The sequence below is a fragment of the Staphylococcus sp. GW821-FHT11H10 genome (genome assembly GCF_058807855.1).
In genome coordinates this window covers 1-208,598 of the sequence record NZ_JBXARC010000002.1, presented here as the reverse complement: position 1 = coordinate 208,598, position 208,598 = coordinate 1, and the positions used below count along the sequence as shown (strand labels likewise).

Annotated in this window: 187 protein-coding genes, 8 pseudogenes and 1 riboswitch; of the genes and pseudogenes, 72 read left to right on the top strand and 123 right to left on the bottom strand. The window is 32.8% G+C overall.

Annotation, left to right across the window (positions count from 1 at the left end; all coding sequences use genetic code 11):
• A partial coding sequence (locus tag AC1RRU_RS02530) for a transposase (RefSeq protein WP_136714899.1) occupies window positions 1-149 on the top strand: 149 nt, incomplete at its 5' end.
• A gap of 122 nt (window positions 150-271) precedes the next feature.
• On the opposite strand, the gene AC1RRU_RS02525 is transcribed toward AC1RRU_RS02530, so the two are convergent.
• On the bottom strand, window positions 272-964 hold the full coding sequence (locus AC1RRU_RS02525; protein ID WP_011275045.1) for a ribose 5-phosphate isomerase A: 693 nt from the start codon (window positions 962-964) through the stop codon (window positions 272-274).
• 161 nt (window positions 965-1,125) lie between these two features.
• On the opposite strand from AC1RRU_RS02525, the gene AC1RRU_RS02520 reads away from it, so the two are divergent.
• Complete coding sequence (locus tag AC1RRU_RS02520; RefSeq protein WP_011275044.1) at window positions 1,126-1,779, top strand: MOSC domain-containing protein; 654 nt, start codon at window positions 1,126-1,128, stop codon at window positions 1,777-1,779.
• Between the two features lie 68 nt (window positions 1,780-1,847).
• Here the strand turns inward: AC1RRU_RS02520 and AC1RRU_RS02515 are convergent, their stop codons facing one another.
• From AC1RRU_RS02515 to AC1RRU_RS02500, 4 genes are all read right to left on the bottom strand, one after another.
• On the bottom strand, window positions 1,848-2,858 hold the full coding sequence (locus AC1RRU_RS02515) for an aldose epimerase family protein (protein ID WP_011275043.1): 1,011 nt from the start codon (window positions 2,856-2,858) through the stop codon (window positions 1,848-1,850).
• 30 nt (window positions 2,859-2,888) lie between these two features.
• Window positions 2,889-3,215, bottom strand: coding sequence for a YnfA family protein (locus AC1RRU_RS02510; RefSeq protein ID WP_011275042.1), 327 nt, complete (start codon window positions 3,213-3,215; stop codon window positions 2,889-2,891).
• 202 nt (window positions 3,216-3,417) lie between these two features.
• Window positions 3,418-4,167: a hypothetical protein gene (locus tag AC1RRU_RS02505; protein ID WP_011275041.1), complete on the bottom strand. Its 750-nt coding sequence runs from the start codon at window positions 4,165-4,167 to the stop codon at window positions 3,418-3,420.
• Entirely contained in the window at window positions 4,160-4,357 is a 198-nt protein-coding gene (locus AC1RRU_RS02500) for a helix-turn-helix transcriptional regulator (protein ID WP_011275040.1), read from the bottom strand. The genes AC1RRU_RS02505 and AC1RRU_RS02500 overlap by 8 nt, the downstream gene beginning before the upstream one ends.
• A 213-nt stretch (window positions 4,358-4,570) precedes the next feature.
• On the opposite strand from AC1RRU_RS02500, the gene AC1RRU_RS02495 reads away from it, so the two are divergent.
• A complete protein-coding gene (locus AC1RRU_RS02495) occupies window positions 4,571-5,179 on the top strand; it encodes a DNA-3-methyladenine glycosylase (protein ID WP_011275039.1) in 609 nt (202 codons plus the stop codon).
• Window positions 5,180-5,465: 286 nt separating this feature from the next.
• A complete protein-coding gene (gene gltS, locus AC1RRU_RS02490; protein WP_011275038.1) occupies window positions 5,466-6,677 on the top strand; it encodes a sodium/glutamate symporter in 1,212 nt (403 codons plus the stop codon).
• A 108-nt stretch (window positions 6,678-6,785) separates the two neighbouring features.
• Here the strand turns inward: gltS and fni are convergent, their stop codons facing one another.
• Together fni and corA are read right to left on the bottom strand one after the other, a co-directional pair.
• Window positions 6,786-7,835 carry a type 2 isopentenyl-diphosphate Delta-isomerase gene (gene fni, locus AC1RRU_RS02485; protein ID WP_016931136.1) on the bottom strand — a complete coding sequence of 350 codons (1,050 nt, stop codon included), beginning with the start codon at window positions 7,833-7,835 and terminating at the stop codon, window positions 6,786-6,788.
• 44 nt (window positions 7,836-7,879) lie between these two features.
• On the bottom strand, window positions 7,880-8,827 hold the full coding sequence (corA, locus tag AC1RRU_RS02480) for a magnesium/cobalt transporter CorA (RefSeq protein WP_011275036.1): 948 nt from the start codon (window positions 8,825-8,827) through the stop codon (window positions 7,880-7,882).
• 120 nt (window positions 8,828-8,947) lie between these two features.
• Here corA and AC1RRU_RS02475 point away from each other — a divergent pair, with 120 nt between their 5' ends.
• Both AC1RRU_RS02475 and AC1RRU_RS02470 read left to right on the top strand, forming a co-directional pair.
• Window positions 8,948-9,424 (top strand): thioesterase family protein, encoded by a 477-nt coding sequence (locus tag AC1RRU_RS02475; RefSeq protein ID WP_011275035.1) that lies wholly within the window; start codon window positions 8,948-8,950, stop codon window positions 9,422-9,424.
• Between the two features lie 2 nt (window positions 9,425-9,426).
• Window positions 9,427-9,822, top strand: coding sequence for a hypothetical protein (locus tag AC1RRU_RS02470; RefSeq protein ID WP_011275034.1), 396 nt, complete (start codon window positions 9,427-9,429; stop codon window positions 9,820-9,822).
• A 185-nt stretch (window positions 9,823-10,007) separates the two neighbouring features.
• Here the strand turns inward: AC1RRU_RS02470 and AC1RRU_RS02465 are convergent, their stop codons facing one another.
• Window positions 10,008-10,907, bottom strand: coding sequence for an alpha/beta hydrolase fold domain-containing protein (locus AC1RRU_RS02465; RefSeq protein WP_011275033.1), 900 nt, complete (start codon window positions 10,905-10,907; stop codon window positions 10,008-10,010).
• Window positions 10,908-11,102: 195 nt separating this feature from the next.
• Between AC1RRU_RS02465 and AC1RRU_RS02460 the strand changes: the two genes are divergently transcribed.
• Window positions 11,103-11,750, top strand: a complete 648-nt coding sequence (locus AC1RRU_RS02460; protein ID WP_011275032.1) for a hypothetical protein — start codon at window positions 11,103-11,105, stop codon at window positions 11,748-11,750.
• Window positions 11,751-11,873: 123 nt separating this feature from the next.
• On the opposite strand, the gene AC1RRU_RS02455 is transcribed toward AC1RRU_RS02460, so the two are convergent.
• Together AC1RRU_RS02455 and AC1RRU_RS02450 are read right to left on the bottom strand one after the other, a co-directional pair.
• On the bottom strand, window positions 11,874-13,928 hold the full coding sequence (locus AC1RRU_RS02455; protein ID WP_011275031.1) for a DHA2 family efflux MFS transporter permease subunit: 2,055 nt from the start codon (window positions 13,926-13,928) through the stop codon (window positions 11,874-11,876).
• Window positions 13,929-13,940: 12 nt separating this feature from the next.
• Window positions 13,941-14,588 carry an HlyD family secretion protein gene (locus tag AC1RRU_RS02450; protein ID WP_011275030.1) on the bottom strand — a complete coding sequence of 216 codons (648 nt, stop codon included), beginning with the start codon at window positions 14,586-14,588 and terminating at the stop codon, window positions 13,941-13,943.
• A gap of 128 nt (window positions 14,589-14,716) precedes the next feature.
• On the opposite strand from AC1RRU_RS02450, the pseudogene AC1RRU_RS02445 reads away from it, so the two are divergent.
• Window positions 14,717-15,267, top strand: a pseudogene (locus AC1RRU_RS02445) (TetR/AcrR family transcriptional regulator).
• A gap of 113 nt (window positions 15,268-15,380) precedes the next feature.
• On the opposite strand, the gene tcaB (AC1RRU_RS02440) reads toward AC1RRU_RS02445, so the two are convergent.
• From tcaB (AC1RRU_RS02440) to tcaR, 3 genes are all read right to left on the bottom strand, one after another.
• Window positions 15,381-16,589: a putative multidrug effflux MFS transporter TcaB gene (tcaB, locus tag AC1RRU_RS02440; RefSeq protein ID WP_016931137.1), complete on the bottom strand. Its 1,209-nt coding sequence runs from the start codon at window positions 16,587-16,589 to the stop codon at window positions 15,381-15,383.
• 259 nt (window positions 16,590-16,848) lie between these two features.
• A complete protein-coding gene (gene tcaA / locus AC1RRU_RS02435) occupies window positions 16,849-18,213 on the bottom strand; it encodes a membrane-associated protein TcaA (protein WP_011275027.1) in 1,365 nt (454 codons plus the stop codon).
• A 111-nt stretch (window positions 18,214-18,324) separates the two neighbouring features.
• Window positions 18,325-18,783: a MarR family transcriptional regulator TcaR gene (gene tcaR, locus AC1RRU_RS02430; protein WP_011275026.1), complete on the bottom strand. Its 459-nt coding sequence runs from the start codon at window positions 18,781-18,783 to the stop codon at window positions 18,325-18,327.
• Between the two features lie 162 nt (window positions 18,784-18,945).
• Between tcaR and AC1RRU_RS02425 the strand changes: the two genes are divergently transcribed.
• Window positions 18,946-19,902, top strand: a complete 957-nt coding sequence (locus AC1RRU_RS02425) for a YdcF family protein (RefSeq protein ID WP_033080113.1) — start codon at window positions 18,946-18,948, stop codon at window positions 19,900-19,902.
• A 121-nt stretch (window positions 19,903-20,023) separates the two neighbouring features.
• On the opposite strand, the gene AC1RRU_RS02420 is transcribed toward AC1RRU_RS02425, so the two are convergent.
• Window positions 20,024-20,689 carry an ABC transporter ATP-binding protein gene (locus tag AC1RRU_RS02420; protein WP_011275024.1) on the bottom strand — a complete coding sequence of 222 codons (666 nt, stop codon included), beginning with the start codon at window positions 20,687-20,689 and terminating at the stop codon, window positions 20,024-20,026.
• Entirely contained in the window at window positions 20,689-21,744 is a 1,056-nt protein-coding gene (locus AC1RRU_RS02415; RefSeq protein WP_011275023.1) for an ABC transporter permease, read from the bottom strand. Before AC1RRU_RS02415 ends, AC1RRU_RS02420 begins: the two co-directional genes overlap by 1 nt.
• 135 nt (window positions 21,745-21,879) lie before the next feature.
• Here AC1RRU_RS02415 and AC1RRU_RS02410 point away from each other — a divergent pair, with 135 nt between their 5' ends.
• The 4 genes from AC1RRU_RS02410 to AC1RRU_RS02395 all read left to right on the top strand — a co-directional run bounded on the left by AC1RRU_RS02410 (window position 21,880) and on the right by AC1RRU_RS02395 (window position 24,930).
• Window positions 21,880-22,554, top strand: coding sequence for a response regulator transcription factor (locus AC1RRU_RS02410; protein ID WP_011275022.1), 675 nt, complete (start codon window positions 21,880-21,882; stop codon window positions 22,552-22,554).
• Window positions 22,547-23,917: an ATP-binding protein gene (locus tag AC1RRU_RS02405; RefSeq protein WP_493196432.1), complete on the top strand. Its 1,371-nt coding sequence runs from the start codon at window positions 22,547-22,549 to the stop codon at window positions 23,915-23,917. The genes AC1RRU_RS02410 and AC1RRU_RS02405 overlap by 8 nt, the downstream gene beginning before the upstream one ends.
• 123 nt (window positions 23,918-24,040) lie before the next feature.
• Window positions 24,041-24,481 (top strand): LytTR family DNA-binding domain-containing protein, encoded by a 441-nt coding sequence (locus AC1RRU_RS02400; RefSeq protein WP_011275020.1) that lies wholly within the window; start codon window positions 24,041-24,043, stop codon window positions 24,479-24,481.
• Window positions 24,478-24,930, top strand: coding sequence for a DUF3021 domain-containing protein (locus AC1RRU_RS02395; protein WP_016931140.1), 453 nt, complete (start codon window positions 24,478-24,480; stop codon window positions 24,928-24,930). The genes AC1RRU_RS02400 and AC1RRU_RS02395 overlap by 4 nt, the downstream gene beginning before the upstream one ends.
• An 87-nt stretch (window positions 24,931-25,017) precedes the next feature.
• Here AC1RRU_RS02395 and mqo read toward each other — a convergent pair whose 3' ends face one another.
• A complete protein-coding gene (gene mqo / locus AC1RRU_RS02390; protein ID WP_011275018.1) occupies window positions 25,018-26,496 on the bottom strand; it encodes a malate dehydrogenase (quinone) in 1,479 nt (492 codons plus the stop codon).
• A gap of 309 nt (window positions 26,497-26,805) precedes the next feature.
• Between mqo and AC1RRU_RS02385 the strand changes: the two genes are divergently transcribed.
• Entirely contained in the window at window positions 26,806-27,957 is a 1,152-nt protein-coding gene (locus tag AC1RRU_RS02385) for a glycosyltransferase family 4 protein (RefSeq protein ID WP_011275017.1), read from the top strand.
• Window positions 27,958-28,086: 129 nt separating this feature from the next.
• Here the strand turns inward: AC1RRU_RS02385 and AC1RRU_RS02380 are convergent, their stop codons facing one another.
• On the bottom strand, window positions 28,087-29,688 hold the full coding sequence (locus AC1RRU_RS02380) for an L-lactate permease (RefSeq protein ID WP_011275016.1): 1,602 nt from the start codon (window positions 29,686-29,688) through the stop codon (window positions 28,087-28,089).
• A 376-nt stretch (window positions 29,689-30,064) separates the two neighbouring features.
• On the opposite strand from AC1RRU_RS02380, the gene AC1RRU_RS02375 reads away from it, so the two are divergent.
• Entirely contained in the window at window positions 30,065-31,753 is a 1,689-nt protein-coding gene (locus AC1RRU_RS02375) for a CDP-glycerol glycerophosphotransferase family protein (protein WP_011275015.1), read from the top strand.
• 187 nt (window positions 31,754-31,940) lie between these two features.
• Here AC1RRU_RS02375 and AC1RRU_RS02370 read toward each other — a convergent pair whose 3' ends face one another.
• Window positions 31,941-32,456 carry a GNAT family N-acetyltransferase gene (locus AC1RRU_RS02370; protein ID WP_011275014.1) on the bottom strand — a complete coding sequence of 172 codons (516 nt, stop codon included), beginning with the start codon at window positions 32,454-32,456 and terminating at the stop codon, window positions 31,941-31,943.
• A 166-nt stretch (window positions 32,457-32,622) separates the two neighbouring features.
• On the opposite strand from AC1RRU_RS02370, the gene AC1RRU_RS02365 reads away from it, so the two are divergent.
• On the top strand, window positions 32,623-32,853 hold the full coding sequence (locus tag AC1RRU_RS02365) for a twin-arginine translocase TatA/TatE family subunit (protein ID WP_370444502.1): 231 nt from the start codon (window positions 32,623-32,625) through the stop codon (window positions 32,851-32,853).
• Window positions 32,804-33,550 (top strand): twin-arginine translocase subunit TatC, encoded by a 747-nt coding sequence (gene tatC, locus AC1RRU_RS02360; RefSeq protein ID WP_041615095.1) that lies wholly within the window; start codon window positions 32,804-32,806, stop codon window positions 33,548-33,550. The genes AC1RRU_RS02365 and tatC overlap by 50 nt, the downstream gene beginning before the upstream one ends.
• 68 nt (window positions 33,551-33,618) lie before the next feature.
• Here tatC and AC1RRU_RS02355 read toward each other — a convergent pair whose 3' ends face one another.
• The 3 genes from AC1RRU_RS02355 to efeO are packed head-to-tail and all read right to left on the bottom strand — an operon-like array spanning window position 33,619 to window position 37,431.
• Complete coding sequence (locus tag AC1RRU_RS02355; RefSeq protein WP_011275011.1) at window positions 33,619-35,364, bottom strand: FTR1 family protein; 1,746 nt, start codon at window positions 35,362-35,364, stop codon at window positions 33,619-33,621.
• Complete coding sequence (gene efeB / locus AC1RRU_RS02350; protein ID WP_016930743.1) at window positions 35,345-36,571, bottom strand: iron uptake transporter deferrochelatase/peroxidase subunit; 1,227 nt, start codon at window positions 36,569-36,571, stop codon at window positions 35,345-35,347. The genes AC1RRU_RS02355 and efeB overlap by 20 nt, the downstream gene beginning before the upstream one ends.
• Window positions 36,568-37,431, bottom strand: coding sequence for an iron uptake system protein EfeO (gene efeO, locus AC1RRU_RS02345; protein ID WP_011275009.1), 864 nt, complete (start codon window positions 37,429-37,431; stop codon window positions 36,568-36,570). The genes efeB and efeO overlap by 4 nt, the downstream gene beginning before the upstream one ends.
• 346 nt (window positions 37,432-37,777) lie before the next feature.
• On the opposite strand from efeO, the gene AC1RRU_RS02340 reads away from it, so the two are divergent.
• A complete protein-coding gene (locus tag AC1RRU_RS02340; protein ID WP_011275008.1) occupies window positions 37,778-38,773 on the top strand; it encodes an acrylyl-CoA reductase family protein in 996 nt (331 codons plus the stop codon).
• A 106-nt stretch (window positions 38,774-38,879) separates the two neighbouring features.
• On the opposite strand, the gene AC1RRU_RS02335 is transcribed toward AC1RRU_RS02340, so the two are convergent.
• The 8 genes and pseudogenes from AC1RRU_RS02335 to AC1RRU_RS02300 all read right to left on the bottom strand — a co-directional run bounded on the left by AC1RRU_RS02335 (window position 38,880) and on the right by AC1RRU_RS02300 (window position 46,609).
• A complete protein-coding gene (locus tag AC1RRU_RS02335; protein ID WP_011275007.1) occupies window positions 38,880-39,281 on the bottom strand; it encodes a GNAT family N-acetyltransferase in 402 nt (133 codons plus the stop codon).
• 25 nt (window positions 39,282-39,306) lie between these two features.
• Window positions 39,307-40,338 (bottom strand): NAD(P)/FAD-dependent oxidoreductase, encoded by a 1,032-nt coding sequence (locus tag AC1RRU_RS02330; protein WP_493196431.1) that lies wholly within the window; start codon window positions 40,336-40,338, stop codon window positions 39,307-39,309.
• A gap of 196 nt (window positions 40,339-40,534) precedes the next feature.
• Entirely contained in the window at window positions 40,535-40,951 is a 417-nt protein-coding gene (locus tag AC1RRU_RS02325; RefSeq protein WP_011275005.1) for a DUF2871 domain-containing protein, read from the bottom strand.
• 204 nt (window positions 40,952-41,155) lie between these two features.
• Window positions 41,156-41,767, bottom strand: coding sequence for a YcnI family protein (locus AC1RRU_RS02320; protein WP_486564413.1), 612 nt, complete (start codon window positions 41,765-41,767; stop codon window positions 41,156-41,158).
• A gap of 13 nt (window positions 41,768-41,780) precedes the next feature.
• The gene (locus AC1RRU_RS02315; RefSeq protein ID WP_493196430.1) at window positions 41,781-43,028 is read right to left on the bottom strand and encodes a copper resistance CopC/CopD family protein; all 1,248 of its coding nucleotides are present in this window, start codon (window positions 43,026-43,028) and stop codon (window positions 41,781-41,783) included.
• A 245-nt stretch (window positions 43,029-43,273) separates the two neighbouring features.
• A pseudogene (locus AC1RRU_RS02310) lies at window positions 43,274-44,632 on the bottom strand (MATE family efflux transporter).
• 113 nt (window positions 44,633-44,745) lie between these two features.
• Window positions 44,746-45,174, bottom strand: coding sequence for a MarR family winged helix-turn-helix transcriptional regulator (locus AC1RRU_RS02305; protein ID WP_011275000.1), 429 nt, complete (start codon window positions 45,172-45,174; stop codon window positions 44,746-44,748).
• Between the two features lie 158 nt (window positions 45,175-45,332).
• A pseudogene (locus AC1RRU_RS02300) lies at window positions 45,333-46,609 on the bottom strand (YhgE/Pip domain-containing protein).
• A 165-nt stretch (window positions 46,610-46,774) separates the two neighbouring features.
• Here AC1RRU_RS02300 and AC1RRU_RS02295 point away from each other — a divergent pair.
• Together AC1RRU_RS02295 and AC1RRU_RS02290 are read left to right on the top strand one after the other, a co-directional pair.
• Window positions 46,775-47,389, top strand: coding sequence for a TetR/AcrR family transcriptional regulator (locus AC1RRU_RS02295; protein ID WP_011274998.1), 615 nt, complete (start codon window positions 46,775-46,777; stop codon window positions 47,387-47,389).
• A 31-nt stretch (window positions 47,390-47,420) separates the two neighbouring features.
• Complete coding sequence (locus AC1RRU_RS02290; protein WP_011274997.1) at window positions 47,421-48,362, top strand: magnesium transporter CorA family protein; 942 nt, start codon at window positions 47,421-47,423, stop codon at window positions 48,360-48,362.
• A 59-nt stretch (window positions 48,363-48,421) separates the two neighbouring features.
• On the opposite strand, the gene AC1RRU_RS02285 is transcribed toward AC1RRU_RS02290, so the two are convergent.
• Window positions 48,422-49,864 (bottom strand): sucrose-specific PTS transporter subunit IIBC, encoded by a 1,443-nt coding sequence (locus AC1RRU_RS02285; protein ID WP_016930745.1) that lies wholly within the window; start codon window positions 49,862-49,864, stop codon window positions 48,422-48,424.
• 178 nt (window positions 49,865-50,042) lie between these two features.
• Between AC1RRU_RS02285 and AC1RRU_RS02280 the strand changes: the two are divergent.
• From AC1RRU_RS02280 to AC1RRU_RS02265, 4 genes and pseudogenes are all read left to right on the top strand, one after another.
• Window positions 50,043-50,418 (top strand): annotated as a pseudogene (locus AC1RRU_RS02280) (YbgA family protein).
• 1,009 nt (window positions 50,419-51,427) lie between these two features.
• On the top strand, window positions 51,428-53,533 hold the full coding sequence (gene rsp / locus AC1RRU_RS02275; RefSeq protein ID WP_011274994.1) for an AraC family transcriptional regulator Rsp: 2,106 nt from the start codon (window positions 51,428-51,430) through the stop codon (window positions 53,531-53,533).
• Window positions 53,534-53,599: 66 nt separating this feature from the next.
• A complete protein-coding gene (locus AC1RRU_RS02270) occupies window positions 53,600-54,022 on the top strand; it encodes a pyridoxamine 5'-phosphate oxidase family protein (RefSeq protein WP_011274993.1) in 423 nt (140 codons plus the stop codon).
• Between the two features lie 202 nt (window positions 54,023-54,224).
• Window positions 54,225-54,578, top strand: a complete 354-nt coding sequence (locus AC1RRU_RS02265; protein WP_070855524.1) for a DUF4889 domain-containing protein — start codon at window positions 54,225-54,227, stop codon at window positions 54,576-54,578.
• A 147-nt stretch (window positions 54,579-54,725) separates the two neighbouring features.
• Here the strand turns inward: AC1RRU_RS02265 and AC1RRU_RS02260 are convergent, their stop codons facing one another.
• Window positions 54,726-56,003 carry a cation:dicarboxylate symporter family transporter gene (locus AC1RRU_RS02260; RefSeq protein ID WP_011274991.1) on the bottom strand — a complete coding sequence of 426 codons (1,278 nt, stop codon included), beginning with the start codon at window positions 56,001-56,003 and terminating at the stop codon, window positions 54,726-54,728.
• Window positions 56,004-56,210: 207 nt separating this feature from the next.
• Complete coding sequence (locus AC1RRU_RS02255) at window positions 56,211-56,570, bottom strand: DUF3139 domain-containing protein (RefSeq protein ID WP_011274989.1); 360 nt, start codon at window positions 56,568-56,570, stop codon at window positions 56,211-56,213.
• Between the two features lie 281 nt (window positions 56,571-56,851).
• Here AC1RRU_RS02255 and AC1RRU_RS02250 point away from each other — a divergent pair, with 281 nt between their 5' ends.
• The gene (locus tag AC1RRU_RS02250) at window positions 56,852-57,295 is read left to right on the top strand and encodes a MarR family winged helix-turn-helix transcriptional regulator (protein WP_493196429.1); all 444 of its coding nucleotides are present in this window, start codon (window positions 56,852-56,854) and stop codon (window positions 57,293-57,295) included.
• Window positions 57,296-57,515: 220 nt separating this feature from the next.
• Window positions 57,516-57,932: an Hsp20/alpha crystallin family protein gene (locus AC1RRU_RS02245; RefSeq protein WP_011274987.1), complete on the top strand. Its 417-nt coding sequence runs from the start codon at window positions 57,516-57,518 to the stop codon at window positions 57,930-57,932.
• Between the two features lie 78 nt (window positions 57,933-58,010).
• On the opposite strand, the gene AC1RRU_RS02240 is transcribed toward AC1RRU_RS02245, so the two are convergent.
• The 19 genes from AC1RRU_RS02240 to AC1RRU_RS02150 form a co-directional block, all read right to left on the bottom strand.
• A complete protein-coding gene (locus AC1RRU_RS02240; RefSeq protein ID WP_011274986.1) occupies window positions 58,011-59,168 on the bottom strand; it encodes a nitrate/nitrite transporter in 1,158 nt (385 codons plus the stop codon).
• Between the two features lie 229 nt (window positions 59,169-59,397).
• On the bottom strand, window positions 59,398-60,051 hold the full coding sequence (gene nreC / locus AC1RRU_RS02235) for a nitrate respiration regulation response regulator NreC (protein WP_011274985.1): 654 nt from the start codon (window positions 60,049-60,051) through the stop codon (window positions 59,398-59,400).
• 21 nt (window positions 60,052-60,072) lie between these two features.
• On the bottom strand, window positions 60,073-61,107 hold the full coding sequence (gene nreB / locus AC1RRU_RS02230) for a nitrate respiration regulation sensor histidine kinase NreB (RefSeq protein ID WP_011274984.1): 1,035 nt from the start codon (window positions 61,105-61,107) through the stop codon (window positions 60,073-60,075).
• A 9-nt stretch (window positions 61,108-61,116) separates the two neighbouring features.
• Window positions 61,117-61,566, bottom strand: a complete 450-nt coding sequence (gene nreA / locus AC1RRU_RS02225) for a nitrate respiration regulation accessory nitrate sensor NreA (protein WP_011274983.1) — start codon at window positions 61,564-61,566, stop codon at window positions 61,117-61,119.
• Window positions 61,567-61,586: 20 nt separating this feature from the next.
• Entirely contained in the window at window positions 61,587-62,270 is a 684-nt protein-coding gene (gene narI / locus AC1RRU_RS02220) for a respiratory nitrate reductase subunit gamma (protein ID WP_011274982.1), read from the bottom strand.
• Window positions 62,263-62,838, bottom strand: coding sequence for a nitrate reductase molybdenum cofactor assembly chaperone (gene narJ / locus AC1RRU_RS02215; protein ID WP_011274981.1), 576 nt, complete (start codon window positions 62,836-62,838; stop codon window positions 62,263-62,265). The genes narI and narJ overlap by 8 nt, the downstream gene beginning before the upstream one ends.
• Window positions 62,831-64,384 carry a nitrate reductase subunit beta gene (gene narH, locus AC1RRU_RS02210; protein WP_011274980.1) on the bottom strand — a complete coding sequence of 518 codons (1,554 nt, stop codon included), beginning with the start codon at window positions 64,382-64,384 and terminating at the stop codon, window positions 62,831-62,833. The genes narJ and narH overlap by 8 nt, the downstream gene beginning before the upstream one ends.
• Window positions 64,374-68,057 (bottom strand): nitrate reductase subunit alpha, encoded by a 3,684-nt coding sequence (locus AC1RRU_RS02205; RefSeq protein ID WP_011274979.1) that lies wholly within the window; start codon window positions 68,055-68,057, stop codon window positions 64,374-64,376. The genes narH and AC1RRU_RS02205 overlap by 11 nt, the downstream gene beginning before the upstream one ends.
• A gap of 206 nt (window positions 68,058-68,263) precedes the next feature.
• Window positions 68,264-69,208 carry a uroporphyrinogen-III C-methyltransferase gene (gene cobA, locus AC1RRU_RS02200; protein WP_493196428.1) on the bottom strand — a complete coding sequence of 315 codons (945 nt, stop codon included), beginning with the start codon at window positions 69,206-69,208 and terminating at the stop codon, window positions 68,264-68,266.
• A complete protein-coding gene (gene nirD, locus AC1RRU_RS02195; protein WP_011274977.1) occupies window positions 69,199-69,513 on the bottom strand; it encodes a nitrite reductase small subunit NirD in 315 nt (104 codons plus the stop codon). Before nirD ends, cobA begins: the two co-directional genes overlap by 10 nt.
• A gap of 3 nt (window positions 69,514-69,516) precedes the next feature.
• On the bottom strand, window positions 69,517-71,928 hold the full coding sequence (nirB, locus tag AC1RRU_RS02190) for a nitrite reductase large subunit NirB (protein ID WP_011274976.1): 2,412 nt from the start codon (window positions 71,926-71,928) through the stop codon (window positions 69,517-69,519).
• Between the two features lie 234 nt (window positions 71,929-72,162).
• On the bottom strand, window positions 72,163-72,879 hold the full coding sequence (locus tag AC1RRU_RS02185; protein ID WP_493196427.1) for a sirohydrochlorin chelatase: 717 nt from the start codon (window positions 72,877-72,879) through the stop codon (window positions 72,163-72,165).
• A gap of 191 nt (window positions 72,880-73,070) precedes the next feature.
• The gene (locus AC1RRU_RS02180) at window positions 73,071-73,892 is read right to left on the bottom strand and encodes a formate/nitrite transporter family protein (protein ID WP_011274974.1); all 822 of its coding nucleotides are present in this window, start codon (window positions 73,890-73,892) and stop codon (window positions 73,071-73,073) included.
• Between the two features lie 141 nt (window positions 73,893-74,033).
• Window positions 74,034-74,216 (bottom strand): hypothetical protein, encoded by a 183-nt coding sequence (locus tag AC1RRU_RS02175; RefSeq protein WP_011274973.1) that lies wholly within the window; start codon window positions 74,214-74,216, stop codon window positions 74,034-74,036.
• A 60-nt stretch (window positions 74,217-74,276) separates the two neighbouring features.
• Window positions 74,277-74,756 carry an SRPBCC family protein gene (locus AC1RRU_RS02170; RefSeq protein WP_011274972.1) on the bottom strand — a complete coding sequence of 160 codons (480 nt, stop codon included), beginning with the start codon at window positions 74,754-74,756 and terminating at the stop codon, window positions 74,277-74,279.
• 149 nt (window positions 74,757-74,905) lie between these two features.
• Window positions 74,906-75,421, bottom strand: a complete 516-nt coding sequence (locus tag AC1RRU_RS02165; protein ID WP_011274971.1) for a YceI family protein — start codon at window positions 75,419-75,421, stop codon at window positions 74,906-74,908.
• 137 nt (window positions 75,422-75,558) lie between these two features.
• Window positions 75,559-77,109, bottom strand: a complete 1,551-nt coding sequence (gene adcA / locus AC1RRU_RS02160) for a zinc ABC transporter substrate-binding lipoprotein AdcA (protein WP_011274970.1) — start codon at window positions 77,107-77,109, stop codon at window positions 75,559-75,561.
• Window positions 77,110-77,411: 302 nt separating this feature from the next.
• The gene (locus tag AC1RRU_RS02155; RefSeq protein WP_011274969.1) at window positions 77,412-78,008 is read right to left on the bottom strand and encodes a thioredoxin domain-containing protein; all 597 of its coding nucleotides are present in this window, start codon (window positions 78,006-78,008) and stop codon (window positions 77,412-77,414) included.
• 23 nt (window positions 78,009-78,031) lie between these two features.
• A complete protein-coding gene (locus AC1RRU_RS02150) occupies window positions 78,032-78,391 on the bottom strand; it encodes a DUF4467 domain-containing protein (RefSeq protein ID WP_011274968.1) in 360 nt (119 codons plus the stop codon).
• A 254-nt stretch (window positions 78,392-78,645) separates the two neighbouring features.
• Between AC1RRU_RS02150 and AC1RRU_RS02145 the strand changes: the two genes are divergently transcribed.
• Complete coding sequence (locus AC1RRU_RS02145; RefSeq protein ID WP_011274967.1) at window positions 78,646-79,890, top strand: aminoacyltransferase; 1,245 nt, start codon at window positions 78,646-78,648, stop codon at window positions 79,888-79,890.
• 65 nt (window positions 79,891-79,955) lie between these two features.
• Here AC1RRU_RS02145 and AC1RRU_RS02140 read toward each other — a convergent pair whose 3' ends face one another.
• The 4 genes from AC1RRU_RS02140 to AC1RRU_RS02125 form a co-directional block, all read right to left on the bottom strand.
• The gene (locus AC1RRU_RS02140) at window positions 79,956-80,687 is read right to left on the bottom strand and encodes an amino acid ABC transporter ATP-binding protein (protein WP_011274966.1); all 732 of its coding nucleotides are present in this window, start codon (window positions 80,685-80,687) and stop codon (window positions 79,956-79,958) included.
• Window positions 80,684-81,403, bottom strand: a complete 720-nt coding sequence (locus AC1RRU_RS02135) for an amino acid ABC transporter permease (protein WP_029376620.1) — start codon at window positions 81,401-81,403, stop codon at window positions 80,684-80,686. Before AC1RRU_RS02135 ends, AC1RRU_RS02140 begins: the two co-directional genes overlap by 4 nt.
• Window positions 81,384-82,184: a transporter substrate-binding domain-containing protein gene (locus tag AC1RRU_RS02130; protein ID WP_011274964.1), complete on the bottom strand. Its 801-nt coding sequence runs from the start codon at window positions 82,182-82,184 to the stop codon at window positions 81,384-81,386. Before AC1RRU_RS02130 ends, AC1RRU_RS02135 begins: the two co-directional genes overlap by 20 nt.
• Before the next feature lie 252 nt (window positions 82,185-82,436).
• Window positions 82,437-83,888, bottom strand: a complete 1,452-nt coding sequence (locus AC1RRU_RS02125; protein ID WP_033079722.1) for an MDR family MFS transporter — start codon at window positions 83,886-83,888, stop codon at window positions 82,437-82,439.
• 167 nt (window positions 83,889-84,055) lie between these two features.
• Here AC1RRU_RS02125 and AC1RRU_RS02120 point away from each other — a divergent pair, with 167 nt between their 5' ends.
• On the top strand, window positions 84,056-84,169 hold the full coding sequence (locus AC1RRU_RS02120; RefSeq protein ID WP_011274962.1) for a putative metal homeostasis protein: 114 nt from the start codon (window positions 84,056-84,058) through the stop codon (window positions 84,167-84,169).
• Window positions 84,170-84,379: 210 nt separating this feature from the next.
• Here AC1RRU_RS02120 and AC1RRU_RS02115 read toward each other — a convergent pair whose 3' ends face one another.
• Window positions 84,380-85,066: a 2,3-diphosphoglycerate-dependent phosphoglycerate mutase gene (locus tag AC1RRU_RS02115; RefSeq protein WP_011274961.1), complete on the bottom strand. Its 687-nt coding sequence runs from the start codon at window positions 85,064-85,066 to the stop codon at window positions 84,380-84,382.
• A gap of 430 nt (window positions 85,067-85,496) precedes the next feature.
• Here AC1RRU_RS02115 and AC1RRU_RS02110 point away from each other — a divergent pair, with 430 nt between their 5' ends.
• Window positions 85,497-86,075 carry an aggregation-promoting factor C-terminal-like domain-containing protein gene (locus AC1RRU_RS02110; RefSeq protein ID WP_011274960.1) on the top strand — a complete coding sequence of 193 codons (579 nt, stop codon included), beginning with the start codon at window positions 85,497-85,499 and terminating at the stop codon, window positions 86,073-86,075.
• A gap of 623 nt (window positions 86,076-86,698) precedes the next feature.
• Here the strand turns inward: AC1RRU_RS02110 and AC1RRU_RS02105 are convergent.
• The 3 genes from AC1RRU_RS02105 to AC1RRU_RS02095 all read right to left on the bottom strand — a co-directional run bounded on the left by AC1RRU_RS02105 (window position 86,699) and on the right by AC1RRU_RS02095 (window position 89,665).
• Window positions 86,699-87,565 carry a cation diffusion facilitator family transporter gene (locus AC1RRU_RS02105; RefSeq protein ID WP_011274959.1) on the bottom strand — a complete coding sequence of 289 codons (867 nt, stop codon included), beginning with the start codon at window positions 87,563-87,565 and terminating at the stop codon, window positions 86,699-86,701.
• A 216-nt stretch (window positions 87,566-87,781) separates the two neighbouring features.
• Complete coding sequence (locus AC1RRU_RS02100) at window positions 87,782-88,162, bottom strand: GtrA family protein (protein WP_011274958.1); 381 nt, start codon at window positions 88,160-88,162, stop codon at window positions 87,782-87,784.
• A 30-nt stretch (window positions 88,163-88,192) separates the two neighbouring features.
• Window positions 88,193-89,665, bottom strand: a complete 1,473-nt coding sequence (locus AC1RRU_RS02095) for a hypothetical protein (protein WP_011274957.1) — start codon at window positions 89,663-89,665, stop codon at window positions 88,193-88,195.
• Between the two features lie 146 nt (window positions 89,666-89,811).
• Here AC1RRU_RS02095 and AC1RRU_RS02090 point away from each other — a divergent pair, with 146 nt between their 5' ends.
• The 5 genes from AC1RRU_RS02090 to AC1RRU_RS02070 all read left to right on the top strand — a co-directional run bounded on the left by AC1RRU_RS02090 (window position 89,812) and on the right by AC1RRU_RS02070 (window position 94,854).
• A complete protein-coding gene (locus AC1RRU_RS02090) occupies window positions 89,812-90,957 on the top strand; it encodes a glycerate kinase (RefSeq protein ID WP_033079723.1) in 1,146 nt (381 codons plus the stop codon).
• A 17-nt stretch (window positions 90,958-90,974) separates the two neighbouring features.
• The gene (locus AC1RRU_RS02085; protein ID WP_016930751.1) at window positions 90,975-91,775 is read left to right on the top strand and encodes a hypothetical protein; all 801 of its coding nucleotides are present in this window, start codon (window positions 90,975-90,977) and stop codon (window positions 91,773-91,775) included.
• A 160-nt stretch (window positions 91,776-91,935) separates the two neighbouring features.
• Window positions 91,936-93,135, top strand: a complete 1,200-nt coding sequence (gene tcaB / locus AC1RRU_RS02080; protein ID WP_011274954.1) for a putative multidrug effflux MFS transporter TcaB — start codon at window positions 91,936-91,938, stop codon at window positions 93,133-93,135.
• A gap of 274 nt (window positions 93,136-93,409) precedes the next feature.
• Window positions 93,410-94,078, top strand: coding sequence for an iron-sulfur cluster repair di-iron protein ScdA (gene scdA, locus AC1RRU_RS02075; RefSeq protein WP_011274953.1), 669 nt, complete (start codon window positions 93,410-93,412; stop codon window positions 94,076-94,078).
• Window positions 94,079-94,098: 20 nt separating this feature from the next.
• On the top strand, window positions 94,099-94,854 hold the full coding sequence (locus tag AC1RRU_RS02070; protein WP_029376621.1) for a class I SAM-dependent methyltransferase: 756 nt from the start codon (window positions 94,099-94,101) through the stop codon (window positions 94,852-94,854).
• 111 nt (window positions 94,855-94,965) lie between these two features.
• Here the strand turns inward: AC1RRU_RS02070 and AC1RRU_RS02065 are convergent, their stop codons facing one another.
• Window positions 94,966-95,448 carry a GyrI-like domain-containing protein gene (locus AC1RRU_RS02065; protein ID WP_011274951.1) on the bottom strand — a complete coding sequence of 161 codons (483 nt, stop codon included), beginning with the start codon at window positions 95,446-95,448 and terminating at the stop codon, window positions 94,966-94,968.
• 140 nt (window positions 95,449-95,588) lie between these two features.
• On the opposite strand from AC1RRU_RS02065, the gene AC1RRU_RS02060 reads away from it, so the two are divergent.
• Window positions 95,589-96,212 (top strand): C39 family peptidase, encoded by a 624-nt coding sequence (locus AC1RRU_RS02060; RefSeq protein WP_011274950.1) that lies wholly within the window; start codon window positions 95,589-95,591, stop codon window positions 96,210-96,212.
• A gap of 57 nt (window positions 96,213-96,269) precedes the next feature.
• Here the strand turns inward: AC1RRU_RS02060 and AC1RRU_RS02055 are convergent, their stop codons facing one another.
• Window positions 96,270-97,088: a metallophosphoesterase gene (locus AC1RRU_RS02055; RefSeq protein ID WP_037570669.1), complete on the bottom strand. Its 819-nt coding sequence runs from the start codon at window positions 97,086-97,088 to the stop codon at window positions 96,270-96,272.
• 311 nt (window positions 97,089-97,399) lie between these two features.
• On the opposite strand from AC1RRU_RS02055, the gene AC1RRU_RS02050 reads away from it, so the two are divergent.
• Window positions 97,400-98,800, top strand: a complete 1,401-nt coding sequence (locus AC1RRU_RS02050; RefSeq protein WP_011274948.1) for an amino acid permease — start codon at window positions 97,400-97,402, stop codon at window positions 98,798-98,800.
• A gap of 341 nt (window positions 98,801-99,141) precedes the next feature.
• Entirely contained in the window at window positions 99,142-101,349 is a 2,208-nt protein-coding gene (locus tag AC1RRU_RS02045) for a cation:proton antiporter domain-containing protein (protein ID WP_011274947.1), read from the top strand.
• Between the two features lie 60 nt (window positions 101,350-101,409).
• On the opposite strand, the gene AC1RRU_RS02040 is transcribed toward AC1RRU_RS02045, so the two are convergent.
• Window positions 101,410-103,236 carry an APC family permease gene (locus tag AC1RRU_RS02040; protein ID WP_011274946.1) on the bottom strand — a complete coding sequence of 609 codons (1,827 nt, stop codon included), beginning with the start codon at window positions 103,234-103,236 and terminating at the stop codon, window positions 101,410-101,412.
• Window positions 103,237-103,514: 278 nt separating this feature from the next.
• Between AC1RRU_RS02040 and AC1RRU_RS02035 the strand changes: the two genes are divergently transcribed.
• Together AC1RRU_RS02035 and yidC are read left to right on the top strand one after the other, a co-directional pair.
• Window positions 103,515-104,999, top strand: coding sequence for a serine hydrolase FLP (locus tag AC1RRU_RS02035; protein WP_016930755.1), 1,485 nt, complete (start codon window positions 103,515-103,517; stop codon window positions 104,997-104,999).
• A gap of 107 nt (window positions 105,000-105,106) precedes the next feature.
• Window positions 105,107-105,940, top strand: coding sequence for a membrane protein insertase YidC (gene yidC / locus AC1RRU_RS02030; RefSeq protein ID WP_011274944.1), 834 nt, complete (start codon window positions 105,107-105,109; stop codon window positions 105,938-105,940).
• An 86-nt stretch (window positions 105,941-106,026) separates the two neighbouring features.
• Here yidC and AC1RRU_RS02025 read toward each other — a convergent pair whose 3' ends face one another.
• The 4 genes from AC1RRU_RS02025 to AC1RRU_RS02010 all read right to left on the bottom strand — a co-directional run bounded on the left by AC1RRU_RS02025 (window position 106,027) and on the right by AC1RRU_RS02010 (window position 110,202).
• A complete protein-coding gene (locus tag AC1RRU_RS02025) occupies window positions 106,027-106,878 on the bottom strand; it encodes an NAD-dependent epimerase/dehydratase family protein (protein WP_033079725.1) in 852 nt (283 codons plus the stop codon).
• 55 nt (window positions 106,879-106,933) lie between these two features.
• Window positions 106,934-107,407: a DUF1440 domain-containing protein gene (locus tag AC1RRU_RS02020; protein WP_049426566.1), complete on the bottom strand. Its 474-nt coding sequence runs from the start codon at window positions 107,405-107,407 to the stop codon at window positions 106,934-106,936.
• A 284-nt stretch (window positions 107,408-107,691) separates the two neighbouring features.
• The gene (locus AC1RRU_RS02015; RefSeq protein WP_016930758.1) at window positions 107,692-108,624 is read right to left on the bottom strand and encodes a 2-dehydropantoate 2-reductase; all 933 of its coding nucleotides are present in this window, start codon (window positions 108,622-108,624) and stop codon (window positions 107,692-107,694) included.
• Between the two features lie 183 nt (window positions 108,625-108,807).
• The gene (locus AC1RRU_RS02010; RefSeq protein WP_493196426.1) at window positions 108,808-110,202 is read right to left on the bottom strand and encodes an MFS transporter; all 1,395 of its coding nucleotides are present in this window, start codon (window positions 110,200-110,202) and stop codon (window positions 108,808-108,810) included.
• Window positions 110,203-110,636: 434 nt separating this feature from the next.
• On the opposite strand from AC1RRU_RS02010, the gene AC1RRU_RS02005 reads away from it, so the two are divergent.
• The 4 genes from AC1RRU_RS02005 (at window position 110,637) to lrgB (ending at window position 114,591) form a co-directional block, all read left to right on the top strand.
• Window positions 110,637-112,391 (top strand): sensor histidine kinase, encoded by a 1,755-nt coding sequence (locus AC1RRU_RS02005; RefSeq protein ID WP_070855522.1) that lies wholly within the window; start codon window positions 110,637-110,639, stop codon window positions 112,389-112,391.
• Entirely contained in the window at window positions 112,392-113,162 is a 771-nt protein-coding gene (locus tag AC1RRU_RS02000) for a response regulator transcription factor LytR (protein WP_011274937.1), read from the top strand.
• A gap of 272 nt (window positions 113,163-113,434) precedes the next feature.
• A complete protein-coding gene (lrgA, locus tag AC1RRU_RS01995) occupies window positions 113,435-113,890 on the top strand; it encodes an antiholin-like murein hydrolase modulator LrgA (RefSeq protein ID WP_011274936.1) in 456 nt (151 codons plus the stop codon).
• Complete coding sequence (gene lrgB, locus AC1RRU_RS01990; protein WP_011274935.1) at window positions 113,890-114,591, top strand: antiholin-like protein LrgB; 702 nt, start codon at window positions 113,890-113,892, stop codon at window positions 114,589-114,591. Before lrgA ends, lrgB begins: the two co-directional genes overlap by 1 nt.
• 59 nt (window positions 114,592-114,650) lie before the next feature.
• Here lrgB and AC1RRU_RS01985 read toward each other — a convergent pair whose 3' ends face one another.
• The 4 genes from AC1RRU_RS01985 to AC1RRU_RS01970 are packed head-to-tail and all read right to left on the bottom strand — an operon-like array spanning window position 114,651 to window position 118,251.
• Entirely contained in the window at window positions 114,651-115,337 is a 687-nt protein-coding gene (locus AC1RRU_RS01985) for an ABC transporter permease (protein ID WP_070663189.1), read from the bottom strand.
• Window positions 115,337-116,284, bottom strand: coding sequence for an osmoprotectant ABC transporter substrate-binding protein (locus AC1RRU_RS01980; RefSeq protein WP_011274933.1), 948 nt, complete (start codon window positions 116,282-116,284; stop codon window positions 115,337-115,339). Before AC1RRU_RS01980 ends, AC1RRU_RS01985 begins: the two co-directional genes overlap by 1 nt.
• 24 nt (window positions 116,285-116,308) lie before the next feature.
• Window positions 116,309-116,944 carry an ABC transporter permease gene (locus AC1RRU_RS01975; protein WP_011274932.1) on the bottom strand — a complete coding sequence of 212 codons (636 nt, stop codon included), beginning with the start codon at window positions 116,942-116,944 and terminating at the stop codon, window positions 116,309-116,311.
• Complete coding sequence (locus tag AC1RRU_RS01970) at window positions 116,944-118,251, bottom strand: betaine/proline/choline family ABC transporter ATP-binding protein (RefSeq protein ID WP_016930761.1); 1,308 nt, start codon at window positions 118,249-118,251, stop codon at window positions 116,944-116,946. Before AC1RRU_RS01970 ends, AC1RRU_RS01975 begins: the two co-directional genes overlap by 1 nt.
• A gap of 431 nt (window positions 118,252-118,682) precedes the next feature.
• Between AC1RRU_RS01970 and AC1RRU_RS01965 the strand changes: the two genes are divergently transcribed.
• Entirely contained in the window at window positions 118,683-119,726 is a 1,044-nt protein-coding gene (locus tag AC1RRU_RS01965) for a 2,3-butanediol dehydrogenase (protein WP_011274930.1), read from the top strand.
• 95 nt (window positions 119,727-119,821) lie between these two features.
• On the opposite strand, the gene AC1RRU_RS01960 is transcribed toward AC1RRU_RS01965, so the two are convergent.
• A complete protein-coding gene (locus AC1RRU_RS01960; protein WP_011274929.1) occupies window positions 119,822-120,421 on the bottom strand; it encodes a YdeI/OmpD-associated family protein in 600 nt (199 codons plus the stop codon).
• 185 nt (window positions 120,422-120,606) lie between these two features.
• On the opposite strand from AC1RRU_RS01960, the gene AC1RRU_RS01955 reads away from it, so the two are divergent.
• Both AC1RRU_RS01955 and AC1RRU_RS01950 read left to right on the top strand, forming a co-directional pair.
• Window positions 120,607-122,271, top strand: a complete 1,665-nt coding sequence (locus tag AC1RRU_RS01955; RefSeq protein WP_011274928.1) for an APC family permease — start codon at window positions 120,607-120,609, stop codon at window positions 122,269-122,271.
• A gap of 128 nt (window positions 122,272-122,399) precedes the next feature.
• On the top strand, window positions 122,400-123,749 hold the full coding sequence (locus AC1RRU_RS01950; protein WP_033079727.1) for a carboxylesterase family protein: 1,350 nt from the start codon (window positions 122,400-122,402) through the stop codon (window positions 123,747-123,749).
• A 175-nt stretch (window positions 123,750-123,924) separates the two neighbouring features.
• On the opposite strand, the gene AC1RRU_RS01945 is transcribed toward AC1RRU_RS01950, so the two are convergent.
• On the bottom strand, window positions 123,925-125,100 hold the full coding sequence (locus tag AC1RRU_RS01945; protein ID WP_016930764.1) for an MFS transporter: 1,176 nt from the start codon (window positions 125,098-125,100) through the stop codon (window positions 123,925-123,927).
• 116 nt (window positions 125,101-125,216) lie between these two features.
• Complete coding sequence (locus AC1RRU_RS01940) at window positions 125,217-125,447, bottom strand: hypothetical protein (RefSeq protein WP_049781270.1); 231 nt, start codon at window positions 125,445-125,447, stop codon at window positions 125,217-125,219.
• A 151-nt stretch (window positions 125,448-125,598) separates the two neighbouring features.
• Here AC1RRU_RS01940 and AC1RRU_RS01935 point away from each other — a divergent pair, with 151 nt between their 5' ends.
• Both AC1RRU_RS01935 and AC1RRU_RS01930 read left to right on the top strand, forming a co-directional pair.
• Window positions 125,599-126,279, top strand: coding sequence for a response regulator transcription factor (locus tag AC1RRU_RS01935; protein WP_011274925.1), 681 nt, complete (start codon window positions 125,599-125,601; stop codon window positions 126,277-126,279).
• Window positions 126,269-127,735 (top strand): sensor histidine kinase, encoded by a 1,467-nt coding sequence (locus AC1RRU_RS01930; protein WP_011274924.1) that lies wholly within the window; start codon window positions 126,269-126,271, stop codon window positions 127,733-127,735. Before AC1RRU_RS01935 ends, AC1RRU_RS01930 begins: the two co-directional genes overlap by 11 nt.
• A 54-nt stretch (window positions 127,736-127,789) precedes the next feature.
• Here AC1RRU_RS01930 and AC1RRU_RS01925 read toward each other — a convergent pair whose 3' ends face one another.
• From AC1RRU_RS01925 to lnsB, 4 genes are all read right to left on the bottom strand, one after another.
• The gene (locus AC1RRU_RS01925) at window positions 127,790-128,584 is read right to left on the bottom strand and encodes an ABC transporter permease (protein WP_011274923.1); all 795 of its coding nucleotides are present in this window, start codon (window positions 128,582-128,584) and stop codon (window positions 127,790-127,792) included.
• Window positions 128,577-129,239, bottom strand: a complete 663-nt coding sequence (locus tag AC1RRU_RS01920; protein ID WP_011274922.1) for an ABC transporter ATP-binding protein — start codon at window positions 129,237-129,239, stop codon at window positions 128,577-128,579. The genes AC1RRU_RS01925 and AC1RRU_RS01920 overlap by 8 nt, the downstream gene beginning before the upstream one ends.
• A gap of 176 nt (window positions 129,240-129,415) precedes the next feature.
• Window positions 129,416-130,216, bottom strand: coding sequence for a CPBP family intramembrane glutamic endopeptidase (locus AC1RRU_RS01915; RefSeq protein ID WP_016930767.1), 801 nt, complete (start codon window positions 130,214-130,216; stop codon window positions 129,416-129,418).
• 55 nt (window positions 130,217-130,271) lie between these two features.
• Entirely contained in the window at window positions 130,272-131,054 is a 783-nt protein-coding gene (lnsB, locus tag AC1RRU_RS01910) for a CPBP family lipoprotein N-acylation protein LnsB (protein WP_070663187.1), read from the bottom strand.
• Between the two features lie 188 nt (window positions 131,055-131,242).
• On the opposite strand from lnsB, the gene AC1RRU_RS01905 reads away from it, so the two are divergent.
• Complete coding sequence (locus tag AC1RRU_RS01905; RefSeq protein WP_029376624.1) at window positions 131,243-132,820, top strand: FMN-binding glutamate synthase family protein; 1,578 nt, start codon at window positions 131,243-131,245, stop codon at window positions 132,818-132,820.
• Between the two features lie 273 nt (window positions 132,821-133,093).
• Window positions 133,094-134,380, top strand: coding sequence for an O-acetylhomoserine aminocarboxypropyltransferase/cysteine synthase family protein (locus tag AC1RRU_RS01900; protein ID WP_053019513.1), 1,287 nt, complete (start codon window positions 133,094-133,096; stop codon window positions 134,378-134,380).
• Window positions 134,381-134,440: 60 nt separating this feature from the next.
• Here AC1RRU_RS01900 and AC1RRU_RS01895 read toward each other — a convergent pair whose 3' ends face one another.
• Window positions 134,441-134,902, bottom strand: a complete 462-nt coding sequence (locus AC1RRU_RS01895; RefSeq protein WP_033079732.1) for a YehR family lipoprotein — start codon at window positions 134,900-134,902, stop codon at window positions 134,441-134,443.
• A 167-nt stretch (window positions 134,903-135,069) separates the two neighbouring features.
• Between AC1RRU_RS01895 and AC1RRU_RS01890 the strand changes: the two genes are divergently transcribed.
• Window positions 135,070-136,146, top strand: coding sequence for a M42 family metallopeptidase (locus tag AC1RRU_RS01890; RefSeq protein WP_049426135.1), 1,077 nt, complete (start codon window positions 135,070-135,072; stop codon window positions 136,144-136,146).
• Window positions 136,147-136,338: 192 nt separating this feature from the next.
• Here the strand turns inward: AC1RRU_RS01890 and AC1RRU_RS01885 are convergent, their stop codons facing one another.
• A complete protein-coding gene (locus AC1RRU_RS01885) occupies window positions 136,339-137,157 on the bottom strand; it encodes an SDR family oxidoreductase (protein WP_016930773.1) in 819 nt (272 codons plus the stop codon).
• 268 nt (window positions 137,158-137,425) lie between these two features.
• On the opposite strand from AC1RRU_RS01885, the gene AC1RRU_RS01880 reads away from it, so the two are divergent.
• The 3 genes from AC1RRU_RS01880 (at window position 137,426) to AC1RRU_RS01870 (ending at window position 142,988) form a co-directional block, all read left to right on the top strand.
• Window positions 137,426-138,970 (top strand): AbgT family transporter, encoded by a 1,545-nt coding sequence (locus AC1RRU_RS01880; RefSeq protein ID WP_016930774.1) that lies wholly within the window; start codon window positions 137,426-137,428, stop codon window positions 138,968-138,970.
• A gap of 214 nt (window positions 138,971-139,184) precedes the next feature.
• Window positions 139,185-140,726, top strand: a complete 1,542-nt coding sequence (ppx, locus tag AC1RRU_RS01875) for an exopolyphosphatase (RefSeq protein WP_016930775.1) — start codon at window positions 139,185-139,187, stop codon at window positions 140,724-140,726.
• Between the two features lie 96 nt (window positions 140,727-140,822).
• The gene (locus AC1RRU_RS01870) at window positions 140,823-142,988 is read left to right on the top strand and encodes an RNA degradosome polyphosphate kinase (protein ID WP_049394717.1); all 2,166 of its coding nucleotides are present in this window, start codon (window positions 140,823-140,825) and stop codon (window positions 142,986-142,988) included.
• 56 nt (window positions 142,989-143,044) lie between these two features.
• Here the strand turns inward: AC1RRU_RS01870 and AC1RRU_RS01865 are convergent, their stop codons facing one another.
• Complete coding sequence (locus tag AC1RRU_RS01865) at window positions 143,045-144,277, bottom strand: acetylornithine deacetylase (protein WP_016930777.1); 1,233 nt, start codon at window positions 144,275-144,277, stop codon at window positions 143,045-143,047.
• 114 nt (window positions 144,278-144,391) lie between these two features.
• Entirely contained in the window at window positions 144,392-145,087 is a 696-nt protein-coding gene (locus AC1RRU_RS01860; RefSeq protein WP_016930778.1) for an SDR family oxidoreductase, read from the bottom strand.
• Between the two features lie 189 nt (window positions 145,088-145,276).
• Here AC1RRU_RS01860 and AC1RRU_RS01855 point away from each other — a divergent pair, with 189 nt between their 5' ends.
• Entirely contained in the window at window positions 145,277-145,543 is a 267-nt protein-coding gene (locus AC1RRU_RS01855; protein WP_016930779.1) for a DUF1413 domain-containing protein, read from the top strand.
• Window positions 145,544-145,694: 151 nt separating this feature from the next.
• Here the strand turns inward: AC1RRU_RS01855 and AC1RRU_RS01850 are convergent, their stop codons facing one another.
• From AC1RRU_RS01850 to AC1RRU_RS01775, 16 genes are all read right to left on the bottom strand, one after another.
• Window positions 145,695-145,886 (bottom strand): hypothetical protein, encoded by a 192-nt coding sequence (locus AC1RRU_RS01850; RefSeq protein ID WP_011274908.1) that lies wholly within the window; start codon window positions 145,884-145,886, stop codon window positions 145,695-145,697.
• A 405-nt stretch (window positions 145,887-146,291) separates the two neighbouring features.
• Window positions 146,292-147,560: an MrcB family domain-containing protein gene (locus AC1RRU_RS01845; RefSeq protein WP_016930780.1), complete on the bottom strand. Its 1,269-nt coding sequence runs from the start codon at window positions 147,558-147,560 to the stop codon at window positions 146,292-146,294.
• A gap of 115 nt (window positions 147,561-147,675) precedes the next feature.
• Window positions 147,676-150,540, bottom strand: a complete 2,865-nt coding sequence (locus AC1RRU_RS01840; protein ID WP_053019511.1) for a DEAD/DEAH box helicase — start codon at window positions 150,538-150,540, stop codon at window positions 147,676-147,678.
• Window positions 150,540-150,935: a (deoxy)nucleoside triphosphate pyrophosphohydrolase gene (locus AC1RRU_RS01835; RefSeq protein WP_016930782.1), complete on the bottom strand. Its 396-nt coding sequence runs from the start codon at window positions 150,933-150,935 to the stop codon at window positions 150,540-150,542. Before AC1RRU_RS01835 ends, AC1RRU_RS01840 begins: the two co-directional genes overlap by 1 nt.
• An 865-nt stretch (window positions 150,936-151,800) precedes the next feature.
• A complete protein-coding gene (galU, locus tag AC1RRU_RS01830; protein ID WP_011274904.1) occupies window positions 151,801-152,667 on the bottom strand; it encodes a UTP--glucose-1-phosphate uridylyltransferase GalU in 867 nt (288 codons plus the stop codon).
• Window positions 152,668-152,954: 287 nt separating this feature from the next.
• Window positions 152,955-153,227 carry a hypothetical protein gene (locus AC1RRU_RS01825; RefSeq protein WP_011274903.1) on the bottom strand — a complete coding sequence of 91 codons (273 nt, stop codon included), beginning with the start codon at window positions 153,225-153,227 and terminating at the stop codon, window positions 152,955-152,957.
• A gap of 165 nt (window positions 153,228-153,392) precedes the next feature.
• Complete coding sequence (locus AC1RRU_RS01820; protein ID WP_070855512.1) at window positions 153,393-154,751, bottom strand: gluconate:H+ symporter; 1,359 nt, start codon at window positions 154,749-154,751, stop codon at window positions 153,393-153,395.
• Between the two features lie 40 nt (window positions 154,752-154,791).
• Entirely contained in the window at window positions 154,792-156,330 is a 1,539-nt protein-coding gene (gntK, locus tag AC1RRU_RS01815; RefSeq protein ID WP_011274900.1) for a gluconokinase, read from the bottom strand.
• A gap of 21 nt (window positions 156,331-156,351) precedes the next feature.
• Window positions 156,352-157,032 (bottom strand): GntR family transcriptional regulator, encoded by a 681-nt coding sequence (locus AC1RRU_RS01810; protein ID WP_011274899.1) that lies wholly within the window; start codon window positions 157,030-157,032, stop codon window positions 156,352-156,354.
• Between the two features lie 137 nt (window positions 157,033-157,169).
• Window positions 157,170-157,892 (bottom strand): MerR family transcriptional regulator, encoded by a 723-nt coding sequence (locus AC1RRU_RS01805; protein ID WP_011274897.1) that lies wholly within the window; start codon window positions 157,890-157,892, stop codon window positions 157,170-157,172.
• A gap of 92 nt (window positions 157,893-157,984) precedes the next feature.
• Window positions 157,985-158,860, bottom strand: a complete 876-nt coding sequence (locus AC1RRU_RS01800; RefSeq protein WP_011274896.1) for an alpha/beta fold hydrolase — start codon at window positions 158,858-158,860, stop codon at window positions 157,985-157,987.
• Window positions 158,861-159,002: 142 nt separating this feature from the next.
• A complete protein-coding gene (locus AC1RRU_RS01795; RefSeq protein WP_011274895.1) occupies window positions 159,003-159,701 on the bottom strand; it encodes a GTP pyrophosphokinase in 699 nt (232 codons plus the stop codon).
• 164 nt (window positions 159,702-159,865) lie between these two features.
• On the bottom strand, window positions 159,866-160,285 hold the full coding sequence (locus AC1RRU_RS01790) for a DUF2188 domain-containing protein (RefSeq protein WP_070855510.1): 420 nt from the start codon (window positions 160,283-160,285) through the stop codon (window positions 159,866-159,868).
• A 71-nt stretch (window positions 160,286-160,356) separates the two neighbouring features.
• A complete protein-coding gene (locus AC1RRU_RS01785; RefSeq protein ID WP_046464654.1) occupies window positions 160,357-162,294 on the bottom strand; it encodes an FUSC family protein in 1,938 nt (645 codons plus the stop codon).
• Window positions 162,295-162,462: 168 nt separating this feature from the next.
• Window positions 162,463-162,747, bottom strand: a complete 285-nt coding sequence (locus tag AC1RRU_RS01780; protein WP_037570722.1) for a putative quinol monooxygenase — start codon at window positions 162,745-162,747, stop codon at window positions 162,463-162,465.
• A gap of 241 nt (window positions 162,748-162,988) precedes the next feature.
• A complete protein-coding gene (locus AC1RRU_RS01775; RefSeq protein ID WP_016930787.1) occupies window positions 162,989-164,269 on the bottom strand; it encodes a pyruvate MFS transporter in 1,281 nt (426 codons plus the stop codon).
• A 339-nt stretch (window positions 164,270-164,608) separates the two neighbouring features.
• A riboswitch (TPP riboswitch) is annotated at window positions 164,609-164,718 on the top strand.
• 63 nt (window positions 164,719-164,781) lie between these two features.
• Here AC1RRU_RS01775 and AC1RRU_RS01770 point away from each other — a divergent pair.
• The 7 genes from AC1RRU_RS01770 (at window position 164,782) to AC1RRU_RS01740 (ending at window position 171,310) form a co-directional block, all read left to right on the top strand.
• Entirely contained in the window at window positions 164,782-165,372 is a 591-nt protein-coding gene (locus AC1RRU_RS01770; RefSeq protein WP_029376626.1) for a thiamine phosphate synthase, read from the top strand.
• Entirely contained in the window at window positions 165,365-166,480 is a 1,116-nt protein-coding gene (gene thiO, locus AC1RRU_RS01765; protein WP_011274889.1) for a glycine oxidase ThiO, read from the top strand. Before AC1RRU_RS01770 ends, thiO begins: the two co-directional genes overlap by 8 nt.
• Window positions 166,464-166,664 carry a sulfur carrier protein ThiS gene (gene thiS, locus AC1RRU_RS01760; protein ID WP_011274888.1) on the top strand — a complete coding sequence of 67 codons (201 nt, stop codon included), beginning with the start codon at window positions 166,464-166,466 and terminating at the stop codon, window positions 166,662-166,664. The genes thiO and thiS overlap by 17 nt, the downstream gene beginning before the upstream one ends.
• 1 nt (window position 166,665) lies before the next feature.
• The gene (locus AC1RRU_RS01755) at window positions 166,666-167,433 is read left to right on the top strand and encodes a thiazole synthase (protein ID WP_016930788.1); all 768 of its coding nucleotides are present in this window, start codon (window positions 166,666-166,668) and stop codon (window positions 167,431-167,433) included.
• Entirely contained in the window at window positions 167,433-168,431 is a 999-nt protein-coding gene (locus AC1RRU_RS01750; RefSeq protein ID WP_037570727.1) for a ThiF family adenylyltransferase, read from the top strand. The genes AC1RRU_RS01755 and AC1RRU_RS01750 overlap by 1 nt, the downstream gene beginning before the upstream one ends.
• Before the next feature lie 113 nt (window positions 168,432-168,544).
• Window positions 168,545-169,159, top strand: a complete 615-nt coding sequence (gene uptA / locus AC1RRU_RS01745; protein WP_016930790.1) for an undecaprenyl phosphate transporter UptA — start codon at window positions 168,545-168,547, stop codon at window positions 169,157-169,159.
• A 186-nt stretch (window positions 169,160-169,345) separates the two neighbouring features.
• The gene (locus AC1RRU_RS01740; protein WP_016930791.1) at window positions 169,346-171,310 is read left to right on the top strand and encodes a fructose-bisphosphatase class III; all 1,965 of its coding nucleotides are present in this window, start codon (window positions 169,346-169,348) and stop codon (window positions 171,308-171,310) included.
• A gap of 85 nt (window positions 171,311-171,395) precedes the next feature.
• On the opposite strand, the gene AC1RRU_RS01735 is transcribed toward AC1RRU_RS01740, so the two are convergent.
• Window positions 171,396-173,177, bottom strand: a complete 1,782-nt coding sequence (locus AC1RRU_RS01735) for a cation:proton antiporter (protein WP_493196425.1) — start codon at window positions 173,175-173,177, stop codon at window positions 171,396-171,398.
• A gap of 253 nt (window positions 173,178-173,430) precedes the next feature.
• Between AC1RRU_RS01735 and AC1RRU_RS01730 the strand changes: the two genes are divergently transcribed.
• Window positions 173,431-174,468 carry a YkvI family membrane protein gene (locus AC1RRU_RS01730; RefSeq protein ID WP_210423092.1) on the top strand — a complete coding sequence of 346 codons (1,038 nt, stop codon included), beginning with the start codon at window positions 173,431-173,433 and terminating at the stop codon, window positions 174,466-174,468.
• A gap of 60 nt (window positions 174,469-174,528) precedes the next feature.
• On the opposite strand, the gene mhqD is transcribed toward AC1RRU_RS01730, so the two are convergent.
• The 4 genes and pseudogenes from mhqD to mhqR form a co-directional block, all read right to left on the bottom strand.
• Window positions 174,529-175,122 carry a methylhydroquinone degradation carboxylesterase MhqD gene (gene mhqD, locus AC1RRU_RS01725; protein ID WP_493196424.1) on the bottom strand — a complete coding sequence of 198 codons (594 nt, stop codon included), beginning with the start codon at window positions 175,120-175,122 and terminating at the stop codon, window positions 174,529-174,531.
• A gap of 15 nt (window positions 175,123-175,137) precedes the next feature.
• Window positions 175,138-176,043 (bottom strand): annotated as a pseudogene (locus AC1RRU_RS01720) (VOC family protein).
• A gap of 15 nt (window positions 176,044-176,058) precedes the next feature.
• Window positions 176,059-177,027: a ring-cleaving dioxygenase MhqE gene (gene mhqE / locus AC1RRU_RS01715; RefSeq protein ID WP_016930792.1), complete on the bottom strand. Its 969-nt coding sequence runs from the start codon at window positions 177,025-177,027 to the stop codon at window positions 176,059-176,061.
• A gap of 63 nt (window positions 177,028-177,090) precedes the next feature.
• A complete protein-coding gene (gene mhqR / locus AC1RRU_RS01710; RefSeq protein WP_011274878.1) occupies window positions 177,091-177,525 on the bottom strand; it encodes a MarR family transcriptional regulator MhqR in 435 nt (144 codons plus the stop codon).
• Window positions 177,526-177,702: 177 nt separating this feature from the next.
• Here mhqR and aldA point away from each other — a divergent pair, with 177 nt between their 5' ends.
• On the top strand, window positions 177,703-179,130 hold the full coding sequence (gene aldA / locus AC1RRU_RS01705) for an aldehyde dehydrogenase (RefSeq protein ID WP_011274877.1): 1,428 nt from the start codon (window positions 177,703-177,705) through the stop codon (window positions 179,128-179,130).
• A gap of 50 nt (window positions 179,131-179,180) precedes the next feature.
• On the opposite strand, the gene AC1RRU_RS01700 is transcribed toward aldA, so the two are convergent.
• Window positions 179,181-180,134 (bottom strand): metal ABC transporter solute-binding protein, Zn/Mn family, encoded by a 954-nt coding sequence (locus AC1RRU_RS01700; protein WP_370739593.1) that lies wholly within the window; start codon window positions 180,132-180,134, stop codon window positions 179,181-179,183.
• Between the two features lie 182 nt (window positions 180,135-180,316).
• On the opposite strand from AC1RRU_RS01700, the gene AC1RRU_RS01695 reads away from it, so the two are divergent.
• Window positions 180,317-180,598, top strand: coding sequence for a GNAT family N-acetyltransferase (locus AC1RRU_RS01695; protein WP_011274875.1), 282 nt, complete (start codon window positions 180,317-180,319; stop codon window positions 180,596-180,598).
• A gap of 239 nt (window positions 180,599-180,837) precedes the next feature.
• Entirely contained in the window at window positions 180,838-181,644 is an 807-nt protein-coding gene (locus AC1RRU_RS01690) for a VOC family protein (protein WP_011274874.1), read from the top strand.
• A gap of 352 nt (window positions 181,645-181,996) precedes the next feature.
• Here the strand turns inward: AC1RRU_RS01690 and AC1RRU_RS01685 are convergent, their stop codons facing one another.
• The 3 genes from AC1RRU_RS01685 to AC1RRU_RS01675 all read right to left on the bottom strand — a co-directional run bounded on the left by AC1RRU_RS01685 (window position 181,997) and on the right by AC1RRU_RS01675 (window position 185,538).
• Entirely contained in the window at window positions 181,997-182,905 is a 909-nt protein-coding gene (locus AC1RRU_RS01685) for a phosphate/phosphite/phosphonate ABC transporter substrate-binding protein (protein ID WP_011274873.1), read from the bottom strand.
• A 241-nt stretch (window positions 182,906-183,146) separates the two neighbouring features.
• A complete protein-coding gene (locus tag AC1RRU_RS01680) occupies window positions 183,147-184,640 on the bottom strand; it encodes an aldehyde dehydrogenase family protein (RefSeq protein WP_011274872.1) in 1,494 nt (497 codons plus the stop codon).
• A 241-nt stretch (window positions 184,641-184,881) separates the two neighbouring features.
• Window positions 184,882-185,538, bottom strand: a complete 657-nt coding sequence (locus tag AC1RRU_RS01675; protein ID WP_493196423.1) for an NAD(P)H-dependent oxidoreductase — start codon at window positions 185,536-185,538, stop codon at window positions 184,882-184,884.
• 316 nt (window positions 185,539-185,854) lie between these two features.
• On the opposite strand from AC1RRU_RS01675, the gene AC1RRU_RS01670 reads away from it, so the two are divergent.
• Complete coding sequence (locus AC1RRU_RS01670) at window positions 185,855-186,847, top strand: D-lactate dehydrogenase (RefSeq protein WP_053021966.1); 993 nt, start codon at window positions 185,855-185,857, stop codon at window positions 186,845-186,847.
• A 60-nt stretch (window positions 186,848-186,907) separates the two neighbouring features.
• Here the strand turns inward: AC1RRU_RS01670 and AC1RRU_RS01665 are convergent, their stop codons facing one another.
• Together AC1RRU_RS01665 and srtA are read right to left on the bottom strand one after the other, a co-directional pair.
• Complete coding sequence (locus AC1RRU_RS01665; protein ID WP_016930794.1) at window positions 186,908-187,705, bottom strand: Cof-type HAD-IIB family hydrolase; 798 nt, start codon at window positions 187,703-187,705, stop codon at window positions 186,908-186,910.
• Window positions 187,706-187,945: 240 nt separating this feature from the next.
• The gene (gene srtA, locus AC1RRU_RS01660) at window positions 187,946-188,548 is read right to left on the bottom strand and encodes a class A sortase SrtA (RefSeq protein WP_016930795.1); all 603 of its coding nucleotides are present in this window, start codon (window positions 188,546-188,548) and stop codon (window positions 187,946-187,948) included.
• Between the two features lie 158 nt (window positions 188,549-188,706).
• Between srtA and AC1RRU_RS01655 the strand changes: the two genes are divergently transcribed.
• Entirely contained in the window at window positions 188,707-189,201 is a 495-nt protein-coding gene (locus tag AC1RRU_RS01655; protein ID WP_037550336.1) for a GNAT family N-acetyltransferase, read from the top strand.
• A 113-nt stretch (window positions 189,202-189,314) separates the two neighbouring features.
• Here the strand turns inward: AC1RRU_RS01655 and AC1RRU_RS01650 are convergent.
• From AC1RRU_RS01650 to pgsB, 10 genes and pseudogenes are all read right to left on the bottom strand, one after another.
• Window positions 189,315-189,482, bottom strand: a pseudogene (locus tag AC1RRU_RS01650) (hypothetical protein); the annotation flags it as partial.
• Between the two features lie 383 nt (window positions 189,483-189,865).
• Entirely contained in the window at window positions 189,866-190,762 is an 897-nt protein-coding gene (sdaAA, locus tag AC1RRU_RS01645) for an L-serine ammonia-lyase, iron-sulfur-dependent, subunit alpha (RefSeq protein ID WP_011274864.1), read from the bottom strand.
• A 13-nt stretch (window positions 190,763-190,775) separates the two neighbouring features.
• Window positions 190,776-191,462: a serine dehydratase beta chain gene (locus AC1RRU_RS01640; protein ID WP_011274863.1), complete on the bottom strand. Its 687-nt coding sequence runs from the start codon at window positions 191,460-191,462 to the stop codon at window positions 190,776-190,778.
• Between the two features lie 2 nt (window positions 191,463-191,464).
• Window positions 191,465-192,511 carry a PTS sugar transporter subunit IIC gene (locus tag AC1RRU_RS01635; RefSeq protein WP_016930797.1) on the bottom strand — a complete coding sequence of 349 codons (1,047 nt, stop codon included), beginning with the start codon at window positions 192,509-192,511 and terminating at the stop codon, window positions 191,465-191,467.
• Window positions 192,512-192,923: 412 nt separating this feature from the next.
• The gene (xylB, locus tag AC1RRU_RS01630; protein ID WP_016930798.1) at window positions 192,924-194,411 is read right to left on the bottom strand and encodes a xylulokinase; all 1,488 of its coding nucleotides are present in this window, start codon (window positions 194,409-194,411) and stop codon (window positions 192,924-192,926) included.
• A 386-nt stretch (window positions 194,412-194,797) separates the two neighbouring features.
• On the bottom strand, window positions 194,798-196,393 hold the full coding sequence (locus tag AC1RRU_RS01625; RefSeq protein ID WP_037550371.1) for a gamma-glutamyltransferase: 1,596 nt from the start codon (window positions 196,391-196,393) through the stop codon (window positions 194,798-194,800).
• Between the two features lies 1 nt (window position 196,394).
• Complete coding sequence (locus tag AC1RRU_RS01620) at window positions 196,395-196,571, bottom strand: hypothetical protein (protein WP_011274859.1); 177 nt, start codon at window positions 196,569-196,571, stop codon at window positions 196,395-196,397.
• Window positions 196,546-197,619 carry a CapA family protein gene (locus AC1RRU_RS01615; protein WP_493196422.1) on the bottom strand — a complete coding sequence of 358 codons (1,074 nt, stop codon included), beginning with the start codon at window positions 197,617-197,619 and terminating at the stop codon, window positions 196,546-196,548. The genes AC1RRU_RS01620 and AC1RRU_RS01615 overlap by 26 nt, the downstream gene beginning before the upstream one ends.
• A 23-nt stretch (window positions 197,620-197,642) precedes the next feature.
• The gene (gene pgsC, locus AC1RRU_RS01610) at window positions 197,643-198,095 is read right to left on the bottom strand and encodes a poly-gamma-glutamate biosynthesis protein PgsC (RefSeq protein WP_016930802.1); all 453 of its coding nucleotides are present in this window, start codon (window positions 198,093-198,095) and stop codon (window positions 197,643-197,645) included.
• Window position 198,096: 1 nt separating this feature from the next.
• Window positions 198,097-199,254 (bottom strand): poly-gamma-glutamate synthase PgsB, encoded by a 1,158-nt coding sequence (gene pgsB / locus AC1RRU_RS01605; RefSeq protein ID WP_011274856.1) that lies wholly within the window; start codon window positions 199,252-199,254, stop codon window positions 198,097-198,099.
• Between the two features lie 427 nt (window positions 199,255-199,681).
• On the opposite strand from pgsB, the gene AC1RRU_RS01600 reads away from it, so the two are divergent.
• A complete protein-coding gene (locus tag AC1RRU_RS01600) occupies window positions 199,682-200,002 on the top strand; it encodes a hypothetical protein (protein ID WP_048667804.1) in 321 nt (106 codons plus the stop codon).
• A gap of 18 nt (window positions 200,003-200,020) precedes the next feature.
• On the opposite strand, the gene AC1RRU_RS01595 is transcribed toward AC1RRU_RS01600, so the two are convergent.
• Window positions 200,021-200,905, bottom strand: coding sequence for an AraC family transcriptional regulator (locus AC1RRU_RS01595; RefSeq protein ID WP_070601090.1), 885 nt, complete (start codon window positions 200,903-200,905; stop codon window positions 200,021-200,023).
• Between the two features lie 114 nt (window positions 200,906-201,019).
• Here AC1RRU_RS01595 and AC1RRU_RS01590 point away from each other — a divergent pair, with 114 nt between their 5' ends.
• Window positions 201,020-201,934 (top strand): EamA family transporter, encoded by a 915-nt coding sequence (locus tag AC1RRU_RS01590; RefSeq protein WP_371091500.1) that lies wholly within the window; start codon window positions 201,020-201,022, stop codon window positions 201,932-201,934.
• A gap of 110 nt (window positions 201,935-202,044) precedes the next feature.
• Here the strand turns inward: AC1RRU_RS01590 and AC1RRU_RS01585 are convergent, their stop codons facing one another.
• The gene (locus tag AC1RRU_RS01585; protein ID WP_011274851.1) at window positions 202,045-203,016 is read right to left on the bottom strand and encodes an alpha/beta hydrolase fold domain-containing protein; all 972 of its coding nucleotides are present in this window, start codon (window positions 203,014-203,016) and stop codon (window positions 202,045-202,047) included.
• A 163-nt stretch (window positions 203,017-203,179) separates the two neighbouring features.
• Here AC1RRU_RS01585 and AC1RRU_RS01580 point away from each other — a divergent pair, with 163 nt between their 5' ends.
• Window positions 203,180-204,136, top strand: a complete 957-nt coding sequence (locus AC1RRU_RS01580; protein ID WP_016930807.1) for an L-lactate dehydrogenase — start codon at window positions 203,180-203,182, stop codon at window positions 204,134-204,136.
• A 170-nt stretch (window positions 204,137-204,306) separates the two neighbouring features.
• On the opposite strand, the gene AC1RRU_RS01575 is transcribed toward AC1RRU_RS01580, so the two are convergent.
• Window positions 204,307-204,639 carry a thioredoxin family protein gene (locus tag AC1RRU_RS01575; RefSeq protein WP_016930808.1) on the bottom strand — a complete coding sequence of 111 codons (333 nt, stop codon included), beginning with the start codon at window positions 204,637-204,639 and terminating at the stop codon, window positions 204,307-204,309.
• Between the two features lie 20 nt (window positions 204,640-204,659).
• Window positions 204,660-204,764, bottom strand: a pseudogene (locus tag AC1RRU_RS01570) (acyl-CoA thioesterase); the annotation flags it as partial.
• 256 nt (window positions 204,765-205,020) lie between these two features.
• On the opposite strand from AC1RRU_RS01570, the pseudogene AC1RRU_RS01565 reads away from it, so the two are divergent.
• A pseudogene (locus AC1RRU_RS01565) lies at window positions 205,021-206,072 on the top strand (zinc-dependent alcohol dehydrogenase family protein).
• 174 nt (window positions 206,073-206,246) lie between these two features.
• Here the strand turns inward: AC1RRU_RS01565 and ptsG are convergent.
• Window positions 206,247-208,274 carry a glucose-specific PTS transporter subunit IIBC gene (gene ptsG, locus AC1RRU_RS01560; RefSeq protein WP_011274846.1) on the bottom strand — a complete coding sequence of 676 codons (2,028 nt, stop codon included), beginning with the start codon at window positions 208,272-208,274 and terminating at the stop codon, window positions 206,247-206,249.
• Window positions 208,275-208,598: the final 324 nt, after the last annotated feature.

Below are 208,598 nucleotides of genomic sequence, written 5' to 3'. Positions count from 1 at the left end.
TAGAAGGAATTAATAATAAAATCAAACTCATTAAAAGGGTATCTTTTGGTTATAGAAATTATGATAATTTACGTAATCGAATTATTATAACTTCGCGACTATTTGTCTCAACAACAAAAAAAGAGATTAAACAACTTAAAGTTGCTTAATCTCAATATTTGGACTCATCAGTCCGATTTGACGTAGAGCCTCTTTTAAAGGCTAAGTGCACATACAAATAGCCAGAAAATGAATCTTTCTTAGTTCATTTTCTGGCTTATTTTTATTTATTTTAGTTAGATTTGTTTATGATTTTAACGCCATCTTGTGTACCTACTATAACTTGATCTGTTATATTTAAAAAATATCCAGTTTCTAAGACACCTGTTAGATGAATTAAATACTCATGAAATTGATATGGATCAATCTGTTTATTTAACTGACAATCTAAAATGTAATTGCCATTATCCGTTATAAATGGAACATCATCACTCATTCGACGCTCTGTAATAATATCATCAAAAGCTTCAATTTTTTTAGCGATATGGAACCAATTGAACTTATCCACCTCTACTGGCAGTTTAAAACTTTCACCTAAGTAATTTACGAGCTTGCTTTCATCTGCTAAAACTACAAAACGATGAGCCATTTCATCTATTACTTTTTCGCGAAATAGTGCTCCACCACCGCCTTTAATTAAATTGATATTAACATCCACTTCATCAGCGCCATCGATTGCTAAATCAACATGACCAACATCATTGATATCAACAACATTAATATCTAGTTTTTTTGCAATAAATGCACTTTTATTAGAAGTACACACGCCAGTGATATTTAATTGTTCTTTGTGAATTCTTTCAGCGAGCTTTGGAATAAGCAATTCAATGGTACTACCCGTTCCAATTCCTAGCACCATATTATCTTCAATTTGAGCTACAGCATCATCTACTGTCATGATTTTAAGTTCTTTAGAATCTTTCATTTAACTGTGACCCCTTTTCAAATATACTCACTCATTATTTTACATGACGTTCAAACAAATACCTAGTTCAATATCGGAAATTATTTTATCATTTTTCTTATATTTTAATTATTAATATAGTAAAATTTTTCTTAACACCTTAATTAAGGGGGGCAATTAATATGATTTCAGTATGTGCAATTTCAGTAGGACAAATTAAACAATTAGATTACGGTCAAAAGAGAGAAATGTTGTCCGCTTTGAATAAATCTCCTATTTCTGAAACAATGTGGTTATCAAGAACTGGATTTGTTGAGGATGAACAGGCATATAAAGACCATGGTGGTCCACATAAAGCAGTATGCTGTTTTAGCAAATCTCATTATCAAATGTATAAAAATGATTTAAATACGATTCCTGATTACGCAATGTTTGGTGAAAATTTAACTTTGAAAAATTTAGATGAATCAGACGTGTTCTTTGGAAATCAATATCGTTTAGGTGAAGCAATTTTAGAGGTATCTGAAATAAGAGAACCTTGTTGGAAAATTCAAACAAAGTACGGTATAAAAGACTTAGTTAAAAGAATGTCTACTAGTGGAAAAACAGGCTTCTATTTTCGAGTGTTACAAGAAGGATATGTAGATCAAGATGATGATTTAGAATTAATTCAGTTGGCAGATGAAGCAACTCGACTTTCTGTACAAGAGCTTAATGATATTTACTATAATGATCGCAAAAATGTATCTCGACTGAAGTATGCGCTACAAAATCCATATTTATCTGAAATGCGTTTAGCTAAATTACAAAAGTTATATGATAATGCAATGAACTAAATTCTATTAAGCATAATATAAAGCGGATAAATCGTACTGACGATCTACCCGCTTTAATGTTTTTTACTTTATTTTTCTGATATATGATAAGTTGTTTTAGAATAAAAATGCTCGTTAGCTTTTAAAATAGAGTTTACTTTATTACCATACAAATTAATATCATTAGGTAAAAATTGTGTTTCTAGGGATATACCTGAATGTGGTTTATAAATATTAAAATCACTATCCCAATCTTTCGTATCATTAAATGTATAGATGACAACGTTTGGCATAGATGACGTAACATCTAATTGAAACTCATCATTTTCAATGAAAAATTGTTGATTTCCAACATCAAAAGGGTGATCTAATCCATTTCTTGAACCAATTTGCTCTTTAAGTAGTTCATTATCAGAGTTAAAAATATCACTAAAAGATATACTGTTTGTTTTAAAAATAGCTAACAAATCAATTGAACTAGTATTTTCAATAAGATTGTTTCGATCAATTGGATACATATTTAATTGCTCACTCTTAATTTTATGATTATCTATAACATTATTGTCTCTATTCAAATTAAAATAAACATGATTAGTTGGATTAAATAATGTATCTTGATTTGTCTTTGCTTCATATTCTACTGTCCAACGGTGTTCGACGTCATAAGTATGTATCACTTTAATAGTCATATCCCCTGGATACCCATCTTCCATTGACTTTAGTTGAACTGTAAAAGTAACCTTAATATTCGTGATATTATCTTGAATGTCGTAATTAAAAAGTCTTTTATCTAAACCATTACTACCACCATGAAGGTGATGTACGTTATTATTAGCTTCTAATTGATATTCCTCATCGTTCAAATGAAATTTGGCATTTCCAATACGTCCAGCATAGCGACCGATAGTAGCACCGAAATGATACGGATTTGATGGATAAAACTCATCCGCTTCAACTCTATTGCCTAATACAATGTTGTTATCATGGTACTTCCATGATACGATGCGCGCACCGAAATTTGTGAATACAATATTGGTTTCATCGTTGTCAATTTTAATTAAGTCAATACCATGTCTTTGCTTTTCTACTTCAACTATCATTACTTACGTCTCCCTCTTAAACACGCTTAATCAGGTTCTGCTCGGTAATATCATAACGCATACACCAATAATACATATGCATGCTCCAATTAAATCGTACTTATCAGGTGCTTGTTTATCGACAATATATGCCCAAATTAAGCTCATTACAATAAACACGCCACCATAAGCAGCATAAACACGACCGAAAGTTGGAAACGACTGAAATGTTGCAATGACACCATACATCATTAATATGACGCCACCTATAAATCCCAACCAACTTGATTGTCCTTCCCTTAACCACAACCAAATTAGATAGCCACCACCAATTTCACAGAGACCTGCTAATAAAAAGATAAAGATTGAATAAAGCATTGAAATGACCTCCAACTTGTAATAAAGTTATCCTCATTGTATCAATGCAATGATACCTTTATCTATTTTAAATTTAAGCACAGACTTTTTCACATACATATTGTTACACTTTTTTTATTAATATTCCATAGATTTTATATAAATTAAAAAATGAAAACGCTCTCTATTAAAATTTTTAATAGACAGCGTTTGCGTAAAACATTTATTCATGAAGTGTGCTGCGAATTTGTTTGTTTTTAAGTTTGAGAATCAATAATTCAACAACAATGAATATGATTGTAATATAAGCAGCCAATGGCATTTGATGCAAGATTAATTCGATGATTACATCAACGATACACACAATAATTAATCCTATTGTTATCCAAATGAAATTAGTCGCATGTACTTTTAATATGACTAATTTCTGTTGTTCATCTGCATATCTATAATTTGGGATTAAATTTAATACGCCTTTAGGTAACGCACCACGATTCTCTATGGTAGGTGTATCCATTTCTGTATATTTAATTCGCTTATCATCAAACATACATAATGCGACAACTACACCTACTCCTAAAATAAGCCAACTCGGTTCAAACACCCATTCATAGTTACTTGTATGATTAATGTTCGGTGTTACTATGTTAGCGATGAGAACCAAATAAACTATCCACAGAATAAGATAAACAATTCTTTTTAATTTAGAATGACGATTTAGTTTTGATTTATCGCTAAAGTCATGTACATAAATATGAATATCATCAACTGTTTCTGAATGAATTGTTAATTTACAAACAATAACAATTAAAAGTAATAAACTACCGATAAAAAATGGTGAAAGAAATTGCCGTTGCAAGTCGTTGAACATTGCAAAAGCAATGATGGCACATAGGAAATTTAAACTTAAAATGCCAAGTTTAGCTTGCAATGTAATTTTTTCTACTTGCAAAGCTTCATCATTTTTAGTCATTCTCTACCTCCCAGAATAAATCATTCAAAGTAACACCTAACGTCTTAGCTATATTAATACATAATTTTAATGACGGATTATATTTATCATTCTCTATCATGTTAATGGTTTGACGTGATACTCCAACTGATCGTGCAAGTTCTAATTGCGAAATCTTCTTTACACCACGATAAACTTTAACTTTATTCATATTTCCACACTTCTTTCAACATCCCATATTATTTATCATAACGATATAATGCCAACATCGTCAAATATATATGACACTTATATTTAAGTCTTTAAATTCTTGGTTAATTTCAATTATAATTGCAATCATAATATATTTTAATCGTGTTATACCAGTCTAAGCATCAGCTTTAATTATCAGTTATTAAATTTTCAAGAGGAAGAAGGTGTTCATGTGGATTTTGTATCAAGACCAACGACTGAAACCGCTAAAGCGTTATTAGGTGTCAAAGTCATATATGAAGACGAATTTCAAACGTATAGTGGCTATATTGTTGAAACAGAAGCTTATTTAGGTTTTACAGATCGAGCAGCTCATGGATTTGGAGGTAAGCAAACGCCAAAAGTGACTTCACTTTATAAAAGAGGCGGCACCATTTACGGACATGTGATGCACACACATCTATTAGTGAATTTCGTAACTCAAAACGAAGGTGTCCCTGAAGGAGTACTGATTCGAGCTATTGAACCTTTAGATGGCATTGAAATGATGAAACATAATCGTAATAAGTCAGGATATGAATTAACAAACGGACCCGGAAAATGGACAAAAGCATTTAATATACCTAGAGCAATTGATGGCGCCACATTGAATGATTGTCGCTTATCCATTGATACTAAACATCGTAAATACCCTAGGGATATTGTTGAAAGTGCTAGAATTGGCATACCGAATAAAGGCGACTGGACTAATAAACCGCTACGATACACGGTTAAAGGTAATCCATTTGTGTCACATATACGTAAATCAGACTGCCTCAATCCAGATGAAACTTGGAAATAAAGAAATTAAACATTCTAGAAATTTTATTACTTAGAATTGGCCTTTATAACTATTTCTAAATTGTTTAATATCAACAAATCTATTTTCATAGATATTACAAATTAATATTCCAATTAGTTTTTTATCTTTTTATAAACTTATTAAAATTTCGTATTATATAAAAACCATAATACCTATCCTAGAAATCTATAATTTTTATATGTATAATGTTATATATGGGGATTTATAGCGCTTACAAGAAGTGCTATTTAAAATTTTTAACTCGTTTATAAAGGGGGCTATAAAAATGGAAATAGATGCGGTCACAACACTATGTCTTGCCTGTCTTTTATTTTTACTGGGTGAATTCGTCGTCAAGCACGTTTCATTTTTACAAAGAATTTGTATACCACCTCCCGTTATAGGAGGATTATTATTTGCAATTCTAGTTGCAGTCTTAGATACTTTAAATATTATTCAAATTAAATTAGATGCTAGCTTTATTCAAGATTTCTTCATGATGGTATTCTTCACTACCATTGGATTAGGTGCATCATTTAAATTATTTAAAATTGGTGGAAAGATATTAATACTTTACTTTGTATGTTGTGCATTTCTGGCAATATGTCAAAATTTCATTGGTATCTCATTAGCTAAAGTATTACATATTAAACCATTGTTAGGTTTAACAGCTGGTTCAATGTCAATGGAAGGTGGACATGGGAATGCAGCGGCTTATGGTAAAACGCTCGAAGAAAGTTTTAATATTGATTCAGCTATCACAGCTGCACTTGCAGCAGCAACTTTAGGCTTAGTATTTGGTGGATTAGTTGGTGGACCTTTAGTAAAGGCACTTATTAAACGCTATAACTTAAAACCTGAAAATAGCGATGACTCGTTTAAAGATTATAGTAAAGTAGAATCTAACGAAGTGCTACATCGTAAATATCAACCTACACAAGTATTTTTTATCCAATTAACAATCATTGCACTGTGCATGTCAGTAGGTACATGGATAGGCGATCAATTTTCTAATTTAACTGGTCAAAGTTTACCTATGTATGTAGGCTCAATGTTTGTAGCAGTTGCAATTCGAAATGTATCAGAATATGCGAACATACAACTCATCGATTTGAAACTGAATGATCAAATTGGTGATGTGGCTCTAGGCTTATTCTTATCACTAGCACTGATGAGTATTCAACTTACTCAAGTGTATTCACTTGCATTACCTCTTATCGCTATCGTTTTAGTTCAAGTCGTATTCATTTCATTATTTGCATTCTTTATACTATTTAGAGTGCTTGGTAAAGACTATGATGCCGCTGTTATGGCTGGTGGATTTATAGGTCATGGTTTAGGGGCTACACCAAACGCGATGGCAAATTTAGATGTAATTACTAAAAAATATGGTAGTTCACCAAAATCATATCTTGTCGTTCCTATAGTTGGAGCCTTCTTAATTGACTTAGCAGGTGTACCTATCGTTATGGGCTTTATGAATATTTTTGGAAACTAAAGTTTTATATTAGGCATTATAAAAAAGCAAGTTGGGAGTCCAAACTCTCAACTTGCTTTATTTGTGTAATTTATTAATGCGAATTATGGTTGAATAACCTATTCAATATTACCCTCTATGAATGTCTAAACCACGTTGTTCAATCCATGACATTAACTTATGGTCGAAAACGAACTTACTTTGTTTTAATTCACTAATATCTCGTGCATTTAACATTGTCATAATTGATTTCGTATGTTCAATAAATGACTCAACATACTCAATCGTTGTCGTAATGCCCCCATTTTCAACTTGATTTAAAAATGGTCGAGACATACCTACAGCTTTAGCACCTAATGCTAGGCTCTTAACAACATCTAGAGGAGTACGTACACCACCACTAGCAAAGACATTAAGTGAATCTTGATAAGCAGAACTTTCAAGCAATGACTCTACAGTTGACTGTCCCCAATTTGCAAGATAATCCATATCTTTATTTGAACGACGCTCATTTTCAATTGTGACAAAGTTTGTTCCACCTTTACCACTTACATCAACGTATGTAACACCAACATCAATTAAATCTTTATATAGTTCTTTGCTCATGCCGAAGCCAACTTCTTTAATAATAACTGGAACATCAACACGTTGAACAATAGCTGCTACATTATCTAACCAAGTCGAGAATTCACGATTTCCTTCAGGCATCACAAGTTCTTGTGGTGCATTCACATGAATTTGTAAAGCCTGTGCATCTAATAAACTAACCGCTTCTACGGCTTTATCTACAGGAACATCGGCACCAACATTACTAAAAATTATACCTTCTGGGTTGGTTTGACGTGCAATACTGAATGATTCCGCCATTTTAGGATTTCTCAAAGCGGCATGTGTAGAGCCTACAGCCATTGCTAATCCAGTTTCTCTAGCGACAACTGCAAGTTTCGCATTAATTTGTTTTGTCCATTCACTGCCGCCTGTCATCGCATTGATATAAATTGGATATGTCATATCAAAATCTGTTGTTCGACTTGTTAAGTCTACTTCATCTACATTTATGTTAGGGATTGAATGATGCACGAATCTTACTCGATCAAAGTCTGATTGAGGTGCATCACTTTGAGCCATTGCTATTTCAACATGTTCATTTTTCCTCTGTTCTCTTTGAAAGTCACTCATCTTTGTACCTACCTTTGCTTAAATTAATAAAGTTTCAAAATATATTAGAACCATTTTTTTCTTTTGAAAAAGATAATCAATGCAATAGCTATAATTAACATGACGATCATACAAATTGGATAACTATATTGCCATTTAAGTTCTGGCATATATTCGAAATTCATGCCATAGACACCTGCAATAAATGTTAAAGGTGAGAATATGACTGAAACCAATGTTAATACTTGCATGATACTATTCATTCGAAATGATGAATAAGATTCGAAATTTTCTCTTATTTCATTAGCCATCTCCTGTGATGTTCTTATGATATTATTTTGCTTTATTAGATGGTCATCGATATGTTGAATATACATCGAATGCTTACTATCTACAATCAAATTACCTTCAGTTTTAATTGTATTAACTAATTCTTGCATAGGGAATAATACCCTTTTAATTTTGATTAAATCAGATTTAATTTGAAAAACATTATCCATTATTTTTTTACTTTGAGTATCATCTACATGTGCATCTTCAAAGTTATATGTTTTATCCTCAATTGTATAAACGAATTCAAAATATTTATCAACCATCATATCTAAAATATGTATCACTATATCTGCACAATCCAAGTCTGGTTCATGATGTTGTGCATTCATTTTAGCCACTTCATTTAACGATTCAAAATGTTTGTGGTGATATGTAACAAGTACTTTCTCACTTAAAAATACATTTAAAGAAATTGGAGAAAAATCATCTTTGTACATACTGTGAAATACTAAATATTGATATGATTCATAGGATTTATATTTTACACGTGGCACACCTGTAATGGCGTCTTCTAACTCTAAATAGTTAAATTCAAATTGACTTATTAAATAATCATTCTCTGCTTGTGTTGCATTTTCAAAATCAAACCATACAATTGTTGCTGTTTCAGGAATCTCCTTCACACTATCAACTTGAGTGAGCGATTGATTTTTAGTTTGATATCGAATTGTCATAGTCATTGTTACGTTTACCTCCTACACAACCATACGTCTTTCATTCTACCATGAATTAAATCATGTGTATGTGTTATTTTTATTTAGTAAAATAGAACTATCAATATATGAGCGAGGTCTTTAGTAATGAGTAATCCTGTAATTATTAATAAAGTGGTAGAAGCAAATCAAATTGATCATAACAATCACATGCATGACTCAGAATATAATAAAGTGTTTAGTGAAGCTGTAAATGAATTTAACTACACGCATGGACTTTCTTTAAAGGAACGTGAGGTACTTCAATACACAATGTTCACTTTAGAAGAACATACGACGTACCTAGCAGAGTTATCACTCAATTCAACTTACCGAATCGAAGTTTATATCTATGATTATGATTATAAGCGTGTACATTTCTTTTTAATGCTTTATACAGATGAAGATGAACTTGCTGCAACTAACGAAGTTATCATGATGGGAATTGATAGTAACAAACGTAAGTCTGCTCCTTTTCCAAGTGATTATCATCAAAACATTGCTAATTATTATAATCAACAAGGTACTAATGATTGGCCTAAACAATTAGGTCATCAAATAGGAATACCTAAAAAGGAGAACTAAAAATGGTATCACAATTTCGCAATCAACTTTTAGAATTATTATATGATTTAAATGATGAGCTTAAAGTAAACTTAATAGAACTCAATAGTGCTAAACAATTATTTATGAATGGTCCCAGTCAGGAATTGCTTAAAAGAGCATTTAATATTAGTTATTATCAAGGACAGAAACAAGCTATTGAAGCATTACAAAATATCGTTGCATCAGAGGAAAATGAAGAAGTTTTGAAACGTTTATTAAATGACTATGCAGGTCAATTTGCGAACTTATCTTCGAATTTAGTGAATTTGTTAAATCAACAAGATGTATCTCAAATAGATTTGTCACAAGCCATCGACAATTATTATCATAACTTAGGTCAACAAACGGTTATAACTAAAGTTCAAAATTTAATTTAAAAATTTCGAACAAAGAAGTTATTCATATTTCATGATATGAAGTGACAGAAGACGAAGACTCATCTTCAACAAAAAGAACTGAGAATGACCAATTAAATGCCCTTCTCAGTTCAATTACCTACGTGATATCTGCTAAGTAGACTTAGAGTACTTTTTTTATCAAACTATGTTTTGTTGTATGTTAATTATGCATCAATCGTCTTAGTAATTTGTTTAATTACTTTGTGTGACTCATGTATAGGGAATAAAGGGAAATCATGGAACATTTTCGGATACTCAAAGAATTGAACTGGTTGTCCCTTTTCCTCCAAATTATATACAAAACGCTTCATATCTGGATGATAAATTTCTCTGCCACCACCGAATATAACGATAGGTGGTAAATCGTGTATTTGTCCATAAATTGGTGATATTAATGGATTAGCTAGTGCTTCTCCTTGCGTCCATACATTGAATATACGTTGTAAGCCATCCTTGTTGACGAAACGGTCTTTATTGCTTAAATCCTCAGTAATTTCAGGATTAGTCAATGTTGCATCCAACATTGGTGAAAGTAAATAAACTTTATTAGGTAATGGTTGATTATTAGCCACAAGTTGTTGAACGTAACTTAGTGCTAATGCCCCCCCAGTACCATCTCCCATAATAACGATATGTTTGGCATCCACTTCTTCTAATAAAGATTGATATATCCCATCGATTGCTTTAAATGTGTCTTGAATATGGTGTTCTGGTGCTTTAGGATAAATTGGCAACACAACTTCATAAAGCGTACTAAGTGCAAGTTTGTCCATAAATCTCCAATGAAATGGTGAGGGTTGTAACGTATTATAACCGCCATGAATATAGAGAATTTTCTTTTTTGTTTCATGACGAAAATTAAATCTAAATACTTGCATATCATCGTGTGACAACTTATCTAAATTAGATTTAACATTTAAACTTGAAGGTTGCTTATGCTTCGCTTGATTAATATCTTTTCTTTTATCCATGAACTTATCGAAATCTGAATCATTATCAAACATTATTGAACGATTGTGCAGTAAGTATCGATTGATGATTCGATTAACCATATGTGATCTCATAAAATTCTACCTACCTTAATTAATAATAAATTACTTAAACGTCATTACATTAAGCACAAAAAGCGATATAATGAAAACTATGTTCTAAAAAATCATGATTAAATATTTAATATAATATTGTTATTTGCATATTAAATTCAGTATAAATTAGTCAATCTTAGAAAACAAATGAATTATAGAAAAGGAGTTAGAAAAGTGTCAGAAAGAAGAACAACACAATATGATAATAGACCTCCTATTGATAATCACAACTATCTTCGTTCTAATCGTAACAACCGAAAAAGAAGATCTTGGGTGAGTTTAATTATCCAAATCATAATTTTCATATTAGTAGCTATTACGGGTTATAGTATGTACAAACAACCTATCTTTAATTTAGCATTTGCTAATCAACCCATTAGTTACGGTCAGATTAAAGATTTTCAGAATACGGTTACACAAATAGGTACACTTAATATTAATTTAAGCCAATTAGCTAATCTTGAAGATGTGGCCAATCGTCTCGTATTTGTTTTTAACACATTTTTCATTTTAACAATTGTAAGTTTAGTTATCACTATTTTGACTATTATCTTCAATCGAACTTTATTAAAGATTTTAAATTTTATTGTGATTTCAATATTATTAATCATGTCGCTGTATTTTGGATATGCAATACAAGTAATTGGTCAACGAATTGCTGATAAACTACAAAGTTTCTCATTAAATGTTTCTGCTAATCAAATTATTAGTGAAGCGGATGCTATTCATAATGCACTTATTTTATTAGTATGTAGTCTAGCTTTATTAATTGTTAGTTTCTTTTTCAGAAATCGAAAAACGAACCATCCTAAAATCAAATAATATATTTTTTGCCATTGTAGACGCGATAATTTAGTCACAATGGCTTTTTTTCTAATAAAAAAGTATCGATTACACTTAAAGAAGTGTACCGATACTTTAAAAATAATGTCCCCCAACATCATTTTATTTAAATTTATTACTTTCTGCATGCATCATTCTTTCATGTTCTGCATCAGCACCTTTTTTACCTTTTAAGAATAAACTTAAAATAAATGCTAAGACTGCTAATCCAGTGGCAATCCAGAATGCATCGTTAATGCCTTCGATATATGCAAGCTGATTTACGTATTTTAAGATAGCTTGTACTGCTTCAGATTGACCACCATATTGTGCCGCCATTTGACGGACGTGGTCTTGGATCACAGGGTTTGTTTTATCTAATTCATCAGTAAACGCACCAACATGATTTGTTGTCTGCGTCGTCATAACAGTAACAAGAATCGCAGTACCAATTGAACCAGCTAATTGTCTCATCGTGTTTAGGAATGCATTACCATGAGAAATGAGTCTTGGTGGCAGTGCGTTAATGGCAGCTGTCATAAGTGGCATCATTACAAACGCCATACCGAATGATCGAATCACATAAATACTCATTATATGAAGATATGGTGTATCCATATTTAATTTAGTAAGTTCCCATGTTCCGTAGGCCATTACAGCTATACCAAACAATGCTAAAGGTTTTAAACCAATAGTATCAAGTAGCTTACCAGTGATTGGTCCTAATATACCCATCACTAATGAACCAGGAAGTAATAACAGTCCTGAATCAAGTGCTGAGAAACCACGTAAATTTTGTAAGTAGATAGGTAATAAAATCATACCACCGAATAAACTCATCATAACAACCATGTTAATAATAGTTGTTAGTGTAAATGTTGATGATTTCAACACTTCAAGATTTAACATTGGCGCTCTCATTGTTAATTCACGAATGACGAATGCAGCAATGAATATCGCACCAATTATGAACATCGTTACGATTTCAGCTGAACCCCAACCTTTATTACCGGCTTCACTGAATCCGTATAATAGTGCACCAAATCCAATCGTACTGTAGACGATACCTTGATAGTCGGCTCTTGGATTTGTTGTTCTTTGATACAATCTGAACCAGAAATAGCCAAATATCATTGCAGCAATTCCTAGGAAGAACATACCATAGAACATAACGTTCCAATGATAATTTTGAACGATGTAACCTGATAAAGTTGGTCCAATAGCTGGCGCCAATATCATTGCTATACCCATCGTTCCCATTGCAACGCCACGTTTTTCTGGTGGGAAAATTGTAACGATTACGTTAGAACCTAATGGCATTAATACACCAGCACCAATGGCTTGTAGTACACGTCCACCCATCATCATAGGGAAGTTATTAGAAAGTGCACAGACTAGTGAACCAATAGTAAATAATAAAAGTGCAATAATAAATAACTTACGATAAGAGTATTTATTAAATAAGAATGCACTTATTGGAATTAAAATACCATTTACTAACATGAATCCTGTCATCAACCATTGTCCAGTTGACGCAGAAATATTGAATTCTGTATTAATCTTAGGCAATGCAACGTTTAATAACGTTTGGTTTAAGATGGCTATAAACATACCAAATAGCATTGCTGCTAAAATTTTATTTCTTGTAATCCCTTCTCCAAAAACAAAATCTTCTTTTTGTTTCTTAATACGTTCGTTTACACGTCCTTCTTGAGAATCAGGATTAATAGGTTCATAAATTGAATCCTTAGGTAGATGTTGATTGTTTACATCATCATCTTGTTTGTCATCCTCAGTAGCATCATCAGAATAATGTAAGGAATGTGATGCTTGCTTTTGCTCAGGATGTATTTGCTCTGATGCATGATCTTGCTGATCTTGTTCATTCTCGAAATGATTTTTTCGTTTATCATTTTCAATGTGTCTATCTTCAGAGTTCATGTGACGCTGTTTATCATCGTCTCTTTGAGAATCTTGCGTGCGATTCGACACTTTATCTCGGTCTAAGTCACTGATTTTAAATTTAGATGGATTACTTTGACTTTTAGATTCTTCATTTACGTGTTGTCCCTTAGCTTGGTTCTTACGCTTTTTACGTGATTTCAACACAAGAACGTTAACTAAACCAACTAAAATGACCGCTAAAACAATATATCCAACAATGAAGGTCGTTGTCATTCTATGACCTCCTTAGTCTTTATGAATTTTTACTTCAGCGTTCATTCCAGGAACAACATTTTTAGATGGTGCAGAATCTAAAGAAATTTTAACTGGTACTACTTGAGATACTTTAGTGTAGTTACCGTCAGTGTTAGATGATGGCATTAATGAGAAGCTAGCTGCAGTTGCTTGGCCTACTTCTTCAACTTTACCGTCAACGTCAGAATCTTCACCGTCGATTGTTACGTCAACTTTGTCCCCTTTTTCTACACTGCTAACATCTTTTTCGTCAATATTTGCTGTAATATATAAATCATCTAAATTGTAAGCATAAGCAATTGGTGAACCTGCTTGTGCAACTGAACCTTCCATACCACTTGTTTTAACGATAGTTCCGTTTTGTGGCATTTTGATATCCATTGTTTGTGACTCACCGCTTTGGCTTTGACCACTAACTTCTGCTACTTTGTCACCTTTTTTAACTTTGTCCCCTTGTTTTACATCAAGAGATTTAATTTGACCTGAAGTTGGGCTAGAGATTTGAATTTGTTCTCCATCAACTTTGGCATTATCAGTTGTTACAAAGCTTGTAGCATTATGATATAAGTAGAAACCTACAATACCAACTACAACTAGAACAACGATTGTGATGATATTAATTAACACCATTTTCTTCATTGAACATTTCCTCCTATTTGCTTTTCAAAATCACTTTTAATATTATAAAGACATATAAATAAAATTAACACCAACAATTATTAGTAAATTGTCGGCTAAATGAAGTACGAGATAAATCAGGTGACAAGATGAAGCAAAATGCTAAATATAAAATTATAAAAAGTTTAATTGATTTATTAGAAATTTATCCCTTCGAAAATATATCTATAAAGATGATTTGCGCAAATAGTAATGTCAATCGGTCAACTTTCTATGATCACTTTCAAGATAAATTTGACTTGCTATCAAAAATCCAAAATTATCATTTGAATAAATACGAACACTTACTTAAAGCATTCTCTTTTAATTTTGATAATATTAAAAAAATCCTGAAAAAGTATATAAATTCTTCCATATTATTCTGAAATATATATATAGAAAAAAAGCATTTTACCATGCTATTTTTATTTCTCATCCAAATAAAGAATTAGTTATGGAATATATTGATATTACGAAACAGTATTACACGAGAATTTTAGGAGAAAATAATACGACCATTCAAAACGTGCCTTTTTTTATAACTTATACAATGAGTGGTCAAATAGGTGTCATTTTAAATTGGTTAAGATTAGGGTGTCAAGAAAGCCCGGATGAAGTAGCAAGTGCATTACTAGCTAACACACTAAAAGTTCAAAGATAGTTGCATTTAATCAATGAAGAAGCCATTAATTGAGTTAACTCGATTAATGGCTTCTTCAATTTGATACTGTATTTAATTATTTCATCATAGCATAGTAATTAATTTAATTTCTTTTATACTTTGTCATGCTTAAATACTTTAATATTTAATAATTGTAAAATGATAAGTAAAATTGCTGTGAGACTAATAATAATGATATAAGGCATAATGTTATATTCACCTTTTAGATTAACAAGTGGTGTCACAAGGCCACCTAATAAAGATTGTAATAATCCCAATAAACTTGATGCGCTCCCGCTTCCGGTTGTACGTTCTTCCATTGCAATTGAAAATCCTAATGTCGCGACGCCTGTAACAGGTGCCACTAAAACGATAAAACCTATAACTAATAACGCAAAATGCCAATGATTTATTAATGTTAATGACACAATCACAACGCCAATGATTTGGATAATTGTAAATGCACGTAGTAGCACTTGTGGGTGAAAATAGTCTACTAATTTTCCAGCAATCTGACTCGCAATAATAAGTGTGATTCCCACTCCTGCAAACATCCAACTAAAGTGTAATGGCGAAACACCATATATTTTTTGAACTAAAAATGGTGATGCAGAAATGTAACTAAATAACATGATGAATGTAACGCCTTGAATGAGCATAGGTAAAACAAATCGTGGTGTTGTGAGTAAACTTTTAAAGTTACTAAAAATCACATTCACTCCACTGCTATCACGATTTTTTACCGATAAAGATTCAGGAACTTTAAACAATGAACCTAACACCATTAACACACCAAATAGCGTTAAAATGACAAAAACCATTCGCCAAACAGCAAAACTTAAAATTAAGCCCCCTAAAGCTGGCGCAATCACAGGTGCTACACCATTAACTAGCATGAGCAGTGCTAAAAATTTAGTTAGTTCATTTCCACGATACATATCACTAGCAATCGCTCTTGATATAACTGCTCCAGCACCTCCAGTGAAGCCTTGCACGAATCTAAGAAATACCATAATCCAAATATTTTCAACGAAGACAATTCCTAAACTTGCTAAAGCAAATATAATCATAGATATAACTAGTGGTTTCTTTCGCCCAATACTATCGGATATTGGACCTACAAACAGATTACCTAACCCTAAACCTATCATAAATAAAGATAAAGTTAGTTGTGCATTTGCAGTAGTCGTATTAAAATCATTTTTTAATTCTGGTAGCCCTGGCAAAAACATATCTATAGATAAAGCACCTATAGCAGTTAAAGCACCCAATATAATAATAAATAACGGTGAATTTTTCTTTTGTTTTTGCTCTATATCCATTATATTATCCCACCTTTTTAGGTTTCATATTTTTATGTATAGATTAAAATTTAATAAGTTGGAATAAAACATGCTTCAATATTACTCTAGCTTTCGAATTTTTAAACCACTTACTGAAATTTTAAGTTTGTGTTTCGTTCATTCTCTTATATATGACTAGAACTGAGAAAAGCTTCATTTAATCACCTTCTCAGTTCAGTCTACAAATACTTATTTAGAATGAATATTAAAGATACAATTTTGATCGCTACTCATTCATTTATTTTGAATCAACTAATTGAATATTACCCGTATCACTATCTTCTCTTAATTCATAATTAGTGGTTTCATACTGCCCATTGCTATTTAAATGTTGCACTTTAGTATTAATCGTGTTGCCTTTTTGACTAGCACTTATAACTTGTGGATTAATAAAGGCAACTGATTGGTTTAAATTGTTTTTTATAGACTTATAGATACTCGATTTATCTTTTAAAAATGTACTCACTAAATTGAAATCACTTCGTGAAATAGCTGAATTCAAAGTGAAAGAATAATTACTAAAGAAATTACTTAGCTTTGTTTTCAAACTATTTTCTTCCGCTTCTTTTTCCTCGATATAATCACTAATCTCTTCATCATCAAACTCTAATGTAGCACTATTAATATTACCTAAATCTCTTGCTTTGATTGTTTTTGTCTCTGCATGGAATGTTTTCCCTTTTGCCTTACCTAGCGCAGAAACTGTAACATCTTTCGTTTGAGGATAAGGTCCATATTCTCTAGAACTGCTATATTTCATTTGTTTATCATTTATTTCAACTTTTAATGAGTCTTTGTCTAAATCACTTTTTCCTTTTAATTTGACTGTTAATAACGCTTCATTGAAGTTTTCGTTTACTTCAACTGTGTTACTCTTTCCATATCTAAAGTCAAATTTAAGTTGACCACTAAACTCTCCATATTCTGTTTCTTTTTTAGCATCAACAGAATATATACCTGGGATATAAGTACCTAGTGAAGTCGTCTTATTCGCATCAGCAATAACTGTTTTCTTTTTTCCACCATCTTTAAATTCATACTTCGTATCCAATTTAGGTTTCACAATTGCCTTCTTTGTCGGAGCAGTGTAACTCATATTATCGAATATTAATAATCGTGTACCATTTTTACTTACACGTAAGTAGTTATTACCTGCACGCGTTTTTAAATTTATTGCCTCTTTAGAATCACTTTTATTAAGTGTTTCTACTGTAGATTTAATATCGCGCGCAAATTTCTTCATACCAACTTCACTTCTAATATAGTCTATATATACACTTGCCTCATCAGAATCTATATGAGAATTTTTAGAGCTTAATAGCGTCGCTACTTTTTGTGAATCATTATTATCAATTGCATTAACTAAAATCTTTGTTTGTGCATCAGGTGAATTGTAATTTCTAACCAATACAAACACAATAATTAGTAAAACAATGATAAACGCAACGATAGCCCAAGGAATAAACTTTCTTATCCTAATATTAGATGTGTTGATTTGAGGGGAGTTTATTTGATTGTCTTTATTGTCTAATTTATTCCCACAATTAGGACATTTGTTTAAGTTGCTATCAATTTTCTGTCCACATTTCGGACATATACTCATTTAGTCACCAACTTCCCCTCTACTAGATTATATTTATCGATTGATATTTTAATTTCAAATTAAGAATATGATTTATATTATATAATAATCATTCTAGACCTTCATACTAATTTAAACTTTTGAATTAAATTTTTTTACTCTCTCATCTATTATATATAATACACTTAAAGCTTTCTCAATATCTTTACTTGATAAATCAGCTACCATATCACTAACCATATCGCTAACAATTTTGTTGTTTTCTTCAGTATATTTTCTACCTTTTTCCGTTAGAGCAACATATTTTAGCCGTTGATCAATATTGTTATTTGACTTTTGTAATGCTACGAAGCCACTATCGATTAGTTTCTTGATACGTCGACTTACTGCTGCTTTATTAACACCTTGCTTTTCAGTTATTTCAGTAATTGATAATCCTTGATGATGGCTTAGCAATCTTAGAACATTGGATTGTTCCATTGAAATACCATACTTGCTTTGCTGATCTTTTAATAACTTTGCAGTTAAAGTATTAGTATCATCAATGAATTGCTTCATAAATTCGATGTGGTTTCTTGAAATTATGCTCATTACTTTACTCCTTGTTAAATAGTAATCAATAGCGTTTTACATACTCTGTTAAATAATATCAATAAACAATTCTCTTGAAAACCTCATTATGTTATTAATAGTTGCTAATTGGTAAGTTGTTCGATTACATTTATATATATAAAGAAATTAGAGGTATTCCTTATGGTCGCAATTATCTTAGCTCTCATAGTGTTATTGATTGTACTGGGTGTATTATTCAACGTGAAATGGCTTCTGAATTTAAGAATGTTTATTACAACTATTATATTATGTATGTTGATTACTATTTTGAATCTATTAACAATGACACTCCCTACTACACTTATAATAATCATGATTATTACTATGATTGGTTTACTAGTAAAACACAACCATCTTTTCTCCTTACAAAAAGGTCTAAATTTTTTAAGTAAAATGACGAAATATCTCATATTAGGAGTACTCTTTACATCGATTCTTGCATATCTTAGCACTATGCCTATTCCTATAATTAATGGTGTTTTCTTGTGGCTAACTATGATCGCTATAAGTACTTGTTATGCATTATTGCTTTACATGTCTTGGTCATCAGCTTTAGGTCGCATCACAACTCATAAGCAGTACGACTTAATTATGGTATTAGGAGCTGGAATTTTCACAGAAAAAGTTACACCAATGTTAGCCGAAAGATTAAATCGTGCACTTAGTGTATATCAACATCAAACTGATAAATGTAAAATACTTGTTAGTGGTGGTCAAGGGCCTGATGAACCCATATCTGAAGCATTAGCGATGCAGCGTTATTTAATACAACATGGGGTTCCCCAATCTAGTATTATTATGGAATCTCAATCTACAAATACGTTTGAAAACTTCTATTATTCAAAAAAAGTCATACACAACCTATACTCAAATAGCCCCAATATACTTTGTGTTACGAGCCAATTTCATATCTTACGTGGAATGAAATTTACGCATACGAATCGAATGAAAGTTGATGGTATAGGAAGTCACACTCCTTATCATTTCTTTGATGTCGCATTAGTGAGAGATTTCTTAGCACTAATGTATCAATATAAATTACTATTGACCATTTACTTTGCATTTTTATTTTTTGCTTCTCTTTTCATTCTATTTTAAAAAAGGCGGGAGTGGAACAGTATGTTTTGTTCCACTCCCGCAAAATGATTATAGCTGAGAGAAGTTTAATTATTGTGTGATTTAAATGACACAACTATTTAAACTTTCTAAGTTTATTTTTTTATAACTCGATTTTACCATCTTGTATTTCAATCACTCTATCTGCATATTCAAATAATCTTTTATCATGCGTAATCATAATACCAATCATATTTTTAGTTTGAACATGTGCTTTAATCATTTGCACAACAGATGTCGCTCTATCTGCATCTAAACTGGCAGTTGGCTCATCTGCTAATATGATTTTAGGTTCATTCATAAAAGCTCTCATTATAGCGACGCGTTGTTTCTCTCCTCCAGATAACAAATGAGGATAAACATCTAAACGATGACTCAGACCTATCTCATTTAATAGTCTTTGTGCTTTATCTTTAGCCTCTTTACGCTTTATACCCGCTTCTTTAGCTACAATCATTAATTGTTCTCTAACTGTTAGATAAGGAACTAAATGAGATGATTGAAAAATAAAACCTATATCATTTAGTCTTAGACTTGTTTTATCAACTTCCTTTGAAAATAAATTCTCGCCTTTATACAAAACATCCCCACTTGACGGACTTAGTAATCCACCTAAAATATTAAGAAGTGTAGATTTACCTGATCCAGATGCGCCACTTAGTATGATGAATTCACCTTGATTCACACTAAAATTAATATTCTTTAATACTTCTGTTTGTGCATCTCCATTGCCAAATGTCTTAGTAATGTGTTTGAGTTGCAATGCCATTATTCCATACCTCCAATTGCTTCTATAGGATCTACTTTTAGAACTTTTATAAAGGATAATAATGCACCGATTAACCCTACAATTAGAAATACGACTATCATTAATAACACCTGACTATAACTTAGATAAAACGGCATAGTTACAGGCATAAAGGCATTTAATATAAGTATGACGGAAAATGCTAAAATAACACCTACCATTGTTGTTAAAATAATTTGTAGTAAAAGTGCAGTTAATAAATGTTTCGTTTTAATACCTATGGCTTTAAGAATGCCTATTTGAGGTATTTTTTGAATCGTCATCACATAGAAGAACGCACTTAAAACAATTGCTGTAATCACAAATAGACTAATAATCATTAAATTAAGCGGCATTTGTTCTGCTTGATAACTAGCAATGTTATCAGTTAATGCCTTTTCATTTACAACCTTTATTCCTTTAATTTGTTTAAGTGATTCTTTGTTATCTTTGTTGATTTTGTCAACCGGATAAAATGTTGATACTTGTTTATTCAATGACTTAAACGCTTCTTTATTCATTAATATCATTGAACTATGTGAGTACATCGATTCATTCATTATGCCGCTTATTTTATAGTTATGATGATGTCCTTTAAAAGTTACAGTATCTCCAACTTTCAAGTCATTTCCAGTCAGTTTCTCACTAATAGCTATTTCATTCTGTTTTTTTGGATAATTACCACTTACAAGTTTTGGCGTAAGATGTTTAGGCGTATTTAATGTGATAACATCTTGATCTTGTTGGTTTATTTTAAGTGTTTGCGTCCCCATTTGAGTTGCATTTTCATGAATGATCTTCTCTATTTTGTTTTGTTGTGATTGGTTCAACTGAGAACTTTCTAACTTCGGTTCCTTATTATCTTCGACTATGTAATGTTCAGCTGGCATATTATTTAAATATGATATATTTTCTCGTGCTAAGCCTTGAGCTAATCCACTAATAAATAACACCATGCTTCCTAATAGAAATATAATTAACATGATTAATGTATAACGAAATCTGTAAAATTTTATTTCTTTCCATGCTAAATTCATATTCAGTACCTCCCACTGCTATTTCAATACATAGTTTAATGACACATTATGAACTGAATATGAACTTTAAGAAGAATTGTTTTTTGATATAGTTATTCATATAATCATTTTATGAATAATAAAGGAGTAAAACTGATGGTGAAGTGTTTAATAGTAGATGACGACTATAAGATATTACATTATGTATCTCAACATCTCGAAGCAGCCCAAATTCAAACCGTCACTCAAGCAAGTGGTGAAAGTGCAATCGCGTACCTTGCAAATAATAAAGTCGACATTGCAGTTGTTGATATTATGATGACTGGCATGGATGGATTTGAATTATGTCAATTGCTTAAAAATGATTATGATCTACCTGTCATAATGTTGACGGCAAGAGATGCTCTGAGTGATAAAGAACGTGCATTTGTAAGTGGAACAGACGATTACGTTACCAAGCCTTTTGAAGTAAAAGAATTGTTATTTAGAATACAGGCTGTGTTAAGACGTTACCAAATTAATTCTCAAGACATTATAAAGTTAGGAAATGTTACTCTAATTCAAGAGTATATGGAATTATCTGTCGACTCTAAAAATGTTAATTTGCCTACAAAAGAGTTTCAATTATTATTTTTATTGTGCGGTCAACCAAAACATATTTTCACAAGAGACACACTAATTGAGCGGATTTGGGGATTCGATTATGAGGGAGATGAAAGAACTATAGACGTTCACATTAAGCGACTACGTCATCGTTTAAATCAATTAAAAGCCACAATTGAGATACAAACAGTTCGTGGACAAGGATACAGGGTGATTACACATGTTTAAGACGCTTTATACTCGTATTGCAATTTACACGATTACAGTCATTCTTTTTAGTGCTTTAGTCAGTTTTCTTTTCGCAAACGTGTACTATCATTTCAATTTAAAAGCACATAATGACGCAAAAATTATGCGTACTTTAAAAGAGGCAAGAGCATTCCATACATCTTCAAATCAATCTGACACTCAATCATATTTTAAACATTTAGGAGATATGAACTATCAAATTATGATTGTAGATCACTCATATCATAAAACATTTTTTGGTGAACCATTCCGAAAAGACACTATTTCAGATTCAGCAATTAACCAAGTACTAAAAGGTAAAGCCTACCATGGTATTAAAAATAAACCTTTCGAACTATTTATAACTGGCTTTTTTGATAATGAAACGGATAATACTGTGGGTATCCCTTTTAACCAAAATAATCAAAAGCTTGCCGTATTTATGCGTCCTGATATAGGTGAAACATTTAGTGAGTTTCGCACTTTTCTAGCTGTTCTTTTAATATGCTTATTAGGTATATCTATCACGCTCGTTATTGCATCTACATATTCAATTATTAAACCTATAAAAATATTGAAGCAAGCAACTGAACGTTTAATGCATGGTGATTTTAATTCACCAATCTATCAAAGTCGTCATGACGAAATTGGTACGTTACAATATCGATTTGAAGCGATGCGACAATCTTTAAAACAAGTAGATGATATGCGACAACACTTTGTTCAAAATGTTTCACATGAAATCAAGACGCCATTAACGCACATTCATCGTCTACTTAGTACGCTACAAAGCAATGTAAATCAAGGAGAGCGTGATCAGATTATTCATGAAATTCATGAAGAAGTTACGCATTTAAGTAATTTAACAAAAGAATTATTATTATTATCTGAACTAGATAACGCTACTCATCTAAAATTTGAAGATGATGTTCACTTTAAAGAATTAATAACTGACATCATTCGTCACGAGCAATATGGGATAGATAACAAACAATTAATGTTGATGTCTGATATAGATACGGTTCATTTCCGAGGAAATAATCGTTTATTACATCAAGCATGTTCTAATCTCATTCAAAATGCAATTAAGTATTCTAATCCCAATAGCATGATTGATGTGAATTTATTTAATAACGAAGGAACTATTTATTTTACCGTTACTAATGAAGGGCATACCATTCCAGAATCAGTGCAACCTCATCTATTCGATCGTTTTTATAAGCGTAATGCTGAGGACAATAGCAATGGATTAGGATTAGCAATTACTCAATCTATCATTCATTTACATCGTGGACAAATATCAGTAACTAGTAATGACCGTGACGGAACGACGTTTTCAGTGACATTGCCTGAAACTAACTAATCAATTTAGTTAGATATTATTTTACAAAGCTAACCACTTACTTCAATATATCTACCATTTAATATTGTTCTAAAAATTTTCTATACATTTGTGGTTAAATGACGTTGAGGAGACATTAGTCGAATGAAACTACGGTTACATATATCACCCGAAGAAGATGAGAAGTATATCGCGATTCACGCACCTGAATTTGATGATGAAGTACAGCAAGTTATTACAAATATTGAAGATTTGAATAGTTTAAAACAACTCTATGGCAAACAAGATGACATGATCCATATTATAGAAATTCAAACCATCATTAGTTTTCGTACACATAAAAATCAAGTCATTGCAATTAGAGACGGCGAACAATTTAAATTGAAAGAACGATTATATGAACTTGAAGAAAAACTTCCTACTTCATTTATTCGAATTTCTAAATCTGAAATTGTAAATATTAATAAGATTAAAAAATTGCAATTGGAACCTAATGGTTTGATTAGAATTTATTTGCAACATATTGATTATACCTACTCCTCTAGAAGATATTTAAAATCCATAAAGGAGAGACTTTCATTATGAGAAAATTATATCAATTTGTTAGTATTTCTTTAGTAATAGGTTTAACACTTTCTATCATTTTTAGTTATATCAATGCTGGCGGTGAATATTATCCAATTTCACCAGTTACAACACTAGGTAAGTTATATTATTCACACTTGTCTGAACCAATTGTAATGCTCATCGCCATTTGCTTGTGGCTTTTAATTGGTGCATTATTTTACTTAGCAAACTTTTTCTTTTCGCACACAGATTGGAGTATCACACGTAGCACATTAATGCATTTTATGTTGAGTTATATCGGATTATTACCAATTGGTATTTTATCCGGATGGTTTTCGCTAAGTGTTTCAAATATATTTATTTTTACATTCTATTTCATCATTATCTACATCATTATTTGGATAATAGAGTTTTTAAAAAGTAGAAAATATGTTTCTGAAATCAATAACCAATTAAATAAAAAATAATTACTAATGAAAAAGCTCCTTATAAAGTAAACACTTAAAGTGCAAACTTTTTAAGGAGCTTAATGTTATTTTATATTGAAATGATACTTATTTTACATTTAAATATTTTTGAATTTCTTTATTAACAGCTCGATAGACGTCCTCATGCTCTGTTAATTTAAGTCCGAAAGAAGGTACCATTTCTTTAATTTTCGGAATCCAATTTTTAAATTCATTACCATAACAACGTTGTAATAAATCTAACATAATATCTACTGCAGTTGATGCACCAGGTGAAGCACCTAATAATGCTGCAAGAGAACCATCATCAGATGTAATTACCTCAGTACCAAACTGTAAGTTACCTTTACTATCTTCAGTATCCTTAATCACTTGTACACGTTGACCTGCAACAATAACTTCCCAATCTTCGTCTTTTGCATTAGGTACAAATACACGTAAATCATTCATACGATCTTCATGTTTTAACATAAGTTGTGATACGAGATATTTAGTTAAATCTATTTCTTTAACACCTGCTGATAACATTGTTAATAAATTATTAGGTTTAACTGAACGTATTAAGTCTAAATTTGAACCTGTTTTTAAGAATTTAGGTGAAAAGCCTGCAAATGGGCCGAATAATAAAGCACGTTCACCATTTACAAATCGTGTATCTAAATGAGGTACCGACATTGGTGGTGCACCTACACTTGCCTTACCGTAAACTTTAGCATGATGTTTTTCGATAACGTCTTTATTAGTACAACGTAAGAACAAACCACTTACTGGGAAACCACCGATATGTTTTGATTGCTTGATACCTGTTTTTTGAAGTAACGGTAAACTTGCACCGCCGGCCCCAATAAATACAAATTCAGATTCATACGTATGACTTTGTCCAGAATTAAGATCTTTAACAGTCACTTTCCAGTTACCATTATCCAGTTTCTCAATATTTTCAACTTCTTGTTTATAAGAGACTTCTACATTTCTTTCTTTTAAATTAGAGATGAGTTTTTTTGTTAATGCACCAAAGTTTACATCTGTCCCACTTTCATCACGAGATAATGCAATTGGAACATGTGATGTTCTTCCTTCAACCATTAAAGGTACCCATTCTTTAATTTTTTCACGATCTTCAGTAATACCCATTTTTTCAAATAGTATATTTTCTTTTAAAGCTGCTACTCTGTTTTTAAGGAATTTTACATTGAAGATACCTTTTACGAAACTCATATGTGGCACTGATTGAATGAAGTTAGATGGATTTTCTAATTGTCCAGTTCTTACTAAATGTGCCCAAAATTGCTTAGATACTTGGAATTGTTCATTGATTTTAATTGCTTTTGTAATATCAACAGAGCCCTCTTTGCCTTCTTTAGTGTAATTCAATTCACAAAGTGCAGAATGCCCTGTGCCAGCATTATTCCAAACATTTGAACTTTCTTCACCAGATTGTTCTAATTTTTCAAATATTTTAATTTCTTTGTCTGGAGATAATTCTTTTAATAATGTACCGAGTGTTGCGCTCATTATACCGCCACCTATTAAGATGACATCTGTTTTGCTATGTTCTGAACTCATAACAATACAGTCCCCCTTTTTTCACATCTTTAGTCGATAGGAAATTATCTTGGCTTAATAAATTAAAACGCTTTCTTTATTTATTAAAATTTTTAATATTAACTTTACGCAGAACGTAAATCGACTTTTTTAATAACTAGTTTAATTATATACATAATCGTTCTATGAAAAAAGTGTTTACATAAAGTTTTCATCTTTTATCAGGAATAAAGGATAGACATATAATATCTTAGCTAGCATTTGCTATTACTATTAGACACTTCTAAGAAATGCTATAATTTTTTATTATGAATTATTTGAGGTGTAACTATGAAATCATTCACATTTTTCATGCATAATATTTATGCATTAGGTGGAACAGTTAAAGCAGTTTCTGAATTAGCTAATACACTTGCCGACAAAGGGCATCACATAGAAATTATTTCTGTTTTTCGAGCTCAAGACGAGCCATATTTTAAAATAAATGACAATATAAAAATTAAAACATTAGTAGACTATCGTTTAAAACCTCAGAACACTAAAGCAATAATGATGAATCGTTTAAATAAATATACTTCACTATTGAAACCAAAAGAAATAAATCAGTTTGAGCCGGGGTTGAATCAATTTTCTAAATATGTAGAACATAAAATGATTAAAGCAATTAAAAAAGTAGATACAGATGTACTCGTTGGTACTAGAGCGAGCTTTAATATTTTAATTTCAAAGTATCATTCAAACGATGTCATAACTGTGGGAATGGAACATATGAACCTACATGCTCATCCGGAAAATTATCAACAAGATATACTCACTGCCTATCGCAACATAGATTTAGTCACAACGCTAACTCAACAAGATCAACTGAATTACGAGCAACAAATCGACACACCTGTTTATACAATTCCAAATATCATCAATCCAGTAAAACATGCTACTAAGAAAGAAAATATCATTATTAGTGCAGGTAGATTAGAATTTGAAAAAGGGTTTGATATTTTAATAGAAAGTGTTCGCCGTATTCAAAATGACCTTAAGCAATTGAATTTTAAAGTAGAAATATACGGTGATGGTCAAGAGCGTGGACATTTGCAACAATTGATTGATCAGCATCAATTAAATGATTTAATTACTATCTATCCTGCAACTCAACAACTTAATACCAAATTATCTAACAGTAAAATTACTGTGGTACCGTCGAGAAATGAAGGTTTTGGTATGGTTTTATTAGAAGCTATGGCTCAAGATAATATTGTTATCAGCTTTAAAGATACACTTGGACCTGCTAGCATTATTAATCATAATTCCAATGGCTATTTAGCCAATTATGGTGATGCTGGTTCTTTAGCAAAATATATAGACATCGCTATGAACCACGTCGATGAAGCTAGTCAGATGATCAATGAAGGACATGTTACTTTGAAACAATATACGCCTAATACGGTTTATGAAAAATTTATGACCGCAATTAATAACGTTTAATTCTACTTATAATTATGTTTGTTTGTGGGGACTGCTATGAATATTCAAAAAGCCCGTAAACGAATTTTTACAATTCATTTACGGGCTATTTTTGAAATAATTATATCTTAGAATAATATTGTATATTAATTACAGAATTAGAGATAAGATAAATGTCCAAATACAGATGAAGATTAGTAATCCAACACTGTAACGTAATGTCATTTTAAGTAATTCTGATTCTTTACCTACTTCTTTAACAGCAGCAGTCGCAATTGCTATTGATTGAGGTGAAATTAATTTCGCTGCTACACCACCAACTGTGTTTGAAGCTACTAGTAATGAACCACTTGTTCCAATTTGTTGTGCAACTGAAGCTTGAATTGGTGCAAATAATGAGTTGTTATTAACAACTGATCCTGTCATAAATACGCCAATCCAACCTAAGATTGGTGATAACACTGGGAACACGTTTCCAGCTTTAGCAATACCTTGACCCATTGCTGCACTTAAACCACCATATGTAGTGATTTTAGAGATTGCTAAGATGAAACAAATTGTTAAAACTGGTAACCATAGTTCTTTAAAAGTTACACCGAATAAACGTCCTGCATCTCCGAAACTTACTTTCTTAGCCATTAATACTGTAATAATAATTGTAATTAAAATCGCTGTACCAGTTTGACCAATGAAATTGAAACTTAACATAATTGGTTTATGAGCGACTTCACTGAAAGTACCTGGTAAATTAAAGTTAAGCACTAATGAAGATAATTTACCATTTGGTAAGAATAAGTTTTTAAAGAATGGTGCGCTCCAAATCATAACTACAACTGTTAATATAACAAATGGACTCCATGCATAGATAATTTCTTTTGCATTGTGATGTTTTGCCGGTTCAGGTTCCACATCTTTCTGTACTCTGAAAATATGTTTTGGTTGGAATTTTCTAGAGAATAAAGCTAACGCTCCCATAGTTACTAATGGTGGGATAATATCAGCTAATTCAGGTCCGTTAAATACTGTTAGTAAACCTTGTAATACTGTATAAGTAACAGATACAACTAAGATAGCAGGTAATGTTTCTTTTACACCTTTTAAACCATCAATGATAAAGATAAGTAAAAATGGTATAAAGAAGTTAATAATTGCTAATGTTAACGTAGATGTTTGAGATACGCCCATTGCGTGAACGCCACCTGGTAAGTGTAGTGTATCTACAACACCTACTGGAATTCCTATAGCACCAAAAGCACCTGAAGCAGCATTTGCTACTAAACATAACATTGCAGCTTGTAAAGGTCTAAAACCTAATTGAGCAAGTAATAACGCACAAATTGCAATCGGTACACCAAAACCAGCAGCACCTTCTAAAAATGCATTAAATGAGAAACCAATAAGTAATAATTGTATACGTTGGTCTTGTGAAATACTTGTAATACTGTCTTGAATCGTATTAAATTGACCAGATTCTTGAGTGATTTTATAAAGTAATACTGCCATCATGACAATATAACCAATCGGAATAATACCTTGATAGAATCCTTCTACAACACCACCTGTTGCAATGCCAAGTGGTAATTTGAAGAACGGGATAGCAATAAGTAATGTAACAACTAACGTTGTGATAGCTGCATAGATACCTTTCATTTTAAAAACGGTTAAGCATAATAAGAATAGAATAATAGGTACTGCGGCTATTAAACTAGATAATACCAAATTATCAAATGGATTAAATGTTTGAACTAACATAATTCTGACTCTTCTTTCCTTTAGTTTGTATTAATGATCACTCTAGCGATATTGACAATTGAAGTTTGAGCGTACTTCTAATTGTTATATTGTTTATTAGTTTGTCGACAAGTTAATAATGCTAGATTTCACAAATTTAAATCTTGTGAACTTTTTCACAATAAAAATATACCATCTTTCTACTTAAATGACAATACTATATAGTACTTTTTATAAAATTTTTGTTAAATTTTCAACAAAATAAAATCCCACTATTTTTCAACGAAAATTTCCAAACATTTCAATTATATAATGATGTAATTTTTGTAAATATGAATTTTTTTAGTCACATGGTAAAATATATTTAAGAAATTTAAGAGTTAAAGGACAATGTATGATGATTAAACAAATAAATATTTCTAACATGCGCCATCTTGCATTACAATTAAACAAAGCCAAATCAGCTGGTTTTTCACATTTCATTCCTTATTCAAATGATATTAAAATCAATCATGATATGTTGGAAGCTATAGACTTAACACATAATTCAATAGCAGTAGATTATACTTTAAATGGTTTATATTTAAATGACTGTCGTTATTTTGGTGAGGATACATTAACATTTTTATCATGGATGAAAAATATTAACCACTATCCTAATATTATTTTCAATATTGACCGTGCTTTATTACATTTATCTAAGTATGATATTCAATCTATTATGGATTTAGCCGTCATTTCTGTTTTAAAAGACGAAATTGATATAGACAATCACGTCGTTTTTGATTTCATCAATGAATGTCGCACTAGCCATGCTTTCTGGGCATCATTAGATACTTTTGATATTAAAAAAATAAATCATTTTGATTTGAACAAATTGGCATACATTCATGGTCACTCTATACCTTACAGTAAATTCAGATATCCTGGCAAAGAAGAAGAAATGCGATTTGTGGATAGTTGGCTTGTTACAACTAAGTTTAAATTACCAAAATGGCTATATAACAAAATGCAAAATCGTGCATTAAACAAACATCGTAATCTAAGCTATGTATACGATAAGGATTCTTCAAAAGTAAAAAACCATGTTGTCTTTTTAGGTTTTGATTATGGTTATAGAGGCAATTCTAAGTATTTATTTAATTATTTTGTGAAGAGAAATCCTACCACTGAAGCTTATTTCATTACTAACGATAGACGTGGACCATACTTTTTACCTACTGATGCTGAAAATAATAAAGAACTTATTGAAACAGCAAAAATTGTAGTCATTGAAAGTTATATTCCTGATGATTTTAAACCAAATGGTACAGTTATCCAATTATGGCATGGAACCCCAATCAAAAAATTATTCTTAGATAGTAAAGAACCAGATCAAAATAAAAATATTTATAATTACAAAGCGCGGAAGTATAATAAATGGCTTAAACAAGATTATCTTTTAACAGATTCCGAATCTGCTGAGGGGTTATTTGAAACAGCTTTTCCTAATCAACATACTCAAATGATACCTTATGGTTATCCAAGAATTAGCTATTTACTACATTATCAGAATGATAAAAATCATCAGAAGAAAATTAAAGATGCATTAAATGTTGATCGAACAAAGCCAATATTATTGTATGCACCAACATGGCATGCGACAAAAGATTCAACTGAATTGATGTCGATTTCACCAGAATTAATAGAAGAATATCACGTCATTTTTAAAGGTCACATAGAGGATGACATGACACTTCCAGAAGGTGCAATTGAAGCGCCAAATCATATTGAAACGCAAGATTTATTATTAATATCTGATGTCGTAATTACCGATTATTCTTCAATTATCTTTGATGCTTTAACTATTGGCAAAAAAGTATGTCTCTATACACCAAATCATTCATCATATCAGCAAGAGCGTGGTGTTTATGATGATGTTATGGAAAGTTTATCTAAAGTTTGGTATACAGATGAAGATTTATTACACAATAACTTAATCCATCATACATTAACTGATATTTCAAAGCATCAACTCGTGAACCGTAATAACACCTCGTTAAAAAGACTAACTCAACTTATGCGAGATATTATCAATAATAAATAATTAATATATAGCCTGGGACACAATTCAATACCTCAGGCTACATACATATATATATATTGGCAGTAGTTGACTGAATTAAAAAACGCACTTGTAAAAATTTTTTAATTCTAGTCAACCTTACCAGGGGATGGGGCCCCGAACCCCAACTCCCCTATTTTATTAGCACCAAACTTTATTCGTTCTATAGCTAAATTTCTCTTTCCATTATTAAATCTATATCGACTACTTCACCTGTAATAAATTCATGTTGTCCTGTGACTTCAAAGCCGTGCTTCTTATAGAATGATAATGCCTGTTGATTATGTTCCCATACACCTAACCAAACCTTATTTTTATTTAGTTCTTTCGCTTTATCAAGAGCCAATTGAATAAACTTTTGTCCTCTTCCCCCACCTTGATAAGTCTTGTAGAAATAAATTCTTTGAATCTCCAAATAATCTTCACCTTTAGGTTCAGTTTGAGCATTACCGACATTAAGTTTTAAATACCCTGCAATTTGATCATTCACCTTGTAAAAATAATGAAATGAATTAGGATTATTTAATTCATTTAACAGCACTTTTTCATTATAGCTTTCTTTGAAAAATTGATTAAAATCATCATCTGAATATTCTCCTTCAAACGTGTCATAAAACGTTGTCTCAGAAATTTGTCGTAAGTCACTCACATCCATATTTTCAATCATTGTTATATATTCACTCATCATTCTTACCTCCTATAATACCGCTCATTATCCATTTTTTATTTTGTAACTTATTCCCTATTAACATGCCACTATGCATTAAATTCGTTTTATTTGTGAACAGAGCAAATTTCTATTGATAATATTTATCAATAAGTATAAAGTATAGATGATATTATTAACAATAATGAGTGAGGTTATCAATATGTTTGTATTAGGAATTACAGGACCGACAAGTTTAGTCGTTATTAGCATAATTGCATTAATTATTTTTGGACCTAAAAAATTACCACAATTTGGCCGAGCAATTGGTAGTACTTTGAAAGAATTTAAATCCGCAGCAGAAAATATAGATACAGATGAAAGTCATGATACTCCCAGTAAAGAATCAAAACAACAACGAGAACACATTAAATAGAAATACACTTCTAGGACACTTTGTTGAACTACGATCGCGTCTCGTCAAAGTGTTCATCGCTTTTATTGTTGCAACGATAATCGTATATGTATCATCACATTGGTGGATGAAACCATTTATACACTATATTAAACGTGCACATGTAACACTACATGCATTTTCATTTACTGAAATGATTCAGATTTACATTATGATTATCTTCTTTGTAGCGTTGTGTTTAATTATACCTATTGTGTTTTACCAATTATGGGCTTTTATTGCACCTGGCCTCCATGTTAATGAACGGGGATTTATTATTAAATATAGCTTATGGTGTGCACTGTTATTTATAATTGGAGTAGCATTTGCGTTTTTTATAGGATTTCCATTAATTATAAATTTCTCTTTAACATTATCTGAAGTTTTAAGTATTGAGCCTGTTATTGGTTTTAAAGCCTATTTGCATGAGTTAATACGATGGTTGCTAATTTTTGGTGTTTTATTTCAACTCCCAACATTATTTATGGGGCTAGCTAAATTTGACTTAATCGATGTTAATGAACTTAAACACTATCGTAAGTATATTTATTTTGGTTGTTTTGTAGTGGCGAGTATTATTGCCCCACCAGATATTACTTTGAATTTATTATTGACATTGCCTTTGATTATTTTATTTGAATTCAGTATGTTTATCGCAAGAATTTCACAACGATCATAATAACTAATAAACCTCGAGTACTTGTTATTCCCACAAGTCTCGAGGTTTCATTTTACTATCCATAATAATTATTTTAGATTAGTATTCTTTTGTTTGTTTTGGCGATTTTTTAAAATGAAGAACACAATAAACACTATATATATTAATTGAGCTACTATTGATTCAATATTAGGATAAAATCCAATAAAACCAATTGTAGGTAAACCTTCAATACCATGCTGTGGAAGAGTGCCTAACAATTGAAGTTTTTGAATACTTACACCAAGCATTTTGAAAGCCATAATAAATATTAGAATAGAAAGTACTCTAAAGATGTAATAAATTGGAATAAGTTTCACTATGAATCTAAATAATAATGCGAAGATAATTAAAATTACAATCGCTAAAGCAATACCAATAACGAAATCCATTGATGTAATACTACCTATCATACCCATGTAGAAAATAATCACTTCTACACCTTCACGTAAAACAGAAATTAATCCAATTGTACCTAACAATACTAGATTGCCATTACTAATCGCATTTTGATACATATTTTGAATCATATCATTCCAACGCTTAGCACTTGATCGTCTATGCATCCAAATACCAACGATATACATTAGAACCACTGCAATTATTCCTAGTGTTGCTTCCATTCCTTCTCGTAGTAATCCATTATTGCCTAGCGTTTGTATGAATACAACTGCTAATGTAATACTTAGTATTAAACCTAATATTGAACCACCGATAACACTAGCTGTACCTTTATTATCTTTAACCTTACGTGTCATTGTAGTTAATGTCATAATGACTAACAATACCTCTAAACCTTCACGTAAAAAGATAATCATAACATCTACAAATGTATAACCATCTTGACCTACAGTGTCTTTGATATCATTATTGATGTCATTTAATCCGTCTTTAACGCGATCTTTGTTACTTTGGTCTAAAATACTTTGATAATACGGTATTTTATCTTCAATTGTAGTATATAATGAACCGTTTTTTGTTTGAATTTTCCCTTCAACATAAGGCCAAATTTGAACAAATTTAGATAACGCCGCATCAGTTTGATCTAAATTATTATCTTCTATTCCTTTAATCGCCTTATCTAACTCGTCATTTAATTGAGTTACTTTATATTTTCCATTATCTGAGCTGGATTGTTTTTGATCGACCGTATCAATACTTGATTTAAACGTCGTCCACGCATTGTCAACTTTCTTAGTATCTAATGGTTCTTTTTGGATAGCAACACGTAGTTGCATTAAGTTAACTTCAATTTGTCCGTATTTACCTTCGTCATAATTTCTTATAGCAGTTTCATGAGTCGTCCAAATTTGATTTAAACTATTATTTATAGATTGTAATTCTGACTCGTTTTTACTTTTTATTGCTTTTTTTATAGAGTCATCTTTCGCATCAACTTGTTGCTTCAATGTTTTAATTTCACCACTGATATCTTTTGTAGAAACTGCATCTTCATAAGCGATTAATGACTTAGTTAATTGTGATAATTTATCAGCTTTAGCATTCATTGAAGAAGCTTTATCCACCGCTTCAAGTTTTGACTTAACATCTTTACCTTCTTTATTATCTTTTATATTTAAAGATTTAACTTTCTCTTTAATGTCAGCAAGTGCACTTTGTTTTTCTTTATTACTTTTATTTTTATCTTCTATAGTTGATTTTGCATCAGTTATCGCTACATACACATCACTTATTTTGCTATCATCTGCAGCATTTACTTGATGTGCTGGGACAATTCTAATAACCGTGAGAATAAGGACTAGCACAACGACTAATTTAGTTAAATAAGGTTTCACCTATATAGCCTCCCTTTTTTACACCTGGTAACACAAGGAAGGATGCAGAACCTCGATGCGTAATATATTCATTTAACTTATCACTGTGTCCTAAATTGTTTTGAATATCAATAAATTGTTGAGTTGATTTTTGGAAACAAATAAACATTAATCCTGTTTCCAACGCACCCGTTTTGGCATTTGTTCCATCATTATAATTATATGCACGTCGCTTGATTGATGTTTTCACTTCACGTGCTAGTCGCGCATGCGCGTTTGGATCGATAACATATTGACCACTGCTATCTTTAGCGTCTAAATCTATATTGTCGAATTCTTTTTTACCGGTTAATGGTGCACCGGATGCTCGTTTACGTCCGAAAGTAGCTTCTTGCTCTTCTAATGATGTACGGTCCCATGTTTCTATATGGATTTGAATGCGTCGAATAATACAATACGTTCCATTTTTAGCCCAACCATCGTCAATGAAGACATACTTTTTAAGCTCGTCATTTTTACGAGGATTAACTGTACCATCTTTAAATGCCATTAAATTTCTAGGCGTTTCTTCTAGTTTGCCAGAGACAAAACCATTTTGAGACCATTTCATTTTAACAACATCTCTAAATGGTCGAATTAAGTTGTGAATCGCATGGAATGTTACTTGTGGATCATTTGAACACGCTTGAATCATGATATCCCCATCACTGTATTCATCATCTAATTGGTCATTAGGAAAATGTGGTAAATCTTTAAATCCAGATGGGATTTTTGATGACATACCAATCTTTTTCAAAAAAGATTTACTAATACCGTATGTCAGTGTTAATTTACTAGCACCTAATCCAATTGATTCACCAGTGTCCACAGGTGGTAACAACGCATTTTGACTATCTTTTTCAGCAGGTGCACCATCAGTCATATTTACTGACATTTGCGTCCATTTCTTAAACATGTCTTTGATTGCTTGTTTATCTTTGGTCTTTAACTCTAATGCAACGAAGTTACAATTTTTTTGTGTCGGTGTTGTAATACCTGCTTGTACACGACCATAAAACTCAAATGCATCTTTATCTTCATTCTCTGGTGTATCGAACATCGATTTAAATGAAAAAATACTGCCTGCCCCGCTAGCACCGATAACCACACCAGCGCCACCTATCCCTAGCATTTTTAGAAATGAACGACGAGATACTTGGTCGTTTTGATTATTATCTACTTTGCTCATTCTGTAACCACAGCCATTTTACTTAATGGTTCACCAAGAGAATTCACAGCATCTGATAAAGCTTTTCTATCTTCTTTAGTAACTGCACTATAATCTTTGAAGCCATCACCGTCTTTATACTTATCTAGTAGTTGGTTAACTTTGTCAAAGTTCTTTTGAATATCAGCACTTAATTTTTTATCTTTTTTATTTAACTCAGGTTTAAACAATTCGTAGATTTTTTGTGCACCTTCGATATTAGCTTTAAAATCGTATAAGTCTGTATGTGAATAAATCTCTTCTTCACCTGTAATTTTAGAAGTTGAAACTTCATTTAATAAATCAACTGATCCTTGTAACATTAATTTAGGAGTGATATCTAAAGTATCTGCTTTCGCATCTAATTCTTTAGCATCTTTTAATAATTGATCAGCATCTTTTTTTGTTGTTTCATCTATTTTATTATCTTGATAAAGTGATTTCTCAATCTTATGATAACCTGTCCATTGATCTTCTTTTTTCTCTTCTTTCATATCTGCTAAACGAGCATCAATCTTAGGATCTAAATCACCAAAAGCTTCCGCAACAGGTTCTGATCTTTCATAATACATACGTACTTTAGGATATAATTCTTTCGCTTTATCCATATCATCTGCTTTTATAGCTGCAACAAATTTTTCAGTTCCATCTAAGAATTTATCAAGTTGACCATCTGTATACTTTTCATATTCTTTAGTTGCTTTTTGTAATGATGCTTTGTTTTCCCCTTTACTACTCTGCGATTGCTTATCTTTATTACTATTATCGTCACTATGACTATTGTTGCCACAAGCCGCTAAAAGTAAAGAAGATGCTAATAAAATAGTTGGTAATTTTTTCATTATGTATTCACCTCAATATAGTTTAGAAGATTATCATTTGAAGATGAATCGTGTAATTATGTATACATTATATTTAACACCAACTTAATATCGTTGTTATGTCGTCTTTTATATTCATATAAACACTTTTATTTTTTCAATTGATAATCATTATCAAATTTATTATAGATTTAGCCCAATAAAGTGTCAATAACAATTCAAATACATTTTTAAATAAAAATTTTTTTATTTTTTGAAGCTCAGAGACTTTTAATTTACCTTTTATTTATAAGGCTTTGAAGCATACAACTGGTTTATTAAGGGTATAAAATAAGCACTAATACATTATACAAAGGAGTCACATAATATGAGTAATCAATTTAAAGCTTTTTTAGTGGATAAAAACAACGATGGAAGCGTTAATAGTGACTTTACTCAGTTAACAACTGATGATTTACCTAAAGGTGAAGTCTTAATCAAAGTTCATTATTCAGGAATTAATTATAAAGACGCATTAGCTACAACGGATAATAATCAAATCCTTAAATCTTATCCTATGGTTCCTGGTATAGATTTAGCTGGTACCGTTGTTGAATCAGAAGATCCAACAATTAATGAAGGTGAAGAAGTCATAGTAACAAGTTATGATATGGGCGTAAGTCATTATGGAGGATTTAGTGAATATGCACGTGTAAATTCAGATTGGGTAGTCAAATTGCCTGATAATATGACTTTAGAAGAAGCTATGATTTATGGTACAGCAGGCTATACAGCCGGTTTAGCTATTGAAAAATTGGAAAAAGCTGGTTTTATGACACTGGAGGGTGGCAAAGTACTTGTACGTGGCGCATCTGGTGGCGTAGGCGCATTAGCAGTGCTTATGCTTTCTAATTTAGGATATAAAGTAGTTGCTAGTACAGGAAACAAACATGCCGGTGACAAATTAGAAGCTTTAGGGGCTAATGAAATTATTGATCGTATTACAGATAATGATGAAAAGCCATTAGGTTCAAGAACTTGGCAAGCTGCCATTGACCCTATTGGAGGAAATGGAACACCTTATGTCACTAATCGTATAGATAATAATGGTGGTGTCGCGCTAATTGGCTTAACAGGTGGTGTTTCTTTTGATACAACTGTCTATCCATTTATTTTAAGAGGCGTAAGTCTAGTTGGTATAGATTCTGTATTCACACCAATGAAATTACGTGAGCGTGTTTGGAGACGTTTAGCAACTGACTTAAAATCCGACAAACTTCATGATATTAAAAAAGTCATTTCATTTTCAGAATTACCAGATGCGATCTCAACTGTTTTAAATCACGATAATTTCGGTCGTATTATTATTGATTTTGATGCATAGTTAAATCGATAAAACCACTAGGACAATCCAATCTCAATATCATAGAATGAAACAATATAAATACATGATTTTCTATGATTTCGATTTGTCCTAGTGGTTTTTATAATTAAAACACGATATACATGCCACCTGATTTTGGCTCGGTAGTCTTGAATCCAAATTTTTCGTATAGTTTGTCAGCTGGATAGTCTGCTATCAAACTAACATAAGTTCCCTTTTCAGCTATGGAATTAATATATTCCATTATTTTTTCCAAAATAACCCTACCATAACCTTGTCCTTGATAATCTGGATCAACGGCTATATCTACAATTTGAAATGTCGTTCCACCATCACCTATAACTCTGCCCATTCCAATCAATTGTTGATCTTCATAAATCGTAATATTGAAACAGCCATTTGGTAAACCGTTTCGAGCTGCAGCTACTGATTTAGGACTCATTCCTGCTTTAACTCTTAAGTCACAATACGCTTGAACCTCTGGTGGCTCATTAGAATATCTAATCATTATTTTCTATCCCCTTACTATAATCTTATATATACTGATTAATAACTTTTTTATTTGATTCTTTGAATACATCATTGTGACTTGAAACATATCCTTCTTTGTATGCATCAGGATTAATGTAAGTTTTAGCTAAGTTTGCTGCATTTCCAGCATCACTAAACGCGCTAGCAATGAGGTGTACTTTAGCATCATGATGTACGATATCCCCACAAGCAAAGATGCCAGGAATATTTGTTGTCGTGTTGCCAAAACCTTTAACACGATATTCATCGTATAAATCAAGTTTAGATGTACAGTCTTTAAGTAGTGGATTCTCATGATCAAAACCATGACTAACAACAACATCATCAAACGCTTGTGTCGTAACTTCTCCAGTCTCAATATTTTCAAGTTTTACTTCTTTAATACATTCACATTTATTGTCACCTATTAACTCTTTAATTTGTGTTTTAGGCAACAGGTTCACATTTAACGCTTTAAGTACACTTATCATTGCTTCATAGCCTTTAATGTCTGATTTTCTATAAACAAGTGTAATCGAATTTGCAATATTAGCTAAATCTCTTGCCCAATCTAAAGCAGTGTTACCCCCACCAGAAATTAGAATATCTTTTCCCTTAAATTTTGAGAAAGATTGCACAACATAATGTAAATTTGTTAACCGATAACGCTCTGCATCTTTAATTTGAAGAGGCTTAGGATTAATAATCCCTCCGCCGACAGCAAATATTACAGCTTTTGAGTCATAAATTTTTCCGCTATCTGTTTCTACTTCAAAGTGTCTTTCTTCTATTTTGCGTATATCTGTTACACGTTCGTTCAAATTAACTTTAGGGTTAAAATGTAAGCCTTGGTTAATCATATCTTTAATGATTTCATTGCAAGGTTTAGGCGCTACACCACCAATATCCCAAATAATCTTTTCTGGATAGATTTGCATCTTTCCACCTAATTTATCTTGTACGTCAATGATTCGCACAGACATTCCTCGTAAACCAGCATAGAAACTCGCAAATAATCCAGCAGGTCCACCACCAATAATAGTTACATCTTGCATTGTAAATCCTCCCAAGATTATGTCCCGTTTCGAATGATAATTATTATCATTATTTTGCCTTAATTATACTATATGTGCATATATTATTGAAGAAAATCATATTTTAATTGCAATTCTACTTTTATTAGCTAAAAAAAGACTTTTCATCAATAACACGATTGTGCTATTAAAAATGAAAAGTCTCACTTCAAATCAATTAATCTCTTGGTTCTTTGAGTGCTGCTTGTCGAATTAAGAAAAATAACAATAATAATCCTGCTAGCATTCCTGTATGACCAATACCTGCAAATCCAGCAAATGCTTCTGGAGAAAAACTTTTTCCTAATACTTGGAACGTTCCTTTCGTTACCATCATACCAATGGTTGCTATAACACTAATGTTATAAACGATGAAGAACCAGTTAAATAAATAGTAACTACTTAATTTAAATACTTTTTCTAATGGTATCAGTATTAAAAACATAAACATACCTAAAATAAGTGTATGCGTATGTACAATAGATAATTGTGTATCACCCGTAAAATGATGTGCTTTTGTCAATTCTCTATAATAGAATCCGCTGAAAAGTCCCAAGATCATATAGACCAAAAATGCATATAGTAATCGTCGCATAAACAATGCCTCCCTCACATTATTATTATAATTTATTATCATCAACTTTACAGTGACAATATTTGTAATATTGAGTCACTTGTTAATAAATAGAATTATGAGAGTGAGGTACTTTAACTGAGTCAAACTTAATATACAATTCAACTCAGTTAAATAAGTTATGCCTATTTACAAAGAGACTTGGTCCTAGCCTCACTCGTAATATTATTTATTTCTTGAATGTTTAAATAATGCGACTAATGATAATATAATTGCGATGATTGATACGATCCATAAAGCAATTGAACCGCTTGAAGAAGTTTGTTCACTAGCAGTATCTTTTGATTCTTCATCTTTTACATCTACTGCATTAGCATTCTTTTTAACTTCTAACGTAGGCGCTGGGTGTTCGCTATTTTCTTTTCCAGTCCATTTAACTTTATCATCGTTATCATAGGTTTGAATTGCTTTAAATGCATACTTGCCTTCATCTTTAGGGCTGGCTACAACAATTGGAAAATCCATAAATTCATCTGGCCCAATGCCTTTACCTTTAGCAGTCCAAATAATTTTAGTAATGTTACCTTTTTTATCTTTATCTAATTTATACTTATAGCCCTCTACTGGTTGTATATTAACAACTTGAACTTCTTTTGGAACTTCTAATTCTACTTTTTCAGTATGATCTTTTTGTTCTACAGGAACCCTAACATCTACTTTTTCATAAGATTCTGGGTCAACTGCTTTTGGGTTTAAAGTAACATGCGCATCTGCTACTTTAAAGAAACTTAATGTAAAAAAGAGTATGAAACTTGTAGCTAATAATTTTTTTATCATCTTTTTTCTCCTTCTATGGAATACTGATTTGGCTCATAATTACTCCGACTAAAATAAGTAATATACCAATTAAAACTTCTATAATTAATGAAGATTTATTTACTCTATTACGTTTATTGAGTGCACGTGTTGTTTGCAATAATCCCAATAACATCATTATTAAAGTACCAAAAACTTTAAATAATAAGAATACCGTCCAAGTTTGCATATTTGTCCAAATTGACAAAATCTTCGTTTGATCAATAGACATTAATACACCTGAAATAATGATTATTGCTACCGCTGCAGCATTAACTTTAAATAATATTTCTCGCAGTAAATCTACGGCATCTTTTTTACGTGTAAATACTGAAATCAATAAATAGCTTAATGCACCTAACCATAAACTAATACCTATTAAATGTAGTGTTCTTAGTATGATAGACCATAATGGTACGCTTTGTGACCATGCATGCCCTGACATACTCATTGCTATAATCATTGCAATAGATACAATCCAGTACCATGATTTCTCCATGTTTCTTAACACGAATAAACCACTTAAAACAATTAAAGCAATGGCACTTAATATGTAAAAGAATTGTGTTATTGAACTAGGCTCAAGGGATAGTATTGCATCTAATACATCCGAAGACAATGTCATTAAATAAAGTACAAGTGACATCAAGTATGCCATCATCATTATTAAGGACACTACAATATGTCTAGGAAATACATCGAATGTAGATAGGTTATTACGTCGTGCAATACCATTTAACCAATATAGACCTACAAGAATTATAGTTGCACCTTCAGCTATGTATCTAAATAACCCAAACCAGAAATTAGGTGTTTCGTAAAATGCTGGAGATGTATCAACACCGTTAGCTGTCTTCTTACCTACTGAAAACTCAAAACGATCACTAATCTCATGACCGTCAGCAGAAACTGTATGCCATTCTAATTGCTGTGTCCCTTGTTGAACTTTATCAGTAGGAAATGTAAGTGTCTTAGAATGTCCGGTTGTTGTAGGATTAATATCCCCTACTTTATCCCCTTTATCATTATATATTGTAATACCTGAATATTCAGCGTTAACGGGTTCATTAAATGTTAACTCTAACGTATCAGGTGCTTTCGATATAACCCCATTTTGTGGTGGTGTAGTTTTTTCCAAAGTTGCATGCGCAGATGCGATATTGTGAAGTATTGGAATTAATAATAATAAAAACATCATTATCAGTGCCAAAGCTACTTTAGAACTTCGCTGTAAATTCACCATTGACGTCCTCCCATAAAATTTTGCTCATTTACTTATGATAAAATAATGCGTGCTATTTAACAATAATTATTCTAATTTGTCACTTTTTATCCAATAATAAAAGCGAGACTGAAATCGAAATTATTTCATTGCCTCGCTCACACAAATTATAAAATTATAGATTATAAACAACTTATTATTAATACTACTGACGATTTCAATTCATTTAGCCAGTATTTTTTTTGGGCTAAAATCACTATACTATGTTATTCCACTTCAATTAAAGATGCTTTATCAACTGTTAATCGATTTCTTAATGAATACACAATAAACATAGCTAAAAAGGCACAAACTGTTTCAGCTATTAATAATGACCAAATAACACCAGTTAAGCCAAATAAGCTATTTAAGACAAATAGAACAGGAATAATAACTGTTCCTTGTGCAATTGCCATAATTGTAGCCCCACGACCCTGTCCTGTAGCTTGCAACATGCCAGTAAATAAAAATCCAATACCATTTAGAAGTAATGATGTCATAGTCACTTTTAAAATAAATGTAGCTAGAACAACAATTTGAGGATCAGTACTAAATAATTGAACAATTGAATGTCCGGCTACAAGAACGACAGTCATGCAAACTGCAAATATAACAGCAATAGACACGATGACCACTTTAATGGTATCTTTCATTCTTGTTTTATTAGATACGAAATTATACGCAATTAATGGTACAACACCTTCAGAAAGTCCCATTATAATAAGTTCAGGGAATTGAACAAGTCTAAATGAGATGCCGTAACTTGCTATAGCGTAGTTACCATATGTTGCTAAGAATAAATTAACGACTAAACCAGTTACTCCCATTAGAACTACCATTAAGAAAGCAGGAATTCCGATTTTGAAAATTTCTTGCATCATCGCTTTAGTTGGTTTGGCATGTTTAACATTAAATGATAAGGTTTCATTTTTTCTTGAAAAGTAAATAATGAAAAATAACGCCGCAATAGCATTTGAAATTGCAGTACCTAATGCTGCACCTACAACATCTAAGTGCAAACCAAAAATTAAAATAGGATCCAAAATGATGTTGATACCAACACTTGAAAGCATTCCTATCATAGAAATAATTGGCTTCCCAATGGCTCTAGCAAACTGCTCTAAAACGAAAAATAGAATAACGAACGGTGTACTTAAGAATTCAATTTTCAAATAATCACTCGTATAGTTTAACGTTTCACCACTTGCACCTAGAATACTAGCTATTTGATCTGTAAAAGGTAAAGTTATAACAGCAATAATAAGTCCCAATACTAAACTACTTTATATTGAAAAACTACTTACATAATGACTTTTAATGTAGTCCTTCGCACCTAGCAATCTAGAAATATAAGTTCCACCACCAACACCGAATAAATTACCAAACGCCATCAATACTGCAAATATAGGTAATGTTAAAGAAATTGCTGAAATCATATGACTATTATCTAGGAAACCAATAAAATATATATTTAAGATTCCGTAAATAACACTGAGTAGTGATCCTATCATCATCGGTAATGAGAAATGCATCATCGCTTTAAATATTGATGATTCCTCAAAGTAAAATAATTGTTCGTCTTTCATTTCCATAATCTCCTTTATGTTAGATGTCTAATAATTAGATATATAACTATTCGTTTAAAAATTTTGCTAGCTGAATTTCACAACTTGGTTTAAATTATAGCTAGCCATAATTATTACTTTTCTGTCTTAATATTATTCAACATTCGTTCAAATAAGTCCTTAAGTTGTTGCTTCTCACTCTCATTAAAATCTTTAACAAGAATAGCTTCTATATCATCGAAGATACATACAAAAGATTCAACAAGTTTCATACCTTCTTGAGTTAGTTTTAAATTTTTACGTCTGGAGTCGTCAGGATCAACCATTCTATAAATAAGTCCTTTATTTTCTAAACCCTTCAATGTTGAACTTACTGTTGATCCCTTTCTTTTAAATGTCTTCAATAATTCATTTTGTGTAATGCCTCGATCTTTGTGCCTGTACATGTAACCTAACGTATGACTTTGTTCTTGTGTAACGTTGTACTCATCTAGTTTACGGTCAGCATAATGTTTCATCTCATGCGCTAACATTCTGACTAAATATTGATACGTTGCATCCATGATCTCACTCCATTTCGTTAGATGTCTAACGAATATAATACTCCGATTTTAACAATAGTCAAACGATATATTAAAGTTTAAATATTCAGATTAATTATATTGAAATAAAACCCCCGATTTAATAGCAATCTGCTAAATCGAGGGCTAGATTTAAACTCTTATGATGGAATTTCAGTACGTTTATTACTATGTTTTCTCACAATAGCTGCAGTTAAACTTGAAATTGCGCCAAATATAATAAAGCCAATCATCATCCATATAGTGGCATTCATTTCAATATGACTACCCATGTAGATAATTTCTCTAAGCGTATTTGTATAGTGTGTAAATGGATCAAAGTCATAAACCCAACCTTGATAGCCTTTAGGAAGCATTTGTTTTGGTAATGTTACCAATTGCATACTAAAGAACATTAAAATAACAAAGATAGGAATTGCTTTCATTCCTAACCACACCATAATACCTAGAATTAATCCAATGAATCCAAGTATAGAAATAGCTAAGAATAATGCTACTCTATTAGTGTTATTGAAATCAAATCCTAACACGCCATGCATGAAGTATACATAAGCGAAACTTCCGGCAAATGCTGTAATAACAGCTAATAACATTTGTCCAAATGACGCAATAATTCTATGTTGAATTTTAAAGTTATTACTTGTTCTGAAAGCAAAGAATAATAATACTGATGCCACAAGTGATCCCATCCATACTGGCATAAACATTAAGAACGGTGCGTTACCGCCTCCTTGGTGGTCTTTCACTTTATGAACTTCTTGATTATCAACTTTAACAGGATTTGTAATGCCTTTAATATCTGACGCACTCACTTTAACGTCTTGCTTTTCTAATGTGCTAAGACTTTGAGAAGTAATTTGTTTATTTAAATTATCACCCATTCCATCAAGTACGTTACCAGTAATGGTAGCTGCTTGCATACTTGCACCTTTATTTACAATAGTTTTAAATGTCGCTTGTTTTACATCAACTTTTTGATTGCCCATTTTTTCTGCATTTGTTGAACAGCTGCGGCTGGAATTTCGCCTGATTCAACTTTTTCTTTCATTTCTGCTTTTTTACTATCCATTACTACTTTTTGTGTTTTACTCATTGCATTTTTTGAAAAGTCTTTGTTAAAAATAGCTACCCCATAGTATTTTTCATCTTTAAGACCTTTTTTAATATCTGATTCTTTATCAACTTTAACCCACTTAACAGTATCAGAATCACTATCCATTAATTTATCTTCAATTTTTTTCCCGATATTTACTTTATTACCTTGAATGTCTACACCTTTATCATTGTTTACAACGGCTATTGGCAATTGTTTTGGTTTTGGATTAAACGCTGGATAAAAAGCCAAAGAGAATATAACTGATAATAATATCACTGCAATAGGTGCAAGCCATAATAGTTTGCTTTTAAAAATATTCATAAAATCTAACCTCCTAAAATTTATTGAACAATGTGTTGAATATTTAATACCTTGTGAATTATAATGAGATAGTCAAAAATAAACAATAATCAATTATTCAAATACCGTACGTTATTGAACAGATTGTACATTTTTGTCTATTTATTATTAGGAGGTCGATAGTCGATGAAAGAAGATAGGAGAATAAGAAAAACAAAATCAGCTATTAAACGTGCATTTACAGATCTTTTAAAAAAGAAAGACCTCGACAAAATCACTGTTCAAGATATTTCAAATCAAGCAGATATTAATCGTGGTACATTTTATTTACATTATAAAGATAAATACATGTTATTAACTGATATGGAAGATGAATGCATTTCACAAATTTGGTCATCAACTCAATTTAATCAACTCGACACTAGTACACCAGAAAATACAGCTGATGATTTTATTAATAATATTTTGACCAAAGTATTACAACATATCTCCGATAATATGGACTTTTACCATACGATTCTTCAATTAGAACGTAAAAGTAGACTTGAAGAAAAAATTCATTCCTTAATGAAAGAAAATATGCAAAAATATATTAGTATTGACCATGAGATAGATGGTATACCTGAAATGTATTTTCATAGTTATGTTACAGGTGCTACTATTTCAATCATCAAATATTGGGTACAAGACGATAGTCGTATTTCCGTAAATGATTTAACAAAACATATTTTTAATATTATTTATAATGGCCCATTACGTATTATGATTCAAAATCATTATAAACGTACCCAACCCAACTGAGACTAAATGAATATGAAAGGAATCATTAACCATGCTTACTGCATATAAACATTCAACTAACAATGACATCGTTGAAACAACTTTAGATCACTCTGCATCATGGATTAATGTTGTAGAACCAGATAGAGAAGAAATTGAACAATTGATAGAAACGTATAATTTACCTGAAGATTTTATTCGAGATCCATTAGACGCTGATGAGAGCGCACGTATTGAGTATGATGATGACACAGGCTATTCCCTTATCATTATCGACTTACCAATTGTAAGCTCTACGCACCGTCGTGTCTTATCATTCGTTACAATCCCATTAGGTATTGTTATCGGAAAAGGACTTATTTTAACTATTTGCGATGCTGAGAATGAATTCTTAGAGAATTATGCACGACAAGATGATGTTAATTTAAATTTTCATAGTCGTTTTGCGCTAGATATTTTATTAACTATTTCTAACCACTACAACAGAAATTTAAGACTTTTAAATAAATCACGAATCCGTATTGAACGTGAACTAAAAAATAATATTACTAATAAACAGCTTTACAAATTAATGGAAGTTGAAAAAAGTTTGGTATACTTTTTAGCAGCATTAAAAGGTAACGATACAATAATTAAAAAATTATTCCGTTTACCTGCTATAAAACGCTTTGAAGAAGATGAAGATTTATTGGAAGATTTAGTGATTGAAAACAACCAAGCGATTGAAACGACAGAATTATATACTGGCATTTTAGAGAGTATTACGACTTCTTATTCTTCATTATTGTCTAATGAAATGAATAATATTATGAAGACACTGACGCTATTCACAGTGTTACTCACATTACCTACACTTGTATTTAGTTTCTTCGGTATGAACGTACCGCTTCCACTCGATGAAAAAAGTTATTCATCGTGGCTCTTTATCGTAGGTATCTCACTTGTACTCGTTACAATAGTAAGTATCTTCTTATGGCGAAAACAAAAATTATAACTGCTAATTATACAAAAAGTCGACATTCTGCATAAATCAGAATGTCGACTTTATTTCGTTTATTCAGCTGAAGCTTGATAAGCTTTGCGTCGAGATAAAATTAAAGTAATAGCTACAGAAACGATAAAGGCAACGAGCATGCCTATAAAGTAGTGCAACCAACCTGCATGTGCTGGATTAATAGAAATAAATCCTGGCAAACCTGCTGTACCTAAAGCAATAGCCTTTACTTTAAAGAACGAGATGTAAGCTGAACCAATTGCTGAACCAATGATTGCGCCAATAAATGGATATCTTAATTTAAGATTCACACCAAACATTGCTGGTTCTGTAATACCTAAAAGCGCTGACACACCAGCTGCTGATGCAACACCTTTTAATTTTTTGTTATTTTTTATAATGATAAATGCTGCTAATGCTGCACCGCCTTGTGCTACGTTAGACATTGTTGCAATTGGGAAGATAAATGAACCTCCCGTTTTTGCTTGATCAGCGATTAATGTTGTTTCAACAGCGATAAAGCTGTGGTGCATACCTGTTATAACAATTGGCGCATAGAATAAGCCAAAGATAAATCCACCTATAGCCCCGCCAAATTCATATAGCCATGTTAATCCGTCTGATAACCAATAACCAAGTTGTCTTGTTAATGGTCCTACAAATAAAAATGTTAAAAATGCCGTAACTAAAATAGATAATAATGGTGTTAACAAATTATCTAATACTGTAGGAATAACTTTACGTAGCCACTTTTCAATTGTTGCTAAAATATATGCTGCCACTAACATTGGTAACACTTGTCCTTGATAACCTACTTGATTAATATGTAAGCCAAATAAGTCCCAATGTGGAATTGCTTTACCCGCTTCTACAGCCTTAGGAAAATCGTATGCGCTCATTAATGATGGATGTACTAAAATCATGCCAAGCGCCGCCCCTAAGAATGGATTACCTCCAAATCGTTTCGCTGCACTAAATCCAATTAATATTGGTAATAGCGTAAACGGTGCATTTGCAAAGATGTTAATCATATCTGCTAATCCAGCAAACTGACTATGAACATCTATTAAAGATTTATTATCATAAAAGAGATCTGGTGCAGTTAAAATATTATTAATCCCCATTAATAACCCACCAGCAACAATGGCTGGAATAATAGGAACAAATATATCTGAAAGCATTTTAACGAATCGTTGTAATGGATTCATGTTTCGAGCAGATTTATCTTTAACATCCGCTGTTGTAGATGCTTCTTTCCCTGTTATTTTTTCAAGTTCATTAAATACTTTATTTACTGTACCTGAACCAATGATGATTTGATATTGGCCTCCAGTTGAGAATGTGCCTTTAACCACATCCATTTTCGATAAAGTTTCTTCATCTACTTTACTTTCATCATTAAGTACGAGTCTCAATCTTGTGGCGCAATGGGCCATCGCATCTAAATTATCTTCTCCACCTATAGCTTCAAGAATTTCTTCAGCCGACTTTTTATAGTTCATTAAATTTCCCTCCTATTCAATGGAACCGGTTCTATTTATTAATTTCATTGTAACCGGTTCCAAAAAATAACGCAATAACCTTTTTTATCTTCACCAATTATTCATATTTTAGATTTGTAATCTAAGTTTCTGGGAAAATATATTAAAACTTACAAAATAAGTGAGCGAGGCGTATTTGATGAAAGAACGTGGCTATATTGAAAAGTTATGGAGAGAAGAAAAATATAATGTCTTGTACCATAGTCAACAGCATTATAATTATATTCGTGAATTACTTAAGCAATCTCCAACTTTAAATGAAGTTCAACTCACTATTAATGAAGCACTCCAAACGACTCCATCCAATGGTTCAATAATCAATGCATACGATCATATGTGGGGTTACTTTAAACACAAAGCTAATGAAATAGAAAAAAAACAAATCAGCTCAATTAAAAGCTGACTTCAAACAAGATAATGTTCAAAGTAAAGAATTGCTGATTTTTATAAAATACTTAGCCGACAAATATGAAGTTTCTTACCTTCAAAAAAGTACCCTGCTTAATTTCCAATGAGAATACTTAAGTTATGAAAAATTTATTAGAATGGAAATAATTAGTACTACCTAAGCCTTAATTAAGTACTTATACAATACTAGAAATTCTTCTGCTGTTCGCTAAATTTATGAAAAACAAAAAAGTTGAGACAACGCATATGTTGTCCCAACTTTTTTAAAATTAATTCTGTTTTTCTGTAAAATATTACTCTTGATGTTTCGCCTATAATAAAATCAGTATATTAAAGAATGGTAGATATTAAAACTGTTACTTATGCATCAGTGATTTAGTAATTGGGGGAGTTAGGTTCCTTAATAATATACATTAGCATGCTACTGCTAATACCATTGTTAATAATACGCATACATATTCTTATTCTAAGTTGAATGGCAAATCTTAGGTGTGATGTCTGACTATTATTTAATTTATTAATTTTCACTCTCTAGTTGTTTAATTCATGATGAAGATGAGTTGAATTTCTATATCACGCACAAAATAATTTACTTTACTTGTGTAAGATGGAAAATTCTTGTTGTTGAGTCTAATTATTGATATAGAATTTAATAATTTTAATAAGTTGTTGGTACTTGTATCATTAACTTTAACATGTTGGCAGAATTTAAACTCAACGATTTAATTATAGCTTTTCTTGTTGTGGAAATACTTTATGTTGCTATTTCATGATGTTGATACAGAACTAATGAATGTAAGATTTCGTAACCATTAATTAAATTATTGTAAATGATGTTTAATCAATTCTGTTTCGAAATCTATATTTATTATGCATCAAATTATGTTGTCCCACGCTATTAAAATTTTCCAAATCAGTCACACTATATTTTCAATTTTTCATTTAAGTTGCTTCTTTGAGAAAATTTTTATCGTTTTCACAAAATAATCTCAAAATTTTTTTATTTTTAGTTATTAATTTTTTCTTACTTTTATTTTATAATAGCTTTTATTATTCACAATTCAATTGAACAGAAATGTTTAGCCAATAAATATAAAAGCTAGGAGAACAACATACATGAGTAATTCCCTTCTATTACATGAACATTTAACAACTGCCCCTTCGCGTAATATAAATTATATTATTATATATTTCTCTTTGACTAATGAATTAACGATTACTATTAATGGTGAAAAGAATGATATTCATAACCATATTGCTATAGTCAATCAAGGTGATTTATTTAATATCGATCATGCTAAAGATTTAATTGAGTTAAAAATCCCTATAGCTTACTTCTATATAGAAGATAATGATTTCTTTAATTGTTTCTTTGACCGTCATTTATTGCAGTCGAATCATTTTATTAAATCTCAAATTTTGCAATGTATTTCAAACTTTTCAAATAATGAAGAACAAGATAGTGAAACAGTATCTAAAATTATAAGAACGTTATATAAAGAAGCCGTAGTTAGAAACACAACATTATATGCACCTACTATGTCTATCGATAATCAGTTACTGTCTAATATTGTCATGTTTATTAACAATAACATTACATCTAATCTATCTTTGTTAGATATTGCAAAACATGCACTTATTTCAGAATCATATTGTTCTAATTTGTTTGCTCGCATATTAAATGTAAATTTTAAAGATTATTATACCAGTCTAAAAGTTAATCACTCTGTACAATTACTAATGACAACGAATCATTCTATAACAACGATTTCCGAATTATCAGGTTTTAGTAGTCACACCAATTTTACTAATCAATTTAAAAAACATTTGGAAGCGAGCCCTAAGCAATTTCGTACGATGCTAAATCAATTAGAACCCCTGCCCTCTATTTTAATAAGAAGTTCAGTTAGTCAATCTTTTTTAAATTTAATTTCACAATTTGAGTTTACGAATCATTTGACCACGGAAACCACACAAATTAATATTGCTAATTACGATCCTAAAGATCAGACGCAATTTTCAACGGCTTTTATAGATTTTCAAAACATAAATGAATTATTTCAATTTGTGTTTAATGATTATTTTGATATTGATTTATCCTATTTACCTAGACCAGCGATTTTAATTAATGACGTGAGTGACATGGTAGGTCGTCAAACAAATTTAAATTTACTAAATCGTTGTTTTGAGAAATTATTTGAAAAAAATATTAGATTAGCTGTCACTATTAAAAATAATCAAGAATTTAAAATGATATACCAATTGATTATGATATTCTTACAAAATAATAGAGATTATAAATGGAATAAAAAATTAGTGAAATTCATGCTTGTATTTGATACTGAAACAATGTCTATTCATGATATCCACCTTGCACACCTTAAACTCAAGAATAAAAACCGTGCTATCAAATTTAGTTTAATGGTTGATGGTTTGTTAAGACAACTGGGTTCATTACAAGAAACATATGATATTATGCATCGTATGAACTTTGATTTTTACTTTGTTGATATTGAAAACATTGATACCAAAAATGTGCTAATTGATATACAACGTGGCTTTACTCACTTATCGACGCACTTTGAAAATTATTTGCGTTTTATAGAGGGGTCTAATATACCGTCAACTCAGTTTATTTATAGTAACCTATCATTAAAATGTTTCAAATACACTAATAATGGTACACAATCACTTCAATTGTCAGATCTCGTATGTCATTTATATCAGTTAATGAGACACGGTGGTGGCGTGTGCTATAAATTAATAGAAACAGATCCAATGTATATCTCACTCTTTAATAATCATGGTAGTTTATTACCTATCATGCATTTATATCGATTTGTTTCTACATTTAGTAATGAGTCATTTCAAATATCAAATAATTATTTAATGTGTTATAAAGATGGGAATTATCATGTGATACTTTTTAATAAAATCAATGACCGTTATTTATCTGATAGCCAACAACACTATATCTTTGAAAATGACTTTAAAGAAAACACCCTATTTATTGTAAATACATTAAATAATGAACATGGCTCAATACAACATTTAATTCCACAAGATAAGCGTGATGTTTACATTGAAAAAGATATTATTCAACAATTAGATAGATGTAATCATCCAAAGACTGAACTATTGATTCAAGAAAATAATTATGCCGCATTTCAAATAACGCTAAAACATGATGAAGTGAAATATATTTGTATTAAACCTTCTTAGTATACCTTGGATGTAAGTTTAAAAGAACATCATTTAGGCTATAAATAGTATAAGGAGATGATAACTTTGGATAAACAACAAGTGATTCAATCAATTGAAAAAGTCTTAGATACTTCAAAAGTCGGCGTCTTATCAACAGCATATAATAATCAACCAAATAGTCGTTATATGGTATTTTATAATGATGAATTAACTTTATATACGAAGACAAGTAATGAGAGTACTAAAGTTGAAGAAATTAAAAATAATCCTTATGCATATATTTTATTAGGTTACAATGAAACAACAAATAATAGCTTTGTTGAAATTGAAGCAAATATAGAAATTGTTGAAGATCAAAAAGTAATTGACTGGTTATGGGAAACGCAAGATAAAACGTTCTTTGATTCAAAAGAGGATCCAAATCTATGTGTGCTTAAAGTCGTACCTAAAACCATCAAGTTAATGAATGATGATGATATCGATACACCTGTAACGATTACTGTATAGAATTTAAATAACTGTTTATATTAAAGAGTTCAGTACTAAGATAATCAGGTTCTGAACTCTTTTTTTTGATTAATTGGTTAACGCCTATGATGTCGTTTATGTCATTAAATTATGATTCAATTTAATATAGATTATTATTTTATTGCAATTTAATAGTATTTTATGTATAAAAGAGATAGAACTTTTTAAAGGAGTCTATAAAATGAAAAATAAAAAGGGTTTAGGTATCGGTATTGCACTTATTGCTATCATGTTGATCGTATGTATCGTTCTTGTTGTCATGATGATGACAGGTGGTCAAAAAGAAACGTATTATGGCTATATGAAAAACGACCATACAATTGATAAGATGGTAAATGAACAGACTGAAAAAATTGAAAAAAATGTTGAATTGCCTTCTGATAGCAAAGCTAATTTTAAGAAAGGCGACTTCGTATTTTTAGTTAAAGAAAAAGGATCAGATAAATTCTCAAGAGTATCTAAAGTAGATCACGATGACGTACCACATGGTTTAATGATGAAAATTCATGAAATGCATGATATGAAAGGTATGTAAATTACAATAAATCACTGTCAATGAAGAGAAATCTTTGTTGGCAGTTTTTTAATATCATAACGTATTTATACACAAATCTTTATAATTTTAAGCAATAAAAAAGTATCGAGCCTATGTGCTCGATACTAAAAATGTCAGATTTCTTTTTTAAATTGATTCTAAGTATTTTTTACCTTGTTCTTTGTCATAAACCTTTTCCCATTTAGAGATAACAACAGCTGATAGTGCATTACCTATTACGTTAACACATGTACGAACCATGTCTAATAAACGGTCTACACCGATAATTAACGCGAGCCCTTGTGCTGGTAAGCCCATAGCTCCTAATGTTGTTAATAATACTACGATTGAAACGCCAGGTACTCCAGCCATACCTTTAGAGGCAACCATTAATGTTACCATTAAGATAATTTGTTCTGATATAGATAAATGAATGCCATACATTTGTGCAACAAATAATGCTGCAATTGATTGGTATAGTGCTGATCCATCAAGGTTAAATGAGTAACCTATTGGAATAACAAAGGATGTGACATCTCTTGGCGCTCCGAATTTTTCCATTTTCTTCATCATTACTGGTAATACTGCTTCTGAACTTGAAGTAGAGAATGCTAATAATAATTCATCTTTCAAAATTTTAATGATTGAGAAGATACTAATACCACAAATTCTTGCTACAATTCCTAGAACAACGATAATAAAGAACACCATCGCGAACACTACTACTAATACTAATTTTAATAATGGAATTAAAGCAGATGCTCCAAAAGTCATTACTGTTGTACAAATAAATGCAAATACACCTATTGGTGCTAATTTTAAAATTTTATTAATCATCCAGAATACTGCTTCAAGCGTACCATTTAAAAAGCCTTTCACAGGATCTGCTTTTTCTCCTATTGCAGCTAATCCTAAACCGAAGAATACTGCGAAGAAGATGATTGGTAATAATTCACCTTTAGTTAATGCTTCAAATATGTTTGTTGGTACAATATTTACAATGGTATCAATAAAGTGATTGCCATATGTAGATTGTTCTGCTGCGGATGCAGATGATTGATATTTAGAAATATCGCCTTTAGGTAATTTGTCTGGATCTAAACCAGCACCTGGTTTGAATAAGTTACCAATGATTAGTCCTAAACCAATGGCGATTGTTGTTATAATTTCAAAGTAAAGAATTGCTTTCCATCCATAGCTACCTATCTTCTTTGAGTCCCCTAAGTTAGATATAGATAATGCTAATGCACAGAATACAATCGGTATGATGATCATTTTAATTAAATTTAAGAAAACATCACCGAACGGTTTTATATAATTTGCTACGTTATCTTGTCCAAATAATAATAAACCTACAACTACACCTAGCACCAATGCGATGATAACCTGCATCGGTAAACTAATTTTTCTCTTGAACAGAGCCATGTTGAAACCCCCTTCATCTGACATCGCTTAATTATATCAGATAATTATGAAATGGGATATAAAATTTTTAAAGCTAACTATATATATACTATTCAATCAAGCTAAAATAATTAAAAATACTATAAAAAGGAGATCAGAAATCATTATGAATTCTGTTCTCCTTATTTTTCATTACTTGTAAAATATTAATCCTCATTTAATGCGAAATTAAGGTTTGAAATTTTGGTTAAAATAATTATGTTTTGCATCTTTAATACTTTTTTTAGTTTCAGTATCAAAGCCTTCAGCAAAGATACCTTTACGTGTTCCTATAGGTTGAATGACATATGTCATATGAGGTTCATCTTTAAAGACAACTTCTTTGTAATAAACCCCTTTTTTTGCACTATATTGTGTTTTTTCAGATTTAATATCATCACTTAAATGTTTCTGCTCTATATAACTATCTACCATTTTAATATTTCTATGACCTTGATACGTTTTCATTGCGAAAAAGAAAGCAATTGCCACTACTAATGAAATCGCCAAAATAATACAAATTCTAATCCATTTTTGTTTTTTACTCATTTTGAAACTCCTTTGTACACAACCTAGTCTCACCATCTCTAGTTACTATCTAAATTATTATGAATGATAGATAGAAAATTTTAAAGTATTTCAGTATTTCTGTAACAAAATGTCCTAACAATTTATCTCTAATTCAAAATAAATCGACACTTACAGCAAACGTGTAGACGTACTTTCAAATATAGTTCAAAAGGCTATAAAAGTCCATGAAATACTATGGCAACAGTCTTGACATTACTTTTAGTTCATAATATCTTTAAATAAGTTAAGGGGGGAAATGTATGTATATTAAAGATAGTTATTTAAGTAATCAATTATGTTTTTTATTATATGTTACTTCTAAAGAAGTTATAAAAAAATATACTTACTATTTAAAAAAGCATGATTTAACATATACAAACTTTATGGTCATCATGGCCATCGAAAATGAAGAAAAGATAAATATTAAATCACTTGGTCGTCGCGTATTTTTAGATTCTGGAACACTAACACCTCTCTTAAAGAAATTAGAGAAAAAAGGCTACGTACAACGTATGCGTGAAAAAGAAGATGAAAGAAATCTTCAAATTACACTGACTGAAAGCGGTATTAATATTAAACCTACGTTGAAAGCTATCTCTGACCAAGTTTTTGAGGACTTTGATATTTCACAAGATGAAAAAGATAATCTTGTTAATAGCTTAAAACATGTTATTTCAAATAACTTCGATTATACTACTCACTAATATTTAATCCTGGCAAAAGCGAAACACTTTATTTCACAATTACTAGGCTTTATACATATTGAGACTTTTGCCATGGATTTACTATTCCGCACTTAATCTTTGCCTTATTCTTTTATAATTCCTTTCGCTTTACGTTAACCCTCTCTATTACTATAATGTACTTGAAAAGTATCATTTTACAACTATGGTATGCACGCTTAAATAAAGGAGAGACATTAGTATGAATAATAGAGAGTTTTTTGAACAATCCATTTTCAAGAATAATCCAAAAGACGTATTTCGTGATTTAGGTGAACAAGTTTTTAATCAATTTTCATCAAAAAGTTTCCCGACAAATATTTATAATCAAACAAATCAATACGTATTAGAAGCTGAACTACCTGGTGTCAATAAGTCTGAAATTGAACTTAAATTTGAACATGCGGCATTAACAATTAAAGTTCAAAAGCATGTATCTGAACAAACAGGTAGCGTTCAATTAAGTGAACGTGCAAGTGGTGAATTAGTTAGACATTTTGAATTTAATGATATTGATAAGTCACAAATTAAAGCAAGCTACGAAGACGGGATTTTAGTTGTTATTTTACCTAAAGAAGTTAGTGCACAAGATCAATCAACAACAATTACAGTAGAATAAATAGATATACAGAATAAAATGTTAAAGAGCAATACAAAACTATGTTTAGCTTTGTATTGCTCTTTTTAATGTATAAATTTATTTTGCATATTCTTTTTTATATAAGTGTCCCATGGTAATAAATGCTAAGACACCAAATATTGCTAAAAGAATAAATGCTAAATGACTTGAACCAGTTAGACCTGTTACATAAGTAATAACTAAAGGTGGGAAGAATCCTCCTAAACCACCCATCATAGAAACAATACCATTAGCTGCACCAGATTCTTTTGCGAAGTAAGAAGGTACAAGTTTAAATATTAAACCATTACCTAAACCAGCACAGATACTGATAGTTAAACAACCGATAGTAAATAAAGCAATATGACTTGAAATTCCTAAAATAACAGCACCTACAATCATAATAATAAAATCGATCATTAGTACTTTCACAGCATTAAATTTATCTCCAAGTATACCGCCAATTGGTCTTAAGAAAGTTGCTAAAGCAATGAATACACCTGACCGAATACCTGCATCAACTTTATCAATGCCAAAGTTATTTACTAAGTAGTTAGGTAAGAATAATCCAAATGCTACAAAAGCACCAAACGTAATAAAATACCAAAGACTTAAGTAATATAACTTATAATTTGATGATAATTTTTTAAACTGAGATGCTAAAGGTACTTTCACTTTTGGTTCATTTTTATCACCAAAAATGAACATTAAAATTGCGAAAATAGCAATGATAATTAAATAACTTCTTACCGTCGTTTGCCAACCTATAATACCTGCAATAGGTGGTGCTAAAAATGAAGATACTGCCGTACCGATGTTACCCATACCATAAATTCCATTAGCAAGCCCTACTTTATCTTTTGAAAAATATTTAGGTACAGATGTCACACCTACAGAGAATATCGCACCTCCAACACCTAAAAAGAATCCAGATAACATTAACATTCCTGGTGTTTGTGCTTGCCCTAAAAAGAAGATAGGAAATAATAATATAACAAAACTACAAAAGAATACCCATTTCGCACCAATAATATTAGTTAAATAACCGAATGGCACACGTAAAATTGAACCTAATATTACTGGAATTGCCAATATAATAGATAACTGTCCAGGATTAACTTTAACATCTTGAGAGATATATGGCATTAACGGAGATATAATACTCCATGCCATGAAACCCACTACAAGACTTAACGTTTGTAAGGTAAGTTGAAAGCCACCTTTTGTCTTATACATTTTTTCACCTTCATCATTTAATTTTCTTTATCAGTAATTGTTATATAAAAGAGGTCAAAAATTTATAATTCAATCACATTACTGATTACAATTAAATTTTAGTAGAATTGTGAAAAAATGAACATAAGGATATTCCCTTATACTGACTGGGAATCCCCCTATATTTTTTCTATATATGTACGCAAAAAACTGAGACATTACTAATCTGTCTCAGTTTCATTTTCATCATTTAAAAATCTAATAATTTCTTTTTCAATGCATATTCTACTAACTCAGGTTTAGATTTTAAATCGAGTTTAGTCATTATATGTGTTTTATGCGCTTCGACCGTTTTGACCGACACGAATAATTTTTCAGCAATATCTTTATTACCATACCCTTTTGCAATTAAAGGTAATATTTCTAGTTCGCGCTTAGATAATATTTTAAATGGATCGTTAGTAGATACATCATCTGAATGTTTATGATTTACAAATTCATTCACTAATGACGTTGTTAATTTCATATCTACATATGTTTCGCCCTTATAAACTGTTCGCACGGCTAGTAATAATTGTTCATCAGGTGCATTCTTTAATATATAGCCTTTAGCACCATTACGAAGAACGTGGAACAAATATTCTTCATCATCATACATTGTTAATATTAATATTTTAGTTTCAGGAAAACTTTCTGATATTTTACTTGTTGCAATTAATCCTGATTCACCAGGTGGCATACTTAAGTCCATAATTAATACATCTGGCTTATGCTCCATCACCTTTTGATATGCTTCTCCCCCATCAGCAGCGGTTGCAACTACTTCCATATCCTCTTGAAAGTTTAAAATCATCGAAAATCCTGTTCTAACAACTGCATGATCATCTGCAATAACAATCTTCACTTTATATTCCCCTAACATATTTTAAACTGGTACTTCTAACGTAATAATTGTACCTTTACCAATATGTGTTTCTATATTCACTGTACCTTTAACAAGTTCTGCTCTCTCATTCATTCCATATAGCCCTAATCCAGTACCCTGAGGTTTTAAGTTGGGATCAAAGCCTTTACCCCTGTCAATAATCTCAGCGATAAGACCTTCTTCAGTTTGTTGAATCGTTACTTCCACTTCATAAACACCTGCATATTTTAATGCATTAAATATCGCTTCTTGAACAACGCGATAAACAACGGTTTCAATTTCACTATCGAAACGTATTGTTTGAATATTTGATTGATAAACAACATTTAATCCATAATTATACTCTAATTGTTTGAAATAAGATTTAAAAGCTGCTTCTAATCCTAAATCATCAAGTGATGAAGGCCTCAATTCTACTGATAAATCACGAATATCATTAATTAAATTAGACATTAGCAATTCAATATGTTCGGATTTTTCAATGAGTTGAGCCATATCTTGTTGATATTTTAATAATCTCAATTCAACATCTACATTTAGCATCTCTTGAACAACACTATCATGTAATTCTCTAGATATACGTTTTCTTTCATTTTCTTGTGCAGCAATCGTTTTACGTAACATCTGACGTTGATACATCTTTTCTTGTCGCTCTATTTGTGGAGATATATCTTGTAATGTAAAAGCGTAGATTTGTGCCTCATCATCAATACATTGATACGAAGCAGTAAATGGTTGAATTTTATTATCTACCGTTTTCATGAATACTTGGAAATTCATATCATTAGGCTTTGTCGTATCAAGATAACAGTTAATGCAACTTTGTAATGCAAATTCGTTAGAGTAACCTTCACAACGATTACATATCGCATTGGTCATTGCACTATAATTATTATCCTTTGAAATAATCTCTTCTGCAGCATCATTCATCGCGATAACCTTACCATCTTTATTTACAAATACGATTTTTTCATTCGTCTTTTCGTAATATTTTTTTAGTAAGTTCTCTAAATCAAGATTATCAACATCCAACATTTTAAACACCTACATTTCTTCTGAAAATGTCCAAAGCTTGCCACTAATATCCAAAGTTTCATAATCAGGAAGAGACTTGCCATCTCTTTGACCTAAGAGTAATACACCATACACCTGATTATTGTAACACAATGGGATAGCTACCATTGCAGTTAGATTTTCGGCAATTAAGATTGGATATTTAATCTTATCTTCTGGTGATAAGCTTGCCACTACGTCGGCAATGATCATGCGTTTTCCAGTCTTCATAACCATACCGGCTAGACCTCGCCCTTTACGCAAGATAATCATTTTATAGCGATCATTCAGGTTACCTGAGACATAATGCCATTTAATCGGTGCTGAAGTCATATGATGCTCATAAAGTGCAACACCTGCAAAATCATAGCCTTCACTGACCCTTAGATTATTCAATTGTTGTTGGAAATCCTGTTTTTCAAATACTGGATTCGTAATCACATTTGAATCTCCTCTCATACTCATGAACGTGTTTTATGTTTACGATAAACAATATATCTACGATTAGTATACGAAAGCGGTACACTCCAAACATGCACTAAGCGAGTGAATGGCCAACAAGCTAAAATTGTAAATCCAAGTAAGATGTGAATTTTAAAAGATAAAGGTACACTCGTCATCAGACTCGCGTCTGGTGAAAATGTAAATAAGTGTCTAAACCATATAGATATCGTTTGACGATAATCAAAATCACTTACCATCGCATTCGTAACTAATGTTGAATAACATCCCATGAAAATAATTAATATTAATAAGAAATTTACAAATATATCAGAAGCTGAACTTAGCTTTCTAACATTTTTAATAGTAATTCGTCGTGCTGTTAATAGTAACATACCAATAAACGTCATTATACCAAAGATACTACCGATGTATACAGCACCAAAATGATACATTTCCTCGCTTACACCTAATCCATCAATCCATTTAGCTGGTATAGCGAGACCTACGACGTGACCAAAAAACACCGGTATGATGCCCAAATGGAATAATAAGCTACCCCATTTTAATTGTTTTTTCTCTAAAAATTCACTCGATTTAGCAGTCCATGAGAATTGATCGTATTTATAACGAGCGATGTGTCCAACAATGAAAATGGCTACACATAAATATGGAAATATAATCCATAAAAATTGATTAAGCATGAGATGTCACCTCATTTGGAATTTCTAGACAAGCTTTTAATGTATTTCTTAAAGCACGGATCACATAAGCATAAGGATTGTTATCTTGAGCTAAATGATTTGCCATTTCATACGTACCGTCTTCAATAATCATAATAACTAGTTCAATATTGCCTTCTGCTCGTGGATCATTTTGCCATGATGCTACGTGTAAGAATTGGAGCATCAATGGTAGGTAATCTGATAACTCGTTATCTACCATTTTCAACCCAAACATTTCATATAACACTTTAAGTTTAGCCAACATTTGGCCTCTTTCTTTTTGAGTATCAAATTTGTTGTAAGTCATATAAAGCGGTGATTTCTTATTAAAATCAAAGGTATCTGTATATATTGCTTTAATTTCTGACAATGTGAATTGATGCATAATCTCTCTGTATTTTACTAAATCATCATAACCAGGATGAGAGGGTTCAATCGTTTCTTCAAATGTTTTTGGATGAAACGTTAATTTCTCTGGGAAATTAAGTTGCTGAGCTATATAACCAAAACTTTCTTGATAATAATGAAATTGTTGTAAATTAATCACGGAAAATCCCTCCATAGAAATTCTCATTATAAATTTCTTGTCCTGTTTTTCCTGAACCTACTGGAACACCACAGCCTTCACAATTGTCTCCGAAGTATTCGCCACCATACCCTTGGCTACCTTGCGCATGGTACGTATCTAAATATGTTTCTTTATGAGATGTTGGTACAACAAAGCGATCTTCATATTTTGCTAAACCTAATAAACGATACATATCTTTAGTTTGAATTTCTGATAATCCAAGTCTTTCTAATTTAGAAGTATCAAACTCTTTACCTGTAACTTGTGAGCGCATGTAACTTCTCATCATAGCCATTTTTTGTAAAGATTCCTTAACAGGTTGGACATCTCCGGCAGTAAATAAATTAGCTAAGTATTCTATTGGTAAACGCATTTCTTCAATAGCTGGGAAAATCATATCTGGGTTTTGTCCTGCATTTTTACCTTCAAAATAACTCATGATAGGACTTAATGGTGGGCAATACCAAACCATAGGCATTGTTCTAAATTCTGGATGTAAAGGAAATGCTAATTTATATTCAATTGCCAGTTTATACACTGGTGAATTTTGAGCTGCTTCAATCCATTCATAGCTAATGCCATCTTTTTCAGCTTGTTCAATCACTTCTTCATCAAATGGATTTAAGAAAATATCTAATTGCTTTTCATATAAATCTTTTTCATTTTCAGCTGAAGCTGCTTCATGAACTCTATCGGCATCATATAATAATACACCTAAATATCTCATTCTACCTGTACATGTTTCAGAACAAACTGTTGGTAATCCAGCTTCAATTCTTGGGAAACAGAATGTACATTTCTCAGCTTTGTTTGTTTTCCAGTTGAAGTAAACTTTTTTATAAGGGCAACCAGTCATACAGTAGCGCCACCCACGACATGCATCTTGGTCAACTAAAACAATACCATCTTCATCACGTTTATACATTGCACCAGATGGACATGAAGCTACACAACTAGGGTTTAAACAATGCTCACAAAGACGAGGTAAATACATCATAAATGTTTCATCAAATTGGAATTTAATGTCTTCTTCAATTTTTTGAATATTAGGATCTTCTGGACCAGTAATATGTGCACCGGCTAAGTCATCTTCCCAGTTAGGCCCCCACTCAAGATTAAGTTTCTCACCTGAGATAAGTGAGTGCGCTTTAGCAACAGGAGAATGCTTACCTTCTTTAGCAGTAGTTAAATGTTCGTAATTGTATGTCCATGGTTCATAATAATCTTTAATAAGAGGCATATCTGGGTTGTAAAAGATTTTACCTAACGCCATTTTTGTCCAACGACTACCAGATTTAAGTTCTAATTTTCCTTTTTTATTTAAGACCCATCCACCTTTATAATGTTCTTGGTCTTCCCATCGTTTCGGATATCCTACACCTGGTTTAGTTTCTACGTTGTTGAACCACATGTATTCTGCACCTGGACGGTTAGTCCAAGTGTTCTTACATGTTACGCTGCAAGTGTGGCAACCTATGCATTTATCTAAATTTAACACCATTGCAATTTGCGCTTTAATCTTCAAGCCAATTTACCTCCTTCATCTTTCTCACTGCTACATATACGTCACGTTGATTTCCTATTGGTCCATAATAGTTAAAGTGATAACTAATTTGTGCGTAACCACCTACAAGTTGTGTAGGTTTCAAATGAATTCTTGTTGGTGCATTGTGTGAACCGCCACGAGTATCTGTAATTTCTGATCCTGGTGTTTCAATGTGTTTATCTTGTGCATGATACATAAACATTGTTCCTCTTGGCATACGGTGTGATGTGACTGCTCTTGCAGTTACAACACCATTTCTGTTATAAACTTCTAACCAATCGTTGTCATTGATGCCATGCTCATCAGCATCCTCATTAGATAACCAAACGACTGGACCACCTCTAAATAATGTCAACATACGTTCGTTATCTTGATATGTTGAGTGTATATTCCATTTACCATGAGGTGTTAAATAACGTAATACTAATGCATCTTGTCCACCTTTAACTTGTTTATCTCTAGTACCAAATACCATTGGCGGTAATGTTGGTTTGTATACTGGTAAACTTTCGCCGAATTGTTGGAATACTTCGTGATCGATGTAATAACTTTGTCTACCTGTTAATGTTCTAAATGGTACGAGTCGTTCTATATTAGTTGTAAATGGAGAATATCTACGTCCATTTTTGTTTGAACCAGGGAACACAGCTGTTGGTATAACTTCCCGTGGTTGTGATGTAATGTTTAAGAATGAAATCTTTTCAGATGCACGTTCTTTTGAAATGTCTTTTAATTCCATTCCTGTTTGATTTTCTAAATCTTCGTATGATTTTTGTGATAATTTGCCGTTAGTAGCTGATGATACATTTAAGATTGCATCTGCTACTTTTCTAGCAGTATCGATACGTGGACGATTATTTCTGACTGATTCAGGGTCCTCATCATTCCAAGTACCTATCATACTTTTAAGTTCTTCATATTCATCTTTCACGCTGAAGCTTACGCCATGTGCACCAACTTTTCCTTTTTCAAGTAATGGACCTAAAGTCACATATTTATCGTAGATTTTAGTGTAATCTCTATCTACGACTGCGAAGTTTGGCATTGTTTTACCTGGAATGGCTTCAACTTCTCCTTTAGACCAATCTTTAACAATACCGTATTCTGAACCTAATTCCTGTTTGGAATCATGGCCAAGTGGTGTCGTTACAACATCTTTAAATGTTCCTGGTAAGTAATCTTTCGCCATTTCAGAAACAGCTTTACTTAAGGTTTTATAAATATCCCAGTCTGAACGTGATTCCCATAATGGATCAATCGCTGGATTAAATGGATGAATGAATGGATGCATATCTGTTGATGACAAATCGTGTTTTTCATACCATGTTGCAGCTGGTAATACGATATCTGAGTACAATGGTGTCGCAGTCATTCTGAAATCTAGTGACACTAATAAGTCTAATTTACCTTCTGTATCTTCACGCCATTGAATTTCTTCTGGTTTGTCTTCTTCGTTAGGTTCAGCCATTAGTCCTGAACGTGTACCTAATAAATGTTTCATAAAGTACTCTTGTCCTTTGGCAGAACTTGAAATTAAATTTGAACGCCATACGAATAATGTTTTCGGATGGTTCTTTCTTAAATCTGGATCTTCTATCGCAAATTGAGTTTCTCTATTTTTGACTGATTCGATTGCTCTATTTAATATCGCTTCATTAGAGTCATCACCGGCATCTTTTGCCTCTTCTCCGAATAATAAACTATTCTTATTGAATTGAGGGTATGACGGCAACCAACCTAATCTAGCAGCTGTAACGTTATAGTCAGCTGGGTGTTGATGTTTAATATTATTAGCTAATGGAGATTTTAATTTATCAACATTAGATTCCTCATATTTCCATTGATCAGTCGCAAAATAGAACCAACTTGTACCATTTTGCAGACGTGGTGGTCCTTGCCAGTCTTTGGCAAAGGCTACCGTATTCCAACCTTCTATTGGTCTACATTTTTCTTGTCCAACGTAGTGAGCCCATCCACCACCGTTAACACCTTGACAGCCACATAAAAGAACAAGATTTAAAATTGCTCGATAAATCGTATCTGAATTGAACCAGTGGTTAATACCAGCACCCATGATTATCATTGAGCGTCCTTTTGTATCGATTGCATTTTGCGCAAATTCTCTAGCTACTTGTGTTACTAATTCTGGTTTAATACCAGTTACACGTTGTTGCCATGCAGGTGTATATTTTGATTCAGCATCGTCGTATGAAGTTGCTTCTAATTCATGATTAAATCGTTTAATGCCATATTGACTTGTCATTAAGTCATATACTGTCGCTACATACACTTCTTTTCCATCAGCTAATGTTACTTTTCTAGCTGCTATTGGTCTTTCAAAAATACCGTCACCTTGACTATCAAAGTAAGGGAATTGAATTGTTTTTAGTTCGTATGTGTCGTCTGCCATTGACATCGCTGGATCAATCTTAGAACCATCTTCATTTTCTAATTTTAAGTTCCACTTCTTGCCTTCTTCCCAGCGTTGACCCATTGTGCCATTAGGTACTACAAACTGATGACTATTCATATCGTGAATGACTGGTTTCCATTCGCTATTTTCACTTTCCATACCTAAATCACTTGCACGTAAGAATCGTCCTGCTTTATAGCCATTGTCATCTTCATCTAACATAATCACGAAAGGCATATCTGAATATTGTTTTGAATAGTTAATGAACATTTCACTAGGATTATCTTGATAGTATTCTTGTAAAATAACATGTGTCATTGCTTGTGCTACTGCTGCATCAGTACCAGGATTAGGTGCTAACCAGTTATCCGCGAATTTAACGTTTTCTGCATAGTCAGGTGCTACTGAAACAACTTTAGTCCCTTTATATCTCACTTCAGTCATAAAATGAGCATCAGGTGTACGTGTAAGTGGTACGTTTGAACCCCACATAATAATATATGAAGCATTGTACCAATCACTTGATTCAGGTACGTCAGTTTGTTCACCCCAAATTTGTGGTGACGCAGGCGGTAAATCAGCATACCAATCATAAAAACTTAACATTTCTCCACCGAGTAAGTTGATAAATCTTGCCCCTGCAGCATAACTTATCATTGACATGGCAGGAATTGGTGTAAATCCTGCGATTCTATCTGGACCATCCTTTTTAATTGTATAAAGAATTTGTGCAGCAATAATATCTGTTACATCTTTCCAGTTAGCTCGAACATGTCCACCTTTACCACGTGCTTGTTTATATGCTTTTGCTTTCTCTTCGTCTTCAACAATAGATGCCCACGCTGCAATACGATTTCCATTATTTTCTTCTAACGCTGTATTCCATAAATCTAATAATTTCCCTCTAATGTATGGATATTTCACACGAAGTGGACTATATTCATACCAAGAGAACGACGCACCACGCGGACATCCACGAGGTTCAAATTCAGGCATATCAGGCCCACAACTTGGATAATCAATTTGTTGATTTTCCCAAGTGATTACGCCGTTTTTAACAAATACTTTCCATGAACATGACCCTGTACAGTTAACACCATGTGTTGTTCTAACTACTTTATCGTGACTCCATCTTTCACGGTACATTTTTTCCCATTCTCTACTTTTGCTCTCAAGAACTGACCAGTTACCATTAAATGTCTCAGTTGGTTTGAAAAAGTTTAATCCAAATTTTCCCATCTATATGAATCCTCCTACCGTTAAAGGTATTAACTTATTCCGATTTGCCGTTTTACTTTTGAATTTATAATGATTGTACAATTTTTCACATTCATTAGGTATTAGGGAATGTCCTAATTCGCATGGGGGAATCCCTAAAAAACAAAAAAGCAGGTAGTGGTACATAACGTTCTAAGAATTCGTTATACCACTCCTGCAAGGATGACTTATAAATTAATATATTTAATTTTATTGTTATTGATTATTTGTGTGTATAATTGTTGTTGTGATGGATGGTAACTTTCATCAACGTGCACTATACAACGATATCCTGTTTCAGATAATTCTTCAGCTTTCAATAAAGCATCTTCTTTCGAACCTTTTATAACATATAATGAATCATCTAAATTTCTTTCATGCTCTTGTTTCAACACTTTATCTTTATCAATATAGTCAACAATCGCACCTAAAATGCAAATGCCTGGTTCGCCTTCAAGTTCGTGTTGCTGTAATTGATGCTCAATGGTGCTTAATTTACCAATGATGACGCGTTGGTTATGACACGTAGCATTAAACACAATTGCTATCGAATTGTCCTCTGAAGTATAAGCTGTGATTTGATCAATGATACGGCCCAATCGTTTTATCCCCATATAGATGGCTAATGTCCCACCATTAATCAAATTACGTATATCTGTTTCTTGATTGATTGAATCTTTGAAATGGCCTGTTGAGAAAGTCACACTAGGCGCTACTAATCTCATTGTTAAGCCTAAATCCATTGTTGCAACAGCTGCACTTGCTGAAGTTACACCAGGAACAATTTCATATTCAATACCATAGTCTTTTAAAGTATTGACTTCTTCAGTAACACGACCAAATATTGCTGGATCGCCACCTTTGAGACGAATGACTGTTTGGTACTTTTTAGCCGCTTCAACGATTTTTAAATTAATTTCGTCTTGTTGTATATGTTTAGCGTAAGGCTTTTTACCTACATCAATGAATTCCGCATCAGCGGGTGCATATTGAAGTATGAGTGGGTTTACTAAACGATCATATAGAATAACTTCAGCTTTCTTAATACATCGTTCTGCTTTTTTCGTTAAAAGATTAGGATTACCAGGTCCAGCACCTATCAAGTAAACCTTTGATTTTTCATCTACAGACATACATAAACGTCTCCATCGATGACTTCAACTTGATATGTTTCAACACATCCAGTATCAGGTTCTTGTACCTCGCCACTTCTCAAATCAACCTTTTGATCATGTAGAGGGCAATAAACGTAATCGCCACTTACTGTTCCTTCTGATAATGGCCCTTGTTTGTGAGGACAAATATTATTAATTGCATGAATGTCTCCACTTTCAGTTAAGAAAATGCCAATTTCTTTACCATCAACAATCACTTTTTTTCCAATCAATGGTGTTAATTCTTCTAATGTCGTTACTTTAACTTTTTCCATAGATTTCATATGTTACACCCTCTCAACTTCAAAGATTTTTCGAGCTTCTTTATCTTCAACGATTGCTTCCCAAGGTTCGCCATGTCCATCAATCGCTTTTTTAGCATCCATAATTCTATCGAATAATTCTTTTTGACGTTCAGGATCCAGTAGTACTTCTTTAACATTTTCAAAGCCTAAACGATTTAACCATGGTGCAGTTCTTTCTGCATAAATGCCTGTTTCACGATAATACTGCATTAACGCACCACATAATTGAATAACTTCATCTTCAGTTTCAACGGTAGTTAATAATTTACCAACTGTAACATCTGTACCTCCATTACCACCGATGTAAATTTGATAACCGTTTTCTACTGAGATAACACCGAAATCTTTAACTCCTGATTCAACGCAACTACGTGGACAACCAGATACACCCATTTTAAATTTATGTGGTGTGTCAATGTATTCGAATGTTTTTTCTAAGCGAATACCTAAGCGTGTAGTGTATTGAGTACCGAATCGACAGAATTCTTTACCTACACAACTTTTAACTGAACGTGTTTTCTTACCATATGCTGAAGCTGAACGCATACCTAAATCTTCCCATACTTTAGGTAATTCTTCTTTCTTCAATCCATATAAACCTACACGTTGAGAGCCTGTTACTTTAACTAATGGTACATTGTATTTTTTTGCAACTTCACCTAATCTTATTAATTGGTCAGCATCTGTTACGCCTCCACGCATTTGTGGAATAACAGAGAATGTACCATCATTTTGAATGTTTGCATGATAACGTTCATTTGCGAAGCGTGATTCTTTTTCATCTTGATGGTCATGTGGATATACCATATTTAAATAGTAGTTTATTGCTGGACGACATTTTGGACAGCCATTTTTATCTTTAAAGTCTAGTACGTGACGTACTTCTTTTGATGTTTTTAGTCCTTTAGCTCTTATTTGCGTAACAATTTGATCACGTGTTAAATCAGTACAAGCACAAATTCCGGTAGGTTTCGCTGCTACAAAGTCATCACCTAATGTGCATTGTAATAACTCGCCAATTTGTCCTTTACATTTACCACATGAATTACCCGCTTTAGTTGCTTTCGTTACTTCTTCCACTGAAGTTAATCCTTTAGTCGTAATCGCATTAACAATCGTACCTTTATCTACACCGTTACAACCACAAATCGTTTCATCATCTGGCATATCAGCGATAGAAGTTACCGCTTCTTCTCCACCTTTGTACAATAATGATACTAATGTATAGTCTTCTAATGATTCATGTTTTTTCATCATATTATAGAATCTTGAGCCATCATCTGTATCACCATATAATACTGCTCCGACAACTTGACCATCACTCAAATAGACTTTTTTATAAATATTATCGACACTGTTGAAAATTTCAATACCATGGACATTTTCATTTTCAACAATTTGTCCCGCACTATATAAATCACAACCAGACACTTTTAATGAAGTGAAAGTTGTAGAACCTTTGTACCCTTCTGTTTCTTTTCCAGTTAGGTAGTCAGCTAACACTTTACCTTGTTCATAGAGCGGTGCGACTAAGCCATATACTTTGCCGTCATGCTCTGAACATTCGCCAACCGCATAAATATTAGGGTCTGATGTTTGTAAATAATCATTAACAACGATACCTCTATTTACTTCTAGACCTGCATCACGTGCTACTTGAGTAAATGGACGGATACCGACTGCCATGACAACTAAGTCTGTTTCGATTATTCTTCCATCTGCCAATTTAATCGCTTCTACATCATCTTTACCAATAATTTCTTTAGAGTTCGCTTGTAACTCGATATTCATACCTTGACGTTCTAAATCTGCTTTAAGCATGCCTCCAGCTTTACGGTCTAACTGCATTTCCATAAGCCATTCTGCTAAGTGTAATACAGTTACTTCCATACCTTGATCCATTAAACCACGTGCACATTCAAGTCCTAATAATCCGCCACCAATAACGACAGCTTTCTTTTTCGTTTTAGCGATTTCAATCATGCGTTCAGTATCTTCGATTGTTCTCCAACCTATAACACTTGGTAAATCTGATCCAGGTATCGGTAATACGAATGCACTAGAGCCTGTTGCAAATATACAAATGTCATAATTCACTTCAACACCTTTTGATGTTGTTACTGTTTGTGCTGAACGATCAACCGTCTCTACTGGGTCGTTGACGATGAGCTGAATGTTGTTCTCTTCATACCATTCATATGGATTCATTATTGTTTCTTCTACAGTCATTTTCTTCTGTAATATATTTGATAACATTATTCTGTTATAGTTTGGATAATGTTCTTTCCCAATAATTGTAATGTCAAATTGTGAATCTGAACGCTCTAGAATTTCTTCTATCGTTCTTAATCCCGCCATGCCGTTTCCAATCATCACTAATTTTTGTTTAGTCATAAAATATGCCCCTTTTATCACTTTAAATTTACTTATTTTCCATTTGCAATTTTTTGTTTTTTAAAATGTTTGATATTCAACATTTGTTTCTTCACTGCTATTCTATAACAGATTCCACTTCAAATGTGATGATTTTCACAAATTAATTAAAAATCGGGGAATTCCCTAATACGTTCAATAACTTGTCCAAATACAATAAAAAACTGAGACACATTGTGCCTCAGCTTATAAATCCTAATTAAATGTTAATTGCTTTAAACGTTCACTAATAATTCTCTTTAATATGTTATCGAAATTAATAGATGGTGTAATGTGAAGCGTACCCTGTATATCCATTTCTGAAATGAGTCGTTTTACTTTATTTACTAGTCGCCCATCATATAAAAACATTGGCACTACAATAAGTTCATCATATTCATTCGAAAGTTGATCCAAGTCATTTCTAAAAGTAATGTCACCATATAGCGTACGACAATAGATAGGTACAGGTTGATTCATTTTTTCACTAAATTCCTTTAACTCATCATGTGCTTTCGTATATGAGAAGCTACCATGTGCGATTAATACAATCGCATAATTAGAGGAGGTAGAATTTTCAACATCTTGAATACGTTTTTCAACTAAATCCACCATATAGTCATGCGTACCAAGCGGTTCACTAATTTCGTAACTTATTTCAGGATGATCTTTTTTGATATTTGATAAAATTTCAGGAACATCGACGATATAATGCATTGCCGAAAAGATCAAAAGAGGTACAACTTTAAATTGAGTTTCACCTTGCTTTATTAAGCGACCAATCGTTTTTTCAATACTCTTTTCTTCACTTTCAATAAACGCTAATTCATATTCATACGATTCATCACTTAATAAACGATCTAAGAATTCTCCCAACGCTTTATTTTGATCACCTTTTCTCATGCCATGTGCCACTAATATATTCGCAACCAATGGCTTCATCCCCTTTATATTAGACTTTATTACTTTTAAAATTTGGTCATTAAATGCTTTAATGTTGATTAAAATGATATGTTTTAATCATCATTTAGTCAACTTTTTCAATAATGTGGTTAAATTAATTCAATAAAAAAGGTTGTGCTATCTACTCATTTAACTTAGTGATAACACAACCCTATTATTGATTACTTAGCTTTCATACTATCACGTGAACCATTTAAATACGCATATACTAAACCAATAAATATACCACCACCGATATAGTTACCAATTAAAGCAAACACAATATTTTTAATAACACCTAACCATGATAGTGCATCTAAATTATAGAACACCATACCTGCGTATAAACCAGCATTGAAGACAACGTGTTCATAACCCATGAATACAAACACGACAACCCCTGCAGCAATAAAGAATGCTCTTGCCAGTCCTTCTTTAAATAACATAGACACGTATATACCAATATTAATAAAGAAATTACAGAAGATTGCTTTAACTAAAATATTTAACCAAGTTGATTCTACCGTTTTCATATGTACTGTCTTACTTAAGCTGGCAATCATTTCTGGCGTCATAATATGCGTCCCTTTCATTAAGAAGAATAATATGAATCCACCTATAATATTCCCAATAAAACAGAATAAGAAAATGAACAACATCTTATTAATAGTAATGGCTTTATAATACCAGCCTACCGTTAAATACATGAAATTACTAGTTAGTAATTCTGAATTCGTCAACACAATTAATACTAAAGCTAAACTAAATGCAATCGCACCTAACAAATTAACTAAACCTTCATTAGTGCCTGCAAATTGTGTTTTAATTGCCAACATAAATACCGTTACGATTGCTAATAAAAATCCTGACATGATTGCTTTCAATGCATATCTACCAGGCGTTTTTGTAGCCATAATTTCTTTCGTCTGTACCTGCCCGACAGCAGCTTCTACAATATCACGCGTTGCATGGGTGTCTTCAACCGTTTTATTGTTCTTCAACATATGTATGCCCCCTACATCCTTTCAAGTTATGTTTCAATTATATATTTTTTAAGAAAACATGAATAGCTTAAATTTTTTAGGTAAAAAAAGTGAGATAAAATCGTATCATGTAGACACGATTCTATCTCACTTAGTAATTTACTATTTATGTGCTTTAAGTCTTGATAAATAGCGTAAACCTGTAGCAAAAATGCCATAGCCTAGCGCTGTTCTTAAAACATATTTAATTGCACTATTATCAATTGCCTTTGAATTGAGTAGTACTGTAGGTATTAATGTACTAACTGAAAATAAAGCTAGTACTTTTAAATATCTTTCTTTCATATCATCAACCTCATTTCAACTACATTATAACTTAAATTTAGTTGAATTTTTTTGACATACTTATGACTTTTTTTGTTTCAATAATGAATCAAGTTGGTCTAATGTAGAATTCATTCCCGCTTCTACACCCATATCAAGTGCTTGTTGCGCCGCATTTTTTGTTGGAAAGATAGAAGTTGACGTTACAAGCGTGCGTTGCGCTGATTCTGAAGTGAAATCAATCAAAATTTGCATCCCAGGTAATGATGTATCTTTCTCACCTTGAGACGTAGCAAAGAAATCTAAGTATTCAATATGATTAGGTTTATCCACCTTTTTATATTCAGTCAATGTGTAACTTGTTTGTTCTGGCATTTCTATCGCAAAGAAGGCATCACCACCGGCTTCTGGATTAAAACGATAAACCTTTGTTTTACCTCCTTGAGGATGGAACCATTGTTCGAATAACGTCTCCGTAGTGTATGCCTCGAATACTTCATTTATTGGCGCCTCAAACGTTCTATTAAATATAATTTTATTATCTTTTAATTGAATTGACATTTAAATCCCCCTATCTATTTTTTAAATGCTCTCTCTGAATTTACCAGTTATTGATTTTAATTACAAAAATATAAAAGCTCCCTACAAAGTTTACATTCATTAATGTCTACTTTGTAGGAAGCCATATAAGTATTTTTAATAACTAGTGATTAGTCTTCAAGTGGAAATTCTAAATCAAATTCAACATTTAAGTCTTTTCCTAATAAGAAACCACCAGTTTCAAGTTGTTGGTTAAACGTAATACCATATTTTTCACGGTTAAGGCTACCAGTAATTACTAAACCAGCAGTGTTTTTACCGTTTAATGGATTTAAACTAGTACCTTTATAATCTAAATCAAAAGTTTCTTCATGTGTTTGATCTTTCATAGTTAAGTTACCAGTAACTGATTTATCATCTACGTTAGTAATTTCAAATTTAATTTCTGGGTAGTTTTCAGCGTCTAAGAAATCTGCGCTTTTAAGATGATTATCACGATCTGCTACTTTAGTATCAATTGAATTTGCTTTAACAGTAAAAGTACCTTGTAATGAACTTAAATCATTGAAATCACCTGAAATGTTAGCGTCAAATTCGTTAAAACGTCCTTTAACATTTGATACAACTAAGTGTTGAATAGAAAAGTTAACTCCTGAATGTGCTGGGTCTAAATTTAAGTTAGCCATGTGTACATACCTCCATTATTTAAATTATGAAACTACGTAGCTGAAAATCAGTACTATAGTTTGTATATTTATTATACTTAGTATAATAAATCGACTCAAATGGAATTACAAGTAAAAAGATTCAAATTTAAAATTTTTTAATGTGCTAACATTTCTTCTTTAATATCATCCTTATCTAGTGAGGCAGGATAATAAGTTGGCCAATGATCCATTTCTTTAAGTAATGAATCATTGTTATCACCCATAAAGATATGGAAATGTTCAGCTTTCTTAGGTGCGATATTGTGATCACTAAACTGAACGTACTTCGGTAATTGCTGTGTATCATCGTTTGTCAATTTAAAAATAAATCTAACTCCACGATTACCTTTCTTATAATCTAGGATTTTTTTACCAACATATTTATACGTTCCAGTAACCTTCTTCCCATTTTTTTCAAAAGTAATGTTGTCACCTTTAATATTTATGCTAGAAATGTCAGTTTTATAACCTTTCTCATAGTATGCTTTATACTCTTTTTCTGTCATAGCGCTATCTTCTTCTGATTTATGTTTCATTACATCATCTAAATCACCATTTTTTAAATAGGGATAAACTGATTGCCATTTACCTTCATAATCTGATAACGCACGATCTTTAACTTGATTATCTTTAAAATAGCCATCTGAAATAGCTTTGTCATGTTTATGTTCAGCTTTTTCGTCTTCTACTTTTATATTGGAGTCCAATGCTTTATCTAATGCTTCAATATTTTTGTTCATCAACGTTTGATAATCCATTGATTCATCTTTAGATTGTTCTTTATTTAGTGACTCCATATTATAAAATTTTAAAGGTTTTGCGTTTGTTTCTTTTCTGATTGTCTCGGTTACTTTATTGGCAACATTATCTTCATATAATATGTATTTAACATTTTTCTCATTAATCTCTTTAACTAATTGTGTAAGTGCTTTTTGAGATGGGTCTTCAGCATTCATATTTTGAATTCCTTTTTGAACAAAGCCATAGCGATCTGCGAGATAACCTAAAGATTCATGAGAAATAAATACAGCATTACCTTGTTTATCTTTAGTAATTTCTTTTAATTGATTGTCAATGTCATCAAGTGCATGTTCTAATTTTTTGAAATTTTTCTCGTATTCATTTTTATGTTTTGGATCTTTGGCTACTAAGTGGTCTTTAATTTCTATAGCAAACACTTTATTTTTCTCAGGATCTAACCATACGTGTGGATCATATCCACCATGATGATGGTGATGATGTTCATGTGAATCTGCATGTTCTTCATCACCGTGTTCGTGTTGATCTGTTAGTAATGTTGAACGGTCTAATTTATCTTGTAATGATACTTTCTTTTTATCATCTTTAATTGTTGCTGCAACTTTTTTAGCGACTGGATCTAAATCGTCACCTGTATACACGAATAAATCAGATTTATTAACCTTTAACATGTCTTTCTGAGTTGGTTCATAATCATGTAAGTCTGAGCCAGCAGGATAAATGGATGATACATTCACATGATTACCACCTATTTGTTTTATAAACGATTGTAAAGGATAAACGGTTGTAGACACATTGATTTTATCGCCATCCTTTGACCCCTTATTAGAACTATCTTCTTTTCCGCAAGCTACTAAAACACATAACATTATAGATAATAAAATGGTAAGACTTAAAAATCGCTTCATATAACTCCTCCTAAATAGTAATAATTACGATTTAAAAGTATAACTTTATTTGTATAAAATTACAATAGGTTTTTAATGTTTTTTATTTTCAATTTAATAAAAATCATCTTTTATTAAAAAATCTATCATTGATTAAGTTACTACCTTTCCTAATTTTAAAAAAAGAAGAATCCTAGCGATGTACACTACAATTCTTCTTTAAATTAATCTTTATTAAAATTATTTTACTTCTCTCTAAGAGATTACGATATTGCACTAAAATGATTGGCAACGTTACTAACTACAATACTTTCAATTCATAACTATAAGTATTTCTTCCACTCTTCAACTTCATATGGATCTTTCACTTTTTTGCCATTTATAAATACTGTCGGAACGGTGTCAATGTTATTATCTTCTGTCATTTTCTTCTGTTCTTCTGCTTTTTTCCAAGCGTCACTGTTCTTAGTTTTATATTGCTTTTTTATGTCAGATTTTTGTTGCGTCGTAATATCTAACTTATCAATTTCATTATCTAAAAATTGTTCTGTTAACCACTTTTTATCCTCGTCTTTTTGATTCGATAATACATTACGTTGAAAAGTTAAGTATTCATTAGGTGCAACTTTTTGCACTGCATTTCCAGCTCTAGAGCCGACGATAGAATCTTTACCAAGAAAACCAGCATTAATAAATTGATACTCTACTTTATTCGTATCAATATAGTCTTTTTTAATGGTTGGCATTACATTCTTTTCAACTTTTTTGCAATATGGACATTTAAAATCTCCATATTCAACGATCAAAATTTTGCCATTCTTAGTTTTAGGTGGCTGCTTTTCATTGTTGTTATTAGAACAAGCACTCATGATAATGGTTAACACCATCAACATGCTTATTATCAAAATTATCTTTTTCATAGATGCTCCTTTGTAATTATATATTAATTCATATTTTCTTCCTTATAATCAGCATCATGTGATTCGATATATTGTTTTGTGTCAAAGTTATCAATGCGTTTCGCTTTTTTACCATCAAATTGATAAGTGTAGTAATGAACTTCCTCATTATTACTTAATGGTTTGTACGCTAAGACAACATACTTACCATTTTCGTATACGTAAATATTTGCATCTTTTTTATCAAAGTGTTTAACCATATCGCCTGTATCATTTTTAGCCATTTGTTCTTGCTTTTGATCTTGCATTTTAACAGCTTTATCTATTTTATCGACATATTTATCATTACCACATGCAGCTAGCATTAATATACCGATACTTAACATAACTAATATACGTTTCATATATTCACTCCTATTGCCCAGTTCTCTTTATCTATCATTATACTTCTTTTGCAAATACTATCATACAATGCTTTTAAAATATGCGCTAGTTCATAAAAATTTAGTTTTCTAAAAATATTTATTATTATAAATTAAATATATATTTTAACCTACAACTAAAGTACGATGTGATTTAATAACTTATCTTGTGTAATAGTTGTAGTTATTTGTTAAAATAAATGATAATTCTTAAAAACGCAGAGGAGTAGATGAATATGAAATTCGTAACTTTATCACCGGAGGAATTTGAGAAATTTACATCCAGTCATTTCTCTCATTACACACAATCCCGAATTCACTTTGAAAACAGAAACGAATTAAAAGGTGATGTGCATGTTGTAGGTGTCAAAGATGACAGCGACAATGTCATCGCTGCAACTTTAATGACTGAGGCACGTGCTTTAAAAGTGTTCAAATATTTTTATACACATCGTGGACCTGTCATGGACTACAGCAATATTGAATTGGTTCACTTTTTCTTTAAATCACTAACAAGTTATTTAAAAAAACATAATTGCTTATATGTATTAGTTGATCCTTATATTTTGGAGAACCTACGTAATGCTGATGGAGAAATTTTAGAAAGTTACGATAACCGAGCAGTCATCAAAACGTTGGAAGATTTAGGTTACAAACATCAAGGATGGACAGTAGGTTATAGCACAATGAGTCAAATACGTTGGTTATCTGTCTTAGATTTAAAAGACAAGTCAGAAGATCAATTATTAAAAGAAATGGACTATCAAACACGTCGTAACATTAAAAAAACGTATGAAATGGGCGTAAAAGTAAGAACGCTACCTATGGATGAAACGGATACGTTCTTTGAATTATTCCAAATGGCCGAAGAAAAACATGGTTTCAAATTTAGAGACAAACCATACTTTTATGAAATGCAAAAAACGTATAAAGACCATGCAATGCTTAAACTTGCTTATATTGATTTAAAGGATTACTTATCTACTCTTCAACAAAAACACGATTCATTAATAGAACAATTAGCCGAAGTCGATGCTGTATTAGAGGAAAACCCTAACTCTAAGAAAAATAAAAACAAGCGCACACAAATACAGCAACAAGTTGATAGTAATGAACGTAAATTAAATGAAACGAAAAATAAAATTGCTGAAGAAGGCGAAACACTCAATCTAGCTGCCGCTTTATACTTATATAATGAGCATGAAGTTTATTATTTATCCAGTGGTTCAAATCCTAAATATAATGCGTATATGGGCGCATATCGTTTACAATGGGATATGATTAAATTCGCAAAAGAGCACAATGTAGATCGTTATAATTTCTACGGTATTACAGGTGACTTTAGTGAAGATGCTGAAGATTATGGTGTGCAACAATTTAAAAAAGGCTTCAATGCTAATGTTTACGAATACATTGGAGATTTCATCAAACCTATACACCCACTTGCATACAAAGTTAAACAACTATTAGAACGTAAATAGTTATAAATCAAAAAAACACTTTTCTAGGTTCAACTTTATGAACTTTAGAAAAGTGTTTTTTATTATTAATCTTCATTAATTACATTTAAGAAACGACGTAATTCTTCTGTCTTAGGATGTTCGAATACTTCGTCTGGTGTACCTTGTTCACCGATACGTCCTTCATGTATAAAGACGATTTTATTTGAGACTTGGCGTGCAAATCGCATTTCATGCGTGACAATTACCATTGTCATACCTTCATCAGCTAATTCTTTAATTACTCTTAATACGTCATTAACTAATTCTGGATCTAATGCAGAAGTAGGTTCATCAAACAACATAACTTGCGGATTCATAGCTAACGCTCTAGCGATCGCTACACGTTGTTGTTGACCACCCGAAAGTGCATGAGGTCGTTGATCTTTAACACTTGTCAAACCAACTTTTTCAAGTAATCCCATAGCTCTTTCTTTCGCATCTGCTTTACTCATTTTCTTAACAGTTACTAACCCTTCCATTACATTTTCCAATGCAGATTTATGAGGAAATAGATTATAACTTTGAAATACCATACCCGATTGCTTGCGTACGCTTATTTGAGACTTTTTATTATTTGCGGTGTAACTTTCACCATTAACACTTACATTACCTTCAGTCGGAATTTCTAAAGCATTAATCATACGTAGTAATGTCGTTTTACCTGAACCAGATCGTCCAATAAGTGTCACGACTTCCCCTTTATCTACATTTAATTCAATGCCTTTAATGACTTCTTTATCATTGAATGATTTATGGATACCACTTAATTCAATCATGAGTTATACCCTCTTTCAATATATGATTCATAGAAGCTTTGGATAACTGAGATAATGAAGCAAATTACCCAATACATTACTGCTACAAGAATATAAATAGTGAAATATTCATATGTTGTAGACGCTACCTCTTGAGCTTTACGGAACATTTCTGCAACCAAGATGAAGCCAAGTAATGATGTATCTTTAATTAAACTTAAGAATGTATTACCTAAAGCTGGTATTGAAACACGAATCGCTTGAGGTAAAATAATTCTTTGAATCGTTTGTCTATAGTTCATTCCTATAGAATAAGCCGCTTCTGTTTGACCTTTAGGTATAGAAATAATACCACCACGGATAATTTCTGAAGCATACGCACCAACATTAAGTGATAAACCGATGATAGCTGAAATAACTGATGATAATGTCCATTGTTCATCAGCATTACCAGTTACTAGTCGTCCTAATTCAGGAATACCATAAAAGATTATGAATAACTGTACGATCATCGGTGTACCACGAATAATTGAAACGTAAACTCTTGCGATACCTTTTAAAACTTTACTCGTTGAAATACGCATTAACGCTGTAAATAAAGCAATAATCAAACCTAAGATAAATGTAACTATTGTTATTGGAATAGAATATTTTAATAAACCTTCCAACATTGGTCCAAATGCTTGCCCTGCCGCATCTAATGCATGTTGTTGTTGACTATTTAGGCTCAGAAACATTTTCACCGAACCATTTCTTACCAATTTCCGCTAATTTACCATTTTCTTTTAATGTTTTAAGTCCATCATTGAAATCAGATACAACTTTATCATCAACATCTTTGTTAAATGTGAATGCTGATTTACTTTGTTCTGCATTTCCTTTGATTGCTTTAATTTTAGCGTTTGGTTTTTGTTTTTTATAATCTAAGTAAGATAAGCTATCGTTAAATGTACCATCAACACGATTAGATAATAATAAGTCCATCGCTTGGTTAAAGCCATCAACTTTAGTAATATCTGCACCTTTGTCTTTAGCTAATTGACCATAGTTTGACGTGAATGTTTGAGCCATTTTTTTACCTTTAACGTCATTGAATGATTTAATGTTCTTTTCATTTTCACGTACTACTAAAACTGCGCTTGAATAAGTGTAAGGTGTAGAGAATTTATATTTTTTCTCTCTATCTTTGTTTACACCAACTTGGTTAGCAATAACGTCAAAACGTTTCGCATCTAAACCAGCAAACATTGAATCCCATGATGTTTCATTAAATTTAAGTTTGTAACCTTTTTCTTTTGCAACTGCTTTGATTACGTCAATATCGTAACCAGTTAATTTGTCTTGTTTATTGTGGAACGTGAATGGTGCATATGTACCTTCAGTACCCACTTTCAGTGTTTTACTATCGCTGTTACTACTACTTGATTTAGAATCACTATTTTTATCAGATGATCCTCCATTACCACAAGCAGCTAACACAAAGATAAGTGCTAAAGCAACAAATAAAAGTCTTTTCATCTACCTTGTCCTCCATATTCCTATTAGATTAGTCAGAATAAATTAATTCTAATCTCATGGGTAGGAATAGTCAACATTATTTTACATTTGCTTAAGTGTTCAGAATGTTTGGATATTAATAATATAAAAAAGAGACCTAGACATAGAACATTTTTGTTAGAGGGAGTCCTCTATGGTATCCCTTCTTTGAAAAAATGCTTAAACATTTCCAGCGTTCGTCTTGATATCTTATTTTAACTATATAAAGTTAATTTAATCATTTTGTAATTTAGCTTCTGCCTTAACCTTTTTCTTACTTTTAATTAAAAATGTAAGCAATAAACTGATGAATGTAATAATAACGGCAAATAAAAACCCTGAATGATAACCATGAAGCATAGCATCGATTTGTATTTGTCCTGCCATTTCTTTTTTATCCATACCTTGATAATCACTCATCGTCGGTTGGAAATTCTTACTTGCTGTACTTAATATTGTAATTAAACCTGCTGTTCCAATTGAACCAGCAATTTGCTGAATGGTATTTGTCATTGATGAACCATGAGCATTAAGCTCTGGTGTTAGCTGATTCATTGTATGCGTCATTATTGGCATCAAGCCCATTGCAATTCCAATCATACGAATAGCATAAACAGTAGCTAACATTACAGTAGATGTATGTTCGTCCATGACTACAAAGTAAGAAGTCGTTATAAGAACAATAGACATACCAATTATAGCTAACACTTTAGCACCAAATGTTTCGTATAACCAACCTGAAATAACAGACATGATAGCCATAACAATTGCACCAGGTAGTAAGATAAGTCCTGAATCTATAGGTGTTCTGCCTAATAGATTTTGTACAAACATAGGCAATACTGTTTCAGAACCAATCATGGAAATCATTGTTGCAGCCATAATCGCTAACCCAACCGCAAACTCTTTATTCTTAAACACTTTGAAACTTAGTAGTGGCGTGTCAAGTCTCTCTTGACGCCAGATAAATAGTCCAACTAATAGTATGCCGCCTATAATCGTTATTAATACTAGTGGATCATCCCATCCATCACTTGAAATAGAACTGACACCGTATAATAATCCACCAAATCCTAAAATTGATAATATTATAGAAAAAATATCAATTGGTGTTTTAACAGTTGTTCCGACGTTTTTAATAATTTTTAAAGCTATAAGAAATGTAATTGCTGCAATTGGTGCAACGACATGGAAAAGTGATCTCCAGTCAAAGAATTCAACTAAATAACCAGATAATGTAGGTCCAATTGCTGGAGCAAGACCTATAACTAATCCAAACATTCCCATATATTTACCGCGCTCATGCGGTTGAAAGACATCTAGAATGGTTGTCATCATCAGTGGCATCATTATACCTGAGCCTAAAGCTTGTATAATACGTGCGATTAAAAGAATTGTGAAGTTTGGACTAAAACCGCCTAACATCGTCCCAATAAAGAATATCAGAATCCCAGTTAAGAACACTTGTCTTGTTGAATATCGCTGTATAATAAATGCAGATAATGGAATGACTACACCATTAGTTAGTAAGAATGCAGTTGTTAGCCATTGTACTTGTGAATATTCAATATTAAAATCTTTCATTATTCTTGGCAATGCTGTAGTAAGTAGCGTTTCATTCAACAACCCGAAAAAGCCACCTAACAACATCGTAAATATCATTGCTAATTTTTGTCTATGTGACATATTATTCCCCTCCTATCTACCTAAGCTTTCAATAGATACATTTGCCTATTATACATATATATTTTTAAATTTCATATAAATTGTTTATGTTATTTTGTAAATCGTAATAATTACTATTTACTTTTACCTTACTTTCCTTTATGCTTTTTAAAAAGGAGGAATCAAATATGAAACAAGATTTACAGACAGCACGTCGAAATTTGAATAGTCCTAATATCAAAACTCGAAAACGTGCATTAAAAATAATTAAACAACATAAACGCAACCGTAAATCAGCTTAATGTTATCTATTTCTTCCATAAATAACTCCTAAAAAGAAGAAGGCTGGGACTAAATAAAATGTCTCAGCCTTCTTTTATCATATTGGCAGTAGTTGATTAATTTGAAAATGCGCTTAAATCATGCTTTTTTCAAACCTAGTCATCCTTGCCGGGATGGGACCACGAATTTATTTTAATTTCTGTCCCGCTCCCACTCCTTTAATTTAATAATTATAAATAATAATGATCAATGACATTTAAATTGTCATCTAATTCATAAATAAGTGGTGCACCAGTTTTAATTTCATAGCCAATGATATCTTCATCAGATACATTATCTAAATATTTAATTAATGCGCGGATTGAATTACCGTGTGCAGCTACTAGAACTGTTTCTCCATCTAATAGATGTTGAGAAATCTTATCTGTCCATATAGGTACCACACGTTCTAACGTTGTTTTTAAACTTTCAGAATAAGGCATCATACGATGATCTAAATGTCTATAACGACGATCTTTTAAATATGATTCACGTTGTTCTTCAGTTTGTGCTGGTGGCTTAACGTCATATGAACGTCGCCATTGATGCACTTGTTCTTCACCAAATTCTTTTCGTGCTTCATCTTTATTAAGACCTTGTAATTTACCATAATGACGCTCATTTAAACGCCAACTTTTATGCACTGGAATCCACTCTTGATCTGATTCAGCTAATAAAAATTGAGTTGTCTCTAATGCTCTCGTTAACAATGAAGTAAACGCCACATCAATTTCAATGCCATTTTCTTTTAGTTTACGTCCAGAAGTAATTGCTTCATTTCGTCCTTGTTCAGATAGTTGAACATCTTCCCATCCTGTAAATAAATTTTTAGCATTCCATTCACTTTGACCATGACGACATAATATTAATTTTGGCATATTAAAACACCTTCCTATATGTTAGTTTTGATTATATGGTTTCATTTAAAATGCCTTAAAACCAAGCACTAACTCGAAATTTACTTCCCTATGCTTTGCAACAAGTAACCTTCTCTTTTTCTATTACATTTATTATAAAACTATTTCGTTAAATTTCATAATATCTTATATTTACGCTATTTTTGGCATAAATGACGTAAATTTGTCATGTTCGTTATCTTCAGTTCATTTTTGATACTATCTTTTGATATTGTAGTAACCTATGTCATTAAATGAGGTGTTATAGTGAATCTACCGTAATCAACAGCAAGACATATTGGGATGCATAATCTATAAGGATATTAAAAGATAAGTAATTATGACTTTACTTAATTTAATAGCAATTTTAGATTACTTACAAAAAACCAATTTCTAAAGGAGATTATTTATTATGAAAAAATCAATTTTTGCATTAATGACAATGGTATCTTTAGGTGCCGCAGGATTAGAATCAGGTCAAGCACATGCTAGTGAAATGACACATGGTCAACAAAATCAATCTTGTCAATATAATCAACATACGCAATTACAACACAATCAACCATCTCATCAGAGTCAACATACTAATGTAGCATCTGCTTCAACTACACAAGCTAATACAACTAATGTTACTACTAATACATCATCTAGTAATACCGAATGTACAGCCGATAATAGCTCATCTAGTAACACTTCTAGCGATGACAGTTCATCTAATGAAAGCTCATCTAGTGAAAGTACATCTTCAGTATACAAACAATTTATCGCAGCTGGCGGAACAGAAGAATTATGGGAGAAAATTGTCTTACCTGAATCAGGTGGAGACCCTAATGCGTCTAATGGACAATATCATGGTTTAGGACAGACAAATCAATCTTGGGGCTATGGCTCTGTCGAAACGCAAACAAAAGGCATGATTTCATATGCTAAAGAACGTTATGGTTCAATTGAAGTTGCAATTAGTTTCCGTGAATCTAACGGTTGGTGGTAAAATTTAACAGAGCTTAAGTTCTGAGGCAGAACGCTTAGAATTTATGTTTAAATAACTCGAAAAGCGTCCGGGACATAAATTTTCTGGATAAGTATAACAGACAATTTCTATTGAAATAATATAGGAATTGTCTTTTTTATTTTAATGTAGAATTCCATATGAATTCAAAGTATTTTGGTGCGACTCTTGGCGTTTTAATTATTGAACACAAGTGCTGTTGCACTTGTATAAGGCGTTCTAAGATAGAATACAAAACATAGTTGCGAAGACTCCTAGGGTAGAGCAGTGCCAGTCGAAGACTACAGGCTGAGACGGCATCCCAGGAACGCGAAGTAGCTTATGTGAGTAATCATCTATCTAAGAACGCCTTTAGAGGACTACAGGCACGAGCCTTTCCTGCAAGAAAGTGTCGCAACTATAATGAGTAAAAATTCATCTAAGAATTTCTTTACAACCCAGTCCCCTAGGCAATTGAGCCAATAATACGAAGTATTATAAATAAAGAAGCTAGTAAATGAAGTTTTTAAGAGTCATTTACTGGCTTCTTTATTCGTAATCACTATTTTCAGAAAAAAATCATTAAAATTAACAATGCTTTTGTTCAGAATCTATTCATCTTACTTTTACAAAGTATCCGGTTCTGGATGTACATATACTGATGATATACCTTTACTATGCAAGTGATTCTCCACTCGATCACAAATATCATGTGCTTGTTGAAGAGACAAATGTGCATCAACAACAATCGTAACATCTAAAAATATGCTACTTCCATGGTAGCGTCCCTTAAGATTGTTCACATCTTTGACGTCATCCACTTCCAATACAACATTACGATATTCTTCAAGATCCTGTTCATTGAATCCATCGCTAAGTGCAAAAATTGACTCTCTAAAAATACCAAACCCTGTATAAATAATTAAAAATCCTAGAATCGTTGCTAAAATGACATCGACAATAGGTAAACCAAATTGAGTAAATACTAGACCAATTGCCGTACCCATACTAACTAATCCATCTGATAAGTTATCTTTTGCTGCGGACTTTAACGAACTACTTTTCGTTTTCTGAGCTAATCTCTGATTTATTGCAAACACACCTATCATAATTAACCCACTTATTAAACTCACAAATATTGTGACTACATTTGGTGTATTGTGCTCATTTGTAAATATTCTAGGTGCATTTTCAATCACAACTTGAATACCCACGAACATGATAATAAATGAAACCAACAACGTTGATATATTTTCAGATTTCAAATGACCATAAGGATGATTTTTATCTGCTGGTTTTATTGAAATTTTCAACCCAACAATAACAGCTATAGATACAATAATATCTGTCATATTATTCAAAGCATCTGCTCTAACAGCTGCTGAATCAAAAACAAATCCAGTAATATATTTAGAAACAGATAAAATAATGTATACTACTAAACTTAAATAAGCCCCTCTTTGTGCCAATTTAAGATTTTCACTTTGAGACATTTTGTTAACCACCTTAAATGCTTTAATATCAATAGTATGTACTATCAAAATATGAATGACAACGTTTTTTGATTTCTATAAAATCCGTATAATTAATCTAATTAAATTTTTAGCAAAACCTAAATTTCACTTTAGCTAAAGCTATAAAATTGTCACTCTTTAAAGTCATTTGAAGTTTCGTATTATAAAAATAAATCGCCTAAAGTTGAACGTCATTTAATCCTTTAAAATCCACTTTGAAACAATAAATGTAATTGGAATAGTAATAATTAAACCTGCAAATGGTGCGATTTCAGATGGAAATTGAAACCACTTAACAAATACATATAATAATAATGTTTGCATACCCATATTTATAACTTGAGTTAATGGAAAACTTAAAAATTTCTTAAGTGTTGGTCTTACTTTATAAACGAAATAACAATTTAAATAGTAAGAAATTACAAAACTTACTAAGAAACCAGCAATATGACTAATCATATAATTCACGTGAAATAATTTTAATAATAATAAATACACAATATAATAATTAAGGGTGTTAATCCCCCCCACAATTATAAATTTTATAATCTCAAAGTGGGTTTGATTCAATTTCATCGTTCTTCTCCTTTGTCGTCATTCTCTTTTTTAATTTTCAAACGGCAATATTTTAAATGGATATTTTTCTGAAATATGATGAAACTCTTTGAAACTCGTTAAATCCGCTTCATCTGCAGGTGTGATTTCAAATAGATAAGTTTCATAAGGTAAATGTGATAATGTGATGTGACGTTTATTGCTATCAATTTGTGATTGTACATCCTCTAGTCGTTGTTCACTACGCATATGTACATCAGTGAAAATAAGTATATTTATAATCGCAAAGATAAGTATACAACTTTTTAAAAGATTATAATGGTTCAACGTCAAAATGCCTAATTCTGAAATTAAACTAATAAGTACAATAATACAAAGTAAATATGCTAAATAAAATTGTCGAACTGAAACTTCAGTAATTAAAATAACTGGTAACACGCTAATTGGAATAGAAACAAGTGACATAAAAACCAACAATCGATTATATGGTAATTGAATGACTAACTTACACGAAATAGCAATACTAACTATCATTATAAGACACAATAGAGTATTAATGACTTCAAACGTAAATGTCTCTGACAATTGTTTCAAATTAAAAGGTTCATATATAAAGATTTTATATATAGGCAAAATACAAATACCTGTTTGTAAAATGATTCGCTTTATTGTAGGTAAAGTTAAGAACGCGCTACTTTTTAATAGCAATATCATTAGAATAATCACTATTAAGGATAAAATAATAATATTATTAAAAAAGAGATATCTTGGAATATCTTTTAGAAGTGATATTTCAAACTTATGGTTTAACCCAAGCATGTCTAAGTGTCCTCTTAATGCCTCAACACTTGAAAAGATATAAATATATTTATCATTTAATAGCATTATCATCGCGCCACATAATGAAAGCAACCAACCAAGTACCAAACTATAGTGAAGCTTATGATTACGTATAGCATAATAAATCATGCCAACCAGTATTATTGTGGCATTATAAAAAGCTAATGGTTCAGCAAACCACTGTCCCAATATACATATTAACCAAAATATAAAAACCTCAATACGACTAAATTCATCTTTATTAAGTAATACTCTTATTATAAAACTTAAGATATATAAAGAAAAACATGTGCCAAAAACATATGTATAAAAAAATTCAAAATTACCATAGCTTTGTGCAAACAAAGAATTGGGTATAATAAATAATAAAACAGTGCTTAATATTAAATAGTTGGTGTCACCAAACTGATTCAATAATCTTAATAAAAGTACTAAGATAAAGATTGATATAAACGCAAATGATAATGTACGAAGTAATATAGAATGGACACTTGCAAATTCTAATAAATTGCTAATGTATCTTCCATTAAAATTATTAAAAGCATTACTAACCACTTGCATACCATGGTCACTACCCCAAAACCAATCTGTACTATGTAAAGGGATAATGTAGCCTAAATAGCCATAATATAGGATCAATCCAATCATCCAGATGTAAAATTCATGATGTTTAAGTCTATACATGTCGAACTCCTTTATGTCTTAAGGTTAATTAAATTTGCACTCGTGTTGGCTCAACTAATTATATTATATTCTTTTTTTATTAATTATACATTCAAACATTATTTTATACTAATTTTAAATATATAAACTATTGGAGGTCTATTAAGATGAATCTTAGAAAAATAGTCATTGCCACTGATTCATTTAAAGAGAGCATGTCTGCTAAAGAAGCTAGTTTAGCAATACAAGATGGTTTCAAGAAAATATTTCATGAAGATATTCACTATGACATTATCCCAATGGCAGATGGTGGTGAAGGCACAACAGATGCTCTAAAGGAAGCGCATAACGCTAAGACGTACACCATTCCAGTACATGACCCATTGCATAGAAACATTGAAGCTTCATATGCACGTTCTCAAGATAATCAAGTAGCTATCATTGAAATGGCTGCATCATCAGGACTAGATTTATTGACAGATGAAGAACGTAATCCACTTATTACATCTACTTATGGTGTTGGAGAAATAATATTAGATGCGCTTGATCATCATGTTACTAAAATCATTTTAGGCATTGGAGGAAGTGCTACCAATGATGGCGGTAGTGGCATGTTATGTGCATTAGGCGCTCAATTTCTTGATTCTAAAAATCAACCTTTAAAACTCGGTGGCGGCTACTTATCTGAGCTAGCAAAAATTGACATTTCAAACTTAGATCAAAGACTTAAGCACGTCACATTTGAAGTTGCTTGTGATGTGACAAACCCGTTATTAGGTGCTAATGGCGCAACTGAAATCTATGGTCCTCAAAAAGGTGCTGACGCTAAGATGATACCAAAGTTGGATTCCGCACTTACAACCTATCATGATATGATAGAACGAGAACTAAATGTAAGTGTCAAAGATATCCCAGGTGCTGGTGCTGCCGGAGGATTAGGTGCAGGTATCCTCGCATTCTTCAATGCGTCACTTTCTAACGGCATTGATATTGTATTAAAAGAAACTGACTTTTCGAGAAGAGTGCAGGATGCAGATCTTGTCGTAACAGGTGAAGGAAAGATGGATGCTCAAACAGTCTTTGGTAAAACACCTATCGGAGTAGCTAAAGCAGCAAAAGAACATCACGCTCCTGTTATAGCTATTTGTGGTAGTCTTGGCGAAGGATACCAAGATGTTTATAAGCATGGCATTGACAGTGCATTTAGTTTAATTGAGCAACCAGAATCATTGCCTTCATTATTAAATAACGCTAAACGAAACATGACACATACTGCTGAAAATATTGCAAGACTATTAAAACTAACTATTTAAAATATGAGGTGACTATCATGAAACGAACAGACAAATATAAAGATTCTTACAAATATGATGAACAATATCGCAAACGTAACAGACAAAGCGCAGATGGACTTTCGCGTCATGAGCGACGCGAAAGTCAAGAAGCATACAATCGTAGCAATTCACGTTATCGTGATGATGATCCGAGATATCGTAATGACGACCGTAGATATCAGGATGATTATGATTATCGTGAGGATTATCGCCGACGTAATGATGAATACGATGAAGATGGTAATAGATACTATAACGATCGTGACTTTAGACGCGAGCAACAGTTAGAAGAAGAGAACGAAAAAAATAAGAAATCTAAAAAATGGCTAATTGCTATTATTGCAATACTGTTGATTATCGTAGCGGTATTTGCCACAAGAGCAATACTTAATAACAATAGTAGTGATAACCAACAAACGAATAATGCTTCTAATGACAACAATGTTTCTAAAGATTATAAAAATGAAGTTCAAAACCAAAGTGATAATATCAAACAACAAGTAGAAGATGCTAAAAATGACATTAAGGATAAAGTCGATACTGACTCAAGAATTAAACAAATTCAAGAGGATGTTAATAACTTAAAAAATAGCGAACAAACTGGTGAAGATTCTAAGTTAACTAAATTTTATCAAGAACAAGTAAATAAATTAAAAGAAGCTAATAATGCTCAACAAAATAACGAAAGCCAAAGTAAAGTTAATGATTTACTCAACGATGTAAATACAAAATTCGATGAAATTAAAGAGAAATTAAATAGTATACTTGGAAATTCAAGTGATACAAATTCACAATAATTGGCCTGTTTGAGAAAGCATATATTCAAAACTTTTCGAACGTTAATCAACCTATATTAGGCGACACAATGAATTCTGTGTCGCTTTTTTTATTTTGTAAATTACAAATATACAAAAAACCTTTATAATGTAGTTTGCAAACTTTTTAAGGAGAAACATTATGCAACCTTCAACTCATACAAAATTACCCCTATTACTTCTAATAGTATTAGGGGTAATGACTGCATTTGGACCTATGATTATTGATATGTATTTACCCGCATTACCTGAAGCACAACATCAATTTAGGTCATCAACATCTGAAATACAACTTACATTATCATTTGCAATGATAGGTTTAGCACTTGGACAATTCCTATTTGGCCCATTATCTGATGCATTTGGTCGTAAAAGAATGGGTCTTATCATATTATGTATATTTTTCTTAGCCACACTTAGTGGCGTATTCGCTAGTAACCTAATTTTATTTTTATGTATTCGTTTTATCCAAGGGTTTACAGCCGGTGGTATTATCGTTATAGCCAAAGCTTTCGCTGGAGATAGATACGAGGGCGATTTATTAGCAAAATTTCTAGCATCACTAATGGTCGTGAATGGTATTGTTACTATCATCATGCCATTACTCGGTGGACTATCATTAACACTTGGATCATCGAGAATTGTATTCATTATCCTAACATTTATAAGTCTATTTGTACTATTAGGCGTCGCTACAATGATGCCAAAGACACATAAATCGGAACACAAATCACTTAACTTTAAAGACATTTTATTAGATTTCGGTAGTCTAATGAAAAAACCACGATTCATTATTCCGATGTTGCTACAGGGGTTAACGTATGTAATGTTATTTAGCTTTTCATCCGCTTCTCCATTTATTACGCAAAAAATTTATAATATGACACCTCAACAATTCAGTATCATGGTCGCTGTTAATGGTGTCGGTTTAATTATCGTGAGTCAGATCGTCGCACTTCTTGTAGCTTATATTAATCGTTTCAAACTTATGATTTATTTAACCTTAATACAAGTTGTAGGTGTCATTTTAATTGTGATTACACTTGCAGTTCATGGTCCCTTATGGATTTTACTTATCGCATTTTTCTTAAATGTATGTCCTGTTACGTCTATTGGGCCACTTGGTTTTTCAATGGCAATGGAAGAACGTACTGGTGGTAGTGGTAATGCGTCTAGTTTATTAGGACTATTCCAATTTATACTTGGTGGTATTATCTCTCCTATTGTAGGACTCAAAGGACAATATGACGCAACCCCATATATTTTCGTTATTATGATTACAGCAGTCATTTTAATAACACTACAAGTTATTTATTTTAGAAATCATCGTAAACCAGCATAATAAATCTTTTATTCAATATGACTAGAAGATTAAGACAAAGGATTAAAAGACTACATAAAATCATGCAGTAGTCGACTAAACTGAGAAGATGCTCATATCGAGCTTTTCTCAGTTTTTTTGCATTTCATTTTAAAATAAGTGAATTAATCTTAAATCAAAGTTACTCGTTCACAATATTTTAATAACTTTCCAACAAATAGGTGACAGCTATATTTTTTCTAATTGATAATCATTATTAACGATTATAATGAAAGTAAATAAAGGAGGAGTTTTAATGATTACAAATGAATCTATCGTTGCAGAAATTGTTACTGATATCCCACTAAGTGCTGATATTTTCAGAAAATATGGCATCGACTTTTGTTGTGGTGGCAATATATCTATAAATGAGGCAGTTAAAAATAAAAAAGTTGATGCAGAAACTTTAATAGATGAAATTAATGAACTTCCAAACCATGATCAAGGAAACATTAATGTGAAATATCTAGATGCGCCGTCATTAATTCAATATATACAATCTCGCTATCACGAAACAATGCGTGAAGAATTTAAGAATCTATCCCCTTATGTTACAAAAGTGGCTAAAGTTCATGGACCAAACCATCCATTTCTAATTCAGTTACAAGATTTATATCGCCAATATCGAGATGGTATGCTTGAGCATATGGCTCAAGAAGATGAACATGATTTCCCAGCGTTAATTAAACTTTCTCGTGGTGAACAAGTAGATCATTCATCTGATATCATTCAAAGCTTAGTTGACGACCACACTCAAACAGGACAATTACTTGAAGATATGCGTGAATTAACTAGCCAATATCAACCTCCTAGTGAAGCTTGCCAAACTTGGAGATTAGTATATCATCGTCTAATGAATTTAGAACGTGAAACTCATGAACATGTACATTTAGAAAATCACGTACTCTTTAACAAATTCAGTTAGAACAGGAAGTGTTGACTATGGTGACTAAAATAGCCGGCCATACATTTTTAGCACAATTAGGAAAGAAACGCTTACGTCCAGGGGGTGTGTTAGCAACAAATTGGCTTATAAATAAAGGACACTTCTCCAGCGATAAACGTGTTTTAGAAGTAGCTTGTAATATGTGTACAACGTCTATTGAATTAGCTCAAAAGTATAATTGCCACATTGAGGGCGTAGACTTAAATAAAACCGCTTTAGAAAAAGGTAAACAAAATGTTTCGAAACGCAATTTAGATAAGCTTATTCATTTAACGCAAGCCAATGCTATGAAATTACCTTTTGAAGATCAGAGCTTTGATATTATTTTAAATGAAGCGATGCTAACCATGTTGCCTTATCAGATTAAGGAAAAAGTGCTAAATGAATATTATCGAGTATTAAAACCGAATGGCATTATACTTACACATGATATTGCAATTATTAATAGACAAGAGGCGCCAACGGTCATTGATGAATTAAGTAACGCCATCAATATGAAAGTTACACCTTTATCACCTGAAGATTGGTATCAACTCTATCAAGAAGCTGGTTTTTCAAATATTGAGTCTAAAGTAGGTCCACTATCTTTAATGACTCCAATAGGTATGATTCGAGATGAAGGCCTCCTTGGTACGTTAAAAATTATAAAAAACGCTCTAAAACCAACTAATCGCAAAATGTTTATCAAAATGTTTAAAACAATGCGTAAACATAAAAAGAATATGAATTATATCGTTCATGCAGTTAAAAAATAAATTGTGAAAGTATAACAAGAACTGAGAAACGCTTAAAAAGAGCGCCTTCTCAGTTCTTTTAATTACTGTATTTTATAGTTTTAAAATATCTACTTTATATCAATCTCTTGTCTAATCTTCTATAGGAATCCAAATTTCTGTAATATAATCACTACTTTGGGTATTTCCTGGTAAGTAATGTTCAAACATAGGTGCTCTAATCGTCTTAAATTTAGCTTGAGGTAATAACTCTTGATAGATTTTAGGCGTTATCGATTTAATTGCTTCGGGAACTTTTCCTTTCGCATCTATAACAACATACTTATGAGCTGACAATTCGAGTGTATTAAAGTGCGAATCATTATTATTCGAATTATCACAAGGTACACCAATGAAATATTCGAAATGATTATCTTCTTTCTGTAAAATGACGCCTAACAATCCTGATAATGTTTGATTACTAAGTTCTATTAAATCATCTACAACCCCATCATTATTTACTTTTTGCCAAAATGATGGTATATCTTTTTGCATCTCATCGCCACTCTCATACTTTCTTAAGACACCGATGAGTCGAACATGATTTAACTGTTCCAATTTATATTGTATTGCCATTCAAATGTCCCCTTTTTCATTTATTCTATATCAATAAAGTCAAAATCCATATTAATATACGAGATGACCACTAAGGTATATAATAAATTTACTTAAATTAAGTGATGTAAACTATAAAAGCGTCTTTGAGGAGAATAAAGATGAAAAGAACGATATTATCAATCAAACCAATTAGCCAATTATTTCCAATTCCAATGGTCATGGGCTGTGAAGGTGTTTCAGCAGCAATGTTACTTCAATATAATGATTATAATATAAAAGCAACAGAAATTATGAAACATTGGCCCAAACATCCTAATAATCCCTATAAAGGTTATGTAGGTCATCACTTACTCGTCAAGTTGGGTCATCACCAAACCATCTTTCCGAATGCTTATGTTCCGTACTTACAAACGATTGATTCACGAATTGTTGATGGCACAGGTACTGAGCTAACGTCTTTAGAGGCCGTTATTGATTCAGGCCAACCGGTCATCATGTATCATACGAGTTTAGGGCGTAAACCATTCCGGAAACATTTCACATTTGATGATCGTAAAAAAGAACTCGTTTCTAACATTCATGTTACGCTATTAATTGGATATGATGATAAATATTACTATTATATAGATCCCTTATGGAGTCACTTATTTAAATTTGTTATCTTTCCTGCGATAGTCCCTAATCGCTTTCAAGTTATTAAAATTGCAAAGTCCAAATTAGAGCGTAGCTTTAATGCCCCTGGTCGTACATGTATATATCTTAAAGTAAACACCAATGATTAGTAGTAACTGCTAGTGAGATTGAGATAATTTAAAACACTTCCCAATCTCACATATATATTATTCATCACTAATATCAAATGATACTAAAGCGTTATTGATTTCTTGATTAATATCACTCGTTCTCCATTGTCGTTGATACCCTAAGCAGGGACAAATATATGTGATGCCATTTTCATTAATCATCTTTCGAAAATGCACATGCCCCATAATGCTATAACGGATGGAATAGGTTGAATAAAATTCATCAAAGTCCTTAGTACCTATATAAGCATTAAAGAAGTCAAAAATGCGATGCGGCATAGGTACTATAAATTTAGGATGCGTGACAATGTGAGTCATTAAGATAATATGTTTATCTTTAACCTGATCTAAGTCTTCTTGTATTTGTTTAGCCGCCTCTTTAGATAACACTCTATCATCAATATCCCAATCAATTTTCACTTTATCTTGCCATGTGGCACCGTAATATTTCCCTCTTTTAATTCGATCCAAATCAAATTTGTCATCAGCATAGCTATAGTCATACCATGCAGTATGTCCTACTATTGCCCAATGGTCATTAACGACATACGGTTTGCCAATTAGACAGTCTGGCTTGCTAGCATAAAATTCATAAATTTGCTTTGAACTGAGTGATGCTTCTGAAGTCCAATAGTCATGATTACCAGGGACGAATAAGATTGGTATACGACATTTTTCTTTTAAGTCTTGAATAAATTGGTAACTTTGCAGATAATCATTAGACATATCTCCTGCAATTAATAATAATTCAATATTTCTTTGTTCCACAATATATACGAGTGCATCAAGATATGCTTGTGGTTCCAGTTTAGGATGTCGATCAATATGTAAATCTGAAATTGTACCTATCTTCATTAATGTCTTCCCTCTTACTTGTTTTGAATTGAAATCATTATGTCATAGTTATTATTAATAATAAATAAATCTGTTTATTAAATTTTCAGAAATTTGTTTATATTTTATACAATAAAGAGTATAATAAAATTACCTTTTAGCAAAGTTACATAATTTGTGAACAATTAATATCAAAATCGCTTTTTATCTAAAATTTAACAACTATTGAATAAACGCTATACTTTGTTAAAAGAAAAATTTTTACATAAAAAAGAAAGCGTTTACAACTAAAAAATTAAAAATCGCATCATTGCTTTCTAAGGAGGAAGTATATGGCTAGACAGTTGGAAAGAGAACTAAACAACAGGCATATTCAATTAATTGCAATTGGGGGCGCAATTGGTACAGGATTATTCCTAGGTTCAGGACAAACAATAGCTTTAACAGGACCTTCCCTTTTACTAACTTACATGATTATTGGTATGGTCATGTTTGCATTCATGCGAGCACTTGGAGAATTGTTATTAAGTAATACACGCTTTAATTCATTTGTAGATATCGCGAACGAATACATAGGTCCCTTTGCCGGATTTGTCATTGGGTGGACATATTGGCTCGCTTGGATTGCTTCAAGTATGTCAGATTTAACAGCAATGGGACAATATTTTAGTTTTTGGTTCCCACAAGTTCCACATTGGATTACCGTCTTGTTCATAGTATTAATGTTAATCTCTTTTAACATGTTAGGTGCAAGATTATTCGGTGAATTGGAATTTTGGTTCTCAATTATCAAAATTGTTACTATTATTGCGATGATCATCGTTGGACTTGTCATGATATTCTTCTCATTTAAAACATCTTATGGTCATGCATCGTTTAGTAACTTAACTAATCACGGCGGTATCTTCCCTAATGGACCATTTGGATTCTTAATGGCATTCCAAATTGCCGTTTATTCATTTATTGGTATTGAACTTATCGGGGTAACTGCTGGTGAGACGAAGGACCCTAGAAATGTAATTCCTAAAGCAATTAATAACGTGCCTATACGTATCTTATTATTTTACGTAGGTGGTTTATTAGTCATCATGTCGGTTATTCCTTGGAATAAAATAGACTCAAATAGTAGTCCATTCGTAACGATGTTTAGTTTAATCGGCTTACCATTCGCTGCCGGACTAGTAAACTTTGTAGTATTAACTGCCGCTGCATCAGCAACAAACAGTGGTATTTATTCTAATAGTCGTATTTTATTCGGACTTGCTAAACAAGGTTTAGGACCTAAAGTTTTAAGCAAAACTAATGGTAGCAGTGTTCCATACTTATCTATGTTAGTTTCATCTGGTACCTTATTGGCAGCAGCATTGCTTAATTTTATTTTCCCAGATGCCATTAAATTATTTATTTATGTTACAACACTATCAACTGTTCTATTTTTAGTAGTATGGGCAATGATTATCATTTCTTATATTGTTTTCGTTAAAAAGAATCCAGAAGAACACCATAAGAATAAATTTAAACTCTTTGGTGGACTTAAGACAGCATATGTCGTACTCGCATTTTTCGCGTTTGTGTTTGTACTACTATTCTTTAGCGAAGATACAAGAGCGGCCATTTTCATTTCACCAATTTGGTTTATCTTCTTGTTCATCTTTTATAGAAAATACAAGTCTAATGCAGAAGACTTAGCGGAACGAACTCGTAGTCAAGGACGTAATTCAATTAATTATTAATCATCAGATTAATTAATTGATAAACGAAATTTTCAATTTATAAAAACAAATAAAACTGAGAAGACGCTTATATCAAGCTTTTCTCAGTTTTTATATTTGTATGATCTTAATTCTGTTCTCACTATCATATAACTTTATTCAACTACTCCCACTTTTAGACATCTCAAGCAACTCTATATTGATAACCACTTTAATTCATATATCTGTTTATAGACACTTAAATATGGTAAATAGACAAAATAATAATCATAAAACAATTTATTAAATAGGTTACCATTTTTTGGTAGCTTATCACTTCACATGGTAAACTATTAGTATTCATTTTTATAAAGGAGTTATTCATGGAGCTATTAGAAGCATTTTTATTATTTATATTCGCAGTTATTATCAGTTCTATTATTTATAATAGGTTCCCTAAAATTCCTACTGCTTTTATTCAAATCGCATTGGGTGTCTGCTTATTTGTGCTACCTATTCCAATGCACTTTGAATTTGAATCGGAAGTCTTTATGATGGCGGTTATCGCCCCACTTTTATTTGTGGAAGGTACGCATATTTCTCGAACAAAGTTACTTGAGTACCGTAAACCCATAGTACTTATGGCAATGGCACTCGTCTTTGCTACTGTTATTGGTGTTGGTTTCTTTATTCATTGGATTTGGGCGGATTTACCAATGCCAGCTGCCTTTGCAATTGCTGCAATTCTTTGCCCTACTGATGCAGTCGCAGTTTCCGCAATTACTAAAGGTAAGATATTACCTAAAGGGTCAATGTCAATTCTTGAAGGTGAATCATTACTTAATGACGCCGCAGGTATCATTTCATTTAAAATTGCAGTTACTGCACTTGTAACTGGTAGTTTTTCAGCATTTGATGCAATTGGCCAATTTATTATTTCAACTATTTTAGGTGTGTTAATTGGTATCATTGTTGGCGCACTAGTCGTAACTTTAAGAGTTTATTTAACTGCCAATAAAGGCATGAAAGATAGTAATACGTTAACATTCATTCAATTACTTACTCCTTTCGCCGTTTATTTTATTGGCGAAGAGCTTCACGCATCAGGAATTATAGCCGTAGTTGTCGCTGGTTTAATCCATGGTTTAGAACGCGACCGTTTAATTCGTGCCCAAACGGAATTACAAATGAACTATAACCAAATATGGAATACGCTAAGTTATGCGTTAAATGGCTTTGTATTTGTTGTATTAGGATATATCGTTCCCGAAGTAGTTATGGAAATTATTCATGACGAACCACAAAACATTGTATTTTTAATTACAACCGCGCTATTAATTGCGCTAGCGATTTATGTATTTAGATTTGTTTGGGTGTACTTATTATTTAAAGATTTTTATTATCCAAACAACGTTCAATCCTATTTAGATGATGAAGAAGATGCTGGACCACCGAAGCGTAATCACTATGCCTTTATTATGACAATGTGTGGGATACACGGTACCATTTCCTTATCAATGGCACTAACACTTCCATATATGATGGATGGTAACCAAGAGTTTATATATCGTAATGATCTGTTATTCATCGCTTCATTTATGGTATTAACTAGCTTAATTCTCGCTCAAGTTGTTCTACCGTTTATCACACCATCTGAAAAGATCTCAGAATTTAAAGGTATGTCCTATCAATCAGCTAAAATATTCATGGTTCAACAAGTACTCGATGCATTTAAAAAGAAAAACTCTGAAGAAAAAAGTATGGATTATCGACCAATATTAAATCAATATTTTAATGAGTTATCATTCTTAATCAATATGGAACCGGACAATAAAAATACGAAAGAATTACGTCGCCTTCAAGAAATAGCTGAAGAAGAAGAAACAAGAACACTAGAGCGATTAATCGAAAAAGAAAGAATTACTAAGAAGGATTTAACAGACTATCGCAATATTACGGAATTCAGTCAATCTTATCGTGAAATGTCTATTATAAGAAAAATAAGTCGTTTCTTTAAATTAATCGGCTTACGATTTAAAGCTCGTAAAGAATCACGAAAAGAGACACATCGCATCCATAAAGAAAACCGAGGATTATTAAAAGAAGAACATCATGCTACACCAGAACAAAATAAAATGGATATTAAAGCTAAGCGTGAAGAATATAAAGCTGAACGTCAAAAAGTAAAAGACGAGAAAAAGGCACAAAGAGAAGAATGTGCAAATAGCTTTAACAAAGTGCAACAATTAATGCGTGTTGTTAATCACAATATTTTTATGAAAATGCGTCAAGAACAAAATAGTTCAAATGTCTTAGAAGTGAGTTTAATTATTAACCAATATCACAACTTATCTCGTACGATTCGTCACAATAAGAATAGAAAGCAACAAAAAAATCAAAACAAAGAAGTATATGAACTTACTACACAGCAACAACAAGATGTAAAATTGGAAGCATTATACATCCAACGTACCATTTTAGATGAATTAATTTCACGAAATAAAGTAACTAATGAAGTTGCAACCCAATTACGAGAAAACATCAATTACAATGAAATCGTTCTAGCACATGAAGTAAGCAACGCTCACTAAAAATCAATTAAAGCCCATAGATAATGTAACCTTGCATTATCTATGGGCTTTTCTATAAGTTTATTTGTGTAATTTAAATGGTACAGTTGCTAAAATAACATTCTTTTGATAGAATAAGTGCATTTTTAATCTAATACTCGTTTGATTGTGTAAGAAGTTATGCCATGATTTTTTTGTAATAAACTGAGGCACAACAACTGTAATGACATAATTTTTATCATTCGCTTTTTTATTGATCTTATCAATAAATCTTGAAATTGGTCTAATGACACTACGATATTCAGAATGTAAGATGACTAAACGCACATCCGGATAATGACGTTGCCATTTTTCAGCAAAGCATTTATCCGCTTCATCTCCAAATGAAACATGAACTGCTATGACATCATCAGCAATCATTTGAGCATAATATACTGATTTATCAATGGCTGACGTAATGGTACTTACAGGAACAATTGCTAAATTTTTATCAACAATTGGCATATCTTGTACCATTGCAGTCGATTTCAACTGTTTAGCAATATCTTTATAATGACCTTTGATACGTAGGAATACAATCACAATTAAAGGTAAAAATATCAATATTGGCCATACATGGCTAAATTTAGTGATCAAGAAAATCATAAATACGATAAATGTAATTGTTCCACCTATCGCGTTGGCAATTAATTTGCGAGACCACCCTTTTTCTCTGCCTCTAATCCATTTAAGTACCATGCCATATTGTGCTAATGTGAATGGAATAAATACACCTACAGCATAGAGTGGAATCAAGTTCTCAGTTTTACCATCAAAAATGATAATAAGCAAGATAGCCCCAACACCTAAAGTGATGATAGAGTTCGAATAACCTAAGCGATCTCCTCGAACACTAAACATACGCGGCATATATTTATCTTTCGCCATGCTAGCGGCAAGCATTGGAAATGCTGTAAAACCTGTATTCGCTGCTAAAACTAAAATCATTACTGTTGTAGCCTGAACAAAATAATAACCAGCATTGTGTCCTAGAATGTTCATTGCTAATTGAGACAATACGGTCGTCTCAGTCTCAGGCATTACGCCGTACCAATAGGCTAAACCTACAATGCCTACTAATAGAAATGCAAGGATGCCACCCATTGTAACTAATGTTTTAACAGCATTCTTAGGACCAGGATCTTTAAAATTTGTTACCGCATTAGATATAGCTTCTACGCCTGTTAAAGATGATGCCCCAGATGAGAATGCTTTTAATAGTAAGAATAGCGTAACACCAGGCACAGCTGTTCCCACTGTTGCGTGCATATGTGGTTCAGCTTGGCCAGTTGCAACTTTCCATACACCTACAACAATCATAATAATTAACCCGATAATGAATAAATAGACTGGATAAGACAATACTGTAGCAGATTCTGTCAATCCACGTAAATTCATTATTAAAATAAATAGTACTAGTAAACATGCAATTAATACTTTGTGATGATACAGTGACGGAAATGCAGCTACAAACGCATCTGCACCAGAAGCGATACTTACCGCTACAGTTAAAATATAATCAACAAGTAATGAACCACCAGCTACTAGTCCCCATTTTTCTCCTAAGTTAGTCTTAGAAACCATATAAGCACCGCCGCCCTTAGGATAGGCATAAATGACTTGGCGGTATGATAAGATTAAAGCTGCTAATAGTACTAATACTGCACATGCAATTGGTAACGTGTACCATGACGCTATAGCACCAACGACTGCGAGTGTAATCAAAATTTGCTCCGGACCATAGGCTACTGATGACAATGCATCCGAAGAAAGTATTGCTAAAGCCTTGAAATTACTGATTCTTTCATTTTTTAAATCACGATTTCTTTTAGGTTTACCAATTAAAAGTCTTTTAAATTGAGTGAACATAATACTCTTTACCTCTTTATATTCAAATTCAATGGATAAAATATACTCCCATTTTGATAAAAAGTATAGATGCCCCCACTATTTTAATGTAATTTATTACCATTAAAGTTACATTTTACAGTTATATTTATTTGTAAAATTTCTATTATTAATTATTTAAATCAATAGATAGCAACTCAAAAGAAGTACAAGAGCAATTTATGAAAAAACTTGCTATACTATTGTCGTTAACAGTGTAAATTGTTCGCTACTTAAATCTTATGATCAGAGGATTAAAAATGAAAAAGACATTTCTTTTCAGTGGAGTCGTATTAGTTATTATCTTATTTATTTGTTCAATCATGATTAAATGGCAACCCAACTATTCAATGATTAGCCCTACTTCTCAAAATTATTTGGACAGCATTGTCAAAAACGAAATGAATGATGGTCACATTCCTGGCGTCTCTGTATTAATTATTAAAGATAATAAAATGTTACTCAATAAAGGTTATGGGTATGCAAACATTAAAAATAAACAAAAAGTAACTTCCAATACACGCTTTGAAATTGCTTCTAATTCCAAAGCAATGACGGGATATGCCATTATGCAACTAGTCAATGAAAGGAAAATCAAATTAAATGACCCTATAAGTAAATACATACCTAACTTTCATATGAAATATAAAGGGAAAAAAGTAGAAATTACTATTAATCAATTAATAACTCAAACTAGTGGTATTCCAGGAGATATCACTGACAATGATAAAATTACAAAAAAGACGGATAGTCTAGATGGAATTGTTAACAGTATTAATGGTCGTTCACTGAACCATCGACCAGGAGAACAGTTCGAATATGCTAATATGAATTACGATATTTTAGGTTTAATTGTTCAGAATATATCTCATTCTCCCTATTCATCTTATATGAGTGAACATATTTTCAAACCTTTAAATATGAAACATATTTCTACTAAAGAAAGTAATAAAAAAGGCGGAGATGATGCTCAGGGGTATGATATTCAACATAATAAAGCATACTCAGATAATCCAAAGTTTAATATCGGTGATAACCCAGCAGCCTATTTAATGGCTAGCACACATGACTTAGAACCTTGGATAAAATTTCAACTTCATCCCCCAAAACATTTAAAATCTTTAGTTGAAACTACACACAAACCTAAAGTTAAAACAAATGACGATGATGATTCTCAATATGCAACAGGCTGGTTTGTCACTAAAGATAATCAAGAAACACTTATCTATCATCCGGGTACGCTTGAGAACTATTCATCTTATATTATTTTGAATCCTAAGAAAGACTATGGCATTGTTGTTCTCGCAAATGCTTATTCTAGTCATACGCCAACGCTTGCCAAACATTTAAATACACAATTAAGTCAAGGACAGCATATTGACACGGTACAATACTACATCAATCAATACCAAACTATGATTATTGTAGTTACAATCGTGATTTGGATCATGGTTGCTATAACTTTGATTTACTTATATCGTCATATGACCAGTCATCAATCGATCCTATTAAGCTTTCAACGTAAAAACACGAAATATCGAATACTCATTCTTTCAATCGGCTTTATTTTAATTTTAGGCCTTCTACATCTATTGCCTTCATTGTTACTAAATGGCTCTGATTGGCAATTTATTATGACATGGCTACCAGCACCAGCTAAAGTCACTATACTAGGTTTCATCACTTTATTAACGAGTCTTTTTGGTTTAGTTCTTTTAAAAATAATTACAAATACAAACAAATAAAAGTCATAAAATTGAGATTAACTGCTACGCTAAACATACGAATATGTTAAGCTAAACATATTAAAGACTAAGATTATTAAAGACCTCAAGCACATAGGAGATTATAAATGAGAAAAAAATGGTCCTTATTCTTAATGAGTATTGTCATATTATTGGGTGGATGTGACTATTCTCATAAAGAAGATCAACATGGGTTCTTTTATACTATATTTGTTAAGCCAATGGATATGTTACTTCACTTCTTAGGTCGTACATTCCATGAGAATTATGGATTAGCTATTATTGTCATTGTACTTATCATACGTCTTGTACTAATGCCACTAATGTTTATCCAAGTGAAAAACATTCACATTATGAGAGGTAAAACTCAGGTAGTTAAACCGGAAATTGAGAAACTGCAAGATAAACTAAAGAATGCTGATACACAAGAAGAACGTACTGCAGCTAATAAATTATTAATGAAAAAGTACAACGACTATGGTATTAATCCATTCAAAAGCCTAGTTGGAACTTTGCCGATATTAATCCAAATTCCTATTTTATTAGGTTTATACGCTTGTATTAAATATCCAACGAGTGGTGGTATTATCGAGCACCCTCACTTTTTATGGTTCAATTTAATGCATACGGATTTAATCATGACATTTATAGCAGCTTTACTTTACTTCATTCAACCTTTGGTCAATGCAATGCATTATCCAAAAGAAGAAAGACGCACATACTATGTCATGATGGTATTATCGCCATTATTTATTATTTATGCATCACTACAATCTGCTTCAGCCTTAAGTTTATACTGGGCGATAAGTGCAACGTTTTTAATTATTCAAATGCATTTTGCACATAGCCATTATGCAAAAGTGGGTAAAGCAGCAGGTGAACAACTCAAACGACAAATTGAGCAACAACGTCAAAATAAGACTAACGATGATAAGGCTTAAAGTAATAAAGACATTCCATCAATACAACAAGCACTGTTACAAGCTAATTGCAATTAGCTTGTAACAGTGCTTCTTTTACTAATAATTTATTTTAATGGGTGCATGCCATCTTTCCATGTATTATAGATTAGTGTACCACCTTGTTCTTTAAACTTGTCATTTGTAATGCCACGTTCAAATGGTTGTGCGGGTTGGATAGTGACTTTAGGATCCACACCAACTTCTTTTGAATACCATGCTGCAAAGTCTGATCCTTTTACTGGCTCGTCATCTGCAACATTATAAATACCAGTATCAAAGTTCATCGCTTGAATAGATACTTCAACAGCATCATCTAAATGAATGAATGATGTGACACCATCTGATAATGTTACTTCGCCATCTTTAAATTGATTATAAATCATACCGTCTTTACCATACCAAGTACCTGGTCCATATAACCAACCGAAACGTAACACAACATATTGGTCCATACGAGCGGTTTCTTTTTCAAGTCCAACCACGCCATCTACCGTAATTTTTCTGTCACCATCTGAATGATTATCTAATGGTGTTTCTTCAGTAGCAAGTCCTTCTCCTGGTTCATACATGAAACCAATACTTTGAGCTACTACTTTTTTAACATCAAATTTAAGTGCCGCATCAGTTAGGTTTTTACCGCCCTCTATACGCACTTTTGTGTTTGCAGCCATATCAACATTTTTTAAATCTGTAATTTGATTAATGATAATTTCAGGACGAAAGTCACCAATTGCTGCATCAATAGTATCAGCTTTTAAAATATCACCAATATATGCTTTAGCATTGAGTCTTTCTAATTTCTCTTTACCTCTCTCAGATGTAGTGAATCCGGCAACTTCATGTCCTTCTTCAACCAAACGTTTTGTTAATCGTGTTCCGATTAATCCTGTTGCGCCTGTAATAAATATTTTAGTCATTATTGTACTCACCTTTCTATTTCTCTCTTTCTGAAAATGAATATCTCAATCTAACCTACTTACTAGAATCTCTAATCATATCAATAGTATTCATCCAAACGATATGACCAAACAACTCTGAAAGTCGTTCTTCATAAGGTAAGTATTTAACCTGAGGTGTCAATTTCAACTTTGGCAATAAATATTCATGAAACGCAATATGAATAGCAACGCCAAATAATGATCCTTTTAAGGCAGTGATTCGTGGAAATCTTTCAGCTAATAAGCCATATGCAAGAGCATTTGCTACAGAGAAGCCATAATGAATCCCCATAACCGTTATTGGAATATCATTACCATTATAGTGATAGGTTGCTTTTTTTATTGAATCTGGTAATCCCACCTGATTCAATAATGTCATTGGAGGGGTTTCTTTCTCACGTTCCGGTGTTCTAGGCGGAACGATAGCTTCCCAGCCAATCTTAACCGCACCACTTAGCAATCCACCTACAATACTTGTAATAACGACACGTTTCGTTGAACGATTCATTCTAATAACAGCTCCTTAAATTCACTTAACCTTCTTCTACCCGTTTAGGACTATTTTATAACCATTCATATTTCAATAAGGGTTAAGCGTATCACTTTTTGTGATAAAGATATAATTATTCGATTTAAAAAAGGAGCAAGACTGAATCCAATTTGAATCCAACATCTCACTCCAATCCACCTTACCATTAAGGTGATTCCACAATTCAATCTTAAATCATAGAATCAATTACTTTTATTCAGATACGAGTTGATGACATACCCTTCATGTCTTCTAATTGGACATTATTTTGCATGTCGTTGTTGCTCTTTCGCATGTACCATATTCGCTACAAATTGGTTAACTGGCGCATCAATATGATGTTCTTTACCTAATTGAGCAACTGCTCCATTAATATAATCAATTTCTGTAAGACGATTATTGTTAATCAAATCTTGATACATTGATGGATAATGTGGGCCTACCTTTTCATTTAAATCGATGAGATAATTGTAAACTTCATCTCCATTTAAATGTACGCCATCTACCGTTGCAACTTGTACAATTTCCTGTGTAATCTTGTAAATAAGTTGTTTCGCATAATCACTCTCATTTAAATTTGATAAACGACATTCTAATATCGTACAAAGTGCATTAGCAGTACCATTCACACAAATTTTCTTCCAAATTGATTGTTGCAGCTGCTCACTTTTATGTGGATTAAGACCAGATTGATCTAACAGTTCATACACGACATCAACATTAGCTTGACCTTTAGGTACAAGTGCACCAATTTCAACCGGACCTGCCCCCATTAAATGTGTATGTCCAGGAGATTCTAATCCTGCAGTCCATGTAGTAACACCGCGCACAATTCGTGATTCGTCAACATAATGTTGAATTAAACGTTCGTGCTTCAAACCATTCATCGTACAAACCATAATTGTATTGTCATGAATGTGTGCTTTAATATGTTCCAGCATATCTTGTAACTGCATCGCTTTAGTGAATAAAAAGATAACATCAAATTGAGCATCTTGTGGAATATCGTTATGTTGATACATCGTCATGTTAAGATGATGATTTTTACCATTGATGTCTATATGTAAACCTTCTTGTATAACTGCTTTCGCTTGTGGCTCCCATCCATCAATTAACGTTACATCATACCCTTGACGGTATAACATCGCACCAAATCCGCTTCCTAACGCGCCAGAACCTGCAATTGCTATTTTCATATGTCACGACCCCTTTTTCCTAATGATGATTTTAAAATACTACTTTAAATTTATAACGTCAATATTGTAAACGGAATATTCACAATTTTAAGATAATTAATATAAATTGTTCTTTAATTTATTAAAAAAGATATCGAACTCTAATCGAATTCGATATCTCACTATTAAAAACTAATATTTATATTAATTTGTTCTTAATTTCTTAGGAACTAAAATTAAAATTACTATAAATGCAGTTAAAGCAATTCCGGCATTGAATAATACGCCAGCAGCGCCGCCGAGTTGTAAATTCATGAATGATGCACCAAAACCATAAATGGTACTAGACATAGCAACACCAAAAGCATTACCTAAAGATGACGCCATTTTATACAATCCAGATGCTACACCTACTTTATCATCAGGTGCTTCTGCAACCGCTGTATCAGTAGAAGGAGTAGCATATGTACCTAAACCGATACCAAATAATAAGTAACCTATAATACTTGAAATGATATAAGCAACATTTGGTAAGAATGTTAAAGATAATAGTAGTAATCCTAAGAATGCAAAACCACTACCTACTAATAATGGTTTTTTAGCACCAAGTTTTTGTAATAATTTTTCACCAACACGAATCATGATTAGTACAGCTACAAGGTACGTAATTGAAATTAAACCTGCTTGTAATGAGCTAAAACCTAATTGACTTTGATAATACGTATTAACAACAATAAGTGTACCACCGGCAACACCATTTAACATAAAGTTGGATAATGTCGCACCACTATAACCCTTATTTTTGAAAATATGAAAATCAACTAACGGGTTCTCTGTTTTTAATTCTCTAATAATAAATAAGATTCCTGCAACTAAGAATACAGCACCAAGTGATAAGATCATTGGCGAGAACAGTCCTCGATCTGCAGCTTGCGTAACCATCACGTTAACACTTAATAGTGTAATAACCAATAGTATTAAACCAGTCACATCAAATTTTGTTTTAGTTTCATCTACACTAGGTTCAACTTTAGTCTCGGGTGTATGTTTAATTAAGAAAAAGGCTAAAATTGAAAGTGCAATTGAAACAATAAAAATCCACTGCCATCCAATCGTTGAGGCCATGAAACCACCAAATAATGAACAAATACCACTACCGCCCCAAGAACCGATAGACCAGTAACTAACAGCGCGTTGTCTTTCTTTTCCTATGTAATATTCATTTATTATTGCAAGTGTTGACGGCATAATTAATGCACCTGATAAACCTTGTAACGCACGTCCTACTAATAGCAACCATGCGACAGGTGCGATGATTAAACATAATGAACCAATAATATTTAATGCTAAGCCGATGTATGTCATTTTTACTCGACCTAATTTGTCTGCAATATCTCCTGCCCCTACAATAAATAGTCCAGAGAACAATGCAGTTAAACTAATGGCAATGTTAATCGTACCCATGTCTGTGTTAAATGAAGATTGTAACGTTGGAACAACGTTAACTAATGATTGTGCAAATAACCAGAATGTGAGTACCCTGATTATAATACCAATTAGTAATTTATTATCTCCCCTAAATTGTTTTGAAGACTCCATCTCGAAAAATTCCTCCTAAATTACCCTAAAACTAATCTACTCAAGTTGATTTAAGTCCTAATAAAGCAACTATAATGAGTGTCATCAATTTTATGTCTATAGCGTTAATTAATAAGTTCCCTATTTCTATAATTTATTAACATGTGCATCATGACTTTCATTATTTGACGTTAGATTATGTTAGATACAACACTCACTTAAGAAATTAGTTTACATTGAAAACCTTATCATAATTAAGAAGAAATGACTTAATAAAATACTCTAACTTTTTCAATAAATATTTTTAACAACATACTCAAAAGTGCAATAAATCAATAATTAGATACCTACAAATTATAAGTTTTAATTTTAAACTATTAAGTTAAAATTATCCATATTATAATTATAGAAAGGATAAGTATTTTAACTGAAACTACAATGAATAGGTGCTTACTATGTTTAATTTATTTATATTATTGCTTGAACGTGTAGGGTTAATCATTATTATCGCCTATATGTTAATGAATATTAATCACTTTAAAACGATGATGGGCGAACGCGAAAAATTGCGTTCTCAATGGCAATTAACAATTTTGTTCGCTCTATTTGCTATAACTTCAAATTTCACTGGAATTGAAATTGAAAATGGACATATTGTATCTAGTAATATTTATTACCACCTAAATGACGATGCATCTATGGCAAATACACGTGTATTAACAATAGGGATGTCTGGTTTAATTGGCGGACCTTTCGTCGCAATTATAGTAGGCATTGTATCAGGGTTGTCACGCCTTTATATTGGCGGTGCAAATGCATACACCTATCTCATTTCATCTATTTTCATCGCACTTATATCAGGGTTTTATGGTTATCGTACAATGCGTCGCTATACTTACCCAACCGTTTTAATGGGTGCCATTATTGGTGCAATTAATGAAGCAATTCAAATGGCATGCATACTCATCTTTGCCAACGATACAGCTTCTGCATGGTCGCTTGTTCAATTTATCGCCTTACCTATGATTTTAATCAATAGTATTGGGTCAGCTATCTTCTTATCTATAATACTTTCAACATTAAAACAAGAAGAGCAAACCCGTGCTATTCAAACGCATGATGTCTTCGAAATAGCGAATAAAACGTTGCCGTATTTTAGGTCTGGTTTAACTGAACAGTCTGCACGTTCCGTTGCTGAAATCATTCTGAAATTGATGAACGTATCGGCGGTTGCTATCACAAATAGAACAGATATTTTAACACATGTGGGCGCTGCAAGTGACCACCATGTTGCTAAAAAAGCAATCATTACCGATTTATCAAAAGAAGTCATAAAAACGGGTCATTTAAAAGAAGCACACTCTAAAGAAGAAATCGGATGCAACAATCCAAATTGTTCTTTAACATCTGCTATCGTCATCCCTTTAATGATTAATCAAGAAGTAGCCGGCACATTAAAATTTTATTTTACAAATGAATATGAAAACACAACATCGACGAAACAACTCGCACGTGGCCTAGCAGATATCTTCTCAAGTCAATTAGAATTGGGTCAGGCCGAAATGCAGAGTAAACTTTTAAAAGATGCTGAAATCAAATCGTTACAGGCACAGGTTAATCCGCACTTCTTCTTTAATGCGATTAATACCATTTCAGCCCTCGTACGTATTGATAGTGAAAAGGCAAGAAAGTTATTATTGCAGTTAAGCCAATTCTTTAGATCAAATTTGCAAGGAGCTCGAAATAACACCATTACTTTGGAAAAAGAATTGCAACAAGTAGAGGCCTATTTGGCATTAGAACAAGCACGCTTCCCTGATCGATTCACAATTCAATATCATATTGATTCATCATGTAAGCATGTGCTTATCCCACCTTTCGTCATTCAAATTCTAGTTGAGAATGCTATCAAACACGCCTTTAAACACCGTCGCAAAGATAATATTATTGATGTAGTTGCACACCATGACAATGAAGAATTAACATTAACTGTTCGTGATAATGGAAGTGGCATTGATGATGATAAGTTACCATTGATTGGACAAATGAGTGTCGATTCAGAGACAGGAACTGGTAGTGCCTTAGAAAATTTAAACAGACGGTTAATTGGACTTTACGGCACAAAGGCCGCCTTACATTTTGAATCAACAGAAATAGGAACGACGGTAAGTTGCCATATACCATCACACACAATAAAGGAGGATATTTAAGTGAAGACGTTAATCGTTGATGATGAACCATTAGCTCGAAATGAGCTTCATTACTTATTAAATGAGATATCTGGATTTAACGTGATTGATGAAGCTGAAAACATAGAAGAAACGTTAGAAAAACTTTTATCAGAAACATATGATTTAGTCTTTTTAGATATCAATCTTATGGATGAAAGTGGTATAGATTTAGCACAAAAAATAAAGAAAATGAAACAACCACCACACATTATTTTTGCAACGGCACACGATACATTTGCAGTTAAAGCCTTTGAACTTGATGCAATTGATTATATACTCAAGCCTTTTGAACTTGAACGTATAGAGCAAGCAGTCAATAAAGTTAAGCATCAAATATCTAATAGCAATGAGATAGATCATATAACAAGTGAACCATCTACGCTATCAATGCAACAAGATGATCGCCAAGAAAATGAAGACCAAACCGTACTACCAATTGAAATGAATGAACGTATCTATGTGATCCGAAAAGATGACATCACAGCAGTTTCAGTCAACAATGGGATAACAACGATAAATACCACTCATCGCACATATCAAACTAATGAACCACTTAACTACTATGAAAAGAAATTATCGAATAACACATTTATTAAAATTCATCGTGCGACTATCATTAATAAAACGCATATCGATAGCGTTGAACATTGGTTCAATTATACCTATCAAGTAACCATGACATCGGGAGATAAATTTCAAGTTAGTCGATCATTTATGAAGGCATTTAAACATGAAATTGGCCTTGCTTAACCAGTCAAACATACAACGTAAACATATTAATCATCTTAATAAGTATTTAATCTATGGCAAACATCAATATTTGATACGCCAAATAAGGTTAAATACTTTTTTATTTTATAAATAAATGTCTTATCATTTGTTATTATTTTGACTATTTGATTTTCAACTTGAATATATTGCAACTCACGTCCTAATTTTTGTAAGTCACTGCCAAAACTCACAATAGTAAACGTTTTCATAATATTCTATCTGTAAGGGAAAGAGAAAGGGAGCGTTAAAATATGGCAAATGAACAATCACAAAGTAATGCTCATAAAGGAAATCATAAGTTAGCAAAAACGTATAATTTCTTTCAGCAAGCATTAACGATTGCTATCGTACTATTTATATCTAAAATTATTGAAAGTTTCATACCATTTCCTATGCCAGCGTCAGTAATAGGACTCGTATTACTATTCATCCTATTATGCACTGGTGTGGTCAAATTAGGTCAAGTTGAAGGTGTCGGCACAGCATTAACGAATAATATTAGTTTCTTATTCGTACCGGCCGGAATTTCGGTTATCAATTCTTTACCAATATTAAGCCAACATCCTATTTTAATATTGCTATTAATTATTATTTCAACGTTATTACTACTTATCTGTGTAGGATTTGTTTCACAATTATTCGTAACAAAAACATTATTCCCATCTAAAGAGCAAAATGAACAAACTAAACTTGGGGAGGGTAACTAATGGTAGATCATTTAGGAATTACAACACCGTATTTTGGTATATTAGTCTCATTAATACCATTTGTCATTGCACAATATTTCTATAAAAAAACGAACGGTTTCTTCTTACTAGCACCACTTTTCGTAGCAATGGTTGCGGGGATCGTATTTTTAAAAGTAACAGGTATTAGTTATGAAAATTACAAAATAGGTGGAGACATTATTAACTTCTTCTTAGAGCCAGCAACAATTAGTTTCGCCATCCCTTTATATAAAAAACGTGATGTACTTAAAAAATATTGGCTACAAATTTTTGGGGGTATCGCAATTGGAACGTTAATCGCACTTATCTTAATTTACTTAGTAGCTATTGTATTCCAATTAGGCGATCAAATTGGTGCTTCAATGCTACCACAAGCTGCTACAACTGCGATCGCCCTTCCAGTATCACAAGGTATTGGTGGCGTCAAAGAGTTAACGTCATTAGCCGTTATTCTAAATGCCGTTGTTATTTCTGCATTAGGTACTAAAATTGTTAAGTGGTTTAAAATTTCAAATCCAATCGCTCGTGGTTTAGCCCTTGGTACAAGTGGACACACACTTGGCGTAGCTGCAGCCAAAGAACTTGGTGAAACTGAAGAGTCAATGGGTAGTATCGCCGTTGTTATCGTTGGCGTAATTATCGTTGCCATTGTTCCACCATTAGCTTCAATTTTATTCTAAACATTTTAAAAAGAACCTGAACACAATGTTGTGCTCAGGTTCTTTTTCATTTGTAACCATTAATTAATACTTTGAACTTTATTGTCTCGTTTCTTACTATTATTCGTTGGATTGAGTTTCTTTTCTAATAAACGTAATCCTAAATCTATAATAATCGCAATTAACGCAATTGGAATGGCACCAGCAAGTATATAAACCGTACCATCAGTAGAGTTTGTACCTCGTATAATAATATCTCCTAGTGTAGAAGCTCCAATAAATGAGCCAATTGCCACGATACCAATCGCTACAACTAGAGCAATACGAATACCACCAATAATCACTGATAATGACAATGGCAATTCAATCATACGCATGACTTGATTCTTAGTCATTCCCATACCCTTGCCTGCATCTTTAATATTGTAGTCTACTTCTGTAATGCCAGTGTACGTATTCTTAATAATTGGAAGTAACGCATATAAGAATACTGCAAACACTACAGTATTAGGCCCTAACCCAAGTGCTAGCATAAGTATTGCTAACATCGCGATTGCTGGAACTGTCTGGATAATATTCGCGATAGTAATAATAGGCCATGATAACTTTGTATATCTTGAAATTAAAATCCCTATCGGAATGCCAATAATACAAGCGAATAACACGCCATAAATAGACATTAATAAATGTTTGAAAAAGAGTTCCATCAGATAGCCAAAGTTCAAGGTATAGTATTCATAAAGTGAGCTTAACAAGTTACCTTTCATTATTTTTGACCACCTTTCTTACTGTCATCTTCAAAATAATTATGTTTCTTCAAATATTCCTCTGCAATAACGGCAGGTTCTTTACCTTTTCCATCCGCTTCATAATTTAATTTCTGCATTTCTTTAGTACTAATTTGTCCCTGTAATTTTTTCAATGCTTTGTCAATTTCAGGGTGATCTTTGATTAGTTTTTCAGTTGCTAATGGACTTCCATCATATGGTGGGAAGAATTTACGATCATCTTTTAAGATTTTCAAATCGTAAGCAGCAATACGTCCATCGGTTGAATAACCAACAGCAACATCTAATTTTTTATTTTTTAAAGCATCGTACACCAAACCAATTTGCATTGGGCGTGCACTCGCAAATTTAAACCCATATTCTTTTTGGAAAGCTGGATATCCATCACCAGCACGGTTCATCCATTGTGTATCCATGCCTAAACGTAATTCATCTTTATATTTTTTTAAGTCGGAAACTTTTTCTAAATGATATTTCTCAGCTACTTCTTTAGTAACCATGAATGCATACGTATTTTCAAACCCAAATGAGTCATAATATTTCTGATTATATTTTTCTTTAAATAATCTTTGTGACTCTGACATTGCTTTTTTAGTATCTTTTGTTGGTGGTGCATCAAGTACACTCGTCAATTCTGTTCCAGTATATCTTACTGCTGACATATTCACATCTCCACGTTGTAATGCATTATGTTGAATAATACTGGAACCTAAATTACCAACAATAGTAGGTTTTATTTTGCCATTTGTATAATGTTCTATCATTAGTTTTTCAATATTTGCCATAATTTTTGTTTCACTAGTTTCTGTGGCAGTAATCTTCACACTATCTTTACCGTCACCATCGCCTAAACCTGGTAAACTACATCCAGATAATACGATGAGAGACATTGCAAGAAGTATGAAAGTAAGTTTTAACTTTTTCATAATTTTAAAATCCTCCCTTTGTATTTATCTAGATACTTTAAGCCCTTTAGGCACGGCCCACTTTTCAATTAAAGAAAGTATGAAATCGACAAGTAAAGCCAGACACGTTACAAGAATTGCAGCACTAATAATCATTGGTGGCTGATATAAATTTAATCCGTTAAAGACTAAATCACCGAGTCCACCAGCGCCAACGTAACTAGCTAATGTAGCCCAGCTGATTACGTATACACTTGATAAACGTATACCACTAATTATAAGTGGTAAGGCTAATGGCAATTCGACATCTTTCATTAACTGCATCTTAGTCATACCCATACTTGTTCCAGCTTGGATGATATTCTTATCAATATTTTGTACTCCCAGAACTGTATTGTTTAAAATTGGTAACAATACATAAATGAACAATGCGACAATTGCTGGCGTCTTACCTACACCAAAGATTGGAATCATAATGGCTAATACTGCTAACGTCGGAATTGTTTGAAGCACACCCGCTATCGTTAACACTACATTTGCAATACGTTTCGTCTTAGATAATAAAATGCCTAACGGAACCGCAACTACAATCGCAATTAATAACGCGATAATTGATATGTAAAAGTGTTCTATCGTTTTCGATACGAGTTGGCTTCCATATTCTTGGAAAAATTGGCGCATTAACGATCAACTCCCGAATGGTCAGAATCCTTCACATCATGTGTGTCTAATCTATCTGTAACATCTTTTTGTTTCGATGTAGCGTCATTATGACGGTCTTCGGCATGTTCATTTTTTTCAATGTTACCTAACTCATTTTCACGTTCGACATCATTCATGTGCGAATCAGACAATGTCATCTCATCATCTTCTTCACCCCAAATAGAGTCATAGACAATGTCAACAAGATTAGAACGTGTAATTAGACCTATAAGTGCATTGTCATTATCAACGACTGGTACGTTTCTAACATTTCTCTTTAATATCGTACGTACGGAGTCTTGTAATTTAGAATCAATATGGACTTTGTAAACATCTCGTTGCATTGTATCAATTAATTCCTTACGTTGACGTAACCCTTGGTTAATATCTTCAATATCTAGGAATCCAAGTAAATGATGATGATTGTTGACTACAAATATTGTGTCAACACGTCTTTGTCGCATAACATTGACTGCATCATTAAGAGTGTCGTTGGCATTTACCGTAACAGGCTTAATCATCGCATCTTCAACCGTTCTCATATTCGGACGATCTTGAATCAATCTATTCTGTCCAATAAATTCTCTAACAAAATCATTGGCAGGATTTCTAAGAATATTATCCGGTGTATCGTATTGAACAACTTTCCCTTTAGACATGATACAAATACGGTCTGCGAGCTTTATCGCTTCGTCCATATCATGTGTCACGAAAATAAATGTTTTCCCTAATTTCTTTTGAAGATCTTTAACTAAATCCTGTAAAGTATCTCTCGTAATTGGATCCAATGCACCAAAAGGTTCATCCATTAAGATGATATCTTGCTCTGCAGCTAATGCACGTACGACACCAATACGTTGTTGTTGACCACCTGATAATTCAGATGGATAACGATCTAAATAGTCTTCAGGTAAGTCTACTAACTTGATTAATTCTTTTGCTTTAGCATCCTTCTTCTCTTTAGACCATTTAAGCAACTTTGGTACCAAGACAATATTTTCTCTAATGGTCATATGAGGCATCAATCCAATTTGTTGAATAACATAGCCAATACTTCTACGTAATTCAACTGGATTCATATTTCGAACATTCTTCCCATTCATTTCAATTGTGCCGTCAGTGGCTTCAATCATTCGGTTAATCATTCGTAAAGCTGTCGTTTTACCGCTACCGCTTGTCCCAATAAAGGCAATAAATTCACCAGATTCAATATCTAATGAAATATTATCTACTGCTTTTTTATTGCCAGAGTAAATTTTTGTTAAGTTCTTAATACTTAGCGTCATTATATTGCTCCTTCCTATTGTTGCCAGATAAAAAAGCTCATAAAACAAAAAGGCCAGTAGTCCCATTGTTAAACAAATACGTAATAAGTTAAACAAGAGCCTCATGGCCTTTGCTTCATAAAATTTTAATTAATTCAATTTCAATATAATTCAAGCTTTTTCCATCTTTTATATCTATATACCCTATATAATTTTTTGAAACATTTCTTATATGAAAAGATTAAAAAAATTCACAATTACATTTTTTTAAAGTTGTTTCAAGCATGATCAAGTTAAAAAACTGTCGAAAATAAAGTTGCTCACAATAAAATTCATCAAATTGTCAAACTTTTCTAAGTAAATAATTTGAAGCTGAATTCAAAATTGCATTCCAAAATTAATAGTATTAGTCTATAGGTGTAATAAGTATTTATTGAAGGGATGTTGTAAAAATGAAAGCAGCAGTATGGTATGGTCAAAAAGATGTTCGCGTGGAAGATCGTGAACCTAAGCAATTAAAAGACAATGAAGTTAAAGTAAAAGTTTCATGGGCAGGTATTTGCGGAACTGATTTACATGAATACTTAGAAGGACCAGTCTTCATCTCTACAGATAAACCTGATCCACTACTTGGACAAAAAGCACCTGTTACTTTAGGACATGAGTTTGCTGGTGTTGTTGAAGAAGTTGGTAAAGACGTTACTAAATATAAAAAAGGTGACCGCGTAGTTGTTAACCCAACTGTATCTAAACACGAGAAAGATGAAAGCGTTGATTTATATGATGGCTATTCATTTATCGGTTTAGGCTCTGATGGTGGCTTTGCCGAATTTACAAATGCGCCAGAAGAAAATGTATATGCATTACCTGAAAGTGTATCTGATAAAGAAGGTGCTTTAGTAGAACCTACTGCAGTTGCGGTTCAAGCAGTTAAAGAAGGTAAATTATTATTTGGTGATACAGTAGCAGTATTTGGTGCTGGCCCAATTGGTTTATTAACAATTGTTGCAGCTAAAGCAGCTGGTGCAAGTAAAATCTTCGTATTTGATTTATCTGAAGAACGTTTAGCTAAAGCTAAAGAAGTCGGCGCTACGCATGTAGTTAACTCTGGTAATACAAATCCTGTAGACTTTATTAACGAACATACAGAAAATGGTGTAGATGTTACATTTGAAGTTGCTGGTGTTGGTGTAACATTATCTCAATCTGTACAAGTTACGCGTCCAAGAGGTACAGTTGTCATCGTATCAATCTTTGCTCATGCAGTAGATTTCGATCCAATGTTATTAACTAACTCAGGTGTTCAATTAACTTCTACAATTGCATACTCTCCTACTACATTCCAACAAACAATTGATTTAATTGCGAACGGTAGTTTAGATGTTAAGAGCGTAGTAACAGATGAAATCGAATTAGAAAACATTGTTGAATCTGGATTCGAACAATTAGTAAACGATAAATCTCAAGCTAAAATTTTAGTTAAATTAAATGGTTAATTGACTATCTAATTTGAACTATTGTTAACATCATTTAAAAAGCATTTAATCTTCATCTTTAGCGATGTTGATTAAATGCTTCTTTCATTCTAAATCTATTTATCGTGCATCCCTTTACCATCAAGAATATGATCAATATATTTTTCAACTCTGCTTTGTCTTGTTTGACTACGCTTAGCTTGTGAAATGTGATATATGTATTGATGCTGTCTACCAGGCGTTAATTTGTAAAATGCCTCTTCTAAATTAGGATTATCATTGAATGCTTGCTGTAATTCTTCAGGTATTTCATAGTCCTCTGTCTTCTTCATTTCAACTTTCTTGCCATCCTTTTCAACTTCAATGGCTTCATTAATATAATATAAAATTTCATCTCGACGTTCTTTAATTTCTTCCAGTGTTTTAAAGCGTATCTGTCTTGCTGCTTGAACTCGCTCTGTTTGTTGAATTAGCGTTTCATATTTATCTTCTATAATTGCACCTTTATGAAATAGTAACGCTACATAATGTTTAAAACCATGAATCGTTATAACATTTTTATCATTAATGGTATATGTTGGATGCATCCATTTATATGCTTCTTCTAATTCTGACTCATCAAATATTAAATTTCTTAAATATTGATAAGATTCCTTCCATTGACTTTCTTTTTCTAAAAAAGCTAATACCTGTTTATCGGATTGTTTCTCTGGCACCTTAGTCACCTCATATCATTAGTTTGATAACAATACAATCATTATATTATTTAAGTCAATAAATAACTATTAATTACACAATCATTTGTAAATTTACAAAATCATGAATTGACTAATGAAATGATAAGCGTATAATTATAACGTATCATTTTTGATGAATATTAAAACAACATAAAGGAGTATTTATGGGACAAAATAATAACGAAGGTAAGATCAATCTGGTCCAACTTGTATTATTAGGACTAGGAAGTTTAATTGGTTCAGGTTGGTTATTTGGTGCATGGGAAGCTTCTTCTGCAGCTGGTCCTGCAGCCATTTTATCTTGGATTATCGGGTTTATAGTTATAGGAACGATTTCTTATAACTATATCGAAATAGGAACAATGTTTCCGCAATCTGGTGGTATGAGTAACTATGCTCAATACTCACACGGTTCATTGTTAGGATTTATTGCCGCATGGGCAAACTGGGTATCATTAGTTACTATCATTCCAATTGAAGCAGTATCTGCTGTACAATACATCAGTTCATGGCCATGGGATTGGGCAAAACCAACTTCTGCATTAATGCATAATGGTTCAATCAGTACGACAGGATTATTCGCTGTCTATGTCATTATCATTATTTTTTCTTTATTAAACTATTGGTCAGTTAAATTATTAACGTCTTTCACTAGTTTAATTTCGTTCTTTAAATTAGGTGTACCGTTACTAACAATCATCATGTTAATGCTTTCAGGTTTCGACACTAGTAACTACGGTTCATCTATTGGCGAATTTATGCCGTACGGTAGCGCACCAATCTTTGCAGCAACAACAACATCAGGAATCATCTTCTCATTTAATGCATTCCAAACAATCATTAATATGGGATCTGAAATTAAAAATCCTGAAAAGAATATTGCACGTGGAATTGCAATTTCATTAACGTTGAGCGCAATTCTGTACATCATACTACAAAGTACATTTATTACATCTATGCCACAATCAATGATTCATGAGCATGGATGGAGTGGTATCAACTTCAATTCACCATTCGCAGACATGGCAATCTTATTAGGTATCAACTGGTTAGCTATTTTGCTATACATCGAAGCGGTTGTTTCACCATTTGGTACAGGCGTATCATTTGTTGCGATTACTGGTCGTGTATTAAATGCAATGGAACGTAATGGTCATATTCCTAAGTTCTTAGGTAAAATTAATACAACTTATAATATTCCACGTGTAGCCATCGTATTTAATGCGATCATCAGTATGGTTATGGTGACCTTATTCCGTGATTGGGGTGTATTAGCCGCTGTTATTTCAACAGCAACATTAGTCGCATACTTAACAGGACCAACTACGGTAATGTCGTTACGTGAAATGGGACCTAAATTACACAGACCATTCCGAGGCACGATGTTAAAAGTAATGGCGCCATTATCTTTTGTACTTGCTTCATTAGCAATTTATTGGGCGATGTGGCCAACCACAGCTGAAGTTATATTGATTATTATTTTAGGATTACCAATTTATTTCTTCTATGAATATAAAATGAATTGGAAAAACACTAAAAAACAAATCGGTGGAAGTATGTGGATTATTGTCTACTTAATCTTATTAGCTTGTATGTCATTTATCGGTAGTAAAGAGTTTAAAGGTATTAACCTAATACACTACCCTTACGATTTCCTAGTTATAATTGTTTTAGCACTTGTCTTTTATAGAATTGGTATTACAAGCCACTTCAAGAGTGTATATTACAAACGCGCTAAGAAGATTAATAAACAAATGAAAGAAGATACATTGGAAGCAGAACAACAGGAACCTGAAAGAAAAGAAGCAATCCAACAACATAATGATTAATATTGTAAACCTAAGTGTGACTACGTTCATACTTAGGTTTTTTTTAGAATAGAACAGTATTCAATATCTTTCAACTTATAAAATAATGCTATAGTTAAAGTAATTGATAAATGTTGGGTGATAATCTGATGGTAATAATTAATACGAAATATGGTTCTTTCGAAGGTTTGACACATAAGAATTTAGATTTATTTCTAGGCATTCCTTATGCATATCCCCCTATTGGACATCGTCGTTTTAAACACGCTAGTCCTATCTATAGTTATGATACATTGGTTGATGCTACACAATTCAGAGCAATCCCTCCACAACCATTCAATAAATTAGAAACTTTCTTTTCAACTACGAAACAGAAATTTCAACCTAATGAAGATTGCCTACATTTAAACATTTGGCGTCAATCTACTGGCAAAGCAAAGAAACCTGTAATCATTTACTTTTATGGTGGTGGCTTTATAAATGGTCATGGTTCAGCAGAATTATATACTCCAGAACATATTGTTGAGCAATATGATGTCATTGTGATTACGTTCAACTATCGATTAGGTGCATTGGGATTTCTAGATTGGTCTTACTTTAACGCGCACTACGATAAAAATAACGGTCTGTCTGATCAAATTGCGGTATTAAAGTGGGTTGCACATTTTATTAAGTATTTTGGTGGAGATCCTGACAATGTTACATTATGGGGTCAATCAGCAGGCAGTATGAGTATTCAAGCATTGATGCAGCAACCACAACTTGACCACTATTATCATCAAGTGATGTTATTAAGTGGCATATTGCAGTTAGATTCAGCAAAAACTGGCATGATGAAAGCACAACATTTTGATGATTTAATGCAACAACACTTTTCCGGAAAAAGTATAAACGATTTAGATGATCAAGCAATTCTACAATTAATGGCATATGACGCGGAAGCACGTGGCAAATCTAAAGGCTTAGAATTGATATATCAACCGATTAAAGATAGCAAGATGTGTAGGCCTCTAACTGAATTCAACAAACCCATTGTATTAAGCTATACGAAAGATGAAGGCGATTGTTATATCCGAAATGAATCACGAAAACTGAGCCCTCAACGTTTCGTTGATGTCATGAAATTAAATCATATTCACGTCGATTTCAGTCGTGTTCAAACTGGAAAACAACAAGCACATGTCGTGACGGAATTATATTTTAAACAGCCAACATTCACGTTACTTCAACAAATGAGTAATAATTCTTATCGTTGGTTGTTACGCTTTGATTGGGCTCGACCTGAACATGTTCATTTTGCAAGTGCTTATCATATTTTAGATTTAGTCTTCTGGTTCGGTAAGATGGATATACTACAGGGTCACTCTATTAAACTTTCAAACAATGAGTTCGAATTAAGCAAACGTATGATAAGTGACTTAGTTCATTACGCTAGAACAGGCACCATGCCCTATGAACCTTACTCGATAAACAACTTAGAACCACATGTAAATAAATAAAGAAAGGGAGTGGGACAGAATTCTTTTTAAATTCGTCGTCCCACCCCCGCAAGGATGACTAGAACTGAAAAAAGCTTGATTTAAGCGCATTTTCAGTTCAGTCAGCTACTGCGAATTTGCAAAATAGCATCATCATATTATTTATGTCCCAGGCTCTTAAAATGGTTATATGATATTAATTTTTAGCATAATGTACGTTCTTTAATGTAAGTACAATAATCAGTCCTAATAAACCTATAAAGGCACTTACAAACGTGACCGCTTCAACATTCATATTTGAAACAACAAGGCCACCGATAATACCACCTAAACCAATACCTGCATTAAGACAAGACATATTCCAACTCATAACTTGACTTGTGTCACCTTCAACATGTTCGATAATACCACTTTGTATCGCAGGGTTCGTACTCCATTGCACGATATTCCAAATAAAGAGTCCAACTAATAATAGTACTGTTGTAGATAAAATTAAATTGATGGCTAGCATCACGACAATAAATACTGAGAAAGCAATAATTAACCATCGCTTACTAGTCAATTTATCAGCTAGTACACCACCCATTGATGTACCAACAACACCGGCAACGCCATTAACGAGTAGTGCTAATGATACATAGCCCATGGAGTGACCATTTTCTAAAATAAGTGGATTGATAAATACAAACGTCACTGAATTAGCGATTAGAATAAGCAATGTAATTGCTAAAAACTTAATGATCTCAACTGGTCGAACAATATGAGATGTGACTTGATTATCATCGGAAACGTTATTATACATTCTATTGGCTTGATTGAGTTCCGTAGTAGTTGGAAGATATTTCAACATTAATAAGCCGGCAATAAGACTAATAACAATAATAAATACGAATGTGAAACGCCAACCAATCCAATCACCAATCATCGTACCAATGGGCACACCAAAGACATTTGCCCCACTGAATCCAGTATAGACAACGCCAATCATCTTACCTCTGTTCTTAGGTATCGTTAGCATTGCTGTGAGCGCTAAGACTTTAACAATGATTAATGAAGCTGCAGCTGAAGATAATATACGTCCAATGACTAGAATCGTAAAGTTAGGCGCCACAGCGATGATTCCATTACCTACTACAAAGATGACTAAAGTCCATAATAATACAGGACGTGCAGGATATCGATTTGTTAATTTAACAAGTATAGGTCCACATATCGCAAAGGTTAATGCATAAAGTGTGACAAGTTGTCCAATTATTGCTTCTGAAACACCTAAGTCATCACTCATTAAATTCATGATACCAGCGACCATCATTTCAACCATACCTACTATAAATACACTGATGATAAATGTCGCTATCCGCATAACAGACATCATTCATACTCCTTTCATTTAATCTTTTTACATAAAAAAACAGCTACGCACTGTTCTTCAAGTTTCGTAACTGTTCCATTATATAATATTCACTTATATTTTTCTTCCCCAATGTTTTAAAAGAGACTTTCATTATTGTTGTATTGATGTTCGATAAGTTCTTGTAGAAATGCTGAAACAACAAGTAATGCAATTGCGCCGTAAGTCACATAATTATTATGCAACAAAAAATCAATACCGAAATTCATACTAAAATAACTTTCTATTAGACTTATTAATAATCTAAGTATATTAAATAGTGCAAGTAATGTAATCATAATTCCAAGCAGCTGGGATATAACTTTCATTTAATTTGCTCCTTCGTTAAATGATTTAGTTATATAGTAAAATTTTTAAATTAAATACTACTTAGTTTAATCTTAATTTTTCCTTAAATCATAATTACCGGAATAGTTAAATGTTAAAAAGTTGTATAAGATAGATATTGAGGTGGTTTTAATGAACGGTGAAGTGCTCATTATTGAAGATGATAAAGATATTAATGAGTTGATGAAATTATCTTTAAGTACAAAAGGGATACAACATATTAAATCTGTTGATAATATTGAGGATGCAAAATATGAATTACTGAACTTCAATTTTCAAGTTATATTATTAGATTTAAATTTAAAGTCTGAAGATGGTTATCAGTTACTGAAATATATTGATTTAAATGACACAGCTGTCATAGTAGTGACTGCTAAAACAACACATTTAGATGTCTATAAAGGCTTTGAACAAGGTGCAGTTGATTATATTAAGAAACCCTTTGACCCTATGGAGTTATACTATAGAGTTTCATTACATTTAAACGATAAAGGTCAGTCGATGTATCGTTATAATGATTTAACTATTAACTTTAATAGTATGGAAGTGTGTGTAAATGAGAAACCAATCAACCTTACGAATCGCGAATATAATTTATTAACGTATCTTGTTAAAAACAAGAACCAAGTACTTACGAAAGATCAGCTATACGCTAAAGTTTGGGGATATGATACAGGTGTCGACGATAACACTTTGATGGTACATATTAGAACTTTGCGTAAGAAGATTGAAGCGGCTCCTAATTCACCTAAGATGATTAAAACTGTACGCAGCAAAGGATACATGTTCAAGGAAGATGGCAATGATCAATAAATTTACATTAAAATTTCTTAAATATATGACTATATTTGTACTTCTAAATTTCACTATCACATGTACATTAATTATCATACTGTTTTTTAAAGTATTACCAAATATTTATTGGGATATTAATGAGATTGAGCCTACTTACTTAGAGACTTATGGCATTACTCAAGAACCCAATGCTAATCTTAAATCTTTAGCCAAAAAGAGTAACGTCGATTTATACTTCGTCCGTAAAAATGGAGACATTCTCTACCCAAAATCGAAACGTAATTCAAATATAAAACCAACGCTATTAAATAACATAAATAATGCGAATTCTGTTGTATCAAAAGAAGGCACGTATCTTGTTTATATCTATAGAAATAAAATGAAACAACCTAAAATAACAAATAGCGATGAAATCAAAACATCACAACTACTTGATAGTTTATCATCTTTAGATTTCAATCATTACAACTATTCAATTTCAAACAATGAACTTCAATTTGTGAAGAATCCAGGTCAAAGAACGATATTGTGGAATGATAACTTTGGAGAAGCTTTCAATGATAGTAAGAATACATATATTTTACTTTTCATCACGTTTATTATGGCTAACGTCATTTTAGTTGCTTTAACGGCCATGTTAATTTCAAAACGTCTTACAAGACCGTTATCCTTTTACATTGACTGGATAGGTAATTTGTCGCTAGGCAAACTACACCAGCCGACGTCGAAGCGTAAACGATTTAAGAATCGTCGAACATATCCGGAACTGGACGCATCTTTGTCGAAATTGAATGAACAAATGCTGTCTGATAAGTTTTACCATAATCAAATGTCGTATTATAAATCGAAATGGATTAGTCAAATTTCACATGATTTAAAATCGCCACTTACAACAATTTATGGTTACTCTAAACTAATACAAGCAGATGAACAGTCACAATCTTATGTTCAACTTATTTCGGAGAAAGCAACGTTTATGAGTGATTTGATTGATAGCTTGAATCAAACCTTTGATATGGAAACCAATCAGATGAAGCATGATAAAGAGAACTTCCCTATTCAATCAACAGTTAATCGAATTGCTCAGATTATTGGTTACCAATCCCTAACTTGCGACTTTCATTTTGAAGATGGGTCAACATTTTATGGTAATAAATTGTATTTCGAGAGACTGCTGATCAATTTAATTAATAATAGTATTGATCATAATGAGATCAACCCTAGCATAAAGATTACTTTTTCTAAAATTGAAAATAACTTGATGATTGATTATATGGATGATGGTCGAGGTTTACCTCACGATAATATTGATGCATTATTTAAACAGTCGTATACGTCGAAAGCAAATAAAGCTCAACATGGTATCGGTTTATCTATCATAAAAGACGCTGTTAATTATCATCATGGTTCAATTACACTATTACCATCTAAGCAAGGTGTACATTTCCATATCATATTAGTGGACAAAGCATAGTAGATTAAAAGTCAGTTTTCATTTGGTGATTCAAGTGAAAACTGACTTTTTAATTTATTTATCTTCATCTTCTTCATCGGGTGCGTTAAGTGCACTATTACGCGCCACTAATTGATGACGGACGTTAAAGAATTGATTATAGCTTAAATATGTCGCGATTAACGCTGACATAATTGTAGCCGTTGTATGAATAAACACAACTAACAATTGGAATTTAATCGCTTGTAATGGTGGTACGCCACCAATAATCAAGCCTGTCATCATACCAGGAATAGAAACTAGACCGTATGTTTTTACCGAGTCTATCGTAGGTACGATAGCAAGTCGTATACTCTCTCTAATTGATGCTTTAGAAGCCAATTTAGGTGTGGCCGCTAATGTAAGCTTAGATTCAATATCAGTAATATCTTTAACAAATGCTCGGTCTAAATTCTGGTAAGCTAAATTAATCGCGATAAGGCCATTATTAGCTAACATACCACCTATCGGAATAACTTCATTTGCTTTGAAATCAATCGCTCCAGCTAATACAGTAGCAGTTAGCGGTAAGGCAGTTCCAATAAATATAGCAATAAATGAAATCCAAAAGACATGATGCATAACAGGAGAAGCACGGTTAATTGTGTTCCACGATGCGTTTATAATAATGATTAGCACTGCTAACATTAATATCCATGCTTGATCTATTTTGAAAATATAGTGCAATATAAAACCTAAGATGATTAACTGTACAACTGCACGTACGGAAGCTACTACTAAATCTTTAATAATATGTAACCCTTCTTTATACGAAATAAAGATTGGAATTAATAATAATAATGCAGTTAAACAAAGGGCTGTATTACTCATTCTGATTTAACGCCTCCTCTTTCGTTATCTCACCATCACTAATTGTTATTCTTCTATGAAAATGTCTCATACTCTGGTCATCACTGTGCGTAATCCATAAGACTGCGACACCTTCTTTAACCATGTCAAAAATCATTTGTTCAATAATGTGCTTATTTTGCGTGTCGAGTGCACTTGTAGATTCATCTAGCAATAATATATCCGGACGATACATAAGTTGACGTGCAATCGTAATCCTTTGACGTTCACCTCCGGATAGATGTTCAATCTTAGAGTTTAAATCATACTGACCTAAGTTTACTTTCTTCAATAAATCGAGTGCCTTTTCCTTATCAAAGTGCGCATCACGAGCTAACGCTGGAAATGACATGTTATCCCCAATCGTCTCACCAAAAAGTTGACTCTGTTGCATGAGATAACTTATCTTCATACGCAATTCTTCAGGAGGATAGTCATTGAATGGCTTATCTTTGAAATAAAGTTCCCCATCTGTCGGGCTAATTAGATTATTAATCTGCTTTAAAAATGTACTCTTCCCACTACCGGATGGACCTATGATTGCTACTGCCTCACCTTCATTTAATTGAAAGTTGATATTTTTGAGTATCATACGTCTATCCGCTTTATATGATAAATTTTTGATGTTTAATAACATCTGTTACTAACCTCCTCTTAACTATTACTTTTATTGGAAAATAAATTAAAATACTTTTTTATTTAATCTGTTCTAGCATCATTTATATCTATAATAACAAAAAAAGAAGTAAAATAAGCAAATTCAAGTTAACATTTCTTGATTCACTGTATCTCACTTCAATCGGAGTAAATCGATTACCAAATAATCGAAATAATAATAGAGAAATATGAAATTAAGTTATTTATCATATGCAACGTAATGGTGATTGCTAAGTTACGACCACTATAGTGATACGCAACAACAAATCCAATAGCCATAATTAAATATGGTCCAACTTCAAATGGAGATGATGCGCTTAGTACGTGTAATCCAGCAAAGATTAATACTGATACAACGTACATTGCACCATATGTTAATTTCTTACCGAGTTCATGAATAATGAGATGTCTAAAGAGTAATTCCTCAACGATTGGCGTAACGATTACTATATCTAAAAATAATATTGGCCAAATCCATCTCGTCTTAAAGAGTTCCTCAATTTGTTTATTATTTTCAGTATTATTAAACTGATATTTTTCAGGTAGCAATTCTATTAAGTTTCCGTATAAAAATTGTGCCAAATACATCGCAATGAGAACAACAATAATCAGTATGATATGTTTTTTCAAATCTTTAAAGCGTTGAATTGCTAATGGAATAAGCGATTTGCGATGCATTAAATAAAATAATAGTAATAACAGACACTGTCCTAATAAGACAAAAATTTGATTAATCCCCATTAATTGTTTTATGAAAGGATCTTGTGAGGTTTGACCCGTAATAGCTACAATCGTAATCATTACAACTATTGTTAATATCAATGGCAAAACAATATTAATAATTAAGTAGCCTGGTATAAGCCAGAAATCACGTTTAACAATTCGTTTTGATGCAAATTCATTGTTTAGTTGTGAATGCTTAGATGTTTCTTGCGAATGTTCATATTCATTTGTCATAAGTCTCTCCCTATCTATTCTTTTTGAATATGTAAATTTCAACTATTATCAAAAATTAAAAGAACTTCTCTACCATTGTAGTAATAAATATCACCAAATGTACAGAGCTATGATAAAGATATGATGCTGCTAAACTCTTTCCACTTCTTATGTAAATAATGATAGAGCCAATTGATAATATTAAATACGGTATCACTTCCATGATGGATATCAAGTCATATACCTGTACACTTACTTCTATCACTATACTCAATACAATAACTACCATCAAATTCAGCTTTTTTCCGAGTTCATGAATGATTAAATGTCGATAAATTAATTCTTGAATTAAAGGTTGTAATGCAACCACTGTAATAAAAGTAAACACAATTGCAATTGGATGATTGAATAGACCTTCAAGACGAAGTTGCGCTTGAGTTACATCATAACTTAAAGGTTTAGGTAGTTTCTGCGCTACAAAATTAAAAGCATAATATAGCAATAATGCACTGATACTCACACTAACTATTAATGGTAAGTAATTACGTTTAGCAATGCGAAATTGTCTAAATGACACATCAGCAATATAGAGTTTATGTAATGCAAAAAATGATACGATAACAATAAATTGCGCTATAACGAAACTGACGCTCAACATCAAATTATATAAATAGAGTGGTGGCGGGTCTTGCGTTATCATCGCATGAACACCTAGAACACCGAAAACAATAATAATTGGCATTAAATTTTGAAAAACGATGTAAATGGGTATTAATAAGAAATCTTTTTTTACTACTTCAGGACTTCCCCATTGATTTCTTAAACCCTCTTGTTTCAATGACTTTCCCTTTTTTTTCATAGGTCACCTCTTACATCTTGTACATCATACTTTATCATCGAAATACATGTATGTCATATATCATTTGTTATTCTATCAGATTATTAATATTAAGAAATTGAAAATTTCTTCCTAATTTAAATTGTAAAAGATTTACATTGGTGTATGATTTTAATTGTAGAAAGTTCAAAGGGGGAGAAATAAAATTGATTTCTATACTTACAGTTATGCAGTTTATTGTTAACATCATGATATTTATTGTGATTCTTTCAATAATCGGCTTAGTACTTGTGTTGCTATTTAAAGATAAAGGGCAGAATCAACACAGTGTCTTACGTAATTATCCTGTTCTAGGACGTGTACGTTACTTTGCAGAAAAGATTGGACCAGAATTACGTCAATACTTATTTGCTAATGATACAGAGGGGAAACCATTTTCAAGAAACCAGTACACAAATATTGTGCTAGCAGGTAAATACAACTCTCGAATGTCTAGTTTTGGAACACAACGAGAGTATAAGGATGGATTTTACATACGAAATACAATGTTTCCTTTACAACGTAATGAATTACAAATTGATAATCAAACTATGATTTCAACATTTATCTATAAAGTAGACAACGAGCGTTTATTTCAACGTGATGAACATAGAGATCAAACAGATATTGATCCGTATTACTTAACAGACGATAACGCTATTATTCTCGGAAACAATCTAAGACATCCATATAAAATCAAACGTCTAGTCGGTCAATCAGGAATGAGCTACGGTGCACTTGGTGGTCGAGCAATCACTGCATTATCTCAAGGGTTAGCTCGTGCAGGCACATGGATGAATACAGGTGAAGGTGGATTGTCAGAATATCACCTTAAAGGTGGTGGCGACATTATCTTCCAAATCGGACCAGGTCTTTTCGGTGTCCGTGATAAAGATGGCAACTTTAGCGACGAGCAATTTCTGAAGACAGCCAATCATAAAGAGGTAAAAGCATTTGAAATTAAACTCGCACAAGGTGCTAAAACCCGCGGTGGACATATGGAGGGCAATAAAGTTACAGAAGAAATAGCCAAAATCAGAAACATCGAACCCTATAAAACCGTGAATTCACCTAACCGATTTGATTTTATAGACTCACCTGAAGACTTATTACAATTTGTAGATAAACTACGTCAACTAGGTCAAAAACCTGTCGGCTTTAAAATCGTAGTGAGTAAAGTTGAAGAAATTGAAGCGCTAGTTCAATCGATGGTTGATATGAATATTTACCCGGATTTCATCACAATTGATGGCGGCGAAGGTGGTACAGGTGCGACATTCCAAGAATTACAAGATGGTGTCGGTTTACCACTATTTACGGCGCTGCCTATCGTATCTGGTATGTTAGAGCAACATCAAATTAGAGATAAAATGAAAATCTTTGCCTCAGGTAAATTAATCACGCCAGATAAAGTAGCAATTGCTTTAGGATTAGGTGCCGATTTAGTTAATATTGCTCGTGGCATGATGATTAGTGTAGGTTGTATTATGAGTCAACAATGTCACTTAAATACATGTCCTGTGGGTGTTGCGACGACAGATCCTAAGAAAGAAAAAGCACTCATTGTCGATGAAAAGCAATATCGAGTAACGAACTATATTACAAGTTTACATGAAGGACTATTTAACATTGCAGCCGCAGTTGGTGTCAAAAGTCCGAATGAAATTACAAGTGACCATATTGTAATTAAACGCATTGATGGTTCAATAGAAAATATCATTGACTATAAATTGAAATTAATACGTTAACTCGATGACAAATTTAGGTTAGGTTCGGACAAAATAATATTTTATAGCTATTTCGTATACTCGTAATAGCTGACTAAAAAGAGAAGGTGCTTATATCAAGTGCCTTCTCTTGCTTAGTATTTCTTGATTTTATTGAACACCCTATATATATCGTTCAGAAATTCTATCCCCTACCTTTCAATTCCTACTAATTCAGTTTGATTTCATTTTAAAGTGCTGTATAATAATTAAAAATAAATTATCAGAATATTCTATTGATTGGAGGTAATATTTATGACAGACAATCATCCAAATTGGAAATTTGAAACACAAACAATTCATGCCGGACAAGTTATCGATGAATTCTCAAAATCACGTGCTGTGCCTATTTACCAAACATCAAGTTATGTCTTTGATGATACGCAACATGCCCAAGACCTATTCTCTTTGGCTAAACCAGGTAATATTTACACACGAATTATGAACCCAACTCAGAATGTCTTTGAAGCTCGTATCACACAATTAGAAGGTGGTGTTGGTGCATTAGCTACCTCTTCAGGTCAAGCTGCTATTACATTGGCATTACTTAATATTGTGGAAACTGGTTCAGAAATTGTAGCATCGTCTAACCTATATGGCGGTTCTTATAACTTATTAAACATCACCTTTGCAAAACTAGGTATTAAAGTTCACTTTGTTGACCCTAGTGATCCTAACAACTTTAAAGCAGCGATTAATGATAAAACAAGAGCGATTTATGCTGAAACAATCGGTAATCCAGCTATAGATGTATTAGATATTGAAGCGGTAGCACAAATTGCTCACGATAATGGTTTACCACTTGTCATTGATAATACTTTTGCTTCTCCTTATTTATGTCGTCCATTTGAACATGGTGCTGATATTGCTATCCATTCAGCTACTAAATTTATAGGGGGCCATGGTACATCAATAGGCGGCATTATAGTTGATAGCGGTAAGTTTAATTGGGATAACGGTAAGTTCCCTGGATTAGTCGAACCTGATCCAAGTTATCATGGCATTTCATATACGAATGATGTAGGTGAAGCTGCATACATCACTAAAGCACGTGTTCAATTATTACGTGATTTAGGTTCAGCTGTATCGCCTTATAATGTTCATGAATTTTTAATTGGTTTAGAAACATTACATCTACGTATGGAACGTCACTCTGAAAATGCCTTAAAAATTGCTCAATTTTTAGATCAACATCCTAAAGTCACTTGGGTAAATTATCCAGGCCTTGAAAACAATAAATATCATAGCTTGGCTAAAAAGTATCTATCTAAAGGACAAGGTGCTATTCTTACATTTGGCGTGGATGGTTCAGTGGAAGATATCGCCCGCTTCGTAGATAAATTACAACTATTCTCATTACTTGCAAATGTAGGAGACTCTAAATCACTTGTCATCCACCCTGCAAGTACAACACATCAACAATTGACTGAAGCAGAACAGCGTCAATCTGGTGTACTTCCTGAAATGGTTCGTCTATCTATAGGTACTGAAAATGCTGAAGATATTATTAACGACTTAAACGATGCACTTAGCATTATTTAATCATAAAAAACAAGCTGTAACGACTTGAGCATTACTCGTTGTTACAGCTTTTATGATTCATTATTCATCTGTCATATTACTTTTTTGTTTAAAGCCTAATTTCTTTAATTCTCTAACGGTCCCTTCCATATTGACCTTTTTGCCTTTTTTAGATGTTGCCATTAAAGAGAAGTGCTTCTCGACTTCTTTGATGTTTGCTTTTTTATAGTTTATATCGATTGTTTCAACCCATTTTTCATGATTATTTTCTAAGCTATAAGATACACCTTTAAGGTCTTTCAATTGATGATGATCATGGAACGTCTTCTTAGCTTCTTTCTTAGACATACCGAAATCATTATATTTTAATGTTGTTACCGTTGATTGTTTTACTACTTTATTCTTTTTATAAGACAATGTCGTTAATACATGCTTCCCTTCCATGTCACCTTCATATGTCTTAGAGCGTTCCTTACTACACGCTCCTAATATACTTACACTTAACACCATTAATATCGTCAATACAAAGAACTTTTTCATCATACTCATCTACTTCCCACTGTGTCATTTTTCAATTAAATTATAGCATTTACTTTATCTTATTACGTATATCATTACCAGATAATTTTTATTAGAAACAATTTTTTCAGAAAATCAAAAATCTACATGCTACAATGATAGTAAATAATGACGTTAGGAAGTGTGTGCTTATGAAAGAATCAATTGAATTATTGAAATCATTGACTGATGTAAATGGCATTGCTGGTTATGAACGCAATGTAAAGGCAAAGATGAAAGAATATTTAGAGCCTGTAAGTGATGAAATTATAGAAGATGGTTTGGGTGGTATCTTCGGTAAAAAAGCAAGTGACAATGGAACAAAATCACTTATGGTCGCTGGCCACTTAGATGAAATTGGCTTTATCGTGACTAAAATCGATAATAATGGATTTATCAAATTCCAACCTATTGGTGGTTGGTGGAATCAAGTCATGTTATCTCAAAAAGTAACTATCACAACAGATGATGGTACTGAAATCCGTGGTCTTATCGGTTCAAAACCACCACACGTACTTGATCCAGAAGAACGTAAGAAGCCTGTCCAAATTAAAGATATGTTCATTGATATCGGTGTTCGAAGTAAAGAAGATGCTGAAAATCACGGTATCGAAGTTGGCAATATGATTACACCTTATAGTGAATTTGAAGAATTAGCGAATGGCAAATATTTAACTGCTAAGGCATTCGATAATCGCTACGGTTGTGCACTTGCAATCGATGTTTTAAAAAGACTTAAAGACGAACAAATCGGTGTAGATTTATATGCAGGGGCAACTGTGCAAGAAGAAGTTGGATTGCGTGGTGCTAAAGTTGCTGCTAATAAAATCAAACCTGACCTCGCTATTGCAGTGGATGTTGCAGTCGCATACGATACACCAGGAATGAACAACCTTGGAAGTGAGACGACTTTAGGAAATGGTCCTGTAGTAATCTTAATGGATGCATCTAATGTTGCACATCAAGGCTTACGTCAACATATTAAAGAAGTTGCAAGAAGACATTACATTACTGTGCAATGGGATACAACAGCTGGCGGTGGTACAGATGCAGGAAGTATCCATGTTGCAAATGAAGGTATACCTACAATTTCTATTGGCGTTGCCTTACGTTATATGCATTCAAATGTGTCAGTACTCCACACAGATGATTATGAAAATTCAGTACGCCTTGTAACTGAAATCGTTCGTTCACTAAATGATGATGCTTATGAGAGAATAAAATGGTAAGTTACTAGTTAAAATATTATGAATTTGATAGTTTAAGTCATATCATCAAAATATCGCATTCTCACACTAGTGTGTGGTGTGCTTAATATAATGAAGATTAACGTCATTTGACGTCACTAAACCCTAGTCTACTGCCATAGACTGGGGTTATAATATTAACCTTCATTTTAATTTAACTATTACAATTAATTGCTATTCTACTGAATTCTTCCATCTATCATCACTTAACATTTCTCCTGGCCAAGTATAAGCCATAACACCACCATCAATTCGAACCGTTTCACCAGTAATAAATGAACTATCGTCAGATGCTAGAAATGCAACAAGTTTACCTACCTCTTCAGGTTTACCTAATCGACCTAATGGAGTGACCCATTTTTGATTATCGCGGAACGTTTTACCCGCTTCATCTTCTGAAGTACCAGCTAAATTGTCTACTAATGGTGTTTCAATTGTTCCTGGTGCAATAGCATTCGCACGAATATTCTCACGACCATATTCAATAGCGATAGATTTCGTAAAGTTAATGACTGCACCTTTGGCAGCGTTATATCCAGAACGATATAAGTCGGCCGCTTGTCCTGAGAATGATGCCGTATTAATAATAGAACCGCCTTGTTCCATCATTAACGGTAATAAGAATTTGGTTACTAAGAATGTACCTCTCATATCCACTGCCATAATTTTATCGAATACTTCAACAGGATACTCGTGGATTCGGCCTGCGCTATTATCTACACCCGCATTATTAAAGATAACATCTACACGCCCATACTCATCTCTAGCTTTATCCGCAAAGTCTTGGACTTGTTTATCATCTGAGATGTCTACTTTATACGCAGTAGCTTTACCTCCATTATGATTTATTTCTTCAACCGTTTTTTCTAATTCATCCGAAATATCAAGGGCTAGTACATGTGCACCTTCATTAGCCAAGGCTTTTGCTGATGCTTGACCGATACCTGTACTTGCACCAGTGATGACTGCAATTTTATTTTCTAAACGTTTCATAACGGCTTTCACTCCTATTTTCAAATTTCTTTAATGAAATTTAACTCATCTATACAATATTTATCTTCCACACTTCAAACACCCTCAAACCTTATGCTCATAATGATAGCGCTTCATCACACAATTTAATTCCAATCTTATTTAATAAGTAATTATTATTGTACTTATCACATTAATAACCAATTCTTATACTTAAATTTCTGAAAATTGCTATATTTTAAAAATCAGTTTGTTATACTTTGAGTTAACTAACAAAGGGGGGCATTTTATGACCACTAATACAAAAGAAAGAACATCTTTAGTTAATAAATTTCTAAATGGTGTTGAAAAAGCTGGTAATAAATTACCAGACCCTGCAATGCTTTTCTTCTTAATGTGTGTTGGCTTAGCCGTTATCACTTGGATTGTGTCTCTTTTTGATGTGTCAGTGAAACATCCAGGAAATGGAGAAACCATACATATAAAGAGTATTCTTAGTACTGAAGGTATCGCTATGATTATGAATGATGCCGTTAAGAACTTCTCTGAATTTCCTGCGCTAGGACTTGTATTAGCAGTGATGATTGGTGTCGGTGCTGCTGAGAAATCAGGATATTTTGATAAGTTAATGATTTCAGTTATTAACCGAGCTTCAAAGCGAATCATTGTACCTACAATCATTTTAATTGGGATATTAGGAAGTCTAGCTGGGGATGCAGCAACAGTCATTTTACCCCCACTAGCAGCAATGATCTTTATTAAGATTGGCTATCACCCAATCGCCGGTCTTGCAATGGCCTATGCTTCTTCATTAGGTGGTTTTGGTGCAAACTTTTTAATTGGTATGCAAGATGCATTAGTCTATGCATTTACTGAACCAGCGACGAAGATTGTTTCAGATAGCGTCAAGATTAATGTGGCTATGAACTGGTACTTTATTGCCGCAAGTGTCATCTTAGTAATTCCTGTTATCTATTTCACTACAACAAAGGTTGTTATACCACGTTTAGGCGAATATGATGCGAGTCAAGCAAATTATGATGAAGACGAGGAAACATCATCTCATATTACACCAACTGAAAATAAAGCATTATTCTGGGCGAACATGTCATTTCTTTTACTGATTGTTGCCCTAATCATTTGTTGTATTCCAGAAGGAAGTTGGTTAAGAAATGCTAAAACAGGCAGTCTCATAGACGATTCACCCTTAATTAATGGTGTTGGTTTAGTAATTCTTGTTATTTTCTTAATTCCTGGGATGGTCTATGGCATTTTGAGTAAACAAATCAAGAACTCGAAAGATTTAGGTAGTATGATTAGTGACTCTCTTGGTTCAATGGGATCTTTCATATTAATCGTATTCTTTGCAGCTCAATTATTAGCATTCTTGCAATGGAGCAATCTTGGTATTATTGTATCAGTCTATGGCGCCAAATTACTTCAACATCAAAATGGTATCGTGCTTATTATAGGCATCATTATTCTTAGTAGTTTTATTAACTTAATTATAGGTAGTGCATCGGCTAAGTGGGGTATTCTGGCTCCAATCTTCGTACCGATGATGATTTTACTAGGTTATCATCCTGCATTTACTCAAATGATTTATCGTGTAGGTGATTCAATTACAAACCCAATCACACCGATGATGCCTTATATGCCACTTATTCTATCTTACGCGCAAAAGTATGATAAAAATATGAAACTAGGTTCCCTACTTTCAAGTTTAATGCCATACACCTTTGCGTTAGGTGTCGTATGGACATTATTCGTTATCGCTTGGTACTTACTAGGCATTCCATTAGGACCAGGTGGACCTGTTAAAATTCCGAAATAATATAATAATTAAACATAATATTTTAGCCATGTAGATGTGCACAAACCTCCTCTATCTCCGAGGAGGTTTATTTTTTATGTAATCCCTTACAAAATTTTTACTAATTACTAAATATTTATCGCAGTCTCCCTTTTTCAAAGTATTATATTACGGTAAAATAAAAGTATAGAAGTGTATTTTAATCAACATTATTCTAGTCATTTAGGAGGACACGATGGAAGAACGAATAGGTTTAGTAGATATTGGATCAAATACTATCAGATTAGTTATTTTTAACTTTAATAAAGAATCAGGAATTAATGAATTGCTCAACATTAAGACGCCTGCACGACTAAGCCAATATCTCACTAAAGATAATAAAATGAGTAAAGAAGGCATAAAAGTACTCATTAATGCATTACACAGCTTTAAATCTGTGTCTGATAAATTCAATGTAACTGAATTACATCCGATTGCTACTGCCGCAATCCGTCAATCTAAAAACAATGATGAAATTGTCAAAGAAGTTAAAAATGAAGTTGATATTGATATTAAAATCGTACCCGAAGAAGACGAAGCTTACTATGGTTACTACGCAATTACTCACACTACTGAAATTGAAAATGGAGTATCCGTCGACATCGGTGGCGGTTCAACTGAAGTAACGTTATTTAAAGATAAAGAGTTATTTGAATCACATAGTTTCCCTTTCGGTGTCGTAACACTTAAAAGAAAGTTCTTCAACGACAAAGATCATAACGACAAAGGCGCCATTAAAGATATGGAGAAATTCCTATCTCAACAATTTGAATCTTTAGAGTGGTTGAAAGATCAAGAGGTTGCACTTGTAGGTGTCGGTGGTTCCGCACGAAATGTAGCTCGTATCCATCAAGCCGAACATTCATACCCTATTGGCGGTGTACACAATTATACAATGACGAATAAAGATATTGATGAAGTCTTTGATATCATTCGTAAAAGTGATCGCGATGATTTAACCAACCTTGACGGCCTAAGTCGTGACCGTGTAGATATCATCTTACCAGCTGTATCAGTGTTTAAAACGTTGTATAAAATTGTAGACGCTAAACAATTCACATTCTCTAGAAATGGTTTACGTGAGGGGTATGTCATGAAGCAAGTACGTGAACGCTACCCTGATGTCTTCGATAAAAATAATGTACGTAAAGAATCAATTCATTTCTTAGCACGTGAATATAAGATTGAAGATGTTAGTTCACAAGCACGTCTTAAATTAGCTAAATCCTTATTATCACAATTAATTGATATCGCTGATTTAGACATCAGTGATAACGATCAACGTCTATTTGAAGAAGGCGCTTATATTTACTACCTAGGTAGCTTTATCGATTCAGATTCAAGTTCTCCACACACGTACTACATCATTGCTAACTCTATGATTAACGGTTATACACATAAAGACCGTGTTAAATTAGCGCTACTCGCCAGTTTCAAAAATAAATCACTATTGAAATTCTATTGCAAAGAAACAGATTGGTTTAGCAATAAAGAAGTAGATACGGTTCAAGCACTCGGTGGCATCATTAAATTTATCAACGCTTTAAATATTTCTCAAACAAGCTTCGTAGTCGATGTTGAATTGAAGAAAATGAAAAAAGGCGACGAGGACTATCAATTAACTGTTTTTTATACTGAAGGCGAGCCTATTGCAGAAGAATATCAAGCAAACAGACAGAAAAAACATATTGAAAAGATACTTAAAGGAAATGTTTCCATTATCTTTACAAAATCTTAAAACAAGTATGCTATCTTAAACTTAGGATGTTATGCCTTTTACTTACTAATTGAAAAGAATAACGCATATTTGAGGAAATGACGAGGTGTATTTGGAATGCAAACTCAATTGGGAGAAAATGATATTAGCTTACCGCAATACTACAACAACCGCGAACTAAGTTGGCTTGATTTCAACTATCGCGTACTTCAAGAAGCATATGACAAAAATAATCCGCTACTAGAGAAGTTAAACTTTATATCTATTTTTAGTTCTAACTTAGATGAATTCTTCATGGTTCGCGTTGCAGGTTTAAAAGACCAAGTTAAGATGGGCTACGACAAACCAGAAAACAAAGCACAAATGACACCACAAGAACAAGTTGATGCCATCCAAGAAAAAGCTAAAAAATATGTTGATACACAATATGAACGTTACAACGAATTAATGATTGAACTTAAAGATTATGAAATAGTGATGTGTGAACCACACGAATTATCTGAACCTTTGTTAAGCAAATTGGAAAGAGATTTCAAGTTAACGATTTTACCAACGTTGACACCACTTGGCATTGATGCGTATCATCCTTTCCCTAAACTTAACAATAAAAGTTTAAATATCTTCGTAGATATTGATACTGAAGATGCAATCAACTCAGCAATCGTTCAAATCCCGTCACTCATTCCAAGATTCTTAACTTATAATGAAGGTGCTAAACAATATGTCGTCATGGTTGAAGACGTCATCACATATTTTATCAATTATTTATTTACAGGTTATGAAGTATTAAATACCTTCACATTCAGAATCACAAGAAATGCCGATTTAACGATACATGAGGATGGCGCTGAAGACTTACTTATCGAAATCGAACGTTTCCTTAAAGAACGTAAGAGTGGTTCAGCTGTACGTCTAGAAGTTGATGGTCGTACTGCAAACCCAGATGATTTAGACTGGCTTATCGAAACATTGGAAGTTGATAAGCAAGATGTTTATTTCTTAAATGGACCATTAGACTTAACATTTATTTTCGGCTTAGTCGATCACCTATCTCATAAATTAAACTATTTAACTTATGAAAAATATTCACCACAGATTCCACGTTCTTTAGGCAATAATAATTTATATGAACTTGCATTAAAACGTGATATCTTCTTCCATCACCCATACGAATCTTTCGAACCGATTGTTGACTTTATTCGCGAAGCTGCAGACGATCCTAATACAATAGCGATTAAACAGACATTGTATCGCGTTAGTAAAGACTCACCTATTATTAAGAGTTTGAAAGAAGCTGCTGAAAAAGGTAAACAAGTAACCGTACTTGTAGAATTGAAAGCACGCTTCGATGAAGAAAACAACGTACACTGGGCACGCATGTTAGAAGATGCAGGTTGTCACGTTATATATGGTATGACACATCTTAAGACACACAGTAAAATCGCTTTAGTCGTTAAACGTATTGGTGGCGAATTAACATCATTCGTTCACTTAGGAACAGGTAACTATAACGACAAGACTGCGAAACTCTATACAGATATGGGTATTATCACTACAAATGAACAAATTGCAGAAGATGCCATTAACTTCTTCAATTATTTAAGTGGGTACTCAGTAAAACCAGAATATAATAAATTAATCGTAGCACCATTTGATATTCGTGATGTCTTTATCGATCGCATAGATAAAGAGATTAGCAGTCACCTTCAACATGGCAACGGTAAGATTATGATGAAGATGAACTCACTTACTGATAAAGCCATCATTGAAAAGTTATTCGAAGCATCACAAGCCGGTGTGAAGATCCAACTCATTATTCGCGGTATCTGTTGCTTAAAACCAGGTATTCCTGGTATAAGTGAAAACATTGAAGTAGTAAGTATCGTAGGGCGTCTATTAGAGCACTCTCGTATTTATTACTTCCACAACAATGGTGATGAACGTATCTACTTATCATCAGCTGACGTAATGACACGTAACATGATTAAGCGTGTTGAAATCTTATTCCCAGTTGAAGATAAAGAAATTGGAAAACGCCTAGTCGACTTCATGGACTTACAATTATCTGATAATCAAAAAGGACGCTACCAAGATGAACATGGTCATTATCACTATGTGGAAAATAACTTATCACCGTTAAATTCACAAGTCTATTTAATGCAAGAAGCAATTAAATATGGACAAGAACTTAAAAAACGTTCAGCTCAACCATCAGGTATGCCAGTTGTATCTAAACGTCGTGCGAATTGGATGAAACGTATTCGTCGTTCTCTAAAGAAATAACATATAAAATAGGCAATGGTCGCTCATGACCATTGCCTTTATTTTTGTAAACTATTTTATTTCTCAGGGTGATCATACCAATGATTTAAGAATTGGTAGAGAACATCACTATAGGTTTGTAGTTCTGATGCTTCTATCTTCTCATCTACGCTATGTGCTTCTTCTAAACTACCAGGCCCGTATAAAATAGTTGGTATACCAAAGTGTGCTGTCCAACCACCATCAGTTACAGTCGTACTCATACCATGCTTTAATTCCGTTCCATGAACAGTTTGATGTGCTAACTGTAATTGTTTAAATCCAGGATGTTCAGTAGGTATGGTGAAGCTAGGGAAGATTTCACCTTTGTCTTCAATCATTGATTCACCGCCCCATTCAAACTTCAATGGATTCTCCCGAAGCCAAATATCAGCCTCAGCCACACGATTCAAGTAATCTTCTATTTCTGCAACTACATCTTCATATCGCTCGTTTGGCAAATAATGAACCGTTATCCATAAACGACATTCATCTGCAATGAATGCTGGATGGCGTCCACCTTCAATCACTGCCGGGTTAATGGTATTTGCACCTGGAGGCATACCAGGACTATGTTTCATTACAGCCCAGTGCTGTTCTAATTCATTAAGTGCTTGAATAATTTTTGTCATTTTTTCAATGGCACTCGCACCAAATAGCCCACCACCAGCATGGATGGTTTGACTACGCGCACCATCATGAATGGTATTCTTACTTTTCACGGTAATCCAGCCGGTAATCACACCACCTTGACCAAGCGCCATATTCTCACTTGTGTCTAACACGAGTGCTAAATCAGCTTCAGGTCCAATTTCACAAGCAAGTTTCGTACCTGCTTCACCTACTTCTTCTCCTACAACTGATTGTACGATAATATCACCTTTAGGTTGGCGTCCTTCTTGATTTAACTTTTCAAGAACATAAAATAATGACGCCATACCACCTTTCATATCACTTACCCCACGACCATAAAGCCAGTCATCCAATTGGGTTAATTCAAATGGCGAATACGTCCAGTTTGAATCATCATCTACTGATGCCACATCTACATGGCCATTTAATATAAGTTTAGGTGCGGAAGGGTCACTCCCCTTCAAAGTCGCGACAATGACACTATCATTCTTATAAAGTTGTTCCCGTTGAATACTAAATCCAAGTGCTTTTAATAATTCTTCAATCTCATCTTGCAAAGGGTCTGTATTACGTCCAGGTGGACTCTCCGTATTATAGCTAACTAATAATTCTAATAAGTTATAAAGACGTTTCTCCATCTTTGTCACTCCTTTAAATCATAATCCCCCACTACGTCCTTCAATATGAGTGTACCATTTTAAAATAATTTTACACTATCCAAGTACTTAATGTCCTAGCCTCTCTATAAGCTACTACACTGGTCGTACTGTCACTTCGTTCACATTAACATGTGCAGGTTGTGTTAATGCGTAAACAATCGCATCTGCAATATTTTCAGGATCTAGTTTCTTACGACCACCAAAGTCACTGCGTTCTGTCATTGGTGTATCTACCATTCCTGGTAATATGCTTGTTGTTTTAATCCCTGTTTTTGCTAATTCTTTTTCTAAGCCATTAAAAATCATCAGTACAGCAGATTTTGTAGCACTATATAATGCACTTTCTTTAGATACTTCATTCGCAGATATAGATGCTAAATTTACTACATGTCCTGACCCTTGTGCTTCAAACTTAGGTAATATCGAATTGAGACTGTATAGAAGTCCTTTAATATTCGTATCAACCATTGAATCCCATGATTCTACTTGATAGTCTGTGATTTTAGATGAACGCATGACACCTGCACAATTTACGAAGATATCCACGTGTCCAAATACATCGATGGCTTTTGTTACTAATGCATCTACTTCTACTTGGTTTGTCACATCTGTAGGTACAATGTGTATATTGTCTTCATTCATATCTTTCGCTAACGTATTCAATTTATCATGACTACGTCCTGCTAATACGACTTTAACACCTTGCTTCTCAAGTGCTTTTGCTGTTGCTGCTCCGATACCACTACTTGCACCGGTAATAATTGCTACGCGTCCGTTTAATTCTGTCATTTCACTTCATCCTTTACTTTAGATTCATAAAATACATTACCTTATTTAAAATGCATTAAACCTTTAAGACAATTCCCAGGAAATATTATTATGAAAATACTAAGATGAATTGTAATCTTTATGAAAACGTATTAAAGTTAATATATGTAATTAAATCATTGGGCATATAGAAAGATAGGAGGATACACAATGACATTTGAAGAACGTATTCAAACGTTACGCGCTGAAAAGAGTAGAACAAGTTTCTCGTTTCATTTCATCGATTTATATAGTGAAGAAGAATGGATGAATATGAGTGTGAAGCAACGTACACGACAAGAGAGAGAATTTATAGCACAATTGGACCAAATTCCACGTGTAAGAATGCCATTCTCTAGTCAAGAAGGCTACAAGTTTAAGTTATATAATCAAGAATATCAATATAATGAAGTTAAGAAGAATTTCAAAGATTTGTAATACACTGAAGCCCGTATCTCTATGGTAAGATACGGGCTTTCAACACATTATTCCAGAATGATTAGGGGTATATTTATGGTATGCCTTCGACTGCTCACCAACGAAGGCATATAAGGTTCTTGAATGTTAATAGGAGGCCATTCAATTTGTATTAATTTGTAACGAGTGTTTTACGTTCGAGTCCATAGTAATATAGTCGTTCTGCATCAATATATGGAATTGAATCGATAGTCAAGTAGCCATCTTTAATATCACCGATCATTCCTTGATTAACACCAGTTTTCAAATAAATGTCGTAACTGCCTTCATCAGAAAAAACAACTTCTTCAATTACTTTTCTCATCAGTATCACTTCCCATTACTTATTCCTTACAATTCTTATCATACACCCTTTTAAAAATTTTTAAAGTCTTTTGTGATAGTTTTCACAAATAGTTCACTTTTTTGAAAATGAAAGCTATTGAAGGAATTTATGTATGTGGAATATAAAAGGATTTATATTTCACTTAAGTCGATATACTTGCCTAGGGGGCTATAAAGTAGTTCTTAGATAGATATTCACTTACTTAAGTTATTTCGCTTTCCTGCGGCAAAGGCTCAAGCCTGTAGTCTTGAGACACTTTCTTTTCCGCTAGGATTCTTATAACTTCGCTACGTTATCTATCTAAGAACTACTCACAATGCGTTAAAGCGCTTAGGTTCAGGTAATTATACTTTTATGTTATCCCTCTTAACTATGATGTATATTCTATGGTTTAACATTAAATATTTTAAATTGAATACACTCGGCATTAAAGACTTTCTCTATTAAATCCTCTACACTTTCAAATTCATCATGGTTTTCATATGGATCAATAATATAAAACTTAGGTGTTTTACTATTTAATCCTATAATTCTGAATATCAAATATTTTTGAGGGTTCTCATACATGGCATATATTTCATTTAATGATAAGTAAAAAGGTTCATCCTCTTTTTTAGATTTAGTGGCTTTAATTTCAATATATTTTTCAACTGGACTATCTAAATTTTGAGGATCAAAAGCAGTCATGTCATATCCATATCCGTGCAGTTCACCCATAGATGTATCAATTGTATTAATAAATTGTTCTTGTAAATTTTTATCAGATATATTTTTTTCAATTAAATTCATAAAATATTGATAAGCTAATTTTTCTCCAATTTGTCCCGTTATTTTGTTTTCTTTATGGGCTTTTTCAATGTCGTCATCAGTTTGTTTTTTAGTAGAGGTCTTATATTTTTTTGCATATGTGGAAGCTTTGGGCTTATCTATTTGAGACATTTGAATATTTTTATTTTCATTAATACTTTCATTAAGTTCTTTAGTCTCTATTATTGTTACTATTTCATTAATATTTAATAATAAAGCGTTATATTCATTTATATTAATTTTATTTACTAATCCGTTAAGTAATTTAATCATTTCTTTGTAGTCTGAAATCATCATATCCTCGGTATACACTTCAGTCTCAAAATCATAATACTTATAAATAATTGAACCGTGAGCATATCCACTTGGCAAATCCGATTTATCATATTTACTATCCTTATTATTTGAATAATAAAATCTACCTACTTCAAAGTTATTATCATCCAGATATGACGCTAAATACTTGGAAAGGGCAAGTGCTTTTTCTTTAGCTTTTTTCACACCCAAAGTTTTTTCTTTAATTTCGCTCCAACCTTGATTTAAAGAGAGATATACCCCTTTGCCTTCGGGGTGAAATAAATAAACAATGTAGTAACCTTTTTGAGTGCTTTTAGTTATATTAGTGTTAAAGGTAGTAACCCATGGAACCATACTATAATTTCCCTTTCCAACACTTCCAGTAGTTGAAAGGTCTTTATTATAAGATAAATTTTCTAGCTGTTTGGGCAATAATTCTTCAATAATTGATGAATACTTGTCACTTAGGTCCCAATCTTTATTCGTTCTGACATCCTCACTATTTTTCATTTTTATCAAATTCAAAACATTTTTTATATCTTTTATCATCTTGAATCCCTCTAATCATTATGTATATTACATATATTATTATATATTCAAAATAATAAAAGACACCATAGTGCAATTTAAAATCTGACTAATTACACTATGGTGATCGTTAATTTTATTCTTCTACAATATATCTATATATATCATCTCTAATTGATGTCTTCATAGTAAAATTCATTGTTACTACTCTATCACCAATATCTCGAATTTCTTCTTTAGCTGTTCCTTGGATGTATTCTGCTTCTCCTAAATAATAATGAAGTCTTCCTTCAGCATCACTTTTCTTTACAAAAATATAAACTTTTTTATTTTGCTCTTTATGGTTAATAATATCTTGTATTTCATTACTTTTTAATGATGCATTTGCTCTTGAAACCCAAGCTAATTCATCTTGACTTATAAAATGATCTTCATATTTAATATTATCTTCTATATCTTCAGATTTTTTATATGTAATAAATACTGGAATATGATCATCTAACACTCTATAACCATAAATGTTATTACTCATATTTTTTTCATCATTTCTCCAGTTTACTAATTTTAGAAAATCTAATCTCGAATATTGACTATAAAGGATTAAGTCATTCCCTGAATTTTGAAACTTCTCATTATAATATTTAGCTAAACTAATTAAATCGTCTACATATAATTGATATTGCATATCTGCCAAATGTTTTTTAAATGAAGCACTCAAAATATATTTATTTCCATTCTTAGTTATAATTGGACTACCATATCTCGCATGTTCTGCTTGACCAAAATATTCTAATGTTAATATTTTTAAAGAAGTTTTAATATCCTCATTATTAAGATGATTCAATTCATCATATATTTCTTCACCTATTTGACCTTTATTGATTATATATTCAAGTACTAAATAATCCGAATTTTTTAATCCAGGTGATATTTCTCTTGATAAGAAACATAAATTTTTTGTTGCATCATCTGAGAGTTCCATTTGCGTATATTTATATTTCTTTAAAAATTCATGATAACTGCTAAATTTAGATAAAATAACCTGAGGGTCAATCGAATTTTGTTCAATATAGTCCATAAGCATTGGTATATGACCTATTCGTTCTTCAACAGTTTTATATGCATCAATAATAATTTTTACACTATTTAATTTAGCATTATCTATAGAATCATAGATTTTTTTCTTAGCGATTTCTTCAAAATTAATCGTAGATATACCTTCTATTTTATTAGGGTTACTTAAAAACTCACGATATGCATTTTTATTTTGAGATTGATTGTCTGACAAAGCTATTGGAATAAGATAGTTATTTTTATAGTTACCTATAAAATCTATGATTGTAACATATTCTTTTTCAGAACTTTTTCTCAATCCTCTACCTAACTGTTGAATAAATATAATACTAGATTGTGTACCTCTTAACATTAAAATTTGATTCACTTCTGGAATGTCTATACCTTCATTGAATAAGTTGACTGTGACGATATATTTAATTTCCCCATTAATTAATTCATTTGTTACTTTCATCCTTTTATTCGGGGTGTCACTACCAATCAATGACTTGCTTGGAATATTTCTAGCTGTCAACATCTCTGCTATTTCAATAGCCTCTTCTTTTCTACTAACGAATATCAACCCTCTTAATGTATCACCTGAAAAACCGTAATAGTTTGCTTTTTCAACTATGTGACTAACCCTTTCTTCAGAAGTTAAATCTTTTAAATCAGTAAAATCATCACTTTCTATGCCATTATGTACATAATCGGTAACTCCATAATAATGAAATGGGCAAAGTATTTTGCTTTCCAAGGCTTTAGGTAATCGAATTTCATATGCAATATTATTATCAAATAATTTGAATATATTTCCATCATCTGTTCTCTCTGGAGTTGCTGTCATACCTAACATAAAATCAGGATTAAAATAATTAAAAATAATTTGATATGTTTTAGCATCAGTTCGATGCGCTTCATCAAAAACTATATAATCGAATGCGTCTTTTTTAAAGTTTTTGTAATTATCATTTCTACTTAAAGATTGAATAGTTGCAAAAACATATTTTGCTTTTTGTTCTTTTTGAGTACCTGTATATAAACCAAACTCTTGTGGACTTTCATGAGGAAATACTTTTATAAATTCTTGGCGAGCTTTCTTTAAAATACTCTCATTATGAACAATAAATAAAAATTTAGTAGGCTTATAATTCCTTACATCCAATGCACATAAAATAGTTTTACCAGTTCCAGTAGCCGATATAACTAACCCTTTATGTTCACCTGATGCTCTTAATTGTCTTAGAGACATCAAAGCTTCTTCTTGCATGATGTTTGGTTTTATTTCATTGGTTTTATTAAATTTGTTTAATAATGTGTTTTGCTCACTATTGATTTCAAATAAATTTTTATAGAGTTTCGGACTAAATGATAATTCATAGTCTTCAATCCATTTCTCATCTAAAGGTATACTGTTATCCCATAATTCTTCAAATTGATACCTTACGTTATGTATTAAATCGCCATTTTTATGAGTTGACAACAAAACATTATGTTCATAATTTACTTTCATTGCAGTTGATGTCAGGTTAGAGCTCCCAATGATCATAGAAGAATAATTATCATGGTCAAATATATATCCTTTCGCATGAAAGCCCTCAATGTCTGTTAAGCGTACTTCAACATTGTTTAGTTTCAATAATTCTTTATACATTTTAGGGGTATTAAATCCTAAATAATTAGAAGTAATTAACTTTCCTGAAATTCCTTTTTTATTTAAATCATAGAGTGCTGATTTAATACTTGCTAACCCACTTTCAGTAATAAACGCTACTGATATATAAAATGTATTACATTTGTTTAACTCATTTAAAATAGTTGTTAATACGTTTTGATTTTTATTATTTATTAATATTTTGGGATTCAAATTACCTTCGTGAACAACGTTTTTATCTATAAAACCTTTATTCAATGACTGCTTTAAACTATCTACTATATTATTAGGCATTATTCTTCACCAGTTGAAATCATTTCTACTGCTGGAATATCTGCTGGTGCCCATTGAAGTGTTTTTAACTCACCAGCATGTAACCACTTGATTTCTTTGTGTTCCGTTAGCGTAGGCATTTGATTATTTAATGTACACTTAAAAGTAGTTAATCTTACAATGCCAAATTCGTATTCGTGTTCAGTTGTAGTCACTTTGTCACCGACAACTAAATCACATTTCATCTCTTCCTGTATTTCTCTGATTAAAGCTTCTTTTTCAGATTCTTCAGGCTCAATTTTGCCACCTGGAAATTCCCACATTAATGGTAATGACATGTTTTCACTACGTTGTGCACATAAGATTTTCCCTTCTGAATAAATTATAGCGCCAACAACATTTATAACCTTTTTCATAGAAAAGACCCACACCTTTTTATTTTATTAATTATAATTTTATCAAAACTTACATTTTCATCAATCCTCTAATTCAAAAGTATGTATAAGTTTTTATAACTTAAATTGAATATATTTAGTTAGAATTTTAAAGCAAATTTGCATTTTAAGAAATCAACCAATTATTGATACTTTCTGTCCATTTTTTGATAACGGGTGCCATTATGTTTGCTTTATAATTAACTCACATTAGATCGATCTGATGTATGAGGGGTATAATAAGCTCTCAACTGATAAAATTCGTTAGAGACGCATCTTAACTGGAGAGTAAGGTGGGTCTCTTTCTTTTTCACTAAATTTTAAATGAAGTAAAAAGATTGATATTTTTAGCTAAAGGTTTGATATTACGACAGGTATTCTATCTGAATAATATATTGTACAATTTAAGTGTATTAGATATACATCTAATACATAGAGTTTTAGAGGAGGTTGGGAAGTATAACCATTACATATTATATTTCCCAAAAAAGCTCATCTTAGCGGAAACTGAGATGAGTGGAATTTATACTTCTTGAAATATATGTTCATAATGCTCGTGACATGTCAGTCAACTCAACATGAATCAAACATCCAAGATTACGTAATCTAAAGAAGAACCCATAATTCTTTACCATATGTCAGGTGTATTGTGAACTATATTTTTAGGAAAAAAGCTATTACAAAATTTTTAATTAATACTTACTCTCTGATGCTTTAACTAAGTATTAATTAAGTCGAAATGTCTCTAAAGAAGTATAGGTGCGATGTTTTCACATCAAAGTTGAACCCCATAAACATTTAAGCTGATCACTTAAGTGCTTATGGGGTCTTCTTTTGTATCATTATATTAAAATCCTAATTCTTTTATAAACTTAATGAGTTCATCTTTCATCTTTGGGTCTTTAAGTGCATATTCAATCGTTGTTTTAACGAAGCCTAATTTTTCTCCAACATCGTAACGATCGCCATCAAAGTCGTATGCATAAACTGGAATATCACTATTCATACGTTCAATCGCATCAGTGAGCTGAATTTCATTTCCAGCGCCTTCTTTTTGTGTTTCAAGGTAGTCAAATATCTCAGGTGTTAAGATGTAACGTCCCATGATGGCTAGATTTGAAGGTGCTGTACCTTGTTTCGGTTTCTCAACAAATTGTTTCACCTCGTAACGACGGCCTTCTTTCTCTAATGGATCAATAATACCATATCTATGAGTAACGCTCTCTGGTACTTCTTGAACACCAATGACTGAATGACCTGTTTCTTCGTAAACGTTCATCAATTGTTTGATGGCTGGTGTCTCTGATTCAACAATGTCATCACCTAATAAGACTGCAAATGGTTCATTTCCAATAAATTGACGTGCTGTATGAATCGCATGTCCTAATCCCTTCTGTTCTTTTTGTCGAACGTAGAAGATGTTTGCTAAGTCCGTAGAATATTGTACTTTCTCAAGTAGGTCATCTTTTCCTTTTTCTTCAAGAACCATTTCTAATTCTTTTTGATTATCAAAATGATCTTCAATTGCGCGTTTATGTTTACCAGTTACGATGATAATATCTTCAATTCCTGCACGAGAAGCCTCTTCCACTATGTATTGAATTGTAGGTTTATCTAGAATAGGAAGCATTTCTTTAGGCATCGCTTTAGTGGCTGGTAAGAATCGCGTCCCTAAACCAGCAGCAGGTATGATTGCTTTTTTTATCTGTTTCAAACTCAAGTAACTCCTTTGCACATTCTGTCTTTTATATCATTTGTTAGTTTATCACTCTTTTGATTTCTTTCCTAGCAATAGCCTGTGATAACCAATTGTTTGAAGTTTGCGTTTAAGTTCTATTCAATTTCAACTTAAAAACAGATGATCGATTATTTTTAAAATACTTACGATAAAGTGTGACCCGAATACCCCAAACATCATATATATATTGAACTCAGTAAATTTACTTTGAACGACTTTGATTTGTGTATGCTTATCAAATAATGGTGGATTGCTATAATGCATTAATAATTGTGCACTGTTATGTTTTGCTTTTTTAATATACTCGTTACATAAAAAGCATAGATTAAACCGATAAATGATACGATTAATATAACGTATTCACTATATTGAAAATCAATGATGAAAATCATACCCCAAATGAGTGCGATGATTAAAAGATCTAATTTATCTATCATTTTAAATTTATCTATTTCTTTTTCTACATCATCAATTCTAGAATTTTGTAACAAATCTAAATCAATATCTCTCACATTTATCTTTTTAACTTTTGACATTCAAATACCCTCAGTAAATTTTTATTTCACAGAATAATATATCATTAAACAGATAATATTTTAATCATAACTTACTTTCTTATTGCATTCTATACTTGTCATATCAGTGTTAATAAAAAAAGCCACTTGTTGGAGTGGCTTTACATTTTGCATTCAACATTAACCCTATACAAACAAACTAATGAATAAAATAAAGATGATACCTGATACTGATATGATTGTCTCAAGTAATGACCAAGTTAAGAATGTTTCTTTTACGGTTAAACCGAAGTATTCTTTAAACATCCAGAATCCTGCGTCGTTTACGTGAGAAAGAATTACGCTTCCTGCTCCTATTGCAAGTACAACGAGTGCAACGTTAACGTCTGAGTGTTGCAATAATGGTAAAACGATACCTGTTGTAGAGATTGCAGCTACTGTAGCTGAACCTAATGCAATACGTAATACTGCTGCTACTATCCAAGCAAGTAAGATAGGTGACATTGTAGAACCTTCGAACATTTTGGCGATTGTATCACCCACGCCACCATCAATTAATACTTGCTTGAATGTGCCACCACCACCAATGATTAAGATCATCATACCAATTTGATAGATGGCATTTGTAACTGACTTCATAATGTCGTCCATCTTTCTGCCACGGTTCAAGCCCATTGAGAAGATCGCGAAGATAACTGAAATTAACATTGCAGTACCAGCCGTACCTATGAAGTAAACAATTTGTTCAAATAAATTTTTAGCTTCTTCATGGCCAGTGATTAATTGAACAATAGTTGAAATTAACATTAAGATCACTGGCAATATTGCTGTAAATAAACTTAATCCAAAACCTGGCATTTCAGATTCTTTAAATTCTTTTTGAGAACCCAATGCTGAGATATCACCTTCACGCGTGTAAGCTGAAGGGATAATTTTTTGTGCAATTTTATTAAATACAGGTCCAGCAATAATCGTTACTGGAATTGCAATGATGATTCCAAATAGTAATATTTCTCCCACATTCGCTTTTAGTTCTTTAGCGATAACGACTGGTCCAGGGTGTGGCGGTAAGAAACCATGTGTTACTGATAAAGCTGTCACCATTGGTAAACCTAATTTAAGTGGTGATACTTTTGCACGTTTAGCAATTGTAAACACTAACGGAATTAATAAGACTAAACCTACTTCGAAGAATAATGCGATACCTACAATAAATGCTGCAACTAACATCGCCCATTGCACGTGTTTAGGTCCAAATTTAGCAATCAATGTGTCGGCAATCCGATTCGCACCGCCACCATCTGCAAGTAATTTACCAAGCATTGCCCCTAATCCAAAGATTAAAGCAATGTGGCCAAGCGTACTTCCCATTCCCGCTTCAATTGTCTCCATTATTTTATTTAATGGCATGCCTAGTAATATAGCAGTCACAACGGATGTGACAATTAATGAAATAAACGTGTTCAATTTCAAGAATATAATTAATGATAATAGTAATAAAATCCCGATAACAACACTGATAAGTGGCCAAATATCTCCAAACATAGTAAATTCTCCCAATGTTTTCTTTTTTTTATTAATTGATTTACTCCATGTGCTTACGTTGAAAATCTGCAATTTCTGCATAACGTTCTTCTAATGAGCGACTTAAATTAATGAAGATTGAAACTAACTGTTGATACACTTGAACGGTTGCTGAATCAGGTTGATGTGCATTCGTTGTCCCGACCATTTCTTCAATAATTGAGAAGTCATCAATTTCCCCTAATGCTTTCAAACCTAATACACAAGCGCCTAAACAAGAACTTTCATAGCTTTCAGGCACGATAAGGTCTGTGTCGAAGATATCAGCCATCATTTGACGCCACACTTCACTCTTAGCAAATCCTCCTGTTGCTTTGATTGTGCTTGGTGTTTCGTTCATTACTTCTATAAGCGCAAGATAAACTGTATAAAGATTATAGAGTACACCTTCTAAAGCAGCACGAATCATATGTTCCTTTTGATGCGAGAGTGTAAGACCGAAGAATGAACCACGAGCATCGGCGTTCCACAATGGTGCACGTTCACCTGCAAGGTATGGATGGAAGATGAGACCTTCTGCACCTGGCTTAACCCGACTTGCGATTTTAGTCAGTACATCATATGGATCAACACCTAAACGTTTTGCAGTTTCAACTTCACTTGCAAGGAGTTCGTTTCGTAACCATCTCAAGACAACTCCACCATTATTCACTGGTCCACCAATGACATAATGATCTTCGTCTAGTACGTAACAGAAGATACGTCCTTTATAATCGGTGCGAGGTTTATTAATGACTGTTCGAATCGCGCCAGATGTACCGATTGTGACAGCGACTTCGCCTTTTTTATAACTATTCACTCCTAAGTTAGAGAGAACACCATCACTTGCACCTACAATAATAGGTGTATTCTCATCAATGCCCATTAAAGTTGCATAGCGTTTCTTCATACCTTTAAGAATATGTGTCGTAGGTACCAGTTGTGGTAGTTGTGCTTCAGTGATACCCAACAATTCAAGTGCCTCTTTATCCCAGTCAAGTTTTTCAAGATTGAACATGCCCGTAGCTGATGCCATTGAGTAATCGATGACATATTTTTCAAATAGTTGATAGAATATGTAAGTTTTTATATCTGCGAACATGGCAGTTTGCTTATAAATATCTGATTGTTCATGCTTCATCCAGAATATCTTAGATAATGGTGACATCGGATGAATTGGTGTTCCTGTGCGTTGATAGATGTCTGAACCTTGATGTTCTTTATTAATTAATTCTGCGTATTTACTCGCGCGATTGTCTGCCCAAGTAATGCTCTCAGTCAAACGATGATGTTGTGTATCGAGTGCAATCAGACTATGCATTTGTGCACTAAATGAAATTAGTTTGATGTCTTCTTTTTTTATATTTGCTTCTCGAACAACATATTTCACAGTCATTAGTACTGCATCAAACAATTCGTCAGGGTTCTCTTCAGAAACGTCTACATTGGGAGTATGTAAGGGGTAACCAATGTTATGTTTCATGATGAATTGTCCATTTTCATCGTATAATACTGATTTCGTACTAGTTGTTCCTATGTCAACACCAATCATGTACTTCATATTATTCCTTCTTTCTTCTATTTATCTTAGCCAGAAACTTTCAATGTCTTCGCCAACATCATCAAAATTTAAGTGGAAGGCTTCTCTTAATTTTGTAGAGTCATATTGTTCTACCGCTTCAATAAACACCTCATGGTTACTATGAATGCGTTCAAAATCCGCTTTATCCTGTTCCATGCGATGTCTCATAGATAGTAATACGAGTGTTTCAATTACAGGTTTCAAATGATTCCAGAATGTTTGTAAATATTGATGGTTTGATGCGTTAATCATTGCTTCATGAAATTGAATGTCATGTTGTGTAAATGCTTCAGCATCTTCGAATTTAACTGCTACTTTCATCATTTCAAGGTGCTTACGCATCTCTTTAGTTATAGGTGCTCTATCAATGTGTTTGATCTTAGAGAAGGCAAATGACTCTAACATTAAACGTAAATCATAGAGTTCTTTTTTCTCTTGATCACCAAATTGTAGTACTTTAGCACCCATGCGTTCTAATTGAATAAGTTGATCCGTCTGTAATAATTTGAATGCATCTCTAACAGGGGAACGACTAACATCAAATTGTTTTGCGACTTGATTCTCAGTAAGTAGCGTATCTACTTCGATTTCCCCACTCACAATTTGCAATCGTATTTCTGCTGCGACACCTTCTCCTTTAGACATGCCACCAAGCCATTGTTCTGGATAACCTTCTTTCACATCTTTCACTCCTATTGAGTTAATTGCAACTTGTATACAAGTATATTAATATATAAGTTACGTTTTTGCAAACGCTTTCTTTTTATAAATTTAAAAAACCCGGCCACAGATGGACCGGGAAAACCATGATTGAATTTCTATTTCTTCTCATCTGAAACTTCGATGCAGTAATGTGTTTCGTGACACTTAGGGCATTCTAATTTACGTGTTTGCATAGTATGTCGTGCCAAGATGAACTGTTTCAATGATGGCTTAAACGTATGTTGGCAATTGGGACACAGATATGAAATATTTTTATAATAATATGTTGTTAATCCAACGGCATAGGTTACTAAGATAGGCACTATCGCAATAAATGGTTTACTCGAACTTCTTATTAAACTTGTGATTAACCCTGTGTATTGAATAATGCCAATGATACCTGCGCTAATCCATACTTTACTTTTAAACGATTTCAATGTAGTCGATTGTTTCACTGCTTTATCTATGTCAGATAAATGATTTATTGGAGCGCTTGAGTGACTTGAAATATATTGGTCAACGTTGTTCAAATGTTTTAGTGCTTTTGTTTGATCGTGAATGCTTGTCTCTAATTTTTTCTTATGCAGTTGCAACATTGCTTTAAGCGTCTGCATATCGCTATCTTCGTATAATAGCGTTTTAATTTCGTCCAATGTACAACCGAATTGTTTCAATAAGAATATTAACTGTAATTGTTGTATATGATCGTCATTGTAATATCGACGATTTGATTCAGTTGCACGTTCAGCTGTCAATAAGCCTTTACGATCATAATATTGTAGTGTTCGAACTGTAACTCCTAAATGATTGGCAAGCTCTCCAACTGTATAATGTGACATAGTGTCCACCTCCTACATTGAAACTACCTCATGACGCTACGTCACGAGCAAGACATTTTTACATATAGTTTAAAGTAAGTCTGAAGGATGTCTTATTTGTCTTCTATCCAATCTTTAATATGATCTACGATGCCTACCGTACCATTTGGCAATTGTTCAAGGACAGAAGGAAAGTCCATATGACCTATACCTGGATAGACGATTTCTTTCGTTTCTCCACCATAGCGTTTATACTGCTCCATTGTCGCTTGTGAATCAGTATACGGAATGATTTCATCATCTTTACCAGAGATAAATAGTAACTTAGGAAATTGTTCAATTTCTTCTATATCTGGAAGATAATCAGCTTTTATCGTATATATTAAATCTGTAATGATTGTTTTAATTGGGGCGACAAATGATAAGATATCTAGTCCGTTTTCTTTTCGTGCGTAGACCGTCTTTTTTAAAATATATTGTGGCAAATTTTTAATTGCGGTAATTTCATCTTTAAAGTGATCACGTTTACTATCTGTCGAGAACAAACGTGCTAGCATACTTGTGTTTGGCGTAATTTTAGCTGCGCTGCTTAAATAAACAAGGTGCGATATAGGCAATGTATTAAATTTCAGCAAACGTGTACCAATCATACCACCCATCGAGTAACCAATGACCATAACCTTTTCAAGATGTTGCGACGAAACAATCTGTTCCAAAACGTCTTCAATACGTTCAGAATAATCATCTAATGTATGATTATTGCGATCAATATTTGAACTTTTGCCACGACTTGGACAGTTAATAAAGATCATCTTATATTCTCTAAAGTACGGTTCAAACATCGTCATAATGCGATAGGTCATGATTGCCCCATGTAAAAAGACAATTGCCCTGTTTGAAGTTTGATTCCCGGCAAATGCTACTTCGACTTGTTCGTTATGATAATTTTTCAATTGATAAATTTGTGTTTTGAAATGTTTTCTGTTCATAATCAACCTCAAAAATTGCTATATTACTAAATTATTATTTTATCACAAAATTATCAAAACTGAGGCAAATTAAAAAAGTATAACTTATAAAATTGTTGCAAGTTACGTACAATTCATCAAGTTATACTTTAAACTAATCGTTTTAGTTATTATCTGAAATCGCAGAATGAATCGATTGCATTTTAGATTCTACATCTGCAATTTCAAGTGCACAGTCTTTTAACATATCGCTATAATCATCCGTACTCGCATTATTTTTATAGCGAATTTTATGCTCTAGACTTGCCCACATATCCATACCAATGGTTCTAATTTGAATTTCCACTGGAAGCTTTTCAACTTTATTTGATAAGAATACTGGGATAGACACAACAATATGTAAGCTACGATAGCCATTTTCTTTTGGATTTTTAATATAGTCTTTGCGTTTCAGTAGTTTAACATCCTCTTGTTGTAAGAGCATCTTCTCAATGACATAAATATCTTCTAGATAATTACAAACCACGCGTATACCTGCAATATCTAATATATGTTCACGAGCACTTTCTGCACTAATATCTAGTTGTTTGCGGTGCAACTTTTTAATTAAGCTATTCATCTCTTTCACACGGCGTTCCATGTGGTGAATAGGGTTATGTTTATAAACGTGATTAAAGTTGTCATCTAGAATATCTAATTTTGTACTGATTTCTTTTAAGGCTGAGGAGTATAAGTGGTCCAGTTCTACGAAGCCAATAAGTCTATCGAAGGCTTCGTCTCCATCTTTAAAATGATGTAAGTTATCTTTAAATTCACTTCGTAATTCTTCTATATACAATGATGGTTTTCTTTCTACATACATAGTATTTCCTCCTTAATCATCACTGTATATTATAGCGAATTGCAAAATGAACTAAAAATAATACTCTTTGATTTCACATTATTTTTAATAATTAATTTTATAATTAAAAATGCAAACCTTTATATTGAACAATGCGTCCAGACATAAAGGTTTGCAACTACTAATTATGATGTTTCATTTTTATTATGTTCGATGACTTTAGTACCACGATTATCAGCGATGTCTTGTGCGCGTTTAGTGGCCTCTGCTTTCATCTCAAACGTATCAGACGCTTGTTTCGCACCTTCTGTTTTCACTTTCCATTCATCATCTTCGAAATAGACATGTACATTTTCGTCATTTAGTTTTGGATTTGCAGATTGATCTTTTTGGTGTTGGGTAATGTGTTTATGTTTTAATTCATCTAGCTCATCTTTCGTCGCATCTTTATACCAATCTTTAGCTTGCTGTGTAGCAATCGGTATAACATCCCCTTCTTTATAACCATCTTTTAACATAGCATTACCAATATCAATTGCTTTCTTACGTTCTAATTCATCGAAGTTCTTCCACGTGTTCGGATAATCATCCATCGTCCAAGGCATCCTATCAAACTCCTTTTTAACTTGATAGTTTGCTTTACCACTATCGTTTAGAGTGAAACTTGCTTATTGGACTATGCTTTAATCGCCACACCATTTTCAACATCATCTATATCTTTACGTGTATGCACACAATTATTTTGTAGTCTCATTAATGCCGATTTAATGTAATTATATTGAGGTAAGTCGAAGAGTTCATTAATTTCAAGTCGGCTTTGAAGTTCGAAATGTTTCGCTAAATTTTCAAAAGTAACTAGGTATTCTCCCATTTGCTGATCTAAAATACGTTGACGTTGATGATCTTGCATCACACGCATTAACATAAAGTTAATCTCTTCCAAGGCAAATATACTTGGATAATAATAACGAATTACTTCTTGATTAGAGAACAATTCATCACTTGCTGAATTGTTGATTTGAATCATGTTACTCATTTTCACTGAAAGTGCTAAACTTTCATCTCTTTCACGTAAATCATCTTGGTAGTGATTCTCTGAGAATAAATATTGGAAGATGACCGCTTCCTTACGAACCACTTCTGCAATCGTTCGTGGTAACATGGCAGACGCTGTTTGACGGTTAATAAGAAGAATTCCAACAACTGCAATTGCTATACCGATTAATACATCAAAGATACGTGTATAGGCAATTGAGATTGAAAGGTTATCTGATGCTAAACCATTTAATAATATAACTTGGATCGTGATAAATATAACTGCGAACGCATAGTTTGAACCTACAAATGTTTCAGTGACCATCGCTGCAATACCCATTATGATAACGGCAATGATTAAGTGTGGATTGAAATACAATATGGCTGATAAGACAAGTGTTCCTAAGATAGTACCTAGTCCACGAGCAACAGAACGGTCTAACATACGTCGAGTTGTCATGCCTAATAAGACTGTATGTGCTGTTAATGGTATCCAGTAAGATTTTTGGATATTAAAGGCTAATGAAATAAAGATTGCTACTGCCATAATGACGGCGTAAATTAATGTATTTCGAAATACAATCGAATCTAATGTTAAATTATGAATGATACGTTGACTATATAACGGTTTACGAACACTTGCTTCATGTTCAATTTGACTTGAATCTAAGTTCGTAATTTCATCAATTTTCAAGATATATTGTAATAAATCATCAAACGCTTCATCTACATGAACTTCTTTTGTCCACTTTTCACGAGAGGCTGTTGTTCGATATGCATTACGTATCGCAACATCCATCATTTCAACTAATTCGTCTGGTATAGGGCGAATACCTTTTTCATGCAGTTCCAATAACTCTGAATATAACCCCTGTGCTGATGTGTGGAGTAATAACAGTCTTTGGAAACGCGGACTCAATTTCTGGTTCACTCCAGCCGTTGCAGTGATTAACAATTCATCTGAATTTTTGAACTGTGTTACCGCTGTTTTTGCACTCTCTTTAAATTTATCGACATCATTATAATTGTGCATTAATTCTTTAATCATGTTAAAGTCCAAATTAATCGCTCTATTTTCGATTTTTTGTTTTTGGAAAAGTATTGTCAAGATGACTACTAATGTAGCAATCGCACCACCAACAAGAATTGCTAAACCACGGTATAACGCTTCATTTGGTGCTATTGGCAAGTTACTTGGTAAACAAAACGTTACAAGAAAGAATGTTGAAGATGGTCCTGCAATCTTCAATGCACTGAAGATGTAATATGGGATGACTGTAACTAATAATAATGTTACGCCATATAATATCGGCTCAGTAACCGTAAGTGTGCCCAGTATCATACATACTGCAAATGACAATGAGCATAAGATAACAGTTCTAATCATTGAGCGAGGTGAACTCTTGAACACATAGATATGCGCCAACGTCCCAGTCGATACAAACAATCCTAATGCGAAATTGCCTAGGAAATAACCTAATAGTGCTGGGAAAATTAATAACAAGCCTTGTCTGACACCCTTCATCGGGTCAACTTTACTTGTGTCAAATGTGATAAGTGATTTTAAAACATTTCCCAATGTTATCTTTCCTTTCTATAAAACATACATATTCAATGATAACACTTTTTATTAAGTTATATGATGACCGTTGTCTAATTTACAAAAAAGGTAGGATTGAAATCATATCTGTGACATAGATTTCAAATCCTACCTTAGTAATGTATATTATTATGAAAATTTCTTTAATTATTTGGCTTCCGCAACATCAATGACTGGTTTTTCTGTAATATATTTGCCGATATTTTCGCTAAACACTTTAAAATGTTCTGAATGGTTATGTGCTTCAACCGCATCTTGATCTTTATAGTTCTCTACAACTACGAATGTATTACGTTCAGCTACATCTTCATAGTGGCTATAAAATGTATTTCCTTCCTCTTCACTTGCATGTTTAACTAAGTTCGTCATTAAATCTAAATATGCTTCACGATGTTCTTCACTTACTTTAAGTTTGGCATTAATAATAATCATACATTTCACCCTCAATTTTGTGATTAATTTAATATTATCTTACCATTTTCACTCATACATAAAACACTAATGTGACTTTAAGCTTTAATCACATTTTATTATAATTCGTCCAAATAGACATTTAGTGAATCTAAGTTCCAAAGCACTTAGCAAGTAATGTAATTAAATAAGCCAGTAAATGAATTAATTAAAACCCACTTACTGGCTAGATTCTAGGAATGATGTCCTAGCTTCTATGAAATTATTTTAATTCACGACTTTCATCTTTAATCAATGGTTTGTCTGGTGATACAAACAACCATAAAATTGCTGCGATGACTGCTGGAATAATTAATAATTGGAAAGTCATTGTCCAACCAAGTGATGCAACCAACGCACCAGCTAAGAACGGACTTAATAATGCACCAATGTTACCCCATAAGTTCATCCAACCAGATACTGTACCGGCAAAGTTTCTACCAATGTCATTCGCTGCTGCCCAGCTCATACCCATTGATACACCCATACCACCTAAACCAAGTGATAACCAGAAAATCGTTACGTATAAATTCTCAGTATGTACTGCAAAGAAAATTGAAACTGCGAACACGATGAAACCAACAATGGCAATTAAACCTCTTGAAACGAATCTTGATTGTCCGCTACGTAAAATTTTATCTGAAATCGCACCAGCAGATAAAATTAAAATAAACATGATAAACCAAGGTAATGAACTAATTGTCATGTCTTTAAATTCAACATGATATTGCTCAGTTAAATAAGTTGGTAACCAAATTAAGAATAATGAAATAACGAATTGTACTACAAAGTATTGACCTGCAATCGCATAGAAACTTACACGACGGAAGAATTGATTCCAAGGTGGTAGTGATTTACTTGTTTGAACAAGGTCACGATTCTCCATAATGAAATGTTTCTCAGCGTCATTTACCATACGATGTTGTTCTGGTAAGTCTTTCGCAATGATTCCCCATAATATTGCAATTAAGATACCTACAGCACCGAAGATGTAAAATACAGCTTGCCAATTGAACGCGTTTACAATAGCGATCGTAATGACAGGTGCCAATACAGGTCCAAAGTAAGAACCAGCAAGTAACATACTTGATGCTCTACCTTTCTCATCTTTAGAGAACCAGTTTGCATTAAACACAGCGTTTGATGGATACATTGGTGCTTCACCAATACCGAATAAGAAACGCACTAAATATAATAAACCGTGATGTTTAATCATACCTGTAAAGATAGTGAAAGCACTCCACCATACTAAAGCGATTGTAATCATCTTACGAGGTCCAAATTTCTCAGCTAACATACCAGAAGGTACTTGCATTAACGCGTAACCTAATGAGAAGAATGAAGCTAATAGACCAAATTGTTGTTTTGTCATATGTAAATCTTCCATCATTTGTGGGGCAATATATGAGATGTTAGATCTATCCATGTAGGCAATAACACCTATGATAAAAAATGCTAATGCGAAAAACCAACGAACACTACTTTTCTTTTGTCTTTGTACCATATCCTCTTTTTCCTACTTCCTTTAATTTGTTGATTCTAAATATGTTGTCTAATATAATCACGAGACTCCCTATTTGTAAAAATAACTCCCTTAAACCCCTTACCATCATAGGGTTTCAGCATTTATTTTTAATAATATTACCAGTTTTTGAAATCGTTTTCAATATCTTAATTAAAAGTTCTTTTATTAAATTGTACATCGTTGGTTACTTTATTCACTAAATTCGTATTTACGCTTTGCAATCTCAATATTCATTAAAATTTGAACTCCATTTAAAAAAATTGTAGAATGAACTTGAAATGAAACGCGACTTATTATTATTTAAAATTAAATAGATAATTTATCCACTGGAAGTGCCTTTGTTTAAGGCTGAGAGTAAAGAAAGAACTTTATAATTCCTGGAACCTGATCCAGTTTGTACTGGCGTAGGAAAGTGGCTTACACATATCGTTACATAGAGACTAACGCTATTTCCTACGAAGGAGATAGCGTTTTTTCATTTATTAGGGGTGATAGACATCTTTATTGCGATAACAACTTATAAACATTTAACAGAAGCAGACTTACAACACTTCATTGAAATTAGTAAAGGCATCGATGGTTTACTATTTCGTACGCCTATGTCTAGTGATGATTTATTTTCCTTTTTAGAAAAATTAATCGCTGCTGGTTTCCCTAAAGACAAAATTATTATCCATAGCGATGTTGACTTATTAGAATCCTTGACACTTAAACGCTTGCACTGTCGAGAAATGGACACACTAGCGTTTGATTATAAAGCGCAACATCCTGATGTTGAAGTAAGCATGTCGACACATACTATTAACTCGGTGAAACAAGCTTATCAACATCAATTAGATTATGTCTTTTATGGTCATATATTTACCACGGCTTCTAAGCCAAATCAGCAACCTAGATCAATGTCTGAAATCAAAGCCGTGTTACAAGTTCCGATTCCAGTCTATGCCATAGGAGGTATTACTGAAGATACGATACAACGGCTTCCAAATGGCTTTGCAGGAATTTGTGCAATTTCTTATTTTATGAGCGCATCTTTACAACAAATTCAACATTTACGAAAGGAGTGGTTGAAAGATGCATGACGTACTTATTGTTGGTTCTGGTGTTATCGGAATGTCCATTGCGAGACACCTCAGTCATACGCAACTCGACATTGCAATTGTCGACCGTGATATACCTGGTAAACATGCTTCATATAAAGCTGGAGGCATGTTAGGTGCACAAAATGAATTTACAGAAGACAGCGACTTATTTCGTCTCGCTCTAGAGTCACGTGAATGTTTTCCTGAATTATGCGAAACACTCCAAGATGAAACTGGAATAGATATTCAATATCAAGCATCAGGATTGATTAAAATCGCAAATCAAATTGATGATGTGGCGCATTTACGTTCACAATTTCAATTTTTACATGCACTCGATAACGATGTGGTTGAACTTTCAGAGGATGAATTAGCAGATTTAACTGAAGGAAATGTCACTGCATCTGAAATGGCAATCTACATTCCAAATGATGGACAAATCAATGCAAATCATTATACGAAAGCGTTATTTAAATCCTTACAACAGCGTCGTATTTCGCGCTACTTCAATACAAATGTAACAGATATTATTCGGCAGAATGGTTACTATCAAATCGTTTCATCTCAAGGTGATTTATATGCGAAGAAAGTCATAGTGGCAAGTGGTGCATGGTCATCTCAATTATTAAAACAATATCAATTGCCTCGTGTGGTTGTCGGCGTTAAGGGCGAAGTTCTTCTCATGGAACATGACCATTTAAATTTAAAACAAACAGTATTCATGACTAATGGATGCTATATAGTTCCGAAAGCGCCTAATCGTTACTTAATTGGTGCTACTAGCGAATTTGATAATTATTCTGTGGGTAATACGGAACAAGGCGTCTCATGGTTAGAACACTATGCGACAGAACGTATACCTGAACTTGCAAACGCACATATCATTAAACAGTGGTCTGGCGTACGTCCATATACGGACGGCGAATTACCAATTATGGACCGGGTTGACGATGGTTTATATGTCATTACCGGCCATTATCGGAACGGTATTTTATTGTCCCCTGTTATTGGTCGTGACATCGCAAACTGGCTATTAACTGGAGTCAAACCAACTCGCTATGAATCTTTCAATGTCTCAAGGAGGTTAAATCATGAAATGCATTATTAATGGCGATGCATTCACGTTCGATACTGAGCAATCCATTCATCAAGTGCTTGTCTCTTTAGAATTAGACCCAGAACGTGTCATTGTTGAACATAATAAAACATTAATTAAACAAGAAGATTATCATCAACACACAGTACGTGAAGATGATCAATTAGAATTATTAGAATTTGTTGGAGGCGGATAAAATGTTTAAAATTGGAAATTTAGAATTACAATCTCGTTTATTACTAGGTACAGGAAAGTTTGAAAATGAAGACGTACAAACAGAAGCGATTAAAGCTTCAGAAACAAATGTACTTACTTTCGCAGTAAGACGTATGAATTTGTATGACAAGAATTTACCTAATCCACTCGCAAATATTAATCTAAAAGACTTTATCACTTTTCCAAATACTGCTGGCGCAAAAACTGCTGAAGAAGCCATTCGCATCGCAGAAATCGCTAAACATGCCGGTGTTTGTGACATGATTAAAGTTGAAGTTATCGGAGATGATGAAACATTATTACCTGATCCGTTTGAAACATATGAAGCTTGCAAAGTATTGCTAGAACGTGGCTACATTGTTTGTCCATATATTTCTAACGACGTTGTGTTAGCTAAACGTTTAGAAGATTTAGGTGTACATGCCGTTATGCCATTAGCTTCACCAATCGGTACAGGTCGCGGCATAAACAACCAACTTAATTTAAGTTACATTATTAAAAACTCAAATGTGCCAGTTATCGTTGATGCTGGTATTGGTTCTCCGAAAGATGCATGTCATGCGATGGAATTAGGGGCTGACGGTATTCTACTCAATACAGCTGTATCAGGTGCGAAAGATCCTGTGAAGATGGCAGAAGCAATGAAATTAGGTATTCATGCTGGTCGCTTGTCTTATGAAGCAGGACGAATCCCAGTTAAATATACTGCGCAAGCATCAAGCCCAACTGAAGGTTTAGGATTCTTATAATGCAACGTTACAATCGTCAAATGAGATTTTCTCCTTTTGGTGAACAAGGACAGCATGCCCTCTCTAATGCAAAGTTGCTTATCTTAGGAGCCGGTGCATTAGGTAGTCATGTTGCCGAGCTACTTGCTCGTATGGGGGCACATCAAATCACAATTGTTGATATGGATATTGTTGAAACGTCTAATCTACATCGACAAGCGTTTTATACTGAAGATGACGCACTAAATATGGTACCAAAAGTCCACGCAATAAAAGAACATATTGCACGTATCAATCATCATGTAGACGTACAAACATATTATCAAGAAATAACTTCAAACAATATTGAAGATATATTAGATGAAGTTAAACCAGATATCGTTATCGATGGAATGGATCATTTTAAAATTCGTTATCTCATCAATGAAGTGTGTCACAAACATCAAATTCCTTGGGTATATGGTGCTGCTGTCGGCAATAAAGGAACGGTTTATGGCATTGATTTCAAAGGGCCATGTCTAAAATGCCTATTAAAACAAATGCCATCAAGTGGCGAAAGTTGTGCGATTAATGGCGTACTACCGACTATTATTACGCAAGTAGCAAGTTATGAAGTTGCAGAAGTACTTCGTTACCTATCTGGGGAAGGCTTTTCAAAAAAATTAATCACTATTGATACGTGGCATATCGATTATAAAGCGATGAACGTCGATATATTGAAAGATCACGCCTGTGAGGTATGTACGAATCAAAACTACTCACTCTTAGAAACGAAACACCAACAGCATATTGAAAGCTTATGTGGACGTACGTATCTCTTTAGATATCAGTCAAGCATATTTGAGCATGCACATCACCTTCCCGGTGAAATTGTAAAGTCCACTTCTTTCGCAAAATTAATTAAAGATGACGATTATGAACTTACCTTATTTAAAGATGGTCGTATGAATGTTTATGGTATCGAAGACGATGAAGAAGCATTTAAGTTGTATCATTCTTATTTAAAAGCTCTAAAATAAAAATACACATAGGTTTATACAAGCAATTCATAGTAAATTTTATTATAATAAATTTACTATGAATTTTTAATTTCACAAATAAAGCTTTTAATAAAAGGAGTTCTTATAAATAAATGGAACAATTAATCACTGATTTTATAAGTAAGTGGGGTTATACAGCAATCTTTATTCTCATCTTATTAGAGAATGTTTTACCTGTTGTCCCTTCTGAAATCATTCTTACCTTTGCTGGTTTAATGTCAGTTAAGTCAGGTTTATCAATACCGATTTTATTCCTTATATCAACAATCGCATCATTTATTGGATTATTAATCCTATATTATTTATGCCGTTTAATTAACGAAGAAAGTATTTATCGTTTTGTAGATAAACATGGTAAATGGTTTAAACTTAAAGGTAAAGATGTGAGGCGCGCAAATGACTGGTTTAAACGTTATGGTGCATGGGCTGTACTGCTATGTCGCTTTATCCCAGTATTACGTGTACTCATCACAATCCCAGCTGGTATTAATAAAATGAATGTCGTTACGTTCGTCGTCTTATCATTATTAGGTACGACGATTTGGAACTTTGCCCTAATCCTATTAGGCCGTATGCTAAGTGGTAGTTTCGATGCCTTAATGGCTGGTTTACACATATACTCATACATTATGTACGTGATTATTATTCTTGCAGTTCTTTACGTGCTTTATAGAATATTCTTTAAAAATAGAAACCGCGTCAAGTAATACGTGAAAGCCTCAGAATTCATTGGTGACTGAGGTTTTTTTATTAAATAGTAGTATTTTAGAATTAATTCTGACATTTTAAGCATCACCATTGAAAAAGTAGTGTTTTTTAAAGATAATTAATGTAAGCGGTTTTATGACATATCTACCCATATGAATATCAATTCCAAACAGGAGTGAAATTAGATGACACAAACGACTGAAAGTGAATTACGAGAGAAATATTTAGATTTATTATCACAACAATTTGATAGTCCTGAGAAGTTAGCAACAGAAATTGTCAATTTAGAGTCTATTCTAGAATTACCAAAAGGTACTGAACACTTTGTCAGTGACCTTCATGGTGAATATGAATCGTTCCAACATGTATTACGTAATGGGTCTGGTAATGTTCGTTCAAAAATAAACGACCTTTATGCAAAGACATTATCCCAAAAAGAAATCGATGACTTAGCTGCCCTCGTCTATTACCCTGAAGAAAAATTAAAACTTGTGAAAAATAACTTCGATTCGAAGGGAAAATTAAATGTTTGGTATATTACTACAATTGAACAATTAATTGATTTAATTACTTATTGTTCATCAAAATATACACGCTCAAAATTACGTAAAGCGTTACCTAAAGAATATACATATATCGTTGAAGAGTTACTTTATAAAAATAACGAATTCAACAATAAAAAATCATACTATGAAACACTAGTAAATCAAATTATCGAGTTAGAACAATCTGACGACTTAATTATTGGTTTATCTTATAGTATCCAACGTCTAGTTGTTGATCATCTTCATGTAGTTGGTGATATATACGACCGTGGTCCTCAACCAGATAAGATTATGGATACGTTAATCAATTATCACTCTGTGGATATTCAGTGGGGAAACCACGATGTCTTATGGATAGGTGCATATGCAGGTTCTAAAGCTTGTTTAGCTAACCTACTTCGCATATGTGCACGATACGATAATTTAGACATCATCGAAGATGCTTACGGAATTAATTTACGCCCGTTATTAACACTTGCCGAAGAACATTATAATGGCGAGAACCCTGCATTCAAACCTAAGAAACGTCCTGATAAACCAGTTGGACTATCTAAACTTGAAGAAAGTCAAATCACTAAGATTCATCAAGCCATTGCGATGATTCAATTCAAACTAGAAATGCCAATTATCAAGCGTCGTTCTACCTTTGAAATGGAAGACCGTTTAGTCTTGGAAAAGGTCAACTATGATACGAATGAAATCACGATTTACGGTAAAACATATCCTTTAAAAGATACATGTTTCAGTACTGTGGACCCACAAGATCCTGGTAAATTACTACCTGAGGAAGAAGAAGTTATGAATAAACTCCTACTTTCTTTCCAACAATCTGAGAAATTGAAACGTCACATGTCGTTCTTGATGAAGAAAGGGAAACTTTACCTTCCATATAATGGCAACCTTCTTATTCATGGTTGTATCCCTGTTGATGAGAATGGAGAAATGGAATCATTCGAAATTGAAGGTGAACAACATAAAGGACGTGACCTATTAGACGTATTTGAAAGACATGTACGTTATGCATATGACTACAAAGAAATCACTGATGATCTATCAACAGATTTAGTGTGGTATTTATGGACTGGTAAATATAGTTCACTTTTTGGAAAAAGAGCGATGACAACATTTGAACGTTACTTTATTGAAGATAAAGCATCTCATAAAGAACCTAAGAATCCATATTATTATCTACGAGAAGATGTTGATATGATTCGCAAAATGTTAAAAGACTTCGGTCTCAATCCAGATGAAGGAAGAATTATTAATGGACATACACCTGTTAAAGAAATAGATGGCGAAGACCCTATTAAAGCAGATGGTAAAATGTTAGTTATCGATGGTGGATTCTCAAAAGCATATCAAAAAACGACAGGTATTGCGGGTTATACATTACTTTACAATTCATTTGGCATGCAATTAGTCGCACATCAACATTTTGATTCAAGAGATAAAGTACTATCAGATGGTGCAGATGAATTATCAGTACGTCGTGTTGTAGACGAAGAATTACAACGTAAAAAAATTAGAGATACCAATGACGGTAAAGTACTCCAAGAACAAATCCGCATCTTAAAATTATTAATGCATGATAGATACTTAAATTAACACTTGAATCAATTTATACACACATATAAAAAAATGGCACTTTCTAAATCACTGAAATAGAAAGTGCCATTTATATATTACTTTTCTAATACACATCTCTTAAGATGCCGTATGTGCCTTGATCATATTGTGGTATAGGTTTAGTACTTTTATTAAATGAAACAACACTGCTATCGTCAATGTGATAAATAATCATATCATGATCAGTAATTGTGTCGTATTCCTCTGCAAGTACCTCCACAATATTCTTATTACTTATCGTATTATCAAACCATCTTGGACTGTGTGATTCATCAAATAAAATATGATTACGTAATGGACCATTTAAGTTATTACGTGCCTGTTCATCAGTAAATGACACTGGCATCATACTTACATTATTCAATCCAAACTCTGGTACCAATTCATTAAACGCTAAACTATTAAAAATAAACGACTTAGTCATTAATAGACATTTATTATAACGAATTAAATCCGCATATATTCGATCACTACTTGATAATAAATTTCCCTTAAACACTTCAAAGCCAAGTTCTTCTGCCTTCTCCGACGTATTCTCAAACAAATTAAATACCATTATAGGAATATCATGTTCATGCAGTTTCGTACCAAGATGGAATGAAAATTCACTCTCTCCTACTATAATGACACCTGGTGGTTCCGTACTAGCAAGACCTAGCAACTTACTCAATGGCGTAAAGCTAAAGCCGTAAATGACAACCGTAATAAACACTAGTCCAAACGTCACTGGCGTGATATAACTTGCCATTTTCACATTATCATCCATGAATAATCCTCCAAAGAATTGTGCCACAGTTAAAACGACAATTCCTCGAGGTGCCATCATTGCAACAATAGCGTGTTCTCTTTTCGTGATTTCTGTACCTATTGTTGATAATAAAACAGAGATTGGACGTACCAATACAATCATTGCAATCGCAAAAATCACTAATTGCCATGACAAGACATCCATCAATACAGATGACGTTAATGACGAAGTGATTAAAATAAAGACGGTGGATACAAGAATAGATGATGCATTTTCAATGAAATGATCTGACTCCTTGTAAATTAAATCATGTCTCTTATAACGTGCCATCATTAAGCCGAAAATTGTAACGGCTAATAATCCTGATTCTTGTAATATTTGGTCACAAATACTAAAGACTAATAAAATAAAGACTAACTGAATCGATGGCATCAAATTTTGCGGAATAAAATCACGTTGGATTAACCAATTGAAAATGAATGATGCCCCGAATCCAATTACGGCTGTTATAACCATTTTCAAAATAAAGATTAAAATAATTTGAACGCCAAAGCCTTGTTCAAATATTTGATAAACATAAAACGCAGTTAATGCGAGTATCGGTCCTATTGGATCTAATATGATACTTTCCCATCTTAAAATAGAGTCAACACTCTTACGCACCTTTGCTTGCTTAAGAAGTGGCTGAATGACGGTTGGGCCTGTAATCAAGAATAATCCGCCCATCACAACCGCAACAGAGATTGGAAAATCTAAAATTTTATGTAATGCAATCGCACCGAGCACCCATGATATAGCTGCGCCAACAGTAATAATTCGAATGACCGCTTTAGAAATGCCTCTTAATTCACGAAAGTCTAAATTACTACTTCCTTCGAATAAAATGACAGCTACAGCTAAAGATACAATCGGACTAAACACTTCGGCTCCCAATGTTTCTTGAGGGTTAACTAGTCCCAATATCGGTCCAATCAATAAGCCCACAATCGACATGACTACAATTGATGGCCATTTAATCTGTGTCGCTAACCATTGACTAAATATGCCTAATGCTAAAAATAAGACAATGATTAACATGACAGGTAAATCTAATGACATACCTACACCTTCCTCAATAAGATTCAATTTTTTTAATACTGTGTAATACTATCAAACTTTGATTAAGCCTGCATTATTATTTTATAAACAACCTGTTAATGCCTTTTTCGGACATACAATGTTCACTTCGAGTAAACTTTCCTATTTATTTCTAGTATATTTTCATCTAAAATAAGTAATTGCGTTTAAATATATAAATTTAGAAATGATTTGAAAGGAAATTTTAATTGTGCAACTTTTTAAAGAGAGTATCATGGTAGCTTTCGCATTTGTTGGTGTTGTCGTTGGTGCTGGTTTTGCTACTGGTCAAGAAATATTTCAGTTCTTCACAAGTAACGGTATCTATAGCATCTCTGGCATTATTGTTACCGGTTTGATTATAACGCTAGCAGGCGTTTTCGTATTAAACACTGGCTTTGTCATTCAATCTCATAACCATTCTGAGTCTATTCGATATTATTTACATCCAATCATTGCACGTATCTTTGATATTATCTTAACTCTATTCTTATTCTCCTTAGCGATGATTATGACTGCGGGTGGTGCGTCAACTATACATGAAAGTTTCGGATTACCTTATTGGTTGAGTTCATTAATTCTAGTGTTAGTCATTCTTATGACGCTATTTCTTAAATTTGAACGTCTGATTACGGTATTAGGTATGGTTACACCGTTCTTAGTCATTGTTGTTTCTATTATCGCTATCTATTATTTTATAACAGGAGATTTAAATTTTAGTGCGGCCAATCGTTTCAACAAACAGCATCAATCTCTATCACTTGGTTGGTGGTTTGATGGGTTAAATTATGCAAGCCTACAAATTGCAGCCGCATTTAGTTTTTTAAGTGTCATGGGCGGTCGCATGCAGCATCGTCAGTCTGGCTTATGGGGTGGCCTACTTGGTGGCATCATTATCACATTACTGTTATTAATGATTAATTTGGGCCTTGTTACAGAATTTGAACATATTCAATCTGTCGCATTGCCGACCCTATTACTCGCAAGTCACATTTCACCATTATTAGGTACAGTGATGTCGATTATAATGGTTCTTGTTATCTATAATACGATTGTAGGTCTTATGTATGCATTTGCTTCCAGATTTACAGAGCCATTTTCCAAAGGGTACTTTGTACTCATCATTATAATGGCTATCATCACGTTTATATGTACATTTATCGGTTTCATTTCTTTAATTGGAAAAGTCTTCCCAATCATGGGATTATTTGGCTTCATACTACTTATCCCAATTTTATACCAAGGGTTTAAACACTTAGTATTCTCTAAATAAATTAGGATACATTAAAATGGACCCAAAGATGCGAACCATACATCTTTGAGTCCTTTTCCATTATGAATTCAGTATTTCTTGACCTTTCTGTAATCCAGCTTGTGTAATTTCATGACTATTGACCCATACTTCTGTAACCTGTGCACCCTGATGTTTAAATAAGTTAATGACATGTTCACTTTGATCAATAGATACGATTGGATCATTTTTTCCCATTGATAATAGAACGTCTACATCACTCATATCTTTGCTTGTTGAAGCGTCTATTGGATAAAGTGGGGCAAATAGTAATGCTTTTTTAAACGGTGCTTTGTCACGTAACATTAAGTTAATCGCAATATTTGATCCATTAGAGAAACCAACTAAAGCCGTTCGTTTCAAATCAAATTGATACTGTTCAGCCGCTTCATAAATAAAACCAAGCAACCGTTGACCTCGATATTCTAAATCTTTCTCATCGTATACGCCTTCTGCAAGACGTTTGAAATAACGATTCATACCATTTTCATTGACTTCTCCACGAATACTTAACAAGTTATAGTTAGGATTTAAAGCTGTTCCAAGTGGAATAAGATCTGTTTCATCCCCACCAGTTCCATGTAACAAAATTAACGTAGGTGCGTTATCCTTACCTGGTCTATAAATATGTTCCATTTGTCTCACCTCTCCTTAGTACTCATTTAATTTTATTGGCATTAAATGACCTTCTATTTCATATCTTCTTTCCTCGTAAAATGGCGGTAACTGTAGTTGTCTACCTAAATCATCGACGCTTTCATCAATCGTGAATCCAGGTCCTGCAGTTGCAAATTCAAATATTAAATTGCCAGGTTCTTTCATGTAAACCGCATGAAAATAGAATCGTTCTTTCACATCTGTTACATGCAAACCTTTATTATGAAGATAATCACGCCATTGTACATGTACCTCATCATTTGGTACTGACCATGCAATATGATGGAAGATGCCACCACCCCAACGTACAGGTTGTGGGTTTACAAACTTTTTCCCAATAATTTGATGATGCACGCTACCACTCGTTTGATAGTGCACATTGTCATCTGTTTCTTGAATATATTCTAACCCTAAATCATTTTGCAACAATGCTTCCGTAGCTTGAGGATTACCTGATAGCATTGTTACGCCATGAAATCCTATGATGTCATTGTTAACACGTTCTTCATCACTTTCAACCATCGCTAGTGTTAATCCGTGAATGTCCTCAAATTCTAACGTTGTTTGATTGAATGAATCAGTTTGACGTGTTTGAATCCCATTCGCATTTAATTTCATTTCCTAATGTGACATGCTATCTTTCGGTATTCTAAACGCTAATCGTCCAACCTGACCTGAACCGATACGACCTCTATATTGATTTGGCCAATTAAAGAAAGTAAGTACCATATCATGTTGCGCTCTGTCATTTGAGAAATATAAGTGATATGTTTTTGTATCATCATAATTTACTGTTTGTTTAATCAAAGATAAATTTAATACATTTGTATAGAAATCATACGTTTCTTGAGCATCTCCTACAATCGCTGAAATATGATGAATGTGTGTAATTGGTTCCATAAATTCAATACCTCCCTATTTATAACTTTTTCCAGTTGTATCAAACAGACGAACTTGCGCTTCAATCGCTTCTCTTTGTTCCTCTAAAAATGGTGGAAGTGATAATTTCTCGCCTAGCGTTTCATAGGGTTCATCACCCATAAAACCAGGTCCATCAGTTGAAATTTCTAACAAAATATGACCGATTCGTGCATACAATGCTTCAAAATAAAAACGATCGACTAAACCGGAGTTTGGTATGCCTAGTTCTTGATATTTCTGTATCCAGTGTTTAATGGCCTCATGATCTTTCACTCTAAATGATGCATGATGAACTTCACCATATCCTTGTACGGCAACTGGTCTCTCTGAATCCTTTCTTAAAATAACTTGACCACCATTGCCACCTTCACCGACTTCAAGCAATGCTACATCTTCTTCATTCATAATTGTTCGCATTCCATATACATTTTCCAACAATTGTTTGAAATCCTCGAAGTAACTAACCGTAATTTCGATTGGTCCTAAGCCATAAATTGCTTTATCCTCTGGAACCGGACCATTCTTCCATGGTTTACCTGGTGAGACACCGCTATTGCCTTCATCAGATACTAATTGATAGTCTTGTCCATCCTCCTCTTGAAAAGGCAATACCTTCTTACCTAGCACATCTTGAATACCATCATGTTTTATACCAAATGCATCAAAACGCTTCATATAGTATGTCAATGCTTCATCACTCGGAACACGAAACGATGGTTTAGTAATCGAATTGGTACCTTTACGTCCTTGAGGAATGCCAGGAAAATCAAAGAATGTCATATCTGTACCAGCTGTCCCCTCATCATCTGCAAAAAATGTATGATACGTTTGAATATCATCTTGGTTTACTGTTTTTTTAACTAGTCTCATACCTAGTACTTCGGTAAAAAATTTATAGTTACGTTCAGCATCATCTGTAATTGCAGTTACATGATGAATACCTAATAAATCATGTTTAGCCATATTAAAAACCTCCATTTATTTCGATTTCGATATAAATTTCGTTATAAATAAAAGTGCACCGATTTACACTTCAGTAGATTGTGCACTTAATTTTTTGAATGCTTGTTGAATCGTTATCAATTCTTCTTCTGATAGAACTGAGAAGGCTTGTTCCAACGTTGAGGCATGTTGTGGAAATATATCTGCCATAAATTGTTGACCTTTGTCAGTAAGTGTTGCGTTATATACACGCTTATCTAATGGATCTTTATCACGTGTAATCCAACCTTTGTCTTCTAATTGGCTCACAACGTATGAAATACTACTACTCGCGATGAGCACCCTATCTCTAATACGTTGAATAGGTTGTGGACCTTTACTATAGAGTAACTCTAACACTGCAAATTCCGTCACGTTGAGCCCGTAATTCTTCACATCTTGTTGCACGATTTTTTCTAATGTATCTAATGCTCTATTTAGACCAATAAATGCTTTTAATGAATGTTCTGTGCGATCCATTTACTCACCACCTTTAATTTATTTTGATTTCGAGATAAATTGTACACGCGTTTCAATTAATCGTCAATATGTTAGCTCTATTATAATTTCAATATCTATTTATTTCTATCTTTTTTCAAAATGAAATAAGCATGGAAACGGTTGTTACAGGGAATACAAACAATGGAGGTGTCTCAAATGACCAATCAATTATTTATAAACAATGAATTTGTAGAGAGTAAATCTAATGACACGATGGAAGTCATCAATCCTGCTACAGGAGAAGCATTTGATACCATTACTTTCGCAACTGAGGAAGAAGTTAACGAGGCAATCGAAAAATCTAAACATGCACAACTTGAATGGGAAAAAGTACCAGCACCAACACGTGCAGAGCATGTTAAATTATTAATTCCTTTATTAGAGCAAAACAAAGATGAACTTGCCAAATTGTATGTTAAAGAACAAGGTAAAACATTAGCACAAGCTGAAGGTGAAATCGATAAAGCTGTGCAATTTATTGATTATATGACAAGTTTAAGTATGCGTAATAAAGGCGAAGTACTACAAAATAGTGTATCTCATGAAATGATTCAATTAATTAAAAAGCCAATTGGTGTAACTGCAGGTATCGTCCCATGGAATGCACCAATTATGGTCTTGATGCGTAAAGTGATTCCAGCACTAGTAACGGGATGCTCAATCGTCATTAAACCAAGTGAAGAAACAACATTATTAACGTTAAGATTGGCTGAGCTATTCCGCGCCTCAACGATTCCAGCCGGTCTAGTTCAAATTGTGCCTGGTACTGGCGAAACAGTTGGCACACAATTAGCCACACATAAAGATGTACAACTCATTTCTTTAACAGGAAGTATGCGTGCTGGTAAAGCCGTTTATAAAAATGCAGCAGATACAGTAAAAAAAGTGAACCTTGAATTAGGTGGTAACGCGCCTGTCTTGGTTACACCTCATGCAAACCTAGACAAAGCAGTGGACTACATTGTCACAGCACGAATAAATAATGCTGGTCAGGTATGTACTTGTCCAGAACGTATCTTTGTTCACGAAGATGTTCATGATGACTTTGTGAGCAAGGCTAAACAACGTATGAGCGACTTACAAGTCGGGGACCCATTAGACGACAATACCGACTATGGTGCTATTATCAATCAAACTCAATTGGACAGTATTGATAACAAAGTGCAAGAAGCCATTAAAAATGGTGCAGACTTAGTCTTAGGCGGTCATAAATTAGATCGCGCTGGTTTCTTCTATGAACCTACAATTCTTGATAATGTAAAAAAAGATGACAGTGCCTTTAAAGAGGAAATTTTTGGCCCTGTTCTAGCAATTACAACTTATAATGATTTCGATGAAGCAATTGATGCCGCAAACGATACAAATGCAGGTTTATCTTCTTATATCTTTTCAGAGAATTTAAAAGAAGTGATGGAAGCTACAGAACGTTTAAAATTCGGTGAAGTTTACGCTAATTGCGAAGCAGAAGAAGTTGTTAATGGTTACCATGCTGGTTGGAGAGAATCAGGTTTAGGTGGAGCAGATGGTATTCATGGTTTCGAAGAATACTACAATACAACGGTGAGCTATATTAGATATGAATAAATTGGTATAAAAATATCCCCATCTCCTAATAAAAGGATTGGGGATATTTTTTATTTATTCAATGCTTTATCCAACGCTTTAATATTCTTTTTCATGATTGATTGGAAAGTTAAATCTTTGTCGTTAGCTTGTTCTTTAGATAGCACAGACAAATTATTAAAACTTACTGGTTCTGCATTGGTTTCATCACGAATAACATCAGTTATCTTTGAAGTGATATTCTGTTCGTAAAGGATATAAGGTTGCTTCGATTGATTGATTTGTTTAATAAGCGCAAGAATATCCTTTTGACTAGGCTCTTCGTTATTCATACCACTGACACCCTCTTGTTGAAAGTGATAACGCTCTGCTAAATAACCTAATGAATCGTGAGAGATAGTTACTTTTTCTCTTTTAGGATTTTTAGTAATTGTTTTCAAATTATTGTCTAAATCTGTTAAATCCTGATTCAATTTCTTAAAATTTTGTTCATAATATGCTTTGTGTTGAGGATCTCTTTTAACTAAATCATTCTTTATTTTTTCTGCAAAATGCTTGTCTAGGACTGGGTCGAGCCAAACATGTGGGTCGTGACTTTCCTCTTCATGACTATGATGCTGGTCGTGATCTTCATGATCATGGTCTTCTTCAAGCAATGTATGATGATTTAAATCAGCTGCAACTGCTAATTTCATATCATCGTTGGTCATTGATTGCGTAATCGTCTTAGCCACTGGATCTAAGTCGTCACTTGAATATATAAACAGATCACTTTTAGCAATATTAATCATATCTCTCTGAGTTGGTTCATATGAATGGGTGTCTGCACCTGGAGGATAAATCGTATCCACATTGACATATTTGCCACCTATTTGTTTGGTGAAACTTTCAAATGCAAATACTGTAGTATAGATATTTATTTTATTATTGGTTGAAACATCTTTCTTTTTCGCATCCGAATATTGCCCTGTGCTACAAGCTGATAAAGCAATACTAATACACAGGACGATAATGAGATAGCCAATCCTCTTCACACAGAACCCTCCAAAACGTAATAAATTCGTTTTTAACTATATCTTTAATAATGTAATAATGCAATATCTATGTTTATTATTATATTTGAGGTTTAATATTTAATTTTAAAATGTTTTAGATTTCTTCAAAAGTGATAGATATTAATATGACATTATTAAAGGAGTGACGTTTTATGGCACAAGAAATCAAAAAAGGTAATCAACAATTTTATGTTGGCGAAGATGAACAAAATGCTCAAGCTGTCATTACGTTTAAACAAGTAGATAATAATGAAATCGATATTGACCATACTGGTGTCGCTGATGAATTAGGTGGACAAGGTCTAGGAAAACAATTAGTTGAAGCTGTCGTTAATTATGCACGTGAAAACAACTTAAAAATCATCGCATCTTGCCCATTTGCGAAAGACGTTCTAGAGAAAAATGATGATTATCAAGATGTTTATTTAGGATAATCTATTTCATATTTGTTGGCTTACAATTTGAAGTTAACTGAAATGTTTTACAGAATTAGCTTTTAGACTTGAATGAGGTTTATAGTACACCTTTATTACATTAGTCTAAAAGCTTTTTTGTATGCTTTTAAAGTTTTAAAGCAACTGCCTTGATTAATTTAATGATTAGTAGTATATTTATTATACTTAATATAAATAATAAATAAAGATGACTTATTCATCTTAGGAGGCACTACATTATGAATGCATTTCACACTACTGAAGCAACACAAGTTACTAATATTACATTAAACGTTGAAGACTTAAATAAAATGTCAAACTTTTATAAAAATATACTAGGATTTTCAATTAAAGAACAAGACGACAATCATGTCATCTTTAATGTTGGTGCTAATGGTCATACATTAACACTACAATATTTAGAAGATGGTCGCCGTCCTGGGTTTAGAGAAGCCGGTTTATTTCATGTCGCTTATTTACTTCCTACACGCACAGATTTAGCAAACTTTTTATTCCACGCTAGTCGTTTAAATGTGCCTGTAGGTGGTGGAGATCATCTTGTAAGTGAAGCGTTATACTTTAATGACCCAGAAGGTAACGGCATTGAAGTATATCAAGATCGTCCATATGAAAGTTGGCAATGGGATGGTAATTTTGTAAAAATGGATACACTTGCAGTAGATGCAGATGATTTAATTGCACAACGTACTGAAGAAGGTTGGAACGGTTGGCCTGCTGATGGCAAAATTGGACATTTACATCTTAAAACACACGATATCGGGCAAGCACGTGACTTTTATGTGGAACAAATAGGTTTAGAACATATTTCTAATTTCCCACAAGCTTTGTTCATGTCTACTCAAAAATATCATCATCATATCGCTACTAATGTATGGCAATCCAACCAAGCTAGAACAGATAACGAGACTACTTATGGCTTAGTTCATTTCGATATATATAAACCAAATGCTAAAGAAGAACATATTACATCTCCTGAAGGCTTTGATATTACAGTTCACAGTGATACAAGTGTCGTTCCAGGATAATATGGTTAATATTTGGCATCGTTTATAAAACATGTCATTTTAAATAGATTGGGGGCGGGACTACGAAATAATATTTTCCAAAATTTATTTCGTGGTCCTGCCCCGACAACAAGTTTGACTTGAATTAAATAGAAGCTTGCTACAAGTGTATTTTAATTGAGTCAACTACTGCCAATATATATTTATACAGTCTGGGACATAAATAATATAATAATGCTATTTAGCAAATTCGCAGTAGCTGACTGAACTGAGAAGGCGCTTAAATCAAGCTTTTCTCAGTTCTAGTCATCCTTGCGGGGGTGGGACGACGAATTTTAAAAGAATTCTGTCCCACTCCCTTAATCTTAAATTTTTATTCCTCGACAAGTTTTCTATACTTTCTTACTGTATCAAAGTCACTATCTTTTGCTTTTTCATAGCCTTGATGCCCATAAATATCTGTAAGTATTTTCTTACCTTTTTCAGATTTACTAATATCTAAAAAGGCATTACTGATTTTCGTTTTCCACTGTTTACTCATATCACCACGCACAGAAATCGTATCATTTGGTATCTTATCGGTGCGATAAATCACTTTAGTGTCTTTATATATTTTTGGATAATCTTGCTTTAAATCAGCACGTGCATCTTGATATGTAGCTACAGCATCCACATCACCGTTTAACAAGGCTATCAATGCTTGATCATGACCTTTAATTTGAGCAATTTTGATATCATTCTGATTAACATTAACTTTTTTTAAGCTTGCCATTGGATAAATATATCCTGAAGTAGATTCTGGGTCTTGCAAGCCTACTTTGGTCCCTTTTAAATCCTTTAACTTATGTAAATGACTGTCTTTACGAACTACGATTTGTGAGCGATAATAATCGACTAATTTATTAGTTGGATTACCTTTATCATCTACTAAATAACCTTTGGACTTCAACAGTACATCTGCAGCACCTTTATCGTGAGCGATTGTATAGGACACTGGTGAAATAAATGCAACATCCACTTTCTTTGATCTTAAAGCTTCTACCATTGCATTATAATTAGTTGCCACATGTACTTTAACTGGAATGCCTAATTCTTTTGACAACTGTTGCTGTAACGGTTTCACTTTAGCGTTCAACGTTTTTGAATTTTGGGACGGTACAAATTCTACTTTTAATTCTTTTGGTTCATGGTCTCTCGAATGTTTCTTATCATGTTTAGAACAACCACTAAGGATGAGTACTAATGCTATAAAACTAATTAATAATACTTGTAATTTTTTCATTATATTCCCTTTTGCAAAATATAGATTTTAAAGACTTAAATTGTATTATAACTTATTTAATTTAAAAAAAGTCTCAATCTATCAATTTCTAAATAAAACTTTTACAATGTGCAATTTGTAACTAAATCATATACGCTTATCTTTTAAACCCATAAAAAGAGCTACCTGCAAAGTCTCAGCTTTGCAGATAGCTCTCATTCAATTTAAATGATATTCATTTTTTATTTATAAACTAACTATCTTAGTATAATCCTTTTGTTTGATTGCTAGTATCAATGAAGATATTTTTAACTTGTTGATAGTTTTTAATAGCGTCTTTATAAATTTCACGACCGATACCAGATTTTTTATATCCACCGAATGGCGCACCAGCTGGGAATTGGTTATAAGTGTTAATCCAAATACGACCAGTTCTCATCGCTTTAGCAACATTTAATGCACGGTTAATATTAGTAGTAAAGATACCACCCGCTAAACCGTATTCTGAATCATTCGCAATTTTAATCGCTTCAGCTTCATCTTCAAATTTTTCTACTACTACAACTGGTCCGAAAATTTCTTCTTGTGCTAATTGATGACTATTATCTTTAATTTCGATGATTGTAGGCTCGAAGAAGTATCCTTTGTCACGTCCATTATCTGTTAAGCGATGACCACCTGTTAAGATATTTGCATTTGAATCTTCTTCTGCAATTTTTACGTAGCTTTCAATTTTTTCAAGTTGTTCTGGGCCAGTTTGAGCACTCATTTTAACGTCTTCATCAAATGGATCTCCCACTTTGATATTTTCGAAAGCTTCTTTTAATTTAGGCATTACTTTATCATAAATTGAAGATTGTACTAATAAACGTGAACCAGCACTACATACTTCACCTTGGTTGAATAAAATACCTAATTGAGCACCTTCAACAACTTGATCTAAATTTGCATCGTCAAAGATGATATTAGCACTTTTACCACCAAGTTCTAATGTAGTTGGAACGATACGTTCAGCACCTGCTTTCGCAACGCCGTAACCAACGTCTGTTGATCCTGTAAATGATAATTTGTTTACACCTTCATGATTGAAGATTGCATCGCCTGATTCTGAACCTTTACCAGTTAATACGTTTACGACACCTTTAGGTAATACTTCTTGGAAGATCTTCGCAAGTTCAATTAATGATAATGGTGTAGAAGAAGATGGTTGAATCACAATTGTATTACCCGCAGCTAATGCTGGTGCTAATTTCCATGACGCTAATAAAATTGGGAAGTTCCATGCAACTACTGCACCAACAACACCTACTGGTTCATTGACTACTAAACTCATTGTATTCTCATCAATTTCATTGACTGAACCTTCGTCTGTTGTTAATACACTCGCAAAATATTTAAATTGATTTGCTGTTAATGGCACATCAATTGTTGACGTTTCTCGATAAGGCTTACCATTTTGTAACGATTCAATTGTCGCGAAGTGTTCCACTTTTTCATGAATTCGACGACTAATTTCTAATAAATAGTCCGCACGTTCTTCTTTAGATGTCTTACTCCAACTGTCAAAAGCATCTTGTGCAGCTTGTACTGCTTTATCAACATCAGATTTACTTGCTTTAGCTACTTTAGCTAAATCTTCACCATTCGCAGGGTTAGTTACAGTTAATGTGTCTCCACTTTCGCTTGCTTGAAATTCACCGTTGATAAATAAACCGTATTGTTCCTCTATGAAATCTCTAACGTTTACTTTTGCCATTTTTCATCATCCCTTTATATAAATTTATGAAAAACCTTATGTGCGTTGTGTTTACATCAAAATGTAAGCGTTTACTTAAAACTACTATTATTTTACCTTATTTACATTTTTAAATACACTAACTTGCTTGTAATATTTTTCCGTGTATTAAGTTCTTTAAACATCATTAATTCTAGTTATAGAATCTATCACTTATAGATAATAAAAAAAGAGAGTCTTCACTCTCTTTTTTAGTCCTATATTAAATCCATTCAATAACGTCTTCGGCAGGTTGACGAACTTTATCTTTTGGTTCTTCTTTTCGATAACCAAATGCAACCATAACTGATGGTGCGAAATGTTCCGTATCGACAACATTTTCTTCAGCTAAAATTTCAGTAACTTTATCTAAATCAAATCCTTCCATAGGACATGAATCAATTCCTAATAATGCTGCAGAGGTCATCATGTTAGCTAATGCAATGTAAGTTTGTTTACTTGCCCAGTCTAAAAACGTTCGCTCATTATCGTTAATATGGAAATTCGTTTGGAAATTATTAAATTTATCTTCAACTGCTGGAATCGTACTTTCTTCGTATTTTTTAATACCTCGAATTATATGTTGTACGTATTCTGAATCTGCAGTGACATTTTTACGTGCAAGAATAATAACGAAACGACTTGCTGTATTTAATTGCTTTTGTGCTCCCCAACTGTAAGGTTTTAATTTTTCTTTTAAATCTTCATTCTCAATAACAACAAAACGCCAAGGTTCTAATCCTAGTGAACTAGGTGATAAGCGACCTGTTTCTAATATTGTGTGGAAGTCTGACTCACTAACTTTCTTTTCAGGATCAAATTCCTTTGTTGCATGTCTAAAATTAAATGCGTTGATTATTGTCTCTTGCATTGAACTCATGAAATATATCCTCCTTAGATAGTACTAATTTGATTATAAAGTACGTTTCCTTTAGCATAAAATTATACGCTTACAAAAGTTATCATAAAAAATAAATGAAAATTTACTATTTTTATGTTAATTTTTAACAATAGAAAAATAAATTTCGCATTTCCTATTGATTTGTGAATAAATTCACAATATAATATATTTGTAAGTTAATTAATAGAGATGTTTCAAATCATTATTCCTATTAATATTCACATTTCTATAGACAACTTAAGAAAACTTATTTATGTAATTATAAATTCATACAAAATGAAGTGAGGTTATTAAAATGACAAAAATTATGTTTTATGGAACTCGTGATTACGAGAAAAATGACGCTTTAAACTGGGGTAAAGCGAACAATGTTGAAGTTGTTACAACTGAAGAAATTTTAAGTGAAGACACAGTTGATTTAGCTAAAGGTTTCGATGGTGTTACTACAATGCAATTTGGTAAATTAGCAGACTCTGTTTATCCTAAACTTGAAGAATATGGTATTAAACAAATTGCTCAACGTACTGCTGGTTTCGACATGTACGATTTAGACTTAGCTAAAAAACATGGCATTATCATTTCAAATGTACCTAGTTATTCACCAGAAACTATTGCTGAATATTCAGTTTCTATCGCTTTACAATTAGTTCGTCGTTTCCCTGCGATTGAAAAACGTGTTCAAGAACATAATTTCAAATGGGCTGCACCTATTATGTCTACCCCTGTTAAAAATATGACAGTAGCTATTATCGGTACAGGACGTATTGGTGCTGCAACTGGTAAAATTTATGCTGGTTTCGGAGCTAAAGTTGTAGGTTATGATGCATACCCTAACAATTCATTAGACTTCTTAGAATATAAAGATACAGTTGAAGAAGCAATTGCTGATGCTGATATCATTTCATTACATGTTCCAGCGAATAAAGAAAGTTTCCACTTATTCGATGCAGATATGTTCTCTAAAGTTAAAAAAGGCGCAGTATTAGTAAATGCAGCTCGTGGTGCTGTTATTGATACAGCAGCTTTAATTAATGCTGTAAATGATGGTACTTTATATGGTGCTGCCATTGACACATATGAAAATGAAGCTGATTACTTCACATATGACTGGACAGATAAAGAGATCGAAGATGAAACGTTATTAGAATTAATTAAACATGAAAACATTTTGGTCACTCCACATATCGCATTCTTCTCTGATGAAGCTGTGAGAAATTTAGTTGAAGGCGGATTAAACGCAGCATTATCAGTTATTAATACTGGTAAATGTGAAACTCAATTAAACTAAGATATGTGTTTAATAAATAAAAAGGAGAATTCTCAAAATTGAGAGTTCTCCTTTTTTAAGCTATTTCAATACTTCTTGTTCGATAATCTGTAATACCCCTTGCTCATCATTACTTGGAGCAACTGCCTTGGCAACTTCAAATAGTGTTTCATCATGACTATTAGCCATTACATAACTGTGCTCGGCTAATTCAAGCATGTCCTTATCATTGTTAGCATCTCCAAATGCCATCAAATCAGAAGCAGACATATGCCACTCATCCAATAAACGTTGAAGTGCTTGCCCTTTTGTCATATTAGGCATAATAATATCAATACTATCATGTCCACTCGATACGAGTTTAATAGTATTGTTAAACTTTTCCTCTAAATCAGTATCAAGTGTTGAATGCATATCTCGATTAATATTTAACGCAATCTTGACATATTCATCATCCGGTAATGGTTGAAAAGAATCAATTTCCTCCAACTGATGATAGTAGAAATGCGCATCTTCCTTAAATGCTTCACTCGTGTCTTTCAATATATAGGCACTCTTTAATCCGCAAACAATAAATTCTTTAATGTTTCTATCAATATTTAAATAATCAACAACTTCTTTGTAGTCTGTTTGATTGAAGCTACGATAATTATATAAATCTTTACCTCTGTAAATAACTGCACCATTTTCAGAAATAAAGAACATATCTCTTTCTCCGAATATAGATTGTAATTTAGCAAATTGATTTCCACTTGCAGCAATGAATTCTATATTGCGTTCTTTCAATGCTTTAAATATCTTCTCAAAACGGTCTTTATCATAATTCTTTTTAGAATCTAAAAATGTACCATCCATATCTACTGCAATAGCTTTAACCATGTGCAATCCCCCTAGTCCGTTGTATTCACATTTATTATATATATCATCTAATTAGGGTTGAAGTTCACACTAACATGATGAAACTATATTCACATTCTGAAATTAAATACAATTAATAAAAATAGCATGATTATTTCTAATGCTAAATTTAAAGGAGTGACACAAGATCTACATTGGATGTCTTGTATCACTCCTAATGACTTAGCATTTATGTTTTATGTAACGATTGGTGTTTTTTATTTATTTAACTTGTTTCGCCACAAAGATTTTACGTTTTTCCCAAACACCGGTTTGCTCATTGTAATCGTCACATGTGATTAATGTTAATTGATTCTTTTCACCTTTGTGTTCGTCTAATACTTCAACTTCGTCTGGATTAACATCACGTATACTAGTCATTTTATATTCGCGTGTTTCTTTTCCTATCTTGAAGTATACTTTGCTACCTTTTTTAGCTGCTTTTAAGTTTGTGAATTGGTAATGTGGTCTATCGGTAAATGTATGACCTGCGATTGATATATTTTGATCGCTTAGCGATTCATCTTTCTCAGCGAAACTTACACCACGATTTAACTGTTCTGGTGTCGCTGGTCCAGGATACACGGGTTCTTTAATCTCTGCATCTGGCACTGATATATACCCTGCCATTTTAGTTTTATCCTTAGGAATGGTTGGTGTTTGTTTATTGCTAGACTTATCCTGTTTATCATATTGTTCTATTTTGTTGTCGTTATCTTTTTCATGTAAATAATTATCGATATGTGGTTTAGCAAATAGATACACTGCTACTAAGATGAGTATGACGCCAAGTATCGTCATCAATCGATTAATCCAATTCTTCATTATGTGTTACTCCTTTAACGTGACTTTCTTAGGTCATAGTATATCATGTTTATTTCGTAAGTTTAATTTAATTTATCGTGTCATATATAATTACATATAGTTGCAACAATTGAAATCTCGTTTTAAACTGATACAAACTTAGAAAAGTAGGTGCCATAATGATTAGAGAAGCAAAAATTGAAGATTTACCGGCAATACTATCAATCTATAATGATGCAATATTGCATACTACAGCTGTTTACACATACGATATTCAAACTTTAGATGAACGTAAAGCTTGGTTTGACATGAAGAATAAAGCAAATGAACCTATATTTGTATTTGAACAAGCTGGCAAGGCTGTTGGTTTTGCAACTTACGGTCAATTTAGAAACTGGCCGGCTTACTTATATTCTATTGAACATTCGATTTACGTAGATAAATCAAATCAAGGCAAAGGCATTGCTTCTCAATTATTACAACATCTTATTGAAGATGCCAGAACTAGAAATTATCGTACTATTGTAGCTGGTATCGATGCTTCCAATGATAGCAGCATCAAATTACATGAAAAGTTTAACTTCAAACATGCAGGTACCATTCAAAATGTTGGCTACAAATTTGATCGCTGGTTAGATCTTGCTTTTTACCAATATGATTTGCATGACAAATAAGAAAAGTAAGTGAGTCCCTTTTACTCACTTACTTTTCTTTTATCGTCTTTTTCAAAAAAGTCTTCCTTCTCATGAAAGAATTCTTTCTTAAATAAAGTTTCTATTTGCTTCCTCTTTTTCTCCGCAATTACAAAATCCACATAATAAAACAGGAATACAATAATCATACTTAGTGACATCGATTGTAATAAGAGATTCTCCCATGTTCCCTCAACTGTCCATAACTGTGTAATGGTTGTGTTAATCACGAATATAAAAAAGATGATACATAACCTTAGCATATCATCATCCCCTTTTCGGCTATTTTAAACGTATTAGTGAAATTTTGCAATAACTTTTTAAATTTTCTGATAAATATATGGAAGTAGAACATATCTGATATTTTCTCAAAGTTTATTTCGTTTTAACCCCAGCTTGCTTAGCTTGTAGAATTTCTTTATAAAATTCTCTTTGCTGGGGCCCCAAACCCCAGCTTGCTTAGCTTGTAGAATTTCTTTATGAATTTCTCTTTGCTGGGGCCCTGACTAGATTTGAAAATGCTTGATTCAAGTGCGTTTTCAAACCAGATAGCTACTGCCAAAATGATAAATTTGTCATAAGTATTAAAAAAGCCATTCTTAAATGTTATATTGACATTCAAGAATGGCTTCTAATTTCAATTATATTATGAAAAGCTATTAACTTCAGCTTCACCAAAGATTTTACGTTTAATTGCTTCACCTGTTGGTGTACCTGCTAAACCACCAAGTCCTGTTTCTCTTAATTCAGCTGGTAAGCCACGTCCTACTTTATCCATAGCTTCGATAACTTCATCTACTGGAATTCTACTTTCAACACCAGCTAAGGCTAAGTCTGCAGAAATTAATGCATTACCAGAACCAATTGCATTACGCATTACACATGGAATCTCTACTAAACCTGCTACTGGGTCACAAACTAGACCAAGTAAATTACTAATCGCTAATGCCATAGCGTGACCAGATGCTTCCGGTTCGCCACCAAAGATTGATACTGCAGCAGCTGCTGCCATTGCTGAAGCTGAACCTACTTCTGCTTGGCAACCTCCTGTAGCACCTGCAACACTTGCATTGTTAGCAACAACGCGACCAAATAATGATGAAACGAATAAGAAATCAATCATTTGTTCTTCTGTTAGGTCATGTGTTTTTTCTAATTTAAATAATACGCCCGGAATCGTTCCGGAGGATCCAGCTGTTGGAGTTGCACAAATGATACCCATAGCTGCGTTTACTTCATTAGTAGCAACCGCACCTTTAACTGCTTCAACCATTTCATGTCCTGATAAGGCATGATTATTCTCGTTATATTTAGCAAGTTTAATGGCATCTTGGCCAGTATAACCTGTTACACTTTTTACACCTTCGCCAGTTGATCCTTTAATTACGGCATCTCTCATGACATCTAAATTTTGTTTCATTGTTTCTCTAACTTCGTCACGCGTCTTACCTGAAAGTTCCATCTCTTCTTGAATCATTATATCTGCAAAAGACATTTTATTTTCGACTGCGTAGTCTATAGTTTCTCTAATTGAATCAAACATCTTTAATCCCCCTCTATTTAATATAGGATATATTTAAGTGACTATATTTTTCTTTAATTTGATCTAACGTTGATTCAGATAATGCTTTGTTTAGTGGTAATACTGCTAAACTAAAATTATCGCCCGTTTGTGTCATTTCCTCTTTAATGTCTGCACCAAGTTCATTCACATCATTGATAAAGTGATTAACTTCTGATTTATTTGCCGCTCCATCCATTTCTAGGATAGGTAAACCATAGTTAAAATCAATGTCTAGTCCTTCTACACTGATACGTTTTAATTTGATTGTACCGCCACCAATTGAGTTACCAATTACTTCGATGTGACGACCATTTCCTTCTGCAACAAGATACGCACAGTTAGGATGCTCACCAATACTGTCGCCTTCTTCTTCGATAATATTTACTTCGATGTTTTGATCTTTAGCGATTGCTAATGAACTCTTAATACGACTATCGAATGTGCTATAGCCCATTGCACCACCAACGATAGCTAAATCTGTACCGTGTCCTTGATGTGTTTGAGCAAAGGATTCGTAATAATGAATTGTTAATTTATCTGGCTGCATACCACCTAATACTGCATAAGCAGCGTTACCAATTTTAACTGCACCTGCTGTATGAGAACTTGAAGGTCCCATCATAACAGGGCCAATAATATCAAATGCACTTTGATAATCGTAGCTTTTTTTAGTAGCCATAATTAAACACTCTCCTTAGGTTGTTTCTGTTTACTAGGCAATTTTATACTCATATTCATTAGGTTGAATTTTTTAATTAACGTACTGAAGATAAATGCTAATACCACACTTACTACTGCAACGACGATGATTGTAATAATTGATTTTGTAGCATCGTTAAATCCGAATAAGACGATTGCACCTGCAATTGGTGTTGCCATACCTTTAACACCGATTACGAGTCCACTAAATGTAACGATACAAGCGTTTACAACACCGATAATTGCGTTCGTACCATATAATTGTAGAGGGTATTTTGCGATTAAATCGATTTGTGTTAATGGTTCAACAAATACTGCGAATGCTTTTGATTTACTTCCGCCAATATTAAGTCTGCTAAATAATACATAGTTAACAAATGATGAACCAGTACATGTTAAAGCACCGATAGCCATTGGTATACCAGTTAGTCCTAATAAGCTAGTTAATACCATTGAACTTAGTGGTGTCATACCCGTTACTGGAATTACTAATCCTAAAATAATTGCTAATGCGTATGGATTGCTGTCTCCTACTGATGTAACTGCACCACCGATTTGAGTTAATACAGCCATAACCCCTGGGCTAATAACTGTAGCTAAGCCAAATACAAGTGCTGGAGCAATTAAAATCACAGCAATTAAGTCCAACCCTTCTGGAACTTTTTTCTCGATAAATTTAATACCGAATGAAATAATATACGCTGCTATAAATGCTGGTAATAATTTAAAGTCGTGTAATACTAGTCCTATGATTACTGCAAAAACAGGTGAGATGCCCATTTTCAAGCCAGTTAAGATACCTACTGCAACACCTGCAAGGCTTCCTGCCAAATCTCCTATTGTTTGTAAAAACTCGATATGGAATACGCCACCAATAGCGTAACTTAGGAATGCTTGTGGTAAGAAAGTTGCACAAGCAGCTCCTGATAAAGCTTGTAGTCCTTGTTTACCGTATGGCGCAAAGTTTAAGAATAGCGTCATAACGATAAGCACTAATACGAGTGTTCCTACTCCTAAAATGATATTCATTCCCCAAAACCTCTTTCTATTTATTTAACTACCATAGTCATACTACAACGTGAAGAAAACGATTTCAAGACATATTCAATGACAAAAAAAATAAAATTGTGAAATAAATCACATTTAGAGACTTTTTGAGGTTAAAATATTTTTAGTTTTAAATTTTTTGAAAAGAAATAAATAATATGTGTTATTTTACACTAATAAAAACTGCTTTGTAAACCTTTTCAACAGCGTATTTATTATTTGAAATTTCGGGTAAATTGTATACATTTCTTTGTTGATATTTTCACTTTAACGTGACAACTAACCTTTACATAACAAAGTGCTCACATTTGAAATTGTTGCAAAATTAAAATGATTTAGTTTTTAACATAATAAACTGGAACAACCATTGCTGCTCCAGTTTATTATCATTGAATTAATCTTCAATTTTTAACAATGCTTCAGTTAATTGATGCGTATGACGGTAAATATCTTTATATACTTTATAATATGCTTCATATTGTGCGTGTCTTTTAGCGTCTGGTTCAAATGTTTGAGCAATATCTATAAACTTATCTACACATTCATCGAAACTTTCGAACCATTGCAGTCCATATGCTGCAATCATCGCAGCGCCCATACTAGGACCCTCTTCGTGTTTTAACTTTCTTATTGTAGCATTAAAGATATCTGCTTGCATCTGCAACCAAAATGAACTTTTCGCACCGCCACCAATTGAAGTAATATGTGTAATCTCTTTACCAGCTTCTCGCATTAATTGTATAGAGTCATATAAAGAGAAGGTAATACCCTCTAATACTGCTCTAGCAAAATCTGCCTTATTATGGCTACCACTAATACCAATAAAACTGCCTCTTATAAAAGCATCTCCATGTGGAGTACGTTCGCCTGATAAATAAGGTGCGAATAATAAGTGGTTAGAACCAATTGTTGAGATACTTGCTTGTTTAACGATATCGTCAAAGCTTTCATGTTCAAAGAACGTTTGTTTAAGCCAATTTAAACTGTAACCTGCTGCTAAGGTTACGCCCATAGCATAGAATGTTTGTGGAACGCTATGATCAAAGAAATGTATGTTGTTCTTGTATTCAGTGTAGCCTTCGCTTTCAACATTGAGTACGACACCTGATGTCCCGATACTACAAAGCGTATCGTTACCATTAATGATTCCTGCACCAATGGCACCACATGCGTTATCTCCACCACCAGCATAAACCTTTACAGGAGCTTTGAAACCAAGCTCTTGTTCTAATTCTGAACGAACTACTCCAACTTCCTCTGTTGAACGTACTAAAGGTGGATAAATATCTCCGATGCCTAATCGTTCACCTACATCTCTAGTCCAATCATGTGTTTTTGGACTTAATAGTAATGTGCTGGCTGCATCAGAATATTCCATGTGAATATGACCTGTTAAACAATAGCGTACGTAATCCTTAGGCAATACGAAGACACTTACTTGTTCCCAAAGTGATGGCTCATTTTGTTTCATCCAAAGCATTTTTGGAAGTGTGAATCCTTCAAGAATAGGATTGCCATTCAATCTTTCACCATATACTTCTTTGATTTGCGCACATTGTTCAGAGTTACGGGTATCATTCCATAGAATGGCATGGCGTACAGGTTTATGTTCGCTATTCAATGGCACTAAACCATGCATTTGCCCTGAGAATGAGATCCCTTTGACAGTATAATTCGCCATTATAGGCACTTCATTAATATATTTAATACCTTTCTTAACCACTTTAAACCATTCTTCAGGATCTTGCTCACTATAACCGGCACGATCTTGTATCAACGTTAAAGGTTCACTCGTTGAAGCAATTACTTCTCCTTGTCGATTAACAGCTATTATTTTAACTGCACTCGTACCTAAGTCTATTCCTAATACTACATCTTCCATAACCATTCCACCTTGTCCATCATTATAAGAGGCGTTCATCTTACATATCATGTAAACAACTCAATATATATTTGTTTTATATAATTTTAATATTAAATTCTATAACCTATATATTTATCATATCGATTTTAATGATAATTTCAATAGTAAACTATGATTTCAATTCTTTTCCCTTTATTCCTATTTGGAAAAAGGAGTTGGACAGAAATAACATTTTCTCAAAATTTATTTCGTTGTCCTACCCCGTCAAAGATGACTAGGTTTGAAAAAAGGTTGATTCATGCACATTTTCAAATCAGTCATCTACTGACAAAATAATAAAGTAGGCTGAGACATTTTATTTTGTCCCAGCCTCTCAAAAATATTATTTTGCTTTTACCAAACCATTATCTATTACCAACATCTTGACCGATTTCAACAGTTTGATCATTTTTATTATATATTGCACCTTGAACACTACCAAAGTTTGCGTCATTACGTTTTTCTTTAACACCATATCCCATACTCTTGAATGTATTGATATCTTCATCACTTGTCGCATTCTCATAATAAACTGTACCACCATCGTTATAAAAACGTGGTTTATCAATAGATTCTTGTAGGGAACCGTCACCTCTTAAATAGTCAATCAACACTTCATTTAAGGTGGTAGGAATTTTGTTTCCACCTGGTGTACCAATACCCATATAGAAATCCGGACCAACAACAATGGATGGTGATGTATAAGAACGTGGTGCTTTATGTTTTCCACCATAGTTTGGACTATTAGGATCACTTGAGAAGTTTGTTAAAGAGTTGTTCATATAGAAACCTTGTTTAACAAATTTACCTGAACCAAAGAAACTAGATAACGTATTTGTAGTACTAGCAAGCTTACCATTCTTATCAATGACAACAAAATGAGTTGTACTCGTCGTATCTAATGACGTATCAAAATCACTATTCATTTCATTACCGCCACTATTTACATTATTTAAATTGTCTAATAAATAATTTTCCGATAAGTGTGAGTCGTTATTCGCTTCCTGACCATTAACAATATCTCTATTTCGGTACATTACATCACGTGATTTAATAATGCCATTGATATAATCTGTTCTATCATTATTTGTATTGGCACTTTCATCAATTTTTAAACCTTGTAACATTAAAACCCCACCTAAAGGATTTGATGCAGAGTATATTGTATTATTTAAATATTTAGTTGATACTGGTTTCTTTTCTTCAGTTTTAAATGTTGAAAAGTCTTTCTCAACTAATTCACTATCGATTTGTTTAGATACACTCTTAGCAATATCCTTATAGAAATATTTAGGCCCCTTATCTCTAATACCTTTAAGTGTTTTAGCTAAAGCGGGCTGTTTAACTACATCGCCTTCACGTACTGTACGTTTTCCTTTGAAGAAAGATGAATTTCGATCGATATCAGAACCGTAGATTTTCAAACTACGCTCTAATTCTGAATCAACTTCGAAGCCATCTTCGGCTAATGGCACTACGTAACTAAAAATTTTCTTCTCATCCATTTTACCTTCTCGTTGATGCATATCATGCATACCTTGCACAAATCCAGGTGTACCAATTTCATCGCCTTTCTTATAATTATAAGAAGATAGCGTTTTATATTCGTACATCTTTGGTTCTTCGCCTTCATTACCGTTATATGTAAGCGTGGCACCACCGCCACCTAAACCTGACGAATGCGGTTCTGTTACCGCTAGCGCATAAGAAACACCCATAGCTGCGTCTACTGCATTACCACCATCTTCAATAATTTTATTACCGACACGCGTGGCAATCGCATTATTAGATGCTACGCCATATTTTTTATTACTGCCAGATGATTTATGATCTGCAATTTTATTTTCGAATAATGTATCTTTATCAGGTCTGTCTTCTTTATTAAAGTAGTAAAAGACAAATGATATTAAAATGGTGATAACTAAAATGACTGATAATGTCACTTTACTATAAATATTCATACTAACTGGCCCCTTTAGACAAATATTGCTCCGTTGCATCTTTTAATTCATTTTTCTCATAGTTATCAAGGCCTTCGTTCGCTTTGGCAAACGTCACCATCAATAGAATTGCAATTATAATGAGCGTTGTTACAATACCTAACCAATGTTTTTTAATATTCAAAGGTATATCCTCCATTCTCCTCTTTAAGGTGAATTGATTTATCATTTATATTATTGTAATAACGTTGTGCCTCCATCTTATTCATGTTGTCTTTCGTTATTTTGCCATCTGCACCACGTACAGGTGTAATGCTAAATTTATTATGCTGCCCATTCCAATCGTGCTGAACTACCATACCTTTTTGGTTTTTAGATAAGAATGAATCTGATGTTAAATTACCTAAACTATAGAAGATACTTGCATTTTTATATTTTTCAACTTTTTGGACAACTGAGTTATGACCAATGATTACATCTGCACCGGATTTCACTAGCGCATGTGCGTATTCTTTTTGACGATCCGTCACACTACGTTCATTGGTAATACCCCAATCCACGTTTACGACAACTAAATCGTTATTTTCTTTTAAGTTTTTGATTAATGGAACAAATATTTTTGGGTCTAAACTAATAGATGTTGTATTTTTAAGTGGATCTTCATAGTTTGAACCTACGTCAGTGAATGACACGTTAGCTATTTTTTTACCTTTAACCGTTTGTTGCACCGTCTTACTATTAATTGGGTTAGAGCCATTACCAGTCATAAAGTTATAATCCGTATGTGCTTCCACTTGTTTACTTAAATCTTGGGCTTGCACGTTATCAATCGTATTATTAATTAAATTGACACTTTTAACATTTTCTTTTTTCAAGAACATAATATTCTCAATATTCTTCTTAATATTCGTTTTAGGATCATTTGAGAAATGGCTCACTAGAAGTGAAGCAGTTGAAAAGTCACTTTGTTGAAGTGGTTGCTTTAACCCTTTAAACACTTCGTTAAGATCCATTTGTCGAAAATGTTTATTCAATGTGATATTGCCTAAATATGTACTACGAATATAATCATTACCTGAGCTTGGCATTGCCTCGACTGGCTCAACTTTTACAGCTCTAATAGCGAATACTAGAAGTACAAGTGCCACAATTAAAACGATAAGTGTATAGCTAAAATTGAAACGTTTGTGACGTTTCGATTGCTTAAGTAACCATTCGCTCGCTGATAACCGTTTTTTCTTTTTCATTACTCTGCGCTCCTTGCTCGCGATTAATTAATAAAGCTATATAAGAATAAGATGACATACGTGATACATGTAAGTAACATCGTTGATGATAACGTAATCACGACACCTTGCTTTTGAATTGTATTCGCAATGATTCCAGGAATAACGACACCAATACCAGACACTTCAACCATTTCAAATGGCGTCAATGGATAAATCAAGTCGAACAGGAATTTAAGTACCATCCCAGTTAAAATCATCGCCGCAAATTTTCTTCTTCCGTACAAAATAACCCATCTACTAATACCATATGTAACTATGAAAAATGTTAAACAACTAATGACTAACACAGATAACAACATGATGGGTTGATCGAATATAAGTGCTAAATAACCCGGTACAACGAGTCCTGCTGGATTAATCCCAAATTTCTCGGCAAATATTAAACTTAATACAATACCGACAAATAGGGAGAAGTATAATTCTGAACCTATCATTTTATTCTATCCCTTCTATAAATTCTGCTATTCTACCACCTGGACCATGAATATTTCCTACACAGAATATGAGTGCGTTTTGTGACTCTTGCAAAATAGCTTTCTCAATTTCTGGAAACTCACGGTTTTCAAAATTAAGATATTTTTTATCAGGTAAGTGTTGCATTAAGTCTGTCACCATTTGTGTACTTTTACCTGTACAAATGAGTGTGTCAAAGTCTACATCATCAATAAAGTTTTCAACAAATTGACGCGTTCTATCTACCCTATCTGAACGACAATTTAAAATCACTACTTTTTTCGTATATGGATAGTTATAAGATTCAACTTTGTTTAAAATAGCTTTTGTCGATTGAGGTTCATTAGCAGCAAATGCATTAACAAATACATTTCGTGTGCGATTTGCATTAAAGTATTTGATTTCAACCGCACCAGGATCAGGTGGTGCATTTAACATGCCTCTCAATGCAGTTTCCTTATCAACGCCAACAGCTTCTGCAACGCCTAATGCAATAGCAACATTATCTGGGAAGACGAGATATGGAAACTTTCTTAAATATGATTCCGGAACTTCATCTTTATCTACGACAATTAACTTTGTTTTACGTTTCTTAGCTTCTTTTGCGAAGAATTTCGTATAGTCGTCTTTCATAACAACTAAAGTCCCTTTGTAAGGAATTGTTGCAGTAAACGCTTGAGCAACATCTTGAAGTGTAGGTCCAAGCACGTCCATGTGGTCTTCCATGACATTGACGATAACGCCTATATTGGCTTTAACTAAATCTTTTTGAAAAGTAATTTGATAGTCTGGATTAACTGCCATACATTCATTAACTAAAGAGTCAGCTTTTTGTTTAACAACTTTACGCACAATGTCACGTTGTTCACCAATATTCGCACCTTGTGGTTTTCTAATAACGGGGTATTCCTTGTCAGTAAACCAATACAACATTCGAGCATCTGTGCCTGTGGTTTTACCAATAACATGATAATGGTCTTCTCTTAATACGCTATAAATCATTCTCGTAATCGTTGATTTACCACGAATACCATTTATGTTGATTCTAATTGGAATCTTATTGAGTCGATTAGTATGGCGATTCTTCTCTTTAATACCAAGCCATAAAATCAATGCGATACAAATTATAATGAGAATCACAGTGTAGTACCTCTCTTTAATTGTTTTAATATTAAGTTGTCTAAATACGTATTTCATTGCTATGTATATCAAAAATGTCTTTAAACATTTTCTATAGAAGTGACTAATAAATCCAAACGCTCTTGCTTCATATGAACATAATAAATAAATTATTACTTCTAATAAGGGTATGCTATCATGTGCGTATTTAGTCAGTTTTAACATTGTAAATCTAATGTAAAATTATATTAACAAAGATTAATTTTTTTAGAAATATTCAATATTTTACTTTTACAAATAAAGAATGATTTTAAAAATATTTTTCTAAAATTTAAATTTAGTTCTAGTTATTTGAGAAATCATCAAATATTTACGTCGCATTTACATTAGATTAAAATACTGATGTTAATTTAGAGGTAATTAAAGATACAACTTTAGGAGGATACTGATGGGTAAACCTTTGACTAAACCTGTTAAGATAGCAATTAGCATATATTTAGCAATGGTATTATTAGTTTGTTCAAGCTATTTAGTATTGATTCTTGTGGGTAGCTTACAAGGCAATGATATGAGTAGTTCAGTTTTAGACACAGACCATCAACACATTAATAGTGTTACTAAAGATTCTAACGAAGACATAAATGATACAAAGTTAAATAAAGCTTCAGCAACAAGTGATGATGTTGCCAAAGAAGAAACCGTTTCAAATACAAATGATACAATTTCAAATACAGATACTGAAAAAGTAGGTGCAAGCTCATCTGATTGATGACACTATGCACCTACTTTATTTTAAATACTTTGCATATTTTATTTGAAATTGCTTAGGAGTGAGTGAATATTTCTGCTTAAAATTTTGTATAAAGTAACTTGTAGTTGAGAATCCACAATCCATTGCCACTTCAGTCACATTTTTATGATGATACATGAGTTGCTTAGCACTCTGCTCTAGTCGATAATTTTGTAAGAAATTGAATGGCGTGTCCCCTGCAAATCGTTTAAACAACTTAATCGTCTCCGCTTCGCTCATATGAACCATATGACTTAACTCACTCAGTTGCACCTTTTTATGATAATGACTTTGTAAGTATTCAATACATTGTTTAACTCTTGGATCAAAGAAATATTGATTGATTTGTTCATATTGATCAAAAATATTTAAAAGATGATTTAGACATTGATAAAATTCTCTAAGAATTTGCAGTTGATAATAATCTCTTTGTGATAAGTAAATATGTCCTACTATCTCAATACGCCGTAACAAACTTACATTTTCTTCATCTTTTGGTATTAATTTAATAAATGGAATGGATTGCGCTTGATCAACAATTCGACTAACATAAGTAAAATTGATATATTCCGTGACATTGGGCAATCCAATGTTCCAGCAATAGAAACGCGCGCCTTCATTCGCGTCACGAATTTCATGTACAACGTTTGAATTAATAAATAATCCCTCCCCTTCATGTATCTCCAATGTATTTTCTGCTAACTTTACCTTAATCACACCGTTTGTGACATACATAAATTGTAAGGCATAATGCCAATGTAAAGGTATATATCCGAGTAATGTCTCACTCAATGATGTATGTAGAATGACATGTGGCCAACGTCGATCAGGATAATTAATCTTTTCTTCTAAGTCTTCATTAATAATAATTTTAGAAACCATATCGCACTACCTCAATATCTTGATACTTTTAATTACTATTTGAGTATTATCAAATTTATATACATTATATTATGAGATTTATAATAAAACAAAATACAGATGGAGGTGCATTCAATGAATCACACACAACACAGATTAAAAGGAGTATTATTTGCAATTATAGGTGCTACTTTATGGGGATTAGGTGGGACTGTTTCCGACTTACTCTTTAATCAACGAGATATTGAAGTGGATTGGTATGTTACTGCTCGCCTACTAATAAGTGGCATCTTCTTGTTGAGTCTGTACAAACTATTACATCCTAAGCAATCTATGTTTATTGTTTTTAAGAAGCTCAAAACAGTTGTTAATTTGTTTATATACAGTTTAATCGGGATGCTTTTTGTCCAATACGCTTATATGGCATCCATCGCAACCGGCAATGTCGCAGTAGCTACACTTCTCCAATACATTGCACCAGTCTATATCATTATTTGGTTCGTCATACGTGGTCTTGACGTATTTCGTCCTTTTGATATTTTAGCCATTACAATGACGTTAATTGGTACTTTTCTACTTTTAACAAATGGATCTATCTCTCATTTAGTCGTATCACCTACGAGTTTGTTATGGGGAATTATCTCTGGCTTAGCACTTGCGTTTTACACGATTTATGCCACAGGCTTACTTGAAAAGTTCCCTTCAATTCTAATCGTAGGATGGGCAATGATTATTTCAGGTTGTGCAATGAGTTTCAAGCATCCTATATGGGATGTTAGCTTTAGCAACATGAGTGCATCTACAATCATTTATTTAATTTTTGGGATTATCGCTGGGACTGCTTTCGCATTTTATTTATTTATAGATAGTCTTAAATACTTATCACCTAAGGAGACAACGTTATTAGGTACGATTGAACCAGTGATAGCAGTTGTTACAAGTGCATTATGGCTTGGTGTTACTTTCCAATCAGTCCAAGTCATTGGAATCGTATTAATTCTTATTTTAATTTTAATGTTGTCACTTAAGAAACAACCTGAAGAAATGTAATCAATAATGTAGCGCCAAGGAATTGAACGATGACTAGCCTGAATAGCACAGAATTCTTCGTGAATTCATCGTGTCACTTTAGTAATCATCTCGTCCTCGGCGCTTAATTTTTATAGAATAATTGATTTAAGTTGTGTAAAGAATTTCTGTCTTTCTGGTAATGGGAAGATAGGATAAATGTGGAATAAATTATATCCTGGCATAAAATCATGTTCAATACCTTTATCATTAAGCATTTGGGATAATTTTAAAGCGTCAGGGTATAACGTTTCCTTTGTACCAATAAAAATGGATAATCGACCTAATCCTTCTAAGTCACCGTTAATTGGCGATATTCTATAGTCCTCAATAGGTAATTGGCCAGCCCATAATTTTATAAAGTATTTACTACCTTCTATACCTAACATTGGATCAATGCGTTCATACGTTTTAGCATCTGGATTGCTTAACGTACCATCTAACACTGGAGATAGCATTACAATATGTCCAGGTTGTGGAAGTGTAGTTTCTGCTTTTAAATATTCGGCAAATGACAATGCAATTTGTCCGCCTGCAGAATCTCCCATCACAATAAGCTGTTCACTGCTTTCAACTTTGGCAGCTTGTTTATCATAAATAAGTTTTAATAATTCGAATGTAGTACGATAATCACGATGAGGTACTTTAGGATATATCGGCATAATGACCTTCGCATCAAGTTGTCCTGCGAGTTCATCTATAAAATTAAAATGATTATCTAGTGGATCTTGGAACCATGCACCACCATGAATATATAAAACAACTTTTTGTTGATGGTTACGTTGGTCATTCACAATATATGTGACGCACCCATTCCAACTTTTTGTTCGAACGTCATGTTTAAATTCATAACTAGTGCCACCATATTTTCCAGCTGTAATTTCTTTCGTTTCTTCCAATGCTTTTTTCGCGTCCGCTTCATTTTCAAACGTTTTTTTCATGCCAGACATTCGTATATATTTTTCAGTTATAAAACTTTTGTAACTGCGTTTCTCTTTAACTTTAATAAATGCTAATGTTCCTAATATCGCAGATGTTGCTACGGTTATCATACTTTTTTTCATAGCTTAAACGACCTCCTATACATGTCTATATTATAAACCTTAAACGACAATTCATTTAGTAATTAACACTGTTATCGTTAAACAATATTTTCATTTTAAGGAAAACATGCTATCCTTATATAAATTATCTGAATTTTCAAATTATAAAAGGAGGCAACGATTTATGGCACGTCATAAAATTGTAATTATTGGAAGTGGCTATGTAGGATCTGCGTTTGCACATGCAATCGTAGCTAAAGGTTTAGTGGATGAGATGACAATTATAGATATTGATGAGGATAAGGCTAAAGCAGATGTGTGGGATTTAAATCATGCGACTCCATTTGGCGATAACTTCGTAAATGTGCATGTCGGACAGTATGAAGACTGTAAAGACGCTGATATTATAGTGATTTGTGCAAGTGCTAAACTTGCTAAAGGTGAAACACGTCTTAAGCTACTAGAAGATAATGTAGACATTTTTGTACCAATGATTCAACGTATTGTAGATAGTGGTTTCGATGGCTACTTTGTATTACCTTCCAATCCCGTCGACATTATGAGTTACGTCGTTAAACGAGTGTCGAATTTTCCTAAAAATAAAATCATTGGTTCAGGCACTTCTTTAGATACTGCGCGTTTCCAATTCTTTTTAAGTCGAGAATTCGATGTAGCACCGAATCAAGTCTATGCACCTATTATTGGTGAACATGGTGATTCACAAGTCGCAGTATGGTCACACGCACAAATTGCAGGTGAGCCGGTGTTAGATTTATTACCTTCTAATACGAATATAGAAGCATTTAAGACTTCCATTTCCAACCGTACAACTCAAATTGGTTACGATATTTATGTTCGAAAAGGCACAACCAATTTCGGAATATCACTAAGTCTAGTTAGAATCGTAGAAGCCATCTTATTTAATAAAAATATCATTATGAATGTTTCAAGTTACATTGGAGGTGAATATGGATTGAGTGATGTATATATCGGTGTACCTACCGTTATTAACGGAAATGGTGCTGACCGAATTATTGAATTAGCTCTCACAAAAGAAGAATTATCACAGCTACATCATTCTGCTGATATCATCTTAGACTATCAGCGACAAGCCGATGCTATCATTGATCAAATGTGCTGATATTAAAAGTAAGTGAGTAGGGAGCGGGACAGAAATTAATTCGTAACCCCAGCTTGCTTTATTTGTAGAATTTCTTTATGAAATTCTCTTTGCTGGGGCCCCAAACCCCAGCTTGCTTTATTTGTAGAATTTCTTTATGAAATTCTCTTTGCCGGGGCCCCGCTCTCACTTTATGTTTCAAAGCAACTATCATACATTAATTTCAACTGATGTTCGAAGCGTTGCATATCTATAAATCGAGCTTGGCGATGCATTTCTTTACCATTCATAAAGATTAAATCAACGGGTACAGTAAATATAGATAATTCACCTGCAATATTTTCGACATCTGATTGATTTATGACGGCAAGTTCTGTATTAGGGTAAGATGCTACAATATCTTCAATTTGTGGTAATACAGCATGGCACACTGAACAATGATCCCGCATTACGTGAACTACTACTAACTGATTATTATTAATAATTTGATGGAAGGCTTCCATATTACTCAAATGCTTTGCCATATCCTCACCTATACTTTCACTTATTTTAATAAGTTTTGAAATACCTCTGGCATCTTAGTTACTCTTTGGGGTTCTAAATCTAAGAAACCACCTGTTTGCTGTCCAATACAATGCACTTTATCTCCAATTGTTAACTTCGATTTCTCTTTCGGCGACTAACAAGCCTTCATGTCCCATAAAATATAATCTCCTTTAAGTCATCATTCAATTATATTCTACGACGTTTACATGCATTTTTCATCTACTTTAACTATACAACATTTAATGAGCGTACTATATACATGTCTATTTTATTATATATTATTTTTATTAAATACATAACCAAATTTACATAGTATAGTGTTTGTGAAAATATTCGCATATTTTATGAGGATAATTCATATGAAAGCTTATGTTTATGAAAAGCCAGGCTTTGCAAAACTGATTGATAAAGAGAAGCCAATCATTACGGAAAGTACAGATGCAATTATTAGAATGGTCAAAACACGATTTGTGGTACTGATCTACATATTATTAAAGTCGATACATCGGAAGTACCATCAAACACAACACTTGGCCATGAAGGTATTGGTTTCGTTGAATCAGTTGGTTCAAGTGTAAACAATTTCAAAGTTGGAGATAAAGTCATTGTTTCTTGTATCTCGTCGTGTGGTAAATGTTACTACTGTAAAAAAGGTATTTATGCACATTGTGAAAAAGATGGCGGTTGGATATTAGATCACCTCATAGATGGTACACAAGCAGAATATTTTAAAGTACCTTTCGCAGACAACTCTTTATACCATGCACCAGAATCTTTACCAGACGAAGCACTCGTTATGCTCTCTGACATTTTAGCAACGGGTTATGAAATTGGTGTTTTAAAAGGTAAAGTTAAACCAGGTAGTACGGTTGCGATAGTAGGTGCAGGTCCAGTTGGATTAGCTGCATTATCAACAGTACAATTTTATTCATCTTCTAAAATTATTATGCTCGATTTGGATGATAATCGTTTAGCAACTGCCAAGGAATTAGGTGCTACACATACAATTAATTCAACGAATGTTGAAGATGCTGTTGCTCAAGTAAAAACATTGAACCATCGTGGTTTGGACGTAGTTATTGAAGCTTTTGGTATTCCGCAAACCTTTGATTTATGTCAAAAGTTAATTGGTGTTGACGGCACAATCGCTAATTTTGGTGTTCATGGATTACCAGTACAATTTGATATCGATAAATTATGGATTAAGAATATCAATGTGACAACAGGTTTAGTTTCGGCGAATACTACTGAAGAATTGTTAGAAGCTTTGAAAAGTAAAATTATTCAACCTGAACAATTGGTGACACATAATAGCAAATTAAGTGATATTGAACATGCTTATGATTTATTCAGAAATGCTACAGATCATAAAGCTATCAAATTATTAATTGAGAATGATATAACTGAATAATGTTGTTTATTAAATAAAAAATAAGGGGGACAGTATTCTTTCTGAATTCGTCGCCCCGCCATGGCAAAGAGGATTAGAATTGAAAACCTTGAGACAACACCTTTTCAATTCAGTCATCGACTGCCAACACATAAAACAAGCCTGAGACACATATGTTGTCCCAGGCTTGTTTTATTATTTAATTGTCATAATGCGTTTACCAGGATCTACTGAATCAACATCATCGAATGTTAATGTTTTATCACCTTGATTTGTAATAATCACTGGTGTGACAACACTTGGCGCATGTTCTTTTAAGTATGCTAAATTAATTTTCATTAATGGTTGACCTTGTGTGACAGGTTCATTGACATCGACTAAACTTTCGAAGCCTTCACCATTCAATTTCACTGTATCGATACCAATATGAATTAATACTTCAATTCCTGTATCAGATTCTAAACCGATGGCATGTTTCGTTGGGAAAATCGTTTTAACTGTACCATCAAATGGTGCTACAATTCCGCCTTTTTCAGGAACAAATCCAATACCGTCACCCATCATTTTTTCTGAGAATACTTTATCTGGCACTTCAGATAATGGAATAATATGACCCGTACCTGGTGCATAGATATCAGTTTCTTTTACCTCTTCCAACTGTACTGGCTCATCTGATGTATCTTCAGTCACAGTGGTTTCACTAGGTTTTGTGATGTCTCCATTCATAATACGTGCCATATCATGTTTAATTTGATCTGATTTAGGTCCAAAAATCGCTTGCATATTATTTCCTACTTCAAGCACCCCTGAAGCACCAAGCGCTTTTAGTCCTTCAACGTCTACTTTAGATTTATCATTGACTTCAACACGTAAACGCGTAATACAAGCATCTAAATGCTTGATATTTTCTTTACCGCCCATTGCATCTAACACATCAAATGGTAATTTACTTGCAGATGTATTAGCTACAGAGGCTTGTTTATCTTCACGACCTGGCGTTTTGAAGTTGAATTTAACAATTAAGAATCTAAATACTACATAATAAATGACAGCGTAAACTAATCCTACCGGAATCACTAACCACCATGGTGTTTTATTTGGAAGAATACCTAATAAAACAAAATCTATGAATCCTCCAGAGAATGTATATCCTAGATGTAAATTTAGTAGATAAAGCGTTAAAAATGATAATCCATCAAGTACTGCATGAATAAAGAATAATAATGGTGCTACGAATAAGAATGAAAATTCTAATGGTTCAGTAATACCAGTTAAGAATGATGTTAAAGCTGCTGATAACATCAAACCTCCAACTACCTTTTTATTCTCAGGTTTAGCTGTTTGATAAATTGCTAATGCTGCTGCTGGTAATCCAAACATCATAACAGGAAATTCACCTTGCATGAATTTACCTGAAGTTAAATGAACACCTTCACGTATTTGCTCAATAAAAATACGTTGATCTCCTCGAATAATTTCTCCAGCTGCATTTTTCCAAGAACCAAATTCAAACCAAAATGGCGCATGGAAAATATGATGTAAACCAAATGGAATAAGTAATCGTTTAATAAATCCAAATAAGAATACTGCCAATCCAGTATTAGAATCTAATAAACCTGTACTAAATGCATTTAATCCATTTTGAATGAATGGCCAAATCCAAGCCATTGGGAAAGCTAAAATAAACGATGTCGTTGCCATCATAATCGGCACAAAACGTTTACCCGCAAAGAATCCTAAATACGATGGTAAGGAAATATTATAAAACTTGTTATAACACCAAGCTGCTAGAGCCCCTATAATAATCCCACCAAACACTCCAGTTTGAAGTGTAGGTATGCCTAAAACATTTGCGAATCCTTTAGATGGGTCTTCCAATTGTGCTGGCGTAACATTTAAGAATGCTCCCATTGTTTTATTCATAATAATAAATCCGACAAAAGCTGCAATGGCTGCTACACCATCTCCACCTGCTAGTCCTATTGCTACACCGAGTGCAAAAATGATAGGTAAGTTATCAAAAATAATACCACCAGCACCTGTCATCATGTTAGCAATATTTTGAATTACTCCATTTTTAATAAATGGAAGATATTGCTGTAATGCTTCACCTTGAAAAGCTGTTCCAATTGCTAGTAATAATCCAGCTGCAGGCAAGATTGCCACAGGTAACATTAATGCTTTACCAATTCGTTGCAATTGTCCAAATAGCTTTTTAAACATTTTGATTCAATCCTTTCAATGTATCTTTTTACGCATTAAAAAAGCATGACCAAATAAGCTCATCATTTATGACAAAAATAATGATAGCTTATCTGCTCATGCCTAATCGAATAGTAACACGCAGTTCTTTTTTAACAATTTAATTATACCTATAATATAAAGCGTTTTCAATATCTTTTTTGCTAATATCTTACATTTTTTATAATTTAAATATTCGGCTCTAGGTCAAATCGGACTGATGAGTCCAAATATTGAGATTAAGCAACCTTAGGTTGTTTAATCTCTTTTTTTGTTGTTGAGGCAAATAGTCGCGAAGTTATAATA

Coding starts and splice junctions, on each gene's coding strand:
- tcaR (WP_011275026.1), bottom strand. CDS start 18,783: ATGAGCATAATTTCAAGAAACCACATCGAATTTATGAAGCAATTCATT.
- AC1RRU_RS02380 (WP_011275016.1), bottom strand. CDS start 29,688: ATGTTAGTTCAAACATTTAATCCATTTGATAATTTGGTATTATCTAGT.
- tcaB (WP_016931137.1), bottom strand. CDS start 16,589: ATGGATATAGAGCAAAAACAAAAGAAAAATTCACCGTTATTTATTATT.
- mhqD (WP_493196424.1), bottom strand. CDS start 175,122: ATGGAACATATTTATAGACCAGGTAAGGATAACGCACCTACGTTAATT.
- AC1RRU_RS01685 (WP_011274873.1), bottom strand. CDS start 182,905: ATGAAAAAATTACAAGTATTATTAATTAGTTTTATAGCATTAGTACTC.
- AC1RRU_RS01915 (WP_016930767.1), bottom strand. CDS start 130,216: ATGACAAATGAATATGAACATTCGCAAGAAACATCTAAGCATTCACAA.
- AC1RRU_RS01955 (WP_011274928.1), top strand. CDS start 120,607: ATGGGACAAAATAATAACGAAGGTAAGATCAATCTGGTCCAACTTGTA.
- AC1RRU_RS02205 (WP_011274979.1), bottom strand. CDS start 68,057: ATGGGAAAATTTGGATTAAACTTTTTCAAACCAACTGAGACATTTAAT.
- AC1RRU_RS02120 (WP_011274962.1), top strand. CDS start 84,056: ATGAAACAAGATTTACAGACAGCACGTCGAAATTTGAATAGTCCTAAT.
- AC1RRU_RS02255 (WP_011274989.1), bottom strand. CDS start 56,570: ATGAGTAAAAAACAAAAATGGATTAGAATTTGTATTATTTTGGCGATT.
- efeB (WP_016930743.1), bottom strand. CDS start 36,571: ATGAGCAAAGTAGATAATAATCAAAACGACCAAGTATCTCGTCGTTCA.
- AC1RRU_RS02005 (WP_070855522.1), top strand. CDS start 110,637: ATGTTTAATTTATTTATATTATTGCTTGAACGTGTAGGGTTAATCATT.
- AC1RRU_RS01925 (WP_011274923.1), bottom strand. CDS start 128,584: ATGAGTAATACAGCCCTTTGTTTAACTGCATTATTATTATTAATTCCA.
- AC1RRU_RS02055 (WP_037570669.1), bottom strand. CDS start 97,088: ATGAAGATAGGTACAATTTCAGATTTACATATTGATCGACATCCTAAA.
- yidC (WP_011274944.1), top strand. CDS start 105,107: ATGAGAAAAAAATGGTCCTTATTCTTAATGAGTATTGTCATATTATTG.
- AC1RRU_RS02175 (WP_011274973.1), bottom strand. CDS start 74,216: ATGAAAGAAAGATATTTAAAAGTACTAGCTTTATTTTCAGTTAGTACA.
- sdaAA (WP_011274864.1), bottom strand. CDS start 190,762: ATGTTTGATTCAATTAGAGAAACTATAGACTACGCAGTCGAAAATAAA.
- gntK (WP_011274900.1), bottom strand. CDS start 156,330: ATGAAGTACATGATTGGTGTTGACATAGGAACAACTAGTACGAAATCA.
- AC1RRU_RS01930 (WP_011274924.1), top strand. CDS start 126,269: ATGATCAATAAATTTACATTAAAATTTCTTAAATATATGACTATATTT.
- AC1RRU_RS02470 (WP_011275034.1), top strand. CDS start 9,427: ATGGTATCACAATTTCGCAATCAACTTTTAGAATTATTATATGATTTA.
- AC1RRU_RS02125 (WP_033079722.1), bottom strand. CDS start 83,888: ATGTCACATAGACAAAAATTAGCAATGATATTTACGATGTTGTTAGGT.
- corA (WP_011275036.1), bottom strand. CDS start 8,827: ATGACTATGACAATTCGATATCAAACTAAAAATCAATCGCTCACTCAA.
- AC1RRU_RS02335 (WP_011275007.1), bottom strand. CDS start 39,281: ATGATTAGATATTCTAATGAGCCACCAGAGGTTCAAGCGTATTGTGAC.
- AC1RRU_RS02385 (WP_011275017.1), top strand. CDS start 26,806: ATGAAATCATTCACATTTTTCATGCATAATATTTATGCATTAGGTGGA.
- AC1RRU_RS02525 (WP_011275045.1), bottom strand. CDS start 964: ATGAAAGATTCTAAAGAACTTAAAATCATGACAGTAGATGATGCTGTA.
- AC1RRU_RS02045 (WP_011274947.1), top strand. CDS start 99,142: ATGGAGCTATTAGAAGCATTTTTATTATTTATATTCGCAGTTATTATC.
- adcA (WP_011274970.1), bottom strand. CDS start 77,109: ATGAAGCGATTTTTAAGTCTTACCATTTTATTATCTATAATGTTATGT.
- AC1RRU_RS02020 (WP_049426566.1), bottom strand. CDS start 107,407: ATGAATCGTTCAACGAAACGTGTCGTTATTACAAGTATTGTAGGTGGA.
- AC1RRU_RS01695 (WP_011274875.1), top strand. CDS start 180,317: ATGGCACAAGAAATCAAAAAAGGTAATCAACAATTTTATGTTGGCGAA.
- narI (WP_011274982.1), bottom strand. CDS start 62,270: ATGCTTAATCAATTTTTATGGATTATATTTCCATATTTATGTGTAGCC.
- pgsC (WP_016930802.1), bottom strand. CDS start 198,095: ATGATAGGTTCAGAATTATACTTCTCCCTATTTGTCGGTATTGTATTA.
- AC1RRU_RS01670 (WP_053021966.1), top strand. CDS start 185,855: ATGACAAAAATTATGTTTTATGGAACTCGTGATTACGAGAAAAATGAC.
- AC1RRU_RS01600 (WP_048667804.1), top strand. CDS start 199,682: ATGGGTAAACCTTTGACTAAACCTGTTAAGATAGCAATTAGCATATAT.
- AC1RRU_RS02455 (WP_011275031.1), bottom strand. CDS start 13,928: ATGACAACGACCTTCATTGTTGGATATATTGTTTTAGCGGTCATTTTA.
- uptA (WP_016930790.1), top strand. CDS start 168,545: ATGGAACAATTAATCACTGATTTTATAAGTAAGTGGGGTTATACAGCA.
- AC1RRU_RS02015 (WP_016930758.1), bottom strand. CDS start 108,624: ATGAAAATAGCAATTGCAGGTTCTGGCGCGTTAGGAAGCGGATTTGGT.
- AC1RRU_RS01890 (WP_049426135.1), top strand. CDS start 135,070: ATGAAAGAATCAATTGAATTATTGAAATCATTGACTGATGTAAATGGC.
- AC1RRU_RS01735 (WP_493196425.1), bottom strand. CDS start 173,177: ATGTCATTAGATTTACCTGTCATGTTAATCATTGTCTTATTTTTAGCA.
- AC1RRU_RS01790 (WP_070855510.1), bottom strand. CDS start 160,285: ATGCCTTGGACGATGGATGATTATCCGAACACGTGGAAGAACTTCGAT.
- ptsG (WP_011274846.1), bottom strand. CDS start 208,274: ATGTTTAAAAAGCTATTTGGACAATTGCAACGAATTGGTAAAGCATTA.
- ppx (WP_016930775.1), top strand. CDS start 139,185: ATGGAAGAACGAATAGGTTTAGTAGATATTGGATCAAATACTATCAGA.
- AC1RRU_RS02010 (WP_493196426.1), bottom strand. CDS start 110,202: ATGGAGTCTTCAAAACAATTTAGGGGAGATAATAAATTACTAATTGGT.
- lrgB (WP_011274935.1), top strand. CDS start 113,890: ATGGTAGATCATTTAGGAATTACAACACCGTATTTTGGTATATTAGTC.
- AC1RRU_RS02155 (WP_011274969.1), bottom strand. CDS start 78,008: ATGAAAAAGATAATTTTGATAATAAGCATGTTGATGGTGTTAACCATT.
- AC1RRU_RS01595 (WP_070601090.1), bottom strand. CDS start 200,905: ATGGTTTCTAAAATTATTATTAATGAAGACTTAGAAGAAAAGATTAAT.
- AC1RRU_RS01950 (WP_033079727.1), top strand. CDS start 122,400: ATGGTAATAATTAATACGAAATATGGTTCTTTCGAAGGTTTGACACAT.
- AC1RRU_RS01780 (WP_037570722.1), bottom strand. CDS start 162,747: ATGATTATTATTAATGCCAAACTTAAAGTAAGTGAAGAACATCGTGAA.
- AC1RRU_RS02260 (WP_011274991.1), bottom strand. CDS start 56,003: ATGGCTCTGTTCAAGAGAAAAATTAGTTTACCGATGCAGGTTATCATC.
- lnsB (WP_070663187.1), bottom strand. CDS start 131,054: ATGAAAAAAAAGGGAAAGTCATTGAAACAAGAGGGTTTAAGAAATCAA.
- AC1RRU_RS01805 (WP_011274897.1), bottom strand. CDS start 157,892: ATGTCACATTATACAGTTGGAGAGCTTGCCAATCATTTAGGAGTTACA.
- srtA (WP_016930795.1), bottom strand. CDS start 188,548: ATGAAGAATTGGATTAATCGATTGATGACGATACTTGGCGTCATACTC.
- AC1RRU_RS01970 (WP_016930761.1), bottom strand. CDS start 118,251: ATGACGCTAAGTATTAAGAACTTAACAAAAATTTACTCTGGCAATAAA.
- nreB (WP_011274984.1), bottom strand. CDS start 61,107: ATGTTGGATGTTGATAATCTTGATTTAGAGAACTTACTAAAAAAATAT.
- AC1RRU_RS02150 (WP_011274968.1), bottom strand. CDS start 78,391: ATGAAACGTATATTAGTTATGTTAAGTATCGGTATATTAATGCTAGCT.
- AC1RRU_RS01585 (WP_011274851.1), bottom strand. CDS start 203,016: ATGAAAAAAAGTATGATAACCGTAGCAACATCTGCGATATTAGGAACA.
- thiO (WP_011274889.1), top strand. CDS start 165,365: ATGCATGACGTACTTATTGTTGGTTCTGGTGTTATCGGAATGTCCATT.
- AC1RRU_RS02095 (WP_011274957.1), bottom strand. CDS start 89,665: ATGTATAGACTTAAACATCATGAATTTTACATCTGGATGATTGGATTG.
- AC1RRU_RS02465 (WP_011275033.1), bottom strand. CDS start 10,907: ATGAGATCACATATGGTTAATCGAATCATCAATCGATACTTACTGCAC.
- AC1RRU_RS01800 (WP_011274896.1), bottom strand. CDS start 158,860: ATGAACAGAAAACATTTCAAAACACAAATTTATCAATTGAAAAATTAT.
- tcaB (WP_011274954.1), top strand. CDS start 91,936: ATGCAACCTTCAACTCATACAAAATTACCCCTATTACTTCTAATAGTA.
- rsp (WP_011274994.1), top strand. CDS start 51,428: ATGAGTAATTCCCTTCTATTACATGAACATTTAACAACTGCCCCTTCG.
- AC1RRU_RS02515 (WP_011275043.1), bottom strand. CDS start 2,858: ATGATAGTTGAAGTAGAAAAGCAAAGACATGGTATTGACTTAATTAAA.
- AC1RRU_RS01850 (WP_011274908.1), bottom strand. CDS start 145,886: ATGAGAAAAGTAATTGAAGAAGTTGTTTTTTCTGATGAAGGCAGTTAC.
- fni (WP_016931136.1), bottom strand. CDS start 7,835: ATGAGTGACTTTCAAAGAGAACAGAGGAAAAATGAACATGTTGAAATA.
- AC1RRU_RS01740 (WP_016930791.1), top strand. CDS start 169,346: ATGACACAAACGACTGAAAGTGAATTACGAGAGAAATATTTAGATTTA.
- AC1RRU_RS02145 (WP_011274967.1), top strand. CDS start 78,646: ATGAAATTCGTAACTTTATCACCGGAGGAATTTGAGAAATTTACATCC.
- AC1RRU_RS01580 (WP_016930807.1), top strand. CDS start 203,180: ATGGCACGTCATAAAATTGTAATTATTGGAAGTGGCTATGTAGGATCT.
- xylB (WP_016930798.1), bottom strand. CDS start 194,411: ATGGAAGATGTAGTATTAGGAATAGACTTAGGTACGAGTGCAGTTAAA.
- AC1RRU_RS01795 (WP_011274895.1), bottom strand. CDS start 159,701: ATGTATGTAGAAAGAAAACCATCATTGTATATAGAAGAATTACGAAGT.
- AC1RRU_RS02410 (WP_011275022.1), top strand. CDS start 21,880: ATGGTGAAGTGTTTAATAGTAGATGACGACTATAAGATATTACATTAT.
- AC1RRU_RS02265 (WP_070855524.1), top strand. CDS start 54,225: ATGAAAAATAAAAAGGGTTTAGGTATCGGTATTGCACTTATTGCTATC.
- AC1RRU_RS02415 (WP_011275023.1), bottom strand. CDS start 21,744: ATGAATTTAGCATGGAAAGAAATAAAATTTTACAGATTTCGTTATACA.
- AC1RRU_RS01845 (WP_016930780.1), bottom strand. CDS start 147,560: ATGATAAAAGATATAAAAAATGTTTTGAATTTGATAAAAATGAAAAAT.
- AC1RRU_RS02090 (WP_033079723.1), top strand. CDS start 89,812: ATGAATCTTAGAAAAATAGTCATTGCCACTGATTCATTTAAAGAGAGC.
- AC1RRU_RS01825 (WP_011274903.1), bottom strand. CDS start 153,227: ATGTCAAAAGTTAAAAAGATAAATGTGAGAGATATTGATTTAGATTTG.
- AC1RRU_RS02025 (WP_033079725.1), bottom strand. CDS start 106,878: ATGACTAAAATATTTATTACAGGCGCAACAGGATTAATCGGAACACGA.
- AC1RRU_RS02505 (WP_011275041.1), bottom strand. CDS start 4,167: ATGACTAAAAATGATGAAGCTTTGCAAGTAGAAAAAATTACATTGCAA.
- cobA (WP_493196428.1), bottom strand. CDS start 69,208: ATGTCTGTAGATGAAAAATCAAAGGTTTACTTGATAGGTGCTGGACCT.
- AC1RRU_RS02375 (WP_011275015.1), top strand. CDS start 30,065: ATGATTAAACAAATAAATATTTCTAACATGCGCCATCTTGCATTACAA.
- AC1RRU_RS01835 (WP_016930782.1), bottom strand. CDS start 150,935: ATGAAAAAGGTTATAAATGTTGTTGGCGCTATAATTTATTCAGAAGGG.
- AC1RRU_RS02450 (WP_011275030.1), bottom strand. CDS start 14,588: ATGAAGAAAATGGTGTTAATTAATATCATCACAATCGTTGTTCTAGTT.
- AC1RRU_RS02500 (WP_011275040.1), bottom strand. CDS start 4,357: ATGAATAAAGTTAAAGTTTATCGTGGTGTAAAGAAGATTTCGCAATTA.
- AC1RRU_RS02110 (WP_011274960.1), top strand. CDS start 85,497: ATGAAAAAATCAATTTTTGCATTAATGACAATGGTATCTTTAGGTGCC.
- nirD (WP_011274977.1), bottom strand. CDS start 69,513: ATGAAATCTATGGAAAAAGTTAAAGTAACGACATTAGAAGAATTAACA.
- AC1RRU_RS02035 (WP_016930755.1), top strand. CDS start 103,515: ATGAAAAAGACATTTCTTTTCAGTGGAGTCGTATTAGTTATTATCTTA.
- AC1RRU_RS02060 (WP_011274950.1), top strand. CDS start 95,589: ATGAAAAGAACGATATTATCAATCAAACCAATTAGCCAATTATTTCCA.
- AC1RRU_RS01880 (WP_016930774.1), top strand. CDS start 137,426: ATGACCACTAATACAAAAGAAAGAACATCTTTAGTTAATAAATTTCTA.
- AC1RRU_RS01655 (WP_037550336.1), top strand. CDS start 188,707: ATGATTAGAGAAGCAAAAATTGAAGATTTACCGGCAATACTATCAATC.
- AC1RRU_RS01575 (WP_016930808.1), bottom strand. CDS start 204,639: ATGGCAAAGCATTTGAGTAATATGGAAGCCTTCCATCAAATTATTAAT.
- AC1RRU_RS01940 (WP_049781270.1), bottom strand. CDS start 125,447: ATGAAAGTTATATCCCAGCTGCTTGGAATTATGATTACATTACTTGCA.
- AC1RRU_RS01900 (WP_053019513.1), top strand. CDS start 133,094: ATGACAGACAATCATCCAAATTGGAAATTTGAAACACAAACAATTCAT.
- AC1RRU_RS01620 (WP_011274859.1), bottom strand. CDS start 196,571: ATGGAGGATATACCTTTGAATATTAAAAAACATTGGTTAGGTATTGTA.
- AC1RRU_RS02115 (WP_011274961.1), bottom strand. CDS start 85,066: ATGCCAAAATTAATATTATGTCGTCATGGTCAAAGTGAATGGAATGCT.
- gltS (WP_011275038.1), top strand. CDS start 5,466: ATGGAAATAGATGCGGTCACAACACTATGTCTTGCCTGTCTTTTATTT.
- AC1RRU_RS02040 (WP_011274946.1), bottom strand. CDS start 103,236: ATGTTCACTCAATTTAAAAGACTTTTAATTGGTAAACCTAAAAGAAAT.
- AC1RRU_RS01750 (WP_037570727.1), top strand. CDS start 167,433: ATGCAACGTTACAATCGTCAAATGAGATTTTCTCCTTTTGGTGAACAA.
- AC1RRU_RS02330 (WP_493196431.1), bottom strand. CDS start 40,338: ATGCAAGATGTAACTATTATTGGTGGTGGACCTGCTGGATTATTTGCG.
- AC1RRU_RS02395 (WP_016931140.1), top strand. CDS start 24,478: ATGAGAAAATTATATCAATTTGTTAGTATTTCTTTAGTAATAGGTTTA.
- AC1RRU_RS01885 (WP_016930773.1), bottom strand. CDS start 137,157: ATGAAACGTTTAGAAAATAAAATTGCAGTCATCACTGGTGCAAGTACA.
- aldA (WP_011274877.1), top strand. CDS start 177,703: ATGACCAATCAATTATTTATAAACAATGAATTTGTAGAGAGTAAATCT.
- AC1RRU_RS02105 (WP_011274959.1), bottom strand. CDS start 87,565: ATGTCTCAAAGTGAAAATCTTAAATTGGCACAAAGAGGGGCTTATTTA.
- AC1RRU_RS02065 (WP_011274951.1), bottom strand. CDS start 95,448: ATGGCAATACAATATAAATTGGAACAGTTAAATCATGTTCGACTCATC.
- AC1RRU_RS01590 (WP_371091500.1), top strand. CDS start 201,020: ATGAATCACACACAACACAGATTAAAAGGAGTATTATTTGCAATTATA.
- AC1RRU_RS02240 (WP_011274986.1), bottom strand. CDS start 59,168: ATGTATAAGACAAAAGGTGGCTTTCAACTTACCTTACAAACGTTAAGT.
- AC1RRU_RS02315 (WP_493196430.1), bottom strand. CDS start 43,028: ATGGTGAATTTACAGCGAAGTTCTAAAGTAGCTTTGGCACTGATAATG.
- AC1RRU_RS01640 (WP_011274863.1), bottom strand. CDS start 191,462: ATGGCTACTAAAAAAAGCTACGATTATCAAAGTGCATTTGATATTATT.
- AC1RRU_RS02425 (WP_033080113.1), top strand. CDS start 18,946: ATGGTCGCAATTATCTTAGCTCTCATAGTGTTATTGATTGTACTGGGT.
- AC1RRU_RS02140 (WP_011274966.1), bottom strand. CDS start 80,687: ATGATTGAATTAAGTGGTATCCATAAATCATTCAATGATAAAGAAGTC.
- AC1RRU_RS02520 (WP_011275044.1), top strand. CDS start 1,126: ATGATTTCAGTATGTGCAATTTCAGTAGGACAAATTAAACAATTAGAT.
- nirB (WP_011274976.1), bottom strand. CDS start 71,928: ATGACTAAACAAAAATTAGTGATGATTGGAAACGGCATGGCGGGATTA.
- AC1RRU_RS02250 (WP_493196429.1), top strand. CDS start 56,852: ATGTATATTAAAGATAGTTATTTAAGTAATCAATTATGTTTTTTATTA.
- AC1RRU_RS01935 (WP_011274925.1), top strand. CDS start 125,599: ATGAACGGTGAAGTGCTCATTATTGAAGATGATAAAGATATTAATGAG.
- AC1RRU_RS01615 (WP_493196422.1), bottom strand. CDS start 197,619: ATGAAAAAGAAAAAACGGTTATCAGCGAGCGAATGGTTACTTAAGCAA.
- AC1RRU_RS01690 (WP_011274874.1), top strand. CDS start 180,838: ATGAATGCATTTCACACTACTGAAGCAACACAAGTTACTAATATTACA.
- AC1RRU_RS02135 (WP_029376620.1), bottom strand. CDS start 81,403: ATGTTTCTGAGCCTAAATAGTCAACAACAACATGCATTAGATGCGGCA.
- AC1RRU_RS01895 (WP_033079732.1), bottom strand. CDS start 134,902: ATGATGAAAAAGTTCTTTGTATTGACGATATTAATGGTGTTAAGTGTA.
- AC1RRU_RS01625 (WP_037550371.1), bottom strand. CDS start 196,393: ATGAATATTTATAGTAAAGTGACATTATCAGTCATTTTAGTTATCACC.
- AC1RRU_RS01635 (WP_016930797.1), bottom strand. CDS start 192,511: ATGAATATCATTTTAGGAGTAGGAACACTCGTATTAGTGCTTATCGTT.
- AC1RRU_RS01675 (WP_493196423.1), bottom strand. CDS start 185,538: ATGAGTTCAATGCAAGAGACAATAATCAACGCATTTAATTTTAGACAT.
- mhqE (WP_016930792.1), bottom strand. CDS start 177,027: ATGGCTAAACATGATTTATTAGGTATTCATCATGTAACTGCAATTACA.
- AC1RRU_RS01840 (WP_053019511.1), bottom strand. CDS start 150,540: ATGCCTAATAATATAGTAGATAGTTTAAAGCAGTCATTGAATAAAGGT.
- mqo (WP_011275018.1), bottom strand. CDS start 26,496: ATGAGTTCAGAACATAGCAAAACAGATGTCATCTTAATAGGTGGCGGT.
- lrgA (WP_011274936.1), top strand. CDS start 113,435: ATGGCAAATGAACAATCACAAAGTAATGCTCATAAAGGAAATCATAAG.
- AC1RRU_RS01980 (WP_011274933.1), bottom strand. CDS start 116,284: ATGAAAAAGTTAAAACTTACTTTCATACTTCTTGCAATGTCTCTCATC.
- AC1RRU_RS02170 (WP_011274972.1), bottom strand. CDS start 74,756: ATGTCAATTCAATTAAAAGATAATAAAATTATATTTAATAGAACGTTT.
- AC1RRU_RS02325 (WP_011275005.1), bottom strand. CDS start 40,951: ATGCGACGATTACTATATGCATTTTTGGTCTATATGATCTTGGGACTT.
- AC1RRU_RS01965 (WP_011274930.1), top strand. CDS start 118,683: ATGAAAGCAGCAGTATGGTATGGTCAAAAAGATGTTCGCGTGGAAGAT.
- AC1RRU_RS01665 (WP_016930794.1), bottom strand. CDS start 187,705: ATGGTTAAAGCTATTGCAGTAGATATGGATGGTACATTTTTAGATTCT.
- AC1RRU_RS02050 (WP_011274948.1), top strand. CDS start 97,400: ATGGCTAGACAGTTGGAAAGAGAACTAAACAACAGGCATATTCAATTA.
- AC1RRU_RS02285 (WP_016930745.1), bottom strand. CDS start 49,864: ATGAACTATAAAAAGTCGGCTGAAGAAATTCTTGAAGCTATAGGTGGA.
- scdA (WP_011274953.1), top strand. CDS start 93,410: ATGATTACAAATGAATCTATCGTTGCAGAAATTGTTACTGATATCCCA.
- AC1RRU_RS02340 (WP_011275008.1), top strand. CDS start 37,778: ATGAGTAATCAATTTAAAGCTTTTTTAGTGGATAAAAACAACGATGGA.
- AC1RRU_RS01775 (WP_016930787.1), bottom strand. CDS start 164,269: ATGGTACAAAGACAAAAGAAAAGTAGTGTTCGTTGGTTTTTCGCATTA.
- AC1RRU_RS02295 (WP_011274998.1), top strand. CDS start 46,775: ATGAAAGAAGATAGGAGAATAAGAAAAACAAAATCAGCTATTAAACGT.
- efeO (WP_011275009.1), bottom strand. CDS start 37,431: ATGAAAAAATTACCAACTATTTTATTAGCATCTTCTTTACTTTTAGCG.
- AC1RRU_RS02370 (WP_011275014.1), bottom strand. CDS start 32,456: ATGAGTGAATATATAACAATGATTGAAAATATGGATGTGAGTGACTTA.
- AC1RRU_RS01680 (WP_011274872.1), bottom strand. CDS start 184,640: ATGGCAAAAGTAAACGTTAGAGATTTCATAGAGGAACAATACGGTTTA.
- AC1RRU_RS02245 (WP_011274987.1), top strand. CDS start 57,516: ATGAATAATAGAGAGTTTTTTGAACAATCCATTTTCAAGAATAATCCA.
- AC1RRU_RS02320 (WP_486564413.1), bottom strand. CDS start 41,767: ATGATAAAAAAATTATTAGCTACAAGTTTCATACTCTTTTTTACATTA.
- AC1RRU_RS02365 (WP_370444502.1), top strand. CDS start 32,623: ATGAGTGAGGTTATCAATATGTTTGTATTAGGAATTACAGGACCGACA.
- AC1RRU_RS02100 (WP_011274958.1), bottom strand. CDS start 88,162: ATGAAATTGAATCAAACCCACTTTGAGATTATAAAATTTATAATTGTG.
- AC1RRU_RS02510 (WP_011275042.1), bottom strand. CDS start 3,215: ATGCTTTATTCAATCTTTATCTTTTTATTAGCAGGTCTCTGTGAAATT.
- AC1RRU_RS01865 (WP_016930777.1), bottom strand. CDS start 144,277: ATGGAGAAACGTCTTTATAACTTATTAGAATTATTAGTTAGCTATAAT.
- AC1RRU_RS01945 (WP_016930764.1), bottom strand. CDS start 125,100: ATGTCTGTTATGCGGATAGCGACATTTATCATCAGTGTATTTATAGTA.
- thiS (WP_011274888.1), top strand. CDS start 166,464: ATGAAATGCATTATTAATGGCGATGCATTCACGTTCGATACTGAGCAA.
- AC1RRU_RS01985 (WP_070663189.1), bottom strand. CDS start 115,337: ATGAAAGGTAACTTGTTAAGCTCACTTTATGAATACTATACCTTGAAC.
- AC1RRU_RS02130 (WP_011274964.1), bottom strand. CDS start 82,184: ATGAAAAGACTTTTATTTGTTGCTTTAGCACTTATCTTTGTGTTAGCT.
- AC1RRU_RS01920 (WP_011274922.1), bottom strand. CDS start 129,239: ATGTTATTAAACATCAAAAATTTATCATATAAAGCGGATAGACGTATG.
- AC1RRU_RS02290 (WP_011274997.1), top strand. CDS start 47,421: ATGCTTACTGCATATAAACATTCAACTAACAATGACATCGTTGAAACA.
- AC1RRU_RS01860 (WP_016930778.1), bottom strand. CDS start 145,087: ATGACAGAATTAAACGGACGCGTAGCAATTATTACCGGTGCAAGTAGT.
- AC1RRU_RS02420 (WP_011275024.1), bottom strand. CDS start 20,689: ATGGCATTGCAACTCAAACACATTACTAAGACATTTGGCAATGGAGAT.
- AC1RRU_RS01975 (WP_011274932.1), bottom strand. CDS start 116,944: ATGCGCCAATTTTTCCAAGAATATGGAAGCCAACTCGTATCGAAAACG.
- AC1RRU_RS01820 (WP_070855512.1), bottom strand. CDS start 154,751: ATGTTTGGAGATATTTGGCCACTTATCAGTGTTGTTATCGGGATTTTA.
- AC1RRU_RS01730 (WP_210423092.1), top strand. CDS start 173,431: ATGGTAGCTTTCGCATTTGTTGGTGTTGTCGTTGGTGCTGGTTTTGCT.
- mhqR (WP_011274878.1), bottom strand. CDS start 177,525: ATGGATCGCACAGAACATTCATTAAAAGCATTTATTGGTCTAAATAGA.
- tatC (WP_041615095.1), top strand. CDS start 32,804: ATGATACTCCCAGTAAAGAATCAAAACAACAACGAGAACACATTAAAT.
- AC1RRU_RS02165 (WP_011274971.1), bottom strand. CDS start 75,421: ATGGCTAACTTAAATTTAGACCCAGCACATTCAGGAGTTAACTTTTCT.
- AC1RRU_RS01855 (WP_016930779.1), top strand. CDS start 145,277: ATGACATTTGAAGAACGTATTCAAACGTTACGCGCTGAAAAGAGTAGA.
- AC1RRU_RS02180 (WP_011274974.1), bottom strand. CDS start 73,892: ATGTTGAAGAACAATAAAACGGTTGAAGACACCCATGCAACGCGTGAT.
- tcaA (WP_011275027.1), bottom strand. CDS start 18,213: ATGAGTATATGTCCGAAATGTGGACAGAAAATTGATAGCAACTTAAAC.
- AC1RRU_RS01870 (WP_049394717.1), top strand. CDS start 140,823: ATGCAAACTCAATTGGGAGAAAATGATATTAGCTTACCGCAATACTAC.
- AC1RRU_RS02085 (WP_016930751.1), top strand. CDS start 90,975: ATGAAACGAACAGACAAATATAAAGATTCTTACAAATATGATGAACAA.
- AC1RRU_RS02400 (WP_011275020.1), top strand. CDS start 24,041: ATGAAACTACGGTTACATATATCACCCGAAGAAGATGAGAAGTATATC.
- AC1RRU_RS02305 (WP_011275000.1), bottom strand. CDS start 45,174: ATGGATGCAACGTATCAATATTTAGTCAGAATGTTAGCGCATGAGATG.
- AC1RRU_RS02405 (WP_493196432.1), top strand. CDS start 22,547: ATGTTTAAGACGCTTTATACTCGTATTGCAATTTACACGATTACAGTC.
- AC1RRU_RS02475 (WP_011275035.1), top strand. CDS start 8,948: ATGAGTAATCCTGTAATTATTAATAAAGTGGTAGAAGCAAATCAAATT.
- AC1RRU_RS01755 (WP_016930788.1), top strand. CDS start 166,666: ATGTTTAAAATTGGAAATTTAGAATTACAATCTCGTTTATTACTAGGT.